A 224497-nucleotide genomic window follows, 5' to 3' on the forward strand; every position below is an offset into this window, starting at 1 on the left:
GCTGCGCTTTCCGACGCCCCGCTCACTCGCCCGCCACTCACCCTAAGCCAGCAAAATCCCCCGAACCAGGTCTCCTTCTCGGGAGCCGGTTCGGGGGATGAGGCTTTCGCTTAAGCGCGGGCCTTAGTAGATGAAGACCTTATCGCCAACCTGTACATTATCCCAGTAGCGCTTTGCAGCGTCTGGCGGAAGGTGAACGCAGCCATTGGAATCAACGGCCGGGTCATCCAGGTGGAAGGCGTGACCGTTATTGGTGAAGTAGATGGAGTACGGCATCGGTGCGTTATTGAACTCGCGGGAAATCTCATGCTCTACCTTGCGGGTCACATGGAAAGTACCGCGTGGGGTTTCCTGACCGCGCATGCCGGCGGACATTGCCGGGGACACGTAGGACACCTTGCCGCCATCCTGCAGCCAGGTGCGTCGGCCATTGAGGTCGACACAAACCTTCGCATCGGCCGGGCACGGGCCACGGTCGAACTGGTTAGCACGACGCTGTGCTTCCGCCTTGCGTGCCGCAGCCTCAGAACGAGCCTTCTCAGCAGCGACGCGCTCAGCGTTGGCGCGAGCAGCGGCCTCGCGGGCCTTGCGTGCTTCCTCATTCTTCTGGGCGATCAAGCCTGGGAAGAGGAATTCTACGGCGCCGTCCACAGCGGTCTGAACGCTAGGTGCCAGCTCCGGGGAGAACTTCTCTGCTTGGTCCAGGATCTGGTTACGGGTATTCCAGGCCTGCTCGCGGCTCTGGCCGTAGAAGTTATCCAGCTGCTTCTTTGCCTCAGCGGTGAGCTGGTCCAGTCCGGACTGGGAAGAGAACTGAGCGAGGTCGGAATTTGCCTTGGAGCTGAGCTGATCCAGGTTCGGAATCTCCTGGGCGGAAGCGGCAGGAGCCGAAACGGTGGTGCTCAAGGCCATCACGCCAGCGACTGCGGGCGCTGCAACCGTGGCACGGATCTTGCGGAAGCTAAATTTAGACATGGCTGTGAGTATAAACCTTTCAGGGGCGTATGCCTAGTGCAACAGGCAATATTGGGGAATAAATGTCAGTAGCGGCGGGTAAGAATACGGGGACCATCGGCGGTCGCGGCCACCGTATGCTCCCAGTGAGCGGCAAAGGAGCCATCGAGGGTAACGACCGTCCAGTCATCCTCTAGCACGGCGGAATCCTCTGTGCCCAAAGTTAGCATGGGTTCAATGGCCAGCACAGAGCCTTCTTGGATCAGCGGGCCACGGCCCGGGCGTCCCTCATTGGCCAGGTAAGGATCCTCGTGCATGGTTCGCCCGATGCCGTGACCGCCGTAGCCATCCACGATGAAGAGATCCACGCCGAACTTCTGCTCGGCCCGGCGGGTGGCTTGCTCTAGGGCATGGGAGACGTCGGTAAGCAGATTGCCCGGAACCATAGCCTGCATGCCCTCCATAAGGACATACTCGGTGGCCTTGTTGAGGGCCGCGACATCAGCATCCAGCTCGCCTACTGCAAAGGACCAGGCACTATCGCCTACCCAACCGTCCAGCGTGGCACCGCAATCGATGGACACCAAGTCGCCTTCTGCCAGGATGGTTTCCTTATCCGGAATGCCGTGCACGATGACGTCATTAACGGAAGCACAAATGGAGCCCGGGAAGCCCTCGTACCCCTTGAAGGTGGGATAGGCGCCGGAATCGCGAATGGTCTGCTCAGCCACCGCATCCAGTTCGAGGGTAGATACGCCAGACGCCGCAGCAGCGCGGACTTCCTGCAGTGCCTTGCCAACAATCTCGCCGGCGGCCTGCATGGCGTCTAGCTCGCCCGGGGTGCGGGCGGGGATGCGCTTACTGCGGCGTCGAAAAGCCATGCTTACTTACCCAGTGCTTCCATCGCACGGGCGTTGATTTCCTCCACGGTGCCTTCGGCCTTGATGGAGATGATGGCATCGCCGTAGTGCTCGATAAGCGGGAAGGTTTCCTCGCGGTAGACACCGAGGCGGGTGCGGATGGTCTCCTCGTTGTCGTCGGCGCGGCCACGGGCCATCATGCGCTCAACCACAACATCCTCAGAGACCTCGAAGTTGAGAACTCCGTCGAGCTTCTCGCCCTTCTTAGCCAGCAGCTCCTCCAAGATGTCTGCTTGCTCGGTGGTACGTGGGAAGCCGTCCAGCAGGAAGCCATTCTTGGCGTCATCCTGGTTAAGGCGGTCCTCGACCATGCGGGCAGTGACGTCGGTAGGTACCAGCTTGCCTGCATCGATGTAGGACTTTGCCTCTACACCCAACGGGGTGCCCTCGCCGATATTGGCGCGGAACAGGTCGCCGGTGGAGATGTGCGGAACGTTTAGCTTCTCGCTGAGGATAGCTGCCTGGGTGCCCTTGCCGGCACCGGGAGGTCCTAGAAGTACAAGACGCATTACTTAAGTAGTCCTTCGTAGTTGGATTGCAGTAGCTGGGACTCGATCTGCTTGACCGTAGTCAAAGCGACGGAGACCATAATCAGGATGGCCGTACCACCAAAGGCGGACGTGCCGCTGGCGGAGGAGCGGCCCACGCCGAGATCCAAGAGGATATTCGGCAGGATGGCAATAACTGCCAGGTACAGGGCGCCCACGCACAGCAGACGGTTCATCACATAACCAAGGTACTCCGCGGTCGGACGGCCCGGGCGAATACCCGGAATAAAGCCGCCGTACTTCTTCATATTATCCGCCTGCTCTGCCGGATCGTACTGAACCGAGACATAGAAGTAAGCGAAGAAGATGGTCAGGACGAAGTACAGCACGATGTACTGCCAGGAGGAAGGTGCCTGCAGGTGCGCGATGACATTGCGCTGCCACCAGTTATCTGGGGTGCCGGGAGAGCCAGAGTTCACAATCTGGGTAATGAGGACCGGCATGTAGATAAGGGAGGAAGCGAAGATGACCGGGATAACGCCGGCCTGGTTGACCTTCAGCGGCAGGTAGGTAGAGGAACCACCGTACTGGCGGCGGCCGACCATGCGCTTTGCGTACTGAACCGGAATGCGGCGCTGGCCCTGCTCGATGAAGGTAATGCCAACAACCAGGATGACCAAGCCGGCTACGACCATGGCGAAGACGAGTCCACCATTGTTCTGCAGGATGCTTACACCATCGGTTGGCAGGCGGGTTGCGATACCAGCGAAGATGAGCAGGGACATACCGTTACCGATACCCTTTTCGGTGATGAGCTCACCCATCCACATCACCAGCACAGCGCCGGAGGTCATGGTGATGACCAAGACGATGAGGGTAAAGAAGTTACGATCAGCTGCCAGGACCTGTACGCCCTGACCCAGCAGCTGCTCGCGGTCTGCCAGCGCGACAATGCCGGAGGATTGCAGCAACGCCAACGCGAGGGTCAAGTAGCGGGTGTACTGGGTCATCTTGGCCTGACCGGATTGGCCCTCCTTCTTCAATTCCTCAAAGCGGGGAATGACCACGGTCAGCAGCTGCACAATAATCGACGCCGTAATGTACGGCATGATGCCGATGGCGAAGATCGACAGCTGCAGCAGCGCACCACCCGAGAAGAGGTTGATGACGGAGTAAAGGTCACCGGACTGCTCGGTCAACTGGCGCAAGCGGCCAGCAATAGACGCATAGTCAACACCCGGGGACGGGATCTGTGCACCGACGCGGTACGCGATGATCATCACGATGGTGAAGATGATCTTCTTACGTAGGTCGGCATCCTTAAAAGCCTGGACAATGGCGGACACTACAAAATCCTCCTGGCCTACCGCTGCCGAACGCGAAATCTAGGGAGGGTTTCGCATTCATTCACGGAGGTGGAAACTCATCTACCCCTAGGAAACCGCACCCCCCTGCGCCAGAAAGCTTAGGGGAAATTCAGGTTTCCTTCAGGGACGGTTGAACACTTATGACCCCATTACCCTACCAGCCTTGCTCCGCATAGCCACATTAAGCCCCAATAGTGTGACCATGATTGCTTGTCCTTTCGCGCGTTTTGCATCCGGGGTTTACCATGAGGGGGTATTGCGCACACGCAATTCTCCTGAAATATCTCCGACCTCACAGCGCTATGCGCTCCGAGGCCGTTATTGGTGTGAACCAAATGTTTCGAAAGAAGTACTTATGAGCAAGAAATTCACGCCGATGACCGTTGCTGAGATCATCGACGTTTTTGTCCCTAGCCCCAACCCCTTCCGCTGGGAGGCCTTCGATGGGTCCGCGACCGGACCGGAAGACGCCCAGTACAAGGTGACTATTAATAGTCTCGAGGGCCTCTCCTTTATCGCTACCCACCCCGGCGACGTGGGATTTGCGCGCGCTTATGTCACGGACGGCATTACGGTGCATGGCGATCACCCGGCCCACCCCTATGGCATTTTTGACGCGCTGCATGCCATGTATGACAAATTCCAAAAGCCGGACGCCAAGACCCTGGCCCGCGTCGTTCGTTCCCTAGCGTCCATGGGCGCCTTCCAGATCCAGCCGGTCCCTGAGGTGGAGCGGGCTTCCTGGTTGCGCCGCAAGCTACACGACGGCCTATCCAAGCACTCGAAACAGCGCGATGCTGATGTCATTTCTGATCACTATGACGTTGGCAATGATTTCTACGAGCTTTTCTTGGGCGATTCGATGACCTATACCTGCGCCTACTACCCCTCCCCGGACGCCACGCTAGAGGAAGCGCAGGAGAATAAGTACCGCCTCATCTTTGACAAACTCCGCCTCAAGGAAGGCGACCGCCACTTGGATGTGGGCTGTGGCTGGGGCGGTATGGTGCGCTACGCGGCGCGCCGCGGCGTGAAGTCCATCGGCGTCACCTTGTCCAAAGAACAGGCCGAGTGGGGCCAGCGCAAGATTGAGGAGGAAGGCCTCCAAGACCTCGCGGAAGTTCGCTTCATGGATTACCGCGATATCACCGAAGAGGGCTTCGATGCTATCTCCGCCATCGGCATTATCGAGCACATTGGCGTGAAGAACTACAACGACTTCTTCAAGTTCCTCCACGGCAAATTGAAGGTCGGCGGCCTCATGCTCAACCACAACATCACCTACCCGGATAACCACAAGACGCCCAAGGGCGGCTTCATTGACCGCTATATCTTCCCGGACGGCGAGCTCACCGGATCCGGCAACGTCACCAAGGCGATGCAAGACAATGGCTTCGAAGTCATCCACACCGAGTCCCTCCGTTTTGATTACATGCGCACGCTGCATGACTGGTGCGAGAACCTAAAGGACAATTGGGATGAGGCCTGCGCCACCGTGGGCCTGCCCACCGCTCGCCTCTATGGCATTTATATGGCCGGATCTGAGTGGGGCTTTGAGCGAAATATCATCAACCTGTATCACTTCCTCGGCGTCAAGCTGGGCGAGGCCGGCTCCCGCGCCGGTGTGCCCGAGCGCCGCTGGTGGGAAGATAGCCGCTTTTAAGGAGGGGTGCCATGACTCTCATTGATAATCTGCGCGAACGCCTCGCCGCTGCCCAGCCGCGGCCGGTGGATGCCATGCCCATTGAGCCGGTGGGATGGACGGCGCACCAAGAGGGCGTCGACAAGCTGCTGGCGAGCTTCCGTGCTGTCCCGGCCGAAAAACGCGTGCGCCTCGCCAAGAAGTCCTCCAATCTCTTCCGTAGCCGCAGCGAGGAGCAGGAAGGCCTCGATGTATCCGGCCTTAGCGGCGTCATTGAGGTCGATCCAGTCGCCCGCACGGCCGATGTGCAAGGCATGTGCACCTATGAGGACCTCGTGGATGCCACCCTGCCCCATGGCCTGATGCCCTTCGTCGTACCGCAGCTTAAGACCATTACCTTGGGTGGTGCGGTTACTGGCATGGGCGTGGAATCCACCAGCTTCCGCAACGGCCTCCCCCACGAGTCCGTGCTGGAGATGGATGTCCTTACCGGCACCGGCGAGATTCTCACCTGCTCCCGCGAGGAGAATGTGGATCTCTTCCGCCTGTTCCCCAACTCCTATGGCTCGCTGGGCTACGCGGTGCGCCTCAAGATTGAGCTGGAACCCGTGCCCGCCTTTGTAGAGCTCCGCGAAGAGCGTTTCCACACCGTGGAGGAAGCAAGCCGCGTGCTTGCCGACGTCGCCTCTTCCCACACCCACCGCGGCGAGCCCGTCCACGGCCTCGACGGCGTGGTCTTTTCCGAAGATGAGGCCTACCTCGTCTTCGCCCGCTTTACCGATGAAGAGGGCCCAACCTCCGATTACACGCGGGACAAGATTTACTACCGCAGCCTTCAGCACGCCTCTGGTATCCGCCGCGATCGCCTCACCATCCGCGATTACATCTGGCGCTGGGATACCGACTGGTTCTGGTGCTCGCGCGCTTTTGGTGCGCAGAACCCGAAGGTGCGTAAGGTGTGGCCGCGCGAGCTTCGCCGCAGCTCTTTCTACTGGAAGCTGGTCCGCCTCGACCGCAAGTACGAGCTGGAATATAACTTCATCAAAAAGCCGCACGGCAAGCCGCGCGCCGAGCGCGTGGTGCAGGATATTGAGGTCACACCGGAGAACCTGCCGGAATTCCTCCACTGGTTCTTTAACGCCTCCGATATTCAACCGGTGTGGCTGTGCCCCATCCGTCTGCGCGATGGCGTGGACGAGCTCGTAGGCACCGGCGACATTGCCTCTGACTCCGGCGACCCATGGCCCCTCTACCCGCTGCGCCCCGGACAAACCTGGGTCAACGTCGGCTTCTGGTCCGGCGTGGACGGCGACCACGTCAATCCATCCGCGCCGAATAATGGCGCCTTCAACAAAGTTATCGAATCCAAGGTCAACGAGCTAGGCGGGCACAAATCCCTCTACTCCGAGGCCTTCTATTCCCGGGAGAAGTTCGAAGAGCTCTACGGTGGCAGCCTTCCTTCGACTATTAAGGCGGTTACCGACCCAGATGACCGCTTCCCTGGCCTATACGAAAAGACCGTGGACGAGGCCTAGCCCCCCCACCCCGCACGGCCTGATACGCACAGAGGGTGGAACGCCTTTCCCAGGCGTTCCACCCTCTTCTTTGCCTTTATCTAGGATTCCCGCGCTTTAGTAGGCAGCGGTGATGTTCTCGAAACCGTTAACCTTCAGCGCATCCATGACGCGCTGCACAGCGGCCTCATCCTTGTCCGGGTTATAGGTCTCCGGGAAGGTCAAGTGGGCGGAGTGATCGTCCTTGAACTCAATATTCATGAACTCGTGGCCGGCCTCCTGGGTAGCAAGTGCCAGCTCGCGCTGCACGGCTAGCTTGCCGCTCTGCAGGTTGCCGCCGTTGAACCCTGGATCGACCTCTTCGGTGCCCTCTGCGTCACCGTTGATGACATCTTCCTTGTCACCGGTAATACGACCCTTCTCAGCGTGCGCACCCGGCTGCTGGTCCTGAGCGGTCTGCTCGCCAGCCTCGGCCGGTGCGGTTTGAGCGTTTTCCGCAGGATCCGGCTGGGACAGCTGGTCTTGGGCATCGACCGGTCCGGTGGAGCCCGCAAACGGCATAATCGCAGCAATTGTGGTAGCGAGCAGGGAAGAAATAGACGACATAAGAGTCTCCTTAACGTTTGATGATTTTCAACTAAGGGAGACTCTAACATTCGTGAATATAAATCTCTATACACGCAGCCTTATTTATTAATAAAGGTTTCCTGTCAACTATTTATGGCGGCAATTGCTGACATTTGCCCGCCCCCACTATTCGCTCCGACCCCAGTGTGCCCGCCAAGAAGCGCAAAAATCCCCCTGCCCCGCGTGTGCGGAGAGGGGGATGAAATCTACCTAGAGGAGATTACTTGGTGTTGGCGGAACCGCCAGCAGCCTCGATCTTCTCTACAGCAGACTTGGAGAATTTGTCAGCGGTGACGTTCAACTTAACGTTGATGTCGCCGTTGCCCAGAACCTTGACCGGCTTGTTAGCGCGGACCAGGCCAGCAGCTGCGATGTCAGCAACGGTGATGTCGCCGCCATCTGCGAACTTCTCAGCCAGGTCAGCAACGTTAACTACCTGGTACTCAACATGGTTCGGGTTCTTGAAGCCCTTCAACTTAGGCAGACGCATGTGGATCGGCATCTGGCCACCCTCGAAAGCAGCGGAAACCTGCTTACGAGCACCGGTGCCCTTGGTACCGCGACCAGCGGTCTTACCCTTGGATGCCTCACCGCGGCCGACGCGGGTCTTAGGCTTGTTTGCTCCTGCGGTTGGGCGCAGGTCGTGCAGCTTGATGATATCAGCCATGGTTTACTCCCCTGCCACTTCTTCGACGGTGACCAGGTGGCGAACCTTGTGAACCATACCGCGAACGACCGGGGTGTCCTGCTTGACTACGGACTGACCGATGCGCTTGAGGCCGAGAGCCTCAATGTTCTTGCGGTGGTTCGGCTTGGTGCCCACCAGGCCCTTTACCTGTGTAATCTTCAGAGCCATTGCTTATGCCTCCTGACCTGCGCGCTTGCGCAGCATACGGGCCGGGGTGACCTCTTCGATGGACTTGCCACGACGTGCGGCAACCTCTTCAGGGCGGACCAGCTGCTTGAGGCCGTCCACGGTAGCGCGGACGACGTTGAGTGCGTTGTCGGAGCCCAGGGACTTCGACAGGATGTCCTGCACGCCAGCGCATTCGAGCACTGGACGAGCAGCACCACCAGCGATAACACCGGTACCAGGTGCGGCAGGCTTCATCATGACGATGCCAGCTGCGTCGCGACCCTCAACCGGGTGGGTGATGGTGCCGGCAATCATCGGAACGCGGAAGAAGTTCTTGCGAGCCTCTTCAGCGCCCTTCTGGATTGCGGCTGGGACTTCCTTGGCCTTGCCGTAGCCAACGCCAACCTGACCCTGGCCATCACCGACGACGACGAGGGCGGTGAAGGACATGTTGCGGCCACCCTTAACGGTCTTGGAGACGCGGTTGATGGTCACAACGCGCTCGATGTACTTATCGCGCTCGTTGTCCTGCTGGTTACGACGATCGTTGCGGCGGCCGTTGCCACCGCGGTTGTTCTTGTTGTTCTCGGCGGAGCGTCCGCCGTCACGCTGTTCACGGTCCGACATTAGGCGTTCCTTCCGTTGATGTTTCCGTTGACGATGATCATTAGAACTTCAGACCACCTTCACGTGCGGCGTCAGCCAGCGCAGCGACGCGGCCGTGGTACTTGTAGCCTGCGCGGTCAAATACGACGTGCTCGATGCCAGCGGCCTTAGCGCGCTCGGCAACCAGCTCGCCTACCTTGGCAGCCTTGGCCTTCTTATCGCCCTCGAGTGCACGAACGTCCGCCTCCATGGAGGATGCGGAGACCAGGGTGTGGCCTGCCAGGTCATCGATGACCTGGACGTGCATGTGACGGGAGGAGCGGTGAAGAACCAGACGCGGTGCCTCAGGGGTGCCACGCAGGGTCTTACGGATACGGAAGTGACGGCGTGCGCGTGCTTCGCGACGACGGGAGGAGATGTCCTTGCCGACTGGAGTGCGCTTGGTGTTTTCAGTGTTTGCCATTGCTTACTTACCCGTCTTTCCGACCTTGCGACGGATCTGCTCGCCCTCGTAGCGAATACCCTTGCCCTTGTAAGGATCGTCCTTACGCAGACGACGGATATTAGCGGCGATCTGTCCGACTAGTTGCTTGTCAATACCGGTAATGGACAGCTTGGTTGCGCCGTCCACTGCGAAGGTAATTCCCTCCGGAGCCTCGATGAGGATCGGGTGGGAGTAGCCCAGGCTGAATTCCAGGTCCTTACCCTTCTGCTGGACACGGTAGCCGACACCGAAGATTTCCATCTTGATGGTGTAGCCCTCGGTCACGCCAACAACGGCGTTGTTCAGCAGGGAGCGGGACAGACCGTGCAGAGCACGGTGCTTGCGGTGGTCATCAGGGCGGGAGACGGACAGTACGCCGTCTTCCAGGTTGATGGCGATAGGCTCTGGAACGTTAACGCTCTGGGTGCCCTTAGGGCCCTTAACCTCAACGTCTTGGCCGTTGATCTTGATTTCGACGCCGTTCGGTACGGCGATTGGTGCTAGACCGACTCGAGACATGTGTCAAACCTCCCTTTACCAGACGTAGGCGAGAACTTCTCCGCCTACGCCCTTCTCCTCAGCCTGACGGTCAGTCAGCACGCCGTGGGACGTGGAAATGATAGCCACGCCCAGGCCGCCCAAGACCTGTGGCAGTTCGGTGGACTTTGCGTACACACGCAGACCCGGCTTAGACACGCGACGCAGGCCAGACAGGGAGCGCTCGCGGTTGTTGTACTTCAGCTCGAGGGACAGGGTGTGGCCCTCGACGGTGTAGTCAGCGATGTAGCCTTCCTGCTTCAAGATGTCGGCAATGTTTGCCTTCAGCTTGGAGGTAGGCATCGACACGGTGTCATGGTGCGCATTACTTGCGTTGCGCACGCGCGACAGCATGTCGGCAATAGGATCAGTCATAGTCATATGAGTGACCGTGTACCTTTCTCGTTGCGGTTCCCGTGCTCACCAAAGCGTTCTCCGTGTGATTTCGGGCTACTCACGCTCCCTACGGTCAATACCGTAAGGCGCTCGCCACCCTTTGATTCAGACAACGGTCCGCTATCTACGGCGAGGGGCCTACAACAAAGTTGATGTTCAGTTCTTGCATCGGCTCGGCGCTTTCTGCAGCTCAGCGCGCCAAAATCCGCATTGATTGGGGCACGCTGACGCCTCGGCGCAAGCACGAGGTACTATGCTACGCCATAACCTGCGGTTTTCCAAATAATCTAGCGCCTTCATTAGAGTCGAGACCAGCACGAACGTATATAAGGAGATGGTGATGAGCCAAACACACGAGGACCCCATCCAATCCGCACACGAGTGGCTCGAAGAAGCCGCCCGTCACCTCGGCCTCGATCCTCAGGAGGCAACCGCACTCACCCGCGAGATCCTGGACCTCACCAAGGACGTTGCGCACAATCGCTCCCGCCCCGCGGCCCCACTTACTGCCTTCCTCGTGGGTCTAGCCTCCAGCAATGTAGAGGAAGCCCGCAGCAATATCGATGTCTTGAAGCAGGAGCTGCAGTAATGGCCGGCCGCAAGAACTCTACCTTTGCCGTCACCAAGGTCCGCCTGGGAGATGGCCTGCAGGTCGATACCCGCGCCGATACCGTCGCCGGCGAGGAGCCCCTCGAGATCCGCGCGGGTGGTCAGACCATCACCACCACCATGCGCACCCCTGGCCATGACATTGAGCTGGCGCATGGGTTCTTGCATTCAGAGGGCCATATTGCTTCGCTTAGCGACGTCACCGAGGCCCGCTACTGCGCCGGCGCCACCGTCAACGGCATGAATACCTACAACCTGCTCGACATCGATCTGGCGAAGAAGAACGTACTGGACCTGAGCGATCTGCGGCTAACCACCACCACTTCCGCCTGCGGCGTATGCGGCACCTCTTCTATCGAGGCTTTGGCTAAGCAGACCCGCTACCCGATTCCGCATATACCAGTGGACCCCTATGTCGTCGCCAAGCTGCCAGACAAGCTCCGGGCCGAGCAGAAGCAATTTAAAAAGACCGGCGGCATTCACGCCGCCGGTGCCTTCACCTTGGACGGTGAACCGGTAGTCATACGCGAGGATATCGGCCGCCACAATGCCGCGGATAAGGTCATCGGCCACCTCCTATTAGAAGACCGACTCCCCGCAGATGACCTCATTTTGGTGATGAGCTCCCGCGCCAGCTTCGAGCTCGTCCAAAAGGCCGCGATGGCCGGATTCGGCATGCTCGTTGCCGTCAGCGCCGCCTCCTCCCTGGCCGTAGAGACGGCCCGCGAAACCGGGATGGCGCTCGTCGGCTTCGCTCGCGGCGACCGCTTTAATCTGTATTCCGGCGAGCTCGCCTAGTCGCGGTAAGCCTCCGGCCCACGGTTAAGCCAGGCGTATACGCCGCCAATCAGCAGACCGCCGCCAATCAAATTGCCGATCCACACCAGGATCCAATTGAGCGCCACGTTGCCGGCCGTCAAAGCTGCCGGAACCGGGTCGGAGGCGAATAGCGTGATGCTAAACAGGCAGAAGTTCGCAATAACGTGCTCCAAGCCCAACGCTACGAAGGCACCGATAATCGGGATAATGACAAAGAACTTCGACGCCGCGTCTTTGGCAAAGACGGCTCCGACGATGCCCATATTGACCACGAAGTTTGCCGCGATGGCCTCTACCAGCATGCCTTGTGGGGACTTGGTGAGTTTTCCTTCAGAAACCGTAACCAACAGGTGCGAGGGATCCAGGTCTGCAAATTTGGCGGACATAGCCATGATGGCGGCAAAGATGATCGCGCCTACCAGGTTAAAAATGGTGGTAATGAGCAGCAAGTAGAGCGCTTTACCCCACGACACATGCTTATTGCTGGCGGCATAGACCATGTACATCATGTTGCCGGTAGCCAGCTCCGCGCCTAAGAGCAAGATGGCGAACAGGCCCACACCGAAGAACAAGGAAAATGCCACTGCGCCCATCCCTGGCGCTACTCCATTGACGGCCTGGCCAACCACACCGGCGAAGGCGGTACCAATGCACAGGTACACACCCGCCAACGTGGAGCGCACCGCAAAGCGAGAGAAAGATTCATCCAACAAGGTGACCTTTTTGACAGCTGCCGCCTTGGCAGCATCATTGAGAGACAATTTTTACCTCATTAATCAGAGCGAATTCAATCCCTCTAATCCTATCCTGACCACCTGTTTCCGAGCCAATTCACGGTACGCGCGTCCTTTCGTTGTAAGCTAAGGCTTTCCCCTAGCCCCTAATCTTCTCTTCGGAGGTCGCATGGATTCCCACTACCGGCCGCGGAGGGAACCGAATCGGCTTCCCACTAACGGGCGCCGGCACGTTCCATCGCGTTCCCAGCACACAGATGCGGATCGCGAGTGGCGCCAGGCCGAGTCGCGCACCCGCCAACAACAACGCCGCCGCCCGCCGCGCCGCATCGAGGACACCTCCCTCCCTCGCCAGCGCCGCAAGCCCACCCTGTGGCACCGCATCAAAGAAGCATGGAAAACCTCTGGCATCCTACGCGTCGTTGTGGGAATCGTCGCCACGATAGCGATCGCCAGCACCATCAATCGCGTGGTCAATCCGCCCGAAGGCCTGGAGACCAACGAGGTCACTGCCCAAGAGGCGCCTGCTATCGACCCTTCCCCCGCGGTAGAGCTCTTCATCCCCGCCATCGAGGTACACGCGGAGTTTGAGGATGGTTCCTGCCGCGTGGTCAATGGCGCTATCAATCCAGACACCATGAATAAGGCCTGTACCTACACTGCCGATGATCGCCCTTACTCGCTGCCAGGCACCACGGCCCAAGACGTCGTCGTCATCGCCGGACATACCGGGGCGGGCGTGCCAGGCGTGTTCAATAATCTCTACGATGGCTCTGCCAATGAGCACAAAGTTCATCTGGGAGACAAGCTCTACGTGCGCACCGCCAATTCCGGACAGAACTGGCTCATCTACACCGCAACCGATCTGCACGACCCGGATAAGCAAGGGCTTTCCGACGACGCCTCTATCTGGGGCGATGGCCCCATGCCCGGCCGCCTGCTCACCATTAGCTGCATCCAACCTGCCAACCCTTTGGAGCCAGCGGTACGCAACGCGGTCGTCGGCTGGCAGTACGAGGGCACCACGCACACGGAAGCCGAAAGCGCCTAAGCCGGCTATCACCATCGCCTCCGCCCCGCCGACCGCCAGCACTGCTCAAAACCAAAAAATCCCAACGCCCCTTTCGGGGAGTTGGGATTCTTAGCGCTCTATTTACTTGAACGGGAAGCCGAGCTCGCGCAGGAGCTTGCGGCCCTCGTCGTCGTTAGTAGCGGTGGTAACGACGGTGATGTCCATACCACGAGGGCGATCGATCTTGTCGATGTCGATCTCGTAGAACATGGACTGCTCGGACAGGCCGAAGGTGTAGTTGCCGTGGCCGTCGAACTGCTGATCAGACAGACCGCGGAAGTCACGAATACGTGGCAGCGCGATGGTCAGCAGGCGGTCCAGGAACTCCCACATACGGTCGCCGCGCAGGGTAACGCGTGCGCCGATAGGCATGCCCTCACGAAGCTTGAAGTTCGCGATGGACTTCTTAGCGCGACGCAGCTGCGGCTTCTGACCGGTAATAGCGGTCAGGTCCTCGAGTGCGCCGTTGATGACCTTGGAGTCACGTGCAGCTTCGCCAACACCCATGTTGACAACAACCTTGGTGACACCAGGGATCTGCATGACGTTGTCGTAGTTGAACTCGTCATTCAGGGACTTGCGGATTTCCTCGCGGTAGCGAGTCTTCAGACGCGGGGTGTAGTTCTCGCTCATTTTTAGATGTCCTTCCCGTTGCTACGCGCGATACGGACCTTCTTGCCGTTCTCGTCGAAACGGTAGCCCACGCGGGTCGGGTTGCCTTCGGAGTCAACGATCGCAACGTTGGACACGTGGATCGGAGCTTCCTGGGTAACGATTCCGCCGGACTCGGCGCCACGCTCGGTAGCGGAGTTAGCGACGTGCTTCTTGATGCGGTTAACGCCCTCAACGAGGACCTTGTCACGCTTTGGGTATGCCTCGATGACCTTGCCCTTCGCGCCCTTATCTGGGCCCGAAATGACGATCACCATATCTCCCTTATGGATCTTCATAAGACTAGATCACCTCCGGTGCGAGAGAAACGATCTTCATGAAACGCTTGTCACGAAGTTCGCGAGCAACCGGTCCGAAGATACGGGTACCACGGGGCTCGCTATCGCCCTTGAGAACAACTGCAGCGTTCTCGTCGAAGCGAATGTAGGAGCCGTCCGGACGACGGGTCTCCTTCTTGGCGCGGACGATAACGGCCTTAACTACGTCGCCTTCCTTGACGTTGCCGCCTGGAACGGCGTCCTTGACAGTCGCGACGATGACGTCGCCGATGCCAGCGGAGCGTCGGACAGAGCCGCCGAGAACGCGGATGCACAGCAGTTCACGTGCACCAGAGTTGTCGGCGACGCGCAGACGCGATTCTTGCTGAATCACTATAGGTCTCCTGACCTGGATTGATGTGCGGTAAGATTTCCGTCCTTGCCGCACGCGGTCTACAAACTTGCGATGCTCAAGCCTTGACAACGGACTATGCCGAAGGGTCTCGGACCGGCGGTTCGGAAACGCACCGCTACGGGCCGACCAGCTTTTGCAACCTATACATTCAACCACACGCCAGCGCCTATACCAAAACACCGCTTAGCACTTGCCGACACCCCCTCCCCTCCCAATTTATTTTCGCCAACACCCCCGCCTACCCCTTGGTCCCTAAATTCGAATGCAATGACACGCATACATGGAGAAGTTAACCGCATTATCTGCAGATTTACCCAACACCCTAAAGGTTTTTAGTGCAATTTCAGCCGCACACCCGTTCCATTTTGTCCGGTTTCCCACACCTGCAACGCATGAAAATTACAGTTATCTAATGTTTCCAGCGTGACAACTGTGAATTCTGTGACTATCGTGATTGGCGTCGAGAACGACTCATATCTTTTGGCGCGTACCTCCACCGGATGCGCGTAACAACACATTCCCTTAAGGAGAACCACATGAAGCGTTTGCCACAGACTCTGACCGCTGCAGCACTGACTGGCGCACTCGCCTTCGGCGGCGCAGCTGTTGCCCAGGCTCAGATGCCACTACCAGCTTCCATCGAAGCCGATGGTATTACCTACGACAAGCAGTCCGACGGCAGCTACGCACCACGCGACCGCTTTGAGAACCCAGCCGGCGAGAAGTCCGCGCCTATCCTCACTGAAGATCAGGCTCGCGCTATCTGGGAGCGTCAGCAGTCCGAGGATGGCGAAAACACTGATTCTGAAGCCCCTGGAACCGAGACCGATACTGAAGGCGCAGCCGACGCCGAGGGTACAGACTCCGAGGGCTCCGAAGAAGAGGGCATCCCTGCCCCAGCCACCAAGAAAGACGCAGAGGGCAACGAGTGGTACCAGAGCCTGAAGGATCCGGCTATCTACGTTAACGACCCAGCTAAGGTGAACGAAGAGATCACCGACGAGATGCGCGACGCTTACGCCAAGGCATTCCCGTCTGAGGATCCGAAGCCTGGCTTCGACAAGAAGAAGCTGGCTTGGTTGGCTCTTCCGGCTGCCCTGGTTATCGGTGGCATCACCTGGTACCTGTCCCAGGACGGCAAGACCTACGTTAAGGACGAGGCACGCAAGGGCCAGGAGCCAACCGCTGAGGAGAAGGCTGCTTCCGAGCAGATGCTGAACGCCAACAAGGATGAGGTTGTTGCTCAGGGCGGCAAGCTGGCCGAGGGTGACGCCGCACAGGCTGGCGCACCTGCTGCACCGGCTGCTGGCGAGGGCACCGATTCCGTTCGCGGCATGGCCGCTGAGACCGGCTCCAACTCCGTTGCACAGGCTCTGGCTGCTCTGGCCGTAGCTGCAATGGTTGCTGCTGGCGCCTTCGCTGCGCGCCGCAAGTTCTTCGCTTAAGAAAGAACTCCCCTACTGAGTAGGGTCTGAAACTGAGACTGGCTGTGCCGGTCGGACTACGGTCCGGCCGGCACAGCTTTTTGTATGCCTGACTAAAACTGCGTTCACGCAGAATCAAGGGCCCATCCGATTTAAGGCCGATCTGATCAGGCTTAATTGAGGTAGAAAAAGCCGATCTGAGGAGTGGTTTTCCTCAGATCGGCCTGATCACTATGGACCTAATGGGATGGCCCTAATGTGATGGGCTCGAGAGCCCACCGTTGGCTTTTAAGGATGCGGATTAAGACGCGGATTCGGAAGCCGGCGAGGCTGTCTGCGCAGGTACTGCGGCGGGCTTGGGATCCACGGTAAAGATATCGGTGCCGGAGCCAATGAGCTCGCCGGGGCGGAAGGCCTCGGTAGGAATAACAGGGCCGGTCTTCTTGGAGTTGGAGACCACCACTGGGGTGGTTACCGGGAGGCCGGCGGCCTTGATGGCGTCGATATCGAATTCGGCAAGGACATCTCCCCTCTTTACTTCATCACCCTTGGTGACGTGGGAGGTGAAGTGTTCGCCTTTGAGGTTTACCGTATCGAAACCAATGTGCATGAGGATATCGATATTTCCCACCGCCGGGTCCTTGGTGCGGATGGCGTAGGCGTGATGAGAGGAGAAGGTGACGGTGATTTTGCCGTCGGCAGGCGCAACCAGCTTGCCCACGGTCGGCTCGATTGCTACACCCTGGCCCAGCTTGCCGCCAGCAAACATGGGGTCGCTGACCTGAGACAGTGGTACAGCGGTGCCTTCCAGCGGGGAGAAGATGGTGCACGCATCGTCGGCAGCTACCGCAGCCGGGGTGGCTGCGGCGGCCTGTGCCTCGGCTGCGGGAGGGTTGACCTCATCCGGGTCGATGGAGCCATTCTTGCGAATGAGCACGCGGCCGTAGAGGTACGCACCCACAAAGGCAACCACGAAGGAGATAACGCCGCACAACAGGAAGGTCGGGACGAAACGGGGGACGGAGACGAAGCCGATGAAGCCGGCGGCACCGAGGGCGTCGGCAAGCACGCCAAAGATGGCGATGAAGGCAGAAGAAATAGCAGATGCTGCCATGCCGATATAGAACGGCCAGCGCAGGCGGAGGTTCACGCCGAAGATGGCGGGCTCGGTAATGCCAAAGAGGGCAGAAATACCGGACGCACCGGCCAGGCCCTTGAGCTTTTCGGAGCGGGCCAGGAAGTACACGGCGAGCGCGACGCCACCCTGGGCAATATTGGCCATGGAGGCAATCGGGAAGACGAAGGAGCCGCCCTCGTTCCACAGCATCGTCTCAATCGGCGGGAAGGATTGGTGCAGGCCGGTAATCACAATCGGCGAGTAGACGAGGCCGAAGAGGAAGCCAGCGACGGGACCGGCAAAGTCATAGAGGTTGGCCAGGCCCATGCCCAGCCACTCACCGGCCGTGCGCAGGATGGGACCCAAGCCCATGAAGGTCAGGAAGCCAGTAATCAACAGGGTGAGCAGTGGGGTGAGCATGAAGTCCACCGTGCCCTTGAGGTGTTTGTGCAGGAATTTCTCTAAGGTGGCGAGAATCCACGAAATCACCAGGATGGGCAGGATGGAGCCCTGGTAGCCGGCCTGGGCGACGTCGAAGCCGAAGATGTTCCAGTAGGACATCTCACCGTTTTCAATCGCCTCGGCCACGCTGTAGCCGTTGACCAAATCGGGCATGACCATCGCCATGGCCATACCGGCGCCGAGGAACTCGTTTCCGCCGAAGCGCTTCGTCGCGGTAAAGCCGACGAGGATGGGCAGGAAGGCAAACGGCGCAGAGGCGAGCAGGTTCACTAGGCCGGCAAAGCCTTCCCAGGCGGGGAACATCTGGATGAGGGATTGGTCACCAAAGAGCCCTTCGGCCGTCAAGACGTTGTTGAGCGCCATGAGCAGACCGCCGCCAAGCAAGATCGGGATGAGCGGAACGAAGATATCCGCAAGCACCTTGACCGCACGGCTGAACCAATTGCCGGATTCGGCAGCGATGTCTTTCAGGCGGTCGGTGGATACGGCCACGTCCTTAGAAATGAGGCTGGTCATTTCCTGGAAGACGATATTGACGTCGCCGGGGCCGACGATGACCTGGAACATGCCGCCGGCCTCAAAGGTGCCCTTGAGGTCGGGGTCATTATCCAACGCGGCGGTGTCTACCTTGTCAGAATCTTGCAGCACCATGCGCAGGCGCGTGGCGCAGTGCGCGAGTGCGATGATGTTGTCTTCGCCGCCCAGTGCTTTTAGCGTGCGGGCGGCTACTTCCTTGTGATCCATAGAAGAGCCCTTCAGTGTAATGGCTCACATCCAATTGCCGAACGTGACTGCTTATTTCCATTACAGCCGGGATTCGGGCCTAAGTCCACACATTCGGGCGGAGTGTTGGCAACTTCACCGGTTCCGGGTACACCTACCCGCGCGGCTCCCACCCCTGCCAGGGGGACTCGCCAAACACGGCGAAGGACGCGGCGATGCGACCGCCACCGGCATAGACCTCAACGGCGCAGCCATCAGCAATCAAGCGCATCTCCCCATCCGGGCAGTCGATGGGATCGCCGCCGTTAAAGGCGATGGTCCCGTCGCGTTGGGTGACGCGGAAGGCTTCGTCCCCGGCGGCGTCGATAAGAGCAAAGGAGCCTTCGCCCTTGATGTCGATGGTGGAGCCAAAGCCTTCTCGCCCGTGGGTCTCCGGCAGGGCGGACCACAGCGGCTCTTGATGCAGGTAGTTATCCTCCAGCCAGATGCGGCGCGGCAGCGTCAAGGTATGGACCCAGCCTTCCGTTGGGGTGTCATCCTGGGCGGGCATGCCCATCCACCCCAGTAGGATGCCGTCCTCGGTGGCCTGGGGCGCATAGAACTGGGTGCCATGGTCAAGGAGGGTAAAACCGCGCTCAATATGGAAATTCAGGCCATCGAGCGTGCCCACGATATATCCGCACCGATCCGTTTCTGCCTGGGGGCAGAAGATGAGGACCTGCTTATCGCCCAAGGTGAGGAGGTTGGGGCACTCCCACATGTAGCCCCCAGGCAGTTGCGAAGGATCGTCGAAGGAAATCTCGCCCTGGAATTCCCATTGGGCCAGGTCCTGCGATCGGTACAGCACAATGGTGCCGCGCTCGTCTTCGGTCTGGGCACCGATGACCATCCGCCAGCCATCGCCATCGCGGGTGATCTGTGGATCCCGGAAGTGCCCGGTATAGCCCTCCGGGGAGTCCGGAATCAGGGGATTATTCTCGTCGCGAAGGTAGATGCCGCCCTCCGGGCCCGAAGGGTCTATGGCACGCACGCGGTTCTGGGACGGAATGCGACGGCCATCATCTTTCAAATTGCCCGTATAAAACAGCCAGACGTCGGTGCCATCAACCACCGCCCCACCCGAGTAGCAGCCATCCTTGTCATAGGGCAGGTCCGGGTATAAGGCATCGGGGTGGTGCTGCCACGGCGTAGGCGCCGATACGCTCACCGTCGCATGCCCCCAGCCCGTACGCTTGGGCTTGCGGGGAAACGCCGGGTCGTGCTGGTAGAACACGTGCAGGGTATCGCCATCCACAAAGACGCCATTGGGATCATTGAGGCGGCCTTGCGGCGGGGCGAGGTGAAAATTGGGACGGTAGTTCATATCCCCGATACTATGGAAACATGACTATTCATGTGTGCGGTGAAGGCCTCGTGGACCTCGTTCCAGTGGCCCCTGGCAGCTTGAACGACCACACGCCGGCGCTGGGCGGCGGGCCATTTAACGTGGCCATCGCGGCGGCGCGACTGGGCGCCGCTGTGGAATTCCAGTCCCGCATCTCCACCGATGGTTTTGGACAAGAACTTGTCGGCCGCCTCACGGCCGAGGGTGTCACCACCACTCACCTGCAGCGCGGCGACGAACCCACCACTTTGGCCGTGACAACCATCCACGAGGATGGCTCGGCCTCCTATAACTTCTATATCGAAGGCACGGCCGACCGCCTGGTCGAGCCACAGCTGGTCCCGGCCGATATCGCGTGCTTCGGCACGGTCTCCCTCGCCCTTGAACCTGGTGCCTCCCGCTATGCGCAACTGCTGAAGGATTTTGCCGCCCAAGGCACGTTAGTCGCCCTGGATCCGAATATCCGGCCGTTCTACGCCACCCAACAGCACCGAGAATTCCTAGCGGATCTACTCCCCCACGTCACCTTGCTTAAGCTTTCTGATGAAGAGGTCGAGTTCCTGGGCGACGACCTCATTTCGCAGGTGCCCATCGTAGTGGTCACCCGCGGCAGCGAGGGCCTGAGCGTTCGCGCGGGCGATACCACTCTCACGGTGCCGGCCGCGCAAGTAACCGTCTCCGATACCATCGGTGCCGGCGACACTATCATGGCCGCCCTGCTGACCCAGATTGATGAACGCGGGCTGGACGCCGCCGCCCTTACCACCCTGGATCCGGCGCAGTGGAAAGACATTTTGTCCTTTGCCGTGGCTGCCGCTGGCATCACCGTCTCCCGCAAGGGCGCCAATCCCCCGCGCCGCGAGGAAGTAGAGTCATCGCTATGACCTACACCAAGCGCACCCTGTGGTTGCACGCCGCGCTCTTTATCCTCGCGTTTCTCGCGTTTATCCTGCCCGTAGTCTTTGGCGCCTCCGCTCTACTTCCTGTCTGGTTGACCGGCGGGCTGAGTCTGGGGCTTGCAGCTTGCGCGCTTGTCGACGCCGCCTATAAGTTCTTCGCACCTACCTCCCCTCGTAGCCTCCGCCTGCTCTCCGGTCTCGCCGGGCTCGTACTCCTTATTGGCTGGGGAATCTGGGTCTATATCTACGGCAATATGGCCGCCGTAGGCACAGGCTCCTATCGAATCGGCACCTTTTTGCTCGGCGCGGGAAGCGTGCTCAATCTTTTTGTAGTGGCAATTTCTTTTCTAGATGTACAACGAAAGGTCAAGTAAAGCGTCTAGCACACAGCCACTATTGGCAGCTCTCCACTAATGCGCCGCTACGACGCGGCGGGGAACGATAATGGGGGCATCGCCAAGCGGATCCTCCCAGGCCTCAGCCTCGATGCCATAGGCCTGCGCCAATACCTTCGGCGACAGCGCTTGTTTCGGTGCCCCACGAGCGATGATATCGCCGGATTTCATCACCACCATGGAATCAGAATAGTGGCCCGCCAGCATGAGATCGTGTAGGACTACAACCACTGTCTTTCCCGCCTGCGCCTGTGCGCGGGCCAACTCCAGCATGCGCATGGCATGGGCAGGGTCGAGGAAGGTCGTGGGTTCATCGAGAAGCAGCACGGGCGTATCTTGTGCCAGGGCCAACGCCAGCCAAACGCGCTGGCGCTGCCCGCCCGATAGCGAAGCGATATCACGATCGAGGAAGTCCACAATGTCGGTAGCCTCGCAAGCCTGCGCAATGATCTCCCGGTCCGTAGCGGAAAGGCCGCGCATCCTTCCTTGATGGGGATGACGCCCGCGCGCGACCAACTCCCCCACCCGCAGCCCATCGGGGGCCACGGGGTGCTGTGGCAGTAGCGCCACCTGCCGCGCGGCATCCTTCGCGGACATGGCGTGTAGGTCAACTTCCCCCACCATGACGCTGCCCTGCCGCGGGGCCAGGATTTTCGAGAGAGTTTTCAGCAGCGTGGACTTGCCGCAGCCATTCGGCCCAATGAGCGTGGTAACTTCGCCGGCGCGGGCGTGCAGATCAACGCCGGCAAGGATATCCTCGCCATCCTTATATCCCGCATGAATGCCGGTGGCGTGGAGGCTGCACCGAGGCTTCGGGCTCGTGGTCTGTTTAGGCTGATTAGGCTGATTATCCTTCATTTCTTTTCCTTCATCCACGTCTGACTGTCTAGCACCATCCGGCGCGATGCTTGTCCGTTTCCCCTGCTGTGCCGCGGCACAACGTTTAGCTGCGCCCGGCCGCATTCCACACCACTATCACCAAGGCGCAGCCGCCGATGACCGAGGAAACCGCACCCACCGGTGCATTTACCGGGATAGCACCGGCGATCACAGCACACACGGTCAGCAATGCTGCGCCCGCGGCCGCTGATGCCAACGGTGATGGCGTGGGGGTGCGCGCCACCATCCGCGCCAGGTGCGGCGCCAACAGCGCGATAAACCCAATGGGCCCGACCACCGAGACCACCACGGCACTGATACCGGTTGCCGCAATAAGCAGGAGGGCTCGCTGGCGGGAGATGTTTACGCCCAGGGTGGTTGCGGAGGAATCATCATGGGCAAGCAGCGGCAGCTCCCGCGCGCACCAGATACCTATGGCGAGAAACGGCGCTAATGCCGCCAAGAGGGGGAAGATGACCTCCATGTGCACAAATCCAGTCGATCCCGCGAGCCAAGTCTGCGCCTCCGCAGCACGCAGGATCTGGGCGCTGCGCATTAAATACGCGACGAGGGCGTTAAACATCAGCGATAACGCAATACCGATGATGACGATGCGGTTGCTCGTACCGATGCCACCCAGAACAGCGAGGAGGATGACAACGAGGAGGGCGCCGATCATCGCCAAGCATGCCCGCCACCAAAACTCCGGGATACCCTCGGCGAAACTGGGGCGCGAATGCACGGTGCCCAAGACCACCAGCACCGACGCCCCGCCGGTAACGCCTAAAATATCCGGGGAGGCCAGCGGGTTACGAGCCATGGTTTGCGTCCAAGAACCGGCCAAGCCGAGGGCGGCACCCACGATAACGGTGGCGATGGCAACCGGCAGGCGCAAGTCCCACACCACCCTGATGTGGTTCTTGCTGCCGCCTCCGGTGAGGACATCGATAACCTGCCGCGGACTCAATGCCATGGGACCTTGCCCCAGTAACACTAGGTACGCACTAAGGGCGATGAGGATGAATGCCAGCGTGGAAGCGAGCACGCGCACGTGCCGGCGGCGTTGTTGAGCTTTTAAGATAGTGCTGATTGCGGTCATGCTTTATTGCCCCCATGCTCTGCCCACGCCGCGGTGAGCACCCCAAATGAGGAAAGGTGCGCCCACTATCGCGAGGACGATCGACATCTCCAGCTCCGAGTTCCCCGCAATGAGGCGGCCGGTGATATCAGCGACAAGCACGGCACAACCGCCCAAGAGCGCAGAGGGCAAAAGCAAGGTGGCAACGCTAGGGCCCACCACCCGCCGCACGATGTGGGGAATGGCAAAACCGACGAAGGCAATGGGACCCGTTGCTGCCGTTGCGCTGCCAGCCAACACCACGACGCTGAGCGCCGCGCCCGCCCGCGCGGTAGTGGGGGACCCACCCAAGGCGAGGGAGGACTCCTCCCCCATGGCCAAAAGGTCGAGGGGTCTAGCCACCATCGCCGCGCACGCTACGCCAATAACTAGCCCTATGCCCGCGATCGCGACATCTTCTGGGCCGCGGCCAAAGGTCGAGCCGATAGTCCACCGCCGCATGCTATCGAGGACGTCCGTGGAATATAGACCGATGATCGTCGCGCCCGATCCCAAAGCTGCGGAGACGCCGGCGCCCACCAGAATGAGCGTCAGGGGATCCTCAAACCGCCGCGATACGGCTAAGACCAAAAGCGTAGTAATACCCGCGCCAACGAGCGCGAGGGCGGTCCGCATACTGGTGGAGGTAGCAATGCCAATGGCCGTGCCTAAGGCAACGAAGAAGGACGCGCCCGCGGTAACACCAATAAATCCTGGATCCGCTAGCGGGTTTCTGGTCCACGATTGCGCCAGCACACCTGCCACAGCAAGGGCCGCGCCGGCGAAATAAGCCAAGAAGGTGCGCGGCATGCGCAGGTTCCACACGATATCGCGGATATCCTGCTCCCCTGCCCCGTGCAAGGCAGCAATAACCTCCCCGGGCGGAATCGAGCGGGATCCCACCGCCAAAGACGCCACCGCCAACACCAGGCTGGCGAGGATGAAGACGACAAGGAGCATCTTATGCCCCTGTGCCCGCGCTAATACCGGTGTGGTAGTAGGACTACCTGCTGTGGAAACCGGCAGGATTTTTTGGCCGTCTTTCGTGGTTGCTAACAATTATAGCTTCTCTTCAAATTTATCTACTGCCCAGGGGATGGTCACCGGATTGGGCATACTCATGGCATTGCCGGTATCGGTATCCAAGTAGCGCACGCGACCCTCCTTGACAACATCGAGGCCTTGGAAGGTCTTATCCTTCTTCAAGGCATCTGAGGAGCCGTTGTAGTCCAGGACAAAGAGGTAATCAACCTGGTTAAGCTTCGCGTAGTTTTCTGGGGCAATGTCGACGAAGAAGCTGCCGCCATCGCCCTGCAATGCATCGGGGATCTCCATGCCAAGGTCCTCGATAAATTGTCCACGCCCATCCTCCTCGGTGTATAGGCCAATTTTGCCGTCATAAGGCATGACGATGGCCGCAGACTTATCCTGCAATTCCGCGTGCTCGTGGCGGAATTCCTCGAAGGCCTTTTCGGTGTCATCGATAAGCTTATCGCCTTCGTCTTCTTTGCCCACCGCATCCGCGATGGTCTCTACCTGCTTTTCCCAGGGCACCTGCCAGTCTTCATAGCCGTTCGGCTTGACGGTGGTAGGCGCGATTTCTTCCAGGGATCCCTTCGTGCGTGCATCCACCGCCTGGTTCACCGCAATGATCTGGGTGGGGTCCGCCGCGGTGACCTGCTCAAAGGTATCCGCCGTAAATCCGGTTGCGGTATTATAAATCACCTCAGGCTTCGCCTCGCCCAAAAGTTCCTCTGCCCAGGGGCCGACGCCAGAAGGGTCGCCATCGCCCTCAGCACCCCACGGGGCCACCGTTACGGGAGTGATCCCCAGGGCAAGCAGCGTGTCGGCATCACCTAGACCCAGACTAGCCACGCGCTGCTCGCTGGCAGCGTCGGTCGCCTGAGCTGTTTCATCGCCCTCACCACGCGAGCAACCGCCTAAAGCTAAGGCTCCGGCGGAAAGCATTGCTACTGCGCCCATGGTGCGACGGCCGAAAATCCTCATGAGGTTAAGCCTTTCAATAAAGGAGGAAAATAACCTTGCTTACCCTATAACGCATAGGGTCAATTAGGCAAGGCTAAACTAAAATAGTAATTTAGTAGACGCATGAACCCTTCTCTACAATCGGCCCCAATGTCTGCGCACGAACTCATCCCCGTTACTTTGACCGCCAATAAACGGATCCGTCCGCGCTTGCACCGGCTCACGTTCTACGCCGAGGCTTTCCGGACATACACCCTCTCCGGTCCCGATGAATTCTTCGGACTCGTCATGCCCCGAGCTGAACAGGAGTTTACACCCTTCCCCGTCGACGGAATAAACCTCCGCTCGGCTGTGAGCGCGATCGACGAGGAGAGGCGGCCGGACCTGCGCTGGTACACCATCCGCGCGCTCCACTCGGAGGAGGCCACAGTCGATGTCGACGTGGTGACACACGGCGATTCAGGACCTGGCTCGCGGTGGATTCGCCGCGCACAAGCCGGGGATACAGCGGGATTCTTCACCTGCAACGACCTGTGGCGGCCAACCGAGAAGCCACAACTTCTAGTCGCCGACGCATCCGCCCTGCCCGCCCTGCGGCACATTTTGGCCTACCAAGAAGACCATAACCCGGAAATGCTTCGGGCCACCGACGTTATGGCCGTCGTTACCAGCAACGACGAGGTAGAACCAGGCCTCGCAGCTAGATGGGAGGCGAGCGTACGCAGCCTGCGAATTATTCATACCCAAGCGCACGAGGAGGCGGAGGCTGTCGTTGCCGCCCTGAGAGCGGACTATGCCGGTGCGCCGGGTCCAGGGTACGTATGGGCTTCCGGCGAGGGGAGCCTAGCAAAAAGCGTGCGAGGCCTCGCAGTGAATGAATGGGGCCTAGATACCACCGACGTCACATGGGTTCCCTACTGGTTTTATGGCAGGGCCCGGCCGTAAAGAAGTCCTAAAACGGCGAAGCCCCCGCTCCGAACTCTAGGTTCGGTAGCGGGGGCTTCGTGCTGGCTAGTTTTTACTTAGCCTTCTCGATGATCTCAACGAGACGGAAGTGCTTGTCCTTGGACAGCGGGCGGGTCTCAGCGATGCGTACGAGATCGCCGATGCCTGCGGTTTCTTCCTCGTCGTGCGCCTTAACCTTCTTGTTAGAGCGCATGATCTTGCCGTACAGGGCGTGCTGCTTGCGGTCTTCCAGCTCGACAACGATGGTCTTGGTCATCTTGTCGGATACTACGTAGCCGGTGCGAACCTTAGGAGCGCCCTTGACCTTCTCCTTCTTCGGAGTAGGTGCCTTCTTGGAATCAGTCACGTTAGCCTCACTCATGATTAAGCCTCAGCTCCCGGAGCAACGGACAGGCCCAGCTTCGCGCTCGCGCAGAACGGTGTAGATGCGGGCAATGTCGCGCTTAACCGTGCCGATGCGGCGGTTGTTGGTCAGCTGGCCGGTGGCCTTCTGGAAGCGGAGGTTGAACAGCTCTTCCTTCGCATCCTTCAGGCGGGACTGCAGCTCAGCGTTGTCGAGCTCACGGAACTCGTGGGCGGGGGTACCGGTTGCCATTAGAACTGGTCCTCCTTCTTGATGATGCGGACCTTGCAAGGAAGCTTCTGGCCTGCGCGGCGCAGAGCCTCAATAGCAACGGCCTCGGTTGGGTAGCTCATCTCGAAAAGTACGCGGCCTGGCTTAACGTTAGCCACCCACTTCTCGACCGGGCCCTTACCGGAACCCATACGAACGCCGAGCGGCTTCTGGGTCAACGGACGGTCCGGGAAGATGTTGATCCACACCTTGCCACCACGCTTGACGTGGCGGTTGATGGCAATACGTGCGGCCTCAATCTGACGGTTGGTGATGTACGCCGGCTCGAGAGCCTGGATTGCGTAATCGCCGAAGTTGATGCGGTTACCGCCCTTGGACACGCCGCGACGGTTCGGGCGGTGCTGACGGCGGTACTTAACACGCTTAGGAATCAGCATGGATTAGCCCTCCTGCTTCTGCTGTGCACGCTGGCGGCGCTGGCCACCGCGGCGGGAGCGACCATTGCGGTCACGGCCACGGCCCTGTGCCGGAGCGTTCAGTTCGGACTCGCGTACGCCACCGACGACGTCACCCTTGTAGATCCACACCTTGATGCCGATGCGGCCGAAGGTGGTGTGGGCCTCTGCGGTGCCGTAGTCGATTTCGGCGCGAAGAGTGTGCAGCGGAACGCGACCCTCGTGGTAGCGCTCAACGCGGGACATTTCTGCACCGCCCAGGCGGCCGGACAGCAGGATCTTGATGCCCTTAACCTGTGGCTGGCGCATAGCAGACTGGATAGCCTTGCGCATTGCACGACGGAATGCGACACGGTTAACCAGCTGCTCCGCGATGGAGTGAGCAACCAGGGTTGCGTTTGCGTCTACCTGCTTGACCTCGAGGATGTTGAGGGCAACCATCTTGCCGGTGAGCTTTTCCAGCTCACGGCGGATGCGGTCAGCCTCAGCACCGCGGCGGCCAATCACGATGCCCGGGCGGGCGGTGTGAATGTCGACGCGGACGCGGTCACGGGTGCGCTCGATGACGACGTCGGCAATGCCGGCGCGGTCGAGGCCCTTGTTGAGGTAGTTACGAATCTTGATGTCTTCGGCTACGTAGTTCGCGTAGTCCTTATCGGCGAACCAGTGGGTCTTCCAGTCGGAAGTGATGCCCAAACGTAGGCCGTGAGGATGGATCTTCTGGCCCATTACTTGGCCCCTTCCTGCTGGCTTTCGACAACCACGGTGATGTGGCTGGTGCGCTTACGAATCATGAATGCACGACCCTGTGCACGCGGCTGGAAACGACGCATGGTCGGACCCTCGTTGGCATATGCCTCGGAGATGACCAGGGTGCGTGGGTCGAGGCCGAAGTTGTTCTCAGCGTTAGCGGCTGCAGAAGCAACGACCTTGGCAACTGGCTTGGAAGCACCCTGCGGTGCGTACTTCAGGATAGCCAGGGCTTCGCTTACGGACTTGCCGCGGACCAGATCGAGCACGCGACGTGCCTTCATCGGGGTGACGCGGACGTAGCGGGCCGTGGCGGATGCGGAGGTGATGGTCTCACTCATCGCTTATCGACGTCCCTTCTTGTCATCCTTGACGTGACCCTTAAAGGTCTTGGTTGGTGCAAACTCGCCCAGCTTGTGGCCGACCATGGAATCCTCGATGAAAACCGGCACGTGCTTGCGGCCGTCATGGACGGCGAAGGTGTGACCGATGAAATCGGGGAGAATGGTCGAGCGGCGAGACCAGGTCTTGATGACCTGCTTGGTGCCTGCATCGTTCTGAGCATCCACCTTGTTGAGGAGGTGCTCATCGACAAACGGGCCCTTCTTAAGGCTGCGTGGCATTGTTTACCTCCTCTTAGCGCTTCTTGTTCGGGCGACGACGGCGCACGATCATGTTGTTGGAGTAACGGTTCGGGTTGCGGGTGCGACCCTCCTTGTGGCCCCATGGGGACACAGGGTGGCGACCACCCGAGGTCTTACCCTCACCACCACCGTGTGGGTGGTCAACCGGGTTCATAACGACACCGCGGACGGTCGGGCGTACGCCCTTCCAGCGCATACGGCCGGCCTTGCCCCAGCGGATGTTCATCTGCTCGGCGTTGCCAACCTCACCAACGGTCGCGCGGCAGCGGATGTCCACACGGCGGATTTCGGAAGACGGCATACGCAGAACTGCGTACTTGCCTTCCTTACCCAGCAGCTGGATGGAAGCACCAGCGGAGCGAGCCAGCTTAGCGCCAGCGCCCGGCTTGAGCTCCACAGCGTGGATGGTGGAACCGGTCGGGATGTTACGCAGCGGCAGGTTGTTGCCAACCTTGATATCTGCGTTCGCGCCGGACTCAACGATGGTGCCCTGCTTCAGGCCCTTAGGGGCGATGATGTAGCGCTTCTCGCCATCAACGTAGTGAAGCAGTGCGATGTTTGCGGTGCGGTTCGGGTCGTACTCGATGTGAGCGACCTTTGCCGGGATGCCGTCCTTGTCGTTACGACGGAAGTCGATCAGACGGTAACGGCGCTTGTGGCCACCGCCGATGTGGCGGGTGGTGATGCGGCCGTAGTTGTTACGGCCACCAGTCTTGCTCAGCGGGCGCAGCAGGGACTTCTCCGGAGTAGAACGAGTGATCTCGTCAAACTCAGAAACGGAGGATGCGCGGCGACCCGGAGTTGTCGGCTTGTACTTACGAATAGCCATAATTCTTCCTTTTCCTTTCGGCTCTCCGGTGGCGCTTAAGCGCCGCCGCCGAAGACGTCGATGGAGTCGCTGCCTTCACGGAGCGTCACGTATGCACGCTTGGTGGACTTACGCTGGCCGTAACCGGTGCGGGTGCGCTTACGCTTACCTGCACGGTTCACGGTGTTCACGGAGTCAACCTTTACGTCAAAGATCTGCTCTACGGCATCTTTAATCTGGGACTTGTTGGAGTCCGTGGAGACGTAGAACGTGTATACGTTCTGCTCCATCAGACCGTAGGACTTCTCGGATACAACCGGAGCGATGATGATATCGCGTGGGTTAGAAATCTTAGCCATTAGTTCTCCTCCTTATCCGCGCCGGTTGCGCGGTTGATGAAGGTGTGTAGCGCCTCAACGGAGAACACAACGTCATCGGAGTAGAGAACGTCGTAGGTGTTGAGCTGGCCAGCGTCCAGGATCTGGACGTTAGGCAGGTTATTAGCGCTACGACGAGCATTGATGTCCTCGCGGCCGATGACCAGCAGCACGTTCTTGCGCTCGGTCAGGGACTCGAGGAAGGCCTTGGCCGACTTGGTGGACGGCTTCTGGCCCGGTACGAGCTCTTCGATGACGTGGATGCGCTCGTTGCGAGCACGGTCAGACAGTGCACCGAAGAGAGCAGCCTTGATCATCTTCTTAGGGGTGCGCTGTGCGTAGTCGCGTGGCTGTGGGCCATGGACAGTGCCGCCACCGGTGTAGTGCGGTGCGCGGATGGAGCCCTGGCGTGCACGGCCGGTGCCCTTCTGACGGAAAGGCTTGCGACCACCACCGCGGACGTCGCCGCGGGTCTTGGTTGCGTGGGTGCCCTGGCGTGCAGCAGCAAGCTGAGCGTTAACAACCTGGTGCATCAAAGCAATGGATGCCTCGGTGTCAAAGATTTCAGCTGGCAGGTCTACAGAGCCGTTGGTCTTACCCTCGGAAGTGTGGACGTCTAGCTTGAGGTTGCTCATGCGTGTGCACCGCCCTTCACTGCGGTCTTAACGGTGACGAGGCCGCCGCGCGCACCAGGGATAGCACCCTTGATGAGCAGCAGGTTGGACTCGGCATCGATTTTCTGAATCTTCAGGTTCTGGGTGGTCACGCGGTCGTGGCCCATACGGCCAGCCATGCGCTTGCCCTTGAAGACGCGGCCCGGGGTAGCAGCGCCGCCGATGCCGCCAACGCGGCGGTGAGCGGCCTGGTTACCGTGAGCTGCGCCCTGGCCTGCGAAGCCGTGGCGCTTCATGGCGCCGGCGTAGCCGTGGCCCTTGGTCTTGCCGGTGACGTCAACGAAGGTGATGCCCTCGAAGATGTCAACCTTGACCTCTTGGCCAACCTCGTATGCAGAGGTGTCGTCCATGCGGATTTCCGCAACGTGACGGCGCGGGGTTACGCCAGCCTTCTTGAAGTGTCCACCAACCGGCTTGTTTGCCTTGCGTGGGTCGATTTCGCCAAAGGCGATCTGGATGGCGCTGTAGCCATCGGTTTCGGGGGTGCGAATCTGGGTGACAACGCATGGCCCTGCCTCGACGACGGTAACCGGCACAACGCGGTTGTCCTCGTCGAAGACCTGGGTCATGCCGAGCTTCTTGCCCAGAATGCCCTTGATCTCGTTTTCACTCATTATTTGTTCTCCACCAAAGTCGCTTACTGGATGTTCACGTCGACGCTTGCCGGAAGATCGATGCGCATAAGAGCATCAACGGTCTTCGGGGTTGGGTCGAGAATGTCGATCAGGCGCTTGTGAGTGCGCATCTCGAAGTGCTCGCGAGAGTCCTTGTACTTGTGCGGAGAACGAATAACTGCGTATACGTTCTTCTCGGTTGGGAGCGGCACTGGGCCAACTACACGAGCACCGGTACGGGTAACGGTCTCGACGATCTTCTTTGCAGAAGCGTCGATAGCCTCGTGGTCATAGGCCTTCAGCCGAATGCGGATTTTTTGTCCCGCCACGCTTATCCTCTTCCTCGCTTCCCCACTTTCACATTCCCGGCGTTTCCGGGGCGTGAAGCGGTGGGAAATTGCTTCTCGATTTCTCTATAACGTTGTCCGGGCTTGGGGCCTGACACAACGCCAGTGGTCTGACTGTCATGACGACCAAGAGTTGCGGTACATGGCAAGTGCCAGGACGCAGTGCTCTCGACGGGGTACAAGACCCGTAGTCAAAGTATTGTGAAGAGGACGGTTTTCACGCATTACACGTGGAGAGTGTCCAATTCGTCTACTGCCGCTGTTTATTTGCCATGCCCCTTCTCCGGTCCATCTTCTCGGGGTGTCACTGCTCTAACGCGGACCTAGCCCGATTGGATGACCTTCCAGTCAATGCTTCAGGTTTCCCTGAACCATGGCGACAACGAAGGTGTCATGTTCGCTTTACCAGCTCAGCGTCTCCCCGAGACTCATGCTTGGCGACGTCCGCCGCCATCACCGAACCTCGGTTCTCGCTGCCCTGTTAAAGCAACCTTTGTATTTAAGCATGTTGGGCTGCGGTTTTTCAAGCCGCGTATTAAACCGTGCCAAAAATCACGTTTTGGAAAAATTTGTTACCTCGCACCCCACACTGGGCTGAGAAGTATCTAAGCTCGGAGGTAATGGCTGTGGACTCTTTGTCCTGCCTAGATAGTTGAATATCGCGTTCATGCATCACCCAATAGAGAAAGGCTCACTCGCCCATGTCTGAAAACAAGACCCCTGCACAAAACTCCGACAACCAGGTTCCTGCTTCCGAGGAGCGCGAGGTCAATAACAACCTGGAAACCCAGTACGGCACCACCACCATCGATGATGTCGTGGTCTCCAAGATCGCCGGCATCGCTGCTCGCGAGGTTTCCGGCGTGGATGCCCTAGGTGGCGGCGGAGCCCGCATGATCGGCAATATCCGCGAGTCCTTCGGTGCTTCTGAGGACGTCCGCCAGGGTGTGGACGTAGAGGTAGCGGACGGCACCGCTCGCATCGACATTGCCATCACCGCTGAGTACGGCGTGGCCATCCACGAGCTCGCCGAGGCCATCCGCCGCAACATCATGAATGCCGTTGAGCGCATGACCGGCCTGAGCGTCGAGCGCGTCAACGTTGTTGTTCACGACGTAAAGCTGCCAAAGGATGAGTCCGAGGCAGAAGACCAGGCTGCTTTGAACCAGGGTCAGGCTTAAGCCCAATGCCTGAGCCCCGAGCACGTTTCGAGCTCGAGGTAAGCCACGCCCGCGCTATTGCAGAGGCAGTCCGGAAGGTACGCGGTGTCGCCGCGCTCGACGGCGGTTCGTTCGGTTCGGTGAGTTTATACCTCCCCGGCGAGCGCATCGTCGGCATGCGGCGGCCCGACCCGCGCGATGATCGCCACCTGCAGATCAACATTCGCGTTGATATCAGCGCCGCGCCGGACCTGTATGCCTTGGCAGAAGATATTCGGTCCGCCGCCCGTGGGGCTTGTCCCGAACTGCAGCGCATTGACGTTGAGTTTTCTGACGCCGTAGATGGCTTATCCGCTGCTCCATCGAAGGAATAGATATGAAGAATTACACCACTTTGGGCATCATTTCCGGCCTTATTCTTGCCTTCTTTTTGTACCTAGGCTGGGGTCCTACTTTGCTCGCCGTACTCCTTGCCGCAATCGGCGGCATTGTGGGAGCACACTTTGATGGCCGTATCGATCTCACTTCTGTGTGGAATGGCCTCATTGGTAAGGAGAAAGGCCAAGGTTAATGACAGATAGTTCCACTCAGGGCCACACGCGTATCTCGCTGCGGACCATGGAACGCATCGTTACCGCCGCGATTGCTAGCGTGCCCGGCACCAAGGCTATAGAGGCCAAGCTAGCGGGCATCGGCGGCCGCGGTTTTCCACGGGTCTCGGTCCAGATGGACTCAGAGCGTGAGGTAGCGGCCGTTAACGCCACTATCGGCGTGGTATGGCCCTCGCCGGTTACTACGGTGGCGGAGCATACTCGTGCCGCCATCTCGGAGGCCATCGCGGCGCACACCGGTTATTCCACAACTCGCGTCAATGTCACCGTCGGCGGTTCCGTTCCGGGCGAGCGCGTGACTGCCGCAGAGGTGGAGCAGCGCCAGGTCGCTGCTGCCGTTGCGCCGCACACCAAGCCCTCGCCGGTATGGCAGCCGGTCACTGCAGAGTCGGTGAATGTACGCAGCATTGCCACACCGCAGGAGGCACCGGTGCGCACCATCGCTGCGCCGGCCGCCGGCGTCGCAGTGCAGTCCGTGGATACCCCGCGCGAGACCGAGGTACGCAACATTTCCGCTGACCTTCCAGACCACCAGCTGCGTGAGATTTCGTCCCCGAACGACCACACGGTGCGGCCGATCAGAGAGCCCAAGCCGGTCCGCGTGCAGAGCGTGGCTGCGCCTCGCCCAGCCAGGTTGGCCCCTAGTGGGCAGGTTCGTCCACTGGCACGGAAGATTCAGGTAACAACTCCTCGTCCGCAGCCGCTGCGCGAGATTGAGATTCGCCACGAGTGGTCTCCGCGCCGTGTACAGGCTCCCAAGTCTGCTCCTGCGCGCACGGTAAAGGCCCCGCGGCCGCAACCGCTCAAGCGCATTGAGGTCACGCCGGCAAATCCTCGGCCGTTGCACGTGAATGCGCCGCGTCCCGAGCCGTTGCGCGCCATTTCCATTAACCCGTATCGCCCACAAGGAGGCAATAATGGCTGATCAGCACATGCCTGAACACTTTGGGCAGCAGCCGAAGGCTTCTCCGGCGGCGCGTACTTGGGCCGTAATCCTTGGGCTCCTACTGCTCGCCGCGGGCGTCGTCGGCGTGCGCGAGACGTGGCTGGTAGGGTCCGGCTCCGATGCCCAGTCCTGGGTACAGCCGGTACTTAATCTCATTGCTACTGAAGAGCTGCAGACCTGGATGATCTGGGCCGGCGTTGCTTCCATCGTCGTAGGCCTGATTTTCCTCTTCGCCGCAGTGAAGACGCGCCGCACCACGCACATGCAGCTTGCCTCCGATACCGCGTCCATGTGGATGCGGCCGGTGGATATCGCCCGCCTCTCGTCGGCTACTGCTCGCCGGGTTCCGGGCGTGGCCTCGGCGCAGACCTCCGCGGATAGCAAGAAGGCCAAGGTCACCGTCAATGGCGATACGGACGATGCGGAGCTACAAGGCCGGGTAGAGACGGCGGTAACGCGCTGCCTGGCTCATCTCAAGAACCCGCCGCAGGTCACCGTGGCTGTAGAGAAGATTCCGGAGTTGGATAACAATGTCTAGAAAACTTGCTACCTTTGACCGCATTCTGCTGGGCCTGCTGGGAATCATCCTCATCGCTTTGGGCGTGTGGCCCATCTTGATCCACTTCAACGTGGAATTTGCCAAATACTTAGCCCTGTGGGTGGACCACGATACGTGGAAGAGCTTGGCGGACAATGACTGGTGGGTGTGGGCGCTGGCCGGTGGCTCCGCACTGCTCCTTATTCTGGGGTTGTGGATTGTGGTGGCTAACCTGCGCCACCGCCGCTTTAATAACGTGGAGTCCGCTTCTTCCGATGACAAGGGCTCTATCACGACGTCGATGAACGCTATCGCCGGCGCCGTGGCCCAAGATTTGGATGGAGTCAAGGGCGTAGATCACGTAGAGCGCCTCGTGGCTTATGACCGCGCGCGGCCCACGCTGCAGTACACGGTGACGGCAAATCCGGACACTCCGGTGGAGCGCCTTACCGGTGCGGTTGAAACCAATGAGCGCGATTTCCGCGCAGCGTTTCCTGACGCCGATTTGGACACCATCTACAAGCTGCAGTTCAGCAAGGTAGGTCCGATGAAGGACCTATCCGAATAGCGGGTTCGGAGTCTCCGCCACCAAGACTTCCTGAACGGCCCCAAGGCGGGCCGACTCGCCGCCCCCGAGGATCACTTCCAGTTCCTCGCCGGGGCGGCATTTTTCTAGGCGCTGCCACGAGTAGTCCTGGCGAGTTACGCGGCGGTTTTCCTTAGCGAATAGGTGCAGCCCATGATCAAGCACACCGATGGCCGCTGCGAAGCGAAGGACGAAGACGAAATCACCCAAATCCTGCCGCTTCAGGCCATTAAGGTCTGGGCGCTCGGCACTCAACCGCATAAGGCTTGAGACCACGCCAAAGCGGTGTTCAAAGCCCTCGGTATCCCGAATAGTAAATGGGCGACCGGGGCCCGTGGGACGAATGGACTCATAGGCCCACACCACGGGCTGGGTATCGGGGCGGCGCACGATGATGCGGGTAGGGGTGGCGGTGATGCGGTAGGAGGGGGCGTCGGCAAGCACGAGCCATTCCCCTGCCGCAATGCGGCCGCCCTCCAAGGGAAGCAAGGGCGGATGCACGCCCGCCTGGCGCTCCAATTCCGCAACGAGTTCGGTGTCGGTGGCGCCCCATCCAATGCCTTGATTAGCCAGCATGGCAAAGAAAGTGGGAAGGCTAAGGTCGGGCTGGCCCTCCCAGGCGCGGCGGAGGGACTCAAGCGTGGGATCGATGCGGGTGGGGTCATCCATATCCGCCAAGATTACCCAGCACCCGCGCCGGCCAGACAGCCGGGGCCGAGAGGAAAATTTTCACCCCCGAGTTAATTTCATTCAATTAAATAAATACTATAAGTGTTCAACAATCTCGAGCCACATATCGCCTGCTCACAATGTATTTATTGCAGATTTTTCCACCCTAGCTACGTTCAGTAATACCTGTCGTATTATTGGGGATTTATGTCACGGGGTTAATTTGATTGTGTTCTGGATAACAGATTATTAGATTAGTCACATACAACGATTCGCTCGTTGGATACACCTTGCACCCCGTTTCCTGCTTAACCGCGCACGGAGAATCTCTATGACTAAATATCTGATCAAAAAGACCTTGGGCTGGTTACTCATGATCTTTTTGGCTACCAACCTCGCCTATCTCTTGGCGGCCAGCTTCCTGGACCCACGGTCCAACTACACCGGCCGCCGCCCACCGCTTTCACCGGAGGAAATCAATAGCCTCCTCGAACCCTATAACCTCAGCCCCGATACTCCGCTGATACAACGCTGGTGGACCTGGCTGACCAATATCCTCACCAAATGGGACTGGGGCCAATCCCCGGTGGGCGAAGTGGTGAATTCAGAAATTAGCTACCGCATCTGGGTTTCCGCGCAGCTACTCCTACTGTCCACCATTTTGTCCATTCTCATCGGCGTGGCAGTGGGCGTTTACACCGCTTCGCGCCAGTACAAGACCGGTGACCGCATCTGGCAGGGCATTTCCATCATCGCGATGAATACCCACGTGGTAGTGGCGTCCATCGCCGTGGTGTGGGGCGCACTGAAAATCAACGAGCTCAGCGGCAAGAAGATTTTCTATGTGGTCGGCTCCCATTCGCTGGACGTGGAAGGATTCTTTCCCAAGCTGGTGGACTCCGCACAGCACTTGATCCTTCCCACCATTTCATTGGTCTTCATTAGCTACGCCAGCTACCACATGACCCAGCGCACCTTGCTGCTGGATAACTTGGATGCGGACTATGTGCGCACCGCCCGCGCTAAGGGCTTGACCCGCCAACAGGCGATTCGCAAGCACGCACTGCGCACCTCCATCATCCCGGTGGCAACCTCGGTGGCCTTTTCCATCCCCGGCATCTTCACCGGTGCGGTGATGACCGAGCGCATCTTTGGCTGGAACGGCATGGGCCAGTACTTCATCGAGACCATTAGCAAGAACGACGTCAACGGTGCAGCGGCTGTCGCTGCCTTTGGCGCCGCCATGACGGCCATCTCCGCGGTATTGGCGGACCTGGTTGTCGTCGCGCTTGATCCACGAGTGAGGGTGAGTTAAATGACCCCATCTAAAGACCGCAACTATTTCAAGCAGGAACCGCGCGGGGAGATCACTGCACACAGCGAGGTCACTTCGGGAGACCCCTTCTCCCCCGCCGAGGCCGAGCAGGTAGCCACCTTGGAGCAGATGCCGCGTGGCACCTCGCGCTACAAACTTTACCTGCGCCGCTTCTTTCGCAATAAGCTGGCCACCTTGGGCCTTATAATCTTGGCTTTCTTGGTCTTTGCAGCGCTTTTTGGCGGCTTCTTTGCCAAGTGGGACTACACCGAGCCGGACTTCCTTGCACTATCGGAGCCGCCGAGCCCCGAGCACTGGTTTGGCACGAATGACACCGGCAATGACCTCTATGCCCAGACCATTCACGGTTTAGGCAGGTCCCTGACCATCGCCATCGTGGTATCCCTAGCCACCTTGGTCATCTCCGCGTTCATTGGATCCGCTGCAGCCTTGTGGGGCGGTGTAGCCGAAAAGGCGGTGCTGGCCGTCATTCACTTCCTGCTCTCCATCCCTACCTTCCTGCTCATCGCACTGGTAGTGGCGGATTCCGGCGGCGATTGGAAGCTGCTTATCGTCGTGCTCATCCTCTTTGGCTGGATGTACCAGGCCCGCGTGATTTGGTCGCTGGCGCTTACGGTGCGCGAGCAAGACTACGTCCGCGCGGCGAGCTACATGGGTGTGTCCAAGCTGCGCACCATCGTGCGCCACGTCATTCCCAATATTGGTTCGCTACTTATCATCCAGTTCGTCTTCGGCGTGGTGGGCACCGTGGGCTCCGAGACGGCCCTGTCCTTCCTGGGGTTGGGCGTCAAGCTTCCCGACGTCTCCCTCGGCACCCTCCTGCAGGGCGGCACCGCCGCCGTGCAATCCTCCCCGTGGCTGTTCTACTTCCCTGCCGCAACCCTGACCTTGCTCACCGTGTCCATGGCTTTCATTGGCGATGGCCTGCGCGATGCGCTCGACCCCAACTCGAATTCCGGAGGTAAAGCATGACCTCGCCCGTCTTATCCGTCAAAGACCTGCGCGTTAACTTCCCGTCCGAAGCCGGATCCGTCTCCGCGGTCCGTGGCGTAGATTTTGATCTCTACCCTGGCCGCACGCTCGGCATCGTGGGCGAATCCGGTTCCGGTAAGTCCGTGACCTCCATGTCCATCATGGGGCTCCTGCCGGACTACGCGAAGATCACCGGGTCCGTAAAGTTCGACGGCCGCGAGCTGCTCGGTCTCAGCGATAAGCAGATGTCCGAGATCCGTGGCAATGGCATTGGCATGATCTTCCAGGATCCGCTCTCCGCGCTCACCCCGGTCTTCGATATTGGATCGCAGCTGGTGGAGGCAATTCAGGCCCATAGGGACGTCGGAAAGAAGCAGGCCCTCAAAGAGGCCACGGAGTTGCTCGATCTCGTGGGCATCCCCGATCCGCACCTGCGCCTGAAGTCTTTCCCGCACGAGTTCTCGGGCGGCATGCGCCAGCGCGTGGTCATTGCCATCGCAATCGCCAATAATCCGCGCGTACTCATCGCCGATGAGCCCACGACCGCGCTGGATGTGACCATTCAGGCGCAGATTCTGGAGGTCATTAAGCTCGCCCAGCGCGAAACCGGCGCCGCCACCATCATGATTACCCATGACATGGGCGTGATGGCAGAAACGGCCGATGATGTCATGGTCATGTACGCCGGCCGACCCGTGGAGCGCGGCGATGTGGATACCATCTTCTCCCAACCCCGCATGCCCTATACCGTGGGCCTGCTCGGCTCTACGCCCCGCCCGGACGTGTCCGCAGAAGAGCCGCTCACACCCATCGTGGGCAGCCCGCCGGTGCTGGTGGACCTCAAGCAGCGCTGCCAGTTTGCCCCGCGCTGCCCCGTGGCGCAGCCCGCCTGCTCCGATGGTGAGCCGCCGCTTATCCCGCTTGACGACGCCCCCACACACCAGAGTGCCTGCCTGCGCGCGCCCGAGATCCACGACCGCAAAATCGGCGGCGAGCTCATGTTCAAGCCCCCGCAGCTCGCGGAGGACGTCATGGCCGGTATCCCCCGCGAGGAGCGTCCCACCACCCTGGAGGTCACGGACCTGCGCAAGGAATTCCCACTTACCAAGGGCGCGCTGGTCAAGCGCCGGGTGGGCACGGTCAAGGCAGTGGACGGCCTCACCTTTGATATTCGCAAGGGCGAATGCATGGCCATCGTAGGCGAGTCCGGCTGTGGCAAGACCACCACCCTGCTAGAAATCATGGACTTAAAGCCTGAAAACGGCGCAGTGGTGCTCAACGGGAAGGACGCGGCCGGAATGAGCAATTCCGAGCGCCGCGAGGCCCGCAAGGACATCCAAATTGTCTTCCAGGACCCGATGAGCTCCCTCAACCCGCGCCTAACCGTGCGCGAGGTCATCGCCGAACCACTCAACTCCCTAGGCTATGACGGCGACGTGGATGCCCGCGTGAACGAGCTCATGGGCCTTGTAGGTTTGGACTCCTCCCAGCTGGATCGCTTCCCCAGCCACTTTTCCGGCGGACAGCGCCAGCGCATCGGCCTCGCCCGCGCGCTGGCCACCAACCCCTCGGTCTTAGTGCTGGATGAGCCCGTCTCCGCACTCGACGTCTCCATCCAGGCCGGCGTCATCAACTTGCTCGAGGATCTCAAGCGCAAGCTGGGCCTGTCCTATCTCTTCGTGGCTCATGACCTTTCCGTGGTGCGCCACCTCTCCGATAGGTTGGCTGTCATGTATAAGGGCCAATTTGTGGAATCCGGGCCGACCGATGACATCTTCGAAAACCCCCAAGCGGACTACACCAAGAAGCTCCTGGATGCCATTCCGATTCCGGATCCGGAGGCTGCCCGCAGGCGACGCAACCCCGGTCCAGCGAATGCCTCACCAATTTCCCAAAAGTGACCCGCCACACATCGCGCGTTATATATAGTAAACCTCACACCTGAAGTGCTGCGGCAGCTTACCCCCCGCTACCGCAACCTTCACTTTCCTCTCACTCAAGGAGAAACCCCACCATGAAAAAGTTCACCCGCTTCCGGATCGCAACCGTAGCCACCCTCTCCGCCGCAGCGCTCGCCCTTACCGGCTGCGCCGCCAACTCGGACGGCGACTCCACCAAGGCAGTCGGCGGCCTCGACATCGAGGTTAATCCGGCCGGCGACTACAACGAAAAGTCCCGCGACGAGCTCAAGGACGACGGCGAGCTCACCCTCGCCCTCAACGAACTCACTGAGCAGCAAAACATGTTCCACGCCAACATGACCACCGATACCCGCTCGGTCTGGGGCTGGTACAACCCACAGCTTGCGCTGTATGACGGCGAGGGAAACTACACCCCAAACCCCGACTACATCGATGATGTCAAGGAAGATAAGAAGGGCGAGAACACCGTCGTCACTTTCAAGGTCAACAAGGACGCCACCTTCAACGACGGCACTCCTATCGATTGGAAGGCCTTTGAAAATACTTGGCGCTTCAACAACGGTAAGGATGAAGACGTCCAGGTAAACGCCACCGATGGCTACGAGCGCATTACCTCCGTGGAAAAGGGCGCTACTGACAAGGACGTCGTTGTCACTTTCGACGGCCCCTACCCGTGGTGGCAGGGCCTCTTCAATCAACTGCTCCACCCCGCTATTGATAGCCCAGAAAAGTTTGACAAGGCCTACCTGGGCAAGCTGAACCCGCAATACGGCGCCGGCCCATTCAAGGTCGACAACGTGGACTTCAAGGGTGGCACCCTCAGCCTCGTGCCCAACGAAAAGTGGTGGGGCGATAAGCCAAAGATGAAGAAGGTAAGCTTCCGCGTCATGGAATCCCAGGCCACCATCAACGCCTTCCAAGCCGGCGAAATCGACGCCGCCGGTGTGGCCGATAAGAACAGCCTCACCATTGCCGGCGAGATGGGCGATGACATCGACATCCGTGCCGCACTGCGCCCCGCCAACGTCATCTTCACCCTCAATTCCAAGGCGCCACAGCTCAAGGATGAGGACGTGCGCCACGCCGTCTTCTCCGCCATCGACCGCGATCAGCTGGCCGAAATCCGCTATAACGGCCTGGGCTACGAAGAGGAAATGCCGGGATCCCTTACCCTCTACTCCACTCAGGAGGGCTACAAGGACAACATCAAGGACGTCATCAAGTTCGATCCCGAGCAGTCCAAGAAGCTGCTCGAGGACGCCGGCTACCAGCAGGGCGATGATGGTATGTACGCTAAGGACGGCGAGAAGCTCTCCCTCCGCTACATCCTCATCGGTGACGATGAAGTGTCGAAGTCCCTCGCCGCAGCGGTGCAAAAGATGCTCAAGGACGTCGGCGTTGACCTCAAGATTGAAGAGCGCCCTTCGTCCGAGTTCTCCAAGGTAACCTCGGAGCGAGATTTCGACCTCTTCCTTTCCGCGTTTACCTCCTCTGACCCGTTTGGCGTCGCATACTTTGGCCAGACCTACGCCAGCGATTCCACGCTGAACATGTCGAGCACCGGCACCAAGGAATTCGATAAGAAGATTGAGGAGCTGCAGAACCTGCCAACCAAGGACGAGCAGATTGACCGCGTCAATGAACTCGAGTCGGAGGCCTTCGGTCACTACGGCATCCTCCCCTTTGCCAACGGCCCACAGATGGTCGGCGTGAAGAAGGGCCTGGCCAACTATGGCGCCAACGGCTTCGCCATCCTCCCCAAGGAAGATATCGGCTGGGAGAAGTAAAAGCACTAAAAGCCTCTAGCGCGATGCGCTAAAGCCTCCCGCGGCATTCCGAACAGACGATGCCGCGGGAGGCTTCATTTTGCCCGTAAAGTCCACGCATACGGCATCAACCACTAGCGGTTGCTCCGCGCGCAGCTTTGGTGGCCAAAGATCAAAAAATCCGCCTCACCCTAAGGTGAAGCGGACTCTTTAAAGCTCTACTGAGCGGTTACGGGGTGTCGATTACTCGACAACCTTGGTAACGCGGCCAGCGCCGACGGTGCGGGAGCCCTCGCGGATAGCGAAGCGCAGGCCCTCGTCCATAGCGACCGGCTGGATGAGCTCAACGGACATCTCAACGTTGTCGCCAGGCATAACCATCTCGGTGCCCTCTGGCAGGTGAACAACACCGGTAACGTCAGTGGTACGGAAGTAGAACTGCGGACGGTAGTTGTTCATGAACGGGGTGTGGCGGCCGCCCTCTTCCTTCTTCAGGACGTAGACGGAACCCTCGAACTTGGTGTGCGGGGTGTAAGCGCCCGGCTTGATAACAACCTGGCCACGCTCAACGTCCTCACGCTTGGTACCACGCAGAAGCAGACCACAGTTGTCGCCAGCCTCGGTGTAGTCCATCATCTTGCGGAACATCTCGATACCGGTAACAGTGGTGGTCTGGGACTTCTCCTGGATACCGATGATCTCAACGTCCTCGTTGACGTTCAGACGGCCACGCTCAACACGGCCGGTAACAACGGTACCGCGGCCGGTAATGGTGAAGATGTCCTCGATAGGCATCAGGAACGGCTGGTCGGTAGCGCGCTCCGGATCCGGGATGGAGTTGTCGCAGGCTTCCATCAGGTCAACGACGGACTGTACCCACTTGTCGTCGCCCTCGAGAGCCTTGAGAGCGGAGATGTGAACGATAGGAGCTTCCTCATCGTAGTCCTGCTCTGCGAGCAGCTCACGGATCTCCATCTCAACGAGCTCGATGATTTCCTCATCATCAACCATGTCGCACTTGTTCAGTGCAACGAGGATGTAAGGAACGCCAACCTGGCGAGCAAGCAGAACGTGCTCGCGGGTCTGCGGCATCGGGCCATCGGTTGCAGCAACAACCAGGATAGCGCCGTCCATCTGAGCAGCGCCGGTAATCATGTTCTTGATGTAGTCGGCGTGGCCCGGAGCGTCAACGTGTGCGTAGTGGCGCTTCGGGGTGGAGTACTCAACGTGGGAGATGTTGATGGTAATACCGCGCTCCTTCTCCTCAGGAGCCTTGTCGATCATGTCGAACGCGAATGCCTCGTTCTCCTCAGGGTACTGGTCAGCCAGAACCTTGGTGATCGCTGCGGTGGTGGTGGTCTTGCCGTGGTCGACGTGTCCGATGGTGCCGATGTTCACATGCGGCTTCGTACGCTCGAACTTCTCCTTTGCCACTGTATGTCCTCCTGGACTATATGGTGGCTACGACCTTCGCAGCCACGTGGTTGACAGTTGTCATTGGCACCCGACCCACAGTATGTGGGGCAAAGCGCTAATGACGCTTTCTTTACGTGCCAGTTACACGATCCTAGATTTATGTCGCGGTTTTTTCAAACCGCCGTTATAGGAGGTAACCCCGCGAAAAATCGCGGCCATTTCCCTCGACAAGAATCTTTGAAAAGGATCCTGGGAGGGTAACGGCCGGCTCAATTCACAACTTAGAGGCCTAAGCTGCAAACTCAGCCCGCCGCTACCCTGGCCCAGTTGTCCCGCCCCGCGGCGGGTCTGGCATCTACTGGCGAAGAGTACCAGCCCGACTAAACCGCGGAGAAGACGGGGGCTAGCGCTTAGTTAGCGCCGCCGGTGCGCTCCTCGATGATCTCCTGTGCCACGGAGGAAGGAACCTCTGCGTAGGAATCGAAGACCATGGTGAAGTTTGCGCGGCCTGCGGTGGAAGAACGCAGGTCACCGATGTAACCGAACATCTCGGACAGCGGCACCTTAGCCTTGACAACCTTCGCACCGGAGCGGTCTTCCATAGCGAAGACCTGGCCACGACGGGAGGAGATGTCACCGTTAACGGTACCCATGTACTCCTCAGGGGTAACAACCTCAACGGCCATCATCGGCTCGAGCAGAACCGGCTTAGCCTTGGCCATTGCTTCCTTGAAGACCTGGGAGCCAGCCAGCTTGAAGGCCATCTCGGAGGAGTCAACGTCGTGGTAAGCGCCGTCTTCCAGGGTGGCCTTGATGTTGACCATCGGGAAGCCTGCGAGGTAGCCGTACTGCATAGCGTCCTGGATACCAGCGTCAACGGAAGGAATGTATTCCTTCGGAACGCGGCCACCGGTAACGGCATTGTCGAACTTGTAGGTTGCGGACTCGCCCTCTTCCAGGGTCTCTGGGTCCGGGTTGTACGGCTCGATGGTGCAGATAACCTTTGCGAACTGGCCGGAACCACCGGTCTGCTTCTTGTGGGTGTATTCCATGGACTCAACCTTCTTGCGGATGGTCTCACGGTAAGCAACCTGCGGGTTACCGATGTTGGCCTCAACCTTGAATTCGCGCTTCATGCGGTCCACCATAACGTCGAGGTGGAGCTCGCCCATGCCGCCGATAACGGTCTGGCCGGTCTCTTCATCCAATTCAACGGTGAAGGTTGGGTCCTCAGCAGCGAGCTTCTGGATAGCGGTACCCAGCTTCTCCTGGTCAGCCTTGGTCTTTGGCTCAATGGAAACCTTAATAACTGGATCCGGGAAGTCCATGGACTCGAGGATGATCTGGTCATCCTTGTCACACAGGGTGTCACCGGTGGTGGTTTCCTTCAGGCCGATAACCGCGTAGATGTTGCCGGCGTCTGCCTGCTCAACAGGGTTCTCCTTGTTGGCGTGCATCTGGAACAGCTTGCCGATGCGCTCCTTCTTACCCTTGGTGGAGTTCATAACCTCGGTGCCCGGCAGAACCTGACCAGAGTAAACGCGGACGAAGTTGAGCTGCCCGAAGAACGGGTGTGCAGCAACCTTGAAGGACAGTGCAGAGAACGGGGACTCAACGGAAGGCTTACGCGTAACCTGCTCATCCTCGTCGCCGACAGCGTGGCCGACAACCTCGCCAACATCGAGTGGGTTCGGGAGGAAGTCAACGACAGCGTCAAGAAGCGGCTGGACGCCCTTGTTGCGGTATGCGGTACCGCAGTAAACCGGGTAAACCTCGGTGTTGATGGTCAGTTTGCGGATGCCGGCCTTGAGCTCGTCAATGGTCAGCTCCTCGCCGCCGAAGTACTTTTCCATGAGTTCTTCGTCGGACTCAGCAACGGTCTCAACCAGCTTCTCACGGTACTCTGCAGCCTTGTCCTTGAGGTCTTCTGGGATTTCCTCGTAGGTAGGCTCGGCACCGGTCTCAACCTTGCCGCGCCAGGTGATGGCCTGCATGTTCAGCAGGTCAACGACGCCGTCGAAGTCATCCTCAGCGCCGATAGGCAGCTGCATAACCAACGGCTTAGCGCCCAGGCGGTCAACGATGGTGGAAACAGTGTAGTAGAAGTCTGCGCCCAGCTTGTCCATCTTGTTGACGAAGCAGATACGCGGAACGTCGTACTTAGCAGCCTGACGCCACACCTGCTCGGACTGCGGCTCAACGCCTTCCTTACCGTCGAAGACTGCGACGGCGCCATCGAGAACACGGAGGGAACGCTCGACCTCAATGGTGAAGTCAACGTGACCCGGGGTGTCGATGATGTTGATCTGGTTGTTGTCCCAGAAGCAGGTCACGGCAGCGGAGGTAATGGTGATGCCGCGTTCCTTCTCCTGTGCCATCCAGTCAGTGGTGGAAGCACCGTCGTGGGTCTCGCCCACCTTACGGTTGATACCGGTGTAGAAGAGAATACGCTCGGTGGTCGTCGTCTTACCAGCATCGATGTGGGCCATGATGCCGATGTTGCGGACCTTGTTCAGGTCCTTAAGCACTTCTTGTGCCACGTTTATACCCCAACTTAATAGTCGTCGACGCCGTGACCAGGTTTCTGGCTATGACGCCTGCATGGATAAGGTCATGTAAATTTTTGCCACTATTTGGCCGTCCTCGGAGCAGCCTGCCCCTAGACTTCCATCGCTTCAGTGTACTGGACACTCCACGATGCCGCTGGACTGGGCAGGTATACCGCCCAGAGATCACACCCATTAGGGCAAAAAATGACCCAAGCAAGAGATATGGAGTTTTGTGTTGCCGCGGCGGGAAAACTGCCGACAGCCAGCGCGAAACTTGTTTCTCGTTGCTTGGGCCATTGATGTGGGTGCTGAAATTACCAGCGGTAGTGGGCGAAGGCGCGGTTAGCCTCTGCCATCTTGTGAGTATCCTCACGACGCTTAACGGAAGCGCCGAGGCCGTTGGAGGCATCCAGGATCTCGTTTGCGAGACGCTCGATCATGGAGTTCTCGCGACGCTGGCGGGTGAAGGTCACCATCCAGCGCAGTGCCAGGGTGTTAGCGCGGTCAGGGCGGACCTCAACCGGCACCTGGTAGGTAGCGCCACCGACACGGCGGGAGCGAACCTCGAGGTCTGGGCGGATGTTGCCCAGTGCCTTCTCCAGGGTGCCAACCGGATCGGTACCGGTCTTCTCACGGCAAGCCTCGAGAGCGCCGTAGACGATGCGCTCTGCGGTGGACTTCTTGCCGTCCTGGAGGATCTTGTTGACGAGCATGGTGACCTGCTCGGAGTTGTATACCGGGTCCTTGACTACAGGACGCTTCGGAGCAGCATTCTTACGCATTGTTTATTACTGTCCCTTCTTTGCGCCGTAACGGGAACGTGCCTGCTTACGGTCCTTGACACCCTGGGTATCCAGAGCGCCGCGGATGATCTTGTAACGAACACCAGGAAGGTCCTTCACACGGCCGCCGCGAACGAGGACCATGGAGTGCTCCTGCAGGTTGTGGCCCTCGCCCGGAATGTAGGCGGAAACCTCAATACCGGTGGTCAGGCGAACACGAGCGACCTTACGCAGTGCGGAGTTCGGCTTCTTAGGGGTGGTGGTGTACACGCGGGTGCACACACCGCGACGCTGCGGGGAACCCTTCAGCGCAGCGGTGGAAACCTCTTTACGCTTATCGTGGCGGCCCTTGCGGACCAGCTGCTGAATAGTTGGCATTTAACAGTCTTTCTGTCGAATTGCACCGAAACCAAAAGAAAGGAACCAAACATGCAAAAATGGGCGCTCTTTCCCGGGGCGCTGCCGCATGTCCAGAACTCTTTCCAAGGCCGGTGCCTTGTTAAGGATCAGACTCTTCACCGCGCGCCATCATGGCACGCATAGTGAACTGACGTTTAGAGTAGCAAACCGACCGCGCTTTATACAAAACGCGATCGGCGGCTTCCTCCTGCTAGGACCATTCCCAGACCAGGTCGGCCTCGGCGGCCTTGGTGGCAAAGTAGTTCTTTTCCTGTTCTTCCCACGTTTCAAACCACGGCTCGTAACCAGGCTCGCGGGCGATGGCGCGTTCGCGGCGTTGGTCACGGGGGCCGTCGATAAGCACGCTTACTACCGCTCCCCTTTCCTTGGCCGCAGCAATATTGGCGGCGGTTACGGAACCCACGCCTTCCACGATGAGATCATCGCGCACATCCAAGCTGGCCCAGTCCCCCGGGGCACCTGCTTCCCAATCCCAGCGCCAGTAGCCGGGGTTCATGGTGCGCAATACCTGCTCGGCCACCATATCCGAGCCCTTATCCAGGCCATGCCAGCCGGGGTAAAACTCATCGAGGTGCACCACCCGCCAGTTGGTGCGCTCGGCCAGCGCGGCAGAAGTCCAGGTTTTGCCGGCGCCCGAGGGGCCGTCGATAAGCACGGTCACCGGCTTGAAGGCGCGCTTTCTGGCTGCGGCCAGCTTGACGATGTCCTCTAAAAGGCGCTCTTGTTGGCTATCAAAGTCCATGGTCGCTCAATCACTGCTTTCGCGGTTTATAGGCCGAAGAATCTCCAGGCCCCAGTGAGTACCGAAACTACCACCGGTACGAAAGCAAGGACGGCGCCGCAGGCCATAATCCACCCATCGCGGGCCCGCAGCCGCGACTCACGCGCCCACGAGCGCTTCCCACCGCCAGGCGGGGTACGGCCGAAACCGCGCGCCTCCATGGCCGTTGCCAACTTGCCACCGCGGCGCAGCGCAATTACCAGAAGGCCAAAGGACATGGTCAGCAAATGCTGCAGCTTGCCGACGTCCGTCAGCCCCCTCGCCCTGCGCGCCATACCCAGCGACTGCCAGTCAGATTGAAATAGCGTCATCATACGCACCCCGGCGACCGCACCAATAACAAAGCGCGAGGGCAGCTTGAGGATCTGCGAGAGAGCATCGCCTAATTCGGTCGGATCAATATCACGGGCTAGGACCACCATGGGCAGCGCCACGGCAAAAACGCGCAGCGTAATGGCGATCGCGAGGGTCAGGGAATTTTCGGTGACCTGCACCAGCCACCAACTGAAGTACTCCGTGCCACCAGGCTCGCCATACAACAGCATGGAAATGCCCGAAATCGGCGCAATGAGAAACAGGAACCAACCGGCCTTAAATAGCCGCACCCACGACACTCCGCAGAGCGGGGCGAAGGTCAGCGTCAACGCCAGCGACACCGCAGCCGAGACCCAGTCAATGGAGGCCAATAGTGGGGTAACCCAGATAAACATCAAAAAGATGCGGCTTAGCGGGTTAGCCCCGCGCAAAAGATTAGGCACCGTGAACCTCCACTCGGTGATCCCCCAAGGCCTGGATAAATAGCGGGTCATGGGTAATAGAGGCGATGGTGGTGCCATCATCTGCCAATTGCCGCAGCAAGCGCACCAGCTCCACAAAGGTCTGGGGGTCTTGCCCAAAGGTGGGCTCATCCAAGAGCAGCACCGACGGCGCCGTCACCAAGGCAGTAGCCACCGATAGGCGCCGTTTCTCGCCGCCCGAGAGCGTAAACGGGTTGGCCTCCAAGAGATGCTCCAGCCGCAGTGATTCCACCAGCTGCGCGATCCTTTCCTCCGGCGGGTCCACGCGCATTACCTTGGGCGCAACCCGCAGCTCCTCGGCCACCGTGCGGGCGACGAATTGGTGCTCCGGATTCTGGAAGACAAAACCAATGCGGTCCGCCAACTCGCGCGATTTCCAGCGCAGTGGCGACCCCTTGACCCCGCGACGCACGAAATCAGCCACCCCAATCTCACCGGATTTTGCCGGCAGCAACCCGGCCATGGTCATCAACCAGGTGGACTTACCCGCGCCATTCGGCCCGGTAATGACCGTGGAGGCTCCCGCCGGCAGCGCAATCGTACGCGGCGGGCCATAGCGGGTGACGAGGTCGGTGCTCCATAGCGCGGCGTCGCGCTGCGCAAGCTCGGCCTCGCCAAGGCGGCGCGCCTGCGGCAGGCCGGAGACCTGGCGGCGCTGGGCCACCTCCGCGAAGGAAGTATCGGCCACGATGCGCCCGCGATCCAGCTCCACTGCGCGGTCGAGCACGCCGTCCCACGCCGCGTGCTGATGCTCTACCACCACCAGCGTCGCGCCGGTTTCTTCCACCAGCCTAGCCACGGCGCGCACCACATCGCGCGCGCCGGCGGGGTCAAGGTTGGCCGTGGGTTCATCAAGAAGCACTACGCCCGCACCCATAGCGATGACTCCGGCGAGCGCCAAGCGCTGCTTCTGCCCACCGGAGAGCCGCTCAGTGGGAAAATCCAGATCCACGAAAGGGCCAACCAGTTCCTTAGCGGCGGCCACGCGGCGCCAGATTTCCTCGCGCGGATAGGCCAGGTTTTCGCAGCCGAAGGCAATGTCATCGCCTACGCGCGCGGAGATCACCTGCGAATCCGGGTCCTGGAGCACCAGCCCCACCGGGATGGTGTGCCCCGGCTCCTCCACCAGGCCGCTGGAATCCTCCAAGAGAAGCTCACCCGTGCGGGTTCCTTCCTCATCGGAGCCCAACACCCCGGCCATCGCTGCAAGGAAGGTGGACTTGCCCGATCCGGAGTCACCGCAGAGAAGCACGCGTTCGCCTGGCTCGATAACTACGTCAATATCGGACAGGGCCGGCTCGCTGCGCCCGGCATGGGTCCAGCCGAATCCGCGGGCCGTTATCTTGGTGGCGTTTCCCGCCAATGATGCACAATCAGACACGTACGCAACACGCCCTAAGCGCGCTGTTCACGGCCTGCGGCAAAGCGATCCAAGCCACCGGTCTTGGCCAGGGCCTTCACCAGGAAGAAGCCCAGCGCACCGGCCAAGATAGCGCCGGAGATACTCAAGGTAACCAAGTAGATGAGGTTGAACTCAAATGAGCGAGCCAGGTTGCCGGAGGTAAACAGCTCCAGGATAAAGGCACCCCAGCCCGCTGCCATGCCAGCCAGAATAGATACCCCCAGGCCAAACTTGCGGTATAGGAAGATCGCCAGGATGATTTCCACGCCGATACCCTGCGCCAAGCCCGAGTACAGGGTGCTAATGCCCCACTGGGAGCCCAGCACCGCCGATACGGTGGCGGCCAAAACCTCAACATAGATGGCCGCACCCGGCTTGCGAATAATCAGGCCACCCAGCACACCACCGATAAGCCAAATACCAGTAGCAATGCCTCCCAGGCCCGGGGTCACAGCGTCCATGGCTTCAAACCAGGCATAACCCACTGCATTCCAAACCAGGAATAAAACTCCGCAGGCCACGCCCAAAACGGACGCCACCACAATATCGACCACGCGCCAGTTCAGGCTGCGCTTCGGGGCAGCGGACACACGTGTATTAGTAGTCATAATTTCCTCCCTCTCGCCGGCATTACCCGGATCAGGTTCTACGGTTCACCGCGCTAACCGGCGGCATCTCAGCCTGTCGACGCTCCCCGTCTAAAGAGCGGACAAGCACCCGTGAGTTGTGTAATTTTCCTTCGCTATAACACAAGGAACATAAACCCCTGGCTATAAGCTGCATTCATCCTAGCAAGCTTCGCAGCACACCCCGACATTAGTTTCCACTGCGGCTACCCCAAACTCCCCACAGGCGGGAAATCCTCCCCAGTCACCGCGGCTCTCACACAGCGGGACATAAACGCTGTGCTTGACGACGCCCCCTCTCTACCCCTCCTCTCCCCCATCACTGGCAAAACTGAACCCCGCCGCGGCCTCTTACTTCCGCGACGGGGTTCCCTGGATCCTCACGTCATAGGTTTTAAGGAAAGGAAAATACCTCACAAGAATCCAAGCTCAGTGAAATCGCTAAACCGTAGGGACGGCTTAACACTCTCAGCATAATCTTAACATAGAGGTTTACGCCAGAAACTTTTGAAGGCTTTAGCCAGCTCCAGAACTAAACACAGGGGACAAACCCCGAAGGTAAAAGAAACTGCGGGAATTTAACTTTTTGTAGTTCATGCGCATAACGAGTTCCGGCCCGTATCTTTTCCAGCGACCAACTTGCGCAGCCGTGCGCAACTGCCATGGGGCGATCCGAGGCCTGGGCATAAGACAACACCCCGCCCTCCTGATTAGTTCAGGACAGCGGGGTGTCTGATGCGCTCTATTTAGCGCCTAACCCTCCATGCTTAGAAGGTGAAGTCCTCATCCAGCGGGACAGATGCACCGGTGAATTCACCGAAGCCGTCATCGCCGTAGATGGAATCGCCATAAGTCGGGATCGAGTATGCAGCGTTGCGCGCAGCCTCGGTCGGCTTGACGGAGATATTGCGGTAGCGGGAGATACCGGTACCGGCCGGGATGAGCTTACCGATGATGACGTTCTCCTTGAGACCGATGAGCTTATCGGAGCGCTTGTTAATAGCGGCGTCGGTAAGCACGCGAGTGGTCTCCTGGAACGATGCAGCGGACAACCAGGACTCAGTAGCCAAGGAAGCCTTGGTAATACCCATAATCTCCGAGCGCAGCTGAGCTGGCTCGCCGCCCTCTGCGACCTGGGCAGCGTTGAGCTGCTTGGCCTCAGAGAGGTCAATGAGATTACCCGGCAGCAAGTCCGTGGTACCGGCATCGATGACGGTGCCGCGGCGCAGCATCTGGCGGATGATGATCTCGATGTGCTTATCGTGGATAGCCACACCCTGGGTACGGTACACAGCCTGAACCTCATTGATGAGGTGCTGCTCCACGCCACGGCGGCCGAGAACCTCGAGCACGTCGTGCGGGTCAGCCGCACCACGCATCAGGCGGTCACCCGTCTCAACATGGTCGCCGTCCTTGAGGGAACGCTCAATCATGGCGTCTGGGTTGGACTCCATCGGGCGACGAACCTGAGCCAGGCCCTGACGCTTGGAGAGCTTCTCATAGACCACGTCATCAGAGCCGTCATCCGGGGTGATGGTCAAGGTCCAGAAGTTGCCCTCATCGGACAGGGAAACGGTGCCGTCAACGGAGGCGATAGGAGCGCGGTTCTTCGGGTTACGGGCCTCGAAGAGCTCCTGAACACGCGGCAGACCGCCGGTAATATCGCCACCGACACCACCCTGGTGGAACGTACGCATGGTCAGCTGGGTACCCGGCTCACCAATGGACTGTGCAGCCACGATGCCGACGGCCTCGCCGATATCGACGAGCTGGCCGGAAGCCATGGACTTGCCGTAGCACTTAGCACAAACGCCGGCCGGGGTCTGGCAGGTCAGCACGGAGCGAACCTTGACCTCGGTGACCTTAGCGTCAAGCAGCTTCTGGGTGAGCTCCTCGGTGAGGTCGGAGCCGGCCTCGGCCACAACCTCGCCGTTGGCGTCTTTGACGTCGGTCGCGATAACGCGGCCGGATGCGGAGGTCTCCCACAGCTCGGAGAGAACAACCTTGTCGCCGGACTCCTCGCCGATTGGGACGCGGACGCCCTGGCGGGTGCCACAGTCCTCTTCGCGGACGATGACGTCCTGGGCCACGTCCACCAGACGACGGGTGAGGTAGCCGGAGTCAGCGGTACGCAGTGCGGTATCGGCCAGGCCCTTACGGGAACCGTGGGAGTTGTTGAAGTACTCCAGCACGGACAGGCCTTCGCGGAAGGAGGTCTTAATCGGACGGGTGATGTAATCACCGTGCGAGTTCACAACCATGCCCTTCATACCGGCCAGCGTCCAGATCTGACGCATGTTACCGGCAGCACCAGACTTCACAATCATCGGAATCGGGTTGTGGTCCGGGTACATGTTCTCGACGGCCTCACCGACGGTATCGGTAGCGTCCTTCCACAGCTCAACCAGGCGGTCGTAGCGCTCGCGCTCGGTCAGGGCGCCCTGCTCCCAGTACTTGCGCTCGATGCGCTCTGCTTCCTTCTCATAAGACTCGAGGATCTCGGTCTTATTCGGCAGAACCAGAACGTCAGACATGGTGATGGTCACGCCGGAACGGGTTGCCCAGTAGAAGCCGGCATCCTTCATGTTGTCCAGCACCTGAGCAACGGTGATCATCGGGTACTTATTGGCCAAGTCATTGACCACGTCACCGATGAGGACCTTGTTGCCGGAGCCGCCGCCCTTACGGACCATGATGCCCTCGAGGTACGGGTAGTTCCATGGCAGCAGCTCGTTGAACATGACGCGGCCGATGGTGGTGTAGCCCATCCATGCCTGGCCCTTGGTCCAGCCATCCGGGAACTGCTCTTCCTCGATCTCCTTCGGCGGGCGAAGGTGATCGATGCGGACCTTGATCGGAGCCTGCAGGCCAACGGTGCCGCGGTCATAGGCCATGAGGGCCTCAGCGTAGGAGGAGAAGACGCCGGTAGCTGGCTTGTCCTCCTCTGCCTCGCGGAAGCGACCATTGCCGCCGATCTCGTCCTCGGACTTGTCCATGGTCAGGTAGTACAGGCCGGTAACCATGTCCAGACGTGGCATGGCCAGCGGCTTACCGGATGCCGGGGACAGAATGTTGTTGGACGCCAGCATCAGGACGCGGGCCTCAGCCTGTGCCTCAGCGGACAGCGGCAGGTGGACTGCCATCTGGTCACCGTCGAAGTCGGCGTTGAACGCCTCACAAGCCAGCGGGTGCAGCTGAATAGCCTTACCCTCAACCAGCTTCGGCTCGAAGGCCTGAATACCCAGGCGGTGCAGCGTAGGTGCACGGTTGAGCATCACTGGGTGCTCAGAAATGGCCTGCTCCAGAACGTCCCACACCTCTGGGCGCTGGCGCTCAACCATGCGCTTGGCGGACTTGATGTTCTGAGCGTAGTCGTTTTCTACCAGGCGCTTCATGACGAACGGCTTGAACAGCTCGAGCGCCATGAGCTTCGGCAGACCACACTCGTGCAGCTTCAGCTGCGGACCAACGATAATAACGGAACGACCGGAATAGTCCACACGCTTACCCAGCAGGTTCTGGCGGAAGCGGCCCTGCTTGCCCTTGAGCAAGTCAGACAGGGACTTCAGCGGACGGTTGCCCGGGCCGGTAACCGGACGGCCACGGCGGCCGTTATCGAAGAGCGCGTCTACAGACTCCTGCAGCATGCGCTTCTCGTTGTTCACGATGATCTCTGGAGCGCCCAGGTCGATCATGCGCTTCAAACGGTTATTGCGGTTGATTACGCGGCGGTAGAGGTCGTTCAGGTCGGAGGTAGCGAAGCGGCCACCGTCCAGCTGCACCATCGGGCGCAGCTCTGGCGGGATAACCGGGATGGCGTCCAGCACCATGCCTGCCGGATCGTTGCCGGAGCGCAGGAAGGCAGCAACGACCTTCAGGCGCTTCAGGGCACGCATCTTCTTCTGGCCCTTGCCGTTGTTGATGATCTCGCGCAGTTCCTCGGCCTCAGCCTCGAGGTCGAAGTTGCGGACCAGGGTCTGGATGGCTTCTGCACCCATGCCGCCGGTGAAGTAATCCTCGTAGCGGTCAACCAGCTCTTCGTAGATGGTCTCATCAATGATCATCTGCTTCGGAGCCAGCTTGATGAAGGTGTTCCAGATTTCATCCAGGCGGGCGATTTCGCGCTCGCCGCGCTCACGGATGTGCTGCATCTCCTTATCGGCAGCGTTTTGTACCTTCTTGCGGGCATCTGCCTTGGCGCCGGCTGCTTCCAACTCAGCCAAGTCAGACTCCAGCTTGGAGGCGCGCTCTGCGATCTCGGACTCGGTATCGTCCTCAACGTCCTTCTTCTCCAGAAGCATCTCTGCTTCCAGAGTGGACTGGTCGTTGTGGCGGGCCTCTTCATCCACGGAGGTGATGATGTTGGCCGCGAAGTAGATGATGCGCTCGAGATCCTTCGGAGCCAGGTCCAGCAGGTAGCCCAAGCGGGAAGGAACGCCCTTGAAGTACCAGATGTGGGTTACCGGAGCAGCCAGCTCGATGTGGCCCATGCGCTCGCGGCGAACCTTGGACTTGGTCACCTCAACGCCACAGCGCTCACAGATGATGCCCTTGTAGCGGACGCGCTTGTACTTGCCACAAGCGCACTCCCAGTCACGGGTGGGGCCGAAGATGCGCTCGCAGAAGAGGCCGTCCTTCTCCGGCTTCAGGGTGCGGTAGTTAATGGTCTCGGGCTTTTTGACCTCGCCCTTGGACCAGCGACGAATATCGTCTGCGGTGGCCAGACCGATGCGGAGCTCGTCGAAGAGATTTACGTCAAACACGTAATGTCTCCCTTTCATCCTCGTTGTCGAGGAATTGATGGCTTTTTATGAATGAAACGTTTATGCCCTGCCGCGGGGATTTTCCCCGCGGTGGACCAAGAAACTAACTAGGCGATGTCAGCGGAAGAACCCTCATCGCGGGACAGGTTAATGCCAAGCGATGGGCTATCCATGTCATCGTCATCAGAGCCAGACAGCTCCATCGGCGTGCCGTCGGTGGAGAGAACCTCCACGTTCAGGCACAGGGACTGCAGCTCCTTGAGCAACACCTTGAAGGACTCAGGGATGCCCGGATCTGGAATATTGTCGCCCTTAACAATGGCTTCGTAGACCTTCACACGGCCGACGACGTCATCGGACTTGATGGTCAGCAGCTCCTGCAGGGTGTAGGCAGCGCCGTATGCCTGCATTGCCCACACCTCCATCTCGCCGAAGCGCTGGCCACCGAACTGGGCCTTACCACCCAGCGGCTGCTGGGTAATCATGGAGTAAGGACCGGTGGAACGGGCGTGAATCTTCTCATCGACCAAGTGGTGCAGCTTGAGCATGTACATGTAGCCGACAGAGATCGGGTACTTGTATGGCTCGCCCGAGCGGCCGTCGAAAAGCGTGGCCTTGCCATGCTCATCCACCAGCACATCGCCGTCGCGGTTAGGACGGGAAGAAGCCAGCAGGCGCTCGATCTCATGGTTGGTAGCACCGTCGAAGACCGGGGTCGCCGTCAAGGAATCCGCAGGAACGTCATAGAGCTCTTCCGGCAGGGTCTTGAGCAGCTCGGCGTTCTTTGGATCCTCGGTATCGACCTTCCAGCCAGCGTGTGCCAGCCAGCCCAAGTGAACCTCAAGGACCTGGCCAATGTTCATACGACGCGGCACACCGTGGGTGTTCAGCAGGATGTCGACCGGGGTGCCGTCTTCCATGAACGGCATATCCTCTGGCGGTAGAATCTTGCCCACAACACCCTTGTTGCCGTGGCGGCCGGCCATCTTATCGCCGTCCTGGATCTTGCGCTTCTGGGCAACGTAGACACGAATCATCTCGTTGACGCCAGGGGCCAGATCGTCATCATCGTCGCGGGAGAAGCGAGCAACGCCAATGACCTTGCCTACCTCACCGTGCGGCACCTTCATGGAGGTATCGCGGACCTCGCGGGCCTTCTCGCCGAAGATGGCGCGCAGCAGGCGCTCCTCCGGGGTCAGCTCGGTCTCGCCCTTCGGGGTGACCTTACCCACCAGGATGTCGCCGGCGCGGACGTCGGCACCGATGCGGATGATGCCGCGCTCGTCCAGGTCGCTCAGGACGTCCTCGGAGACGTTCGGGATCTCGCGGGTAATTTCCTCGGCGCCCAACTTGGTATCGCGAGCATCGATCTCGTGCTCCTCGATGTGGACGGAGGTCAGGATGTCCTCTTCCACGATGCGCTGGTTGAGGATGATGGCGTCCTCGTAGTTGTGGCCTTCCCACGGCATGAAGGCAACCAGCAGGTTGCGGCCGAGGGACATCTCACCGTTGTGGGTACCCGGGCCATCGGCCAGAACCTGGCCGGCCTCTACGCGCTCGCCCATGGAAACCAGCGGGGTCTGGTTGTAGTTGGTGCCCTGGTTGGTGCGCTCGAACTTACGCAGGATGTAGGTATCGCGCTGGCCCTCATCATCCATGATGGTGATGACATCAGCGGTGACGTTTTCGACCACACCGGCCTTCGGGGTGATGACAACGTCGCCAGCGTCGTACGCAGCGCGCTGCTCCATGCCGGTACCAACCAGCGGGGCCTCGGAGCGCACCAGCGGCACTGCCTGCTTCTGCATGTTCGCACCCATCAGGGCACGGTTAGCATCGTCGTGCTCCAAGAACGGAATCATGGCGGTACCCACGGAAACCATCTGGCGCGGGGAGACGTCAACGTAGTCCACACCGGCGGCGTCGGTAAGCCCGATGTCGCCGTCCTTCAGGCGGACCTCAATACGCTCGCCGGTGAGGTTGCCCTCTGCGTCCTGCTCGACCTCGGCCTGAGCAATAGCGAAGCGGTCCTCTTCATCGGCGGTGAGGTACTCCACCTGGTCGGTGATCTTGCCGTCCACAACCTTGCGGTACGGAGTCTCAATGAAGCCGAAAGCATTCACGCGGGCGTAGGACGCCAGCGCACCAATCAGGCCAATGTTCGGGCCCTCAGGGGTCTCGATCGGGCACATACGGCCGTAGTGAGAAGCGTGAACGTCTCGCACCTCAATGCCGGCGCGCTCACGAGACAGACCGCCCGGGCCCAGCGCGGACAGGCGGCGCTTGTGGGTCAGGCCGGACAACGAGTTGTTGTGGTCCATGAACTGGGACAGCTGCGAGGTACCGAAGAACTCGCGGATAGCAGCAGAGACCGGGCGCACGTTAATCAGGGAGGTCGGAGTGATGGACTCCGCGTCCTGGGTGGTCATGCGCTCGCGCACAACGCGCTCCATACGGGACAGGCCGACGCGGACCTGGTTCTGGATGAGCTCACCCACGGTACGCAGGCGACGGTTACCAAAGTGGTCGATGTCGTCTGTGTGCAGGGCGATCATCTCACCGTTCGGTGCCTTCATCTCGCGCTCGCCTACGTGCAGGCGGACCAGGTACTCGAGGGTGACGGCAATGTCTTCCTCGGTCAGGGTCATCAGACCATCGTGGTCGCCGCCGAGCCCCAGCTTGCGGTTGACCTTGTAGCGGCCGACCTTAGCCAGGTCGTAACGCTTTGCACGGAAGAAGGAGTTATCCAGCAGGGACTGAGCCAGCTCACGGGTGGGCTGCTCACCTGGGCGCTGCTTGCGGTAAATCTCCAGCAGTGCCTCGTCGGTGTTTGCTACACCGTCGGACTCCAGGGTGGACATCATGAGCTCGGAGAAGCCGAAGCGATCCTTGATCTGCTCCTCGCTCCAGCCCAGTGCCTTAAGCAGCACGGTTACCGGCTGGCGGCGCTTGCGGTCAATGCGTACGCCGACGGTGTCGCGCTTGTCGACGTCGAACTCCAACCATGCACCGCGGGAAGGAATAACCTTCACGGAGTGCAGCGGGCGCTCGGTCGACTTATCGATCGAGCGATCGAAGTACACGCCCGGGGAGCGCACCAGCTGAGAGACGACGACGCGCTCGGTACCGTTCACGATGAACGTGCCCATATCCGTCATGATCGGGAAATCGCCGATGAAGACGGTCTGCGACTTAATCTCTTGGGTGTCGTTATTAATAAACTCTGCGGTCACGTACAGCGGCGCGGAGTAGTTGATGTCCTTTTCCTTGCACTCATCCACGGTGTTCTTCACCGGTTCAAAGCGCGGCTCCGACAAGGACAGGGACATATTGCCCGAGTAGTCCTCAATCGGCGAGAGCTCTTCGAGGATGTCCTCGAGGCCGCTCGTCACGCGGGCGTCATCGCCGCGCTCAGCCTGCTCGCGCTCGCGCCACTCCGGCGCGCCAACGAGCCAATCAAAGGAATCAAGTTGTACGTCAAGGAGACCCGGCAGGGCGATAGGCTCGCTGATTTTTGCAAACGAGTATCGCTTCGGGGCTCCGGGGATATTGGCCACTGACTTGGTCTGGCGGGAGACTGCCAAGATGGGTCCTTCCAGCACCTCACGCGGATTGCCTGCTCGCCCTGGCCGACGAGCCGCAAAACCGCTGGTAATTCTAGCATTCGGTCTGCTGTGGAGTGTCTGGGTTCAGAATGCACAAAATCACCTTGTCAAGTCGGTTTTGCCATCACCGGCCTGAAAGGCTAAATGTGCACCGAAGATCCAGATTCCAGCGCAACGAAACAGCTTATAGGAAAAGACCTGCCATGTAAAGACACACCACTCTTGGGGCGTGTCGCTACCGCGCTAGGGGGCAAGCTCGTGCTCGCCGCGGCGCTAACGCGTCCATGCCGCGCGACTGTGCGCGACAACCACCGAGCACCCTACCACTAAATTCTCGCCACACCGCAAACCTGGTGGCGAATTAGTTTCTTAACTGCGCTTTTAGCGGCTGGCCGGAACCGCGTTGCCGCCGATGCGTCCGCGGTTATGGCGCGAGCGGGCATGCTTGTTCTTGCCGCCAAATAGGCCGAGTGCGCCAATGATTCCGAGCAGGGCTAAAAGTGCGCCGAGGCCGATGGCAACCCACCGCACGATCTCCGCCACGCGGTCGCGCGGGAAATCTGCCGCCTCTTTGAGCAGCGCCTGCTGGTCCTCTTCAGAGGTAGAGCCATTAAAGACGAAGGCGCGCTCGCGGCCCACGCCCTCGCGGTCCGCGTAATAATCATCGATATCCATCTCCATGCCCACCACGAGGCCGGTTTGTTGGTCCACATAGAAGTCTCGGCTGCCGGAGTGGGTTAGGTAGCCCTGCTCCTCGCCGCCGTCTTTCTTGGGCAGGCTGGTGGTATTGCCATCGGCCGCAAAAAGCTGCGCGACGTTCGTCGGCTCAATTTCTTGGTGGTAGCGGTAGACCGTGCGGCCGTCCATCGTGGTTTCTTCTTCAAAGACTGCATCGACGGCCTTGCGCAGGGTCGGGTCAAAGACCGGATAGTTAGTCTTCTCTGCGTCTGCTGGGAACTTAAGCCAGTAGCCATCCACCGTGACTTTATCCGAAGGCGTCGCAAGCGTATGGCTAAGCGACGCCTCCCCCGCGGCCTCGCCGCTCAGGCGGTCCACGGGATAGGTCCACACTTGGGCCTGGCTTAGGTCATTGAGGCCCTCCCCTTCGCCACGCATGCGGGTCTCACCGATGCGCACGGTGGCCTTCTCCTCGTCCGAGGGCTCCTGGATATCCATGTTGATTTGGTACGTCATAGGGCCCGAATACGGCGTGGTGCCGTCCTTGGACAGCTGCTGCGAATCCGCAGAATCATCGTGCAGTGTCCACGTACTGTTTTTCAGGTTCAGCGGCAGCCGCGGGGAGAAATCCAAAAACGCCGGCGCCACAATACCGGCGGCGATGAGCGCGACGCCGAGGCCTAGGAGCAGGACGGAAAAAATGCGGGACTTGGGCAGCATGGGGGCTAATTCTACAGCCCGTGGCGGCGATTCCTTGTTTCTACAGGCCACCCCGCCACACCGGATTGGCTTTAAGCCGTCTGCGCATTCCAAGCGATGATGCTGCTGGTATCCGTGGTCTGCCGCGCGCACCAGAGATCAAACTCTTCTTGCAGCCCCAGCCAAAACTTTGCCGAATTGCCAAAATAGGCGGAAAGACGGAGCGCCATTTCCGCACTAATCCCAATGCGCCCACGCACCAGCTTGGAAATTTGAGACTTGGAGCTAAAAATATCCTTGGCTAAGCGGTATTGAGTCAGTCCGAGCGGCTCCAGAAATTCCTCGCGCAGAACCTCTCCAGGGTGTGGAACGGGGACGATATCCGAGGATTCTTCCCCCTTATTTGTGATAATCGATGAAGTCAACGTCCACAGCTCCTTTCCCTGTCCACCGGAAGGCTACTCTCCACTGCGCATTAACACGGATGGAATAAAATCCGTCCCACTGCCCTTCAGCCTTTCTAAGTGATTCGCTGGTGGAATCCTCAAATCGGCAAGAGAGGCCGCTCGGTCAATCATGATGAGTTTGCGGCGCAGTATTCTTCGCAGTTCAGGGGGCACGTACTTTGGCGCCTTACCATCTGTGTGAAAGCGCTCTAAGCTACCCCTCCTGAACTCCACAATGCCATAGTGTCACACTTTGACACTACTGGCCATTGCTGTACTACCCGCATAGCGCCCGGGCGGATTCTAGTGGTCGTGGAAACACGTCTTATGTTTCGGTTGAGTTTATCAGTGCGGCCATTTTCTCGGCTGGTGTTTGAAAGCCCAGGGTTTTGCGGGGGCGGCGGTTGAGTTGCATGGCGACGAATTCTAGGTCCGCTGCACTGTGGAGGCTTAGGTCTGTTCCTTTGGGGAAGTACTGCCTAAGTAGTCCGTTGGTGTTTTCATTGGTGCCCCGCTGCCACGGCGAGCCAGGATCGCAAAAGAACACGGGACAGTTTGTCGCTACAGAAAAGGCCTTATGGCAGGCCATTTCACTTCCCTGGTCCCAGGTAAGTGAGCCTTTGAGATGATCTGGCAAGCCAGCGATCGCTTTAGTAAGTGCTGCATTTACTTCGGTAGCATTATGCCCATGAGGTAGATGCAGCAAGATGACATAGCGCGTGGTTCGTTCTACGAGAGTTCCAATTGCAGACTTATTGCCCGCGCCTAAAATGAGGTCGCCTTCCCAATGACCTGGTACGGCTCGGTCATCTACTTCTGCTGGCCGGTCGGAAATCATCACTATAGGGTCAACAAACCGCTTACGGGCGCTGCGCGTGCCACGAGGTCGACGTTGGGCGTGACCGCGACGCAGTGCAGCAGCGATTTCTTTTTTCAACTCGCCTTTAGCCTGGAAATACAGAGATTGATAAATCGTTTCAGGACACACGTACATAGTCTCATCACCGGGGTAGCAACTGCGCAACCGCCCAGAAATCTGCTCTGGCGAGTACCTGTCTTTCACCATTTCCCAAACCACCTCACGCAAGCGTGGATTGGTATCAATCTTGCGCTTTTTCGGTCTAAACCTACGCAACACCGATTTACGGTGCGCATACGTGGGAAGATATACCCCAAACTCATCCCGGTTGCGTTTAAGTTCCTTGCTGATAGTTCCAGCAGAGCGCTGAAGACGCCGAGCTATCTCACGTACACCTTTGCCTTGCCGGTCAAGATCAAAGATGAGCTCGCGCTCTTCTATCGATAGATAGCGCGAAGAAATACGCCTATCGATACGCTGTTGGGAAATAACCTGGACTGGAACTGCTTGGCGACCATCAACGTACTCGAGTACCTGCATAAGCCTGTTATACAGCGCCACATCCGGGCCATCCGGGACAAAAGGCACACGCCCGGTGGAAAGCTTAATGACGCCTTTGTCTATATCAGCAGCATTACGCGGATGAATGCCACAGGCTAAAGCGGCATCTTTGCGTCCTAAAGCATTTACACGCAGTTGCAGATAACTACACCGGCGAATTGTTGCCGCAGCTTTGCGGCCGTACGGATTGCGTTTCCACAAACCAAGCTCAATACCGATTCGATATACCGGAGTAGAGCCTATAGAAAGCTGGCGCGCAATATCCATTGGTGCCACACCTTCAAGCCACAGGCGAGCTATTTTCTGACTGTCAGCCGAGCTAATACGCCTGCGGCGCTTGTGCGGCAAGTCCAACTCACCAGCAAGCCGATAAGCCACCGACCGCGGTAAACCAACCACACCAGCAGCCGCCCGTATTGAACTACCAGCCCGAACCAACGACGCAAACCGCGCCACGACAACAGAATCCGGAACCCATTTCGACTCCACACAATCACCTAACCCATGTCAGGTGTTTCCACGACCGCTAGAAATCAAGCCGCGAGCATAAAACGAGGAAACCCCCAGCTCCCACCGCGCGCGGCGGTAAGAGTGGGGGTTTGAAAGCGTAAAGCTCAGTGAAATTACTTGAGCTCGACGGAAGCGCCAGCCTCTTCCAGCTTAGCCTTAGCAGCCTCAGCGTCGTCCTTGGAAGCGCCCTCGAGGATAGCCTTAGGAGCACCCTCGACCATTTCCTTAGCTTCCTTCAGGCCCAGGCCGGAGACGATCTCGCGGACAGCCTTAATAACGCCAATCTTCTTAGCGCCAGCGTCGGTCAGAACGACGTCGAACTCGGTCTTCTCCTCAGCGGCACCAGCGCCGCCCTCAGCCGGAGCGCCAGCTGCAACAGCAGCAACCGGAGCAGCAGCCTCAACGTCGAATACCTCTTCAAATTCCTTAACGAACTCGGACAGTTCGATGAGGGTCATTTCCTTGAAAGCTTCAATGAGCTCGTCCTTGGTGAGCTTAGCCATGATGGCAAGTCCTTTCTGTGTTGTGTGTGCGCTGCGCGTATTTTATGCCGCGCACACGGTGTTGTAATTGTGCGTCTTTTGTGACGACTTAAGCTTCTGCTTCCTTCTTGTCCTGCAGGGCTGCGACGGTGCGTACAGCCTTGGTTGCAGGAGCGTTGAAGAGAGCGGCTGCCTTCGCCATAGAACCCTTCATAGCGCCAGCCAGCTTTGCGAGGGTGGTCTCGCGGTTATCCAGCTTGGCGATGGCCTCAACCTGGTCGGCAGACAGTGCGTTGCCGTCCATGTAGCCACCCTTGATGATGAGTGCCTTGTTGTCATCAGCGAACTTGGTGATGACCTTCGCAGCATCCACTGCCTCGCCCTTGATGAACGCAATTGCGGTCGGGCCAGTCAGCAAATCATCAAGACCTTCGATGCCAGCTTCCTTGGCAGCGATCTTGAAAAGGGTGTTCTTGGCGACGGAGTATTCAACGTCAAAGCCCAGATCATTACGCAGCTCCTGCAACTGGGATACGGTCAGGCCGCGGTACTCGGTCAATACAACAGAGTTAGCGCCAGCCAGCTTCTCCTTCAGCTCTGCCAGGTCTGCAGTGTTCTTTGGGTTTGCCATTGTCTCTCGCCTCCTTCCAAAACATCTCTTTTATTATTCCGCCGGGACCTTCCTCGCTTCGGTTGCCCGAAACAACAAAAGCCCCGTGCAAGAGCACAGGGCGCGCGACATAAGAGAATGCCGCGAATAATCGCAAAGTGTCTCCTGCGTGGGCCGCCTCCTAGGATGGAGAACCTTCGATCCAAATGGATGACCAACGGTCTTCGGTGAACTTTGACTCGGCCGTGAAGTGGCCGTTCAAACTTCGTGGAAAACACTACCTCCCCACCCGCGGTTTCTCCAAATCGCCGTTTCCGCCGCGTAGGATGGCCGCCATGACCAGCCTCATGTGGTTCCGCGATGACCTGCGCCTGCACGATAACCAGGCCCTTTCCCGCGCGGCCGAGGCCGCCTCGCTTGGCGACGCCCCCTTGGTCGCCGTCGTCCTCGACGAACCTGCCTATCCCGGCACCCGCCCGCTGGGCGGCGCGACCACGTGGTGGCGCGAACGTTCCCTCTATGCCCTCGCTAGCGACCTTGCCGACTACGGCGTAGAACTCATTCGCGCCGCCGGCGATGCCCGCGCGGAAATCCCCCGCCTCGCCACCGAGCTGGGCGCCACCACCGTCACGTGGACCCGCCGCTACCATGGACCACTGCGCGAGGTCGATGCGAGCGTCAAGGAAACCCTAACCTCCCAGGGCACTACTGCCACCTCCTTGCCCGGCTTCACCTTGGTCGAACCCTGGGAGGTCACCAATGGCCAAGGCCAGCCCTATAAGGTCTTTACTCCCTTCTCCAAGGCCGCCGCCTCCCAGGTGGCGGGAGATGAACCGGAGGGGGTGCCGGAGATGGGGGCGTCGGCAAGCAGTGCATCTGCCTGGCCCCAGCCCACCGAACCGGCATGGGCGGCATCGCTGGCCGAGCACTGGACGCCCGGCGAGGCCGGCGCGCGCGAGCGACTAGCCCAGCTGGACCTAGCCAACTATGCCGAGGAGCGCGATATCCCCGCGCTCAATGCCACCTCCCTACTCTCGCCCCACCTGCGCTTTGGCGAAGTCTCCCCGCGCGAGGTGTGGTTCGCCGCGGCCGAGGAGCCAGAGGCCGCCAAGTTCCACTCCGAGCTGCTGTGGCGCGACTTTGCCTGGCACCGCCTCTACTACCTGCCCAATCTCGCGACCGAAAACGTGCGGGAGAAATTCGACCGCTTCGACTGGTCCTGGGATGACCCGCGACTCAAGGACTGGCAGGCCGGCGCTACCGGCATTCCGCTTGTCGACGCCGGAATGCGCGAACTATGGGCCACCGGGTACATGCACAATCGCGTGCGCATGGTGGTGGGCTCCTTCCTCACCAAGAACCTGGGCATCCACTGGCGCCTGGGCGAGGAATGGTTCTGGGACACGTTGGTGGACGCCGATGCCGCCTCCAACCCGTTTAATTGGCAGTGGGTGGCCGGCTGCGGCGATGACGCCGCGCCCTTCTTCCGCATCTTCAACCCCGAAACGCAGGCCCAGCGCTTCGACCCCGACGGCGAGTACGTGCGCCGCTGGGCACCGGCGCTGTCCGCCCCGCCCATCGTGGACCTGCAGGAATCGCGCCAAGCTGCCCTCGATGCCTATGCGGAGATCAAGGACTAAGCCGGCGGAAAAGGTGGACGTAAAGGTCTACCATGGGGCCAATGATGAGCCCTAGGATTCATTCTCAAGCGCATCCGCCCATTGGCAACACCCCACTCATGCGTGTGGAGGCGATTAGTCCCCGGCCGGATGTCCACCTTTATCTCAAACTCGAACAATTCAACCTCGGCGGTTCTGCAAAAGACCGGACGGCACGAGCCCTTATCCAGGCGGCGCTTGCAGCCGGCGATATCCGCCCGGGTTCGACGCTGGTGGAATCTTCCTCCGGCAACCTGGGCATGGCTCTAGCTCGCCAGGCCCCGCTGCAAGGAATGAAGTTCCATTGCGTGGTGGATCCGCGGGTCAACGCCTCCACGGTGGCTACCATGCGGGCCTACGGCGCACACGTGGAATTGCTCGACCACCCCGATCCAGAAACCGGCGATTGGCTCACCGCCCGCCGCACCCGCGTGGCCGAGCTTTTGGAAGAGATCCCTGATTCTTTCAACCTCAACCAGTACTCCAATGAAGCCGCCTTCCACGCCCACGCGGAGGGCACTATGGCGGAGATTCTGGACCAGCTCGGCCAGGCGCCCAGCCACCTGCTCGTGGCTATGAGCACCACCGGAACCCTTGGCGGCTGCGTACGCAAGCTCACCGAGTTGGGCGCCGACACCCACACAATCGGCGTTGATGCGGAAGGCTCCGTGCTTTTTGGTGGTGAGCGTGGCACCCGCATGTTGCCCGGCTACGGTGCAGGTATCGTGACCGAGCTATCCACCAAGTTCTCGCCTTCTTCCGTGGAGCGGGTTCCGGACCTCGATGCCATCGTTGCCGCCCGACAGCTCGCCCAAGCCGAGGGCCTGCTGCCTGGCGCTTCCGGCGGTGCCGTCATCGCCGCCTTCCAACGCCTCGCGCCCTCCCTGCCGGCAGGGGCCGAAGTGGTTGCCGTGCTGCACGACGCCGGCCAGCCTTACCTCGACACCATCTATAACGATTCCTGGGTGTGCGAAAACTTCGACATTTCGCCCGCTGAACTCGCCGCGCGCATCGAGAGGTCGGCGCAGTGACTTCTGCTAACTCTGCCCGCCGCATTGCCATCATTGGAGGTGGCCCGCGCGGCCTGTGGGCCGTCGAGGAGCTCATCGAGCGCGCCCGCGTTCCGCTCGATGTCACCGTTTTTGACCCCTACCCCGCCGGTGCGGGCGCCGTCTACCGTCCGCAGCAGCCACCGCAGTGGCGCCTCAACGTCAACTGCGCCATCGTCACCACGGCCCACGATAGTTTCAACGCGTGGCGCACCCGCCGCGGCGAAGACACCACCGATGCCTTCCCGCCGCGGGCCCAGGTGGGCCAATTCCTCGCCGATACCTGGTCCGCAGCAGTGCGCCGCGCGCCGGCCCACGTTCGCATCCGGCACCTGCCGCACCGCGTGACCGCGGTAAGCGCCGACGGAGAAGGTTTCATGGTCGATGGCTCCCCCTTCGACGAGGTCCTAGTCTGTACCGGCCACGACCATCTCCACGCTGGTTCTTTGGCCTATGAGGCCTCCTGCGTACCGGTCACCGGTCTCTACTTCGGTGCCGATCTACCGAGCTCCGCACGGCGAATCGGCGTACGCGGTGCCGCCCTAAGCTTCATCGATGTGTGCCTACTGTATGGCGATACCGCCGAAACCATCTACCCGGTTAGCCGCAGCGGGCGCTTCATGGAGGTAAAACCCTCCCCGCAGACACCGCTGCCGGAGGTGTCACCGCGGTGGCGGCAGGCCTGCGCGCACATCGACAACGCCGCGGAGCTGCGTGAAATCCTCATTGGGGCCGCAGGCGAATTCGGTGACTTCTCAACAGCGGACCTCGCCGCCGTTATCGACGGTCAGGATTTCACTGGCGATGCCGTCGCTGAGCTCGAGGCTTCCCTACGTGCGGCCGAAGGTACCGGTCCGCTCATCCCGGCCGCGGCCGTGGGCGCAGCGTTTCGTGGGGTATTCCAAGAATGCGTCGATTGGCACAAGGCACATGGCCCCATGCCCGGCTTTCGCGAGCTTTCACGCACCCTTGAGCGCGTGGCTTTTGGTCCGCCACCGGTCACAGCTAGGCGTCTGCTCGAGCTGATCCACTCCGGCGTGGTGAATACCGACTACCTAGGCACACCTGGGCGGATAGATTCCTGGCGGGAAGAGGGCGGCGTGGACCTGCTTATTGACGCCACCGTTGCTCCCCAAGCCACCCCCTCCCCCTTCCACGACGTTGCTGGCGTGGTGGAAATTGGCCGGATGAATGAGCTCTCCCTGCCCGGCCATGACTCCCTTAACCGTTCCGTGCACGATGACATCCCCCGCTGGGCGGAGAAAGTAGGAAACCCATGACCACCACCCCTGCAGAACCCCTACCCGTCCACGGCACCGTCCCCTTGCGCGCCCGGTGGGAACGATGGATGCGTGAGCTCGTCGAAAACCCGCAGCACGTCAGCGCATTGACCTCGCGCTACGGTTCGCCGGTGAACGTGTTGAATCCCGCGCCGCTGCGCCACAATGCCCAAGAGCTGCTCGACGCGGGCGCTTCCCACGGCGTGGAGACTCAGGTGTTTTTCGCACGCAAAGCCAATAAGGCGCTTTGTTTTGTCGATGCTGCACGCGATGCCGGGCTCGGGGTTGATGTAGCTAGCGAGAACGAGCTCTGCCAAGTGCTCGACCGCGGTGTCGCCCCAGAGCGCATCATCCTCAGCGCCGCTATCAAAACAGATGGCTTGCTCCGCCTCGCGGTTTCGCGAGGCGTCACTATCTCTTGTGATTCTCGCGCCGAATCCCGCCGCATCGCCGCCATCGCGAAGGATTTAGACACCACTGCCCACGTGGCACCACGCCTGGCTCCAGATCCAAACTGCCTACCTCCCACCCGCTTCGGGGAGAGCCTGCCGGCATGGCGGCAAGCCGAGTGGCCACAGGAACTTCGTGTTGTGGGCGTCCACGTGCACCTGCATGGCTATAGCGAGGCCGACCGCCGAACCGCCCTTGCAGAGGCAATTGCCTTGGTCGAGCACGTACGCACATTGGGCCAGCCCGCAGATTTCATCGATATCGGCGGCGGCGTGCCTATGAGCTACCTAGAATCCCGCGAGCAGTGGGAGAATTACCTCGAGCGCATCGCCTCCCAACGCGCAGGTACCGGTGAACCATTCACGTGGAAATCGGATCCGCTGTCCAATACTTACCCCTTCTGGCAGGAGCCGACCCGCGGTCAGTGGCTGGACCAGCTCCTCTCCGGTGAGGTCCGCGGCTACGGCACCGCTGGCGAGGCGCTGCGTGAGCGGGACATCGCACTTCACCTGGAGCCCGGCCGCAGCCTCCTCGACGGCTGTGGAGTCATCCTCACCGAGGTGAGCTTCCTCAAAGAACGCTCTGATGGCCTGCCCCTTATCGGCGTGGCGATGAATCGCACCCAATGCCGGACCGCCGCAGATGACATCCTGCTCGACCCCCTCCTGGTACCTACGGCCGGCCCGGTAAAGGAAATCTCCCGCGAGCCACGCACCGGCTTTGTGGTGGGTGCCTACTGCATTGAAGACGAGGTTATCCTCCGCCGCGAACTGGACTTCCCGGATGGCATTGCTGTAGAAGATACCCTCGCCATTCCGAATACAGCCGGATATTTTATGCACATCCTGGAGTCTGCTTCGCACCAAATTCCTTTGGCACGCAACGTCTACTACGACGGCGGCGATTGGGTGCCAGACGATATTGACGCCGTGTAGCTGTAGGCGGGCTAAGACATAGAAAAAGGGCTTCGAGGAATTCCTCGAAGCCCTTTAGCTTTAAGCGCGGTGCGCTAAACCGACTTACTCGGTGTAGCCCTTAACCACGGAACCGTCAACCGGGATGCCCGGGCCGGAGGTGGTGGAGATGGTAGCGCACTTGATGTAGATGCCCTTAGCGGAAGAAGGCTTCAGGCGCTGGATCTCGTCCATGAGGGCGCCGTAGTTCTCAGCCAGCTTCTCAGCGTCGAAGGATGCCTTGCCGATGATGGCGTGCAGGTTAGCAGCCTTATCAACGCGGAAGGAGATCTTGCCGCCCTTAACCTCAGAGATTGCCTTAGCAACGTCTGCGGTAACGGTGCCGGTCTTCGGGTTCGGCATCAGACCACGCGGGCCCAGGACGCGAGCAACGCGGCCAACCTTGGCCATCTGATCCGGGGTAGCGATAGCAACGTCGAAATCGATGTTGCCCTCGTTGATCTGCTCGATCAGTTCAGCGGTGCCAACGATGTCAGCGCCAGCTTCCTGAGCGGCGGTAGCCTTCTCGCCCTCAGCGAAGACAGCAACGCGAACGTCCTTACCGGTGCCGTTAGGCAGGGAAACGGTGCCGCGAACCAGCTGGTCAGCCTTGCGTGGGTCAACGCCCAGGCGGAAGACAACGTCAACGGTGGCGTCGAAGTTCTTGGAGGAGGTCTCCTTGGCCAGCTTGGTAGCCTCGATAGGACGGTACAGGCGGGACTTATCTACCAGTTCCGCAGCGGCCTTATAAGCCTTAGACTTGGTGCTCATTTAACAATTCCTTTTCTGGATTGGTGTGGTGTTCGGCGGGCCGTAGCTGGCCCTACCACATAAAGTTTTTACTTCTCCGGTGCGCCATCAACGGTGATGCCCATGGAGCGGGCGGTACCGGCGATGATGCGAGCGCCGTTCTCGATGTCACGTGCGTTCAGGTCCGCAAACTTGGTCTCTGCGATTTCCTTGCACTGATCCCAAGACACAGAGCCGACCTTGTCGGTGTGTGGGACGCCGGAGCCCTTCTTGATGCCAGCGGCCTTGAGCAGCAGCTTAGCTGCCGGCGGGGTCTTCAGCTTGAAGTCGAAGGAACGGTCCTCGTAGACGGTGATCTCAACCGGAACCACGTTGCCACGCTGGTTCTCGGTAGCGGCGTTATAAGCCTTGCAGAACTCCATGATGTTGACGCCGTGGGCACCCAGTGCCGGGCCAACTGGCGGTGCCGGGTTAGCGGCGCCTGCCTCGATCTGCAGCTTGATGAAGCCGGATACCTTCTTCTTAGGAGCCATCGAATTACCTCTTTCCTGTGTTACCGGGATGTCCGCCACGATGAATAACGGGATCCCGTCCGGATGCTCACCTTCAGTGGGCCACCGGAGGATGAAACGTTTTCTTATACGCACGCCAAAGGCGCACGGCGTTCCAGTTTAGAACACCGTGCGCCCTGCACAAAATCACTTTTTAGGAGATGCGCTCGATCTCGGTCGGCGACAGCTCCACCGGGGTCTCGCGGCCGAAGATGGATACCAAGCCCTGCATCTTGCCGGTCTCCGGGTCGATCTCGGAAATGGTCGCAGATACGGCGGCCAGCGGGCCGGACAGGATGGTCACGGCCTCGCCCACCTCGAAATCGTGCGCGTACTTCTTGGCCACTTCCTTCTCCGGCATAGCCACAACCTGCTCGCCCTCTGCCTCGTTCGGGGCAGCATCGCCCTTGGTGGACGGAGCCTCGTTGGGCATGAGGAACTTTGCCACGTCGCGGGTCTTGACTGGGGTGGCGTTGCCTTCGTTGCCCACGAAGGAGGTCACGCCTGGGGTTTCGCGGATGACGGACCATGCGGCGTCGTTAAGCTCAGCGCGAACCAGGACGTAGCCCGGTAGCAGCTTGCGCTTCACGATCTTCTTCTTGCCGTCCTTGGTCTCTAGGACCTGCTCAATAGGAACTACGACCTCGAAGATGGAATCTTCTACCTCGAGGGTCTGGGCACGCATGTCCAGGTTGGTCTTTACCTTGTTTTCGTAGCCGGAGTAGCACTGGATGATGTACCACTGGCCCGGCTGCTTCTTCAGTTCGCGGGTAAAGGCGCGCAGGCGCTTGCGGTAGGCGGCATCCTCGGACTCGTCTTCGCTGGCCTCAGGGGCTGCACCCTCGGCCTCTGCTTCGGTCGCTGCCGGTTCCGCTGCGTCGGCGGACTCGCCTGCAGCCTCGGTGGACTCAGCCGTTCCTTCAGCTTCCTCCGCTGCCGGAGCGGCTGGGGTAGCGTCTTCCTGTTGTGCTTCTTCCACGGAGCTAGCGTGCTCTGCCGCCTGCTCCTGCACGTTGGACTGCATTGCCTCTTCCAGGGAGGTGCCTACGGTTTCGACGTTGTTCTCGTCGCTCATAATTCTTACTCCAAAAAATTCCTCGGCGCGTTGCGTAGGACCAGCCTACCCGCCCGCGTATGGGCAAAAAGTATCCCGCCGTTCCTTTAAGCGGAAACAGCGGGATAAAAGACTATGCGCTTATCTTACTAATCTGAGAGAACCTGCTCAACTCCGAGACCAGCCAGGGTGTCAACGCCCCAGACCAAAATGGTCAGCACGATAAGGAACGCAAAGGTAATGAGGGTGTACTGCAGCATCTCCTTAGCGGTAGGCCACACCACCTTCTTCATCTCGGATACGACCTCGCCTGGGAAGGCGGCTACGCCACCACCTGGGGTGTCATCGTGGTTCTTATCCTCGACGCGGACGACGTGCTTATCGGCGTAGTCCGCGGAGGACGTGGTAGCCGCACCAGAGAGCTGACGCTTACCGGTCGGGCGCGATGCACCCGAATTCTTCGGCTGCTGCTCATCGCTCACAGCTAACCCTCCTTGGGAACTAAATCTAATAGGGCGCTTAGCGCGCACCTCCATAACTTTGTCAACCCTAGCAAAGCTTGCACAGCATGAAAAGCTGACCACGGCATTTGCAAGGCGTGGCTTTGATAACAAGTGGGCGGGGGTTAAGCGACAAAATGTGTGTCCGGAATCGTTGATTTTCATGCTCTGAACTCCGCGTTTGCGGAAAATATATGCTCCAAAAGCATATATTGGCCCTCTCTTGCGAAAATCCCCGGTGTGGCTGCCATGGTGTGCTACGGAGCGGTGGTTCGGTTGCCCAATGCCAAAGAACCGACCACGCTGCCATTGTGGCGGCGATATGAAACGAAACGGCACCACCAGCAACGGGACGACCCGGTGGCGGTGCAAAATCTGCGGTGCTTCACTGACCAAGCAGCGCAGCGATATCACCAACGCAGCCCTATTTCGTGCGTTCATCCAGCACCTGACCGCCGGGACCAGTCTTGCGGCGATCGCCGGCAACATGAGCTGCTCGACACGTACGCTGCAGCGCAAATTCGATGCCTTTTGGCTGGTTGACGTGCCTGACCCGACCATCGGCCATACAGGCAGGGTCTACGACCAGATCTTCATCGACGGCACCTACACCGCAGGTGGCTGTCTGATCGTGGCGGCAACGCTCGACCACGTCATCGCCTGGCACTGGTGCAAACAAGAAACCACACACGACTACAAGCGCCTGCTCGAGCGCATCGAAGCACCGTTGATCGCTGTGATCGACGGTGGCCGAGGAGCCACAAGCGCAATTAAAACGTGCTGGCCAAACACCAAAATCCAACGCTGCCTCGTGCACGCCCAACGCAGAGTACGCCGCTACACCACCTCACGACCACGCACTGATGCTGGCCGCACCATCTACCGACTCGCGCTGAAACTCACCCGCATCACCACCCTGGACGAGGCTGCACAATGGGGTGCACAACTGCAAGAGTTTCACACGCTCTACAAGGATTGGCTCAACGAAAAGACACAGGTCAAAGACCCGAAAACAGCAAAAGACACACTCGTGTGGACCCATGTCAACGTGCGCAAGGCCTACAACAGTCTCAACCACCTGTGGCGCAATGACCTGCTGTTTGTCTACCTCAAGCCCCCGAAAGGTGTGCTCGAGCCGCACCGGATCAAATCCACCACCAACAGTCTTGAAGGCGGCATCAACGCCCAGCTGAAGCTCCTTGCAAGAACTCATCGCGGCAGACGCGGTGAGCACCAACGCAAAATGCTGGATTGGTGGCTGTATCTGAAAACGGAACTGCCTGGCGATCCAATAGAAATCGCCAGACAGTCCAACTGGGGCCAGAACCAACTCGCCAAAGTTACAACCCTGACCCGAAACGAGAACCAAGCCGACTATGAAACAGGACAACCAGCCCTCTACGACAACGGTATCGATACCGAGTACACACACTCAATCGGCATCCAAAAAGGCCACATCTAACCCCGCGACACGCCGATAGCAGACACACATTTTGTCGCTTAACCCGTGGGCGGGCCAAGCGCCGAGAGGAAAATAGGGCATGAAGAAACCCCGCCACCTAATGCCAGATGACGGGGTTCACTGTGCAGGGGCGACAGGACTCGAACCTGCAACCTACGGTTTTGGAGACCGTTGCGCTACCAATTGCGCCACGCCCCTATTCTTTTATTCCTCAATGCCTCAGCATCAAGCGTTGAAGACCTTACCAGAGCCATAGTTCCAATCCGAAACTAGGCACCGCCTGGACTGCCTTCAGCGCGGTAATAAAAAAGCGCCCTGCGGGCGCCTTTCTTTCCCGGTAGCGATGGCGAGAATTGAACTCGCGACACAGCGATTATGAGTCGCTTGCTCTACCACTGAGCTACACCGCCATATTCACCTTGGAGGAATTCCTTGCTCCAAACATGAATGGAGCCCCCTGACAGAATCGAACTGTCGACCTTTTCCTTACCATGGAAACGCTCTGCCGACTGAGCTAAGGGGGCACATCCTAGCGTTGAACACATCGCTATTTCGTTGTGCTCTCCGTTGCGGACTCCAATAATCTAACCCGCTTTCAACGTTTTACACAAATCGCCACGTCAGAACGTAAAAATGCTTATCTCCTGTGACACCTTTTCGCGCCTTTTGAAGGCAGTTGGAGAACCGGCATGGCAGATCACCCCTGCGGGCCGCTCGGCCACTCCCCCTCCCGTGCGTCGGCAGCCGTGCGGAGGCACGTGGATTGGCAGGTGGGGAAAAGGGGGCGTCGGCAAGCGTGGCAATGCTCACCGCGGGCAGTGACCTCGGCACGGACGCTGGTGGCTGAGTCCAGTGAGGCTCTCCACAGTTGTTGACCACCCGCAAATACGGCCATTGACTCGGGGTCCTGAGGGTTTAAGCTTGGTCTGTAAATCCCCCCACCCCATGCCAAGGAGCGAAGATATGTCCGCTACCGATATTGCCACCCCACACATCAATCCGCAGGGCGCACCCATTGCGGAAACCATCCTCCTGCCCGGTGACCCGCTGCGGGCGAAGTTCATCGCCGAGAACTTCCTGGAAGATACCGTCCAGTTCAACGGCGTGCGCAATATGCTGGGGTTTACCGGCACTTTTAACGGCAAGCCCATCTCCGTGATGGGCTCCGGCATGGGCATTCCCTCCATCGGCATCTACTCCTGGGAGCTCATCCACAACTACGGCGTAAAGAAGCTCATCCGTGTCGGCTCCATTGGCGCCATGCAGGAAGACATTGAGCTGCACGATGTCATCGTTGCTTCGTCCGCCTCCACTGATTCCAACTTCTTGAGCCAGTACAACCTGCCGGGCAGCTACGCCCCCACCGCCTCGTGGAAGCTCCTCAAGGCTTTGGTGGATCAGGCCGAAAAGCAGCAGGCCCACATCCACGTAGGCAATATCTTGAGCTCGGATATCTTCTACAACTTTGACCAGAACGTGAACGAGCGCTGGGCGCACATGGGTGTGCTCGGCGTAGAGATGGAATCCGCAGCGCTTTATGCCACCGCGGCTGAGGCCGGCGTCGACGCGCTGGGACTTTTCACCGTCTCCGACAACCTGGTGCACGATACCCACCTCTCCGCGGAAGAGCGCCAGACCGCCTTCCGCACCATGATTGAACTCGCGCTTCCGCTCAACGCGCTCGACTAAAAGGACCCTCTCCCCCGTGACTTCCACCCACCCCACCGCTTCCCCGCAGGACAAGCGGACAGGCTCCGCGGTAAACCCCAAGGTTGCCGTACCTATCCTGCTCTTTGTCTTCGTCTTCTCGCTGGTTATTGATAACGGCTTTAAGACGATGACCATGCCGATCGCCCAGGCGCTGGACATCTCCGTTAAAACCGCCTCCCTCCAGGCTTCCCTCGCCGGCGTAATCATCGGCATCGGCGCCGTGGTCTACGCCGCGCTGGCGGATTCCATCTCCATCCGCAAGCTCATACTCACCGGCGTTGTCCTCATCGCCGTGGGCTCGCTTTTGGCCTTCGCCTTTTCCAGCTTCTGGCCCATGGTGCTTACCGGCCGCCTCATCCAAACCGCCGGCCTTGCTGCCGCGGAGACGCTGTATGTCATTTACGTGACCAAGCACTTGAGCGAGGCCGACCAAAAGACCTACCTCGGCTTTTCCACCGCAGCCTTCCAGGCGGGCCTGCTCATTGGCGCGTTGACCTCCGGCTTTATTTCCACCTATGTCTCATGGACGGCGATGTTTCTCATCCCGCTCGTCCTCATCCTGGCCATCCCGCCGATCATCAAGCTGGTGCCAGAAGATGAGGCCGTGGAAGGCCACCTCGACGCCTTGGGCCTGTTATTCATCGCTGTCTTCGCCACCGGCCTGACCATGTTCATGCAGGAATTCAACTGGGCATGGCTCATCTTTGCTTTCCTTGGCGTCGTAGGCTTCATCATCCACATCGGCGACGCCAAACACCCCGTGGTCACCCCAGAGTTCTTTACTAACGGCCGCTACGTGTGGACCATCCTCATGGTCTTCTTTGTCTACTCCACCCAGATGGGTTTTATCTTCCTGCTGCCATTTGCCGCACATGACCTGCACGGCATGAACATCGATAAGGCCTCCCTGCTGATGATCCCGGGCTATATTTGCGCCATCCTCATCGGCATTTTCTCCGGCAAGATCGGTGCCGTTTTGTCCTCTCGCGCCACCATCTACACCGCCTTCGGTCTGGTTGCCGGCGCGCTGGTGGCGGCCGCACTCTTTGTGCAGCTTCACGTCGCCGTACTCATTCTCGCCATCGTGGCCTTTGCCTCCGGCTTTGCGCTGATGTACGCCCCGCTGGTCGATACCGCGCTGCGCAATATCACCGCCGCCAAGTCCGGCATCGCCATCGGCTTTTATAACCTGACCATCAATATCGCCATCCCGCTGGGAATTGCCTATACGGCAAAGCTGCAGGACCTCACCGGCTATAACACCGTGCTGTGGATCCTCGCGGCCGTCGCCGCCATCGGTATTGCCCTGTACGTCGTCTCTGACCTCAAGATGGCCCGTTCCGAATCCCGCCTAACCCGCTAAGGAGAACAATTATGACTTCCCGCACCGACGTTGCTTCCATCATCGACCACACCCTGCTCAAGCCGGAGGCCACCCCGGATCAGTTCCGCGCCTTGGTGAATGAGGCGGCCGAGCTGGGCACCTACTCCGTCTGCGTTTCCCCGTCCGCCCTGCCCATCGAGGTTCCTGATTCGCTGCACATTGCCACCGTCGTGGGCTTTCCTTCCGGCGCCGTGAAGCCGGAGATTAAGGCCGCTGAGGCGGCCCGCGCGGTTGCCGATGGCGCCGAAGAGGTGGACATGGTCATCAATATCCCACTGGCCATCGAGGGCCGCGCCGAGGATCTGCAGGCCGAAATCCAGGCCGTGCGCGATGCCATCCCAGGCAAGGTGCTCAAGGTCATCATCGAGTCTGCCGCGCTTTCCGACGACGCCATTGTCCTCGCCTGCAAGGCCGCCGCAGCCGCCCGGGCGGACTTTGTCAAGACCTCCACTGGTTTCCATCCGGCCGGCGGCGCCTCCGTTCACGCCGTTAAGCTCATGCGCGAGACCGTAGGCGACAAGCTAGGAGTCAAGGCCTCTGGCGGCATCCGCACCGCCAAGGATGCCTTGGCCATGATTGAGGCCGGCGCAACCCGCCTGGGCCTGTCTTCCTCCGCCAAGATCCTCGAGGAGCTCTAAGCCATGTCAAAGGCCGCCACCGTGGATTATGACTACGCCCGCACCTGGGCCGAGCACGACCCCGATCCGGACACCGCCCGCCAGGTGATGACCTGGATTGAAGAGAGCAATAACGACGAGCTCGCCGCCGCCTTCGCCGGTCCCCTCGCCTTCGGCACCGCAGGCCTGCGCGCCGCCGTGGGCCCGGGCGAGTCTCGCATGAATCGCGCCGTAGTCATCCGCACCACCTACGGACTTATCTCCTGGCTCAAACAGCACGTGGACACCCCAGTGGTAGCCATTGGTTGCGATGCCCGCCACGGCTCCGCGCAGTTCCAGCGCGATGCCGCACAGGTCATCTCCGCGGCCGGTGGCAAGGCCTTGGTTCTGCCAGCGCAGAACCCCACTCCGCTGACCGCCTTCACGGTCCGCTCGCTCAAGGCGGATGCCGGCATTATGGTCACTGCCTCGCATAACCCGCCGGCCGATAATGGCTACAAGGTCTACCTGGGCGGCCGCATCGCCACCGGCCCGGCAGAAGGCGTACAGCTGGTTTCGCCCACCGATGCCGAAATCGCCGCCGCCATCGCCGCGGCACCCCATGCCGATGACATTCCACTTTCCACCGAGAACATCGCGGATGTCGATACCCGCGCCGAGTATCTCGACCGCGCAGCGCAGCTCGTGGGCGCTCATACCGATGTCACCATCGCGCTGACCGCCATGCACGGCGTCGGTGCGGCCTTGGGCGAAAAGCTCCTGACCCGCTGCGGGTTCGGCGTCTCGCTGGTTCCTGAGCAGGCCCAACCGGATCCCGATTTCCCCACCGTCTCTTTCCCCAACCCGGAAGAGCCTGGCGCCCTCGACTTGGGCATCCGCCACGCTGAGGAGATCGGCGCCGATATTCTTATCGCTTATGACCCGGATGCGGATCGCTGCGCCGCCGCTGTGCCCACGTCCTCAGGCACGTGGCGCCAGCTCACCGGCGATGAAACCGGCGCCCTCTTGGGCGACTATCTGGCCCGCCAGGGTGCGACAGGCAACTTCGCCAACTCGCTCGTCTCCTCCCGCCTGCTCGAGCGCATCGCCGCCCACTACGGCCTCGGCCACGAAGAGACGCTCACCGGTTTCAAGTGGATTGCCCGCACCCCGGACCTCTCCTTTGGTTATGAGGAAGCCATTGGTTTCTGCCCCGACCCCACCGCTGTCCGCGACAAGGACGGCATTGCTACCTCCGTAGTCCTCGCCAGCCTCGCGGCCGAGTGCAAGGCCGCAGGAACCACCTTGCTAGAGCGCCTAGAAGGCATCTACGCCGCCGTGGGTGCCCTCTATACCCAGCCGCTGACCTTCCGCGTCGATGACCTCAGCATCATCGCCCAGGCGATGGACAAGGTCGCTTCCACCCCGCCCACGGAACTGGCCGGTTCCCCCGTGGCAAAGGTGGAGAAGTTCGCCCAAGGCTCCAAGTTCTTCACCGACAACGATGACCGCGTCATCGTGCGCCCTTCCGGCACCGAGCCGAAGCTGAAGTGCTACCTCGAATCCCCCGACGCCGACCGCCTCGATGCTATTGCGGCCGACCTGCGCGCCTACTTCGGGATTTAAACCCCTCCCCGCTCCGCGCTCTCTAACTGGTCCTTCTGAGATTGCTTAGGGCCAATGAGGATGCGGACTAGAGGGCTTGCTGCCGCCAGGCCCACCGCCGCAGTACCAACTATGGATTCCGGTGGGTCAAAAAGAACGAGTATCGCCGGTATAAGGATCAGCGCGCCGAAAATGACACCTACGGTTGTAAAGAGCCGTACTTTTGATTCAAATATCGCGTACTCGAAAGATTCTGCTGTAACTTTCCTATCGAGGACAATATCTGCATGAGCGTCCTCCATAATCCGATCGCCTGCGCCCGGCTGAATGTCATTGTGCTGTTTGATTATCTGTGGATGCGGAGTTGGCCCCTGAAGCGCCCACACAGCAATTTGGTCATCAAGGTTAGAAAGCCTATTTACGCCAGGGAGCGCTCCTCCAACTGGTGGGAAATCGCTACGTTTATTTTCCGGTGCGCCCGATAACTGCGAGTCCGATTGCGCAGATGCGCTTGCTGCGCTGCCTGCGCTACTCGCTGGCTTTGAAATAGGTGAATCTCGTTTACCCCGTCCAGCATCGTTCGGATCTTCTTCATATCCCATATCCTATCGCTTAACCCCGTACCTTCATCTCTACAGTGACTTTCTGTGCCTGATGGTATGGCTACCGAGCACGCCTGTTTGTACACAGCGCCTTAGAAAGGTGTAGTTTGCTGGTCCTGAAGGCCAAAATGAGAGGAGTTAAAGATTAAAGGACCCCACCATTCATCCTTAACAGTTTTGCTAAAGATTGCAGTTGGTATTTCATCATTGCTCTGCCTCGGCTATTTCATTGGCGGTTTGAATGCGGTATACGTTGCCAAGACCCTGGCGGGATCGGATTCCACCTCATTGCCAGATATTTCTCGCAGGCTAGGAAATGGCTTTTTCTACTTCAAGCCCGTTGCCACAACATCCAGGAGTCCAATTGTTTCATGCCGATTTAGAGCACTACTTAGCCATTGTTGAGCGGGTTTATGTTGCGGTGCAGCGGAGTGGAAGGCATAAACGAGAATGTTGACATCAGGAATGATCATCGAGTACCGCCCACACAGCTTCTTTGTTGCTGAGATCAACTAGAGCCGGTCCGCCGCAATCGAAGGAGGGCAGGTTAACGGGGGTGTCTTCGGTACTGATGCGGGCTTCCTTCTTGAGGGCAGCGCGGACCGCCTCTTCGACGTATGAGCTCAAAGTGACATTGTTGGCTTTGGCTTGGATCTTCGTTTCTTCAAGGAGTTTCGGCGGGAGGTTTATCGTCGTGCGCATACCTTTAGGGTAGAAAGCATCAAGTCATCATTCAAGAGGTGCAATGATGTATCTGCCTTCAGGAAGCCGTGAAAGGTTGACTGGTGTCTTAATTCAGTGCGAGCGTCAGGATCAGTACTCCGATGGAGAATGCGAGCATGCCTAAGCAGTTGATCCAGAATGCGCTACCGAGGAAGTGGGCGCGGACATGGGCTGCTGCGGCCGCGCAGAAATAGGCGATGACTCCAATCATGGCTGTGATTCCTACGCCGGGGAACCAGAGGCCGGCAATGAGTCCTACGGCGGCGAGGCACTTGATGACAATGAGCGCCCACCACCAGTCCTTGGGGAGTTTGACGCCGCTGAGGCAGGCTTCGATGAAGGGGACTGGTTTGAGGGAGAGGGCGGCGTCGCCAAGCAGAATGGCTGCTAGTAGAAGGGAGGGCCAGGCTGGGGAAGATTCTAGGATCATTGGGTTACTCCGAATGCGGTGTTGAGGCGTTCGATCGATGAGGCGGCTTGGGATGTGAGGTGCTCGGTGTCGTAGATTCCGGCGGCCCAGCCGATGAGTAAGCCGAGGTAGACGTTGTACAGCAGGTCGGCGTACTCGGCCGCATCGGCGCTGCTGAGCCTGGTGCCGAGTCGCAGGGTGATTTCATCGGTCAGGAGCGTTTTGAGTGCGGTGAGCGCTTCGCCTTGATTGCCTTGTTGGATGAGTGCTGCGCCAAAGGCGCGGGAGAGCTCTTCGTGGCCGGTAAACATCTGGAGGAAAGGTCTCAGGACATCGAGAAGGCTATCGGATTGTCCCCGGATGTCATCGTGGAGTTCTGAAATGTGTTGGCCAATGGTGCGGATGAGCAGCGTTTGTTTGTCGCCGACTCCCATGACGGTTCCCACGCTAACGCCAGCTTCGGATGCGATAGTCCGGATGCTGGTGGTGGCGTAGCCCTGAGTGAGGAAGAGTTCGTAGGCGGTGGCTAGGACCTTGCTGACGGTGCCAGCTTTGGCGGCCGAGCGCGATGAGTGAACGTGTTCAGTGAACATGTTCAAAAGGGTAGCTCTTGATGGTTTCGAGGTCAATGACGCCGAAGTGTTGACAGTTGGCGCTAGGCCAGCGTGGGGAAGACGCGGTCGCGCAGCAGGTGTGCAAGCTCGCGGTCGGGGGCTGCTGGGTTGACCCAGGCGGTGTCGCCGATTTCGGCGGCGGCATGGGGTTCGTCGGCGGTGACGGTGCGGGTGTAGGTGAAGATGGTGCCGACGACGACCTCGCCCGGTTCGTTGGCGGCGGGAGCGTCGAAGGTGCCGAGTTTGTTGAGGCTCTCGGCGTCGAGGGTGAGGCCTACTTCTTCGGCAACTTCGCGCAGGGCGGCGTCGACAAGCGCCTCGCCCGCCTCGGGCTTGCCGCCGGGCAGTTGGTACTTGGTGGAGGACTTCTTGCGCACGGTAAGCACGTGGCCTTGTGGGTTGCGGATGACGACGGCTGCTACTTCAATCATGGCTGCTGATTGTAGGCGGCCTAGAGCAGCGGCAGGAGCACGAGGGCGAGATTGAGTGCGATGACCAGCGCGGCAAGCGTCCAGCCCACGGCCATAGACCAGGGTTTCGCGGCGAACTCACCCATGACGTCCCGGGAGCCGGCATAGCGGAAAAGCGGGATGATGGCGAAGGGGATGCCCAGGGAAAGAAGTGCCTGGCTGACCACCAGTGCCATAGTGGGGTCGACCCCGCAGCCGATGATGACCAGCGCCGGGATGAGCGTGACCAGGCGGCGGACTAGTAGGGGGACCTTGATGTGAAGCAGGCCGTCCATGATTTCGGAGCCGGCGTAGGCGCCCACTGACGTCGAGGCGAGGCCGCTGGCCAGCAGGCCGATGGCGAAGAGAACGCCGGCCAGCGGGCCGAGGTGGCTGGCAATCGCCGTGTGGGCCCCGGAGATGGTCTCTGTGCCGTCCACGCCGTAGAGGGCCGAGCCCGCCAGGACCAGCAGGCCCACGTTGACGAGCCCGGCGATGGACAGCGCCACGGCGATGTCCGCGCGGGTGCCGGCCAGCACGTGGGGGATTTCCAGGTCGGGGTAGCGCTGCTTGGTCAGGGAGGAGTGTAGGTAAATGGCGTGCGGCATGACGGTGGCGCCCAACATGGAGGCGGCCAGCAGGATGCTGTCCTTGCCCTCTAGGCGGGGGATGAGGCCGCCGGCCACGTCGGCGGGGTCGGGCGGGGCGATGGCGAGGCCGGCAAGGAAGCCGATGCAGATGACCAGGAGCAGGCCGATGACAAGCCCCTCGAACCACTGGTTCTTCTTCTGGAAGATGAGGAGAATGATGGAGACCGCGCCGATGATGAGCGCGCCCGCGAACAGGGGGAGGTTGAAGAGGAGTTGCAGGGCAATGGCGCCGCCGATGACTTCGGCGAGGTCGGTGGCCGCGGCGATGAGCTCGGCCTGGGCCCACATGCCTAGGCGCGCGCGGCGGGAGAGACGCTCGCCCATGATTTTCGGCAGGGAGCGGTGGGTGACTAGGCCCAGTTTGGCGGAGTGGTACTGGATGAACATGGCCATGAGGTTGGCCACGACGAGTACCCACACCAGGAGGTAGCCGTAGTGGGAGCCGGCGCTGATGTTGGCGGCTACGTTGCCGGGGTCGACGTAAGCCACTGCAGCAACGAAGGCGGGGCCGGTGAGGCTGATTAAGGTCTTACGCATAGGCATCTCCATACCAAAAGTTCAACTACTTGAAGTCTAGTTTTCATCGCCATATGTTCAAGCCAGGGGATCGCTGGGGTTTTCTTAGTTGTTTTCCTCGCCAGTGCTTATGCGGTGTGGCACAAGGCTAAAAGCTCCCGCACCCAGGAGCCCAGCGAGTAGATCCCGCCTCACAGCTGCAGGTACGCTTGAAACCCCGCAAGCTTTTGCTTGCGGGGTTTCATTCTGTGCCAGGTAGAAGATTCGAACTTCTGAAGGCAATGCCGGCGGATTTACAGTCCGCTCCCTTTGGCCGCTCGGGCAACCTGGCATGCACTGTGTGGTGCGAGTAAGTACTTTACTACGAACCACCCTCCCACCTACAAATCGCCAGCGTAGTAGGGGCGAATGGGGCTATAGAGAGGGGCTTAACCAAGCAGCTAGCCCACGCGGCGCACCGTGTAATCCGCCAATTGACGCAAGGCCTGGCTCGCGGAGTTCTCCGGTAGCACGGCGAGTTGCTCCTCCACCGTGCGCAGGTAAGCATTGATGTCCTCCAGCGCCTTCTGACGGCCACCAGACTGGTGCAGGAGCTCGATGGCGCGCTCCACCTCGGCGTCGGAATGCAGCGGGCCAGTAAGCAGCTCACGCAGCTTGTCGCCCACTTCGCCCTCTTCCTCCAAGGCGTAGAGAACCGGCAAGGTAAATACGCCCTCGCGCAGGTCCGTTCCCGGGGTCTTGCCGGACTCCTTAGGGTCAGAGAAGATGTCGATGACATCGTCCACAATCTGGAAGATCATGCCGATGGCACCACCAATGCGGTGCAGGGCTGCGGCATGCTCGGCCGAGGCGCCGGAGTGGTAGGCGCCCAGGTAACCAGCAGAGGCGATGAGCACCGCGGTCTTTTCACGGATAACGGCCGTGTAATGCTCCACGGCATTGGCCTCGCCCGCGCCGATGGTCTCGCGCATCTGGCCGGTCACCAGCTCTTCAAAGGTATCGGCAAAGTGGCCCACGGTGTGGGTATCCAGCTCACTCATCAGGCGGGAGGCATGCGCCAAGAGCGCATCGCCGGCGAGGATGGCCACGGAATTACTCCACCGCGAATTGGCGGATTCCACGCCGCGGCGGCGGTCCGCCTCATCCATGACATCGTCATGATAAAGGGTGGCGACGTGCACCATCTCCACGACGGTGGCCGCCTTAACAACCTCTTCGCAGCCCGGACGCGGACCATACTCGGAGGCCAGCAGCGCCATCATGGGGCGAAAGCGCTTGCCACCGGCCTTAGACAAGTGGCTGACCTTGTCCTTCAAGAAGTCCTGGCCGCGGTCGATTTCACTGCGCAGCTTGTCTTCTACTGCTTCCATGCCCGCACCAATGCGCTCGTTGAGCTGCGGATCACCAAGATCCACGTGCGTGGCATGCGATTGACCGTGAGTCATTAAATAGTGTTCCTTGCAACTAAAAGCCAGAGATAATCGATTACCTACCGTAGTCCAAACCGCGCCCCTAAACACACTCGAGGGGTCGAACTCATGCAATGATAGTCCTCATGTCGGAGCAGATCGATTCCCAAACCTATGTCGAGGTCGCCATCATTGGCGCTGGGCCTGCCGGAGCCGCCGCCGCGATCCATGCCGCACGCGCCGGCTATAACACCCTCCTTATTGATTCCGCGACGTTTCCCCGCGATAAAACCTGCGGCGACGGGCTTACCCCGCGCGCGATGCACCAGCTTGCTGAGCTTGGCATTGCGGTCAACGCCTCCTATCGCAATCGCGGACTGAAGCTGCACGGCTACGGCGGCGATATTACCGCGCCTTGGCCGGAGACCTATCCTTCCCAGGTGGGCACGGCCCTGCCGCGCTTCCGCTTCGATGCCCTGCTTGCCGACGCCGCCCGGGAAGCCGGCGCCACCCTCCTCACCGGTACCCCCGCCACCGGTCCCGTGCTCGAGGGCAACCGCGTGACCTCCTTCCGCGTGGGCGAGGCCACCGTGCATGCCAAGTGGGTCATCGTGGCCGATGGCGTGCGCTCTACCTTTGGCAAGAAGCTCGGCCGCACCTGGCACCGCGAAGAAGTCTATGGCATTGCCGCACGCTCCTATGCTTCCTCCACGCATGCCACCGAGCCCTGGATGCACTCCCACGTTGAGCTCAAGGACGAAGAAGGCGAGGTGCAGCCCGGCTACGGCTGGATTTTCCCGCTCGGCCCCGAGCTTGGCCAAGTCAACATCGGCCTCGGCGCGCTCTCAACCGCGCAGCGCCCCGCCAAGATCAACACCAAGAAGCTGCTCGAGTTCTACGCCGCCCAACAGCGCCCCGAGTGGGGACTCGGGGAAATTGAGCACGTTACCTCTGCCTTACTGCCCATGGGCGGCGCGGTGTCTAACGTGGCCGGCGCCAATTGGATGATCATTGGTGATGCCGCGGCCTGCATCAACCCCCTCAACGGCGAGGGCATCGATTATGGCTTGGAGACCGCCGCGCTGGCCGTAGGCCTGCTCGGCCCGAAGGATTTCACCCTGGCCTGGCCGGCCGTCTTGCGCGAGCACTACGGCGAGTCCTTCCTCTTGGCCCGCACGGCCGCGCGCTTGCTTACTTATCCGCAGTTCCTACCGCTGGCCGGTCCACTGGCCCTGCGCGGGCCCATCGGCCGCATGCTCATGCCGGCCGCCGCGCGCCTGATGGGCAACCTCATTACTGACGATGACCGCGACCTCATCGCACGCACCTGGCGCGCCGCCGGCCGCACGGTCTCGTCCCTTCGCCGCGATACGCCCCTCTGGGATTCGACCGCGGCTTAACCCCTGCTCCCCCAGGCACGGGCGGAGCAGCGCCTAGGCTGGCTTTACCGCCGAGTGCAGCGCCACGATGCCGAAGGTAAGGTTCTGCCAACCGGCCTCGGCCCAGCCATTGCGATTGATAACCGCGGCGAGCTCCTCCTGCCCAGGCCACGCGCGAATGGATTCTGCGAGGTAGATATATGCCTCCGGGTTAGAAGAGACCAGGCGCGCTACCGGCGGGAGCAGACGCATCAAGTATTCCTTGTACACGGTGCCAAAAATCGGCACCACCGGGGTGGAAAACTCCGCCACCGCAAGGCGCCCGCCCGGCTTGGTCACGCGCGCCATTTCGCGCAGGCCGAGCTCAAAGTCGTGGATATTGCGCAGGCCATAAGAAATGGTCACGGCATCAAAGGTGTTATCCGCAAACGGCAGCTTCATGCCATCGCCAGCCACCTTGGGCACGTCGCGCTCACGCCCGGCGGCCAGCATGCCACGGGAGAAATCACACGCCACGCACCACGCACCGGACTTGGAAAGTTCCACGGTGGACACAGCGGTACCCGCTGCAAGGTCGAGGACCTTCTCGCCCGGTTTAAGGTTCAAACGCTCGCGGGTGCGCTTGCGCCAGTGCGCGTCCTGCCCAAAGGACAGCACGGTATTGGTGAGGTCGTATTTCTCGCCCACGGCGTCAAACATGCGCGCCACATCGAAGGGCTTTTTATCCAGATCTGCCTTAGACACAAATGATCAGTCTAGGCTACGCGGGCGCCAAGGACACGAGCCGCCCATCGCGGCAGCTCCGGACGCTGGCCCAAAATGGTCAGCGGCACCCGGCGAGTATCCTCCAGTACCTCTTCGTAATAGCCCACGAGCTGCTCACACAGCGCCTTCCACGTCTTGGAGGAAATGGACTCGCGGGCATTATCACGCATCTCCTGATGGATCTCTGGGTTGAGCAGCGCATCCACCGCATTGGGGAGGTCTTCCACAAAGGTCTGTACATCCAGCAGCAGTCCGTTATAGCCCTCATCGATGAGATCTACCGGGCCACCTGCCCGCGGCCCGATGGTCGGTACGCCGGAAGCCTGCGCCTCCTGGATGGACTGGCAGAAGGTCTCGAACTCGCCGGCGTGGACAAAGACGTCCAAGGAAGCATAGGCGGCGGCGAGGTCTTCGCCAGAAAGGGCACCGGTAAAGACGGCGCCGGGAAGCTGCGCCTCCAACAGCGGCCGCTCCGGGCCATCGCCCACGATGACCAGTTGGATATCCTCGCGCCCGTTGAGCGCCGAGAGGCGGTGCACGCCCTTTTCCGCGGCGAGGCGACCAACGAATCCCACCACATTCTTGGTGCCGCTCGGATCCCAGCTGCGGCGCAGCTCCTCAGAGCGCTTGGAGGGGTGGAAAAGTTCTGCGTTCACGCCACGACCCCAGTGACGCACGTTTTTAATGTGGTGCTTTTCCAAGTCCCGGATGGTCAGCGAGGACGGTGCCAGCGTCATCTGGCAGGAGTTATGAATCGTGCGCAGCCACTCCCACACGCCATAGGCCAGCGCGGAGGCATGGTACTTGGTGGCAAATCCGGCAACATCGGTCTGGTACAACGCCACGGCCGGCACGCGCTGCTGGCGGGCGGAGAAAGCGCCCGCCGCGCCGAGTACGAAGGGGCTGGCCAGGTGGATGATATCCGGCTTGAAGTCGCGCAAGGCCTCATCGACCGCCGTGGTAGGCACGCCCACCGGCAGCGAATCCACCAGCGGCACGCGCACGGTGGGCACGCGGTAGATGGGAAATCCTAGGTAGTCCGGAATCTCTTCTTGTCCCTCACGGGCGCCCGGCGCGATGACGATGGCCTCTTGGCCGGTCTCGTGCAGGTGCTCTAAAACGCGCAGCACGGAGTTGGTCACACCATTGACATTAGGAAGGAAGGATTCAGCCACGATCGCAACACGCATGCCACCATCATGGCCCATCTTCTTAAGTTTATGGTGAAGCCAGCGGAAAATCTTGGTTAATTATTTCTCCGCGCGGCGGGTAAAGAAGCTAATCAGCTTCCACAGCACGGCCGCGATGAGCGTGGCAACCACCCCTACCGAAAGCGCTGGGATGATGGCCAGCGTCCATTCGCGGCCTTCGACCTTGACCAGGTCTGGGTCGTCCTGGGCGTAGTGCACCCACACCTGCTGGCCCTCACCTAGCCCACTGGGATAGAGCAGCCCGTGCTGTGGGGTGTGGTAAATCCCCTCACTGTCTTGGAAATCCACCGTGGTGCGCAGCATGCCCACATCCTTGACCGTGGCCAAAGCGCGCGCGGGGTGGCTGGCGATGGCGTGGTCATTCAACGCCGGCCCGATGACCATGCCCACCACACCCACCAGCGCGGCCAGGTACAGCGCCAGCGTCAGCTGGTGCAGGCGGCGACGATAAACCGCGGGCGTATAGCGCGGCACCACGGCCGCGTGCGGCTTATGCTGCGGCGGGGCCATTTACTGGCCTACCTTTGCGGTGAGCTTCTCATTGAGCGCCCGGCGCGTGGCACGGGTGGTCTTGGCCTCCACGACGGTAATCCCAGTGGAGTATTCCTTCAGCTCCGCCAGCGTATCCAATAGCTCCTGCGGGGTGGTCACCTCGCGGTAGTCTGCCTCATAGGCTTCTGCCAGCTTGCCGACGTCCACCCCATGCGGCGTTCCAAACGCCGGCTCGAAGGACTCGCGCAGCGCATCGGCGCCTTGCTCTAGGGTCTCGAAGATGCCTCCGCCATTGTCATTGGCCACCACGATGGTGAGGTTTTCCGGTCGCGCCTGATCTTCCGGGACGAGCAGGCTATTTGCGTCGTGCAAGAAGGTGACATCTCCCATGAGCGCCATCACTCGCGGGGCGCGCCAGTTGGTGGGATCCAGCGATTGCGTGGCCAGGGAAATGCCGATGGCTTGGGCGATGGTGCCGTCGATGCCGGCCGCCCCGCGCGGCGAGTACGTATCCACGCCGTCGAAAGGCAGGCCCACCATGGAGGCATCACGCACCGGGTTCGAAGCGCCGAGCACCAGGGTGTCATTGACGGAGAGCGTATCGCCCACCGCGGCCGCGACGTGGAGCCCAGTGAATCCCAGTTCCTCATCCTCGAGGGTCTCGCGCACCGCTTGTCCAGCCATATCGGTTGCGCCTTCGCAGATCTTCATCCACTCGCGGCTCGGCTCACCGGTGACCTTGACGGTGGTGCCAAGCCGGGCCTCGTCGCCGCGCTGGTTGGTGAAGTCCTTGGTGCGCGAGAGCACCACTAGCTCAATATCCGGATCATTCATCAGCGCTAACACCCCACGGTGCAGCGTCGGGTGCCCCACGACGATGACCTGCTCCACCTTGGTGTTGACCACATAATCATTCGCGGAGACCTGCGCCTTGCGGAAGATATGCGCCGCCGCTGGATGCACCGGATGATACGGACCCGGCGCGCTCGGCTCCGCAATGGTCGGTACATCTTGGAGGCCTTCTACCTCCCAGGCCTCGTCACCCGTAATGACTAGGGTGTTCTTGCTCAAATCCACGGCCACTTCCCCGTGGTCCACGAAGGCTGGTGCTGGCTCGCGCACGCCGTCGCCGGAGGTGTGGTCTGGCAGGGTGGCGTCGACAAGCGGGGCATCAAAGGCCACATTGATGTGTACCTGCAGGTCCTCGCGGAAGCGCTGGGCCATCGCCGCGATATCGTCCGCGCCGGTGACCTGGGTGGTGTCCGCATAGACACCGAAGATGCCCTGCTGCTCGATGGTCTGCGACGCCCCCGTACCCACCAGGCGCTCCGGCCGATCCGCGCTGATAATCGCCAGCGGCGTATGGGAATAGTGTGCCTCCACCACGGCCGGCAAGGTATTGGCCACCGCAGTTCCCGAGGTCATTACCACGCCCACGTGGCGGCGCTGCACCCGCGCCATGCCCAGGGCGGTAAACGCTCCCCCGCGCTCGTCCAGGCGGGTGTGTACGCGAATATCATCACGCGCCAATAGCGCCAGCGACAGCGGCGCGTTGCGCGAACCAGGGCACAGGACGACATCCGTGAGGTGGCGCGCCAGTTGGGCGGCGACCTTCTCAGCCAACTGCATCGATTCATTCATGCCGCCCGATTTTACCTGCCCGCGCGCCATTTCCCTTACCGGGCAGGTGCTGGGCGCTTAGTTCTGAGCGCCCGGCTGGTCGGCCGACTGCTCGCCGCCGCCCAGGAGGTCATTGAGGAGGCCCTCAATGTCCACGTCGCTGCCCTTATCCAGCTGGTCTTGTACCTCTGGTGGCAGCTCGGTCGGGATATCGGACGGCAGGTCATTCTGGAAGTCCGGCAGCTTCGGCAGGTTATTGGAATTCTCATCCTGCGAATCCGGCTCTTCGGTCTGGGTCACGGTAGTGGGAACCTCCGTGGTCAGCGTTTCCGTCACCGGCTGTGGGTCCGGCTTATCCGCCTCGTCCGCGGCATTGCGCCACAGGAAAAACAGGACCGCCGCAGCCAGCACTGCAAGTACCGCGATGGCCGCGAAGACGCCGGCCATGGCGCCACCGCCGCCGCCCTTCTTCTTGCGCTTTTCCGGCTGGTCCGGATCATAGTTCGACGGCACCGGCTCGTACTCGGGCTGCTGCGCGTACTGCTGGCCATATGCCTGCCCGGCCGGCTGCTGATAGTTCTGGCCGTAGCTTTGCTGCTGACCGTAGCCCTGCTGATAGCCAGAGCCCTGCTGGTAGCCGGCGGCCGCATCGAACTGACGCGTCTCATTCTGCGGCTGCTGCTCGCCTGGGAAGTACTGCTTGGGGTGCTCGCGGCGCGCTTGGTCGCGGCTGGGGCCGGCGGCATTATCGGGCACGCGGCCAATCTGGCGCGTGGCATCATCCGCCGGGCTGGACCAGCTGCGGGTTTCATTATTATCGCCATGAGGGCCTTTAGTAGTCATACCCTCTACCTCTACCCCATTTTGCTGTGAGATCCCAGAGAGGTCTCCCACAGCTAACGGGTAGCTAGGCCTCGCCGCTTAATGCGCTCGGCGTGCACTCAAGGCGCGGCCCGTGGCGGTATCCTCTGCGGCGACCTGCGCCGGGGTGGCATCCGCGATGATGCGGCCGCCGTCTTCGCCAGCGCCCGGGCCCATCTCGATGATGCGGTCCGCATTCGCCATGACCGATAGATCATGCTCGACGACGATTACCGTATGGCCCGCATCCGCCAGCTTGTGCAGCTCGGTATTGAGCAGGTCGATATCGGCTGGGTGCAGGCCCGTGGTGGGCTCGTCCAGCAGGTAGACCGTATGGCCGCGACGCGAGTTGCGGGAGCGCTGCAGCTCCGTGGCCAGCTTAATGCGCTGGGCCTCGCCGCCGGACAGCTCCGGCGCGCCCTGGCCCAAGCGGAGGTAGCCCAGGCCGACGGCCTGCAGCGTAGCAATGGCGCGGTAAATCTTTTCTTCCTCGGCGAAGACCTCCGCGGCCTCATCCACGGTGAGCTCCAAGATGTCCGCGATGGTGCGGCCCTGCCAGGTCACCTCGAGGGTCTCGTCGTTGAAGCGGGCGCCGCCGCACTCCGGGCAGGTGGTGTACGAGCCCGGCAAGAAGACCAGCTCCACCTCGATCTTGCCCGCGCCGCCGCAGGTGGGGCACTGGCCTTGCTTTACGTTGTAAGAAAAGCGCGAGACCGTCCACTTGCGCTGCTTGGCCTCATCGGTGGAGGCGAAGAGCTTGCGAACGTTATCGAAAAGCCCGGTATAGGTTGCCAGCGTGGAACGCGGGGTACGGCCGATGGGCTTCTGGGTAATCTGCACGACGCGCTTTACTCGGTCAAAGCCCTCCGTGCTCTCTACGGACCAGCCCTTGTCCTCGGTCTCCTCTTCATCGGAAACGGCCGTGGCGGACTGTCGCAGCAGGCCAGCCAGCACCGTGCTGACCAGGGTGGATTTACCCGAACCGGAGACACCGGCGACCGCCGTGAATTGGCCCAAGCCAAAATCCACATCCAGGTTGTCGATGCTGCGTGCGTTGATGCCGCGCAGGGCGAGGTGGGAGGAGGGGGTGCGGGGGTCGTCGGCAAGCGCGAGCGTGCGGTGAGCCAGCGCATTGGCGGTAGGGGTGTCCGCGTCATAGTCTGCAACCGGGGCCGAATAGACCACGTTGCCGCCGCGCTCGCCGGCCAGCGGGCCGACGTCAACGAGCCAGTCCGCCTGCGCGACCAGATCCATGTCATGCTCCACCAAGAGCACGGAGTTGCCGGCCGCGATGAAACGGCGGCACATATCCATGACCGCGTCGCGCTCATCGGGGTGCAGGCCGGCCGAGGGCTCGTCGAGCACATAGGCCACACCGAAGAGACCGGAGCGCAGCTGCGCCGCCAAACGGATGCGCTGCATCTCGCCGCCGGACAGGCTCTGCGTCGGCCGATCCAGGCTGAGGTGCGCCAAGCCGAGCTCCAGCGCCGAGGTCAACGCCGGCAGAATCTGCCGCAGGAGCAAATCCTCGGCCGAATTCTCCTCCGGGTTCTGCTTGCTGAGCACCTCATGCACCCTATCCAGCGGCAGCGCGCCCAGCTCATCAATCGGCATGCCCGCATAGGTGACCTTCAGCGCGGCCGGGTTGAGGCGGCGGCCGCCACAAGTCTCGCACTCGCGCGATTCCATATAGGACAGGGTGCGCTTGCGCAGGGTATCCGATTGGGTCTCCGCAAGCGTCTTATTGAGGTAGCTGGCCACCGAGCGCCACGTGCCCTCATAGTTGCGCTGAATCTGATCTTTTCCGCGCAAGGGCTTGACCGTGACTACGGGGCGCTCTTCCGTGAAGAGGATCCAGTCGCGGTCTTCTTGCGGCAGCTCTTGCCAGGGCGAATCCAGGTCATAGCCCAAGTTCATCAAAATGTCGTGGAAGTTCTTGCCGGCCCAGGCGCCGGGCCATGCTTGGATGGCGCCTTCCTCGATAGAGAGGGTGGGATCCGGGACCATGGAGTCCTCGGTCGGCTCGTGAACCACGCCCGTGCCGTGGCACTGCGGACACATTCCCTCCGGGGTATTGGGCGAGAAGGAATCGGAGTATAGGCCCTCCGGGTTATCCCCGGCGCGCGAATAAAGCAGGCGCACGCTATTGGAGAGCGCGGACACCGTGCCCACCGTAGAGCGCGCTCCGCCGCCGGAGGTCGATTGCTGCAGTGCGACCGTCGGCGGTAGGCCCTCTACCTGGCTGACCTGTGGGTCGACGGCCGAGCTAATGAGGCGGCGTGCGAAGGGTGCTACCGATTCAAGGTAGCGGCGTTGGCCTTCGCCGTGAATCGTACCGAACGCCAGCGAAGATTTGCCCGAACCAGACACACCTGTGACCGCGACGAGCTTGCCGCGGGGCATATCGACGTCGACATTGCGCAGATTGTGCAGGTGAGCATCGCGGACCTTGATAGTAGACATGCCTTCCAGCGTACTCACAGGTGGCAGGTTGGGCAGTCTCAAGCCTGACAGCAGTTTTTTAACGGTTCTCTCTAGCGGTTCACCGGCTTTCAACGATTTCGTCCACCCATATGGCGAAAACCGTCGACGGTTTAGGTGTTCTAGATGGACGAAATCGTTGAAACTAGGAAGGTGGAACCTTTCCGGAAGATTTCCAGTCCAATGAGTCATGTGGACGAGAAATGAATTACTAGATTTAGGCCTTACTGACTATCAAATCCGCAGCAGGATTAGTGGGGGAACACTTTTGCGCTTGCGGCGCAACTGTTATATCGCTGCAGAGGCGAGCGCGAAAGATAAAGTAGCCGCGGTGGCGCAACTTTATCCGGATGCGGTGTTTTCGGGGACGGCGGCGCTCGCGGCCTATGGCTTATGCGAGGTGCGGCTGCCGGCGGTGATCCGGGTGGATAAAAACTGCCGGATTCGAGCGGATGATGTGGTGTATACGGTGAGGTCGCGGCCGGTGCCGGCGAATCGGATAAAGGGTGTAAGGATGGCGTTGCCGGCACAGGCGGTAGCAGATGCATTGAGCTTCGAGCGCTGCAGCGAGTGGCTGCTGAAAGAAGCGCTGGCGCAGGCGTATCGCGGGCTCAACGGAAGGGGGAGGTTCGCGGCCGATTTAGAGCTGGTGATCAGTAAGAAAAGGGACGCGGTGCGCGAGTTGGCGGAGCAGGCGCCGGTGGGGACGGCGTCGAAATGGGAGCAGCGGATGTACCACGAGATGCGGCGGGTGGGTCTCAAGCCGGTGCCGAATTTCCGGCTAGGGCCGTACACCTGGGATTTAGGCTTCGAAGCGGGAACGACCGTGGTGGACTTGGACTCGCTTTACTATCACGCGCCGGAGAATAATCACCGGGAATTCCTCATCGGGACGTGGAAGACCAATCATGCGGTGCAGCACGGATGGGCGCCATTGAAGTTTACGGATGAGTGCACCGACTACCACCTCAAGCTAGTGGTGGAGACGGTGCAGGAAACGGTGGCGCATCGGCGCAGTGTGCGCGGGCTAAAGAGCAGGCCGCAGAAGGTGCGCTGGGCGCTGGCGACCCCGGCGTGGAGGTTTCACCAGAGCTTGCTCTAGGCCCTAGTCAGAAACGTGCGATTCAGAAAGGTGCGGCCAGCAGGCGCGAACGCGATCGAACCACCAATCGCGGCGATCGGCGGGGGCGGCGAGTGCAGCGAGGCGGTCTGGGTCGGGGGCGAGGATATCGGCGGGAAGGTGGCCATCGATAAGCGGGCGCGGGGCGGTGACGTCCTCTTCGAAAAGGAAGCCGGTGGCAAGGCCGGCAGCGGCTGGGGTGACATCGATGTCCTCGTCGTCGTAGATGCGCGGGAGCGCGGCGACGGCCGCCAAGCCCATATTGATGCCAATGGAGGTATCCAGCGCGGAGGCCACCGTGATATCCATATGGCGCTGACGCAAATGCTGGGCCACCTCGAGGACGCGGCGCACGCCACCGAGTGGGGCGGGCTTAACCACGGCGACGTCCGCTGCCTGCAGCTCGGCGACACGATAGGGGTCGGCGACCTTACGAATGGATTCATCGGCGGCCACGCGTACGAAGAGGCCGGCGCGCATGAGACGGCCGCGCACCTGGGCGAGCTCCTCAGTGGTGGCGCATGGCTGTTCCATATAGTCCAACGGCATCATCATCTGCGCAGCCTGGACTGCTTCCTCCACGGTCCAGCCGCCATTGGCGTCCACGCGCAGGATAGGGATTTCGCCGCGTTGGGTGATGGTGTCGCGGACGGCGCGGACGCGAGCGGCGTCGTCGGCAAGCGTGTGGCCCTTTTCTGCCACCTTGATTTTGAAGGTGCGGCAGCCGGGGTAGCGCTCCACCACGGCCGGAACCTCGCTGGCAGGTACGGCCGGGATGGTGGCGTTGACCTCGATGGAATCGCGTACCGGCTCTGGAAAGCCCTCGTAGGCGGCCTCGAGCCCGGCGCGCAGCCACGCGGCGGACTCGGCCGGGCCGTATTCCAAGAAGGGCGCGAACTCGCCCCAGCCGGCCGGGCCCTCGATGAGCAGGGCCTCCCTCGTGGTGATGCCGCGGAAACGCACGGCAAGTGGGAGGGAGACTACGTGGGCGCGGTCAAGGACGTCATCGATATGCATGGCCTTCATGGTAGCGCCCGCCGGCCATTGACCCCTCCGCCGCTCTGCGCTATTTTGGGAACCTATACCAATAAAGGAGGAAATATGCTGCTAGCTGAGGCATTGGCGGAGCGCGCGCAGGCGCAGGAGCGCCTCAATAGCCTGCACGAGCGGCTGCTGACCGTGGCCCGCGTGCAGGAGGGTGATACCCCGGATGAGGATCCGCAGGAGCTGCTGCGCGAGCTCGACGGCGTGGCCGGGCGCATCGATGAGCTGGTGCAGGCCATTAATGCGACGAATATCGCCACCGCCTTTGATGAGAAGAGGAACCTGATGGAAGCCCTCGCGCTTCGCGACGGCCTCTTGCGCAAGCGCCGCATCTACCACGACCTGGCGCAGCGGGCGGGTACGCGCTCGGATCGCTATTCCCGCACCGAGATTAAGTTTGTCTCCACCATCCCGGTGGCGGATCTGCGCAAGCGCGTCGATGATTTGTCTAAGCAGTACCGCGAGCTGGATACCCGCATCCAGCAGCTGAACTGGAATACCGAACTGAAAAACGGATAGTCATCTCGCGCGCTGCTTAAAGCGCGCGATGGTAGCCCACACACCTGCAGCGAGCAGGCCCCCACCCTGGAGGGGAAAATCCTGGGACACTGGCCCCCTTTAGCGCTTTAAGGGGCGGGGAGTTCGAGTCTCCCCATGGCATGGAGTACCGCGCTGGTATGGCGTACACGGGTATTATGCGGGGCAACAACCTCGCAGTATCGCGTATTGATTATTACCGGCCTGCTGGGCAGTGTGTGGGTGAGGGTTGGGAATGGGGACTATTCTTCTTTTGCCACTAAGCTGGCCATCATGAGCGAGCAGAGAAAATACAGCACCGATAATCCGTTCCGCCCGGAATTGTGGCATGCCGTAGAAGGTTTTGAGGACCTGACGGATATCACTTATCACAGGCTCAACGGCGAGGGCCGCAAGAACGGCATCGTGCGCATCGCCTTCGACCGCCCGGAGGTGCGCAATGCGTTTCGCCCGCATACCGTAGACGAGCTCTACCGCGCCCTCGACCACGCCCGCCGCACGCCGGATGTGGGAACGATTTTGCTCACCGGCAATGGTCCTTCCGACAAGGATGGCGGCTGGGCTTTTTGTTCGGGCGGCGACCAGCGCATTCGCGGCCGCTCCGGGTACCGCTACGCCACCGAGCACGCCCATGATGACGCCACCGCGGATGAATCCACCGTGGACACCGCCCGCGAGAAGGTGGAAGGCGGCCGCCTACATATCCTCGAGGTCCAACGCCTTATCCGCACCATGCCCAAGGTGGTTATCGCCGTGGTCAATGGTTGGGCGGCCGGCGGCGGACACTCGCTGCACGTGGTCTGCGATATGACGGTCGCCTCCCGCCAGGAGGCGCGCTTCAAGCAGACGGACGCGGACGTGGGTTCCTTCGATGCCGGCTATGGTTCGGCCTACCTAGCTAAGATGGTGGGCCAGAAATTCGCCCGCGAGATCTTCTTCTTGGGTCGCACCTATGATGCCCAGCGGATGTATGAGATGGGCGCGGTCAATGAGGTTGTCGATCACGCCGACTTGGAAGACGCCGCAATCCAGATGGGCCGCGAAATCAACGGCAAGTCCCCAACAGCCCAGCGCATGCTGAAGTTCGCTTTCAACCTGACCGATGACGGCCTCATGGGCCAGCAGGTCTTCGCCGGCGAGGCGACCCGCCTGGCGTACATGACCGACGAGGCCGTCGAGGGCAAAGAAGCATTCCTCGAAAAGCGCGACCCGCAGTGGGAGCAGTTCCCGTATTACTACTAGCCAGGAGTTAGCACGATGTGGATTTTCGCCATCGGCTTGGCCACACTTGCACTGGCGGGCGTCATCGTCTCGCGAGTGTGGATGCTCAAGCGTATCAAGGATGCGCAGGACAGCGGGGAGCGTCCCTTCGATCAGGAGGACACCCCGCGCAATCCATACATGTAGCGGAGTAAATGGCGTGGGACGCCCTCGGACCGGAGTGAGACATCTCAAGCAATTGTGGACATGCCCATAGTTAATACTTAAAGTGTCGAACATGAAACTCTGCAACTCATTCGTCATGCTCGCAGCACGCGTCGCCCTGGGCGTAATTCTCATCGCCCAGGGCTGGCAAAAGTTCTCCGAATGGACCGTCGCCGTCGCGGGCCTGATGCTCGCCGCCGGCCCCGGCATACGCTCCCTGGATCAGCTCCCCTTCAGCAAAAAGGCAAAAGTAGCCAAATAAGGCCACCGCTTCCTAGCCTCTCACTTCACTCATTGAAGTGAGAGGCATTTTTAAATTTTGGCAGCTTAAGGAAGAGATAGGACCACCTAAGTTCATTACGTTGAACAATCTAGTTCAAGGGTGCTAGTGTTTGTTGAGTTCACTTCTCCTAATACAAAGGAAGTTCATTATGAGCTCAAATCACAGCACCCCACGCCGGCCCCTACAGCGCATTCTCGCAGGCACCTGCGCCCTAGCACTCGGCGCCAGCCTCGCCGCTTGCAGCGCCTCGAAAGAATCCACCGACGCCGCAAAACCGAAGGACGGCGACACCGTCAAGGCCGTGGCCACGACTACCCAGATCTGCGACTACCTCACCCAGATAGCCGCCGGCGGCGTCAAGCTCCACAAGGTCGACTCCCAAGGTGCAGAGACCACCTCCGGCGAGGGCCCAGTGACCCTCGACCTCACCTGTTTGCTCGCCCCCAACGCCAGCGCCCACGAGCACGAGATGACCCCACAGCAGATGCAGGCGCTCTCCCAGGCCGACTACATGTTCGTCAACGGAGTCGACCTCGAGCACTTCCTCGACCAAGCCGTGGACTCCTCCGGCTTCCACGGCGTCATGGCCGTGACCTCGGGCGTCAAGAGCGAAGGCATGAGCGATGGCAACGGCAAGTACACCATCGACGAGGGCATCGAACACGTGAGCCCGCGCCCGTGGCCTTTCCCGGGGGAGGACGGCGAGGCCCCAGAATTCAAGTACGACCCGCACGTGTGGACCTCCCCGAAGCAGGCCAAGATTCAGGTCGACAACATCGTCAACACGTTGTCCCAGGCCTCCCCGCAGGCCAAGGACGCCTTCACCGCCGCCGGCAAGAAGTACACCGACCAGCTGGAGGACCTCGACAAGTGGGCCAGCGATTCCATGTCCGCAGTTCCTGAGCAAGACCGCGTGCTCTTCTCTTCCCACGACGCCTTCGGCTACTTCTCTAACGAGTATGGCGTGAAATTCATCGGCTCCGCACTGTCTGACTTCAACCACCAGCAGGACGCCACCTCGAGCCACATCGATGAGCAGGTAAAGAAGGTCCGCGAGTCCGGCGCCAAGGCCATCTTTGCGGAGAATTCCAACAACTCGAAGTCCATCGAGGCCATCGCCCGCGCCGCAGGCGTCAAGGCGGTTACATCCGACGACGCTTTGTACGGCGACTCGCTAGGTGTGCCAGGCAGTGAGGGCGAGACCTACATCGGATCCATCGTCCACAACATCAACACCCTGGTCAGCGCCTGGGACTCCAAGCAGCAACCGTTGCCAGAATCGCTGCAGGAATTCGACTTCGCCAAGCGAAAGTAGCTCTTTATGTCTTCCCCATTAGTCACTCTGCACAATGCCACCTGCGGCTATGGCGCCCGGGATATCCTCACCGACGTTGACCTTGAGATCCGCGCGGGCGAGGCCGTGGCGCTCCTAGGTTCCAACGGCGCGGGCAAATCTACCCTGCTCAAGGCAATCACTGGCCTGGCTGCCTTGCGCGGCATGGCCACCATCGACGCCTCGCTCGGATACGTCCCGCAGTACCAAGACTCCGACCTGAGCTTTCCCGTCACGGCTTACAAGGTCGTGGAAATGGGCCTTTTGCCCTCAGTGAGCTGGTGGCACAGGTGCACGAGCATGCGTAGCTACCGCGACTGCGTACTCAATGCCCTGCGACAAGTGGGGATGGAGCACCTCGCCGAGACGCGGTTTGGCCAGCTCTCGGGTGGGCAACGCCAGCGCGTGCTCATCGCGCGCGCGTTGGTTTCGGCCCCGGAGCTGGTGCTTCTCGACGAACCCTTCAACGGGCTTGATCAAGAAAGTCGCCGAATCCTGATTCAGATCATTGCGGATCTCAAGGAAGCAGGAATCGCCCTGCTCGTCTCCACTCACGACCCCATCTTGGCGCAGCACACCTGCGACTGGGCGGCGTTTGTGATCGACGGCAAGGTCCGCACCATGGGAACCGAGGAAGCAGTGGAAACCTATATGGAGCAAGGCGCGCGACTGTGATAGAGCAGATTCTCTTCGCCCCGTACCTGCGCAATGCCTTCCTCTTCCTGCTGTGCCTATCGATTGCGGGAGCTGCCATTAGCGTCCTCGTTAATCTCCGCCGCATGGAATTTACGGTGGAAGCCCTCGTGCACTCGGTTTTTCCGGGCATCGTGGTAGGGCTCATCGTGGGCGGCATCCCGGGCATCGTGCCGGGTGCGGCCGCGGTGGCCACGGTGACGGTGCTGGTGCTGGCTTCTCTGGGTTCTGGGCAGGGCCAGTCAGCGCAGAAGCTGGATATGGAAGCCGGAACGGCCGTGGTGCTGACCTTTATGTACGGCATCGGCGTGGTCATCAGTTTGGCCTATGGCGACAAGTCCGGGCAGCTGGAGGCCCTCATGTTTGGCCGGCTTCTCGACGTCACGCAGTCCAGGCTGGCAACCTCCGTCACGCTCTGCGTGATTGCGGCACTACTCATCCTGACAACCTGGCGCATGCAGATTCTCGTCGCTTTCGATACCACAGCGGCCCGCGCCATGGGCATCAACGTGGCGGCTTATGAGCTCATTGCGAATATCGCGGTTGGCCTAATCGTGGTGGCGGCTAGCTCGGCAGTGGGTGTGTTGCTGGTTATCGGTTTTATTGTCATTCCAGGCCTCTCGGCGCGCTTGATCGCAGGATCCCCGCGCAGCATGTGCTTCTGGGCTGCGGGTTTGTCCACGCTGGCAGTGGTGGTTGGATTTGCCATCATGCTGTCCCAAACCACGCACCAGATTTCGCCGCAGGCAATCGTCAGCTTGATGCTGGTTGCCACCGTGCCGCTAGCGGGCTTGAAGGGGGTATTTAGCTAATGGGACTGTCTCATCTTGATCCAGAGATCCTGCGGATGCCCCTCCTTGAGGCCATCGCTGTGGGATGTTTATCTGGCTTAGTTGGAACCTTGATGGTCATGGGCAAGCGCGTCTTTTTCGCTGAGAGCCTGTCGCACGGAATCTTCCCCGGCGCGGTGCTCGGTGTAGTAGTGGCCAACCTTCTGAGCTTGGATCTCTCCACGGGTTTGATGGTGGGGGCGGCACTGTTCTGCCTGCCTTTGGCCTGGCTTATGCGGTGGTTGAGTACCGTCGAGGGCATTTCTTCGACCGCTGCCGCCGGCGTGACGCTCACCTTGGGATTTTCCCTGGGCATCTTGTTGCTGCGCTGGTTCCAACCGCTACCTATCCACGTGGATAGCTTTCTCGTGGGCTCGCTGACCACTGTCAATGCGCAGGATGTCTGGTTTGTCGGCGCCCTGGTGGTGGTCAGCCTTGGCGTGCTGGTGGCATTTCGCCGGACGTTAGTCTCCTTCTACTTCGACCAGACGTCCTTCCGCGCACAAGGCGGAAAGCCCGGCCGCTATGACTTGCTTACCCTCACGCTTATCAGCGTGACCATGGTGGTGGTGATTCCCGCAGTGGGCACTATCTTGTCCCTGGCGCTGCTGGTAGCCCCGGCGGCGGCGTTGCAGCCGTGGATCAAGCGCCCGACCCAGCTCATGCTCGGTGCCGGTATCGCGGGCATTGCGCTGGCATGCGGCGGGCTCTGGCTGGCGGCCGCACTCAGTTTGTCGGCGGGCGGCTGCATCGCGGTGCTGGCGGGTGTGTTCTATTTGCTCAGCATGGGGCTGCGCGCCTTGCTCTAAACGCCCGGCGCGCCGCCTCCCGGGACGAGCGATATGCCCGGGTAACCTGATTATTCGTGACTCATATCCTCGCCCCACTCCCAGTCGATCCCCGCAATCCCGCAGGAATCTTGGATGACCTCGAGAAGGCCATCGCTGGGCAGACCACGCTCTTACCCCTTCCCGCAGCGGACCGCACGCGGACGGAATTGCTGCGCAACCACATGCGCGCGGGCGAATCGATTGCTGAGGACATTGCTTTGGTGGTGTCCACCTCGGGTTCCACGGGCACACCGAAGGGTGCGCAGCTAAGCCCGCTTAACCTGGTGGCGAGTGCGGATGCCACCCATTCTTTCCTGGGTGGCCCCGGCCAATGGCTACTGGCCATGCCCGCCCACCACATCGCGGGCATCCAGGTGCTCGTGCGTTCGTTGGTGGCGGGTGTGGAGCCACTGTGCCTCGACCTGTCCCAAGGCTTTAACATCACCGAGTTCGCCCGCGCAGCAGAAGAACTCGCCCACACCGAGGACCGCATGTACACCGCGCTCACACCGATGCAGCTGCACAAGGCACTCGATTCGCTGGACGGCATCCAAGCACTGCGCCGTTTCAACTCCATCCTGGTAGGTGGAGCAGCGCCACATCCCCAGCTATTGGAATCTGCGCGCAAGCTCGACATCACCGTGGTAACCACCTATGGCTCCTCGGAGACTGCGGGCGGTTGCGTCTACAACGGCACTCCCCTGCCCGGCACCGAGGTGCGCATCGGGGAAGATAACCGCATTTTCCTGGGCGGGCCGACCATTGCGCAGGGCTACCGCAATGTGGAATCGCGCGACTTCGTCGGTGGCTGGTTCGCAACTTCCGACGCCGGGGAGCTCGACGCCCACGGTCAACTCACCGTCACTGGACGTCTGGACAGCATCATCAACTCGGGCGGGTTGAAGTTGCACCCAGAACAACTGGAACAGCTCTTGTTGCAGGTACCGGGCGTCGACAGTGTATGCGTGGTGGGCATCCCTGATCCACGTCTTGGCCAGATGATCGCCGCAGCTTACACCGGCTGGGCCTCGCGCACCGACATCCTCGAAGCGCTCGATGACCTGCCTCGGTGGCAGATTCCGCGCGAGATTATCCGCATTGCTGAGATGCCGCTGACCGGCCCCGGCAAGGTGGACCGTCGTGGTGTCGCAGGGCTCTTTAAGAACTGATTAGACTTCGTTAGCGCGCACCGTCACGTCGGCGGCCGCGACTTCCGCAAGAGAGAACTCCTCGTCCCCTGCGTGCAGGTTGAGCAGGCCCGCAACGCGGGAATCGACTACGACCTCGACGCCCAGGCCGACGCCATGGCTGTCGAGGTAGCGCAACAGCTCGGTGTCTCCGTCGCATACCCGCTCGATGGTGACAGGGGTGTGAAGGGGGACGTCGTCAAGCGTGAGCGTGCCAAGGTCCTCGATGCTGCCCTGCGCGTCGGGGATGGGATCGCCGTGGGGATCGCGCTGAGGATGGCCCAGGTGCTGATCGAGTCGATCGATGAAGCGATCGGAGCATGCATGCTCGAGGAGATCGGCATCCTCGTGAACCTCGTCCCAGGTGTACCCCAGCTCTTTGACCAAGAAGGTCTCGAGGAGACGATGGCGGCGGACCATGCCCATGGACAGTGCCTGGCCCTCTGGGGTCAGCGAAACGCCAGCGTAGCGCTCATGTTCCACCAGCCCTTGGGCAACGAGACGCTTTACGGCTTCCGACGCCGTGGGCACCTTTTGGTTCAATCGCCCCGCCAGCTCCTTGAGCGCGATGGGCGCGCCGCCGGAGTGCTCGGAGAGGTCCCACAGGACTTTGAGGTAGTCCTGGGTACGTTCAGGGAGATCGCTTAAATGCATGACATTCATCGTAGTAAAGGCCTTGCCCCGCGAGCGATTCACATGATAACTTTAAGAAAGTTCAACGCATTGAACTTTTGTCACGGGTGTGGCCCACAGCCGTCCTTTCTTGGGTACGTACGACGCGCTTCCGCCATACCCGTGGCTTTTATATATCCGCCGTGTACGTCCCTTGTGCACAGCATGCCCGCGGTGGCGTGGCACAATAACTGACATGTCACTTTCTGCCTATCCCGCAACTGCCAAAGACTGGCTCCAAGGCGCACGCCCGCACACGTGGGCTAATGCCTTCGCCCCAGTCATCGCTGGTACTGGTGCCGCAGCGGCTGCCGACGGCGCGCACTTCGGCCGCGCGCTCCTCGCCCTCATCGTGGCGTGGGCACTTATCATCGGCGTGAACTATGCCAATGACTATTCCGATGGCATCCGCGGCACCGACGATGACCGCACCGGTCCGCAGCGCCTCACCGGCGGCGGCCTGGCCCGCCCGCAGCAGGTGAAACTCGCGGCCTTCGCCGCCTTCGCCGTGGCCGGGCTCGCCGGCATCGCGCTCTCCTTCGCGGCGCATGCGTGGTGGCTCATCCTCGTCGGCGCGCTATGCATCGCCGGCGCGTGGTTTTATACCGGTGGCAAGAACCCGTATGGCTATCGCGGGCTCGGCGAGGTTGCTGTCTTTATCTTCTTCGGGCTCGTCGCCGTGCTCGGCACCGAATTCACCCAAGCCGGCCACCTGTCGTGGTCGGGCCTCGCGCTGGCCGTGGGCATCGGCGCGATGAGCTCCGGGGTGAACTTAGTCAATAATATCCGCGATATTCCTTCCGACGCCGAGACCGGCAAGATTACCCTCGCCGTGCGCCTCGGCAACGAGAAGGCGCGCCTGCTCTTTACGGTGCTGCTCCTGCTGCCATTCCTGCTGACCATTGGCATCGCCTTCGGCAGCTGGCTCGCGCTCGCTGGCTTGGTCTACTTCCCCCTTGCGCTGCGCGCCATCCGCACCGTCAACCGCGGCACCCAAGGCCCAGAGCTCATCCCGGTGCTCGGCCTGACCGGCCGCGCGATGCTGCTGTGGGCCGTTATCGAGGCCGCCGCACTCATCATCGTCTAGTCCTGGGCGGCGCGGCCTTCCAGCTCCGCCTGAACCCAGCGCTTGTGGGCCTTGCGCTGGGCGGAGTACTCGGCCAGCGTCTGAGTGGCCTCGATGCGCCACTTTTTAAAGATCAGCATCGATAGCGGCAGCGCCACGAAGAGCGCCAGCAGCGCCGCAACGAGCACCGGGATGGCAAAGCCGATGGCGATGGCCAAAATCTCGATCACCGCGGTCAAAGCGATAAAAAGCACTACGCGGGCGAGCCCGTACTTCCACAGCGCCGCGCGCGAACGGCGGCGCAGTTCTGGGTCCGGCTTGGGTGGCTCAGGGTTATGCGTCATGGGGGTTGATTGTACGCGGTGCAGGTAGAATCGCACGCATGGGCCGAATAATCCTCCTCCTACTCTTTGTCCTCGCCGCCTACCTCGTCTGGAAGGCCTTCGGGCCCTCGACATGGAAAAAGCGCGAGGTGGAACAACCCCGCGCTATCAAAGGCCCCGATGATGACGAGGAATTCCTCTGGAAACTGGAAAAGGAGCGCTTCAAGCAGCGCCGCGCACAGGAGGCAGAAGAAGAAAAGCGCCGCCAGCGCCGCAAACGCGACGCCGACGGCGAGAAGGACTAGGATTCCTTCGGCACGAAGCGCATCTCTAGGCCTAAGGCCTCAGCCACGGCGGTGATCTTTTCCCACCGCACGCCCGCACCACCGTGCTCGATGGTGTGGAGGGTGGAGCGGGAGATACCGGCGGCGTCGGCAAGCTGCTGCTGCAAAATGCCCAACTCGCGGCGGCGCTCGGCGAATTGGGCGCCAAGGCCCAAAATCACCGCATTATCGCCGGCCGGCTTGCCCTGCTTATGGCGCGGGCTATTATGCTCCGCCATCTAGTTCAGCCCCGCATAGGAATGCAGGCCGGAGACGACCATATTGATAAAGAACAGGTTGAAGACCATCAGCGCCATCGCCATGACGTTGATCCACGGCGCCGCCTTGCGGAAGGCCGGCGTCGCACGCGCGTGCAGGTACGCGGCGTACAGGATCCAGGTGGCAAAGGATACGGTCTCCTTCGGGTCCCAACCCCAGAAGCGGCCCCAGGCGGACTCGGCCCAGATGGCCCCCAGGATGATGCCCAGACCCAAGGTCGGCAGGGTGATAACAGCCAGGCGGTAGGCCAGCTGGTCAATCTTTGCGGCAGAAGGCAGCGGGCGGGCCACCGCACCGAAGAAGCCATGCTCGGCATGCTTCGGTTGCGCCATACGGAACAGCGTCAGCAGCGAGACAATGCCGGAGATAATACCGATGGACGCGCCCAAAGAAACCACGGTGACGTGGATGGGCAGCCAGTGCGACTGCAGCGCCGGCACCACCGGGGCGGACTCGGCATAGAGCTTGGTGGAACCATAAAACATCAGCGCGAGGGTCGGGGTAAGCAACCACGGCCACACGGTGCGCCATTCCTTGCGCTGCATGGCCATATTACCCACCAGCAGCACGCCGAAGCTCACCATCAGCACGTACTCGTACAGGTTGCCAAAGGGGAAGCGGCCGGTGGCCAGGCCGCGCAGCACGATCGCCGCTGCGTGCAACGCAATGCCCACCCACATCAGCGCGCTGGTCATGCCGCCGAGCTTATCGGCCTTGCGCTCCTTTTCCTTCAGCTCATCGGCCGTGATTCCGGAAGAAGACTGGGCAACCTCGCCGGCATAGCTGCGCTTGTCGACGCCCCCAGCGCCCGCCCCCACCAAGACCTTCGCGGCCTCGGACTTCACGGCGCGGCGGCCCTCGATGATGCCCTGCATGCGGCCGTAGTAAAACAGCGACAAAAAGAGCGCGACGCAGTACACCACAAAGGCGGTCTGCACCGCGATATCCGAGAAATTAGACAGATTCTGATCGATCTGCATGAATGCTCCTAGCCTTCACACGTGCGGGATAAGTGCTGATTACCTTACTCAGCGAAACGACCCAATCCAACTTTTGTTGGATCGGGCCGGGGCGCTAATCGTCGGTATAAAGTTCGTCTTCTTCGACCTCGTCTGGGTCCGGCAGCTCCAGCAGCGCGCGGTGCAGCTCGTGGAACTCCTCGGACCAGCCGGCGCGGTCGGTGCGGGCAAGCCCGCCCATCTCCACGTCGGTGCCGCCGGCCGCATTCGGCCGCAGGCGGATGTAGACGCGGCGGCGCTTAATCACCAGCGAACCCACCAAGGAGATGAGCATTACCAGCGCGGAGACCAGCACCCACTTCTGGAAAGGATCATAAGAGACCTGGTAATTGGCGAACTCGCTGGCGCCGTCGAAGGTGATCTTCGTGCCATCGTCCAGGGTGACGTCCTCGCCCTGGTTGAGGTTCACGCGGTCAATCTTTTGCAGCTGGCCGGACTGCACCAGGTTCGGGTCCAGCGAGAAGAAGGACTGCGGGGTGCCGGTGTCCAGGCCGGCATCGCCGCGGTAGATATCGATGGCCATGGCGGGATCCTTCAGGCCCGGGTACGCGGACTGCAGCAGCTTGCCGTTCTCGCCGGCCCATTCGGCCGTGGGCGCGAAGAGGCCCTGGATGGCGATCTGGTTCTGGCGGCGGTCATAGAGATCCGGGTGCATGCCGGCCGGCGGGTCGAAGCGCATCGCGCCGGAGGACAAGAAGAAGGTCGTGTCATTCGGCTGGAACTGAATGGTCTGGGTGCGCTTTTCGCCATTGGGCCATTCCACCGTGACCGTCGGCGCGTAGCCGTGGCCCTGCAAGTAGACGCGGTTGTGCGCCAAGCGCAGCGGGTGGTTGACCTTAAGCTCATAATCCTTCCACTCGGAGTCATCCTTGTAGATGTCCTCGCCCTCCGCGTAGGAAACGTTGGAGGTAAACATCTCCGCCTGGCCGTTGGGCAGGTATTCGGCCGCGAAGTCATGGGCGATGAGGCAGAAGGGGTGGAGACCGGTGCCGTCGAAAAGCGGGCCGGCGCGGAAGGAGTCGAAGTTGGACGTGGAGGTATTGCAGAACTCCGTGGACTGGTCCAGGGTCTGGCCGCCGCCCTGCGAGCCGGACTCGGTGACCACGATGACCTGGCCCTCGTAGTTGACCAAGCGGCCGGCAGCGACGGTAACCAAGATGGCCACCAGCGCCACGTGGAAAATGAGATTTGCCAGCTCGCGGCCGTAGCCGCGCTCCGCGGAGAAGGTATGCACACCGGCGCGGTCTTCTTCTGGGGAGTACTCGGCCACGCGCCACTTCTTCAGGCGCTTTTTGATCTCCGCGGAGAGCTCTTCCTCGCTCTTGTCCGAGTGCCCCTCGGCCGCCAGCGGCAGCTTGTGGAGGTACTTCGGCGCGCGCGTTGGCGGGGTCTTCCACGCCTTGTAGTGATCCCAGGAGCGCGGCAGGATGCAGCCCACTAGGGAAATGGCCAAGAGGATGAAGATGGCTTGGAACCAGACGGAAGAAAAGACGTCGAAAAGCTGCAGCTTGTCGTAGATCTTCGCTACGTTGCCATTGGACTCGATGAAGTCCTGCACGTTCTGCTCGTTGAGGTCGCGCTGCGGCAGCAAGGAACCGGGAATCGCGGCCAGCGCCAGCAAGAAAAGCAGCGCCAGTGCCGTGCGCATGCTGGTCAGCCAATGCCAGGCTTTGCGGAAATATTTCACGTCTCTCCTAAATCAGGGTGGCGCCGTAGTCCACGGTCCACTGGCGGATGAAGTTAATAAACTCGCCCCACAGGCCGGTTACCAGGGCCAGGCCGACGAGGATCATCGCCACGCCGCCGATTATCTGGATGGTATGCGAGTGCTTGCGGGCCCACGAAATCGAGCGCATCGCCCGCGCGGAGCCCAGCGCCACCAGCAGGAACGGCAGGCCCAAGCCCAGGCAATAAAAAATGATAAGCAGCACGCCGCGCGCGGCTGTCATGCCTTCGGTGCCGGCCGATACGGAAATGATGGCGGCCAGCGTTGGGCCCAAGCACGGCGTCCAGCCCAGCGCGAATATCCCGCCCAGCAGCGGCGCGCCCAGCCAGGTGGTCCAACGCTTCGGTGCCATGCGGGTGTCCTTCTGCAGCGCCGGGATCGCGCCGAGGAAAACCACACCCATCAGGATGGTCACGCCGCCGCCGATGCGCATGAGCGTCTCCTCATTGAGCCGGAGCGCGGAAATCGCGCCGAATACGGAAACCGTCGCCAGCAGGAAAACCACGGTAAATCCCAGGATAAACAAGGCGGCGGCCAGTACCACGGCCCATTGCCTGCGCTTGCCGACGCCCACCCCCAACTCACCGTCAAACGTAACCTCGCCGCCCACCACACCGGCCAGGTAGGAAATATAGCCGGGCACCAGTGGGACGACGCACGGGCTGGCGAAGCTCACCAGCCCCGCCACGGCGGCCGCGAACAGGCCCAGAATGAGTGGGCCGGAGGTCGCGGCCTCGGCAAAGGAGTTGCCGATGCTCGCTGCGTTGTCCATTTATTCCTTTTCTAATTTGTCCACTACGTCCATCACATCTTGAGCGGTGATGGACCGCAAAAAGACCGTAGCCGGGCGGTGCTGTTTGTCCAAGACGATGGTGGTCGGGACCACAGAGGTGGGCACGCCGCCCAGGGCCGCCGCGGTCTTAAATGGTGGATCGTAGATGGAGGGGTAGGTCAGACCGTTATCTTCGAGGAAGTCATTGGACACCTGCGGGTTATAGTCGCGCACGTTGATGCCCAGCACGGTGCCAAGATCGCGTTTTTGCAGCTCAGTGTGAATCTCTTGGAGGTCATCGGCCTCGGCGCGGCACGGAGCGCACCACTGGCCCCAGGAGTTGAGCACGACGATTTCGCCCTCATAGTCCTCCAGGGAAATGGTCTTATCCGTATCGCGCACATCCTCGCCAGAGAAGGTGCGCAGCGGCTTGCGCTCAGATTCCTCGTAGTTGATGACCTTTTCGCCGCCGGGCGTGATGAACTCGAAGTTGCCGCCGGTCGCGACCGCGTTTTGCGCGTTATCGGAGTCCTGCGAGCAACCGGCAAGCGGCAGCGCTACCGCCACCGCAGCAAGCACCGCGCCGACTGCACGCCTGCGTTGTAGTGCCATTAAATCTCCTGCGCCGGTTCGGAATAGAAGATATCGGTGACCTGGTTATCCTCAAAAAGCAAAGAGGTGACCGAGGCCAGGTCGCATTCGCGGTTCCACGGCGCGTGCGGCAGGCGCTGGCCCAGCACGGTGCGCTGCACCATCACGATGGGCAGCTGGTGGCTGACCAAGATCGCCTCGTGGCCGGCCGCGGCGGTGCGGGCGCGTTCGATGGAGCCCAGCATGCGCTCGGCAATCTGCTCATAGGGCTCGCCCCACGAGGGCTCCAGCGGGTTGACCAGCAGCGGCCAGCGGCGCGGGTTCCACAGCGCGGAACGCAGGCCTTTTGTGCGCAGGCCCTCGAAGCGGTTGCCGGACTCGATGAGCGTCTTATCGACGTCCACGTCTAGCCCCGTTACCTGCGCAATCGGCCGCGCGGTTTCCTGGGCGCGCTGCAGCGGCGAGGCCGCCAGGTAGGCCACGTCATGGTCGCGGAAGGACTCCGCGGTGCGTGCCGCCATGGAATGCCCGCGCGAGGACAGGTGATAGCCCGGGATGCGACCGTAGAGGATCTTCTCCGGGTTGTGGACCTCGCCGTGGCGCACGAGGTGAACGATGGTGCGTGTCATGTCTCTCCTTAGTGTGCGGGACTTAATGTGCGGGACGCGCGGCGGCCGCAGCCTGGGCGGCGGGCTTGAGGGCGGCTTCGATGAGTTCAAAGTCGGCGTCGGTAAGTGCATCCGAGACAAACCAGGTCTCGAATGGGCTTGGCGCGACGTAGATGCCGTTATCCAGCAGGGCGTGGAAGAACGGGGTGAAGCGGAAGGTCTCGGCCGCCTGCATATCGGCAAAGTTGCGGCCCTCGCCCTCGGCAAAGCGGATGGAGAACATCGACGACGCCCGCTGGATGTGGTGCGCTACGCCTTCGGCCGATAGCGCGGAGGAAATCATGCCGGTCAGGCGGTCCGCGTTGGCCTGCAGGCGCTCGTAGAGCGATTCATCGGCCAGCTCCAAAGACTTCAGGCCGGAGGCCATGGCCACCGGATTACCGGACAGCGTGCCGGCCTGGTAGACCGGACCGTCCGGGGCGAGGTAGTCCATGACTTCGGCGCGGCCGCCAAAGGCAGCGGCCGGCAGGCCACCGGAGACGACCTTGCCGAAGGTAACCAAGTCCGCCGCCACGCCATCGACGCCGTACCAGCCCTTATAGGAAGTGCGGAAGCCGGTCATGACCTCGTCGAGGATGAGGAGGGCGCCGTCGCTATGGGCGACGTCGGCAAGCGCGGCGTTGAAGCCTTCCTCTGGTGCCACGGTGCCCATGTTGCCGGCCGAGGCTTCCGCGATAATGCAGGCAATCTCGCCCGGGTGCTGCGCAAATGCCTCGCGCACGGCCTCGATATCGTTATAAGGAACGACGATGGTATCGGCCGCCGTCGCGCCCGTAACACCCGGGGAATCCGGCAGCGCAAAGGTCGCCACGCCGGAGCCGGCCGAGGCCAACAGCGCATCCACGTGGCCGTGGTAGCAACCCTCGAACTTCAGCACCTTGGCGCGGCCGGTGTAGCCGCGGGCCAGGCGCACCGCAGACATGGTGGCCTCGGTGCCGGAGTTGACCATGCGCACCTTATCGGCCGCGGTGCGTGCGACGATGGCTTCCGCGAGCAAAGCCTCACCCTCGGTGGGCGAGCCAAAGCTCAAGCCGACCGCAGCGGCCTGCTGCACGGCCTCCACAATCTCTGGGTGCGCATTGCCGTGAATCATCGGGCCATAGGAGCTGACCAGGTCAACGTACTCGTTGCCATCGACGTCCCACAGGCGCGAGCCCGCACCGCGCTCAATCACGCGGGCCTGGCCGCCCACGGAGCCAAACGCGCGCACCGGCGAGTTCACCCCGCCCGGAATCACCTTGGAGGAACGCTCAAACCACTGTTGCGACTGGGAAGTATTAGGCATGTCTGACATTCTAGCGATTCGCGCGCTATACAAAAGTTGGAGTGCGCGATTCACAGTCAGCCGCTAAACTTCGGGGCGTTGCACTTTTCAATTCGGGGGGATTTTCAATGCAGCGCACTCTCATTTTCGCCATCCTGGCCGCTTTCTGCCTCGCCGGCTGCGCCCAGCCCGCGCCCGAGCGGCCGCTGCCTACCTCAGTGGGCGCCACCCCGCTTGCCGACGCCCCCTCCTGGCAGCCCCCTCCCCGCCCGCTCGCCCCGCGCGACCTTCCTCGGGAGGACAAGCCGGCCGCTCCTTCGTCGCCGGCCGAGCAGCCTTCACCGTCGGACGCGGCGCCTGCTCCCGCGTCCAGACCTGGTTCGCGTCCTGGCCCGGCTCCCGCGCCCCAGCAGCGGCCCGCGCCAGCGCCCGCACCGGCACCCCGCCCGCAACCAGCGGCGCCGGCCCCACGCCCACCTGCGCGGGACAAAAGCGGCCTGCCGAACCTCAATATTCCGCCGCACGAAGTCCGCGGGCGCATCGAGGACGCGGTGCCTGATATGCCGGCAGTGCCCGCTATGCCTGCGCCCGCACCGCCACCTGCGCCGCCGCTGCCACCCGCGCCGCGGATTCCGGGCCTCTAACTCACCGCTTTCAGCCCCACGATGCCGCCGATGATCATGGCGAGGAAAAACACCTTCCACACCGTGGCGGCCTCGTGTCCGGCCGCGAAGGAATAAATAACCGCCACCGATGCGCCAACGCCCGCCCACACCGCATAGGCCGTGCCCACCGGGATGCTGCGCATCGCCCACGCCAGCCCGCCCATGGAAATTGCGCAGGCCACGAGGAAAATGAGCGAGGGCCACAGGCGCGTAAAACCTGCGGACCTATCCAGCGCCGCCGCCCACACGGCCTCGAATGCGCCGGAGAAAATCAAGATGAACCACGCCATAACTGCTTCCTGGCCGTCTTGTCGCGTTGCCGGGTACGGCTCCCTCGTCCGGGGCTCGCGCAAGCCGCGGCGAACCTGCACCCAATGATGGCACACTAGGAAACCATGAAGATTGCATTTCTTGGAACTGGCCGCATGGGAACCGAACTAGCCCGCCGCCTGCTCAACGAGCAAGACGGCATCGAGTTGACCGTCTGGAACCGCACCGCCGAGCGCGCCCAGCCGCTGGTGGAGGAAGGCGCCGAGCTTGCCGCCTCGCCCACCGAGGCCGTAGCGAACGCCGAGGTCATTATTACCTCGCTCTTCGGGCCGGACGATGTCCGCGAGGTCGTCGTCGAGCCGCAGCTCATCCCCGCCGGCGTGACGTGGATCGACACCACCACCGTCTCGCCCAACGATGCCCGCGAATTCGCCGCCGCCGTGGACACCTACGTCCACGCCCCGGTCGTCGGCACGCTCGGCCCGGCCCGCGAGGGCAAGCTCGGCGTCTATGTGGGCACGCCTGACGACGCCCGCCGCGAGCAAGCCATGTCCCTCGCCGAGTCTTGGGCGGGCGAAGACAAGCTCATCGGAGTGGAGGCGGCGGCCACGGCGGCCATCGGAAAGCTGCTGGCAAACCTCGCGCTCGCCGTCACCGCCGAGGGCCTGCTCGAAGCCCTGCAGCTCGGCGAGTCCGAGGGCCTGGACTCCGAGGTGGTGCTGCAGATGCTCGATATCACCGGCCTGTCTTTCATCGCCAATATGAAGGCGCCGTTTATCACCGGCGAGCGCAATACCGACCCGGGCGATTTCACCGTCGACGCCCTAGCCAAGGACGCCAAGCTCATGGAGATGACCTCCACCAAGCCGCTGCCCGCCCTGACCGCCGCCATCGGCCGCTTCGAGGAAATGCAGGCCATGGGCCACGGCGATCAGGACTTCTCCTCCATCTTCGTCTTCCGCAATAAGGGCTAGTTATCCACAGGCCCGCCGGGCGTGCGGGCCGAAATTCGCCCTGTGAGCCCTAGTTATCCACAGGTTCGCGCGCTCGCCCTCGCACAGGTTGCGCGCCGTGGCTTAGGCTGCGGGGCATGACAGCTCTTCAGACTTATCTCGCGGCCCTGGCGCCCGGCATCGACATCGTTGCCGGGTGCGCTGGCATGTCTGAAGACCAGCTGCGCGCTGCCGGTGCGCCCAATAAGACGGCCCGCACTTTGCTCACGCTTGCCGACGCCCTCTTTTCCCCCACCTCCTTTGCCCGCCTGCAGCGCCAGGCGGTTACCGCCGCCCGCGACCGCGCCCACCCGCTGCCCACGCTGGAGGTAATCGAGCGCTACGCATCCCGCGCTAAGACCAAGCGCGATGCCTGGCGCCTGCGCGTGGAGTTGTGCCGCACCGCCGCCGATACCGATGAGATGGAAAAGCTGGCGCGCAAAAAGCTGCGCGAGCTCAATCCCCCAGCCCCGCCGCGCCCCGGCGTGCGCATCCGCCGCCGCAAGGACGCACCGTGGACCCTCGCGATTACCGGGCCCTCTTCGCTCATCGCGGATTTGGAATCCAGCCTGGATGAGGATGCTCCCCTCGAATCCGTTGCGGATTCTCTTCTCCCCTTCCGGCGCCTCACCGGCTGCCCGCCCAACCATTACGACCAACGCGATCATCACGCTCGACGAGCTCGACCGCATCATCGATGGCGACGGCGAGGAAATCACCATCCAGCTCACCAACGGCGCCCGCCTCACCGGCGCGGAACTCGTCTCGCGCACGCTAGCAGACCGCGGCCTTATCACCCTCGTTCACCCCTTCGAGGGCGCGGTCAACCTCTACCGCACGGAGCGCATGGCCAACGAGAAGCAGCGGCTCATGGCCGCCGCGGAAAATCCGGTATGCCCGTGGGCGGAATGCAACTATCCGGCGGATAAATGCCAGGTACACCACTTGCAGGCGTGGCGGCACGGCGGCGATACCAATATGGCAAACCTCGCGACCTGTTGCCCGTACCACAACGGCGTCAACGACGATGACCCTAATGCCCCACCGGTGCGCGGGCGCCTCGTTCGGCGCCGAGGCCGCGTGGTGTGGCAGCCGCCCTGGGCAGATACCGCGCCAGCACCGCCACCGGCCCACTAGCCCCTAAACCGCCAGGCAGCAGGATGCCCTGCTGCCGCATTGGCATGCCCGCAGCTAGCGAGCCCCGCAGCTAGCGAGCGATGCGGGCCGCGGCAGCGCGGGCATCCGCGATGACATTGGGTACGCCAACCCCGCCGGCCCAAGCGCCGGTGGCATCGATGCCCGGCGTCGCCGCGAGGGCGCCGCGCGCGCCGGCCACGGTTTCCAGGTGGCCGGCATCAAAGCGCGGGAGGCCGCCGAACCAGCGCTGGGTGAAAATCTCGGCAACGCCCGCGGCGCGGCCGTCGAAGCCGGTGAGGCGCTGAAGATCGTCGAGGGCATAGTCGACGAGGTCATCTTCCTCGGCGCGGACGATGGCGTCGTCGCCAAAGCGGCCGAAGGAGGCGCGCACCAAGGCACCGCCGCGCTCGGCCAGGTGCGGCCACTTGCGAGAGGACAGCGTGAAGGCCTTGGCGTGCACGTCGTCTTGGTCCGTAGCCACGAGGATGCCAGAGTTCTGCGGCAATGCGTTGCCGGCCGGGTCCGTGTCAGACTCGAACTTCAGGCCCACGACTGCCGACGCCGCCAGCTTCACGCTCTTCAACCGCTCCGCCGCCCCCGGGGATACCTTGGGCAACAGGCGCGCTGCAGTCGGGGCCGGGGTGGCGACCAGCACACGGTCGAAGGCGGCGGTGTCGCCGGGTGCGCCGGCCAAGCGGAATTTCTCGCCCTCGCGAGTGATGCCGGAGATGAAGGTATCAAGGTAAATCTTGGCGCGGGATTTATCGGCCAGCGTCTCGTAGAGTTCTGCGTAGCCGCCGCGGAAGGTCTGAAAGACGGGTCCGCCGCTGCTCGGCTTGGCCGCGCGGGCTTCTTCCAGCGAGCGGACCGCGGCTGAGAGGGTGACCGGGCCGCGCTCGGAGAGCGCGTCGAGCGTCTCGGCCAGTGCCGGGATGGTCGCGCGCACACCCAGGTCATCGGCCGAGCAGGAGTACACGCCGCCGAGGAGGGCGGAGATAACGTGGTCGACGAGGTCGTCGCCAAACTGCTGGCGCACCAAGCGGCCGACGGAGACGTCGCTGTCGGCCGTCCACTCGAAAGGCTCCTCGTTATCGATACGGCGGGCGGTCTCAGCCGAGACCAGGTGTGCGACCGGCTCCGAGTGCGAAGGAATGCCCATCATCCCGCCGCGCGGCAGCGGCTTAAGATCGCCGGAGTACACCAGGGAGTGCAGACCGGAGGGCTCGACCAAGCTATCGCCCAGGCCGAGGGATTCGATGAATTCCACGGCGTCGTGGCGGCGGGCCAGGAAGGCCTCGGCGCCCATGTCGGTGGGTCCGTCATTAAACGGCACGGAGTACAGCTTGCCGCCGATACGGCCGGCGGCCTCGAAAACCTCAACGTCATGGTCGCGCAGCTCGTAGGCGGCCGTCAAGCCCGCCAGACCGGCACCAATAATCGCAATACGCATTTAGCCCTCCTCGTGAATGATGGATACGGCGCGGGTGATGGCCTCCGCGTCGGTAGTTGGCAAGACCCCGTGGCCGAGGTTCCAGATATGGCCGTCGATATCGCCGCGCTCGCGGGCCCGATCGACCTCGCCGCGGATGGTGCGCACGGCCTGGCGCACGGCGTCGTCGCCGGCAAAAAGCATGGCCGGGTCGAGGTTGCCCTGCAACACGCGGGCGCTTACGCGCTCGGCCGCGGCGTCCATGGGCACGCGATAATCGACGCCCATAACTTCCGACCCCGCCTCCGACATGGCCGGCAAGAGCTCGCCGGTGCCGACGCCGAAGTGGATGCGCGGGATTTTCACGCTGGCCAGGATTTCCCGGGAGTACGGCAGCACGAATTCGCGGTAGTCGCGCTCGTTGAGGTAGCCGGCCCAGGAATCGAAAAGCTGCATGGCGTCAATGCCGGCGTCGACCTGCACCTGCAGGAAGCGGGTGATGGTCGGCACCAGGCGGCGCATGAGCATGTGCCAGGTCTCCGGATCTGCGTGCATGAGGGCCTTGGTGCGCTCGTGGTTCTTGGATGGCCCGCCCTCAATGAGGTAGCTGGCCAGCGTGAACGGCGCGCCAACGAAGCCGATGAGCGCTTGGGTTTCGGTGAGCTCGGCCAGGATGCGGGCGATGCCCTCGGTGACCTCGGGGACGTCGGCTTCTAGCAGCGGCAGCTTGCCGACGTCCTCCCTACTCCGCACCGCCTGCTCCATCACCGGCCCACGGCCCGGCACAATATCGACCTTGACGCCCGCGGCCTTGAGCGGGACGACGATATCGGAGAACAAGATGGCGGCATCGACGTCGTGGCGGCGCACCGGCTGCAGGGTGATTTCTGCCAGCAGTTCCGGCATGAAGCAGGAATCAAGCATGCTAATCCCCTCGCGGGCGGCGCGGTACTCCGGCAACGAGCGGCCGGCCTGGCGCATGAACCAGACTGGGGGGCGGGAGGGGGTGCGGCCGAGGGCGGCGTCGATAAGCGGGGCACGATTGAGTCGAGACATGCCCCAATTATGAATCAAAAGTTGGAGTGAGGGCTAATTAGCCACGCAAGCTGCGGTCCTTGATGAAGCGGTTGGACTGCGGCTGGAAAAGCAGCGCGAGGGCGACGATCAAGGTGATGGGGATAATCAGCAGCCCGAGCCCGCCGATGCCGAGCGCGAGGGCGGCGATATTGGTAAACAGCGCGAACGCGATGACCACGGTAATGATGCGGCGCGCCCACTTGGACCCGCCGGCCAGCTGCGCTGCGAAGAGCGCAAGCAGGATGGCGCCGACGGCATTGGTCACCGCGACAAACAGGCGATTGGAGTGGAGGTACTCGGCGACCTGCGCATTCTGCGGCTCTGCTTGTGGCCCGCCCGAGCCGAAGATGCCCACCATGCCGCTGACCAGCATGATCACGGCGCTGACGACGAGCACCCAATATGCCCAGCGCAGCGGCCGCGGCCACGCGTCGAGGCTCTCCTTGGCGGAGGTGTTTCGGGCCGCGCGGTTATAGTCGCGGGGTCCGGGCCGCTCGGTGTTATTCATCGCTTATCCTCCTGATCAGACCGGCCGACGCGGTCGGTGCGGTTGGTGCGATCGCGCTTGCTGCCGTCATGCTTGCCGCGCTGCTCGGCTTTGGAGCGCTTGCGCTCTTCCTCGGCGCGCTTCTTCTCGCGCTGCGCTTGCTCGAGTTCCTTTTCCAGCTCGCGCATCTGCTCGAGTTCGCCGGTGTAGTCCAAGGTCTCGGCCCGCACGGAGAAAATCAGGCCGAGGACCGCCGCGACGCCGACAAGGATCTGCACCATGCCATCGGCGGCAAAGAGCCAATCGGGCACGTCCGCGCCGGCCGGGGTGACCATGAAGGTCAGCAGGATGCGGAAGCCGAAGTAGAGCGAGAAGGCGAACCACACGCGGCGCGAGGTGCCGGCCCGCTTGCTGCGGTTAGCAAGGGACCGCAACAGAAAGGCCAGCAGCACAATAATCGCAAGCGAAATGGCCGCCGAAAGGGCGACGGAGCCGTAGGCGGCGGTGCGGAGGAAGGCGTCGGAAAGCTGGGCTTCATCCACGCCGGCCGGTGCGGACTTCGCCATCTCCTTGGCCTGCGACATGAGTACGTCGTGGTTGAGCAGCGTGAGCACCACGTTGAGCACCTGGTGCACGGCCTCGCCGCATAGCGCACCCAGCCACAGCCACAGCATGTACGTCACGGACTCCGGCCGCTGCTGCTGCCGCGGCGGGCGTTGCGCGCGAGGGGCAGGGGCGGGCGACGGGGGCGTAGCAGTCACAGGGGTCCTTTACTTGAGCAGGCGGGCGGCTTCGGTAGCGAAGTAGGTCAGAATCTGGCCGGCGCCGGCGCGCTTGAATGCGGTCAGCGACTCGAGCATGATGGCCTCGCCATCGATCCACCCATTGGCGGCCGCGGCCTTGACCATCGCGTACTCACCGGAGACCTGGTAGACCGCGACCGGCACGGGAGAAGTCTCCGCCACGGCCGAGAGCACGTCCAGGTAGGGCAGGCCGGGCTTGACCATAACGAAGTCCGCGCCCTCTTCGATGTCGAGCTCGGCCTCGAGCAGGGATTCGCGGAAGTTGCGCGGGTCCTGCTGATAGGTGCGGCGGTCGCCCTCGAGGGAGGAGCCGACGGCATCGCGGAACGGGCCGAAGAAGGCGGAGGCGTACTTGGCGGAATAAGCCATGATGGCCACGTCCTCGTGGCCAGCCTCGTCGAGGTCGGCGCGGATGGCGGCAACCTGGCCGTCCATCATGCCGGACGGGGAGACGATCTGGGCGCCGGCGCGGGCTTGGGAGCGGGCCATGTCTTGGTAGAGCTTGACGGATTCGTCGTTAAGCACGCGGCCCTTGTCATCCAGCACGCCGCAGTGGCCGTGGGAGGTGAACTCATCGAGGCAAGTATCGGCCATAACGATGAGGTCATCGCCGAATTCCTCGTGCAGGCAGGAAATACCGCGGTTCAAAATGCCCTGCGGGTCCCAGGCGACGGAGCCGGTATCGTCCTTGTCCTCATCGAGCGGCACACCGAAAAGGTCGATGCACGGCACGCCGGCCTCCAACGCCTCCTCGGCCGCGCGGCGCAGGGAATCGAAGGTGTGCTGGTAGACGCCCGGCATGGAGGGAATCTCGCGCGGGGCGTCGAGTCCGTCCACGATGAACATGGGCAGAATCAGGTCCGAGGGGCGGACCTCGGTTTCGGCCACGAGGTTGCGCATCTGCGGGGTGGTGCGCAGGCGGCGTGGGCGGCGGGCTGGGAAGGTGCTCATTGGGTACTCCTTAGAGCGAGACTAAAACTTATGCCTTGTCGACCTTAGTAGCCTTCTTGCGCGAACGGCGTTTCTTGCGCGGCGCGGGCAGGTTTCCGGCGGCGCGGAGGGCGGCGACGTGGTCTGCGAGGGCGTCGACAAGCGCGGGCACGTCGGCGACTTCGGGCACGACATCGACGCGCAGGCCCATCTCTTCCGCGGCCGCTCTTGCCGACGGCCCGATACACGCAATGATCGTCCGCTGGTGCGGTTTGCCCGCAATGCCCACCAGATTGCGCACGGTGGACCCGGAGGTGAAGGCGACGGCGTCGAAGCCGCCGGTCTTGATCATGTCGCGGATTTCGGCCGAAGGCGGGGCGGCGCGGACGGTGCGGTAGGCCACGACGTCGTCGACCTCCCAGTCCAAGGCCTTGAGCCCGTCAACTAGGGTGTCGGCCGCAATATCGGCGCGTGGGAGCAGGACGCGGCCGACAGCGTCGATGTCTTCTACGAAGTTGGGGAAGACATCGAGCAGGCCCTCGGCGTTCTGCTTCTTCTTGTGCGGCAGGAGCTCCGGGACCATGCCCTTGGCGCGGATGGCGGCCGCGGTCTTGGTACCCACGGCCGCGAGGTGGACGCCGGCGAAATCGCGGGCGTCGAGGCCGAGCTGGGCGATTTTATCCCACACCGCGGTCACGGCGTTGACGGAGGTAAAGACGATCCACTTATAGCGGCCCTCGACGATGCCCTTGATGGCGCGGTCCATCTGCGCCGGGTTGCGCGGCGGCTCGATGGAGATGGTGGGCACGTTTTGCGGGATGGCGCCGTATCCGGCCAGGCGCGCGGACATCGGGCCGGCCTGTTCCTTGGTGCGCGGGACGAGCACGCGCCAGCCGTAGAGCGGGCGATTTTCCCACCACGAGTACTTGGTGCGGTCGTCGATGCTGCGGCCTAGGGTGACCACGAGCGGCCCGGTGAGGTCCGCGTCGAGCTTGCCCATGGTGCCCAGCGTGGTCTCGTAGGTGCGCTGCAGGCGGGTGGTGCCGTGGACGGTGACAAATGCTTCGGTCTCGGCCGGCATGCCGCGCTGCTGGAGCTCGTCGGAGATGACCGGCAGGTCTTCCTTGGTGGCTTGCAGGACGATGGGCTGGGTGGCGTTGGCGAGCGCGTCCCAATCGGCGCCGTCGGTAACGTCGGCTTCGGTATAGGTCGAGCCGAGCGCAATGCCGGCAAAGGACGGCACGGTAGATGGCAGGGACATGCCCGGCACCACCTGGAATTCCAGGCCGGCAGACGCCACGGCGTTAATCTCGGCCTTGATGGACTCGCGGTGCAGCGGGTTGCCGGTGACGAGGCGGATGACATCCTCGCCATCGGCCTCGACCAAGCACTCGCGCAGCTGGCCGACGATATCTTCGGCCGGCTCGTACAACACCGCGGCCGTCGGCGGTGCGGGGCGCGGCGGTTTGCGGCGCGCGCCCTTGGCTTTGGCATCGGCGCACATTTGGGCGTATTCGGCCTCGGCGGCGTCGAGAAGCTCTTGTGGAACGGGCAGCGCGGCGGCGACGGCATCGCGCACGCCCTGCATGACCTGCGGATCGGTCACGGCGATGGCACTATTTGCCAGAACCTCGCGGGCGCGGACGGTCAGCAGGTCGGGATTACCTGGACCAGCGCCCACAAAGACGATCTTGCCCAATTGGGTGTCTGGCGCGGCATTGCTCATAAAGTTCTTTTCTAAAATCGGGCGCGCGGCACCGCGCACGGACATGATCGCATGCGGTGTGGTTCCCCGCGCCGGCGGTGGGTGACACGGTCTTAACGGCCAAAATCCCAGGCCTTGCGTCCTGGGATTCCCTTAAAGGGGGCCGGATCATTGCGGGACAATGATCTGTGGTATCTACACCTTAAATTATTAGCGCCTAAAGGCGAAATTACTTGCCCAGCAGCTCGGCCGCGCCACCGGCGAAAAGCTCGTCCGAGATGCGCGCGCCAAGATCGGCGGCTTCGGCCGCGGAGCCGGAGGCGGTGGCGGTGAGCTGGCGGGATCCGTCGAGCGCGAAGACGCCGCCGCGCACGGTGAGCTGGTCGCCGTCCCAGCGCGAGGTGGCGGCCACCGGCGCGGTACAGCCGGCCTCGAGGCGGGCCAGCACGGCGCGCTCACCAGCAGCTGCGGCCGAGGCGCGGTCGTCGACAATGGCGTCTAGGGCCGCGGCGGCCTCGGTGCCGGCCACGGCCTCGATGGCGAGTGCGCCTTGGGCCGGCGCCGGCATGAAGACGGAGGGTTCGAAGATTTCGGTGGCGCGGTCTGCATAGCCGCCGCGCAGCAGGCCGGCGTAGGCCAGCAGGACGGCGTCGAGCTCGCCGTCGGTGACCTTGGACATGCGGGTATCGATATTGCCGCGCAGCGGGCGAATCTCCAGGTCCGGGCGGAGGGCGGCGAGCTGGGAGATGCGGCGCGGGGCGGAGGTGCCCACGCGCGCGCCCTGCGGCAGCTGCGCCAGGCTCAGGCCATCGCGGGCGACGAGCGCCTCGCGGGAATCCTGGCGCTGCGGCACGACGAGGCGGAAGCGATCATCGGGCGCGGTGGGCAGGTCCTTAAACGAGTGCACGGCAATATCGCATTCGCCGGCATACAGCGCTTCGCGCAGCGCCTGGGTAAATACGCCGATGCCGATGCGCTCGACGGGCGCCATGTTGACGTCGCCGGCGGTCGTGACGATGTGGAGTTGGGAGTCAAAGCCGGCGTCGATAAGCCAATCGCGCACATGGCCGGCCTGGGTGGTGGCGAGCTTGGAGCCGCGGGTACCAATCTGAAACATTTAGGCCTCCTTAGTCATGGTGGGCAATTCATTGACGGCCACGGACACACCGGAGCCTTCCAGCTGCAGGCCAAAGAGTTCCTGCAGGGCATTCTCGCTGCTGACACTGCTTTCCGACGCCGCCAGCTTCTTCGCCCGCACCGTCGGCTCATGCAGCAGCTTATCGGCCACGCGTTTGAGGGCGCGCTGGACGTCTTCAAGTTGCTTGCCCGCGAGCTCGGGGTGCTTGTGTTGCAGGCGCGCGGTCTCGCACTCGACGAGATCGGCCGCGCGGCGGTGCAGGGCGCTTACGGCTGGGGCGACGTCGCGCACGCGCTGGGCCGAGGTATAGGCCGCGAGTTCTTCGTCGACGATGTGGCGGGCCTGCGCGTGCGGGCTGGTGCCGGCCGCGAGATCGGTGGAGGCGGCCGAAAGCGACTTGCTCAGGCGCTCGATATTGACCAAGTCCACGCCCTCGGCCGCGGCGGCGGCATCGTCGATATCGCGCGGCAGGGAGAGATCAATGAGCATGAGATCGCGGCCGGCGGGGAGGTCGGCGGCCTCGATGGTGAAGTTATCGGCGCCGGTGGCGGAGATGGCAAGGTCGACGTCGGAAAGCGCGGCGGCGCGCTCAGCAAAGTCCACGACGCGGGTGGCAACGCCCGCCTCCTCGGCGTGGCTGGCCAGGCGCTCGGCGCGCTCGCGGGTGCGGTTGGCCAGCACCAGCTCCTTAACCCCCAGCCGGCCGGCGTGGGTGGCGGCGAGGGACGCCATGGCGCCCGCACCAAGGACCAGCGCAGTCTTGCCGGTCAGGTCCCCGGCGTCGAGGCGCTGCAAGGCCTGGTCGAAGGCGAAAGACACCATGGAGGCGCCGGCCTCGTCGATATCGGTCTCGGAGTGCACGCGCTTGCCCGCCCGCAGCGCGGCCTGCGCCAGCGCGTGGATGCGCGGGCCGACCGTGCCCTGCTCGGAGGCGGACTGGTAGGCGCTGCGCACCTGGCCGATGATCTGCTGCTCGCCCACCACCATCGAATCCAGGCCGGAGGTCACGGACATGAGGTGCTCGGCCGCGGCGTCGGCATAGCGCACGTAGAGGTAGTTGCGCAGCTCTTGCTCGCCCACGCCCGAAACCTGGGTGAGCACGCGCACGACTTCCTGGACGCCGGCGTGGAAGGAGTTGGTGACGGTGTAGACCTCCATGCGGTTGCAGGTGGAGATAATCATGGCCTCTGAAAGTGGCTCGGCCGCCACGAGTTGCCCGCAGGCGGAATCCTGGACCGCACTATCCATGCTCAGCTTTTCCAGCAGCGCCACCGGCGCCGACTGGTGGGACATGCCCACGACGAGCACGCTCATGCACAACACTCCTCAACCCTTTGATTGATTTTAATCCTCCAAAAGACTACCCGTCGGTGTCGCGGATCCCGAATCAACCAGCCAGCTCGGCCGCTAACTCCTCGTTGTCTACTTCCCAGCAAGCAAACTCTTCGCCGTCGATGACCACAACGGGCACGCGGTCACCGAACTCCATGGCCAGCTCCGCGTCCTCATCCACGTTACGCACAGCAAGCTCCGCGCCTGCCCGCTTGACGACGGGGGTGATTTGCTCCCTCACGCGCGCGCAAGAACCGCAGGTGGTGCGCACCATGAGCTCGACGAGATGCTGGGACATTTTCTCCTCACAAGGACGGCGGCGGTCGAAACCATTACTATGGACACGTTAGTCCACCCCGCATTTGCGAAAGCTGTTTGTCCCACTCGTGTCCGCTACCACTCCCCCAGGGTTCCCCGAATCCCCCCGCGACTTCTTGGCCAATTGGACCGCCTCGCGCGGTAACCTGCGCAATTTCTTGGAGATCCAGGCGCTCGCCCCGTTGGACGAGGAATCGCAGCGCACCGCCGGTGAAGCCGCGGCCGCCGCGGCGCTGGAGGAATTCGGGCTGGAGTTGGAGGATTTTGCTTCCGGCGTGGACTCGGTGACCGGCTCCTATGACGCGGCTGGCGCGCAGCGCATCACCGCCCAGGACCCGGACGTGCCGGTGGATGTGGGCGCGGCAGCGTTTTTCGACGTCGACAACACCCTCATCCAAGGCTCTTCCCTCGTGGAATTCGCCTTTGGCTTGGCGCGCAAGCGCTACTTCCGGCTTTCTGAAATCCTGCCGATTGCGTGGAAGCAGCTCAAGTTCCGCGTCTCCGGCAGCGAAAATGCCAAGGACGTGGCCGTCGGCCGCGCGCAGGCGCTGGAGTTTGTCAAAGGCCGCAGCGTCGACGAGCTGGTGGATTTGTGCGAGGAAATTGTAGACGCCTCGCTGGCCCGCCGCGCCTACCCTGGCACCACGCAGCTGGCAGAAATGCACCTAGCCGCCGGCCAGCAGGTGTGGCTGGTCACCGCCACGCCGGTCCAGCTAGCGCAGGTGCTCGCGCGGCGCTTCGGTTTTACCGGCGCGCTCGGCACCGTCGCGGAGGTCAAGGACGGCAAGTTCACCGGCCGGCTGGTCGGCGATATCCTCCACGGGCCCGGCAAAAAGCACGCCGTGGCCGCGCTCGCGACCATCGAAGGCCTCGACCTCTCGCGCTGCACCGCGTATTCGGATTCCGCCAATGACGTACCCATGTTGTCCATGGTTGGCACCGCCGTGGCCATCAACCCGGACCGCAAGCTCCGCGATATCGCCGGCGACCGCGGCTGGCTGGTGCGCGACTACCGCTCCGTGCGCCGCGCCATCCGTACCTATGGCCTGCCGGCGCTGGCCACCGCCGCCTTCTCCTATGGCGGCTGGCGCTACTACCGGCGGTAGCAAGGGCGGTAGCGGGCGCTGGGGGACGTCGGCAAGCATGCAAAAGCCCTCCGCACAATGGCGGAGGGCAAGAAGCGGGCTGGGGTTTACTTGCCCAGCTTACGGCGCTGCACGCGGGTGCGGCGCAGCATCTTGCGGTGCTTCTTCTTGGACATGCGCTTGCGGCGCTTCTTAATGACGGAACCCATGGAGTCCTCACTTTCGTGTAGTACGTACTGTCAAACTTGTCAGCGCTAAAACGGCGAAGGTGCACTCTTGCCGCCGTGGCCACACGGACCGCGGGCCACATCAGCGAGCCGACACGAATGCACACCATCTTACCCAGCACCCAGCCCGTGACCAAAAAGGGCCCGCGACAACAACAGTGAGAAACAACAGCGCCCACCACCGCTGACCACGAGGGCCAACAGAGGTGGGCACTGTCTGTGCGGCGCGAGCCTAGGCTCCGTAGACGGAAGCCTCCAGGTACTCGTTGACGGCAGACTCGTGAACGCGGAAGGAGCGTCCGACGCGAACAGCCGGCATTTCGCCTGCGTGAACCAAACGGTAGACGGTCATCTTGGAGACGCGCATAATCTCGGCGACCTCCGCGATCGTCAGAAAGGTTCCCTTTTCTTCATTTGCCATATATATCTAACCCTTCAGCTCGTTACGCGCTGTAGGCTTCCCCTCCCACAGGACTTCACGCACGTGCTTGTCCTAGCCTATCGTGAAACATGTGACTAATGCGACCCAAGTGCCAAATTTCTTCACAGCATTCATTAGGGTTTACCCCGAAAGCGCTGCTTAACACCCGCCCCAGCGCTCCCGGGCGGGTACACCCCCACCACGGGAAGGTCGCGCACGGAAGCTTTAGCCAAGCTCCTTAGCCTTGTCGGAGCAGGCCTCTGCCGCGCGGTAGAACGCTCCACGCAGGCCGGACTCCTCCAGCTCGCGGACAGCGGCCGCGGTAGTACCGCCCGGCGAAGTTACGCCAGCGCGCAGCTGGGTGGCCGAGCGGCCGGAGCTAGCCAGCATTTCACCGGAGCCGGCTGCGGCCTGGGCGGCAAGCTTCTCGGCGACGTCGCGGGGTAGGCCGAGCTGCACGCCGGCATCGACAAGCGCTTCTGCCACGAGGAAGAAATAGGCCGGGGAGGATCCCGCCAGTGCGGTGGCGGCGTCGATATTCTTCTCCGGGATGACCGCCACCTCGCCTACGGCCTCCAACAGCTCGCGCACGCCGTCCATCTGGGCGTCGCTCACGTGCTCACCGGCCGCGCAGGTGCACATGCCGCGACGCACCAACATGGGGGTATTGGGCATAACGCGCACCACCGGCACGCCTTCGCCCGCCGCTCCCTGCAGCTGCTCGAGCGTCAGGCCCGCGGCCATGGACACCACCACGGCATCCTTGGCTGGTTCAAGGCCTTCGAGCAGATCCAGGATGGCGTAGGGCTTCACACACGCGAAGATATAATCCGCGCCGTCTACCGCCGCCGCATTATCGCTGGTGGTGGCGACGCCATAAGCGTCCTGAAGTTCCTTGCTGCGGGATTCGGTGCGGTTGGTGACCGTGATATCCGAGCCCGCAAAGCCCGAAGCTACGAGTCCCGAGGTCAAAGCCTCACCGATTTGTCCGCCGCCTAAAATTGCAATCTTTGTCATAGTCTCCACCATGCCAAAAATGCGGAACCCCGGCTACCACGTGGGGTAACCGGGGCGTCGACAAGCGAGGGGCTTAGAGCATAACCAACAGCAGCGGGCCGAAGGTAAGGACGAGGCCGGTAAAGCCGGCCAGGAACATAGAGAACCCGTCGCGCGCGGTGCGCAGGGCGTGCGTCACGCCCACCATAATTGCGGTGACGCACAGCGCCAGGATGGCGACGACCAGGCGTGGGAAGCTATCCCACAGAATCTCAAAGCCCTTGAAGATGACAATCGCCAGCAGGATACCCGCGACAATCATCAGCAGGATGGAAACTGGGTTGAGCTTCTCGTGCTCTTCCTCGATCCACTCTTCGTCGTCCTCGACCTTGGGCAGGTTGCCGGTTTCCTCGGCATTCTTAGCGACGCCCGCCTTCTTAGACGCCGGCACCGCCGCTGCAGCGGCCGCTCCAGCACCAGCTGTCGCAGCTCCCGCTCCGGCCACCTTCGCGCCCTTGTCGGCCTTCGGCTTTTCGGCAACGGGCTTCGCGGCAGCTGCCTCAGCCCCGGCAGGCTTGGCGGCAGCAGTCTTGGCATCCTCCTCCTTCGCCTTACCCACGCGCTGGATTACCGCGGTGTCATCCGCAGAAGGCTGATTCTTCTTCGGCGCCTCCTGTGCCGCAGCGGCAGCAGACTTGGCTGCGGGCTTGTCCGCGGATTTAGGAGCAGCCTTTGGTGCTGCCTCTGCGGCGGTCTTTGGTGCAGCCTTGGGTGCAGCCTTCGGCGCGGCAGGCTGAGCGGCGGTCGTGGCTGCGGACTGAGAATTTGGCTTGTCGGTGGACTTCTTTGCGGCGTCGGCATCGGTCGCGTCGGCAGCCTTGGGGGCGCGGATGACGGGAGCGTCCTCGTCGATGGAGACGGAGGTGTGCTTGGCCTCTGCAGGCGAAGCCTTGACCTTCTTGAGGTTGCCGGTTAGCTCGGCAACGGAGATGCCGCCTTCATCCAAGCTGCGGCGGTGGCGGCGCGAACGCTTGTCGTCCTTGCCGCCCTTCTCGCCGCGGGCCTTTTTATCGCGAGCCAGCAGCTCTGCCACGGTCAACTTGTTCTTGTCAGCCATGATCTCTTCCTATTCCAATCCCTTGTCGGTCCGGCGCAAAATGACGCCCTCACGCAGCGCCCACGGGCAGATTTCCAGCTTCTCGATGTCCAAGGCTCGCATGGATGCCTCGGCCACTAGAGCGCCGGCAACGATTTGGTGCGATCGGTTAGAACTTACACCTTCTAGGTCCGCTCTGTCTGCCGCAGTCATGCGAGAGATGAAGGAAATTAACTGGCGCAGACCCGGTGCAGTCAACGTGCGCTTGACGTATGGGCCGGCAGACGAAGGTGCGGCACCGGTCAGACGCGCCAGCGTACGGAAGGTTTTGGAGGTACCCACGGCAAGGCCAGCGGGGCCCATAGCCTTCATCTGCTGGGCGGCGTCCTCAAGCTCCGCATCAATGAAATCGCGCAGCGCGCTTACCTTTTTCTTCTCTGGCGGGTCGGTGTCGAACCAATTATGGGTCAACCGGCCAGCGCCCAGGTCGAGGGAGAAGGCAAGGTCGGGGTGCTCGTCAGTACCGGTGGACAGCTCTAGCGAGCCGCCGCCGATGTCCAGGTTGGTAATACGGCCGGCGGACCAGCCATACCAGCGACGGGCAGCGAGGAAGGTCAGCTGGGCTTCTTCCACGCCAGAGAGAATCTGCAGGCGTACGCCGGTCTGCTTTTCCACCTCATCGAGCACGGCCTCGGAATTGGGTGCAGAGCGCACCGCCGAGGTAGCAAAGGCGATAAATTCCGCGCAGCCCAGCTTATCGCCTAGCTCGCTCGCCTCCGCCACGGCGCTGACCAGCTTCTTTACACCCTTTTCATGGATGTTGCCCTTCTTGTCCAGCTGTTCTACCAGCCGGAGCGGGGTCTTCCAATCGCTCATCGGAGTGGGCCGCCCGCCCGTCGCGGCATCGACCGCAACGAGGTGGACGGTATTGCTTCCGACGTCTAATACACCTAATCGCACACTAATAGCGTAGTAGGTCTACCGTGGTTAGGTGTGAATCGCCCAAAATCTGACATGGTATACCTAGGTTTTCCCGCGAGCTCGCCCGCGGCGGCGTCGATAAGAGCGGGCCGCGAAGAGGCCCCTGATTTCCCGCGGGAGTGGTTCGAATTTACCAACCCGAACGACCCACACCACGTCTTTTCCATCGACCTAACATGGGTGGAATCGCACTACAGCTGCCAATTTGGGACGTCGGCATGCCGGGGCATCGATAAGAGTCAGCCCGACGTGGGCTGCTGCGTGCATGGCGCTTATATGGCCGATGAGGAAGACCGCGACCAGCTTTATGACGCCGTCTCGCGCATGCCCGCCAAGTATTGGCAGCTGCGCCCAGCGGGGGTAGATGAGTTCCTCGCGCAGGACGCTACGGACGAGTTGGAGCCATGGCTGGAGTGGGACGAACTCGACGGCGAGGACGGCGAACCGGAACCGGCCCTAAAGACGCCAATTGTGGATGGCGCGTGCATTTTTGCCAACCGCGCCGGCTGGGCAACGGGTACGGGCTGCGCGCTACACCAGTGGGCTGTCGATACCGGCGAGGAGCTCACGGTGGTAAAACCCGAGGTGTGCTGGCAGCTGCCGCTGCGCCGGTACGAAGACTATGAAGAGCGCCCGGATGGGCAGGAGATTTTGCGCACGCAGATCGGCGAGTATGACCGCCGCGGTTGGGGCAATGGCGGCGAGGACTTTGATTGGTATTGTTCGGCCGATGCTGCCTGCCATGCCAACCCGCTGCCGATGTGGCAGTCGCACGAGGACGAGCTGGTAGCGCTCATGGGCCGAGAGTCTTATGAGATTCTGGCCGCGCACTGCAAGGCCCGCGCCGCGGCGGCCGAGCACGGCGTCCAGCTCACGCAGCATCCGGCCAGCGTAAAGGCCGGGAGCCTACAGGCAGAAAACCAACGGGCGGAGAGCTAGAGCTCGAACTTATAGCCCAGACCGCGCACCGTAACCAAGTGTTTCGGACGGGAGGGCTGTTCCTCAATCTTGGATCGCAGGCGCTTGACGTGGACATCGAGCGTCTTGGTGTCGCCAACATAATCGGCGCCCCAGATGCGGTCAATGAGCTGGCCGCGGGTAAGTACGCGGCCGGCGTTGCGCAGCAGGTACTCCAGGAGGTCGAATTCCTTGAGGGGCATGGAAACCGGCTCGCCCGCCACGGTAACGGTGTGGCGCTCCACGTCCATCTTGACGCGGCCGCCCTCGAGGAGCTGCTCGGTTACTTCTTCCTCCGCCTCGGTATCGGTACCGGCGCCGGAATCGTGGCCGCGGCGCAGCACCGCGCGGATGCGGGCGATGAGCTCGCGGGAGGAATAAGGCTTGGTCACGTAATCATCGGCGCCCAGCTCGAGGCCGACGACCTTGTCGATCTCGGAATCGCGCGCGGTCACCATGATGACCGGCACGGACGAGGTGGTGCGCAGCTGCTTGCATACCTCGGTGCCGGACATGCCGGGCAGCATGAGGTCTAGAAGGACGATATCGATGTCGTTAGCGGCAAACTTTTCCAACGCGGTGGGGCCATCGTGCGCGATGATCGGCTCGAAGCCCTCCTTGCGGAGGAGGAATGCCAGCGGATCTGCCAGCGACTCTTCATCTTCAACGATGAGGATGGTGGTCATTGTGCTTTATCCTTTCGACGTGCTGCAACGCGTGCCACTGCACGCGGGAGCCCAGGCGCCGCCGCAGTGACGGCATCCTTTTTCTCATTATCCTTCATGCCAGCATCCGGCGCTGGCTTTTCTTCCCTGTAGATAGGCAACTCAATGGTGAATGTGGAACCCGTACCGGGCCGGGACCACAGTTTGATGTTGCCGCCATGGTTGGCCACCACGTGTTTAACAATTGCTAATCCTAGGCCAGTGCCTCCGGTCTGCCGCGACCGGGCTTGGTCTACGCGGAAGAAGCGCTCGAAGACGCGCTTTTGATCATCCGGTGCGATGCCGATGCCGCGGTCCGTGACGCGGATGAGCACGACCCCGCCATCCACCACTTTTTGGGAGACGGACACCGGCATTTTCTCCGGCGAATAGTTAATTGCGTTGGAGACGAGGTTAGACAGGGCGGTAACCAACAGGGACCTATCTCCTTTGACCTGCACGCCAACGGAGGCGCCGCGGTTGAGCTCGATGGAGCGGGCCTCCGCAGCCAGTTGGTTGCGCGAGAGTGCTTCCTCGATGAGGTCATCGACGGCCAACGGTTCCATCTCTGGCAGCGCTTCAGCGCCTTGCAGCTTGGACAAGGAAATAAGCTCGCTGACCATATCGGCCATGCGGTTGGCTTCCTTGTAGACCTTATTGCCAAAGTACTCGACGGTTTCCTGGTCACCGGGGTCTTGGAGCAGGGCCTCGGCCAACAGGGCAATGCCGCCGACGGGGGTCTTGAGCTCATGGGAGACGTTTGCCACGAAGTCGCGGCGGGCGGATTCCATGCGGACGTTTTCGCTCTCATCGGTGCCGTAGATGATGACAAAGCGGCCGTCGTTTAGCGTGAGCGGCTTAATGACCGCCTTGAACTGGGTGACGCGGTGGCCCGTGCGGCGCTTGGGAATGGCCAGGTCGACGGTGCGGGTCTCCTTGTCTTCAAAGACCTCCTGCGCGGTCTGCCACACCTCTGGGTTCACGGCGCGATCATGGACCAGGGACATCTCATGGGCGGCCGGATTGGACATGACGATTTCTTGGTTGCGGTCCAACACCGCCAGGGCCGTCGGTGAGCCCTGCACGGCCAAGTGCAGCACCTGGCTGACCGTCGTGACCTGGTTGGCCTCGGCATCGGTGGCTTGGCGGTAGCGCGCAATGCGCCCGCGCAACCAGGAAATCACCGGCAGCGCCAATCCGCAGGCCACCACGCCGGCGGCAAAGGAAAGAATCAATTCCACGTGTCTACCCTATCCACCACAAAGTCCCCAGGGAATACTCCCCGGGGACTTTAGCGCAGTTTCTTACTTACCGCCCTGCGCAGCAACGGCGGCGGCGCCGGCAGCGGCGGCTTCCGGATCCAGGTAAGTGCCACCTGGGTTTACCACGGAGCCGTCCTCGGTGATCTCATAGACCAGCGGGATGCCGGTCGGAATATTCAGGCCGGCAATATCGTCATCAGAGATATTGTCCAGGTGCTTGACCAGTGCGCGCAGGGAGTTGCCGTGAGCGGCGATAAGTACGGTCTCGCCCTTCTTAGCGCGTGGGAGGATTTCTTCCTCGAAGTACGGCACGAAGCGGGCGACGACGTCCTTCAGGCACTCGGTCTGCGGGACCTTGTCCAGGTCCGCGTAGCGCGGGTCATTGGTCTGGGAGTACTCGGAGTCATCGGCCAACTCTGGCGGGCGCGTGTCATAGGAGCGGCGCCATGCCATGAACTTTTCCTCGCCGTACTCTTCCTTGGTCTCGGCCTTGTTCAGGCCCTGCAGGGCGCCATAGTGGCGCTCGTTGAGGCGCCAATCGCGCACTACTGGGATCCAGTGACGGTCGGCGGCGTTGAGTGCGATATTTGCGGTGCGGATGGCACGGCGCAGAAGAGAGGTATAGAGGACATCGGGCAGAATGCCTTCCTGCGCGAGCAGCTGGCCGCCGCGCTTGGCTTCCGCCTCGCCCTTTTCGGTCAGATCTACGTCAACCCAGCCAGTGAACTGGTTGGACTCGTTCCACTTAGATTGGCCGTGGCGAAGAAGAATCAATTTTCCGTTAGTCATGTTTCCAGCATGCCACGAAATGACTACCGGCGTCAGGGTTTAATCCCCAATCGCGCGCCGTTGGTGACAGTCTGGGACCTCGATGCGGCTGGCCTCGTCATAGATTTCTGCGAGCGCGGCGGCGGAGCTGGCCCAACTAAAGCGCGCGGCGTGGGAGACGGCGGCTTCGCCCATGGCGATGCGCATGGGGTCGTCGTCAAGCAGGCGGGCCAAGGCATCGGCCCAATCGGCCGGATCGTGCGAGTGCACCAGCAGGCCAGTCTCCCCATCGGCCACGGCAATGGGCAGCCCGCCAACGGCGGCCGCAACCACCGGCGTGCCAGAAGCCTGAGCCTCCAGCGATACCAAGCCAAAGGACTCGTTATAGCTGGGCACCGCCACAATATCGGCCGCGCGGTAGACCCCCACCAGCTCCTCGGGCGGGCGGGCGCCCAAAAAGCGCACGCGCTTATCGACGCCCAACTCACGCGCCAACTCCCTATAGGCCTCCGGCGCCGTATTGGCCCCCGACGGACCGCCGCAGATCACCACCCGCAGGTTGCGGGCAGGCTCGCGGCGGAAAAGCTCGGCCGTGGCGCGGATGAGGACCTCTGGCCCCTTGAACTTTTGCAGGCGCCCGACAAAAGCCACCACCTTGGTGTGCAGCGGAATACCCAACTCGCGGCGGGAGCGCTCGGTATTGCGGTCCGTGCCAGGGGTGAAAAGCTCTACGTCGGCGCCGGGCGAAACTACGCGGATGATGTCGCGCTCGGCGTCATAGTGCTCGGCTAAGTCGCGGGCTTCTTGCTCAGTATTGACCACGAGCAGGTCCGCGTTATCCACCAATTGCTGTTCGCAGATGCGGCGTGCCTCGGACTCCAAGGTGTCATCCGCCGTCCGCGAGGCGTTTTTCACCGCGGCCAAGGTATGCGCCGTATGAATGAGCGGAATTCCCCAGAGATCCCGCAGCAGCCAGCCCACCTGACCAGAAAGCCAGTAGTGGGAATGAATAAGGTCATATTTTTTGCCCTGCCACTTGGCAAATTGCACCATGCCGCCGGCGAAGGCGGCCAGCTGGGTGGGCAAATCTTCTTTATCCAGGCCCTCGTATGGCCCGGCGACAATATTAATGACGCGCAGATGCGGCTCGACGTCAATGATTTCGCCCTGGCTAGGCCGGGTGGCGCGGGTGTAGACGTCTACCTCGATTCCCCGGCGGGCCAATTGGCGGGCACTGTTGAGGACGTAGACGTTCATGCCGCCGGCGTCCCCGGAGCCGGGCTGTTCAATCGGCGAGGTATGCATAGAGATCATGGCGATGCGCATGGCGCTCCATTCTAGCGGCGCTATACTGGCCCCTGCCAGAAACCTACGCTACCGAAAGGTCACGTTTTGTCCGCATACGAATCACAGGCTTGGCTCCAGTATTACCCGGAATGGACACCACATACGCTGGACTACGGCGACACCACGTTGCTGGATATCTACGACAACAATCTTGAGGTCAACGCCGATAAACCGGCCACCTACTTCTTCGGACGTACCCAAACGTATGCGGAGCTAGACCGCCAGGTTCGCGCAGCGGCCGCGGGCTTGAAGGCTTTCGGCGTGCGGCCAGGTGACCGCGTAGCCATCGTCGCGCCCAACTCGCCGCAGTACATCGCGGCGTTTTATGCCATCTTGAAGCTCGGTGCGCAGGTGGTACTACATAACCCGCTCTACACCGCCCATGAGCTGGAAGGACTCTTCCAAGATCACGGCGCACGCATCGCCATCGCCTGGGATAAGGCCGCGCCGACCTTGGAGAAGCTGCGCGCGACCACCAACCTGGAAACGGTCGTGTCCATCAACATGATCAACGCCATGCCCACCCTGCAGCGCGCCGCGTTGCGCTTGCCCATCCCGCCGCTCAAATCCAAGCGCGAACAGCTTTCTTCCCCGGCGCCCAATACCGTGCCGTGGGAAGCCTTGGTGGGCAACGCCATCGGTGGCGACGGTAGAGATATCACCACGCCGGAAGACGTGGACAAGGACACCATCGCGCTGATTATGTACACCTCTGGCACCACCGGCACCCCGAAGGGTGCCATGCTTTCTCACGGAAACCTGTTTTCCAACCTGATGCAGGGCAAGGCGTGGGTACCGGGCCTGGGCGATAAGCCCGAGCGCATGCTCGCCGCCCTCCCCTTCTTCCATGCTTATGGCCTGACCATGAACGTCACCCTTGCGCAGTTCATCGGCGGCGAGCTGGTCCTCCTGCCGAAGCCGGATATGTCGCTCATTATGCAGCTGATGAAGAAACACACCCCGACCTGGGTACCGGGCGTGCCGACGCTCTACGAGCGAATCGTCAAAGCCGCCGACGAGCAGCAGATCCCTATCAAGGGCGTGCGCGCAGCCTTCTCCGGCGCTTCTACCTTGCCTTCGGACACGGTCAAGAAGTGGGAGAACTATACCGGTGGCCTCTTGGTGGAAGGCTACGGCCTCACCGAGTGCTCGCCGATTATCGTGGGCAACCCCATGAGCACCGACCGCCGCCCCGGCTACGTGGGTATTCCGTTCCCGGATACCCAGGTGCGCATTGCCAACCCGGATAACCTCGATGAAACCCAGCCCGATGGCACCGAAGGCGAAGTTTTGGCGCGGGGACCACAGATTTTCAAGGGTTACCTCAACAATGAAGAGGCCACCGAGGCCGCATTCCACGGCGAGTGGTTCCGCACCGGAGACATGGGCGTCATGGAAGAAGACGGCTTCATTCGCCTGGTTAGCCGCATCAAAGAGATCATCATCACCGGCGGCTTCAACGTATATCCGGGCGAGGTGGAAGAAATCCTGCGCGAGCACCCAAGCATTGATGACGTCGCCGTGGTCGGCCGCCCGCGCGAGGACGGCTCCGAGGACGTCGTAGCCTGCCTCGACTTGGCCGATGGTGCCGCTCTCGACCCAGAGGGCCTCAAGGAATACTGCCGCGAACGCCTTACCCGCTACAAGGTCCCGCGCACCTTCTACCACTTTGAAGAGCTGGCTAAGGATCAGATGGGCAAGATCCGCCGCCGCGAGGTCCAGGCAGACCTTATCCGCCGCCTCCAGGCCGAAAAGAACTAGCATGTTCCGCCTCATCGATAGCCCCCTCGGACCCCTGCGCCTGCAGGCGAGCCCGCGGGGGCTTTCCCGTGTGGAATTCACCGCAACCGGCGCCCTGCAGGAAGCGGCGGACAGCGCGGTTAAAGGGGACTCCGAAAAGCACAGCGCAGCTGTGCTCGATGCGGCACAGACACAGCTGGCGGAGTATTTCGCTGGCCGGCACCGCGCCTTCGAGTTGCCCCTAGACCCGCCCAGAACGACGGACTTTCGCGCCGCAGTGCATGCGCAACTGGCCGAGATTGGCTATGGGGAGACGGTCACCTACCGCGACGTCGCCAAGCTGCTGGGCCGGCCCGGCGCGACGCGGGCCGTGGGCAGTGCGTGCGGTGCCAATCCCCTGCTCATCGTGCGGCCATGCCACCGGGTGCTGCGCAGCGACGGCGGGCTCGGCGGCTATGCGGGCGGTCTGGAAGCCAAACATTTTTTGCTGACACTGGAAGAAAACTAGAGGGCTTCTTCACGTTTTCTCTATACTGATTTTTTAAAACTAATTATTTACCCAAACGAAAGGTTTTTGCGTGTCCGCTTCCACCTCCCGAGCTTGGCTCGATCACTACAGCGAATGGACCCCTCACACGCTGGACTACGGTGATAAAACCATCGTCGACTATTACCGCGATAACCTGCGGGTCAACGCCAATAAACCCGCCACCTATTTCTTCGGCCGCACGCAGACCTACGCGGAGCTCGACGCCCAAGTGCGCGCCGCCGCGGCCGGGCTCAAGGCTTTTGGTATTCGCCCAGGCGACAAGGTGGCCATCGTGCTGCCCAACTGCCCTCAGCACGTCGCGGCCTTCTATGCGGTGCAGCTACTTGGTGCCACCGTGGTCGAGCACAACCCACTTTATACCGCCCACGAATTGGAAGGCCTTTTCCGAGATCATGGTGCCCGCGTAGCAATCTCTTGGGATAAAACCGCCTCCACGCTGGAAAAGCTGCGCTCGACTACCCCGCTAGAGACCATCGTCTCCGTCAACATGGTCGATGCCATGCCACCACTCAAGCGCCTCGCGCTCCGCCTGCCTATCCCACCGCTAGCTGCTAAACGCGAGCAGCTCACCGAGCATGCACCAAACACAGTAGCGTGGTCTACCCTGATCGGCTCAGCTATTGGCGGCGACGGCAGCGCCCTAGAAATGCCACGCATCAGCCAGGCTGACGTCGCGCTCATCCTTTACACTTCCGGCACCACCGGAAAACCCAAAGGCGGAATGCTCTCGCACGGTAATCTCATAGCTAATTGCGTCCAAGGCCAAGCTTGGGTTCCAGAAATGGGAAAGCACAAAGAGCGCTTCCTCGCCGCATTACCGATGTTTCACGCCTACGGCATGACCACACTGTGCATTTTTAGCGTGTACATGGGCGCCGAGCTTATCTTGCTTCCTTCCCCACAAATGCCGCTCATCCTGGACATCGTGAAAAAGCGCACGCCTACCTGGCTGCCAGGGGTTCCCACCCTCTATCAGAAGATCATGGACGCAGCCGAAGACAAAGACGTGGACTTAAGCGGCATCCGCAACGCTTTTTCCGGTGCCGCTACACTGCCCGTAGAAATCGTGGAACGGTGGGAGTCCATGACCGGCGGACGACTCGTAGAAGGCTTTGGCATGACCGAGTGCTCCCCCGTGTTAATTGGCAACCCAATGAACGGAAAGAATCGCCCTGGCTATGTGGGGCTCCCATTCCCAGATGCCGAGGTACGCATTGCCAATCCGAAGAATCTGGATGAAACCCAGCCTGATGGCCAGCCAGGCGAGTTGCTCGCGCGTGGTCCGCAAATTTTCCAAGGCTATTTTGGCAACCAAGAAGCAACAGAGGAGTCCTTCCATAACGGCTGGTTCCGCACCGGAGACATGGCAGTCATGGAAGAAGACGGCTGGGTCCGCCTAGTCAGCCGCATTAAGGAAATCATCATCACCGGCGGCTTCAACGTCTACCCCGCAGAGGTAGAAGAGGCAATTGCAGAGCACCCCGACGTGGTGGATGTCGCCGCCGTGGGCCGCCCGCGCCAGGATGGCTCCGAGGATGTCGTCGGCTGCGTTACCCTGCGCGATGGCGCCGTGCTCGATCCCGAGGGATTGAAGGAATTTTGCCGCGAGCGCCTTACCCGCTACAAGGTCCCGCGCACGTTCTATCACTTTGAGGATTTGGCGCGCGACCATCTAGGCAAGATTCGCCGCCACCAGGTGCGTAAGGACCTGCTCGAGCTGTTGGAGGCAAAGGCCTAAACTTATCGGCTATGGCAGAAATTCACTATGGCGCTACCTTGACGGATTTCCTCACGGCGGCCGTCGCACAGTTTCCACAGCGCCCGGCCACCTACTTCGCCGGCCACACGCTAACCTATAGCGAGCTCGATGCCCAGGTGGCGGCCGCGGCCGGCGCCTTGCGCGAGATGGGCGTGCGCCCCGGCGACCGGGTGGCGCTCCTACTCCCTAATTGCCCGCAACACGTGGTGGCATTCTTCGCCATCCTGCGCCTAGGCGCGGTGGTGGTGGAGCATAACCCGCGCTATACCGCGCACGAGCTCACCCCGCTGCTCGCCCATCATGGCGCCCGCGTGGCCATTGCCTGGGAGGACATTGCCCCCACCGTTTCCGCGCAGGTGGAGACCACCATCTCCGTTTCCCTTAGCAAGCCCCTTCCCCTTTCCGGTACCCCGGTGGAGCCGTACCCAGCCGCGCTTGCCGACGCCGCCCTTATCCTCTACACCTCCGGCACCACCGCCCGCCCCAAGGGCGTGGTCTTAACCCACGGCAACCTCGCTGCCAACTGCTTGCAGCTAGAAACTCAGGCCCCACTGCGCCCCGGCCATGAGCGCTTCCTGGCCGCGTTGCCCATGTTCCATTCCTATGGCCTGACGATGAGCGTGCTGCTTGCGGTGCGCTGCGCGGCCGAGATTATCCTGCTTGCCGCTCCACACACCGACGCAGTGACGGAAGCGCTTGCCACCCGCCGCCCCACCTGGATGCCGGGCGTGCCTACCATCTACGAGCGCGCCATGAACTACGCTGCCACTGCCGCTGATTCCGAGTCTCCCTCGGATCTCGGCGGGGTGCGCTATTCCATCTCGGGCGCGGCCTCGCTCCCCTCACGCATCATCGAGCCATGGGAGGCACGCACCGGCGGCCTGCTGGTGGAAGGCTACGGGCTGACAGAAACCTCTCCTGTGCTGACCATCAATCCCCTTGATGACAGCCGACGCGCCGGCACCATCGGCCTGCCTTTACCGGATACGCAGCTGCGCATCGGCGATCCGGCCGATCTCAGCCGTACCCAACCGGATGGCGTGGCCGGCGAGATCCTCGCCCGCGGCCCGCAGGTTTTTGGCGGCTACCTTGCCGACGCCCCCGCTACCGCAGCCGCCTTCCACGAGGGCTGGTTCCGCACCGGAGACATGGGCGTGCGCGAGCCCGATGGCCATATCCGGTTGGTGGGCCGCATTAAAGAAATCATCATTACCGGCGGCTTCAATGTTTATCCCGGGGAGGTGGAGGAGGCTTTAACCTCCCACCCCGATATCGCCCAAGCCGCCGTCGTAGGCACTCCCCGCTCCGATGGTTCTGAGGACGTCGCTGCCTGCGTGGTCCTGTCTCCTGGTGCCCGGCTCGACGAAGCTGCCTTGCGCGAGCATTGCCGCGGGCTGCTGGCGCGCTATAAGGTGCCGCAAAAATTCTTTGTCATGGATAAGCTCGCCGAAGATCAGCTAGGCAAGCTGCGCCGCCGCGATGTCCGGCGCGATCTCCTCGCCCGCCTTCACCGCGATTAGTCTGCGTCGTTTTCTGCTTTACGCACCGCTTGTTTGTAGATGCGCTCGGACCGCTCTTCCAGGTCATGTTGGGCACGGGCTTGGGATTTGGCGGCGGCATCGGAACGCGGCGGGGCCTGAATATGCCGCGCGGCGTGCAGGCCCAGTTGCAGCTCTTTGGCTCGCAATACCTCCGCATCAATTTTGATGCCCAAAATGAGCATCGTATTAGATAGCCATACGGCCATGAATACGGCCATGATGAGGCTGAAGGCGCCGTAGACGCTGGCCCCAGCAAAGCGCTGGGTATACAGCGCGAAGGCTCCCCACACCACGACATTGGTGCTAAGCGCCACCACGGAACCGAGAGTTATCCAGCGGAAGCGCGCCGGCCGCACATTCGGGGAAAAGTGGTACAGGATGGCAATCAACGTCAGCACGACCACCACGGTGAGCGGGAAGCGCAGCCAATTCCACACCGGCATAAAGATGCCGCCCAAAAAGTCCGCGGTGCCTTGCATCTCTAGCTTGCCGGCTAACGGTTCAACCACACCGCTGACAATGGTATCGCGCAGCAGGTTAGCAAAAAGCACGATAACCGCGCCGATGACCAGGACGATAGTAAGCCCCCACATGAGTGCCCAGGTGCGGATTATTCCGCGGCCCTCTACCCGCCCGTAGACGGTATTGGCGGTGCGCGAGAAGGCACGCACATAGGCCGAGGCGGCAAAAAGAGAAACCAGCACGGATACCACCAACGCGAAGGTGCCTTGGGCTGTGGAACCAATGATGGAGCCCACGAGGTGCTCGGCCTGCTCCGTCATCGAACTGGGCACGTAATCCGCAATGAACTGCGCGGTTAATTCGTGTACCTCGGCGCGCCGAGAGGAAAAGATGAGCGTGGCTATCGAATAGGCCGCGAGCACCGTAGGGGCAAAGGCCATGAGCGTGAAGTACGTCATCGTGGCGGCGCGATCCATCAAGGCATCGTGGAAGAAGTCCGCCCACACGCGGCGGAGCACCAGCCCCCAGCTTTCCTTGCGCAGGCGGTTGCCGCGAGCCAGCGGGTCCACATCTTCGGTGTGGCCTTCAATCTTTACCACGGTGGGCGCGGTACTCGGCACGATTTTATCCGCGCCCTCATAGACGGATTCGCTTACCGGAGTGGCCGGGGCGCTCGGCCATGCAGTGGCAGTCGGCTCGTCGACATACGGGGCGTCGGCCGACAGGTCTTCGCCCGCCGTGCTCGCGGCGCCAGGGACCTCGGCGGAATCGTCCAGTGTGCTCATATTATCCCAGCGTATGCGGTAAAGAATCTATTTCAGGAAGTGACACTCAGCTGTGATTACACTGGAGAAGCATGACTGAACAGAATGATAAGAAGCTCAACGTAAAGTCCTTCGAACTCGACCACCGCCTCGTCAGCGCGCCGTATATTCGCGTGGCCGACCGCACGGACTTGGGCGGCGGCGTCGAAATCATTAAGTACGACTTGCGCTTCTGCCAGCCTAATCAAGATCACCTTGATACCAAGGCGCTGCATTCGGTGGAGCACATGATGGCCAACTTCATGCGCAATTACACCGATAAGCTCATCGGTTTTGCCCCAATGGGCTGCCGTACCGGCTTCTATGCCATCACTAATGGCATGGAACAAGACGAGCTGCTGCGCGCGGTAGAAGGCGCGCTCAACGATATTCTTAACGCCACCGAGGTACCCGCGGCCAACGAAGAGCAGTGCGGTTGGGGTGCGCACCACAGCCTGGAAGGTGCGCAGGAAGCGGCACGCGCTTTCCTGGGTGCTAAGGATGAGTGGCTTCAGGTCATGGCGGCCTAATCCAGAAACCTTCGCGGCGCAACAAACGCGACAGGCGCCACGCCCGCAAAGCGACCACGATAGACCCGAAAACCGTGTGGTTTAGGGCGCTATCGTGGCCGCTTTATAGGTTTTAGGCCCCAATGTGAAGCGGCAACCTCGCGCTACTCGTCGAGGGCGAGGCCAATCCAGACGGGTTCGGGCACGAGCTCCACGTCGAAAGCATCGCGGACGCCGTCGCGGATGGTGCGGGCAAGGTCCACGATATCGGCGGCCGTGGCCTCGCCGCGGTTGGTGAGCGCCAGCGTGTGCTTGGTCGAAAGCGTAGCCCGGCCAGAGCCTGGGTAGCCCTTGGCAAACCCGGCGCGATCAATGAGCCAGGCCGCGGAAAGCTTTTCCCGGTCGGCCTCGGAGGAGGGGTGGCGGGGCATGGAGTCCGCGGTGGCGTCGCCAAGCGAGGCACGAACCTTGGCCTGCACGGCGTCGGCAAGAGCGGAGTCCACCACCGGGTTGGTGAAGAAGGAGCCGGCAGACCAGGTGTCATGATCGGAAGGGTCGAGCACCATGCCCTTGCCGCGGCGCAGCTTTAAGACCTCCTCGCGGACCTCAGACACGGGGCGGCGCTCGCCCGGGTTCTGAGTAAGTTGGCCAAAGCGCAACGGGCGAGATAGGCCATCGTTGTTGAGCTGGAGTTCTACCTCGAGCACCACGGCGCGGCCGGTGAATTTCAAGTTGGAATAGCGATACGCCAGCTCCAGGTCGGAGGCGGGGACCCACTCATCGGTATCGGTGCGGCGGTTATAAAGGCGCACGCGGGTAAGGACCTCGGAGATCTCCGCGCCATAGGCACCCACATTCTGCACGGGGACCGCGCCCACGGTGCCGGGGATGCCGGAAAGGCACTCGATGCCGCCCAGGCCGAGCTGCACGGAGCGGGCCACTACGTCATCCCAGACGGCGCCGGCTTGCGCGCGCACCACGCCGGTTTCGGTGTCCATGGAGACCTCGTCGAAGTCGAGGACGACCGCGACGAGATCCACGGCGCCATCGGCCACCAAGAGGTTGGAGCCGCCGCCAACGACGATGAATTTCACTTCGGCGTGATCAAGGGCACGCACCACGGCAACGGCGGCCTCCGGCTGCGAGCAGCGCAGTGCGGCCTGCGGTTTTCCGCCTACACGCAGCGTAGTCAGGTCCGCGAAGGTGGCGGCGGGGTCCAGTTCCACGCCGTCGATCGCTGTGAGCTGTTGCGTCAAAGATTTATCAAGCACGCCTACCAAGGTAGTCTGTTAGGCATGTCAACCCGTAGTGAAAACACCGTAACCATCAATCAGCCCATCGAAAAGGTTCACAAGGCGCTGCTCACCAAGGAATACTGGGAGTACATCGTGGCCAACCTCTCCCCTGAGGCGGGCCAGGTGCACGACTTCAGCGATAACGTAGCCACCCTCTTCGAGGTTCTGCCGACCACCCTGCTGCCAGAGGCAGTGCGCGCCATGGTCTCCCAGGACCTGAAGGTCAAGCGCGTGGTTACCGTGGGCGAGCTCAACGGCGAGGCTGCTGACGTTAACTACACCGCGGATGTCAAGGGCACCCCGGTTGATTTCAAGGGCGATATCTCCCTGGCCGGCGAGGGCGAGATGACCAAGCTGTCCTACGTCAACGAGATTTCCGTCAACATCCCGATGATGGGCGCCGCCATCGAGCCGAAGGTGGGCGAGTCCCTGGGCGAGCTCTTCGATAACGAGGGCAAGCTGACCGAGCAGTGGATCTCTGAGAACGCCTAAGTTCTCAAGACCCAATATCTATGGCCGACCACGCACATAATCTGCGCGCCAGCGCAGCTGCGGGTCGGCCTTTTGGCGTTATTACCCGCGGCACCACCAACCACAACCGGCTGCGGCGCTGCGATAGGTGGATGCTCGCGCACCCGGAGATTTCCGCGCTGCTGCGGCATGTGGATACGCCGCTGGCGCTCGATGTGGGCTACGGGGCCTCGCATGCGACCACCGTGGAGTGGGCGGGGTGGCTGCGCCGAGCGAATCCGCGGGTAGACGTGCGCGGATTGGAGATCCACCCGGACCGGGTGCTGCCGCCGCGCGATGGCGTGCGCTTCGAGCTGGGCGGTTTTGAGCTGGCCGGCTACCGGCCGCAGCTGGTGCGCGCGTTTAATGTGCTGCGCCAGTATGACGTGGACCAGGTGGAAGAGGCCTGGCAGACGGTGTGTTCCCGGCTTGCCCCGGGCGGCTTCTTTGTGGAGGGCACCTGCGATGAGCTCGGCCGGCGCGCGGCCTGGTTGCTGCTCGATGCCCATGGTCCGCGGACGCTCACCCTGGCGTGGGACCCGTTTGACGTGGCGCGCCCCTCTGACATTGCCGAGCGCCTGCCCAAAATACTTATCCACCGCAACGTGCCCGGCGAGCCCATCCACGAGCTGCTTCAGGCCGCCGACGAGGCCTGGGACCGCGCGGCCGGCTGGGCGCCTTACGGCCCGCGCGTTCGCTGGCGTAGGGCACGCGCCATGCTTGCCGACGCCCCCTTTAACATCCACCCCGTCCGCCGGCGCCTGCGCGATAATGTGCTCACTGTGGACTGGGAATCGGTGGCGCCGCAAGCTTAAAAATGTGCTGCTAACTTCGCCGTAGACTTTGCCCCGCGCCGTCTCATACGCCACACTGGTACGCATGGCTTCGAAGAAATCGGCGGGTTCACTCGCCTGGAAAATCATCATTGGCATCCTCGTAGCACTTCTCGTGCTCATCTTGCTGGCCGAGTTCGGCCTGCGCTGGTTCATCGGCCACCAGATGACCTCGCAGTTCAACGAGGCCGCTGAGCAAGAGGGCATTCAGGTCAAAGAGGACCCCTCCGTCAGCTTCGGCGGCAGCCCGCTCCTGTTGGGGTTGCTTAAGGGCTCCATTTCCCAGATGGATATGACCACGCCGTCCACCCTGCAAATCGACGGCACCGAGATCAAGGGCCAGCCTGCCTCCGAGATCCACGTGGAAGACATGAGCACGGACCAGGACAATCCGGTGGCCGGCAAGCTGCGCGCTTCTACCACCGTGCCGGATGACTACCTGCTGGCCTCCTTCCAGAAGGGCATTTCCGAGCAAGCCGGCAGCGACAAGGTGGGCAATATGGTGGTCACGGAGATTACCGCCAATGAGCAGGACCATGTGCTGGACGTGAAGTTTGCCGGCGGCCTGGCCAACCTCTCGCTGGAGCCCACTGCCCACGATGGAAAGCTCGACATCCGCGCCACCGAGGCCTCCATCTTCGGCCTTGAGCTGCCGGACCAGGCCACCGAAGCCATCTCCTCCGCGCTACAAAACGGCATGTCGGATCAGTTCGTGGGCTCGGACATGAACGTCGATTCCGTGGAGGTGCTCGATGGCGAACTCAAGCTCACCATCACCGGCACCGATGTTCCGATGAACGACATGGATAAGCTGGCCGGTGGCGGCGAAGGCACCACCGGCAATGGTGGGGCCAACAATGGCGCGCCGCAGCAGGACGCGCAGAAGGAAGCCGCCTAAACCGCAGCGGTGGGAAATTCGAGGACCGGAAGCGTGGCAGCAGCCAACGCCGGTCCTTTTTTCATGCCTGCGGCACCGGCACCGGAATCCGCGCGGTCCGCGCCCGCGGCCTCGCTGCTGCGCACAATGAGGCGCTGGTAGCCGGCTTGGTGGGCGGCGTTGAGGGTGGCGTCGGCAAGCGGGGCGTCTGGGACGATGAGGCCCAAGCGGGCCGGATCCGGGCAGGCCTCGCGGATGGCGATGAGCTCGGAGAGCACGGCATTGGCATCCGTCACGGTCTCATCGAGGCTGACCCACACCTCGCTGGCGCCGGATTGGATGGCCAAGCGCGCCTCAGAGGCCTTGATGAGCGTGTGGTGGCGGCCGGTGGGATAACCGGCAACGGAGATGATATCGGCCGCGCCGGCCCCCGCGGCAATGGAAACATGGTGCGGGGAGACCACGACGGTGTTATCGGCGGCACGGTCCTTGACCGTCGCGGCCGGGGCAGCAAGCAGGTTAAGCATTAGTAGCTGTAATCGCCGTTGATAATGGCCTTGAGCTGCGGGCGCACATCAAACCAGTACACGCCGGTAATGACCGTGCCGATCCAGGACAGGAATGGCATGCCGGTGGCCATTGCTACGGCCGAGCCCGCCAGCAGGCCAACCCACACCCACTTGCCCTGACGGTCGCCGGCGCGGAAGGCATCCTCGCGCGTGGCGGCGGCAAGCACCGCACCGACGATGGCGGTCAGGGTGAGGACTCGGAAGATGTAGCCGTCTAGATTCCAGGCAAGTTCATAAAGGAAATACATGCAGATTAATTCTGTGGGTCGTCGGTATCGATTACTTCGCCATCGATAATATTATCGCCCTGCGAAGGAGCCGAATTCTGGCCGGGGCGCGGCGCATTCTTCTTCTCCGCGCGGCGGGCCTGGGCGGAATTATAGGCGTCCATAACGCCCTCGCGGGTCTCGTTATAGGCGGTAGTGAACTTGCCCTTGGCGTCAGCGAAAGACGCGGACTCGCGGGTGCCGTCCGCGGCCTTCTTCAAGGAAGCACCAAATTCCTTCGCGGTGGCGGTGGCCTTGTCCACCAGGCCATCCTTGCCGGTGGCGCCGTAAGGGCTATGTGCCTGCGCGCCTTGAGCGTGCTGGGTGCGCTCTTCTTGCAGGCGGCCGCCGAAGTCCTTGGCTACCTCAAAAGCAGCGCTGCCGGCATCCTTCAGGGAATCGAAAATCTTTTTATTATCGCTCATTGCTCATTACTCCTTGTGTTTAAGCACCAAAGATCAGGTGGTTGATCGCGAATATCACCAATCCTGCCAGGGAACCGACGATAGTGCCGTTCAAACGAATAAACTGCAGATCCTTGCCCACCATGAGCTCGATATTCTGGGAGGCTTCCTCCGCATCCCAACGCTTGATGGTCTCTGGGATAATAGCGATGATTTCCGGCGCGAATTTCTCCACCGCGTAGCGCGCGGCCTTATCCACGAGGGCATTAGCCTGGGCCAGGAATTCGGAGTCCTCGAGCAGACGGTGCGCCAGCTCCTTTACCTTGGCCGTAATCTTCTGGCGCAGGAAGGACTCCGGGTCATTGAGCTGGTCAATGAGCGTGGTGGATACCGTGCGCCACATGGCCGCCGGTGCCTGCTGGGCCTGGTCGGAGGCGAGCATTTCTTGCTTGATGCCCTCAATGCGCCCGCGCATGTCCTCGTCCCATTGCAGGTCCGCGGCCAGCTTGGACAGGTTGCGGCGAATGGCCAGGCGGGCCTCGTGGTTGCCATTGCTGCGCACCTCATCGGCGAATTCCACGAGCTCGGTATAGACCTTCTCCCCCACCATCTCGCGGGCAAAGCGCGGCGCCCATCCCGGCATGCGCTCATCGATGGCGGTGACCACGGTGGACTCCATGCTCAGAATCTTGCCGTGCGCCCACTCAATGAGGTCGTCCTCCAGCGGACGAGCCTTGCCGTCCGCAATATAGCCCTCCAGCAACCTACCCAGCGGCGGGCCCCACTCGGGCTCGGCCAGGCGGTCCATGACTTGGGTGCGGATGAATTGCTCTGCCTCTTCGGGGTCCAAATCTGCGACCACGCTGGCGGCACGCTCGCCAATCCACGCGGAGACCTCCTCCGCTTTGCCGGGCTCCACACCCTGGCGCGCCAGCCATAGCGGCAGCTCCGCCTCGCGAACCTTGGCGCTAAGCGCATCCGCGGTAAGGAAGTTCTCCTCCACGAAGTCACTTAAGGCATCGCCCACGCGGTCCTTATTATTCGGAATTAGCGCCGTATGCGGGATGGGCAGTCCCATCGGCCGGCGAAATAGCGCGGTCACCGCAAACCAGTCCGCCAGGCCACCCACCATGCCGGCTTCGGCCGCTGCACGCACGTAGCCCACCCAGACGGGAGCCCCGCTTTCCGACGCCTGCCACCACGAACACGCCAAAAAGATCACCGCCGCACCAATCAGGAACGACAGCGCAATCGCCTTCCACCGGCGCAGGTCCGCACGCCGAGCCTCCTGATTGCCAGCCTGCGGTACGGGATCAGCACCCGACAATGCCGGCTCCGGTGCCGATACCGATGCCGATGCGGTTGCCGATTCGAGGCCTTCGTCCGCGCGGTGGGTCATGAGTTCTCCTTGGGTTTAGGAAGGTGCTTTCGAGCTTTATTCTCTAACACTAGTGCGTCCTAAAACACTCACTAAACCACTCGACCAATTCCATTAGGAGTTAGGCCTATGCCCCAACGGACCCTGATCTCTATTAGAAGGTCACGTTCCGTTTCCAACGCTTTCCGGTGAATAGTCATTGCGCATGGGTACCTATACGTAAACTGGTTTCGGGCTTTTATCTACGACAATCAAACCCCCTGAAACGAAACTTAGCTTCGGCCTTCGAAAGTTCTTTCCGTCATATCACCGAATTGATATTGCAACGGGATATTATAGCCTTCGAGGTTGGTCTTCGATTGACCCCTTAGTACGTGAAAGCTTTGAAACAGGAGATGTTGATGGGCCAATCGCCCGAGTCCTAGTGGGTATGGTTCTCCCTTCCCAGCACGAGGAGATGATTGACCAACTCAGGTCGCAAATTTCTCCAAATGAAGATGAAACCTTCTCTCTCCGCGAACAAGCTCCAAAAGTACGAGAGACGCTCAAAGCTCATATGCGAGCACAGCTAGCCAGTGGCATCCCGACTGCTACAGACCGCGAAACCCTGCAATCTCTGAAAGAGCTCGTGGAAGTAGGCGCTGTGGAACTGCGCGTTTATACTCGGCGTGCTCTCCACGGTAAGACCTATCTTCTTCACCACGAAGATCCAAATATCCCTAGTGCTGGTTTTGTTGGGTCTTCAAACCTCACAGGTCCAGGCCTGAACCACCAACTGGAGTTGAATCTCAATACCACAGAGCGCACATCCACGGAGGAACTATAGGAATGGTTCGAACAACTCTGGTTTGACCGGTTTACCCTCCCAATTGACGGTGACGTTCTATAGGTCATCGATGATTCCTGGACCTCTCCACAGCCTCGTTCCCCATTCGATGTATATCTCAAGGTATGTCACACGATGAGCCGAGACGTACGAGCAGGCCTGGCTCAATACGAAGTATCTGAATTGATTGCAGGCACGCTACTGGCGTTCCAGACCACGGCAGTTAAAACTCTCGCTCGCCGGATCATGCAGCGTCGTGGCACCATGCTTGGTGACGTAGTCGGCTTAGGTAAAACCTTAACGGCTATCGCGGTAGCGCTCATGCTCCGAGATAATCATGGGTTCCAGCCTCTGGTCATCTGCCCAAAGAATCTGCAGACAATGTGGGAAGACCACCTGAAGGCTTATGACTTACCAGGCCGAGTCGTTCCCTATTCAATGGTTCACTCCGTCCTACCAACTCTGCCCCGCTACCGCTTCGTCATCGTTGATGAGAGCCACACGCTGCGCAATGAAGGAACCCGAACTTACGACTCTGTTCAGAAGTACCTGCACGAAAATGAAAGCTACGCACTTTGCGCATCCCACCGATCGTGAGCACATCGGCACTCATGTTGCCCGCGTAGGTGCCCAGCACCCGGGCGATCGTGTTCCAAAACGTGGATTTGCCGTTGCGTCCGTCGCCGTAGGCGATGACGAGAGCTTCGACGAACACTTGCCCGATCGCGCCCAGCCCGACGATGCGTTGCACGTAAGCGATGAGCTCGGCATCGCCTTGGAATAACACCTCGAGGGCTTCTTGCCAAAGGTGCGCTCCGTCGGTGCCCGGGTCGAGGTTGGTCTGCTTGGTCACCAGATCCGCCGGGTCATGGTCGCGGCGCGATGCGGCTCCGTGGCGCAGATCGTAAGTACCTGACGGGGTGTTGAGCAGATAAGGGTCGCATCGAGCTGCTCAGGGGTGGTCAGCAGCATGGGGCGGGCTTCTTTCAGGCAGTTGGTGGTCCCGCGCGATTCGCGGCGTTTGAGCGCATAGGCCGCATAGGGGTTCGCGTCCTCGAAAGCGGCGAATGCCTCCTGTTGGGCGGCATTGAACATGGCCTGGGCTTTCGCCTTCGACATCAATGCCAACAACATGGCAGCCCCCGTGGCGGCGAGCTGGTCTTTGGCATCTTCGAGCAGCGAGTGGGCCTCGGCCAGTTGGCGTTCGGTGAGCTCCTGGGCGATGGCTTGGGCAGCGGGCGCGGATTCGTACCAGACACCGTCGTAATAGACGAGCCAGTCGGTGGCCTCCGAGTAGCGCAGCGAGTCCGGATAGGCCTTAGTCAAGGCGTGGGTTTGGCCGACGTCGCTGTAATCAGCGGGCGTACCGGATCCAGGCTCGCCTCAAAATCCTCTGATGGCACATACCAGGGCTGGTTCTTGACCGTCTTGGCGAACCTGATGGCCGACCGCCAGATCGACTCCACCTCCGCCTCGGGCAGCGGCGGGTTGCAGCGGGCGGCCTTGCGGTCAAACAAGTCGCGTGCCTCATCGGTCGTGCCGAGGCGAATCAGCAGCCTGCCAGCAAACCTCGACAAGGTCGCATTACGCGAGCCCTCCTCGATGGCCTGGGTGGCATCATCCCACTGGGCGAACACGTCCTCATCGACCGCGTCGGCAAGCCAGGCGTCGATGGTGCGTTCACCCTCGACCACGGTGATACTCGGATCATTGTGGCCGTAGACGAACCTTCCTGCGTCGATCGCGTTAGGGTCGAAAAACTCAAACCTGGATGCAAGCTACTTCTTGAGTCCCGCGTAGGCCTCAGCATCAGCCACGGGGTTAATTGGGAAGTAGACGTGAAAGCGGGGTCTGGCCGACTGGGCGCCTTTCGCCCGCTGGTGGTTACGGGAGGTGGCGGTCATCAACGCCACACCCGCCAGCCGCTTAGCCAGCGATTCCGGGGTGACCCATTCGGCCTGCTCCTCGCTGTGGGAGTTGTCGACATCCATGACCAAGCAGTTCGAGGTCACGAAACTGCCAGCCAAGCGCCTGCCACCCAGGTACTCGGCAACCACATGATCCAACCTGGCAATCGCCTCCAGGTCGGCTGCCGTGGTCACGGTGTGCGGGTTCGGGTAGTGGGCGTTGTTCTGCTGGCCTGCTACCTGCGCGGTGAACATCGTCATCGCCTTCATAGGGTGACCTCCTCAAAGTCAGCGTCGAGATAGGTGATGGGCAGCTCGAGGTGGTGGGCCCATTCGATCTCGGCGCGCATCCCTGCCGAGACACGGGCCGTGTAAACCCAGATCGCCTCGCACTTGCTCAAAAGAATTCGGTTGAAGAACATCGCCAACTCACGGTCGCTCGCGTCGGTGTCATCCATGAACTGCGGAAACAACAGGTGCGGTGCGAGCGGGATCTTGTACCGGGACACCGCGTGAGCACACAACGCGCGAGCCAGCTTCACGTTGTTCTCGACGTCACCGGAGTACGGGGAACAGATGTAGACCAAGGGCCGATAGCCGTATTCGACGCGCTGGAGATTCTTCAGCGCCTTGTACGCGGTGGGGTCCGGGTAGCCCTCGATGTTGTGGGGCGAGAAACCCAGGTCGATGCTGACAGCGGTCGTCGTCATGCCGCACCGCCGTCCTGCTCGATGACCGGCAGCAGGCCGAACTGGTTCTTCAACAAGTCGTAGACGAAGAACCGTCCCTTCTGGGTCCAGTACATGTGCGTGCGGGTCTTGCCCTCGTCGTACTCGTGGGTCTTGGACTGCGTGTACCCCTGCTCGGCGAACCGGGCGTAGAGAAACCAGCGGCCGGACTGCCTGAACTGCACCCCAGCGTCGTGCAGCAGCGAGTTCAGCTTCTTCGCCGACAAGCCGTAATCCTTGGCGATCTCCGTGATGGTCAGCAGCGAATCCGACTGGAGCACCACGTCGTAGTAGGCGACCTTCGGGGCGGCCTCAAGCAGGGCCTGCTCGGCTGCCAGCCGCTTGGCCCGCTCGGAGCGCAGCTGGATGATGGCACGCTCGAGGAACTCATCGTTGCTCAGGAGTTCATCGAGGGCGTAGACGCCATGGCGGCGGATCGTCGGCAGGACCTCATCGACGACCCAAGCTTCGAAGGCTTGAGCTGCCGGGAGCTTCGAGGAGAAGATGAGCCGGTACAGGTCACCTTCGGTGAGGAAGCGAACCTGCTGGATTCCACCGGCGGTGGGAAGGGGGTGCTGAATCGCCGCCCCCTTGCAGTGCTGCTTCATCGCGTTGGTCGGGTCTTTGTAGCCGAGCGCTTTGGCGACATCTCGGCCACAGAAATAGACCTTTCTGTCGTGGTTGATGGTTCGGATGGTTCCAAACGCATTATTGGTGAATGTCTGGAGGTCAGTGGTAGCCATGAGTGGCTCCTTCTAAGAGCCAGGTTTGACGTGATTCCGGCAGGTCACGGGTGTGGCTGCGTCGGGCTCTCACGCATACGCCCCCGAGGACACAAGAATCCGGACACCCAGCTCGGAGCAGTTTTGACACTCGCAGTAACCGCTTGCTACTGCGTCACCCTGGCCTCAGCCCTGAACCCAAGAGGGCAACGAGTATCTGGGGCAGTCCTTCATGTAGAAATCACACGAGTACCCGTCTGCCGTTAGCGGCAACCCCTGCGCCCAGGCAGGCGCGGTGGCCAACAGCTCGCAGATCCCATCCACGGTGGCCGTGGCGGTCTCCACCACGATCTCGTCATGGACGTTCATGACGATCCGATGCCCAGCGCGATCGACCTGGTGCATGCCGAACGTGAGCAGGTCTCGGGCGACGGCTTGGACGATGTTCTCGGTGAGTTTCCCACCGTAGGTCTCCAACTGGCCCCACTTGCGACCCGTCGTGATGCCCTCGTGGTTGATGGCAGTCCCACCGAACCTGTTCTCACCCAGCTTGGGTTTCACATAGGCCAGGCGACGCCCGGGGGCAGTCGAATAGACATGATCCCGGATTCCACGGTGAAGATCAGCGCACCAACACTGGTCGGCTGGCGAGTAGAGATGGCCTCGACTGCGGCAGCGTTGATGCCGGCCCACAACTGCACCACGTTCGGGTTGGCTGCCCGCCACGCATCGACCAACGGCTGGAGCTCGGATTCAGCCAGCCCCATCCGCAGCGCCTCCATGGCTTTCAGGGGCACCGACGCCGCCTTGATAGCCACAGGCGAGCACCGCGATCTTGCCTTTCTGACGCAGCTCGGCGTTGACTCCGTGCTTGTCGACGGGGACACCAAACATGCGGCGCGCGGTCTCGCAATACAAATCCTCCCGTCACGGAAAGCCTGCAGCGTGGTGGCCTCGCCTGCAAGCCACGCGATGACTCGCGTCTCGATCGCGGAGAAATCGGCCACCACGAACCGGTGGCCGTCGGAGGGGACGAAAGCGGTGCGGATGAGCTGCGACAAGGTGTCGGGTACGGAATCGTAGAGCAGCTCCACAGCTTCAAACTCTCCTGTCCGCACGAGGTCTCTGGCCTCGGCCAGGTCGGGCAGGTAGTTGCGGGGCAAGTTCTGGACCTAGACGAGGCGACCAGCGAAACGCCCGGTGCGCCCTGCCCCTAGAACTGGAGAAACCCCCGCCCGCGCCCATCACGACCTGCCACATGCTGCATCGCCTCGAATTTTCGCAGCGACGACTTCGCGAGCTCACTGCACAGCAGGAGTATCTCGCGCACCTCACCAGTAGCCGTATCGAGCGCGGCGGCGACTTCGTCTTTCGTCAATGACTGCAGGGGCGTGCCATGAGCGGCGAGCCAGTCCTTGAGCTGGATCGGCGAGTTCGGGTTCTCCAGTCCCGTGAGTTCTTTAGCCCGGGCCAGCGTGGTGGCGCGGTGCTGCCGATCGCACGCCACCGCGTTGTCCAGGAGCACCCGGTCGAGCCGGATGCCGGTGTCGTTGACGTTCTGGTCCAGGGCGTAGGTGCCCCACTCGGCCTCGGGGACCGGGAATGCGGCGAGCCGGTCATGGATCGCGAGCTCGACCTCGACGTCGCGGTGGTTGTAGGAGATGAACTGCTCCCACCCAACCGGGTCGGATGCAGGAGGGTTGCGCATCCCGCCCTGGTTGAACACACTGGGCTTGGCCGGGGTGCAAAACTGGAGGATGAGTTTCTCACCCGCGCTGTCTTTCCCAACAGGCAGGTCAAGGACGGTGCCGACCTGCTCCAGGCTCATCGGCAAACCGAGGTACGCGGACCACACCATGGTGCAGCGCCACTGGGCAGGATCGAAAACCTGCGGCCCGCCATGAGCCCTGGATGCTGTCTGGCCAGCCAGGCCGAGAGGCAGACGCGCTCGAAGGCCGCGTTGAATGCCCATTTCGTCACGCGCGGGTCGACGAGTGCGGCCAGCACCGTGTCGGGCAGCCGGTCTCCGTTGTCGAGATCGACGACCTCAACCGGGCCGCCGTCGATCGAGTAGCTGTACAGGAGGAGCTCGAAGTCGTCGTGGTCGGCGTAGGGGTACACCCCGGATTTCGTCAGGTTCACCGGCGAATAGGCCTCGATGTCAATGAAGAGTTCATGCATGCGCGACAGCTCCTAGAAAACAATGGGTGCTGGGAGGACACCGCAACCAAAAAGTGGGCGTGGTGGTCCTCCCAGCACGGGTGAGGGGTTAGCGGTCGTGGTCAGCGCGGTACTTCTTGAGCTCGGCCTCAGTGTCGGCCATGAGCTTGTCGATGCGTTTGCGATCCTGGCGGATCGCCCGACGTTCGGCAATCACAGAGGCAATCTTTATGACTGTGAGGCCGAGGACAGCGCCAACGAGCAGTGCCACGACTGTGGTGGTGTTTGCGGACAGCGCCGCTGAATAACACTCGTTCATGATGCTTCTCCGCTCTTCTAGTTGAGGAAGTCGTCCGAGGCTGCTGCGAAGCCTCCGAAGTCGGCTTCGGCGCTGATCCGGTTGCCGTCGAGGGCTTCGCCGTCACGCAGTTTCTGGATGTTGCCCAGCCCGCAGGCGATACCCCGGTTGCCGTTCGTGTTGAACGCGTAGAAGCTGATGCTCACGCGTGCGCAGCAGCCCGAGTAGACCTCGCTGGCGTCCAGGATCGGCTGCAGGTCCGTACCCACGACCTGGGGCGGGGTGGTCGAGTTGGCATTGACGAACATCGCGTTCGCATAGGCTTCGTCGTCGCGTTCGATGTCACCGTCACGCAGCGGGAGCTTCAGCGCGGCCTTGTTCGGGCGCTTGCCACCGAACTTGGCCGTCCCGGCATCGATCGCCGCGTCGATGGCGCGCTCGATCTTGGCCAGGGTCTCGGTGTCGGACTTCGGGATGATCAGCGACACGGAGTACTTGGGCTTGCCGCCCTGGATGGACTTCGCCTCGAAGATGTTGGCGTAGGACAGGCGAACCTCGCCGGTGACCACACGGGTCGGATTCTGCATAGACATTCTTGTCTTACCTTTCTGTGTTTACTTGGCTAAAATTGATGTGAATTCATCTGTTGCCGACTGGATCTCCAGTGCGGGCCTCTTATCGGATTCGGACACGAGCATGGGCTTACCGGCAGGTTTGACCACGAGGTCCCCAAGGAGAGTGGTGAAGCGCTTCTTGCCCAGCTGCTTCTCCAGCGCAGTGATAGTCTTGAGCTTGCGCTCCCACACGTCGACACCGGCTACCTCAGCTGTCTTGGCGACAGCGGACTCGTCGGCGTACTTGCGGATCGAGCGGCCTTCGACGAGCTTTAACCCTGGCCAGGTCTTGCCTTGGTTCACCGCCAGCGACAGCGCATGCGCTTCCACATCGGCAGCCCACGCCTTCAAGTCCGGCAGCTGGGCCAACACCTGTCCGATCTCGGCATTGCTGAGCTCGGCAGGGGGTGCGAACTCATGCTTGGCAAGCGCAAGGTTCGCTTCAGCGCGCGTCCGGCAGGTAGGTGCGAATTTGCAGAACCGGCGCCACTCACCAAGAGCGAACTCGCCATCCCCGCTGGCAGCCAACGCGGCACGGGGGTTTGACGACCTGCTCTGCCCATGCCTCCAGCTCGGGCACCGGGATCGTCCAGGTTGAGACGTTCGAGCGCCTCGGTTGGAAGATCGTCACCGCCACTTCGGTGATGTCGTATAGCGCCCCGAACGCGTTCAACGCGCCGAGGACATAGAGCATCAACTGCGTGTTGTGCTCGGCCTCGACCATGCCCCCCCTGGCAGTACTTCAAATCGATGATCTGAAGCGTGGGCTCAGCGATGATCACGCAGTCGCCGGTCCCGAACCCGCCTGGCACCACATGGCCAAAGTCTAGGCGTTGCTCGATGAGCACCTGCGGATCCGCGCACACCTGGCGTACGTCACGCAGCCGCTCCTGAACGAACGCCACATAGTCTTCCGTGAGGGTGTCCATCTCCGCGTCATGCCAATCCGAGACCGGCTTCGTGGTCGGCGCTTCGTGCAGGGCGCGGGCGAGCTTCCACTCCGCGAGCTTGTGAGCAGCGGTGCCTTGCTCGGCAGCAGACGATGAGGAGTCTGGGAGTCCAGCTTCCAACGTGGCTGAGGGTGTGCAGGCCAACCAGCGGTGCGCGCCCGAGGCGCTGAGCAGTGCGTGTTTGTTAGGCATCGGCAATCGCCTCCGCCTGCTCCAGCAGCTGCCCAAACTTGGACGGGTCAACCTCGGAGAGCTTGTTCGCGCCAACGGCCTGGATCAGTTCACGCATGCGGGCGGTGTGGCCTGCCTGCGACAGACGTGCCAACACTGTGCGGACCTGCTCCAACGTCACCTGCACAACCTCCGGAGCAGGAGCCGGTGCCGGTGCTGGCGGCTGGTGGGGCGCTTTGTACTCTTCGGCAGTATCTTCCAGCGCTTGCTGTGCGAGGTGGGCTGCGGCGATCGGGCGAGCCCCGACATACCGGGTTGATCCTCGAACGATTCCCATGCGGCTTCTTCGATCATTGAGGCCAGCATTGTGACGCCCTCCGCGATTAGGTTCAGCGCCAGGATGTGGCGGTTCGCTTCGGTGGCGTTCACGAGGCATCACCACCGCTTTGAATGACCTCGACGGCGCGGACCAGGGGCATGAGGTCGTCGTTCGGGCGGATGATTTCTACTGAGTGGACCTGGTTGCCTGGTACGAGAACGGTGAGCTGCTGGGGGTTGCCGAGCAGCTTGCGGGCGATCCTGCTTCGGATGCTGACCTTACGGGTAGAGACCGCAGCGTCAGGTTCGGGCTGGTCAGTCAACGTGACCTTGAGACGATGCTTAGCCATCGTTTCCTCCTTTTGAATCAGATGAGCGTCGGATGGTGCTGGCCTTCATGCGGGCAGGGCACTCATACGCCCCCGACAGGAGCCAGATCCGGACATTCCTGCTCGATGAATTCCTGAAGCTTCTTCAGGGCCCGCTTGACCGAGCGCCCGATGCTGTTCGCTCGCTTGGCCACATCGGCTTCGTTGGCACCGGGCAGCTCCTCACGAGCGATCTCGACGAAGGAAAGCTGCTCAAACACATGCAGGCGGATATGTTCGGCTTGCTTGACGCTGACCTGAGACAGCAGCCAATCGACAACCAGCTCACTGTCGACCTGTTCTTCGTGAACCGAGACGTTCAGATACTGAGGCCCGTCATGGACCTCGACTTCCCAATCGCAATAGGAAAGGTCGCCACGATTTCGAGCATTCTCAGCGGCACGAAAACTGAGGTAGGCAGCGCGCAGATACGCAACCTTCCACTCCGGCACGTACGTCGGGTCGTAGAGCAAGACGAGAACCTCATCGGCGCTCAACCCGAGCAACTCGTCGCCAACGGGTGGGTCGACGAGCTCAATCCACGCATAGTTCTGCATGCCGTCCTTCGAGACGGTCGAAGGAACATAGATCTGGGTGTAGACCTTGCCGCCGACCTTCTTGATGCGGACGGCGTAGGGCTGGTATCCGGTGTCGGGTTTCTGTGTGGTTGAAAAAGTAGGAGTTGCCACGGCTGGTTCCTTCCGCTGGATGCGGAAAGACCCACGGGAGACGCCGCTAGTCGTCTGGTGTCGGTGAAGCGGACTGCATTGGCATGGCTATGGGCGGACATCCGGATGGATGCCCGCCCCAGCGGCTCCTGCAGATCGTTCCGACTTGGGACGAATAGAAACCTGAGCTCAGTTGTTGGCTACGGATCGGCGTGATCACGGTCGATCCGGTGGATGCGCCTCACGTTGCGTGAGGCGTCTCCATGGACTCGCCCGGAACGTGCACATCCCGGTCGTGTCCTGAGTGCGAGGCCACGCCACCTGCCCGCATAACCCACGCGAGATACGCAATCGCCAACTTCTCGTTGCAAATGCACAGCCGTGATAGACTCTTGCCCATCTCTCATGAGCTATGTTCACGGTAGAAAATGGCACCTCGGCCATTTAGACGCTTTGGGACAGCCTGGGACAGTTGGGACAAACTCCGGTGGAGGTGATGGCGAAGTTGCTCTTCAACGATGTGATGAAGGCCGTCTACCCGCACCTGCGCGGCACCCGGAACACAGCAGACTTCATGCGCAACATGATCGAACGGCTATGCGCCGTCCCTGAGGAGCACTGGTTCACGCCCCGAGGTAGGACACCGGATCAGGACTACAAGGATGAATCCCTGCGGAAGTTCTATAGTCGCGGGATCACGAAAAAGCTGGCGCGCGCCATGCTCGCTAATCCCACCCGCGACAACTTCGTCGATTCCCTCAACTACGTCGATGACATCGAGACGCAGTCAGTCGAGGAGGTCAAGGCGGCGCTGGCTCGCAGTATCCAGCCGTTTACCGGCGAAGATGTCGACGAATTCAATGTTGGCGACGTGTTGTTCGACTTGATCCAGCAAGCGTTGGAGTTCGTTGTCAATCCGGAATTGGAGAATGACCGTAAGCTCCAACGAGCCACGGCGGTGTCGGATGCCGTCAAGGGCAAGCTCGGTTCTCGCCTGTTGGAGGAGTGCAAGTACACCTGCTCGCGCACCGGCTGCGGCAAGCACCTCCAGCCGGTCACCGACGACGGCGCGACAGCTCCGCTCTATGCGATTGGACGAATTGAAGGCGAAGCTCGTACTTACGAGAATCTGGTCGCGCTGTGTCCAGACTGCTTCCACGCCTACACGCTCAACCACAAGAAATCCGATGCAAGAGACCTGGGGCGTAATAAGAAGGCGCAAGTCGACGCAGCCCAGGTACGCAAGACACTGACCACGGTCGATATTGAACGTGGCATCAGCAAGGTCATCGAGAAGCTCGGCAACGCCAACCCCAAAGAACTCGAGCCGCTGAACTTCGACCCAGTCGCAGTCAAGGACAAGGTCGACCAGTCAGTCGACGTGTTCGTGTTCGACGAAGTATTCATGCACGTCACGCGATACTTCAGGTTTATCGAGAAAGAGCTGCAGGAGCAGGCTCGGCTCAAGACGTTTGATGATGGGTTGTTGCGAGCCGAGATCAGAGCCTCGTACAAGAAGCTCGCTGACAAGGGGTACGCGAAACAGCGGATCCATGAAGCCCTGACCATTCGGCTCAGTCAGATCACAAAACAGGATGCCCGCTACTGCGCTTACGTGACCTCCTACTTCGTCCAGTCCTGTGAGGTGTTCGATGCTGCTTCCTAACAAGTTGTTCGCCTACCAGGACACGGTGCTGCCGCTGCTTCCGACGATCCTAAGGCTCCTGGACACCCCGAAGACCCCGAATGAACTTGCCGTCGCCCTTGCCCCCGTCACGACGGATCCAATCCGGCTGATTGATGCGCTCGACTGTCTCTACGCCCTCGGCAAGGTTACGCTCAGTGAGGAAGGAGTACTGGAGCGATGCTGAAGCAGATCAGTTGTGCCTTGTTCAAAGAAGGCGACACACCACGCCCGCCGATCCAGTTCCATCAAGGACTGAACACGATCCTCGGCGCAGTCCGAGGCGAGGCCGGGTCAATCGGCAAGTCCACGATGATGCTCATCATCGACTTCGTCTTTGGCGGCAACACCTACGTCGACAGCGATGCCGTCCGGGAACTGCCTGAGCACGCCATCAACTTCACCTTCGAATTTGATGGTGCTTCTTACAACTTCGTCCGGCGCCCCCATGAACCCAAGGTTGTGGTCAACATCGATGCCGACGGCAGCGTGCTGAAAACCCTTGAGCTCAAGGAATTCACAGACTGGTTGGCCGTCCAGTACGGCATGCAGTTGGCGGGTGCGTCGTTCCGACAGATGCTCAGCAGGTTCTTCCGGATCTACGGCAAAAACAACCACAACGAACTCAAACCACTCCAGACCCGTGGTGGTGAGGAATCCCAGAAGGATGCCATCGCGATCCTGATCTCCTTGTTCCAGTACTACAGCTCGATCGAGGACTTCAAGCAGCAGCTACAGAGCGCTGAGGACATGATTGCGGCGTTCAAAGCTGCCAGACGCTACGAGTTCATCCCATCGGCAGTTGACGGGTTGACTAAGTACAAGCAGAACGTCGTCGAGATCGCCTCCCTAGAGCAGGAACGTGCGCAACTGGCCGAATCAGATGAAGCGACAGTCGATCCGAGCGAGGTCGAACTCGCTAACGCACGCAACGAACTCAACCGCCAACTCGGCGACGTTCGACGCCTCATCAAAAACAGGCACGACGAGCTACACCTGCTCGATTTGAACCTACGCCACGGCGCGTACCCCACCGAGGCCGACCTCAAGAGCCTGCAAGAATTCTTCCCCGAAGCGAACCTGGCCAAGCTTGTCAAGGTCGAGAAGTTCCACACCAAGATCCAGACGATCCTCGCGGAAGAACTCACCCAAGCCCGCGAGCGCGTCCAACGCGAGGTAACCGAGCTTCAAGAACACCACGACCTCATCCTTTCCCAGATGGATGCGATCCCCACATCCAAAGCGTTCACGCCAGAATTCCTCGACGCCTACACGGCCCTAGATCGGCGGATCACCAAGCTTAAAGAGCAGAACGAAGCGTTCGACCAAAACCACAAGCTCCAGACCGCGAAACGAGAAGCCAACACGCGCTACCAAAACCAACTCGAAAGCGTGCTGGCACAAATCGAAATCGCCATAAACACGCAGATGGACGCCATCAACGACGAGGTCACCGGCGGGGAGTACAACGCGCCCCGACTGACGATCACGGCCTTCAACTCTTACGACTTCGAAACGCCGAAGGATAAAGGCACAGGCACAAACCATCGCAGCATGATCATCTACGACCTCGCCGTGCTGCAGAACACCGTGCTCCCAGCACTGGCACACGACTCGATCGTGTTCGACTCCATGCCTCGCCCAGACCTCAGCAACCTGATCCGCGTCTACGCCGATCAAGTGGAGAAACAAATCTTCATAGCTGTGGACAAGACCAGCGAATGCACCCCCGAAGCCCAATCCATCCTGCAAGAAACCACCGTCCTGAAACTGGACAACAACGAGAAGGCGCTCTTTGGAGAGAAATGGAGCCGGAAGGAACGTCCATGAAGATCCAATACAACAAGCTCTGGAAACCCCTTATCGACAAGAACATAAACAAAGTCCAGCTCCGAGACAAGGCGCGCATCAGCAGCAACTCACTAGCCAAACTCGGCAAGAACGAACCAGTACACATGGACGTCCTCATGAAGATAGCGACGGCTCTCGACTGCAGAGTTGAAGACCTTTTCGAGACCCAAACTGACTCAGAGAATGATGCCAATGCTGCCAGAAACTAGGACCAGTCGGACCACACTTCGACGTAAAGGCTTGATTGAAATGATCGGTCTCCGAATACTGCTCCCGAGTCTAACCGCAAGTCCGCATGCAAGGAGGCAAGATGTATCTTTCCGCTAAGACGATCAGCGCGGCACTCGATCAGCTCCAAGGGACAGCTTCCCACCTGCTCAAAATCTGGTTTGTATTAAAGCACATGGGTTTGAGCCGAGACACGTCCGTATTGATCGATACGCAGAATTCAACTCCCACCCTGCAGAGGCTGTTCTCCTGCGGCAGTCCTGAGGGAAAATTTTTTGTTCCCTTTGCGCACACCGTCCGTTACGCCTTCATGAATGGCGACGCTTCGCGTTCAATTATTCAAACCAATATTCAGCGATGGAAAACATCGGATTCAGTAGTTTCCGGATCTCCCACTGCATACCTTGATTTCTCCGATGAGGGAAACAAGATTCGAGTATCACTCGGAAGGATCTACCCCCAAGGTTTGGGACACGGTGGAGATGGGTTCGCCCTAGAAGAGGACGCACGAGTCGCTATCCCTATTGAAGCAATGGCGGTTTGGCTCTTCCGTCAAGATGAGCTGGACCAGTATTTTGACGATAGTGACCCTAACAAGCTCTCGCAGCAACTCGTCGAAGCCCTCATACGCGAGCTGAACCTTGAGCCCGGCGAGATCGAGGCAGTTTTTGTAAACAAGCCAATCGATATCGAGACCAGTGACGCTCCGCTTAGCGATGCGGAGTTGTTGGCAATCTGCAATTCGGCATTTGAGGCCAAGTTGGAAGTCGAAATCCGCAAAGAAGATCGGCTTGAGTACACAAAGAGGATTCAGTCAGTGACAACAATCGATTCAGCACCAGCATGGACCATGATTTCCCCAAGTGAACAGCTAACCTCGCTAGTCAAAGCAGGAGAGCGCGCAATTCTTCTGTTTGGACCGCCCCGAACCGGGAAAACCCGTGCCATCGATAAACTTGTTCAGCGTAATTCTGAGGATCGTGAGACTATTCAGCTCCATGAGGGGTGGGGTTATGAGAACCTGATCCTAGGACTCGCGCCCGGTGAGAAACCGGGAGAATTCGAATGGACTGAAGGTCCACTCCTTCGCGCGCTTCGAAACGGCAAGAGGCATATCGTTCTAGAAGAGATCAACCGCACTCGAATTAGCCAGGCCTTGGGCGAGTTATTCTCTCTTATCGAGCCAGCGTACCGGGGCGAGACCAACGGCATCACGCTTCCGAATGGTGCGCAGATTTTTATCGATCCAGAAGTGGTTTTCTACTTCACTATGAATAATGTCGACACGAACACGGAGGATGTTGACGACGCACTCATGGGACGTATGGCAAGTGTCTACTTTGATCCACGCATTGAAGACCTTGACGCGATACTTAGGCACAGAGCTATTCCTTCAGATACAGCCGCAGCCATTAAGGCTGTCTTCACTGCTATTCAAGACAAGTATCCGCTGGGTCATGGATACTTCGCCGGGCTTCAGCCGAGTGATGACTTCCGGATGTACTACATGTGGAGAATCCGACCGGTCTTGATGAATCATTTCTCTGCCTATGAGCCTGAAGTGGTAGCGCAAATCGACAACCGCGTAGATGAACTCTTCACAGGAACAGCGTGATGCAGACTTGGCACGCCGTCGAGAACGAGATTTCGGCGTTACCCGGCCTAACCCCAGCTGATGTACCCACTGGCTTGCCAGACAACATCCGTGTTCTCCTTCAAGGTGGAGTTCTGCAGATTCTGGCGTCAAATGTTGCCGGGAATATCCCGCTTCTTAATGGCAATAAGCTTGTCATTTCTCCGAAGCATGCATCGCTCAATCCAGTTTCGATGCTGCTGTATCTTCACGATTCTCAGTCGGCTCGACTGGTGAACGATGCTCCGTTCGGATACTCAAGCGGGTCGCACGATTTCGGCTTGAGTTCGTTGGCAGAGATGTTGTCCCGGGAGCTCTTATCCTTTGCAGCAAGACCAAAGTTATTTCGCCGCAAGCCTACGCTTGAGGCCACGTCATCTGCCGTTGGACAGATAAACTGGCCTGTGACAAACCTCCGAGCGCGGCGAGGAGATACCGCTCCAATCGTAACGAGACGACACAGGCCGACATTTGATATCCCCGAGAACAGAATTATCAAGTCGGCTGCCAAACGAGTATTGGGACTCTTGTCTAGTGACGCTCCTGGGGCGCGTATAACGCACGATTGGGCAAACTGGCAGGCATCTACCTTTGCTGGTTATGACGATATCCGCAAGGTCAGCCAGATGATGCGAACGAAAAATGTGGGAGGTTCGCATTCCTACTACAGCAATGCGCTCGGTCTCAGCCTCGTCATCCTCCAAGCGTCCGGAATTGACCACGGTGAAAGCTGGGAGTCTGACGGATACTTGTTCAATATGCCTGGACTTTACGAAGACTTTGTGCGAACAAGTCTCATGAGAGCTGCAGAGCCCACTACTCTAAGCGTTCAAAAGGGTTTTGCCTCCAGTAGCTTTCTGCTTACGAATGGCGAAGTCCAGCTATTTCCAGACCTGACTATCTATCGCGGCGGATCTATAGAAGCTGTCCTCGACGTAAAGTACAAGGTACCCGATGCGAAGGATCTGTATCAGATCTATACATACATGCAGTTTGCGCGTCTCAACGAGGCTTATATCATCTCACCTTCCGTTCGAACTGGAGACGTGGTCGAGACGTTCGACGGTCACCGAATCAAATGTCTTGGTTTGGATAGCAGTTCTGCGATAGACGTCGACGCACTTGCGTCGAGGGTTATCGAAACTCTGCGGTAAAGAGGGGTTGCTGCACGGTGGTTGAAGCCAACACTCGCTCAGCAGTGGCGAGGTATTCTGCGCTGACATCAAAACCGATATAGCTCCTCTCGAGCTTCTTCGCTGCAACGGCGGTAGTTCCAGCACCCATGAATGGATCAAGAACCACATCACCAGGGTCCGTTGAGATCGCGATGCAGCGCCCAGGAAGCTGAACCGGGAACTGAGCCCCATGCCTATCTCGGCCAGAAGAGGTTGGCAAGTACCAGAAGTCACTAAGCTTGTCCGACTCAAGCAGCTGTCGCCCACCAAGGTCTGAAGGTAGCTCCAAGTATGCGGCCTTGTTGAACTTGGGGGTTCGTTTCCGAGTGAGATGCAGAATGTACTCAACATTTCTGCTGACTCGCGACTGCTGGGGTTCAGGAGTTGTGGCCTGCTTGCACCACGAGATCGTGCTTTTTACGTAGTAGCCGATTTGGGCAGCACGCTGAGCAATCCGTTGCGGGATCAAACACTGCTCACCATCTTTCAGATACGAGTGTCCGGCGGAATACCGCAAGTACTCGTGATCTTTCCACGATCGTCCATCCTTGCCTTGCATCGCATGCAGTGTCTCAACTGCACTACCACGGATTTGAGTGCGAGTGTTGTACGAATCCATGATGTTCCACCACACGGAGCCATCTGAAGTAATTTTCGGAAGCAACGCATGCAAGACCTCAACCGAATGGCGAATAAACCCTTCAGGTGTCTGCTCGAGACCAAACGAGCAGTACTCGCCATCCGCCCAAAGGCGTTCACCAGGCTCGTCATAGACCCGCATAGCCCAGTACGGCGTTGAGGTGACAACAGTATTCACCGAACCATCTTTCAGTCTTCCAATCAGCTGGAGAGCGTCTCCGACAACGAAGGAGTCCTTTTGAATGACCTCTTGACTCTCGGCAACGAGCACGGCTCCGGTGACGGCTCGACGGAGATATTCAAGAACTCTGCTGCGAGGAACGAATGTCTCGGAGAATGCATCTTGATCTAGAAGTTGCCGAACGTCGGCCTCGGACAAGATTGACTTCCTGCCAAGGACACGCCTAATGAAGCTGTGAGCCATGCCCACAACGGGGGCAACAAGCTCAATGGGGAACACTAAGTCGGTAGTACTGCTGTCGGGGGAGGCGACCGCCGTTTGAGGCTTGATGGTATACGCCTGCTTCATCTCACTCATTACGCCCGTCGCCGGTTCCTTCCTCATAACAGTCTTCAAAAGCCAGAATGTCGTTGGGTGAACAATCCAACGCTTTACAAATCCGCCCAAGTGTCGCAGTGGTAACCGTCTGATTTCGGCCCAGCTTCGTGATGGTTGATGAGCTCAGACCGGCAAGGTCTCTGAGCTCGCCCTTCCGAATTCCTCTGTCGATAAGCAACTTCCAGAGGTTTCTATAGTCCTCGCGAGGCGCGTTCGATGTGTCAACCATGCGGCCAGAATACCATATCGCATGATTATTCGTGCGATACAGTCGGCTTTGATCAAGGTGTACATTTGGGCATCGCATGACGCCCACCGATACTTTTTACACCCTCGGGTGCTGCGGTGACTCGGAAGCCCGGATCAGCTCTGCCCGAAGATCCTCATCGGGTACTTTGCGTCCTTTCAAAACGCGAGAACCCCCTCGAGCTGCGTCTCTGCGTAGGCACAACGTCTAGCTCAAGGGCCCCAACCTGCTAAAAGCTTTGTAGTTGACTAGGGATACAGATGGTCGTCGGCCCACCTGCAAGAACGAATAGCAAGCGGTATCGCCTACAGGTAGAGGTGCTACCCACATCATTTGTTGAGACCCCGTGTCTATTCCTGTGCGCGAAATCCCGACTGGTTCACCCCTTTACGGACGCCAGTCGGGGTAGCGGCGTGCCGGACACTCAGCGGTTCAGCAGGATAAACTCCAAACGACGGCACCAAAAGGAAATACCAGTTCATAGCGGTTATCGGCGCCATCCGATGGCACCGCTCCGCACGGGGCTTTTGTATCCATCGTGACCGGTTATGCGATCCGGCCTGCGGATGCGGCAACTTTCTAATCTAGGCATATAAACACCTTCGCGGCCTTGAATTTGAAATTAACTCTCGCGCGGAGGAGATAGAACTAGTTGAAATTAACACGGCGCTTGACTGGCACGCACAGGGTGAAAGTCAATGGAGTACGCGCTATGCGGAAACGCCTCCAAGAAATCGGGGCCCGAAATTCCATGCAATTCGCTGAAGATGCTTTCTTCAAATCGAAGATGAGTATGCGCCAATTCCACGGCATCGAGATTAACGAATGGCCGGCTAAAGTTGCCTCAACAGCAATGCTCTTGGTTAATCATCTCTGTAACCAAGCTTTCGGACAGTCGGTATTCTGGTTCCCCATCGAGGAAACTCCAGAGATCGTAAATGCCAACGCCTTACGGACTGATTGGGCCGATGTGATAAGCCCAGAGAACTGCAATTACGTCTTCGGCACCCCACCTTTCGTTGGCTCTTCTCGGTTAGACAAAGAGCAGAAGGAAGATAGAGAGCGTTTTCGGAAAAAGGGCGGCCAGCGCGATTTTATGGCTTGTTGGCATCGTACTGCCGCAGAGTTTCTCGATGGGCACAGTGGAGACATTGCTTTGTTTCCACTAATTCCATATGCCAGGGCCAGTATCCCCGCTCAGTCAAGGTCTGGCAGGACGCCTGGGCGCGGTTTGTCCCGTTTCTGCAGTTCCCACCAGCAGCCAGGAAAGTCATCTATACGACGAATTCCATTGAATCTTTTAACAATGAGCTGGTTGCGTCCCCTAACGTGGTGTATCTGTAGCCCGCGGTAAGTCTTGTGCCGGTGTGCATGAAGGCGACCATCGCGGGTACCTTTCGAATCAACTCTTACCTATCCTCGAAAGGAAGTACCCTGCGATGGCCGCTGACCCTCATCATATCGATCCGACCGCGTATCTCGAAGAGCTACTGACTCAAGCGTCCCCAGATTTGATGCGCCAAATGCTCACTGACTTCATCAACCAGATTCTTTCCGCCCAAGCAGACACCGTCTGCGGGGCTGATTACGCCACCGTGTCAGCCGAGCGCACCAACACACGTAATGGCTACCGTCATCGCCAACTTGATACCCGAGTCGGCAGCATTGATGTGGCAATCCCGAAGCTACGCACCGGCGCATTTTTCCCTGACTGGCTGCTAGAGCGCCGCAGCCGCACCGAGCGTGCCCTGACCACAGTCATCGCCACCTGTTACCTGAAAGGAGTCTCCACTCGCAGGATGAACGACTTGGTGGCCACCCTTGGGATCAACAACTTGTCGAAGTCTCAGGTCAGCCAGATGGCCAAAGAACTCGATGACATGGTCGATGACTTCCGCACCCGCCGGCTTGACCAAGGCCCCTACCACTTTGTCTCCTGCGACGCGCTGACAATGAAGGTGCGGGAAGGAGGACGTGTCGTAAAGACCAGCGTGTTGCTGGCCACAGGTGTCAACGCTGACGGCTACCGAGAGCTTTTGGGCATGCAGGTTGCCACCGCGGAATCTACCGCGTCGTGGACCGGGTTCTTTCGGGACCTCATCGCCCGTGGCCTGACCGGGGTATTCCTCGTTACTAGTGATGCCCATCTTGGTATTCAAGCAGCCGTGGGTGACTGCCTGCCGCAGGCTAGTTGGCAGCGGTGTCGAACGCACTTCGCGAAGAACCTCTCGGCCCAGGTTCCCAAAACCCAATGGCCGACTCTGTCAGCGATGTTTCACACAATCTTTCAGCAACCCGATGCCGCTAGTGTGTGGGCCCAAGCTCGTGAGGTTATTGAATTCTGCCAGCAGAAATTTCCTCACGTTGCCACCTACCTCGAGGAGTGTCTCGACGAGCTGTTGGCGTTTACCGCTGCGCCGAGAGCGGTGTGGACCAAAATCTGGTCGAATAACCCCACTGAACGGCTCAATAGGGAGATCCGCCGGCGTACCGATGTCGTAGGAATCTTCCCAAACCGAGACGCTGTTGTGCGCCTTGTTGGGGCGGTTTTGGCCGAACAGCACGATGACTGGATCCAACAGAAGCGTTATATGTCACTGACCAGCCTGGCACAGACCAAAGAGATCATCGCCGCTGGGGTCATCGACGAGGACCGCGACAACAACCAGGAGATCGCCGCGTGAATACCCTCACCCCTTATCCCCGAGATGGCCCCTAAACCACCGCCATGAAACTAACTCCAGATTCGAAAAACAGATACACCACTACCCAGGACTTGACCGCTATATAGCCAGAAAGTAAACGCCGAATAGAACCTCTTGCTGGAGCTGCAGTCATTGGAAAACCAGTGCCTCTGGAACTGGTGCGGGAAGGGTGAGGAAGGAGGCGTCGGCAAGCAGTGCTTAAAGCAGCGCTGCTTGGCCGGCGTTAGTCACCCAAGCATGCAACAACCCCCGCCTCCCTGCATGTCATGCATGCTGGTGGAAGCGGGGGTTGTGTACTAAAGAAACGATTTAGTTGGCTCGGCCGGTTTCCTTGCGGTACTTGCGGTAGTAGCGGCGGCCGTAGTGGACGGTGCCGAAGGCGGCGATGGCCACAACGACTAGGGCGATGATGCCGATGATCGTGGTCAGGGTGTAGTCACCCTCGCCTGCGGTGCCCAGCGGGGTATCCCACACGCCCAAGCCCCAGATGAGGATGCCAGCGGCCGGGAGGCAAGACAGAATCAGACCCATGCCCACCCAGGTGGAGGTGCGCAGGAGGGAAGAGTGAGGAGCACCGAAGGATACTGGATCGTAGCCCTCAATGTAGGTGTCCTGAATCTTGCCGGAGAACTCCGGGTAGGTCTCGCTGGTGTAGTCAGCGACTGCGTGGGTGTTATCGCTCATGGCGGAGTCTTTCTGTCTTTCTCTCGTTCCTAGTATTCCTACGGAATAACCTTAGCTTAGTCATCCTTGCCACGGAAAGCAGCACGTGCACGTTCGCGGGTGACCGCAGAAACTGCAGTCAGCGGAACGCCAGCCGGGCAGACATCGGCGCACTCACCGTAGAGGGAGCAGTGGCCGAAGTTGGCTTCTAGGTCATCGACCATGTTGCGGGCGCGGCGGCCACGCTCTTCCTTGCCCAGCGGCATGAGGGAGAGGTGCACCAGCTTCGCGCCGGTAAACAGGTGGGCCGCACCGTTCGGGCAGGCAGCAACGCAGGCGCCACAGCCAATGCAGGCGGCGTGGTCCAGCGAGTACTCGGCGGTCTCGTGGTTGAGGTGCATGGTGTCCGCATCCGGAGCGGTACCCGCATCCATGGAGACGTAGCCGCCCTGCTCCATTACGTGATCCAGGGCTGCGCGGTCCACGACCATGTCCTTGATGACCGGGTAGGCAGCGGAACGGAATGGCTCCAGCTTGATGGTCTGGCCATCGGTGAAGTTGAACAGGCGCTGCTGGCAGGCCGGGGTGTTCTGGCCAGGGCCGTGTGGACGGCCGTTGACGGTCAGACCACAGGTACCGCAGATGCCCTCACGGCAGTCAGAGGCGAAGGCGAAGGGCTCTTCGCCGCGCTCAATGTAGCCCTCGTTGACGTGGTCCAGCAGCTCCAGGATGGACATCTGCTCAGAGGCATCGTCCACCTGGACGGTCTCGAAGTGGCCTTCTTGGGTCGGTCCGGCTTGACGCCAGATCTCAAGTGTCAGTTTCATTACTTGTAGTTCCTTGTCATCAGCGGGATCGAATCAAAGTACAGCGGCTCGGCGTGGCGGATGAACTCGTTCTTATTAGCGCCCGGCTCCCAGGCGGATACGAAGCACCAGTTCTCGTCGTCGCGTTCTGCCTCGCCGTCCTCGGTGAGGTGGTCCTCGCGGAAGTGAGCGCCACAGGACTCGTCGCGGTCTAGAGCGTCAACACACATGAGCTCGCCCAGGTCCAGGTAGTCGGCAACGCGCAGGCCGTATTCCAGCACCTGGTTCATGTCGTTGGCCTCGCCCGGGATGCGGACATTAGCCCAGAAATCCTCGCGCAGCTCGCGGATCTTGGTGATGGCTTCCTTGAGGTCTTCCACGTTACGGGACACACCGCAGCCGTGGTACAGGATGTCGCCTAGCTGGCGGTGGTAGTAGGACGGACCGTGCGGGTTCTCGCCGCGCACGCCCATGAGGCGGTCGATGCGCTCTTGGGACTGGGCCAGGGTTGCCTGTGCCTCTGGGGAATCCTCAGCCAGCTTCTCCTCGTTGAGGTGGTCGGCCAAGTAGTTCGGGATGGTAAACGGCAAGGTGAACCAGCCGTCAACGGAAGCCGAAAGCAGGGAGTTAGCACCCAGGCGGTTCGCACCGTGGTAGGTCCAGGAGCACTCACCGGCGGCGAAGAGGCCGTCGATGGAGGTCATCTCGTTGAAGTCGGTCCACAGGCCACCCATGGTGAAGTGGCAAGTCGGAGCGATACGCATCGGAGTCTCGTAGGCGGACTCGCCGATGGCCTCTTCGTACATCTCGATGAGGTTGGAGTAGCGCTCGCGGATCTTGTCCTTGCCCAGGCGCTCGATGGCGTCGCGGAAGTCCAGGTACACCGAGTTGTGCAGCGGGCCAACGCCCAGGCCAGCGTTAATCTGCTGGGAGATGGCACGGGAAGCAACGTCACGCGGAACCAGGTTGCCGAATGCCGGGTAGCGGCGCTCCAGGAAGTAGTCGCGCTCTTCTTCCGGAATGGTATTCGGGTCGCGGTCGTCGCCCTCCTTCTTCGGGGACCAAATGCGGCCGTCGTTACGCAGGGACTCCGACATCAGGATGGTCTTGGACTGCCAATCGGAGTTGACTGGCAGGCCCGTCGGGTGGAACTGCACGAAGGCTGGGGAAGCCAGGTAGGCGCCGCTGTCGTACGCACGCATCATGGCGCTGGCATTGGAGTTCTTAGCCAGGGTGGACATGTGGTAGACGTTGCCGTAGCCGCCGGTACCCAGCACAACTGCGTGGCCGGTGAAGGCCTTGAGCTCACCGGTAATCAGGTTGCGGGTAACGATGCCGCCGGCGCGCTTCTTACCATTGTCGTTGTAGACGATGATGTCCTGCAGGTCGTTGTGAGCGAAAAGCTCCACGTTGCCCAGGCCAATCTGGCGGTAGAGCGCCGAGGTGGTGGACAGCTGCAACTGCTGGCCTGTTTGGCCACGGGTGTAGTAGGTACGGGAGACCTGCACGCCACCGAAGGAACGGGTAGCCAGGGTGCCGCCGTACTCGCGAGCGAATGGGGCGCCGATGGCGTTCATGTGGTCAATGACGCGGACGGACTCGTTTGCCAGGCGCCAGCAGTCGGACTCGCGGCAGCGGTAGTCGCCGCCCTTCACGGTGTCCTTGGTGTGGCGGTAGGCGGAGTCATTGTCCACCTTCTTGGCACGGGAGGCGTTGACGCCACCCTGCGCGGCAATGGAGTGCGCGCGGCGCGGGGAGTCGTGGTAGGTGAATACCTTTACCTTGTAGCCCAGCTCGCCCAGTGCGGCCGCAGCGGAACCAGCGGACAGGCCGGTACCAACCACCAGAACCTCGAACTTGCGGCGGTTCAGTGGGGAGACCAGCTGCATGTGGTCCTTTTGGTGGGACCACATATCCTTCATCGGCACGCCGTGCGGCTCGTGGGATTCCAGGATGTTGCCGGCGGATACGCCCGGAACGATGGACTGTGGGTGCGAGAACTTAGGGTGCTCGCGCTTGAGTTCAGTATTAGTCATGGGTTTCTAACTCCTTTAGCTGACCAAGCCCAGGGCAACGGACAAAGGCATAACGATGTTGCCGATGCAGACAACGGCCGGGATGACGTACGCCAGGATCAGGAAGGTCTGACGCCACTTCGCACCGGTGATACCCAGGTCAGAGGCGGCAAGGCGGATGCCGTGGGTGAGGTGCAGGAACAGGAAGCACATAGCGATCACGTACACGATGGTGACCGGCCAGCGGCTGAAGGTGGCGATCATGTTGGCCTTCACCGCGCCCTCTGCAAAGTCGCCGGGAGCGAAAGGCTGCACGCCCAGGGTCAGGTCCAGCAGGTGGAAGATGATGAACAGCAGCAAGACGATGCCGGTGACCAGCATGGACTTGGTAGCGAAGGAATCAAGGCCGCCCATCAGGTTGCTGCGGCGGAACTTGCCGCGGGACGCCTTAGAGCGTGCGGTCAGGGCAAATGCACCATAGATGTGGGCGAGGATGGCAACCAGCAGGACGGCGCGGATAATCCACAATGCGCCCTCGTGCGGGAACAACGGCTCGCCCATGGAGCGCAGGAATGCGCCGTATTCATCCAGCGCCTCTTCGCCGCCGTGTGCCGGCAAGTACAACTTCAGGTTGCCGGCCATGTGGCCAACAACGAAAAGGGCAAAAAGCAGGCCAGTGACGGCCATAATGAGCTTCAGAACCCAGGAGGGCACTCCCGGCTTCTGACGGATTGGTTCGTTAGTGATGTGGCCGTGAGCTACTGCCTCACGGTCCGGATTTCTTAAAGTCATGACACCTCCATTGTCGCCCTCACTTTAACTGGGCTTAACCGCTGGTTACTAGTCAATTCCTGCAGCGTTTCAGCTAACGGTACAGCGGTACGGTTAAAGTCAGAATTCTCTTAGGTAAGGGTTGCCTTAAAAGCCTCCGGGCAAAACGTCACTACCTTGGCAGCTCGGAATTCCGCAATATTGACGTTGCGTAATTTGTCCCATATTTGTGAACTTGGTCACCCAGTGTTGCCAGAGTGACCGCCTTACCCCTTTATGTGTCAAACTTTCGCATGAAACCCACATGTAGCCCACAGGCGGGTGAACATTCTTCGCAAGATCTTTGCAATTAGGGTGCACACCCGCAGGCCAGCCAGTAACCTTGCCGGCATGAGTAAGACGTATGTGGGATCCCGCCTTCGCCAGCTTCGCCGTGAGCGCGATCTCAGTCAGGCTTCCCTTGCCGCGACGCTGGGGCTCTCCGCCAGCTACGTCAATCAGATCGAACACGACGTCCGTCCGCTCACCGTCCCGGTGCTCCTGCGCATCACGGAGGTCTTCGGCGTCGATGCCACCTTCTTCTCCCGTGACGATGACTCCCGCCTTCTTGCCGAGATCCAGGACGTCATCCAAGACAAAGAGCTCTGCCCCTCCCCCGTCGAGCTGCAAGAGCTCTCCGAGCTGGTCTATAACCACCCCACCGTGGCTCGCACGCTGGTAGACGTCCACCGCCGCTACCGCAATGTGCGCGATAAGCTCTCGCTGGCCACCGATGCCCGCCGCACCACCGAGGCCACCCAGGCCCTATCCATGCCGCACGACGAGGTACGCGACTTCTTCTACGCTCGCCAAAACTACTTGGACAACCTGGACCACCATGCAGAGCAGCTTGCTGACGCCCTCTCGGTCACCCACTTCGGCATTCGCGACACCGAACACGCCCTGGCCCAGCGCCTGCGCGATCGCCACAACGTAGATATCCACATCACTTCCCAGATGGATGGCACGCTACACAGCTTTGACCGCGAAACCGGCGAGTTCCGGCTCGCGTCGCGCCTGAGCGAAGGCCAGCGCGCCTTCCGTATGGCCGCGGAGCTGAGCTTCCTCGAGGCCGGGGACGATATCGCTTCCCTAGTAGAGGAGGAGCCGTTCACCTCGGATGCTTCTCGCAACCTCGCGCAGCGCGGCTTGGCCAGCTACTTCGCCGCCGCCACCGTGATGCCCTATGAACTGATGCATTCCGAGGCCGAGCGCTCCGGCTACGACGTGGAATACCTCTGCCAGGTCTTCGGCGTGGGCTATGAATCCGTGGCCTCCCGCCTGTCCACCCTGCAGCGCGATAACCTCCGCGGCATTCCTTTTACTTTTGTTCGCGTCGACCGCGCCGGCAATATGTCCAAGCGTCAATCCGCCACCGGCGTGCACTTTTCCAATAACGGCGGCACCTGCCCGCTGTGGAATGTCTACGAGACCTTCACCCAGCCCGGCATTATCTCCCGCCAGCTGGCCCAGATGCCCGATGGCCGTAACTACCTGTGGATTTCGCGCGCCGTCCAGCACCACCAGGGGCGCTTTGGCGATACCGATAAGCTCTTCGCCATCGGGCTAGGCTGCGAAGCCCGCCACGCCGACCGCACCGTCTACGCCGAAGGCCTCGATCTCACCGATCTCTCTACCGCCACCCCCATCGGCTCCGGCTGCCGCACGTGCCCGCGCGAGAACTGCGCGCAACGCGCCTTTCCACCCATCAACGAGGTCATTAGCGTCGACGCCCACCGCTCCGCCGTGGCACCGTACTAACTCTGCCACCCAGGTGGACTGCACATAGAAAAGCGGCACCGCGGTCCGCCTCCCTCCAACGAGGGGAGCGAACGGTGCGGTGCCGCTGGCGTCGCGCTCTATGGCGACGTCGGCAAGCAGCCCTGCTTAGAGGTTAATCATGTGGCCGCCGATGCCCTCGGCTGCTTCCTTCATGGCCTCAGAGAGGGTCGGGTGGGTGTGAACGTTGCGGCCGATTTCCTCAGCGGTGAGGTCGAAGCGCTGCGCCAAGGTCAGCTCCGGCAGCAGCTCGGATACGTTGGAGCCCACCATGTGGCCGCCGATGAGCTCGCCGTACTCGCCGTCCGCGATGAGCTTGACAAAGCCGGCGGTCTCATTGAGGCCAGCGGCCTTGCCGTTAGCGGAGAACGGGAAGGTAGCGACCTTGATATCGCGGTCCGCGAACTTCTCCTTGGCAGCTTCTTCGGTGTAGCCGAAGGAAGCGACCTGCGGGTTGCAGAAGGTAGCGCGCGGCATATTCATGTAGTCACCCAAGAGCTGGGTCTCCACGCCGGCGATGGTCTCTGCGGCGACAACGCCCTGGGCCTCAGCAACGTGGGCGAGCTGCAGCTTCGCGGTGACGTCACCGATGGCGTAGATGTGGTCGACGTTGGTGCGCATGGTGTCATCGATGGCAATAGCGCCGCGCTCGGTGAGCTCAACGCCGGTGTTCTCCAGGCCGAAGCCCTCGGTGCGCGGGGCGAAGCCGATGGAGATCATGGCACGGTCCACGGTGAGGGTGTCCTGCTTGGAGCCGTCCTTGGACTCCACCTCAACGGTGACATTATCGCCGTTGTCCTTCACGGAGGTGGTCTTGTAGCCGGTCAGCAGCTTGACGCCGAGCTTCTTGTACTCCTTGGCAATGGCCTTGGAGACGTCCTTGTCCTCGTTCGGCAGGACGCGGTCCATGAACTCCACGATGGTGACGTCTACGCCATAGTTGGACAGAACATAGGCAAATTCCATGCCGATGGCGCCGGCGCCGACGATGACCATGGACTTCGGGGCCTCATCGTTGAGGATCTGTTCCTCGTAGGACACGATGTTGCCGCCGAGCTCTACGCCCGGCAGGGACTTGACCACGGAACCGGTAGCGATGATGCAGTCATCGAAGGTGACGGTCTTGCCCTTGTCATCACCATCGGTGATTTCGATGGTCTTATCGTCCTTGAAGGAGCCAAGGCCGTTGATCTCGGTGATCTTGTTCTTCTTCATCAGGTAATGGACACCCTTGACGATGCCCGCGGAAACCTTGCGGGAACGCTTGTGGGCAACACCGAAGTCGAAGGAGACATCGCCGGAAATGCCGAAGTCCTTGGCCTCGTGGTTGAAGGTGTGGGCAACCTCAGCGTTCTTCAGCAGCGCCTTAGAAGGGATGCAGCCTACGTTGAGGCAGACACCGCCCCAGTACTGCTTCTCGATTACGGCAACTTTCTTACCAAGCTGAGCTGCACGGATGGCGGCCACGTAGCCGCCAGGGCCCGCGCCGAGTACTACTACGTCATAATGTTCATTAGTCACGCCCTTTAGGATACGTAACTTTCCCCTCCATGTCGCGCATTGGGTCACACTCTTGTGCCCGAGTACCCCACGCTTCGGGGGTAAAACGCACAAAGGCCCTGCACGGTGGCGTCGGCAAGCGCGCGACGCCCCCACGCAGGGCTATGGACTCGGCGTTTTAGAACAGGCCGAGAGCCAGTGCAGCGGTGGAGGACATGGAGGAACCGGTGTGCAGGAACTGGCCCAGAACTTCGTTGATGGCCACGAGGATGGAATCGAAAACGTTCATTATGCTTCTTTCTGTGTTTTTACTTACCTAGAGCGAGGGATGGGTCCGCGGTTGGGGACCGCATTATTCACACGTTTAGTACTAGCGGAGATTGTAGCGCCACCGTTACATACGCGCCGCGTTCAGAATTATGGCACACAAACCACATGCGTCACAGGTTTTGCTACATTAAAAGGGCTATTAAGGCATAGAGTCTTGCTAACATTCCCGCTTTGCGGAACGATACCTACTGAGAAGATTCTCTTAATTCGAGGAAGCTAAAAATATGCATACTTTGCGCTCTATCGGCTCCAGCGTCGCAGGCATCGCCATCGCGGCAGGAGTCCTCTCCGCCCCTATCGCCTCCGCCGTCGAGCCGGCCGAGATCCAGGGTGACGCCACCCCGTCCACCATCCGCGAGGTAAACCTCACCGACTCGGCGGATGCGGAAAACATCAACTACGCCATCACCACCGAAGGCGAAAACCGCGTGGTGGATATTGCCAAGTTGGATGCCAAAGACAAGTGGAAGGGCTATGCCTTCGGCCACAAGAGCGGCCAGGGCAAGCACTACGGCAACCACGTTAAGGCCCTGACCGCCACCTCCGCCGCCATGGGCGGCCGCGAGGTTCCGCTGGCGGTCATCACCCCGGACGGCAACTTTGATAAGAAGCGCCCCACCCTGTACCTGCTCAACGGCGCCGGCGGTGCCGAGCAGGGCATGGACTGGCTGACCGCCACCGCCAACCACGACATCGACCCTAAGGCCGAGGGCATGCAGGACATGGTGGACTTCTACACGTCCAAGGACGTCAACGTGGTCATCCCGCAGGCCGGCGCCTTCTCCTACTACACCGACTGGGTATCCTCCCCGAATAGCGGCTATCTCAAGGGCCCGCAGAAGTGGGAAACCTTCCTCACCAAGGAGCTGCCGGGCGCATTGGAAGACCACATCGGCGGCAATGGCAAGCGCGCGATTGCCGGCATGTCCATGTCCGCTACCTCCTCTCTACTACTGGCGGAGCACAACCCGGGCTTCTACAACGCCGTGGGCTCCTTCTCTGGCTGCGCTTCCACCTCTCGCCCGCTGCCGCGCCTGTACACCCAGCTGACCGTCAACCGCGGCGGTGGATCGGCCGATCAGATGTGGGGCGCTATGGGCAGCGAGTACAACGTGTACAACGATGCCTTGGTGAACGCTAACCCGAATAACCTGGGCAAGTCCGAGACCTATGTTTCGGTCAACTCCGGTCTGGGCGGCGCCAACGACTGGGGTGTTCCGGGCTCTTCCACCCTCATCGTTGAGGGCGGCGTCATCGAGGCCGCGATGAACTCCTGCACCCATGACCTCAAGGCCAAGATGGACTCCCAGGGCATGAAGGCGGACTGGAACTTCCGCAATACCGGCACCCACTCCTGGCCGGGCTGGCGCAATGATCTCTTCACCTCCTGGGCAACCTTCGAGCGTGGCTTTGCTAAGGACGCCGCAGAAGCACCGGCCGAGCCGGAGGTAAAGCCCAACGAGCTTTCCATCGATGCGCCGCAGGCCGAGGAAGATGCGCAGGTGAAGGACGCCCCGAGCGCCGCTGACCAGTCCCCGGACAAGGACTTTGTCGAGGGCAAGGACGCAGAGGGTGCAGAGGCCGCTGGAGCCGCAGAGGCTGGCGGCGTCGCGGAATAAGTAGCGCAGAAGTATAATCAGCGAGTTCATAACTATAGGAAAGAAGCACTATGAAGCGTCTTAGCTCCATCCTTGCCGCCACCGCCGTGTGTGCAGGCTTGGCTTGCGCCCCGCTAGCGGGCGCCGCACAGCTCACCCCGCAGCAGGTAGCGGGCAACGCCGCCCAGTCCACCCTGGCCCCACTAGAGGTCACCCCGGAGTTGGAGCAGCTGACCTGGTACCAGAAGTACAAGGACGATCCGCGCGTCGAAAAGCTGCAGGCCACCTCCCCTGCCATGAACGGCCGTAAGATTCCGCTGGCCGTCATTCGCGCAACGGATGAGAACCGCCCGACCATCTACCTGCTCAACGGTGCAGGCGGCGCGGAGCAGGACATGGACTGGCTGAAGCTTTCTGACGCCGTCGATTTCTACCACTCCAAGAACGTCAACGTGGTCGTCCCACAGGCCGGTGCTTTCTCCTACTACACCGACTGGGTATCCGAGCCGAACTCTAAGTACCTCAAGGGCCCGCAGAAGTGGGAAACCTTCCTCACCAAGGAACTGCCGGGCGCCATCGAGGGCCACATCAAGGCCGATAACCACCGTGCCATCGCGGGCATGTCCATGTCCGCGACCTCCTCCCTGCTGCTGGCGGAGCACAACCAGGGCTTCTACGACGCCGTCGGTTCCTACGCCGGCTGCGCGGCCACCGCTTACCCGGTAGAGCACAAGGCCGTTGAGCTCACCGTCAACCGCGGCGGTGCGACCGCGGAGCAAATGTGGGGCCCGTTCGGCTCCCCCACCAACCGCTACAACGACGCGATGATGAACCATGAGAAGCTGCGCGGCACGGAGCTGTACATCTCTTCCGGTTCTGGGTTGGCCGGTAAGGAGGATACCTTCTCCTATCACGTGGCCAAGGGAAATAACCCTGCTATCGCTGCTGTGGGCTCCGCTCAGCTGCAGGTTGAAGGCGGCGCCATCGAGGCTGGCGTGAACTACTGCACCCACAACTTCAAGGCCAAGCTGGACCAGGCTGGCATCCCAGCGACCTATAACTTCCGCAATACCGGCACCCACTCCTGGCCGCACTGGATTGCGGACCTCAAGGATTCTTGGCCGGTCTTCGAGCGCGCTTTCAATAAATAAGCTCGTTTCTTTCCGCGGCTAAAAGGGCGGTAGGCTTGCAGCATTATGAAGTTGCTTCCTACCGCCCTTTCGCGTGCCCACACTGATCCTTATACCGGCGTGGATTTTAACCTCGGTTTCGAGGTTTCCCACTACACGCTGGATCTGACCTACCGCGTGGAGCCCAACCTGCTCCACGGCGAGGCTACTTTGGCTATCCGGGCCGATGAAGATTTGGCGTCCCTGACCCTGGATCTGGGCGGAGCGATGGTGGCCCGGCGCGTGACCGCAAAGGGTGCGCCGCGGGTGGCTAAATTCCGCCAGTCCTCCGGCAAGCTGCGCCTGCGCTTTGCTGAGGAGATTGCGGCCGGCACTGAGTTTGAGCTGGTGATTCGCTATGGCGGCAGCCCGCGGCCGATCCGCACCACCTGGGGCGAGATTGGCTGGGAAGAAACCGAGTCCGGTTCGCTGGTGGCCAGCCAACCCAATGGCGCGCCGAGCTGGTTCCCCTGCGACGATACGCCTTCTGCCAAGGCACTCTATGACATCATCATTACGGCCGATGATCCCTTCATCGTGGTATCTAATGGTGACCTTGTCTCCCGCCGGGCGGGCGGTTCCACCACGCGCTGGCACTACCGCACCCGCGAGCCCATGGCCACCTATCTGGCGACGGTGCAGGTAGGAGAGTTCTCTAATTTTGATTTGGGCCCTTCCACGCGCGCTTGGGCGCCGGCCGCGCTGCGCGAGCGCGTGCTGAATGAGTTTGCCCAGCAGCAGGAAATGGTGGACTTCTTCTCCTCCCTCTACGGCCCCTATCCCTTTGCGGATTACCAGGTGGTCATCACGGAAGATGAGCTGGAGATTCCCCTAGAGGCGCAAGGCCTGTCCATCTTTGGCTCCAACCACATCAAGGGCGACCACGCCTTCGAGCGCCTCATCGCTCATGAGCTTTCCCACCAGTGGTTTGGCAATTCCGTGGGCCTGGGCGAGTGGAAGGATATCTGGCTCAACGAGGGCTTTGCCTGCTACAGCGAGTGGCTATGGGGCGAGCACAAGGGCGAGACCACCGCGCGCGAGGCGGCACGTTCCCACTACAACGTCCTGGGACGCAAGGCGCAGAATCTCACCGTTTCCGATCCGGGGGCGCGCGATATGTTCGATGACCGCGTATATAAGCGCGGGGCCTTGACCGTGCACGCCATTCACCGCTTGCTTGGCGACGCCTTCTTTACCACCCTCCGCAGCTACCTCACCGAACACCAACACTCGGTAGTAGAGCCTTCCATGCTGCTGGATGACTTCCGCGCCGCCGCTCCTGACGCCGCGCTTTTCGACGCCACCGTAGACGCCTGGCTCAACCAGAAGGCCCTTCCTCCCTTCCCGAGTTAGTGGCTTTGGCCCCGTTTTGTGGGGTTTTGACTGCGTTTGTTTGGGGAATGTCTACTCTATTGACCAATCCCTTCTTTCCTGTTGACGGGGTGTTTTATCTGGGTAGGATAGAACATGTAAACGAAAAGGAAGGGAGGGATCATGCAGACCACCAAGCATGCGGAGATAGACTCCGCCATCGCACAGGTTGCCACTGGGCTCACCCAGCTCCGCAGCCTCATGCAGGATCCTTCCGATCTGTCCTTCGAGCTTCTTCATTCGCATTTCGAACACTTGGAGCGGGCGCTAGGCAATAAGTCCACCATCGACGCCGCCTTCGCTTTCATCGCGGAGCGGGATGACGCCGGCCGCCGCGTTGGTTCTTCCAAGGCCAAGGACTACCTGACCACGCGCCTAGGCCTTACCGATGCCGAGGCCGCCGCCCGCCTCCGCAATGGACGCAACCTCTTCGCACCCATCCCCGATCCGGAGCCCACTCCCCCTGCGGGCCCCGATGCGGACGAGGCCGCACGCGCCCGAGCCGAAGAGGAATCCCGCCGCCGCGCCGACCGCGAGCACCGCGAGGAGGAGAAGCGCCGCAAGAAGCTCTTTGAGGAAGAGCCTATCCCCGAGCGCATCCTCAACCTCATCGAAAACGAGCTGCGCAGCCTCAGCAAGTACGCCATCCCCGGCCCAAGCGAACTGCGCAACCAGGCCCTCGAACAGGCCAAGCGCCGCTCCTTCGATTCCCTGCGCGAGTGGCTACGCAAGGCCATCCGCAAAGCGAATAAGCACGCTCTCAACCCAGCAGGCGAGCCCGACCCACACGCCGCTACCCGCAAGCGCCGCTTTAGCATCTCCCGCCAAGATGCTGACGGCGGTGTGCATATCTCCGGCTACCTAGACGCCTCCGCAGCCGCCATCCTCGCCAGCGCCTTTGCTCCCGCGAAGAATAAGGGCAGCGCGGATCTCAGCGCCGAGGATGATACCCGCACCTATGCCCAGCGCATGGCGGACCAACTAACCGCTGCGCTGTCGAGCTACCTTTCCGCCACCCAAAAGAACTCCGACGGCCTCGGTTCCTTCTTCGTCGCCACCACCTTGGAGGAGCTGGAAGCAATGGGCGGCGATACCCGCTTCGCCACCAGTACCGGCATCGAGCTCACCCCGCTCGACCTTCTCCGCCTCGGCGGCGCGCGACACGATTTCTTCTGTGCCGTGGACGATAAGGGCTTCCCCCTCGAGCTTGGCCGCACCAAGCGCACCGCGTCCCTCTGGCAGAAGCTAGCCCTAGCGGCCTCCGAACTCGTCTGCACGCACCCAGAGTGTCACCGTCCGTGGCAGGACTGCGATGTCCACCATCTCCAAGCCTGGTCTCACGGTGGCGCCACCGACCTCAAGAACCTCACTCTGTTGTGCCGCCGGCACCACGTGGACAATAACGATTACCGCGATGGCCGCAACGGAATGGGACACGCCGAACGAGACCCCAACACGGGCCGGGTAGGATACCGCGCCGCCCACACCAGCGGCCTATCGCCCACCGTGGAGGTCAACGACCACCCCGCCGCGGAACAAGCCCCGGCTCGCAGGCTCACCAATCCGCCCTCGCCACCTCCGTCACCACCGGGTGCGGCCTGACCGGGCCCGCGGCCTGCCACAGTCGCGCGCCCGACTGCCCTACACTGGATAACCATGCAAACGATGCTCGTCACTGGCGGCGCCGGTTTTATCGGCGCCAATTTCGTGCGCCTAATATGCCAGGCGCGCCCCGATACCCGCGTTACGGTGCTCGATAAAATCACCTACGCCGGAAACCGCGCCAACCTCGCCGGCCTCGATATTGACCTCGTGGAAGGGGATATCGCCGATCCCGCCACCGTAGAACCGCTTGTCGCAGCTGCCGATGCAGTGGTTCATTTTGCCGCCGAGTCCCATAACGACAATTCTTTGCGCGACCCCTCGCCCTTCATCCACACGAACCTCGTAGGCACCTTCACCCTTCTGGAGGCCTGCCGGAAGCACGATACGCGCTTCCACCATGTCTCTACCGACGAAGTTTTCGGAGATCTGGAAATCGGGGCAGACACCAAGTTTACTGAGGACACCGCCTACGCTCCCTCCAGCCCGTACTCAGCCACCAAGGCGGGGTCTGACCACCTCGTGCGGGCATGGGTGCGTTCCTTCGGACTGCGCGCGACCATCTCAAACTGCTCCAATAATTACGGGCCTTACCAGCACATTGAGAAGTTCATCCCCCGCCAGATCACCAATATCCTCTCCGGACACACCCCCAAGCTCTACGGCACCGGCGAGCAGGTACGCGATTGGATCCACGTCGATGACCACAACGAAGCGGTGCTCGCCATCCTCGAGCGGGGCCGCATCGGCGAGACCTACAATATCGGCGCGGACCAGGAAGATATTAATAATAAGCAGGTCATTGAGCTGATCTGCGAAATCATGGGCCACACCCGGAATGGACGCGCACTCTATGAGCACGTGGCGGACCGCCCCGGCCACGACCAGCGTTATGCCATGGACGCCGCCAAGCTGCGTCGCGAGCTGGGATGGACCCCGCGGTTCACGGATATCCGCGCCGGTCTCGAAGACACCATCGCGTGGTATCGCGAGAACGAAGGCTGGTGGAAGCCCGAGAAAGAAAACGTGGAAGCCCGCTACAAGCAGCAAGGACAGTAGATATGCGTATTACCGAAACCGCCATCCCGGGGCTGCTCATCATCGACCTCGACGTGCACGGCGATAACCGCGGCTGGTTCAAGGAGAATTGGCAACGCGAAAAATTCACCGGTCTCGCGCCCGAGCTCGCGAGCTTCCAGCCGGTGCAGAACAATATCTCTTTCAACCACGCCGGTGCTACGCGCGGCCTGCACGCTGAGCCGTGGGACAAACTCGTCTCGGTGGCGCAGGGCAGGATTTTCGGCGCATGGTGCGACTTGCGCGAGGGTTCGGAGAGCTTTGGCGAGGTCGTCACCCACGAGGTGGGGCCGGAGACTGCGGTGTTTGTGCCGCGAGGCGTCGCTAATGGCTTTCAGGCGCTGGAGGAAACCTCCTACTGTTATCTGGTCAATGAGCACTGGTCGGCCGAGGCTCGATACGCCGCGGTGAACCTTAACATCGTGGACTGGCCGCTGGAGCCCACCGAGATTTCGGAAAAGGACAAGCAGCACCCCGATCTTGCAGAGGTGAGCCCAATGCCCGCCCGGCGCATCCTTGTCACGGGCGCGAACGGGCAGTTGGGGCGGGCGTTGAAGCGCCTGCTTGCCGACGCCGAATTCTGCTCCCACGCCGACTTCGACATCACCAATCCGCCGGAACGGAATTGGAAGCAGTACTCGGCCATCATTAATTGCGCGGCGTATAACGATGTCAACGGCGCCGAAAACGACCGCGCCGCCGCCTGGGCCGTCAATGCGGAAGCGCCCGCACGGCTGGCGCGCATCGCCGCAGAAAACCAGATCACGCTGGTGCATGTCTCGAGCGACTATATCTTCGATGGGGCGAACGAGGTCCACTCCGAGGAGGAGCTACCGTCGCCGCTCAGTGCATACGGGGCGTCAAAAGCCGCGGGCGATACCGCCGCGCAGACCGCGCCGCAGCACTACGTCATCCGTACTTCCTGGGTCTTTGGCGATGGCGAGAATTTCATGTCCACCATGCGCCGGCTGGCCAATAAGGGCGTGGAGCCGAAGGTCATCCATGACCAGCGCGGGCGGCCCACGTTTGCTGAGGACTTGGCCAAGGGCATCGTCCACCTGCTCAATTCCGACGCGGACTACGGCGTGTATAACCTCTCCAACTCGGGCGATACCGTGGGCCGCGATGAGATTGCCATGGCCGTGTTCATCGGGCTCGGCCACGACCCGGCCGAGGTCACTCCGGTAAGCACCGAGCAGTACCGCGAAATCGCGGGCCCCGAGGCGCCGCGCCCCAAGGAGTCGACGCTTGCGCTAGATAAAATCGAGGCTACGGGCTTCAAGCCGCAGAACTGGCGCGCGGCCCTTGCCCTGTACTTGGCGCTGTACCCGGAGGATTAAATGAAAGGCATCATCCTGGCCGGCGGTTCCGGCACGCGGCTCTACCCGATTACCAAGGGCATCTCGAAGCAGCTCATGCCCATTTATGACAAGCCGATGATTTATTACCCGCTAACCACGCTCATTCAGGCGGGTATTCGGGAGATTCTCATCATTACCACCCCGGAGGATGCGGGGGCCTTCCAGCGCCTCTTTGGCGATGGATCACAGCTCGGACTCATGATCGATTACGCGGTCCAACCGCGGCCGGAGGGGCTCGCGCAGGCCTTTTTGATTGGCGAGGAGTTTATTGGAGACGACAGCGTCGCGCTGGTGCTCGGCGATAATATCTTCCACGGCTTCGGCGGCGAGCTCGCCCACTGTCAAGATCCGGAGGGCGGCATCATCTTCGCCTACGAGGTCTCGGATCCGCAGCGCTATGGCGTGGTGGAATTCGACGCCGCAGGCCATGCACTGAGCATCGAGGAAAAGCCGGAAGTGCCGCGGTCGAACCACGCGGTGGTGGGCTTGTACTTTTATGACAACTCCGTCGTGGAGATTGCCAAGGGTATCGAGCCCAGCGGCCGCGGTGAACTGGAGATCACGGCGGTAAACGAGGAGTACCTGCGCCGCGGCGAGCTCAATGTCCAGCGCCTGCACCGCGGCAGCGTGTGGCTCGATACGGGAACGGTGGACTCGATGAGCGAGGCCTCCGCCTACGTTGAGGTGATGCAAAAGCGCACCGGCATCGTTATTGGCTCACCAGAAGTGGCCGCCTTCGAAGCCGGCTTCATCGACCGCGCCCAGCTAGAAAAACTCGCCGAGCCGTTGCTTAAGTCCGGCTACGGCGAGTACCTGCGGGCGTACTAGAGGCTAGTAGCCGCGCTCGATGTATTCGTCGATGCGCGCGGCCTCCGCGCCCACCGTGGTGGCGTCGCCATGCCCTGGCAGGACCTTGGTGTCCTCCGGCAGGGTGAAGACGACGTTCTTCAGCGACTCGATGATCACATCGAAGTCGGAGTACTTGCGGCCGGTGGCGCCGGGGCCGCCGTTGAAGAGCGTATCGCCCGACAGCAGCGTCTCGCCCACGTGCAGCACCACGCAGCCCGGCGAGTGCCCCGGGGTGTGGTAGACCGTGATCTTCTCGCCGCCAATATCGAACTGACCGCGGTCCGCCAATGGCGTGTACGGAGCATCGCCATTGGACTCCTGCCACAGCATGTCATCGTCCGGGTGCAGGTAGACCTCGGTATCGAAGCGCTTGGCGGCCTCGGGGGCGAGCTCGCAGTGGTCATTGTGCGCGTGGGTGAGCAAGATGCCTTCCACGCGGCGATCGCCAACGAGCTCTGCTACCGCATCGAGATCGTGGGAGGGATCCACCACGTACACACTGGAGTCATCGCCCACGACGTAGACGTTATTGTCCACGTCCCACTCGCCGCCATCGAGGCGGAACTTGCCAGAAGTAACCGTGCTATCGATACGCATTAGAACTCCACCACGGAACGCAGAACCTTGCCGGACTTCATGGTGGTAAAGGCCTGCTCGACGTCGTCAAGCGCAATGCGCTCGGAGACGAACTTGTCCAGCGGGAAGTTGCCGGCCTTGGACAGCGCTACGTAGGCGGGGAAATCGCGCTCTGGGAGGCAATCGCCGTACCACGCAGGCTTGATGGAGCCGCCGCGGCCGTAGAGGTCGATGGCCGGAATGTCCACGTGGTCGGTGAGGTTCGGCACGCCCACCATGACCATGCGGCCGGCGTGGTCGCGGGAGTAAAAGGCCTGGCGCCAGGTGGGCTGGATGCCCACGGCGTCGATAGACACGTCGGTGCCGAAGCCGCCGGTGAGCTCGCGGACGGCGTCAATAACCTCCTGCTCCGAAAGGTCCTTGGAGCAGATGGTGTCGGTCGCGCCGAACTCGCGGGCAGTCTCCAGCTTGGACTCGTCGATATCCACGGCGATGATCTTCGCCGCGCTCGCCAGCTTGGCGCCCGCAATGGCAGCCATGCCAACGCCGCCGCAGCCGAAGACGGCAACGGACTCGCCGAGCTGGATATCGCCGGTATTCACGGCAGCGCCGAGGCCCGCCATGATGCCGCAGCCCAGCAGGCCAGCGGCGGCTGGGTCGGTGTCTTCCACCTTGGTGCACTGACCCTCGTGGACCAGGGTCTTCTCCGCGAAGGAACCGATGCCCAGCGCAGGGGTAAGTTCGGTGCCATCCTCGAGGGTCATCTTCTTCGAGGCATTGTGGGTGTTGAAGCAGTACTTTGGCTCGCCCTTCTTGCAGGCGCGGCACTCGCCGCACACGGCGCGCCAGTTCAAAATGACGAAGTCGCCTTCCTCCACGTGGGTAACCGCAGAACCTACGGTTTCTACCACGCCTGCGGCCTCGTGGCCGAGCAGGAAGGGGAAGGCGTCTTCGATATCGCCATCGCGGTAGGCAAGGTCGGTGTGGCATACACCGCAGGCCTGGACGCGCACGATGACGTCGTTAGGGCCGGGGTCGGGGACAACGATGTTGACGGTTTCGACTTCCGCGCCCTTGGAGCGGGCAATAACAGCTTTTACAGTCATGCGCCCGAGCGTACTATATTTTCAAAACCGGCGCATTATTGAAAATTCTTTTTAAGAGCGGGCAATGACGTTGGCCGCATGCTCGTGGCCGCGCTGGTTCATATGGATGGGCAGGTTGCCGTCGCCAGCACTAAAGTCCACCAGACCAGCCCACATGCGCTGATTTGCATCGGCACACATGCCGTTATTGCGGGTGGAAGGTTTCATATCCAAGAACTGCACGCCGGTGCGCGCCGCCAGATCCACTTGCATCCACTGTGCCTTATTCTCAAAGTCCTGAATACCCGGCAGGAACGTGGAATCAGCCGGGCGCGGGCCGAAGTGGAAGAGGCAGTAATAAGGGCCGGTGCCGATGGTGGGGTATCCCACGATCTGAACGCGAGCGTTCGGGGCCGCGCGCTTAATGCGCTCGATCTGCGGGGCGGTGCGGTCCGCGAACTGCTTGCGAATCTGCGGCAGGCTCATATCGCGGTGGTTGTAAGTGTCATTAAAGCCAGTGGTGATAACCACGCGGTTAGTGGCTGGGCTCAGCGCGCCGGTACGGATGGCCGCATCCACCTGCTGAGAAACCTGCGGACCCTTGGACATGGACACGGCACCGGAGCAGGAGAAATCCCGCACCGGAAGGCGCAGCTTGGCGCCGGCGCGCTTGGCGTAGTTATTGGAGGTAGGGCAATCAACGCCCACACCCTTAGAGGGATCGAAACGGTGAGCAAAGTAGGAGCCGGCGTCTGGATCCGCAAGGACGGAATCGCCGAAGGCTACCAGGTTGCGCTCCGCGGCGGTGGCCTGCGGCGCGACAGCCACGCCTACGACGGCCAGCGCGGAAGCCACCACGGAGAGGACTTTGAGCTGCAGAGATTTCATGAGATCCTTTTCTAGAAACACCAGTAACTTCTGGTAACTGTAGTCACTTCTGTAACATATTTCGAGTTGGCGGCAACACCGCGCGCCTCTCTCACGATATCGTCCATGGTTACCTTTTTGTTATCTTCGCTTATTTGGAGCTACCCCAACCGTGAATTTTTCTGATTTCACATTCCACGCAGCAGCCCTCGGCCGGTTCGTGCCGGCGCTTTATAACGCCGGACTCATCAGCCACCAAGGCGGCGCGAAGGCCCAGCTCAGTTTGCTACCTAACCTGGCCCGCTACCGCTTCACCACCGCGCGCGAGATCGAACAGGGCTACCTCGCCTGCCCGGAGCGCTTGGCGCTTATCGACGACGACGGCACCCTCACCTACCGCCAGCTGCGCACCCACACGCAGGGCTTCGCCCGCTACCTCCGCTCGCTGGACTTGCCCGAGATTCGCCTCGGCGTGATGGCGCGCAACGGCCGCGGCATCATCATTCCGCTCGGTGCCAAGGGATATGTGGGCGCTTCTATTTACCTGCTCAACGTGGGCTCCTCCCCGGAGCAGCTGGCCGGCTGCATCGAGGAGAATGGCATCAATGTGCTCGTCGTGGATGATGAGTTCATCGACCGCGTGGACACCGATATCCCGGTCATCATCGCGCACGATACCGGGGCAAGCGAGCTGCCGAAGTTAGACAAGATTGTGAAGAATCCACCGGCCGTGGAGCTGCCGCGCTTCCCCAAGCACGGCTCGATTGTGCTCATGTCCTCCGGCACCACCGGCATTCCGAAGGGCATTGTGCGACCGGAGCCGACCCTGCCGGTGGTGCTGGCCTCCATCGTGGATACCATTCCATGGCGCGCCGACCAGCGCCTGCAGCTCACCGCCTCCATTTTTCACACCTGGGGCTGGGCCTGCATCAATATCGCGCTGGGCCTACGCAATACCATCGTCACCCGCCGCGTATTCGACGCGGAGCAGGTGCTTGACGATGTCCAGCGCTACCGCCTCGATGGCATGATTTCCTCCCCCATCTTCTTTAAGCGCCTAGTGGAGCGGGACCCAGCCGGTGAGTTCGATACCTCGAGCCTGAAATTCATCGCCTCGGCCGGCAATGCGCTGACCCCGGAGGTGGTCAAGGAGACCAATGCGCGCTTCGGTGCCATCCTGTGCAACGTGTACGGCTCCACCGAGCTCGCGCTCGCGACGACCGCCACCATGGACCAGGTGGCCGCCAACCCCACCATCGCCGGGCGCGTGGCCTCGGGCACGAAGCTGCGCATCCTCGATAAGGAAGGCCACCCGGTTCCGCGCGGCGAGGTGGGAGAGATCTACCTGACCAACTCCACTGCGATGACCGGCTATACCAACCCGAACCTGCGGCTCAATAAGGTGGACGGGCTCATTTCCATCGGCGATTTGGGCTACATCGACGAGCACGACTTCCTGCACGTGGTCGGCCGCGCCGATGACATGATCATCGTCGGCGGCGAAAACGTCCACCCGCAGTCCGTCACCGAGGTCCTCGAGGCCATGCCCGGCATCCACGAGGTTCACGCTGGCGGCGTAGAGGATAGCGAGACCTTCCAACGCATCGCCGTGTGGGCGGTGCCTACTGCCGACGCCGCCGGAAAGGCCCTCACCGCCGACGCCATCCGCGACTGGGTCCGCACCAAGCTCGCCGATCACTCCGTGCCGCGCGACGTGCACTTCCTGGCCAAGCTCCCGCGCAACGCCACCGGCAAGGTGGTCCCGCGCCTGCTCAATAACCACGGCGAGGCTTAGCGCGCTACACCCACAACCCGCTGTCCCCGAAACCGCGAAAGGCCGCAGGCTATACACCTGCGGCCACTGTGGAGCCGCCTGCGAGAATCGAACTCGCGACCTTTTCATTACGAGTGAAATGCTCTACCGACTGAGCTAAGGCGGCACGCTGCTCGGCATGCGCCAGTGCAGCAAGAGAGAGTTTAACCTAGGGGCGCCGCGGAATAGAAATCGGGCCCACCTACAGGCACGCGCGGCGCAGGCGGCCCACCAACCCGTCGAAAGCAATCTGCGTGCCGACGTTTTGGGTCAGCTGCTCGCGGCACAACGTAATGGCCGCCTGGCAGTCCAGCAAGCCTTCCTCGCTCACGCGCTGCGCGATCTCACCAGAAAGTCCAGCAAAATCCGGGTGGGTGAGATCCACCTGCGCGCCCACCTTCTGTATGAGTGCATCGCGGTAGACGCCGGAGAGATCAACAAGCACGAGGTCCAGATTGTCGATCACGCGGCGTTTCGCTCGCTTCTTGTGTTGGTCCTGCAGATCCTTAATGGCGGAGCGGGCGTCGCGCTGCGCTTTAGCCGCGCCTTTGCCCTTCGCACCCACGCCGAGGGTCTGCTCCAGCTTCGCCAGCTCGGCTTCTTCTTGTTCCTTATGCGACTCCTTCGCCTCCGAGTCCACCAATTTCAGCAGCGAGGTCACCGCCTGGAAGCCCTGGGAGCCGTGGAAGACCTCTTCTGCCAGGTTGATGGCCACCGCGCGGCGTTTTTGCACCGCCGGATCGTTGACCAGGCGCCGCGCCCGGCCGACGTGACGGAGGGAGGTGAGGGCGGCCAAGTGGGCGTCGTGATCCGAGGCGCCCTCGCTGACCAACTGGGCGGTAATGCTCTCCACCGACGGGGAGGGAATGTAGAGGTGGCGGCAACGCGAGCGGAGGGTCTGGGAGAAGTCCTCGGGGGCGTCGGAAGGCGCGCACATAATGATCACGGTGCGCGCCGGCGGCTCCTCCACCGTCTTGAGTAGGGCATTCGCGCCGTTATTGTTGAGGCGGTCGGCGTTGTTGAAGATCACCACGCGCCAAGGCGCCACCGTGGGCAGGCTCGCGGCACGGCCGATGACCTCGCGCACCGTATCCACGGGAATGATGACCTCCTGCGGATCCACGAGGACCAGATCGGTGTGCTGTTTGGTCTCCAGCACCGCGCGGCAGGCCTCGCACCGGCCGCAGCCTGGCTCCTCTGGGTCCGTGCACATGAGCGCGGCCGCAAAATCGATCGCGGCCAAGGAACGGCCGGAGCCCGGCGGGCCGGTAAATAGCCAGGAATGGCTCATCGCCCGCGGGTCTGCCCCCGGCATCCCCCGAGCTGCCCGGGCGGCGCCCAGGATAGTGCGGGCCACACCTGGGGTATCTGCCAATCTTTGCGCAACGCTTCCGGTATTCACTCGCCCTAGCCTACTGGTCTTACTAAAGTATGAAAGCATGAACAGACTACTGCGCGGCGCACGATGGCTCATGGGTACCCAATGGCCGGTCTACGCCGCCTTAGTCCTTGGCGCGAACCTCATCGGTGCCATCGCCATCATGACCTTTGTCCTCTATTTCCTGCCGATGCCGGAGATTAAGGACTTTGCCGCCGAGCTGCCCAGCCTGATGGGCGTCGCCGCGGTGTACCTCATCTTTGCCGTGGTCATCGGCATCGCCGTCACCCTGCTGCTTTTCCGCCCGGTGCTGGACTGGCAGCGCAACCCGGACGAGCACGATCCGAATATGGTGCGCAACCTGGTGCTGCGCATCCCCGTCTACCAATCCGTGGTGGCGGCCGCGGTGTGGCTCATCGGCATCATCCTGGCCGTGGTAATTTCCGGCCGGGAATCCGGCAGCCTCGGGCTCGTTGTAGGCGTGTCCGCCACCCTGGCCGGCCTCGTGGTGGTCATCTTGACCTACCTGCAGGCCGAGCGCCTCGTGCGCCCGGTGGCCGCCCAGGCGGTGGCTCGCCGCTTCGAGGATGCCACCCTGGAGCCGCCCATCAAATACCGCCTCATTTCTACCTGGCTGATGACCTCCGGCGTGCCGCTGGTGGGCATCTTGCTCGTACTCATCGCCCAGCGCACCGGGCTCTTCTCCGGCACCGCAGGAGACCTGGTTCCCGCCATCACGGCCCTGGCACTTACCGCTCTGGCCACCGGGTTTATCGGTACTAGCTTCGCGGTGATGAGCGTGGTGGACCCGATCGTGGAGCTGCAGGACGCCATTAACCGGGTGCGCCGTGGCGAGAACGATGCCGAGGTCGATATCTATGACGGGTCCGAGCTGGGCGTACTGCAGGCCGGTTTCAACGAGATGATGCGCGGCCTGCGCGAGCGCCAGCGCGTGCGCGATATCTTCGGCCGCTACGTCGGCGCCGAGGTGGCGCAGCGCGCCCTAGAGGAGCGCCCCGAGTTGGGCGGCGAGGACCGCAAGGTCGCTGTGCTCTTCATTGACGTCATCGGTTCTACTACTTTCGCCGTCAACCACTCCCCCGAGGAGGTAGTGGAGGAGCTCAATAAGTTCTTCGAGCACGTCGTCGAGGTGGTGCACCGCAATAAAGGCATCATTAACAAGTTCCAGGGCGATGCCGCGCTGGCTGTCTTTGGCGCGCCGCTCAATGTTTATGATTCCGCCTCCATGGCGCTGCAGGCCGCCCGCGAGCTGCGCGGCGAGTTGCGCGGGCTGGAGCTGCAGGCGGGCATTGGCGTGGCGGCGGGGCACGTTGTGGCCGGGCATATCGGCGGCGCGGATCGCTTCGAATACACCGTCATTGGTGACGCCGTGAACGAGGCTGCGCGCCTGACCGAGCTGGCCAAGGACACCCCGGGCCAGGTTCTTACCAACGCCGCCACACTCAAGACCGCCAATGAGGCCGAGCAGGCCCGCTGGACTATGATGAAATCCATTGAGCTGCGCGGCCGTCACCGCATGACCCAGCTGGCTCGCCCTATCCGCGCTACCCTGGCAGAACGTTCCGAGGTATAAAGAGGTTTTTAAGTGAGCTCAGCTCCCCGGCCCCGCATGATCGTGCCCGATGTGGCGCGCGGCATGGCCCTTCTAGGCATCGCCATGGCCAATATGACCACGGCGTGGATCATCACCACCGACCGGCCGGGCAGCTATTTCGGTGGCATCATTGATGGCAGCGCGTGGGATAAGGCGGCCGTCGTCTTCGGTGCCTTCTTTGTCCACAACCGCGGCCTGCCCATGTTTTCTACCCTGCTCGGCTTTGGCGTGGGGCTCATTGCGCTGAGCCTGTGGCGGCGCGGGTTTCCGGTGCAGGGGGCACGCAGGGTCATCGCCAAGCGCTATGCCTTCTTGGCAGTGATGGGTGCGGTGCATATGGTGCTGCTGTTTTGGGGCGACATCATGTTCTTCTATGGCGCGGCCGGAATCGTAATTGCATTCCTGCTGCGCAAGCGGGATTCCTCCCTCATGCTCGTGGCCTATATTCTATTCGCACTGTGCGCGCTGGGCGGGATTGTGGCCTTCATTTCCGGCGCTATGGATCCCCGCGGCGTGGTGGCTACGGAAGGCATCGGCACCATCGAGTCCTACCCCGATTTGCTGCTCAGCCAGCTTGTCACCTTAGGCAGCCAGGCTTTGGCCACGCCGATCATTTTATTGATGTACCTGCCCGTCATGCTGGTGGGCTTTGTGTGGGCGCGCCAAGGCGTGCTTGCCGACGTCCCCTCTCACCGCCCCACCCTCCTCCGCTGGGTGGCCGTCGCGGTGATCATTACCGTGGTTATCGGCGCCTTGTGGTCTTTGAGCACGCTTGGGGTCATCGAGCAGCGCTGGGCGAATGCAGCCAATAATGCCAACGCTTTCATCGGCGTCTTCACTGGCCCCGGCATCCTGGCCGGGCTCGCGTTGGTGCTGCAGCCAGTGCAAGAAAGGCTCTCGGCTGGCGCACCGCTGCCCGCGGTACTGTGGCCCTTCGCGGCGCTGGGCAAGCGCTCCATGAGCGGCTACGTAGGGCAGTCCATCCTCTTTTTCTGCCTCGTGCACCCATTCACGCTGAACTTCGGCCACGATCTGGGCGCCTTCGGCCAGGCCGCGCTGGCCTTCGCGGTGTGGTTGGCTACGCTTATCGGGGCCTGCGTGCTGGAAGTCTTCGACCTCCGCGGGCCGTTCGAGGCGGTGCACCGCCGCCTGTCCTATGGTCCGACGATGCAGCCGCAGCTACCGCGTGCGGCACAGGCCATCAATCAGCAGCAGGTGGCCGACCGCTAGGGCACCCGCCTCGGCCGCGCATAACAAGCGCGCCCCCTGCTTCCGCTTACCGCGATAGTGCTGCGCGAGTGCCGCGCGCAGGGCCGTCAGCCCCTCGGCCGCAACGAGCAGGTTGGCGCCGTGGCTCATGCCTTTGCCAGCATCGGTGCGCAGCGCTGGATCTCCCGCCATTGCCGAGGTCGTGAGCACCGCCGCGCCGCCCACCGCGACCGCAGCGGCCGTCGGCTGTGTGCGAGTGGCGGCAACGCCCGCGCCCCACGCGGCCGCGCGCAGGCCCCAACCCAGAGCATCATTGCGCGCGCCGCGGCGATACAGGCTCCACGCATAGGCGGCATGGCTCGCCGTTACGGCCGCCACGCCGAGCACCGAAGGACGGGTCAGGGTGCGGGCCTTTTCCACCTGGGCGATAGCCCCGGCTAAGACTCCGGCGCCAACGGCGGGCTCTTCGCGTACCGAGGCCAAAAGCTGCGGCCGCGTTTTGATGGTGACGGCGCGCCGCAGGGCCGCGGCGCCTTCTTGGGTGCGGGCAAGAAAATCGTTCATGCCCGCCACCTTACGCGGTTACTTCTTGCGCGAGCCGGCCTTTACCACGTTCTTCGTGCCGGGCGAGGGCTTCTTGGTAGCCTTCTTGCCAGCCTTCTTCGTGGACTTTTTGGTGGCCTTCTTGGTTGCCTTCTTCTTCGTCTTTTTAGAGGACTTCTTGGTGGACTTCTTCTTGGTCTCGCCGGAAGCTTCCTTGGCGCGGCGCTCGGAAAGGAGTTCGTTCGCGCGGGCGTCGGTAAGCTGCTCCGGGTCATCGCCGCGGCGCAGGGAGGCATTGGTGGTGCCATCGGTGACATAGGGGCCGAAGCGGCCGTCCTTGACGGTCATGGGCTTGCCGGAGACGTCGTTATCGCCCAGCTGCTTAATCGGCGGCTGGGCCGCGGCGCGGCCGCGACGCTTCGGCTCGGCGTAGATGCGGCGGGCCTCGTCCAAGGTGATGGTGAAGATTTGCTCTTCCTTAGCCAGCGAGCGTGAATCGGTGCCCTTCTTCAGATACGGGCCATAGCGGCCGTTCTGCGCGGTGATCATCACGCCGTCGTCCTCGCCCACCTCGCGCGGCAGGGAAAGCAGCTTGAGGGCCTCCTCCAAAGTCACGGTGGAGGGTTCCATGGAGCTAAACAGCGAAGCCGTACCCGGCTTGAGCTTGTTCTCGATGTACTCCTTGACGCGCTTTTCCTTCTGCTTCGCGGCCGTCTTGGTTTCCCAATTCTTGGCGCGCTTGCCTTCCTCGGCGCGTTGCTTGTCTTCCTCAGCGCGCTCCTTGGCGACGATCTCCTCGGCCTCACCCTCGGCCTTCTCCCGCTCATCCTCGCGGACGACCTCGGTGACATAGGGGCCGAAGCGGCCTTCCTTGGCCACGATCATGCGGCCGTTTTCTGGGTTCTCACCCAGCTCGCGGCCGCCCTGCGGGGTGGCGAAGAGCTTTTCCGCCAGCTCCTCGTTCAAGCCATCCGGGGTGACGGTTTCGGACAGGTTAGCGCGCTGATACTCGATGCTGCCGTCGTCATTAGTGCCAACGGCGCGCTCGATATACGGGCCGTAGCGGCCTACGCGGACGAAAACGTCGCGGCCCTCGGTGTCGGTGTAGAGGCGCAGGGAGTTGACCTTGCGGGCGTCGATGGCTTCTAGGTTGACGTCGATAAGCGACTTCAAGCCGCCGTGACGGGCAATGGAAGCCGCCTTCTGCTCGTTGGCCTCGGCGTTGCCAAAGTAAAAGCCATTAAGCCAAGCAGTGCCGTCCTCGATACCGGTGGCAATCTGGTCTAGCTCGTCTTCCATGGAAGAGGTGAAGTCATAGTCCACCAGCTCGGTGAAGTTTTCCTCCAATAGGCCTACGACGGCGAAGGCAACCCAGGATGGCACCAGCGCATTGCCGCGCGAGACCACATAACCGCGGTCCTGGATGGTCTTGATGATGGACGCGTAGGTAGACGGGCGGCCGATGCCCAGGTCCTCCATCTTCTTGACCAGGCTGGCCTCGGTATAGCGCGCCGGCGGGTTGGTGGAGTGGCCCTCGGCGGAGACCTCCTTGGCGGTCAGGGCGCGGCCCTCCTCCAAGTGCGGCAGGCGGGTCTCGCCCTTCTTGTCACCCTTGGCGTCGTCCGCGCCGTAGGCCTTCAGGAAGCCGGGGAAGGTAATGGTGCGGCCGGTGGCGGAAAATTCCACGTCGTAGCTGCCCTTATCGGTGGCGGCGGTGCCGGCTACGGTGACCTTCATGGAGGTTCCCTTGGCATCGGCCATCTGGGAGGCGACGGTGCGCTTCCAAATCAGGTCATAGAGCTTAAACTCCTCCGCATCCAACTGGCCAGAGAGCTGGCCCGGGGTGGCGAAGGACTCGCCGGCCGGGCGGATAGCCTCGTGGGCCTCCTGGGAATTTTTCACCTTGCGGTCATATACGCGCGGGGAATCAGAGACGTATTCTGCACCATAGATGCTGGTAGCGGAATTGCGCGCGGCGGACAAGCCCTGCTTAGAGAGCGAGGTGGAGTCCGTACGCATATAAGTAATATGGCCGTTTTCGTACAGCCGCTGCGCAATGCGCATGGTGCGCTCAGAGGTAAAGTGCAGGCGGCGGCCGGCCTCCTGCTGCAGCGTAGAGGTCATAAACGGCGCATAGGGCTTGCGCGTATAGGGCTTGTGTTCGACCCCAGCGACTTCCATGCCCGCGCCTTGGAGCGCAGACTCCAAGGCCTTGGCCTGCGGCTCGGTGATGACGATGACGTCTTTGCTCTTGACGTTTCCGCGATCGTCAAAGTCGCGGCCCAAGGCCACGCGCTTGCTATTGACGGCCGTGAGGCGGGCGTCGAAAGTAGCAGGGTTGTCCGCGTCCGCAGCGCCGGTATCTAGCGTGGCGGTCAGGTCCCAGTAGTCGGCCGGGATGAACGCCATGCGCTCGCGCTCGCGCTCGACGATGACGCGGGTGGCCACCGACTGCACGCGGCCGGCAGAAAGCCGCGGCATGACCTTCTTCCACAGCACCGGGGAAACCTCGTAGCCGTAGAGGCGGTCGAGGATGCGGCGGGTTTCCTGGGCGTCGATAAGGTTGTAATCCAGATCGCGGGTATTGTCCGCGGCCTCTAGGATCGCGGACTTGGTGATCTCGTTAAAGACCATGCGGCGCACCGGAACCTTGGGCTTGAGCACCTCGAGCAGGTGCCAGGCGATGGCCTCGCCCTCGCGGTCGGGGTCTGTTGCGAGGTAGAGCTGGTCGCACTGCTTCAGCTTGGACTTGAGGTCCGCGACCTTCTTCTTTTTATCGGGGCTCACCACATACAGCGGTGCGAAGTCATCCTCCGGGTTCACGCCGAGGCGCGCCCAGGATTCCTTCTTATACTTAGCCGGCACGTCCGCAGCGCCACGGGGAAGATCGCGGATATGGCCCACGGAGGCCTCCACGATGTAGTTGTCTCCGAGGTAAGGCTGAATCTTCTTCGCCTTCGTCGCCGACTCGACGATCACCAAGGTCTTTCCCGGCCCGGCTGCTTCTGCCACTTCGACTTCATCCCTTTCGATGATGCGAACAATAAGGTATGCACGCTTTCAGCAATCGCCCCTAGCGTACACAGTTGATCTGCGTTTCCTTTCTCGCACCATATACGCGGTTCTGCCAAAAGGCCGTTTTCAGGGGCACTATGTACCCCCACGGAACGGGTCTATACTGGCCTACTTAGAACGCCCAGTAGCTGTGAAAGCATTGTGGGGCACGATAGCACACCCAAGACGACGCCCGCGGAGGATTCATGGTTGACACCATCACTATGTGGATCGAAACCGTCATGTCCACAGAGTGGATCTACCCGCTGGTCGGCGTGCTGATCTTCGGTGACTGCTTCTTCCCCGTGCTGCCTTCTGAAATCCCGCTCAATATGGCCGGCGCCTGGTCCGGCTCCCAGGGCTTTCCGCACCTGCCCACCATGTTTTTCGTAGCGCTCATTGCCGCCATGATGGGCGATAATCTCTGCTTCCTGCTGGGCACGCGCTTCATGCCCCTGCTCCAGCGCGTACCTAAGGGATCGAAGGCCTACGAGGGGCTCAACTGGGTCAAGCGCAATATGCGCCGCGGCGGCGGTGCGGCCATTATTATTGCCCGCTTCATTCCTTCAGCGCGCCTATTTATGACCATCCTGCTGGGGTCGATGCGCTTCCCGTGGCTCGTCTTTGTCTTCTTCGACACCATCGGCGTCGCGCTCTGGGCGGCCGAAGCGCTCGCCATTGGCTACCTGGGCGGCATGGCCTTTTCCAATTCGCCCGTGCTGGCCGTGGTGGTCAGCATCATCGCCGCCGTCATCATCGGCGTGGGCCTGCAGAAACTGCAGAATAAGTTCACCGAGTGGTGGGATACCCGCCGCGGCTACGCCGAAACGCCATAGCGGGAAGGCCTGAGCAGAAAGGCCTGAGCGAGGGAGCCGGCCGCCTAGATGACGGACACGGACTGGGCCTGTTCGCCCTTCGGTCCGGAGCCTACCTCGAAGGTGACCTGCTGGTTTTCTTCTAGGGTGCGAAAGCCGCTGCCCTGGATCTCGGAGTAGTGGACGAAGATATCGCCTTCGCCGTCCGCGCGCTCGATGAAGCCGTAGCCCTTTTCAGAGTTAAACCACTTAACGGTTCCTTGTGCCATGGTGTGCAGTCCTTTTCTTGATTGGCGGTGCGGCGATTCCGCGCCGAGGGGTTCGGTAAATGCGTCCTTTAGCAGTACCTTAAAGTGTAAACACCGCACCAAGACATCATTGGCCTCATATCAGTGTGACACGTTCCACGCCAAAGCGATAGGCCTAACTCATGAGGGGGTAGAAATTGGCTCACCCGGAAACGGATAATCCCCTAGGAGAAGAGCTGCTCGAGTTCATCCAGCGCCGCCTCGATGAGTCCACTCTCACATTTCACACCACCCTGCCGCCGCAGCGCGCGCAGTATGCCGAGTGGCCCGAATGGGTGCTGCCGGAATTGAAGGACAAGCTGGTCGAAGGGGGCGTCGGCAAGCTGTATAGCCACCAAGCAGAGCTGGCGCAGGCCGCCTGGGCCGGCGAGGATGCGGTGATTTCTACCGGTACGTCCTCGGGTAAGTCCCTGGGCTATCAGCTGCCCATTTTGAGCCGGCTGGCGCAGGAGCCGACCGCCTGCGCGCTGTATCTCACCCCCACCAAGGCGCTGGGATCGGACCAGCTGCAGGCGGTGCTCGAGCTGTGCCGGGGCATTCCGGCGCTCAAGGGCGTGGTGCCCTCGCCCTATGACGGCGATACGCCGCAGGAATCCCGCGCGGGCGTGCGCGATCATTCGCGGTTCATTTTTTCCAACCCGGATATGGTGCATATGTCGCTGCTAGCGGCCCATGCGCGGTGGGCGCGGCTGCTGCGGCACCTGGAGTTCATTGTCATCGATGAATGCCATTCCTACCGGGGCGTATTTGGCGCGAACGTGGCGCTGGTGCTGCGGCGCCTGCTGCGCTTGTGCGCGCACTATGGCTCGCGGCCGACGGTAATTTATGCCTCGGCCACCATGAAGGACCCGGGCCGGCACGCGCAGCGCCTTACCGGCCGGCCCGCCCGCGCGATTACGGAGGACACCGCCCCTACCGGCGCGCGCACCGTGGCGCTATGGGAACCGGGTTTTATCGAGGGGGCCGAGGGCGAGCATGGGGCGCCGGTGCGCCGCGCCGCCACCACCGAGGCGGCCGAGATGATGGCCTCCTTCATCGCCGAGGGCGCGCGCACCATGACCTTTGTGCGGTCGCGCCGCTCGGCCGAGGTGGTGGCCATGCGCGCGGCCGAGGTGCTCTCCGGTAGCCTCGGCCGCCCCGATTTTGCCCAGCGCATCGCCGCCTACCGCGCCGGTTACCTGGCCGAGGACCGCCGCAAGTTGGAGCGCGCGCTTGACGACGCCTCCTTGCTCGGCGTCGCCACCACCTCCGCCCTCGAGCTGGGCATCGACGTCGGTGGGCTCGATGCCGTGGTCACGGCAGGCTTCCCGGGGACCGTCGCGAGCTTTTGGCAGCAGGCCGGGCGCGCCGGCCGCCGGGGGCAAGGCTCGCTCGTAGTACTCATCGCCCGCGATGAGCCGATGGATACCTACCTGGTCCACCATCCTGAGGCCCTGCTGGGCCGGCCGGTGGAGGCCAGCGTTTTCAACCCGGCCAATCCGTATATCCTCTTCGGCCACGTCTATTGCGCCGCGGTGGAAAAGCCGCTGAATGATGCCACGATTGCCGCCTGGGGTGCCCAAGACGTGGTTCACCAGCTGGCCGAATCTGGCCTGCTGCGCCGCCGCGAGCGCGGCTGGTTCGCCGTGCCCATCCCCGCCCATGCGCCGGAAGAACTCTCGCCCGAAACGGCACATACCGCGGTGTCGCTGCGCGGCGGCGCGGGCGAAGAAGTCATGATTGTGGATTCCTCCGACGGACGCCTGCTCGGCACCATCGACGCCGCCCGCGCTACCAGCCAAGTCCACCCCGGCGCGGTGTACCTGCACCAAGGCGAGAGTTTTGTCATCGAGGAGCTCATCCTCAGCGATTACCTGGCGCTGGCCCGGCCCGAGGCCCCGGACTATTCCACGACTCCGCGCTCCACCACGGATATCCGCATCCTGCGCGAGGCCGATAACCTGGTCAATTACTCCCCAGGACTGTGGGTGGCGGACGTGGAGGTGGAGGTCACCGACCGCGTCACCGGCTACCAGGTGCGACTTGCCGATGGCACCATTGGCGACGATATTCCCCTCGATCTCCCCGAACAGCGCCTGGTCACCCGGGCGGTGGCCTACACCATCGATCCGATGGCGCTTTCCGCGATGGGTGTGACTGCCTCCGATACGCCCGGCACCTTGCACGCGGCCGAGCACGCCGCCATTGGCCTGCTACCGCTTATCGCCACCTGCGACCGCTGGGACATTGGCGGCGTGTCCACCGCGTTGCACCCCGATACGCAGCTGCCCACCGTCTTTGTCTACGACGGCCACCCCGGCGGCGCCGGTTTTGCGGAGGAAGGCTTCCGCCGCTTCCCCGAATGGATCGCGGCCACCTTCGAGGCGGTGCGCTCTTGTCCGTGCGAAGCCGGTTGCCCGTCGTGCGTCCAGTCGCCCAAGTGCGGAAACGGAAACAATCCGCTGAGCAAGGACGGCGCCATCAAGCTACTGGGTGCGCTGGTCACCATGACGCAGGGCTAGCCTCAACTTAAGCGGTTTTGCCTTCTTCTTCATTTACTCGCTGCGCCCGCGCGTATTCATAGTCGGCGCTGCGCTGCAATAGCTCCTCACGCCGATGAGGAAACCGCTCCAATATTATGCGCTGAATTTCCGCCGCTGCACGTGCGCGAGTGCGCCGCACTTCCGGATTCGGCTCATAAAAAGGCGAGCCTTGCGGATGCCTCATGGAGCATCGCCTCTTTCTTCTTTCGGGGCAGATTTGTCGAGCTCACCCTCTTTAAACTCTTGGGCAAAATCCCACAGCGTGTTGATAAAAGGGGAATCTCCTTCAACGTCCGATAATAATCCCAGAATTGTGGGGAGAAAATACCATCCAGTAATTCTTTCGGCGCTTTCCGCCGAGTCAGTCTTATCGATACACCACTGCACAATTCCCCACCATCTATCTTGTTCCCGCCTATGATCCGATTTGATTTCTTCGCGTACCTTTCGGCGGTATTCCCGCCAAGCGATAAAGCCTGCTACGGCTGCCACTGCGGTGGGGATAAGGCGCACTACTGCTTCTTGCCAGGTCATACCGGCCCGGCCTTCGCTTGAGTGGACCGTCCACGGACCGTGGCGGTGACGATAACGTCGCGGCCGGATTCGGTGCAGGTTTCTAAGGTGGCTCCGTTGAGCGCCGCGGTATCGCGCGCGGCGGCACAAGCATCTTCACCCGTAGCGAGGGCCCAGGCACCGGCAACCGCCGCGAGGTCGGCCGCCACCTGAGCCTCGTGTCGCGCGGCCACGCGCGAGCCCACTGCCGCCACGATAAGCAGCAGGCTCACGATGGCGACGATGATACCGGCCGCGGCAATGGTGGCATAGCCTTCCTCGCCGCAGCGCCTCGGCCTACTCATTTCCGCCCACCTCGGCCGGAAATACCGCCTCAGAGCGCATGGTGCCGACGGGGGCATCGACGCTTACCGACGCCCTCACCAACCCACCGCTTTCTTCCACGCTGACCTGGGCATCCTCGCGCGGGGGATGGTATTCGACGCCGATGGCGTGCGAACGCGCGGCCGCGCCCGCCATGTCCACCGCGGCGATATAGGATGCCAGCGTGGCAATGGCACCCACGATTCCCGCCGCGACCAAGACCAGGGAGCTTAAAGCCAAGGCGGCCTCGATGGTCACGGAGCCATCGTCATCAAATACCCTGTGCATCTTTCCTCCTTTCTGCCGGCAGGCTGGGCCCGCCGGCCGCGGTTAAAGAGCGTCGCTAGCTCGGGGTATTCGAGAGGGCGTCGGTAATGATGCCCTCAATAGCATCGACCACCCCGCCGCCGTTGATGACCATGTAGAGCACCCCGGCAAGCGCGGCGGCCGCCAGAGATCCCATGGCATATTCGATGGTGCTCATCCCCTCGTCATTGCGGATGAGCTGGGAATACTTATTAAGTGCGTGCATGATTAGTGTCCTTTCACATGAGGTTTAGAGAAGTTGTGCGCCCAAACTGATGACTACGGGCGCAAGGCCTAGAACGATGAATGCTGGCAGGAAGCACACCGCCAGCGGGAGGGCGATAAATACTCCTGCGCGCTCCGCCTGTGCCGTGGCGTGGGCGGATGCTTCCGCGCGCAAAGAAGTACAGACTCGTTGACATCCGGCCGCGATGGTGGCGCCGGATTGGCCCGACATGATGACAAGCTGCGCTAAGTCCTCCAACCCCGCATGGCCCTTCATGTGGCCCCACGCGGACTGCGCGGGAACGCCCACGCCGAGCAGCGCGGCGACGGTCTCCCACAGTTCCTTGGTCTGAGCATCCGCGGTGCGGGCCACCGCGGTGGTGGCGCCGTGCACGGATAGCCCTGCGGCCAGGCATGCTGCGAAAAGTTCGACGTCGCCAGCTACTGCCAGTGGGTCCAGCGGTGCGGCGGGCATGAGCTTGCTTATCAGTCCCCCGCGCGCGGTCGGGCCATCGCGCGGGGTCTTGGCGGTGGTCTCGGTTGCGCTGGCAGGTGCCAAGCGGGCGGTGTGCGGCGGCAGGCCAACGAGGGCGGCGAGGGCGATAAAGATGAGCGGGGTCATGCGGCCGCCTTCCGGATAATGACGCGCGACCAGGCGAACCCGCCGCAGGCCAGCGCCACGCCCACCACGAGGAGGATGCCGCCTAATCCGCCGCCTAAAAGGAAGCCGAGCGAGTTAGCACCCATGGCGCCGCCCATGGCGATGCCGGCTATGGGCAGGCACGCGAGCACCGTGGCGGTGGCTTGGGGGCCTTGCAGGCTAGCGGCGGTGGATTGCTGGTGGCGTCGGGAAGCGTCGAGGCGGCTTTGGGCTTGGTCGAGCAAGCTGGCCACCGCAATGCCGTGATAGGTAGAAAGCTCTAATAAGTGACCTAAGCGGTGAAGTTCTGGCAGGGCCTTGCCGCCCTGCGCATCTATCAGCGCCATGTGCGGCGGCGCACCGCGCGCGGCAAGGGCGGCCGTGGATTCCAGGGCGACGGATACCTCGCGCGGGGTGGTGGCTGGCAGGGACTCCACGCCGCGGGCGAGCGCCCCAGCCAAGGTCGCCCCTGCACGCAGGTCCGCGGTGACCACGCCCAGGTAGGCGGCCAGCCCCTCGCGGCCGCGCCGCTCCGCCCGCGCGGCCACTAAGTCTTTGACGTACCAGGACACGCACCACGCGATAATGGCGGCGGCGAAAGCGATGCTGATGCGGCCCACTGAGTAGAAGACCAGGCTGCCGCAAAAGACTGCACCTAGGATAACCACGGAGCTGGTCTGTGCCCGGCGCGTGGCTGAGGCCAAGCGGCCGGCACTCGAGGGCGCGGGTATAAGCAGCGCAGCGGCAAGGATGAAGTAACTAAGCATGGCTGGCCTCCCCGGCAGGCTCTCCCAGCAGCTGCGCGGAGAATTCCGCGAAGCCGTCTGCCGGGCCATCTTCGGCGCTCCAGATGATGCGCGGGGTCACTGGGTTTCCCTCGAGCACACCGATATGGGCGAGGCGGCGGCCCTGTGGGGTGCGCTCCATGGTCAGCACCATGTGCACAGCCGCCGCCAATTGCGAGTGCAGCGCCGCGCGGTCCAAGCCGCCGAGGGCGGCGAGGGCCTCCATGCGGGCTGGTACTTCAAAGAGGGAATTGGCGTGCAGCGTGCCGGCGCCGCCGTCGTGGCCGGTGTTGAGCGCGGCGAGGAGATCCACCACCTCGCGGCCGCGAATCTCGCCCACCACGATGCGGTCCGGCCGCATGCGCAGCGCTTGGCGCAGCAGTTGTGACATCGTGACCTCGCCGCTTCCCTCCGCGTTAGCCCGGCGCGAGACCACGCTGACGCAGTGCGGGTGGTGCGGGGAGAGCTCGGCGGTGTCCTCAATAACAAGGATGCGTTCGCGCTCGGAGACGGTTCCCAAAAGCGCGGAGAGCAGGGTGGTTTTGCCGGAACCGGTGCCGCCGATGACGAGGAAGGAAATCCGCTTGTCCACCACGGCGCGCAGCAGTGCCGCGATGTCTTCAGGCAGCGTGCCATTGTCTACAAGCTGGGGCAGGGTGGTCTGCGCTTGGCGCAGTACGCGCAGGCTCAGGCAAGTCCCGGCAACCGCGGGCGGGCTTAGCAAGGCGTGGACGCGCAGCACGACACCATCGGGGCGGGTGACGCGGCCATCGGCAAAGGGCTGCGCATCATCGAGGCGCGTGCCTGAGGCTGCCGCAAGCCGGCTGGCCAGCTGGCGGACCTCGGCATCATCGCGGAAGGTGATATCGGTGCGCTCAAGGCCTTCGCCGCGGTCCATGAATACCGCGTCTGGCCCGTTTACTACGACGTCTGTGACGCCCTCGCGCCCCAGCACCGCATCGAGAGGCCCCATCCCGGTGACGTCTTGGCGCAGGCGGCGCAGCAGGTCAAGCACCGCGACGTCACTAATCACGCCGGCTTCTGCGCGAATGCGCCGGGCCAGGGCTGCCGCATCATGCACCACGTCAGGCTCAGCGGCGATGATGCGCTGCATCTTTTCCAGCGTTTCTTGTGCTGCTTTATGCTCGCTCATGCGCCGACCTCCTCGAGGACCGCGCGGGCGGCCTTACGCAAGGGTGCGGGGAGGCGCTGCGGCAGGCCGCCGATTTCTACCGCGCGCGTGAGGCCCCGGAGCGTCGGCAATTCTGCCAGCACCGTGCTGTGGACGATGCGTTCTACTTCCGCCGCGCTTAACGACGCCCACTGGCGTTGCCGCAGCACCACCACGCACCTGCGCCGCGCGGCATCGAGACGCACCAGGAGTTGCGCGGCCGACGCGGCCGATCGCACCTCCGCGGCCACCACGATGACCACGTGAGTACAGGCATCCGGGATAGTCTCCGGGGTGCAATCCACCACGCATACCCCTTCGCCCGCATGGGCCGCCCCTACCACCCGGGCAAGCAGGTCCTTGTCCAAGCGGAAGGGATCCGCGACGGTGCTGCGCGCGGCCGAGAGCACCGCTACCCCATCAGGCGTGGATGGCAGCGCGCGGTAGAGATCTGCGGCATCGATGCTGCCATCGCCCACGGTAAGCTCCGGCCAGCGCGCCCCCGGTTCCGCTTCTACGCCGAGCAGGAGGTCGAGGCCACCGGAGTATGGGCGGGCGTCGACAAGCAGGGCGCGACCGTCGGCTGCGCACTGGGTGCGGGCCAGCGCGGCCGCGAAGGTCGAAGTACCCACCCCACCGCTCGCGCCCACCACGGCGATGGTCGCGCTGCCCGGCCGCGCTTCCTGCGGCGCGCCCGCCGCGGCAATGCTCGCCAGCAACTCCTTCACCTGGGCGGGGATAATAAAGGCGCTCTCCGCGTGGCAGGCGAGCGCCGCCTCGTAATCAATCGGCCCGGGGTCCGCGGCCAGGAAAAGCACGGGCGCAGGCGCGGTATGGGTGCGCCGCGCTGCTGCCACCACGCGGGCCATCAAGGAATCAACCAGCACCGCATAGGCACCGGGCAGGCTGCGTGGGATATCGCGGGGATCGGTTATGGTCAGCACATCGTGGCTGGTCGCAGCCGCGGCGTGAACGGCCTCGGCGCGCAGCGCTTCGTCACCAATGGCGACGACGATGACGGCGGAATCAGGGTGTAGTGCGTTCATGCCTCATAGCCTGAAGCAGTCGCGCAACCGCAGCGAGGCTCCGGCGGCAATGCTGTGGATAACCCGCCAGAAGTCACCATGTAGGCGCGATTTGGTTGTCGTTTCAACCAAAAATCTGTGGATAACCCGCTCCGCACGGCGGTAGATATAGGTGACGGCCCGCGCATCGGGGGGGTGTGCGCGCGGGCCGTCAGTAACCCGGCCTCGGGGGGGGTGAGCCGGGGCAGGCCGCACAGTATATCGGGGCCTTGCACGCATTATTATGACATGTTCGCCACCCAATCACAACAGCTAACAGCAGATTTCCACGGCCACGGCGCTGACCTGCACCGAATGCATGTTCACTCAGCGCCACCCCCACGCGGGTTCCCAATCCCACATTAGTGGCATACAAATCACCGTTAACATCAGTCACTTCTACACCAGCAAGCGCTTAGGGCGGCTACACTCGGCAGCACATCATGACTACTTCCCGCGAGCCCCGTCATCCCCGCCACGCCGCCACCACCCGCGCTGGCGGCGACCCCGCACGCACCGCGGCGTTTTTCGATCTGGATAAAACCATCATCGCCACCTCCTCGGCCTATGCGTTTGGCCGCGAGTTCCTCCACAACGGGCTCATCTCGCCGGCCGAAGCACTGCAGCTATCACTTGCTAAGGCCAGCTATATGTTCTCCGGCCTGACCAGCGAAGGTATGGATTCCACGCGCGACCAACTCACCGCACTGGTCACCGGGTGGTCCGTGGACGAGGTGCGCGCCATCGCCCGCGACACCATGCATCACGTGGTCACACCCTCCATTTATGCCGAGGCCCGCGAACTCATCCGCGCCCACCGCTCCGCTGGCCACCACGTGGTCATTGTCTCTGCCTCCGCGGCCGTGCTGGTGGACATCATCGCAGAGGAACTCGGCGTCGAGCACGTCATCGCCACCGAATTGGCAGAAGAAAACGGCCGTTTTACCGGGGAGGTGCTCTTTTACTGCAAGGGTCCCACCAAGGCAGAGGCCCTGGAGCGGACCGCAGCGGCAGAAAACCTCGACCTTAATGCCAGCTACGCCTACTCGGATTCCGCTACCGATATCCCGATGCTGGAAAAGGTAGGCCACCCCGTCGCCGTCAACCCAGACAAGCAACTAAAGCGCCACGCCCTCGCCCACGAGTGGGATATCCGCTCCTTTAAGGACCCAGTGCCGCTCCTGCCTGCACCGACCGCCAAAGAAATTGGAATCGGCGCCTCCGTTCTGGCAGGTACCGCGGCAGTTATCGGCGCTGGCCTGTGGCTCGCCCAGCACCCGGGCCGCCCCGGCCCGCCCAAGCGGGGCCCACGGCGCGCCTCCTAGGCCGCGCGGGCAATCGCGTCGGCTTCTTTGCCGCCGGCGGTCCAGGCGGCGAGGTGGGTTAAGAGGGCGTCGGCAAGCGCGGTGCGGTAATTGCCCACCGCGGCGGCATACTCGGCGCGGTGGCGGGTGTAGTAGACCTCGGGCACGGCGAAACCGCGCGGGTCAAAGCCCGTATGCACCGCGGCGAGGCGGGAAGCAACGCGCGCAACGAGGCCACTGCGAGGGCCAAAGAACTCGCCGGCAGCAATCTCGGCATGGACCACACTCGGCAGCAAGAGATCGAAAGCGGGACCGCCACCCTGCGCGATGAGCCGGCCTAACCCTTGCAAGCGCGCACTCTCGCCGGCCGGAATGCCGGTACCGCCGGCCGCGACATCGATGCGGGCCAGCACCTGCAGCGGTGCCCGGGCAAAGGATCGCACCGTGCCATCTAAGAGTTCCGGGGCGGCCACGGAATAGGCGCTGACAGCGCTGGCCAGCGGCCCTTCTTCCATATCTTCCGGTCCCGGATGTGGGGGGATAGCGTGGCCGTCCAGCGCCACGCTGGCGCGGGCGCCGCGCATGAGGGACTCCGCAGAGATAACCTCAAACTTGCGCAATCCTGCAGGTCGGCGGTGTGCACGGGCGATGGCAGCGGCGGCCTTTTCTGCACTTTCTTTCACCCCCGGCAGGCGAAACAGCGGGGATAACGCGTCATTTTCTGACATATCCATTAGGATAGCCGTGGAAGTCCCTAAGTATGCGTGGCACCATGGGATAATAGTGATTCCATTATTATTGGGGACATTACAAGGTTTAGATAAACGCGAGGAGAATTAATCGTGAGCAACGACGGACTTTTTACCGACGGTACTGATCAATTTGCACCGAAGGTGAACTCTATCCCTTTGAGTGACGTGGATACGTCCTCGTCCGAGACCTCGGTAGGCCAGCTGGTCTCCAACGCCACCGAGCAAATGTCCCAGCTCGTGCGCTCCGAGGTGGAGCTGGCCAAGACCGAGCTGGCAGAGTCCGCTAAGAAGGGCGGCATCGGTGCAGGCCTCTTCGGCGGCGCAGGCACCATCGCGCTGTATAGCTCCTTCTTCTTTTTCTTCTTCCTGGCTGAGCTTCTCGCCGTCTGGCTGGACCGTTGGGCAGCGTTCCTGATCGTCTTCCTGATCATGATCGTCCTCGCCGGCATCCTGGCCTTCGTTGGCCTGAAGAACGTCAAGCAGGTCAAGGCCCCGCAGAAGACCATTGATTCCACCAAGGAACTCAAGAACCTGGTTCCGGGCAAGGCGCAGAAGTCCCTGGACCGTAAGAACACCCACGGCCTCTACACCTAAACCGGCAGGCGCCACGCGTACGTGCACCCCCTATCCGCCCTAGCTAGCCTGGGGCGGATTTTGTGTACTTCCTCCCCCTTTTCTCTACCGTTTCTGCCCCAACTATAGAAAGGCGGCACCATGGCCTTCGCACCCCTGCCTCCCTCAACGGTGGAGCTGGATGGACCTTATGCGCATGAGTTCGTCCACACCCGCGGCATCCGCCTGCACGTAGCCACGGCGGGCGATAGCACGCAGCCACTCGTGGTGCTCATCCACGGCGCTTTTGGCGGGTGGTTCGATTATCAGGACGTCATAGCGCCGCTTGCACAACGCGGCTTCCACGTCGCGGCCGTGGATATGCGGGGCTTTGGCATGTCCGATAAGCCGCCCATTGATGCGGGGCAGGATATCCGCACTTTGGTGGGCGATATTAGCGGGCTCATTCAGGCCTTGGGCCATGACGACGCCTTTGTGGTGGGCGCCGATACGGGCGGCGCGGTGGCTTGGTGCTTGGCGGCAGAGCGCCCTGAGCGGGTGCGCGGCCTGGCCTCCATTTCCGCCGCCCACCCGGTAGATCTGCGCCGCGCGATTGCCGCCCGGCCGTGGGATTTTGGGTGGATTAATCTGCGCTCGCTGCTGTGCCGCCTGCCGCGCGTTACCCGCGCCCAAAACCTGCTGCTTAGCCCCCGCGCCTACCGCAAGGAGCTGGAGCTGGATACGGGGCCTTTGCTTGCCGACGCCACCCTAGACCGCATCCTCGATCTCCGCCTGCGCGCCTCCCGCATCGGCAGCGTCAGCCGTGGAATCTTGTGGAACCACCGCATGCGCACCGCCGTGGTTCCCTTGACCTGGGTGGAACTGGCAGTAGAGCGTCCCGTTCTCTTCATCCACGCCCAACAGCGACTGTGGAACCCTGTGGTCCGCCGCGCCGCCTCGCGCGCCCGCCGCGGATTCACCGCCACGACCGTCCCCGGCGCGAAGAACCTTCCTCACCTGGAAGCACCGGCGGATTTCGTTTCCATGCTGGCGGCCTGGCTACAAGAACATAACTAGTGCGCCACGCACTCCCCGGTATCAACCGGGTGGGTAAGCTGCGTGATGTCTCCGATCTGGGCGTTGACCTCATCGGCGGTTAAGGCATAGCCCGTCTCGGAATCATCCACCGAGGCGCCGAAGACCACGCCGAGGACCTCGCCGGCCGTGTTGACCAGCGGCCCGCCGGAATTTCCTTGTTGGATCTTGCCGCGCACGGTGTAGGAATCGCGTTCCACGCGACCATGCGAGTAGATATCCGGGCCGGAAATGGTGATGCGATCGCGCACGCGCGCCATCTCGGCGTCGAAAGGCCCGGAGTGCGGGAAGCCCATGACCATGGCATCATCGCCCGTCTGGGCCGGGGCCTGGGCCCACGGCAGCGGATCGATGCCCAGGGCGCGCGAGTGCAGCACCGCCACATCCACATCCGGGTTGTAGTAAACCACGGTCGCGTCCTTGAGGCCCACCTTGGTATCCAAGCGCACGGTCTGCGTGCCGGCCACGACGTGAGCATTGGTGATCACGTAGTCATCGGCCGCCACGAAGCCGGAACCCATGAGGCGGCGGGAGCACTCTTCGGCGTCGCCAAGCACGTGAATGATGGACGGCCGCATGCGCCGCACCATCTCCGGATCCTCCACGTCTGGGTCCGGCTCTTCTACTTCCTCGGTGCTAATCGAGTTTTGCCACGGCGAGACCAGCGGCGGCAGGCCGGACTCGTTGAGCATCGCCGCCACCCCATTGGGCAGCGACGCTACCTGCGCCGGTGCGGCCGAGTTGAGCTTGCCCAAGATGCGGGAATCGCGCAGGCCCTGGCCGGCCACTCCACCTAAGTTGGTGGCCACGGGGATAGAAATGAGCCAAATAACCACCAAGGCGGCAAAGGCTTGAAAAACCGCACCCACGGCGGAATCAAGGCGCTGCGTCTTGCGCGCCTTCATGCGATCGCGCACGCTGCCACCCAACGAGGATCCGATAAGCTGCCCGACGCCCACAAAAAGCACCAGGATTCCCACTAACAGCAGCAAGCGCAGCGAGGGCTGATCCACCAAGCGCAGGGCGGCCGGGGCCACAGCAATGCCTAGCACTACCCCAGCGCCCACACCGATGGAGGCCAATACCGCCGCGAGGGCGCCATTGCGCCACCCACTCAGGAGCGCAATGAGGACGGCGACCACAATCAGGCCGTCAACGATGAGCGCAGGAGTCATGGCTATGGGTTCTTTCTATCTGGGGTTTAAGACGTATGCGTACCGCGGCACCAGCGGTTAGGACATCTTCTCATTATTGCGGGAGTTTGTGAGGGAGTCACGCAGGTCCATGACTGAATTGTTATCCCATGGAACGCTCCACCCGGCGTGCTGCAATAGTGCCGAGAGCACGCCGGCGGTAAAGCCCCAAATGACGTAGCCATTGGCGTGAAATGCTGGTCCTTGCCATTTTCTAAAGCCCACCATGAAGCGGTTGCGCGGATCGACCAACTCCCGGATAGGCACGAGAAACACGTCATCGGTTTCATCGGGGCTGGCGGGATAGACCTCCCCCGGTTGGGTCCAATGCGCCAAAATCGGGCTCACTGGGTTGCCGGTGGCGCGGATATGCAGCTGCTCCCACTGCTCCAGCGGGGTCACGGAGTTGCGCTGCAGGTCCGTTTCCTCCCAGGCTTCCCGCAGCGCGGTATCCACCAGGGAAGTATCCGCGGGATCCCGGCGGCCGCCGGGAAAGGCAATCTGGCCCGAGTGCGAGCGCATGGACGGCGATCGATGGGTGAGCAAGATGCTGGCCTCCTCCGCGCTCTCGCCGCTCAGCAGCATGAGCACGGCTGCTTCCCGCTTGACCGGCACCTGCACATTGGTGCCGTTGAGGGACGAAGCCTGGCGGTTGCCAATGAGCTCTTGCACCTGGCTGGGGTCTACCCCCAGCGCCGGCTTGAGCCATTCTGGCGTGCGCTCGGGAAGGAGTTGACTCATGCCGCAATCGCCTCCTCCACGGCCTTTTCAATCTCCGCTGCGGAGCTAAACGGCTGCGCAAATTGCTTGCGCACCTCACCGTCCTTGAGTACCACCGTCACCGGCACCACGCCCGGCAGGCCCAGCTCACCGGCAAACTTATTATCCGAATCCTGGAAGCTCGGCAGCTCGACGCCCAAGTCATTCAAGAAAGCTGCACCGTTTCCCGCGTTCTTATCCGCGTGCACGCCCACGACCTGCCAGTCCGGATGTGCTTCCGCCACGTCCTGCAGGTAGGGAAGTTCCGCGCGGCACGGCTCGCACCACCACGCCCACACGTTAACCACGGCTATGCCCTCATCGGCGGGCTTTTCGGTGGCCGCACCGCCTAAGCACTCCAGCTCTACTCCAGCCACGGCGCCGGCCGGGCAGTCCGGGCGCTGTGGGACTTCTTGCGAAGGGGCTTCGCTTAGCGACGCCTCCTCAGATCCGTCCCCGCCCCGCAACTGCGAGACCCCCACGACCGCGATAACGGCAATGAGGATCGCGGCAATCACCGTGCCAAGGACGTAGTTCTTCATACCGTTAGCCTAGCGCCCACGAGCGGCCGGACACATATCCCGCAGAACGCATGCATCGCACTCCGGCGTGCGCGCATGGCAGACCTGACGCCCGTGGAAGATGACGCGGTGTGAAAACATCGTCCACTCTTCTTCCGGCACGAGCTTAGCGATGTCCCGCTCAATCTTGACCGGCGTCTTCTCCCCCGTCAGCCCGAGCCGCTGCATGAGGCGGCCGAAATGCGTATCCACGGTCAGTCCGGGGATCCCGAAGGCATTTCCGAGCACCACCAGCGCGGTCTTGCGACCAACACCAGGCAGGCTGGTCAGTTCCTTGACTGTGCGCGGGACCTGGCCTTGAAAATCAGCCACCAGTTTCTCCCCGATGCCCAAAAGATGTCCCGCCTTGGCGCGCTGAAAGCCCAACGGCCGCAGGATGCTCTCCAAATCCGAGCGCTGTGCAGCCGCATAATCCGCCGCCTCTGGGTAGCGGGCAAAGAGTTCAGGGGTCACCGAATTCACGCGTTCATCCGTGCATTGTGCGGAAAGAACGGTGGCAATGAGCAGCTGCAGCGGGGAGTCATAATCCAAGGCACACCGTGCATCCGGATACTCCTGCGCCAAACGCCGATTTACCTCCGGTGCGCGTAGCTCCGGCGCGCTGGCCGCTGACAGTGCTGAATTCATGGGGTTTAGCTTAGTAGACTAGGAAAACATGATTTCACTCGTGATTCTGGTACCACTTGCCATCGCCCTTTTCGCCCTCCTTATGGAAAAGCTCGAGGCAGTCGTTTTTGCTGACTAGGCCGCAAAACTGCTGGCCTGAACCGTGCACTAGCACGAGTAGAGTTTCTATAGTGTGACAAAATTTCTGTGAAGTACCAAAAGTGACCAATTACACTGTAAGATGAAACGCGTTACACAGTGACCCCGCTTGTTCCGCATTGTCGAGTGCATGAAAGACCGCACCCAGATGTGGCACAGGCTCATCTATGGACTTTCGTAGTCGACATCCAAGGAGTAAAACGTGGAAGGCGTACAGGACATCCTCTCCCGCGCCGGAATCTTCCAAGGCGTTGATCCCGTTGCAGTGCAGCACCTTATCGAGCAGATGGAGACCGTGCGCTACCCGCGCGGAACCACCATCTTCGACGAAGGCGAGCCCGGTGACCGCTTGTACATCATCACCTCGGGCAAGATTAAGCTCGCCCGCCACGCCCCGGATGGCCGCGAAAACCTGCTGACGGTCATGGGCCCATCTGATATGTTTGGCGAGCTGTCCATCTTCGATCCGGGCCCGCGCACCTCCTCCGCAGTGTGCGTGACCGAGGTTCAGGCCGCCACCATGAACTCCGAGCTGCTCAAGAAGTGGGTTGGTGACCACCCCGAAATCGCCCAGCAGCTGCTGCGCGTGCTGGCACGCCGCCTGCGCCGCACCAACGCCAACTTGGCTGACCTCATCTTCACCGACGTTCCGGGCCGCGTGGCAAAGACCTTGCTGCAGCTGGCTAACCGCTTCGGTGTTCAGGAAGGCAGCGCCCTGCGCGTGAACCACGACCTCACCCAGGAAGAGATTGCCCAGCTGGTGGGCGCTTCCCGTGAGACCGTCAACAAGGCGCTGGCCACCTTCGCGCACCGCGGTTGGATCCGCCTCGAGGGCAAGTCCGTGCTCATCGTCGATACCGAGCACCTCGCCCGCCGCGCTCGCTAAAACCGCGCCAGACCGCTACCCCGCTTCGGCGGGGTTTCGCTGGTTTTGGCCCCCTCTTTAACCAGTTCCGCACCACACTTGTGGCCACGGTACGCTCCACACCGCACCGTCTGCAGGCAATACCGTGGCCACACGTTGGCCCTGCGCGCCTCCTGCCTCAGCCCACAGCACAATTAAGCCCCTCTTCCCACCAAAGAGGAAGAGGGGCAAACTGAGATAGGCTTATTTAGCCTCGCCGTCCAAGTACTTCAGCGCGGTGCGCGTGGACTGCTCCGCAGCGTGGCGCAGCACTGGGTCCACATCGTCATACATCTCGTTGACCAGGGTATTCAAATCCACATCATCGCCTAGGCGGGAGCGAATCTCTTTAATCTGGTCAAGACGGTAGTGGCGGCGGTCAATGTACTTGCGGGCCACCTGAGAGGTGTCATCCAAGTCCGGACCGTGCCCTGGGAACAGCGCAATATCCTTACCACGCTCTTCCAAGGTGTCGAGGGTGTGCAGGTAATCGGCCAAGTTACCGTCCGTCTCCGAAAGGAGAACGGTGTGGCGGCCGGCGATGGTGTCACCAGAGATAATGCCTTCGAGGCGGGAATTTCCTACCTCCTCGCTCCACACAAAAAAGCAGGTGGAATCCGCGGTATGGCCTGGGGTGTGCACGACCTCGAGACTTGGGGTGATGCCATCGAGGGAGATGTGCTCGCCGTCCTGGAGGGCCTCGGCACCATTGCAGTAGCTCGGATCGAAGGCGCGGATGGGGGCGCCAGTCATCTGCCGCAAGCGTTGTGCGCCCGAAGCGTGGTCATCGTGGCGGTGGGTAATCAAAATCAAAGCCACCTCACCTGCGTTGCGGTGCACAACGTTGAGATGGCCTTCATCCTCGGGACCCGGATCTACGACGATCGCCCGAGAGTCTTCAGCGGCGCGAATAATCCACGTATTCGTACCCTCAAGGGCGGTGTAGCTGGGGTTATCACAAAGGACTACGCCAACGGATTGGCTGACGGGACGCAATTGACTATATGCGGGGTGCTCCATAGTTACTAGCCTATCCGATCAAGCAGTAATTTCTACGATTAGTTCGATCTCTACCGGGGCGTTTTTAGGCAACGCGGCCACGCCCACAGCGGAGCGAGCATGCTTTCCAGCATCCCCAAAGACCTCACCGATGAAATCGGAGGCACCATTGATTACTGCCGGTTGCTCCTCATAGGACGGATCGGAGGCCACAAACCCTACGATCTTTACCACGCGGGAGATATTGTCCAGGCCAACTTCGGCATCGATAGCGGCAAGCGCATTCAGCGCCGCGATGCGTGCCTGTTCCTGGGCTTGTTCCGTGGTGACTTCGGCGCCAACCTTGCCGGTGAGCGGCAGGGCGCCTTCCACGAGGGGAAGCTGGCCAGAGGTCCAGACCTGATCACCCACGCGCACGGCCGGCACATAGGACGCTAGCGGCTTGGCGACGCCCGGTAGCTCATACCCCAGCTCCCGCAAGCGAGCATGAAAGCCCATTTACTCTGCCACCTCGCGCTTGAAGTAGGCCACGACGTTTTCCGGGTTAGGCCCCGGGGTGACGGTGACCAGTTCCCAGCCATCTTCTCCCCAAGAATCGAGGATCTGCTTGGTGGCGTGGGTAAGAACAGGTGCGGTTGCGTATTCCCATTTAGTCATGGGCCCATTCTAACTATTAAATACGCCCCACGCCGTCTAAATTCTTAAATCCCGACGAGCTCGCCACCTTGGGCCAAGTAGTGAGCCCAATCCGTGATGTGGGGGTTCTTGCGCAGCAGGGCTCGGCGCTGGCGCTCGGTCAGCCCGCCCCATACACCGAACTCGACGCGATTATCCAAGGCATCAGCGCGGCATTCGGTCAGTACCGGGCAGTGGCGGCAAATGACGGCCGCCTTGCGCTGTTCCGCACCGCGAACGAAGAGGGCATCCGGGTCGCCCTTGCGGCATTTGGCCTGGGTGACCCACTCACCACGCTCGGGATTTCGGGCTGTATTAGACATTCCAGCAGTCTTCACACGAACGGTCATGGGTGAGTGTGCTCCTTCCCAGACGGAATACTATGTAACGCATCTAAGTCTATTCATCCAGGTAGAAGATTGTCTAACACGTCACACTTTAGGGGGTGCGAGTGATCTTCCACCTACCAAGGGCGACCACGTAGGGTATGGGGCGTGACTGTCATCAAATCTTTGGCCAAGATAGCCCTGTCTACGGTCTTGGTAGGCGCGCTCATCGCCCTGGCTCTTGCCCCCTTCGCGGGCATTTCCGGCGTGGCGATTGCCCGCACTAACGAAACCATGCAATCTGACCTGCAAGATCTGACTGCCGGCAATATTCCAGGCGTCACCACGATCAAAGACGCCAAGGGCACGGACATGGCTTATGTCTTCAGCCAACGCCGCCACCCGGTGGAAAGCAAGAAGATCTCTAAGGCCATGAAAAACGCCATCGTCTCCATTGAAGACGAGCGCTTTTATGATCACGAAGGCGTGGACTTCCAAGGCAATTTCCGCGCCCTGTGGACCAACCTGACGTCGGGCGGCGTCTCCCAGGGCGCTTCCACCATCGATCAGCAGTACGTCAAGAACTACCTCTTGCTAGTCTCTGCCACCACCGATGAAGAGCGCGCCGCGGCCACCGAACAATCCGTGGCCCGCAAGCTGCGCGAGATGCGCATGGCCACCAAGATGGACGAGGAATTGGAAAAGGATGACATCCTCACCAACTATCTCAACCTGGTGTCTTTCGGTAACCATGCCTATGGCGTCGAAGCGGCGGCCCGCACTTACTTCGGCACGCACGCTTCTGAACTCACAGTGCCGCAGGCAGCAATGCTGGCCGGCATGGTCCAATCCTCTGAGCGCCTCAACCCCTATACCAACGCCGAGGAAGTAACCGACCGGCGCAACCTGGTCCTGCAATCCATGGCGGATAACGGCCATATCAAACAGCAGGAAGCGGATAAGTATAAGGGGGAGAAACTGGGCGTCGGAAAGAAGCCCCAAACGCTAGCCAATGGCTGCATCGGCGCCGGCGACCGCGGTTTCTTCTGTGATTATGTATTGAAATACCTGGATAAGAAGGGCATTAGCGAGGAGCAGCTGGCGCGCGGTGGCTACACCATCAAAACCACGCTGGACCCAGCGGTGCAGGATAAGGCCCTCGAGTCCGTACAAAGCCATACCAATCCTGATGCCCAAGGCGTGGCTGAAGTCATGAACGTCATCAAGCCCGGCAGGTCGGACCGCAAGGTGCTGGCCATGGTCTCCTCGCGCGATTACGGCCTGGACCTTGATAAGAATGAGACCATCCTGCCGCAGCCCTACTCCTTGGTGGGCAACGGCGCAGGTTCCGTCTTTAAGGTCTTTACCGCCGCGGCCGCGCTCGAAGCGGGCTATGGCATCAAAAACACCGTGGATGTGCCCACCCGCTACGAGGCGGAGGGCCTGGGTCATGGTGGCGCCGCCGGCTGCCCGGCGGACCGCTACTGCGTGGAAAACGCTGGTGCCTATAAGGCCACGATGACGCTGCAGGAAGCGCTGGCACACTCCCCCAATACGCCGTTTATCAAGCTCACGGAGCAGGTAGGCGTGGCACCCATCGTCGATATGGCCGTGCGCTTGGGCCTGCGCTCCTACGAGGACAAGGGCAGCTTTGATAAAGACACCTCGATTGCCCAGCACACCAAGGAGGCCAACTCCGGCTCCTTCACCTTGGGCCCGGACCAGGTCAACCCGCTGGAGCTTTCCAATGTGGGTGCCACGCTGGCCGCGGATGGCAAGTGGTGCGAGCCCAACCCCATCTCCCAGGTCACGGATAAGGAAGGCAACGAGGTCTATCTCAAGGAAACCCCGTGTGAGCAGGCCGTTGATAAGGACGTAGCCCGCGCGATGAGCAATGCCTTGTCTGAGGACGCCAAGCAAGGCACCGCCAAGGATGCCGCCCAAGCGGCCGGTTACTCCAGCCCAATCGCGGCCAAGACCGGTACCACCGAGTCCAACCAGTCCTCCGCATTCTTGGGATTCAACGAGGGTATTTCCGCCGCGCCGTATATCTATAACGATGGCACCTCCACCGTCCCGCTATGTACCGGGCCGGTGCGCCAGTGCGCGGGTTGGGGCAACCTCTACGGCGGCTTGGAGCCGGCGCAGACCTTCTTCAGCATGGCTACGCAGCTGCCGATAGCTACCAAGGCCGGGCTGCCGAATTACAACAAGAAGTACGACAACGGCACCACGGCCGATAAGACCCTTGATAGCCTGCGCGGCAAGTCCGAGGCCGAGGCCCGCCAGACCTTGGAGTCCAAGGGCTACGTGGTCAAGACCTCCCGGGTCATTGGCGGCAATGTTCCTTATGGCCGTGTAGTTCGCGCGATTACCGGCAAGGACGGCAAGAAGAAGGGCGCGGAGATTACGCTGCAGCTTTCCGACGGCGCCGGGGCCTCCCAATCCCCCTCCTCCGGCGTGGCCGACGCCAACTCCACCGGCGCACAAAATAGCACCGGCGGCGGTAATGCCGACGGTGCTACGAGCCCGGGCCGCTCGACTGGCGGCACAGGCGACGAAACGGGCAACGGCGGTGGCGGTACCGGTGGCGGGTTCTCGCCGGAAGACTTTGGCATCCGCCAAGAGGACATCGATAGCTTTGCCAACGACGTCCGCAGCCTCCTTGGCCGCTAGGCCTCGCCCATTGCGGTCTGGCCCGCTTTAACTCAGCTGGGACTTGACCTCGGCGGACAGGCGCTTGCCATCTGCCTGGCCGGCGGCCTTGGCATTGGCCACCTTCATTACTGCACCCATCTGCTTCATGGTGGGTGCTTCGCCGTTTTCGGTCTCAACCTCCGCGATAGATTCCTTCACTAGGGCCTTAAGCTCAGACTCGTCCAGCTGGCGGGGTTGGTAGGCCTCGAAGAAGGGGACCTCGGCAAGTTCGGCTTCAGCCAACTCTGGACGGCCATTTTCTTCATAGACCTCGGCGGACTCGCGGCGCTTTTTGATTTCGCGCGCAATCACCTTGAGGATATCGGCGTCCTCCAGCTCATGCCGGGAGCCATTAGTCTCCTCGGCCTGGATGGCAGCCAGCAAGGCGCGGATGGCGCTGGTGCGCTGCTTCTCCTTGGCCTTCATTGCGGTTTTCAGATCTGCACGGATGGTTTGCTTTAGCTCGCTCATGCCTATCAATGTACGCCAGGTAGTGTGGTAGCCGTGAAACTTTTACGTATTCTTGGCGGCCTCACCGCTGCCGGCCTGGGCGCCGCGGCATGGGGCTATAGCGAACTGACCAAATTCGAGCTCAAGGAATATACGCTCCCCCTCCTACCCAAGGGCACGCTGCGTGGCAAGCCAGAATTTCGGCTGCTGCATCTGTCTGATCTGCATATGATCCCCGGCCAGGAGACCAAGATTGCCTGGGTTTCTGCCCTCGACGCCCTAGAGCCGGACCTCGTGGTCAACACTGGCGATAATCTCTCCGATCAGCAGGCCGTTCCCGATACGTTGCGTGCCCTCGGCCCGTTGCTGGCCCGCCCCGGCCTCTTCGTCTTCGGCACCAATGATTACTGGGCACCGCAGCCGGTCAACCCTTTCAAGTACCTGCTGGGCAAAAAGCGCGAGCCCTCCTATGTGGACTTGCCGTGGCGCGGTATGCGCGCCGCCTTCTTGGAGCACGGCTGGCGCGATGCCAACCAGGCCCGGCATGAATTCAAGGTGGGCAATGTCCGCCTTGCCGCCGCCGGCGTGGACGATCCGCACCACGATCTGGATGACTACTCCGAAATCGCCGGCCCGCCCAACGAGGACGCGGATTTGTCGCTGGCCCTCCTCCACGCCCCCGAGCCCCGCGTACTGGAAAAGTTTGCGGACGATGGCTACCAACTTTCCCTGTCCGGCCACACCCACGGCGGCCAGATCTGCCTGCCCGGCTCCCGCGCACTGGTTACCAATTGCGGCATCGACCGCGACCGCGTGCAGGGCCTCCACGACTTCGGCCCGATGAAGATGCATGTTTCCAATGGTCTGGGCACCTCCAAATTCGCCCCGGTACGCATCTTCTGCCGCCCTTCCGCCACTCTGCTGAAAATCACCGAGGTGGACTAAACCCAGCCACCTGCCGTTTTGTTGATTATGCTCAGCTTGCGTTAAAGTATCCAGGTACCGCTTTTCAAGGCGGAACGCCGGGATATGGCGCAGGTTGGTAGCGCGCTTCGTTCGGGACGAAGAGGTCGCAGGTTCAAATCCTGTTATCCCGACCATTGTGAAGTCTCGAGACATCGTTCCTATGATGTCTCGAGATTTTTCGGTTTTTGTTGTGCCTTGGATGGGGGTTAAGGGTCAAAAAGGGGATGCGGAAGAAATCCTGAAGAGTTTCCGCATCCCCCTAAATGACACTCACATTTCTTGGTCTGGGTTGAACTAAACAAAGCAAAGACTAAAAGCTTAGCTTTACAATCTCAGTTCTCTTGCCTCATCATCAGTTCAAAGTGTTGAACTTGGTTTGCTGCTACGAAGATCTTCCGGAAAACCTCCACCAACGCCTTGGCGTCCGTCCCATCGAACGAATAATCAATTTGCCACGGTACGCTATGGGAACCATCATTCATCCAGGACAGAAGTGACTTTGCAGCCAGCGCTTCACCAGCATTCATTCCAGCCGTAAAATCTGTTTTCATTCCTCCAGTAAGCGTAAAGTAATTCTCCAGAATTCGTCGCATCGAATTTTGCAAGGAGTGTGATGCCATCTCATTTTGACTAGCCGCAACACGAACTTCTGTCCAAAGCTGTTCATAGGCAGAATGTATTGGGTTAGAATCAAATTGTCTTTGTGTGCTCTTTCCTTCCGAGGTTTTAGAAAGAACATAGAAGGTACGCTTCGCGGACTTTTCTCTACGCGGAGGCACAAAGGCTAATTCTTTGAAAAAGTAGGCATTGTGAGTCGAAAAAACAATTTGCTCTAGCAAAGAAGCCGGATCCTCTACAGTTTCCTGAAGTCTACGGCACAGTAAGCTTACAGCAAATAAAGTGGTCGAATCCAGACTAGAAATTGGATCATCGATTATCGCGATGATCTTATCCCTTTCTGAATAGTTTCGAGCTCTCTTTTCTACTGAATGATAGAAGTACAAAAAGGAAATGAATGTCTTCTCTCCCTCACTCAGACTCTCGTTTTCCGCTCTTGACCCGTCCTCGCGTATCACACAGTATTGATCAACACCATTCAGTTTTTTCAGGCTAAAGCTCCGAAGGTTCAGATCCCTGAGAGTCGCGTTGATCTCTTCAACTACCGGTTCCGATGAAGTCACTTTGCTCAGTAGCTGCCGGCGCTCTTCCTCAAGATCTGCTAGCTCTTCATTGGTAGAGTCAATGCGCGCCGAAAGGTTCATTTGAGCTTTCTTCGGTCCTGCCAAAGCACTATCTCTCTTGATAAGTGCTTCTTTGACTTTATGGTGGATAAAGTGTGACCAGAAATCCTCTATAAGGGATTGCTTTGCTTTCTTCCGATCACTGATCGATTCGTTATACCAGCGAATCCGTTCGTTTAGAGAATCCAGATCATCACTACACTGATCTAGCACGCTAAAGTCAAAATCTAGAGAAATGACTGTCTGGAGACTCAGTAGTTTCTCTTTCACCTTCCGCTGTAATCTCACGAATTCCAGCTGCAGTTTGCCAAGTGAATTCTGGAGTTGAGTAGTTTCAAAGCCCTCAAGACCACTCACTTTCTCTTTGAGAGTCTCACACTCTTCTTCAGCTCGTTTCAAGCGATCGCCTAAAGATTCGAGACAATTCTCCGCTTTTTCATAGTCTCGACTAATCAGCAGTTCGAGGTTCTTCTTCAATTCCGCGGATAAACTCTGCTGACATAGTGGGCAAATTTCTGACTCTGATTCATTAAGATGCTGAACACCTTCTCTGACCCAAAGATCGATATCCAGCCGAGTCACGTACTCACTCAAAGGATTGTCTTCATTTAGTCGGTATTCCTTTTTAGCTACCTGATTTTCCTCCTCACTAAACTGAAAAAAGAGGGCAACTTGACTGCTAACCTCTGGTATACGAGGGTTCTCACGATCTAACGATTTTATGCGGGTCTCAAAATCCAAATCTTGGGGCTCCTCATACTTGGAAGCTTTCGTTAGCTCGTATCGACGCAAGCATTCTTTCTCAAGAAGCTCCTTCCGCTTAAAACCTTTGAAACAAAGATCTGACGCACCTGGATATGCCCTTTCGTACGACTTTGCTAGGGCCCAAACACTTTCTCTGAAATTATTCTTGATCTGATGGATTTCGTCTTGTTTAACCTGTCGAACCTCCCCCCAGTTTTCCAGCAATCCCCTCTTCCTATGAATTTCACCGCTATCCCCTTCAAGTTCCGAAAGCCGCTTCTGCACGTCTTCTGAAGCGTCTCGTATTTGAAATACGCCCTCCAGGTTTTCGCGCTGAATCAAATCCCTTATGTACTTCTGATCGAAAAGGTAGGCCAACACCCCATTCGCATCTGCTTGCCCTTTCAGTTTTCGGGCGATTGAAGACTTTCCGGTTCCATTCACCCCAAAAATGAAGGTCTCAGTCTGCAATTCCATAACATCGGCATCATGACTAAAGCAGGCAAGCTCCGAGAGCTTTACTTCATTCAACTGAATACTCATACGTTTCACCTCGGTCAATAAGAACGTTGTTTTGCTGAATATAAGAATAGATCCATCCCCAAGTGCTTGTTTGAGATTTTCTCTATTTAAGTAGCTACGGAGACCTGACTCCTGAAGTGTGCCAGGTTTGGTTCCTGCCCCAGCGAAGAAAGGATTAGACACTATTCCTAGAATGTATTCCATCGAGCTCAAGGAGAAGGCGGTCCATTAGACCATCGAAATGGTCCGCTAGGAGTCCTGCTCACTGCAACGCACTTATATAGGGGTCGACGAACTCCTTGAGGTATCTCCCCACACGTTGCGGGCTTGGTACCGCGACAGCGAGTCAGTGCGAGATAATGCTGACGCGTCAGGCGGCATAGCAATGGAAAAGAACTCAAGTGCCTGCGCCGAAAACCGCGAGCTGAAACGAGCAAACGGTATTCTTGAGACTTCTTCGGCTTATAGCAGCGAATCTCAACCGACTCACGACCAAATGAGCTCTTACATCGACGCGTACAAAATCAGTTTAGGGTCGAGACCATCTGTCAATTCATGAACAGGCAGATCGTGATTTCATCACTTCACGCAGCAGCCGAAAGGCCACCGCTCGCGTGCCCAGTGCGAGAGCTTTAATCAATAGCCTCCTCATCCCAGAAATTCACCGTGTACATGCGTGGAATGTAGCACGTGGTCAACCGTGAAGGCTTTCATATTGGCTGCGACAAGCCCGCACGTCTCATGAAGCTAGCAGGTGTTTCCGGCCGCAAACGTGGGCGTACCCCAGTGAGAATTATTAACCTGAAGACACGGGATCATCGCCCAGACGTAATACAGCGAAACTTCCGTATACAAGCACCAGGCAGGCTTTCGGTTGCCGACAACTTCGTTCGCCCCCCTTTCGGGATTCGCCTACACAACGTTTGTTGTGGGATGTCTTCAGTCGGAAAATCGTCGGTGTTACCACACGCTCTACGATGCCGCACCGATGCGCCGCCCGTGGAAGCGTTAGAGCATGTATTAACCACTGCGGGGCGAATCCGTGAAAATCAGCTGATCCACCACAGCGATCGAGACAGCCAGTACGTGTCACTGAAGTATTCCACGGCTCTGGCTGAATTCGGAGTCCAGCCGCGTGTAGAAACGGTCGACGATTCTGATGACAGCACTTTAGCTGAGATAGTCAAGGACCACTACAAAGCTGAACTTATTCACGCCCAAGGCCCGTGGACTTCAGTGGGAGAAGCCGAACTTGCTGCCTTGCGGTGGGTGCATTGATGCAATACAAAGCATATCCACGCAGTCTTGGACTAAACCACCCCCACAGGAAATAGAAACCGAGTACCGCCTCGCCCAACCCATCAACACAGGGTTGTAAAACAAGCGGTACTACACCCAAAACGATTCACAGGGTCTTGAGCGAAAATAAACCCTGAACGATTTACGAAACCTTATTCAAGTTCGATTTATATAGGTCTATCAGTACTTTTCCTGAAACCAGACACACTTCCCGCTACTTTACTCCTACCCACATATGGGAAACGACGCGGTGCCCCTACAGCGCCGCGTCGTCCCTATTCCCTATCACTCACAACGGATTGGAGAAACCGTTCGCCTACCCCCTAAGTAGGCTTTGTGAGCAAGACCAACTGTAGCACTCGCACAATGCAAACGGTAGCGCGAATCAAAATTCCCAGTTTCCACCAATGTTTCTTATTCTTAGGTGTGCTTTTTCAGACCTAATGAACCGTAGGTTTGAATTTTCCTGTGGATGGAGCCCACCACTTTGCACTCAGCCCAATGAGAGTGATGACGAGCAATACCGCAACGCCGGTCCACAAGACGGCCTGTTCGCCTTCGTTACCCGCCGCCGTGACGGCCGCGGTAGTCCAATTCAGTGGCAAAAGATTAGAAACAATCTGCCAAACCTTAGAAACACCGGCAATTGCTGCGGATTTCCACAGCCACCCCACCAGAGCGGTCTGGCCTATGCCAAAGAGCGCCGCGAGGATACTGCCGGCAGTAATACCGCATAGCCCGAGTAGGCCGCGGGTGATGGCCGCCATGGACAGCGCGCCCAGAAGGAGCGCCGCGCCGGCCCACACCGCCGCCACAGGGGTAAATCCGGTGGCAAGCACAAAGAGGAGGATTTCGCCGATGGCGACCGCGGCCAGCGTGCCGCCGAAGACCGTCAGCCATGGGCGGAATCCCACTTGCCAGGCCACACCGGCCGCGGCGCCTGCGAGCAGGACCAGGGCCGAGACCAACATCGCCACGATGGGGCTGAGCAGATGTGCCGGGCCGTCGGTCGCGGTATGCGCCGGCGGCAGGGCGCGCTGAATGTCACCCACATTGGTCTGGTTTTGGGCCGCCATGGTGGAAAGCTTGCCGGCGCCGTCGTCAAGCTTGTCCACGCCCTCCTGCGCCTCACCGACGCGCTTGTTCAACTCCGCAATTCCTTCATTGAGCTCCTGCGCACCGGATACGGCCTGGTTCACGCCATCGTGATAGGCATAGCCGTTGACCGCCAACTGATTGGATAGATCGCGCGAGCCGTCCTTAAGCTTCTTAAGCTGGTCGGTCACCGAATTATCCAGGCGGAAATTATTCACCTGCGCACGGAGATCGCCCAGCTGCGAGCGAATTTCCTTCGCTTCCTTGGACTTATTTCCTTCCAGGTCGCGCATCGTGCCATCGATGGCCTGCAGAATCTGCCCTTGCACGGCGCCCAGGCCCACTACCTGGTCCACGGCACCGCCGACACCATTGGCCAGCTCCGTTGCACCGCCACCGAGCGTATTAGTTCCGGACTGCAGCTGATTGAGGCCGGCTACCAGTTCTTGGGAGCCCGTCGCCAGCTTGTCGACGCCCCCTCCGAGCTCATCCGCCCCC

228 protein-coding genes, 6 tRNA genes, 9 pseudogenes and 2 riboswitches (1 of these 245 cut by a window edge) are annotated in these 224497 nt (G+C 61.1%); of the genes and pseudogenes, 85 read left to right on the plus strand and 158 right to left on the minus strand.

From position 1 onward, the window contains the following. Window positions 1–123 precede the first annotated feature (123 nt). The 4 genes from ACKFRY_RS00550 to secY form a co-directional block, all read right to left on the minus strand. Window positions 124–975, minus strand: coding sequence for a L,D-transpeptidase (locus tag ACKFRY_RS00550; RefSeq protein WP_408922978.1), 852 nt, complete (start codon window positions 973–975; stop codon window positions 124–126). Window positions 976–1040: 65 nt separating this feature from the next. Next, a complete protein-coding gene (map, locus tag ACKFRY_RS00555; protein ID WP_408922979.1) occupies window positions 1041–1835 on the minus strand; it encodes a type I methionyl aminopeptidase in 795 nt (264 codons plus the stop codon). 2 nt (window positions 1836–1837) lie between these two features. Beyond that, complete coding sequence (locus ACKFRY_RS00560) at window positions 1838–2383, minus strand: adenylate kinase (protein WP_005322769.1); 546 nt, start codon at window positions 2381–2383, stop codon at window positions 1838–1840. After that, a complete protein-coding gene (gene secY, locus ACKFRY_RS00565) occupies window positions 2383–3708 on the minus strand; it encodes a preprotein translocase subunit SecY (RefSeq protein ID WP_005322770.1) in 1326 nt (441 codons plus the stop codon). Before secY ends, ACKFRY_RS00560 begins: the two co-directional genes overlap by 1 nt. Window positions 3709–4084: 376 nt before the next feature. Between secY and ACKFRY_RS00570 the strand changes: the two genes are divergently transcribed. Together ACKFRY_RS00570 and ACKFRY_RS00575 are read left to right on the plus strand one after the other, a co-directional pair. Continuing rightward, complete coding sequence (locus ACKFRY_RS00570; RefSeq protein ID WP_204610220.1) at window positions 4085–5392, plus strand: class I SAM-dependent methyltransferase; 1308 nt, start codon at window positions 4085–4087, stop codon at window positions 5390–5392. 11 nt (window positions 5393–5403) lie between these two features. After that, window positions 5404–6906, plus strand: coding sequence for an FAD-binding oxidoreductase (locus tag ACKFRY_RS00575; RefSeq protein ID WP_408922980.1), 1503 nt, complete (start codon window positions 5404–5406; stop codon window positions 6904–6906). Window positions 6907–7002: 96 nt separating this feature from the next. On the opposite strand, the gene ACKFRY_RS00580 is transcribed toward ACKFRY_RS00575, so the two are convergent. From ACKFRY_RS00580 to rpsH, 7 genes are all read right to left on the minus strand, one after another. Continuing rightward, entirely contained in the window at window positions 7003–7491 is a 489-nt protein-coding gene (locus tag ACKFRY_RS00580; RefSeq protein ID WP_408922981.1) for a hypothetical protein, read from the minus strand. Between the two features lie 241 nt (window positions 7492–7732). Continuing rightward, window positions 7733–8179 carry a 50S ribosomal protein L15 gene (gene rplO, locus ACKFRY_RS00585; RefSeq protein ID WP_005322777.1) on the minus strand — a complete coding sequence of 149 codons (447 nt, stop codon included), beginning with the start codon at window positions 8177–8179 and terminating at the stop codon, window positions 7733–7735. Between the two features lie 3 nt (window positions 8180–8182). After that, the gene (gene rpmD / locus ACKFRY_RS00590) at window positions 8183–8368 is read right to left on the minus strand and encodes a 50S ribosomal protein L30 (RefSeq protein WP_005322779.1); all 186 of its coding nucleotides are present in this window, start codon (window positions 8366–8368) and stop codon (window positions 8183–8185) included. A 3-nt stretch (window positions 8369–8371) separates the two neighbouring features. Continuing rightward, window positions 8372–8995 carry a 30S ribosomal protein S5 gene (gene rpsE / locus ACKFRY_RS00595; protein ID WP_005322780.1) on the minus strand — a complete coding sequence of 208 codons (624 nt, stop codon included), beginning with the start codon at window positions 8993–8995 and terminating at the stop codon, window positions 8372–8374. Between the two features lie 40 nt (window positions 8996–9035). Then, window positions 9036–9437: a 50S ribosomal protein L18 gene (gene rplR / locus ACKFRY_RS00600; RefSeq protein ID WP_005322788.1), complete on the minus strand. Its 402-nt coding sequence runs from the start codon at window positions 9435–9437 to the stop codon at window positions 9036–9038. A 3-nt stretch (window positions 9438–9440) separates the two neighbouring features. Beyond that, window positions 9441–9977, minus strand: coding sequence for a 50S ribosomal protein L6 (gene rplF, locus ACKFRY_RS00605; RefSeq protein WP_005322792.1), 537 nt, complete (start codon window positions 9975–9977; stop codon window positions 9441–9443). Window positions 9978–9992: 15 nt separating this feature from the next. Beyond that, on the minus strand, window positions 9993–10376 hold the full coding sequence (gene rpsH, locus ACKFRY_RS00610; protein ID WP_005322799.1) for a 30S ribosomal protein S8: 384 nt from the start codon (window positions 10374–10376) through the stop codon (window positions 9993–9995). 355 nt (window positions 10377–10731) lie between these two features. On the opposite strand from rpsH, the gene ACKFRY_RS00615 reads away from it, so the two are divergent. Together ACKFRY_RS00615 and fdhD are read left to right on the plus strand one after the other, a co-directional pair. Then, window positions 10732–10980, plus strand: a complete 249-nt coding sequence (locus tag ACKFRY_RS00615) for a DUF6457 domain-containing protein (protein ID WP_040424880.1) — start codon at window positions 10732–10734, stop codon at window positions 10978–10980. Then, the gene (fdhD, locus tag ACKFRY_RS00620) at window positions 10980–11798 is read left to right on the plus strand and encodes a formate dehydrogenase accessory sulfurtransferase FdhD (protein ID WP_150851462.1); all 819 of its coding nucleotides are present in this window, start codon (window positions 10980–10982) and stop codon (window positions 11796–11798) included. Before ACKFRY_RS00615 ends, fdhD begins: the two co-directional genes overlap by 1 nt. Here the strand turns inward: fdhD and ACKFRY_RS00625 are convergent. Then, the gene (locus tag ACKFRY_RS00625; RefSeq protein WP_005328006.1) at window positions 11795–12580 is read right to left on the minus strand and encodes a formate/nitrite transporter family protein; all 786 of its coding nucleotides are present in this window, start codon (window positions 12578–12580) and stop codon (window positions 11795–11797) included. The genes fdhD and ACKFRY_RS00625 overlap by 4 nt on opposite strands. Before the next feature lie 142 nt (window positions 12581–12722). On the opposite strand from ACKFRY_RS00625, the gene ACKFRY_RS00630 reads away from it, so the two are divergent. Then, complete coding sequence (locus ACKFRY_RS00630) at window positions 12723–13604, plus strand: hypothetical protein (protein ID WP_408922982.1); 882 nt, start codon at window positions 12723–12725, stop codon at window positions 13602–13604. Window positions 13605–13706: 102 nt separating this feature from the next. Here ACKFRY_RS00630 and rplE read toward each other — a convergent pair whose 3' ends face one another. The 3 genes from rplE to rplN are packed head-to-tail and all read right to left on the minus strand — an operon-like array spanning window position 13707 to window position 14948. Next, the gene (gene rplE / locus ACKFRY_RS00635; protein ID WP_200436216.1) at window positions 13707–14258 is read right to left on the minus strand and encodes a 50S ribosomal protein L5; all 552 of its coding nucleotides are present in this window, start codon (window positions 14256–14258) and stop codon (window positions 13707–13709) included. A gap of 2 nt (window positions 14259–14260) precedes the next feature. After that, window positions 14261–14575 carry a 50S ribosomal protein L24 gene (rplX, locus tag ACKFRY_RS00640; RefSeq protein ID WP_005322810.1) on the minus strand — a complete coding sequence of 105 codons (315 nt, stop codon included), beginning with the start codon at window positions 14573–14575 and terminating at the stop codon, window positions 14261–14263. 4 nt (window positions 14576–14579) lie between these two features. Beyond that, a complete protein-coding gene (rplN, locus tag ACKFRY_RS00645) occupies window positions 14580–14948 on the minus strand; it encodes a 50S ribosomal protein L14 (RefSeq protein WP_005322812.1) in 369 nt (122 codons plus the stop codon). A gap of 557 nt (window positions 14949–15505) precedes the next feature. On the opposite strand from rplN, the gene ACKFRY_RS00650 reads away from it, so the two are divergent. After that, the gene (locus tag ACKFRY_RS00650) at window positions 15506–16414 is read left to right on the plus strand and encodes a hypothetical protein (RefSeq protein ID WP_040424882.1); all 909 of its coding nucleotides are present in this window, start codon (window positions 15506–15508) and stop codon (window positions 16412–16414) included. 280 nt (window positions 16415–16694) lie between these two features. Here ACKFRY_RS00650 and ACKFRY_RS00655 read toward each other — a convergent pair whose 3' ends face one another. Beyond that, window positions 16695–18716, minus strand: coding sequence for a sucrose-specific PTS transporter subunit IIBC (locus tag ACKFRY_RS00655; RefSeq protein WP_408921525.1), 2022 nt, complete (start codon window positions 18714–18716; stop codon window positions 16695–16697). A 133-nt stretch (window positions 18717–18849) separates the two neighbouring features. Then, complete coding sequence (locus ACKFRY_RS00660; protein ID WP_005322822.1) at window positions 18850–20058, minus strand: glycoside hydrolase family 32 protein; 1209 nt, start codon at window positions 20056–20058, stop codon at window positions 18850–18852. Window positions 20059–20078: 20 nt separating this feature from the next. Between ACKFRY_RS00660 and ACKFRY_RS00665 the strand changes: the two genes are divergently transcribed. Beyond that, window positions 20079–20963, plus strand: a complete 885-nt coding sequence (locus ACKFRY_RS00665) for a carbohydrate kinase family protein (RefSeq protein ID WP_408922983.1) — start codon at window positions 20079–20081, stop codon at window positions 20961–20963. Next, complete coding sequence (locus ACKFRY_RS00670; RefSeq protein ID WP_005322825.1) at window positions 20960–21352, plus strand: multidrug transporter; 393 nt, start codon at window positions 20960–20962, stop codon at window positions 21350–21352. The genes ACKFRY_RS00665 and ACKFRY_RS00670 overlap by 4 nt, the downstream gene beginning before the upstream one ends. Before the next feature lie 36 nt (window positions 21353–21388). Here the strand turns inward: ACKFRY_RS00670 and ACKFRY_RS00675 are convergent, their stop codons facing one another. The 4 genes from ACKFRY_RS00675 to ACKFRY_RS00690 form a co-directional block, all read right to left on the minus strand. After that, complete coding sequence (locus ACKFRY_RS00675; RefSeq protein WP_250409611.1) at window positions 21389–22231, minus strand: ABC transporter ATP-binding protein; 843 nt, start codon at window positions 22229–22231, stop codon at window positions 21389–21391. A gap of 85 nt (window positions 22232–22316) precedes the next feature. Further along, on the minus strand, window positions 22317–23351 hold the full coding sequence (locus ACKFRY_RS00680; RefSeq protein WP_250413069.1) for an iron chelate uptake ABC transporter family permease subunit: 1035 nt from the start codon (window positions 23349–23351) through the stop codon (window positions 22317–22319). Between the two features lie 3 nt (window positions 23352–23354). Continuing rightward, window positions 23355–24329 (minus strand): FecCD family ABC transporter permease, encoded by a 975-nt coding sequence (locus ACKFRY_RS00685; RefSeq protein WP_408922984.1) that lies wholly within the window; start codon window positions 24327–24329, stop codon window positions 23355–23357. A gap of 99 nt (window positions 24330–24428) precedes the next feature. Next, window positions 24429–25376: an ABC transporter substrate-binding protein gene (locus tag ACKFRY_RS00690; RefSeq protein WP_005322837.1), complete on the minus strand. Its 948-nt coding sequence runs from the start codon at window positions 25374–25376 to the stop codon at window positions 24429–24431. 129 nt (window positions 25377–25505) lie between these two features. On the opposite strand from ACKFRY_RS00690, the gene ACKFRY_RS00695 reads away from it, so the two are divergent. After that, window positions 25506–26300 (plus strand): siderophore-interacting protein, encoded by a 795-nt coding sequence (locus tag ACKFRY_RS00695; RefSeq protein WP_408922985.1) that lies wholly within the window; start codon window positions 25506–25508, stop codon window positions 26298–26300. Window positions 26301–26373: 73 nt separating this feature from the next. Here ACKFRY_RS00695 and rpsQ read toward each other — a convergent pair whose 3' ends face one another. From rpsQ to rpsJ, 11 genes and pseudogenes are all read right to left on the minus strand, one after another. Next, complete coding sequence (gene rpsQ / locus ACKFRY_RS00700; protein WP_005322841.1) at window positions 26374–26682, minus strand: 30S ribosomal protein S17; 309 nt, start codon at window positions 26680–26682, stop codon at window positions 26374–26376. Window positions 26683–26684: 2 nt separating this feature from the next. Beyond that, window positions 26685–26916: pseudogene (gene rpmC / locus ACKFRY_RS00705) on the minus strand (50S ribosomal protein L29). Further along, entirely contained in the window at window positions 26916–27332 is a 417-nt protein-coding gene (rplP, locus tag ACKFRY_RS00710) for a 50S ribosomal protein L16 (RefSeq protein ID WP_005322843.1), read from the minus strand. Before rplP ends, rpmC begins: the two are co-directional and overlap by 1 nt. Before the next feature lie 3 nt (window positions 27333–27335). Further along, a complete protein-coding gene (rpsC, locus tag ACKFRY_RS00715) occupies window positions 27336–28079 on the minus strand; it encodes a 30S ribosomal protein S3 (RefSeq protein ID WP_005322844.1) in 744 nt (247 codons plus the stop codon). Continuing rightward, window positions 28079–28441 (minus strand): 50S ribosomal protein L22, encoded by a 363-nt coding sequence (gene rplV / locus ACKFRY_RS00720; protein WP_005276938.1) that lies wholly within the window; start codon window positions 28439–28441, stop codon window positions 28079–28081. Before rplV ends, rpsC begins: the two co-directional genes overlap by 1 nt. 3 nt (window positions 28442–28444) lie before the next feature. Further along, window positions 28445–28723, minus strand: coding sequence for a 30S ribosomal protein S19 (gene rpsS, locus ACKFRY_RS00725; RefSeq protein ID WP_005276936.1), 279 nt, complete (start codon window positions 28721–28723; stop codon window positions 28445–28447). Between the two features lie 13 nt (window positions 28724–28736). Continuing rightward, a complete protein-coding gene (rplB, locus tag ACKFRY_RS00730; protein ID WP_005322845.1) occupies window positions 28737–29573 on the minus strand; it encodes a 50S ribosomal protein L2 in 837 nt (278 codons plus the stop codon). A gap of 35 nt (window positions 29574–29608) precedes the next feature. Further along, entirely contained in the window at window positions 29609–29911 is a 303-nt protein-coding gene (gene rplW / locus ACKFRY_RS00735; protein WP_023020550.1) for a 50S ribosomal protein L23, read from the minus strand. Continuing rightward, a complete protein-coding gene (gene rplD, locus ACKFRY_RS00740; RefSeq protein ID WP_005322847.1) occupies window positions 29911–30564 on the minus strand; it encodes a 50S ribosomal protein L4 in 654 nt (217 codons plus the stop codon). The genes rplW and rplD overlap by 1 nt, the downstream gene beginning before the upstream one ends. Continuing rightward, the gene (rplC, locus tag ACKFRY_RS00745; protein WP_005322848.1) at window positions 30561–31217 is read right to left on the minus strand and encodes a 50S ribosomal protein L3; all 657 of its coding nucleotides are present in this window, start codon (window positions 31215–31217) and stop codon (window positions 30561–30563) included. Before rplC ends, rplD begins: the two co-directional genes overlap by 4 nt. Window positions 31218–31240: 23 nt before the next feature. Further along, window positions 31241–31546 carry a 30S ribosomal protein S10 gene (gene rpsJ, locus ACKFRY_RS00750; RefSeq protein ID WP_003848085.1) on the minus strand — a complete coding sequence of 102 codons (306 nt, stop codon included), beginning with the start codon at window positions 31544–31546 and terminating at the stop codon, window positions 31241–31243. A gap of 719 nt (window positions 31547–32265) precedes the next feature. Here rpsJ and ACKFRY_RS00755 point away from each other — a divergent pair. From ACKFRY_RS00755 to amaP, 6 genes are read left to right on the plus strand one after another with little or no spacing between them, the layout of a single operon-like run. Then, window positions 32266–32745 carry an Asp23/Gls24 family envelope stress response protein gene (locus ACKFRY_RS00755; protein ID WP_005322849.1) on the plus strand — a complete coding sequence of 160 codons (480 nt, stop codon included), beginning with the start codon at window positions 32266–32268 and terminating at the stop codon, window positions 32743–32745. 5 nt (window positions 32746–32750) lie between these two features. Continuing rightward, window positions 32751–33098: a hypothetical protein gene (locus ACKFRY_RS00760; protein ID WP_005322850.1), complete on the plus strand. Its 348-nt coding sequence runs from the start codon at window positions 32751–32753 to the stop codon at window positions 33096–33098. Between the two features lie 2 nt (window positions 33099–33100). After that, window positions 33101–33295, plus strand: coding sequence for a hypothetical protein (locus ACKFRY_RS00765; protein WP_005322852.1), 195 nt, complete (start codon window positions 33101–33103; stop codon window positions 33293–33295). Continuing rightward, the gene (locus tag ACKFRY_RS00770) at window positions 33295–34260 is read left to right on the plus strand and encodes an Asp23/Gls24 family envelope stress response protein (RefSeq protein WP_200436208.1); all 966 of its coding nucleotides are present in this window, start codon (window positions 33295–33297) and stop codon (window positions 34258–34260) included. The genes ACKFRY_RS00765 and ACKFRY_RS00770 overlap by 1 nt, the downstream gene beginning before the upstream one ends. Then, a complete protein-coding gene (locus ACKFRY_RS00775) occupies window positions 34253–34819 on the plus strand; it encodes a DUF6286 domain-containing protein (RefSeq protein WP_150850532.1) in 567 nt (188 codons plus the stop codon). Before ACKFRY_RS00770 ends, ACKFRY_RS00775 begins: the two co-directional genes overlap by 8 nt. Continuing rightward, complete coding sequence (amaP, locus tag ACKFRY_RS00780; RefSeq protein ID WP_150850533.1) at window positions 34812–35387, plus strand: alkaline shock response membrane anchor protein AmaP; 576 nt, start codon at window positions 34812–34814, stop codon at window positions 35385–35387. Before ACKFRY_RS00775 ends, amaP begins: the two co-directional genes overlap by 8 nt. On the opposite strand, the gene ACKFRY_RS00785 is transcribed toward amaP, so the two are convergent. Further along, window positions 35376–36074 carry a hypothetical protein gene (locus ACKFRY_RS00785; RefSeq protein ID WP_179387374.1) on the minus strand — a complete coding sequence of 233 codons (699 nt, stop codon included), beginning with the start codon at window positions 36072–36074 and terminating at the stop codon, window positions 35376–35378. The genes amaP and ACKFRY_RS00785 overlap by 12 nt on opposite strands. Before the next feature lie 331 nt (window positions 36075–36405). Here ACKFRY_RS00785 and ACKFRY_RS00790 point away from each other — a divergent pair, with 331 nt between their 5' ends. From ACKFRY_RS00790 to ACKFRY_RS00805, 4 genes are all read left to right on the plus strand, one after another. Beyond that, complete coding sequence (locus ACKFRY_RS00790) at window positions 36406–37389, plus strand: ABC transporter permease (protein ID WP_179387373.1); 984 nt, start codon at window positions 36406–36408, stop codon at window positions 37387–37389. Then, window positions 37390–38382: an ABC transporter permease gene (locus tag ACKFRY_RS00795; protein ID WP_200436207.1), complete on the plus strand. Its 993-nt coding sequence runs from the start codon at window positions 37390–37392 to the stop codon at window positions 38380–38382. Then, window positions 38379–40283: a dipeptide ABC transporter ATP-binding protein gene (locus ACKFRY_RS00800; RefSeq protein WP_408922986.1), complete on the plus strand. Its 1905-nt coding sequence runs from the start codon at window positions 38379–38381 to the stop codon at window positions 40281–40283. Before ACKFRY_RS00795 ends, ACKFRY_RS00800 begins: the two co-directional genes overlap by 4 nt. Window positions 40284–40396: 113 nt before the next feature. Next, complete coding sequence (locus tag ACKFRY_RS00805; protein ID WP_408922987.1) at window positions 40397–42091, plus strand: ABC transporter family substrate-binding protein; 1695 nt, start codon at window positions 40397–40399, stop codon at window positions 42089–42091. 222 nt (window positions 42092–42313) lie between these two features. Here ACKFRY_RS00805 and tuf read toward each other — a convergent pair whose 3' ends face one another. The 16 genes and pseudogenes from tuf to rplJ form a co-directional block, all read right to left on the minus strand. Beyond that, on the minus strand, window positions 42314–43504 hold the full coding sequence (gene tuf / locus ACKFRY_RS00810; RefSeq protein ID WP_150850534.1) for an elongation factor Tu: 1191 nt from the start codon (window positions 43502–43504) through the stop codon (window positions 42314–42316). Between the two features lie 392 nt (window positions 43505–43896). Further along, complete coding sequence (gene fusA, locus ACKFRY_RS00815; RefSeq protein WP_408922988.1) at window positions 43897–46026, minus strand: elongation factor G; 2130 nt, start codon at window positions 46024–46026, stop codon at window positions 43897–43899. 323 nt (window positions 46027–46349) lie between these two features. Continuing rightward, on the minus strand, window positions 46350–46817 hold the full coding sequence (gene rpsG, locus ACKFRY_RS00820; RefSeq protein ID WP_005322865.1) for a 30S ribosomal protein S7: 468 nt from the start codon (window positions 46815–46817) through the stop codon (window positions 46350–46352). Window positions 46818–46823: 6 nt separating this feature from the next. Beyond that, entirely contained in the window at window positions 46824–47195 is a 372-nt protein-coding gene (gene rpsL / locus ACKFRY_RS00825; RefSeq protein WP_005322866.1) for a 30S ribosomal protein S12, read from the minus strand. Between the two features lie 232 nt (window positions 47196–47427). Continuing rightward, complete coding sequence (locus tag ACKFRY_RS00830) at window positions 47428–47979, minus strand: hypothetical protein (RefSeq protein ID WP_150850536.1); 552 nt, start codon at window positions 47977–47979, stop codon at window positions 47428–47430. A gap of 26 nt (window positions 47980–48005) precedes the next feature. Then, a complete protein-coding gene (locus tag ACKFRY_RS00835) occupies window positions 48006–48776 on the minus strand; it encodes an energy-coupling factor transporter transmembrane component T family protein (protein WP_408922989.1) in 771 nt (256 codons plus the stop codon). Further along, window positions 48769–50196: an ABC transporter ATP-binding protein gene (locus ACKFRY_RS00840; RefSeq protein WP_408922990.1), complete on the minus strand. Its 1428-nt coding sequence runs from the start codon at window positions 50194–50196 to the stop codon at window positions 48769–48771. Before ACKFRY_RS00840 ends, ACKFRY_RS00835 begins: the two co-directional genes overlap by 8 nt. Window positions 50197–50210: 14 nt before the next feature. Continuing rightward, on the minus strand, window positions 50211–50825 hold the full coding sequence (locus ACKFRY_RS00845; RefSeq protein WP_005322871.1) for an ECF transporter S component: 615 nt from the start codon (window positions 50823–50825) through the stop codon (window positions 50211–50213). Continuing rightward, window positions 50816–50924, minus strand: a riboswitch (TPP riboswitch). (Overlaps the previous gene by 10 nt.) 686 nt (window positions 50925–51610) lie before the next feature. Then, window positions 51611–55606 (minus strand): DNA-directed RNA polymerase subunit beta', encoded by a 3996-nt coding sequence (locus ACKFRY_RS00850; protein ID WP_179387368.1) that lies wholly within the window; start codon window positions 55604–55606, stop codon window positions 51611–51613. A 107-nt stretch (window positions 55607–55713) separates the two neighbouring features. Next, a complete protein-coding gene (locus tag ACKFRY_RS00855; protein ID WP_005322877.1) occupies window positions 55714–59208 on the minus strand; it encodes a DNA-directed RNA polymerase subunit beta in 3495 nt (1164 codons plus the stop codon). A gap of 384 nt (window positions 59209–59592) precedes the next feature. Continuing rightward, window positions 59593–60609, minus strand: coding sequence for a DUF3068 domain-containing protein (locus tag ACKFRY_RS00860; RefSeq protein WP_408922991.1), 1017 nt, complete (start codon window positions 60607–60609; stop codon window positions 59593–59595). A gap of 71 nt (window positions 60610–60680) precedes the next feature. Next, the gene (locus tag ACKFRY_RS00865) at window positions 60681–61013 is read right to left on the minus strand and encodes a HigA family addiction module antitoxin (RefSeq protein WP_408922992.1); all 333 of its coding nucleotides are present in this window, start codon (window positions 61011–61013) and stop codon (window positions 60681–60683) included. Beyond that, window positions 60988–61268 (minus strand): annotated as a pseudogene (locus tag ACKFRY_RS00870) (type II toxin-antitoxin system RelE/ParE family toxin). Before ACKFRY_RS00870 ends, ACKFRY_RS00865 begins: the two are co-directional and overlap by 26 nt. A 91-nt stretch (window positions 61269–61359) precedes the next feature. Next, complete coding sequence (locus ACKFRY_RS00875) at window positions 61360–62433, minus strand: IS30 family transposase (RefSeq protein WP_408923403.1); 1074 nt, start codon at window positions 62431–62433, stop codon at window positions 61360–61362. A gap of 644 nt (window positions 62434–63077) precedes the next feature. Next, on the minus strand, window positions 63078–63467 hold the full coding sequence (rplL, locus tag ACKFRY_RS00880) for a 50S ribosomal protein L7/L12 (RefSeq protein ID WP_150851002.1): 390 nt from the start codon (window positions 63465–63467) through the stop codon (window positions 63078–63080). 88 nt (window positions 63468–63555) lie between these two features. Next, window positions 63556–64077: a 50S ribosomal protein L10 gene (rplJ, locus tag ACKFRY_RS00885; RefSeq protein ID WP_005322886.1), complete on the minus strand. Its 522-nt coding sequence runs from the start codon at window positions 64075–64077 to the stop codon at window positions 63556–63558. Between the two features lie 314 nt (window positions 64078–64391). Between rplJ and ACKFRY_RS00890 the strand changes: the two genes are divergently transcribed. The 4 genes from ACKFRY_RS00890 to ACKFRY_RS00905 are packed head-to-tail and all read left to right on the plus strand — an operon-like array spanning window position 64392 to window position 69428. After that, window positions 64392–65696 carry a cryptochrome/photolyase family protein gene (locus tag ACKFRY_RS00890; protein ID WP_408922993.1) on the plus strand — a complete coding sequence of 435 codons (1305 nt, stop codon included), beginning with the start codon at window positions 64392–64394 and terminating at the stop codon, window positions 65694–65696. Window positions 65697–65728: 32 nt separating this feature from the next. Next, window positions 65729–66745 carry a pyridoxal-phosphate dependent enzyme gene (locus tag ACKFRY_RS00895; protein ID WP_408922994.1) on the plus strand — a complete coding sequence of 339 codons (1017 nt, stop codon included), beginning with the start codon at window positions 65729–65731 and terminating at the stop codon, window positions 66743–66745. Next, complete coding sequence (locus ACKFRY_RS00900; RefSeq protein WP_408922995.1) at window positions 66742–68043, plus strand: FAD/NAD(P)-binding protein; 1302 nt, start codon at window positions 66742–66744, stop codon at window positions 68041–68043. The genes ACKFRY_RS00895 and ACKFRY_RS00900 overlap by 4 nt, the downstream gene beginning before the upstream one ends. After that, on the plus strand, window positions 68040–69428 hold the full coding sequence (locus ACKFRY_RS00905; protein ID WP_408922996.1) for a Y4yA family PLP-dependent enzyme: 1389 nt from the start codon (window positions 68040–68042) through the stop codon (window positions 69426–69428). The genes ACKFRY_RS00900 and ACKFRY_RS00905 overlap by 4 nt, the downstream gene beginning before the upstream one ends. Before the next feature lie 84 nt (window positions 69429–69512). On the opposite strand, the gene rplA is transcribed toward ACKFRY_RS00905, so the two are convergent. From rplA to secE, 4 genes are all read right to left on the minus strand, one after another. Beyond that, on the minus strand, window positions 69513–70217 hold the full coding sequence (gene rplA / locus ACKFRY_RS00910) for a 50S ribosomal protein L1 (RefSeq protein ID WP_408922997.1): 705 nt from the start codon (window positions 70215–70217) through the stop codon (window positions 69513–69515). A gap of 68 nt (window positions 70218–70285) precedes the next feature. Then, entirely contained in the window at window positions 70286–70729 is a 444-nt protein-coding gene (rplK, locus tag ACKFRY_RS00915; RefSeq protein ID WP_005327961.1) for a 50S ribosomal protein L11, read from the minus strand. Between the two features lie 172 nt (window positions 70730–70901). Beyond that, entirely contained in the window at window positions 70902–71822 is a 921-nt protein-coding gene (nusG, locus tag ACKFRY_RS00920) for a transcription termination/antitermination protein NusG (protein WP_408922998.1), read from the minus strand. Window positions 71823–71950: 128 nt separating this feature from the next. After that, the gene (secE, locus tag ACKFRY_RS00925; RefSeq protein WP_005327956.1) at window positions 71951–72283 is read right to left on the minus strand and encodes a preprotein translocase subunit SecE; all 333 of its coding nucleotides are present in this window, start codon (window positions 72281–72283) and stop codon (window positions 71951–71953) included. 301 nt (window positions 72284–72584) lie between these two features. Here secE and ACKFRY_RS00930 point away from each other — a divergent pair, with 301 nt between their 5' ends. Continuing rightward, window positions 72585–73763, plus strand: coding sequence for an IS256-like element ISCre1 family transposase (locus tag ACKFRY_RS00930; RefSeq protein ID WP_013887464.1), 1179 nt, complete (start codon window positions 72585–72587; stop codon window positions 73761–73763). A 125-nt stretch (window positions 73764–73888) separates the two neighbouring features. Here the strand turns inward: ACKFRY_RS00930 and ACKFRY_RS00935 are convergent. The 3 genes from ACKFRY_RS00935 to ACKFRY_RS00945 all read right to left on the minus strand — a co-directional run bounded on the left by ACKFRY_RS00935 (window position 73889) and on the right by ACKFRY_RS00945 (window position 74287). After that, window positions 73889–73961: transfer RNA gene (locus ACKFRY_RS00935), tRNA-Trp, on the minus strand. Between the two features lie 140 nt (window positions 73962–74101). Next, a tRNA-Met gene (locus ACKFRY_RS00940) sits at window positions 74102–74173 on the minus strand. 38 nt (window positions 74174–74211) lie between these two features. Beyond that, a tRNA-Thr gene (locus tag ACKFRY_RS00945) sits at window positions 74212–74287 on the minus strand. Window positions 74288–74726: 439 nt separating this feature from the next. On the opposite strand from ACKFRY_RS00945, the gene deoD reads away from it, so the two are divergent. From deoD to ACKFRY_RS00965, 4 genes are read left to right on the plus strand one after another with little or no spacing between them, the layout of a single operon-like run. Continuing rightward, on the plus strand, window positions 74727–75452 hold the full coding sequence (gene deoD / locus ACKFRY_RS00950; RefSeq protein ID WP_005327952.1) for a purine-nucleoside phosphorylase: 726 nt from the start codon (window positions 74727–74729) through the stop codon (window positions 75450–75452). 16 nt (window positions 75453–75468) lie between these two features. Beyond that, complete coding sequence (locus tag ACKFRY_RS00955) at window positions 75469–76836, plus strand: MFS transporter (RefSeq protein ID WP_408922999.1); 1368 nt, start codon at window positions 75469–75471, stop codon at window positions 76834–76836. 11 nt (window positions 76837–76847) lie between these two features. Further along, window positions 76848–77495 carry a deoxyribose-phosphate aldolase gene (gene deoC, locus ACKFRY_RS00960; protein WP_408923000.1) on the plus strand — a complete coding sequence of 216 codons (648 nt, stop codon included), beginning with the start codon at window positions 76848–76850 and terminating at the stop codon, window positions 77493–77495. Window positions 77496–77498: 3 nt separating this feature from the next. Then, the gene (locus ACKFRY_RS00965; protein WP_198492478.1) at window positions 77499–79079 is read left to right on the plus strand and encodes a phospho-sugar mutase; all 1581 of its coding nucleotides are present in this window, start codon (window positions 77499–77501) and stop codon (window positions 79077–79079) included. Here ACKFRY_RS00965 and ACKFRY_RS00970 read toward each other — a convergent pair. From ACKFRY_RS00970 to ACKFRY_RS01005, 8 genes are all read right to left on the minus strand, one after another. Next, window positions 79076–79660, minus strand: coding sequence for a DUF2335 domain-containing protein (locus ACKFRY_RS00970; RefSeq protein WP_198492477.1), 585 nt, complete (start codon window positions 79658–79660; stop codon window positions 79076–79078). The two genes, ACKFRY_RS00965 and ACKFRY_RS00970, sit on opposite strands and share 4 nt — an antisense overlap. A gap of 459 nt (window positions 79661–80119) precedes the next feature. Next, entirely contained in the window at window positions 80120–80287 is a 168-nt protein-coding gene (locus ACKFRY_RS00975; RefSeq protein WP_227909767.1) for a hypothetical protein, read from the minus strand. 163 nt (window positions 80288–80450) lie between these two features. After that, window positions 80451–80813 carry a DoxX family protein gene (locus ACKFRY_RS00980; protein WP_005292602.1) on the minus strand — a complete coding sequence of 121 codons (363 nt, stop codon included), beginning with the start codon at window positions 80811–80813 and terminating at the stop codon, window positions 80451–80453. Then, window positions 80810–81385 carry a TetR/AcrR family transcriptional regulator gene (locus ACKFRY_RS00985; RefSeq protein WP_005292598.1) on the minus strand — a complete coding sequence of 192 codons (576 nt, stop codon included), beginning with the start codon at window positions 81383–81385 and terminating at the stop codon, window positions 80810–80812. Before ACKFRY_RS00985 ends, ACKFRY_RS00980 begins: the two co-directional genes overlap by 4 nt. Before the next feature lie 62 nt (window positions 81386–81447). Further along, the gene (locus ACKFRY_RS00990) at window positions 81448–81837 is read right to left on the minus strand and encodes an NUDIX domain-containing protein (protein ID WP_005292595.1); all 390 of its coding nucleotides are present in this window, start codon (window positions 81835–81837) and stop codon (window positions 81448–81450) included. Between the two features lie 20 nt (window positions 81838–81857). Then, the gene (locus tag ACKFRY_RS00995; RefSeq protein ID WP_198492476.1) at window positions 81858–83042 is read right to left on the minus strand and encodes an Nramp family divalent metal transporter; all 1185 of its coding nucleotides are present in this window, start codon (window positions 83040–83042) and stop codon (window positions 81858–81860) included. A gap of 228 nt (window positions 83043–83270) precedes the next feature. Beyond that, window positions 83271–83352 (minus strand) — tRNA-Tyr (locus ACKFRY_RS01000). Between the two features lie 109 nt (window positions 83353–83461). Next, on the minus strand, window positions 83462–84466 hold the full coding sequence (locus tag ACKFRY_RS01005) for a polyprenyl synthetase family protein (RefSeq protein WP_239230597.1): 1005 nt from the start codon (window positions 84464–84466) through the stop codon (window positions 83462–83464). Window positions 84467–84564: 98 nt separating this feature from the next. Here ACKFRY_RS01005 and ACKFRY_RS01010 point away from each other — a divergent pair, with 98 nt between their 5' ends. After that, entirely contained in the window at window positions 84565–85830 is a 1266-nt protein-coding gene (locus tag ACKFRY_RS01010) for a geranylgeranyl reductase family protein (RefSeq protein ID WP_408923001.1), read from the plus strand. A gap of 33 nt (window positions 85831–85863) precedes the next feature. Here the strand turns inward: ACKFRY_RS01010 and ACKFRY_RS01015 are convergent, their stop codons facing one another. The 6 genes from ACKFRY_RS01015 to ACKFRY_RS01040 all read right to left on the minus strand — a co-directional run bounded on the left by ACKFRY_RS01015 (window position 85864) and on the right by ACKFRY_RS01040 (window position 93221). Next, the gene (locus ACKFRY_RS01015) at window positions 85864–86553 is read right to left on the minus strand and encodes a demethylmenaquinone methyltransferase (protein ID WP_005322922.1); all 690 of its coding nucleotides are present in this window, start codon (window positions 86551–86553) and stop codon (window positions 85864–85866) included. Window positions 86554–86564: 11 nt separating this feature from the next. Then, window positions 86565–87764 (minus strand): glycosyltransferase family 4 protein, encoded by a 1200-nt coding sequence (locus tag ACKFRY_RS01020; protein ID WP_408923404.1) that lies wholly within the window; start codon window positions 87762–87764, stop codon window positions 86565–86567. 60 nt (window positions 87765–87824) lie between these two features. Further along, window positions 87825–88295 carry a DUF3592 domain-containing protein gene (locus ACKFRY_RS01025; RefSeq protein ID WP_080971157.1) on the minus strand — a complete coding sequence of 157 codons (471 nt, stop codon included), beginning with the start codon at window positions 88293–88295 and terminating at the stop codon, window positions 87825–87827. Then, the gene (gene menD / locus ACKFRY_RS01030; protein WP_408923002.1) at window positions 88296–89918 is read right to left on the minus strand and encodes a 2-succinyl-5-enolpyruvyl-6-hydroxy-3-cyclohexene-1-carboxylic-acid synthase; all 1623 of its coding nucleotides are present in this window, start codon (window positions 89916–89918) and stop codon (window positions 88296–88298) included. A gap of 57 nt (window positions 89919–89975) precedes the next feature. Further along, on the minus strand, window positions 89976–90740 hold the full coding sequence (locus ACKFRY_RS01035) for a hypothetical protein (RefSeq protein WP_408923003.1): 765 nt from the start codon (window positions 90738–90740) through the stop codon (window positions 89976–89978). A gap of 78 nt (window positions 90741–90818) precedes the next feature. Beyond that, entirely contained in the window at window positions 90819–93221 is a 2403-nt protein-coding gene (locus ACKFRY_RS01040) for an ATP-binding cassette domain-containing protein (RefSeq protein ID WP_408923004.1), read from the minus strand. A gap of 349 nt (window positions 93222–93570) precedes the next feature. Here ACKFRY_RS01040 and ACKFRY_RS01045 point away from each other — a divergent pair, with 349 nt between their 5' ends. Next, a complete protein-coding gene (locus ACKFRY_RS01045; RefSeq protein ID WP_408923005.1) occupies window positions 93571–94341 on the plus strand; it encodes a hypothetical protein in 771 nt (256 codons plus the stop codon). 3 nt (window positions 94342–94344) lie between these two features. Here ACKFRY_RS01045 and ACKFRY_RS01050 read toward each other — a convergent pair whose 3' ends face one another. Then, window positions 94345–95385, minus strand: a complete 1041-nt coding sequence (locus ACKFRY_RS01050; RefSeq protein ID WP_408923006.1) for an o-succinylbenzoate synthase — start codon at window positions 95383–95385, stop codon at window positions 94345–94347. A 75-nt stretch (window positions 95386–95460) separates the two neighbouring features. Here ACKFRY_RS01050 and ACKFRY_RS01055 point away from each other — a divergent pair, with 75 nt between their 5' ends. The 9 genes from ACKFRY_RS01055 to menE all read left to right on the plus strand — a co-directional run bounded on the left by ACKFRY_RS01055 (window position 95461) and on the right by menE (window position 102503). Continuing rightward, window positions 95461–95922, plus strand: coding sequence for a DIP1984 family protein (locus tag ACKFRY_RS01055; RefSeq protein ID WP_005322951.1), 462 nt, complete (start codon window positions 95461–95463; stop codon window positions 95920–95922). Between the two features lie 291 nt (window positions 95923–96213). Further along, window positions 96214–97182, plus strand: a complete 969-nt coding sequence (locus tag ACKFRY_RS01060) for a 1,4-dihydroxy-2-naphthoyl-CoA synthase (RefSeq protein WP_316981529.1) — start codon at window positions 96214–96216, stop codon at window positions 97180–97182. A gap of 15 nt (window positions 97183–97197) precedes the next feature. Next, a complete protein-coding gene (locus tag ACKFRY_RS01065) occupies window positions 97198–97347 on the plus strand; it encodes a hypothetical protein (RefSeq protein WP_005322953.1) in 150 nt (49 codons plus the stop codon). 91 nt (window positions 97348–97438) lie between these two features. Then, window positions 97439–97627, plus strand: a complete 189-nt coding sequence (locus ACKFRY_RS01070; RefSeq protein WP_005322954.1) for a hypothetical protein — start codon at window positions 97439–97441, stop codon at window positions 97625–97627. 169 nt (window positions 97628–97796) lie between these two features. Next, window positions 97797–98963, plus strand: a complete 1167-nt coding sequence (locus ACKFRY_RS01075) for a metal ABC transporter substrate-binding protein (protein ID WP_062035962.1) — start codon at window positions 97797–97799, stop codon at window positions 98961–98963. Between the two features lie 6 nt (window positions 98964–98969). After that, complete coding sequence (locus ACKFRY_RS01080; protein WP_023020501.1) at window positions 98970–99656, plus strand: metal ABC transporter ATP-binding protein; 687 nt, start codon at window positions 98970–98972, stop codon at window positions 99654–99656. Next, window positions 99653–100486: a metal ABC transporter permease gene (locus ACKFRY_RS01085; protein ID WP_023020500.1), complete on the plus strand. Its 834-nt coding sequence runs from the start codon at window positions 99653–99655 to the stop codon at window positions 100484–100486. The genes ACKFRY_RS01080 and ACKFRY_RS01085 overlap by 4 nt, the downstream gene beginning before the upstream one ends. Next, the gene (locus ACKFRY_RS01090; protein ID WP_023020499.1) at window positions 100486–101313 is read left to right on the plus strand and encodes a metal ABC transporter permease; all 828 of its coding nucleotides are present in this window, start codon (window positions 100486–100488) and stop codon (window positions 101311–101313) included. The genes ACKFRY_RS01085 and ACKFRY_RS01090 overlap by 1 nt, the downstream gene beginning before the upstream one ends. A 56-nt stretch (window positions 101314–101369) precedes the next feature. After that, window positions 101370–102503, plus strand: coding sequence for an o-succinylbenzoate--CoA ligase (gene menE, locus ACKFRY_RS01095; protein ID WP_005322961.1), 1134 nt, complete (start codon window positions 101370–101372; stop codon window positions 102501–102503). Here menE and ACKFRY_RS01100 read toward each other — a convergent pair whose 3' ends face one another. After that, window positions 102504–103175, minus strand: a complete 672-nt coding sequence (locus ACKFRY_RS01100) for a metal-dependent transcriptional regulator (protein WP_034656208.1) — start codon at window positions 103173–103175, stop codon at window positions 102504–102506. Between the two features lie 214 nt (window positions 103176–103389). On the opposite strand from ACKFRY_RS01100, the gene ACKFRY_RS01105 reads away from it, so the two are divergent. Next, entirely contained in the window at window positions 103390–104280 is an 891-nt protein-coding gene (locus ACKFRY_RS01105) for a 1,4-dihydroxy-2-naphthoate polyprenyltransferase (protein ID WP_408923007.1), read from the plus strand. On the opposite strand, the gene ACKFRY_RS01110 is transcribed toward ACKFRY_RS01105, so the two are convergent. Beyond that, window positions 104277–104603: a DUF4229 domain-containing protein gene (locus ACKFRY_RS01110; RefSeq protein ID WP_179387347.1), complete on the minus strand. Its 327-nt coding sequence runs from the start codon at window positions 104601–104603 to the stop codon at window positions 104277–104279. The two genes, ACKFRY_RS01105 and ACKFRY_RS01110, sit on opposite strands and share 4 nt — an antisense overlap. Before the next feature lie 38 nt (window positions 104604–104641). On the opposite strand from ACKFRY_RS01110, the gene ACKFRY_RS01115 reads away from it, so the two are divergent. Next, window positions 104642–104887 (plus strand): hypothetical protein, encoded by a 246-nt coding sequence (locus tag ACKFRY_RS01115; protein ID WP_179387346.1) that lies wholly within the window; start codon window positions 104642–104644, stop codon window positions 104885–104887. Here ACKFRY_RS01115 and ACKFRY_RS01120 read toward each other — a convergent pair. The 8 genes from ACKFRY_RS01120 to ACKFRY_RS01155 all read right to left on the minus strand — a co-directional run bounded on the left by ACKFRY_RS01120 (window position 104884) and on the right by ACKFRY_RS01155 (window position 112179). Then, the gene (locus ACKFRY_RS01120) at window positions 104884–105144 is read right to left on the minus strand and encodes a helix-turn-helix domain-containing protein (protein ID WP_005322968.1); all 261 of its coding nucleotides are present in this window, start codon (window positions 105142–105144) and stop codon (window positions 104884–104886) included. The genes ACKFRY_RS01115 and ACKFRY_RS01120 overlap by 4 nt on opposite strands. Then, window positions 105145–106164, minus strand: a complete 1020-nt coding sequence (gene ccsB, locus ACKFRY_RS01125; protein WP_198492468.1) for a c-type cytochrome biogenesis protein CcsB — start codon at window positions 106162–106164, stop codon at window positions 105145–105147. A 94-nt stretch (window positions 106165–106258) separates the two neighbouring features. Beyond that, window positions 106259–107890 (minus strand): cytochrome c biogenesis protein ResB, encoded by a 1632-nt coding sequence (locus tag ACKFRY_RS01130; protein ID WP_408923008.1) that lies wholly within the window; start codon window positions 107888–107890, stop codon window positions 106259–106261. Window positions 107891–107897: 7 nt separating this feature from the next. Then, on the minus strand, window positions 107898–108701 hold the full coding sequence (locus tag ACKFRY_RS01135) for a cytochrome c biogenesis CcdA family protein (protein WP_408921560.1): 804 nt from the start codon (window positions 108699–108701) through the stop codon (window positions 107898–107900). Further along, window positions 108702–109313 carry a TlpA disulfide reductase family protein gene (locus tag ACKFRY_RS01140; RefSeq protein ID WP_198492466.1) on the minus strand — a complete coding sequence of 204 codons (612 nt, stop codon included), beginning with the start codon at window positions 109311–109313 and terminating at the stop codon, window positions 108702–108704. After that, window positions 109313–109921 (minus strand): histidine phosphatase family protein, encoded by a 609-nt coding sequence (locus tag ACKFRY_RS01145; RefSeq protein ID WP_198492465.1) that lies wholly within the window; start codon window positions 109919–109921, stop codon window positions 109313–109315. Before ACKFRY_RS01145 ends, ACKFRY_RS01140 begins: the two co-directional genes overlap by 1 nt. Window positions 109922–109943: 22 nt before the next feature. Beyond that, window positions 109944–111254, minus strand: coding sequence for a glutamate-1-semialdehyde 2,1-aminomutase (gene hemL, locus ACKFRY_RS01150; protein ID WP_179387340.1), 1311 nt, complete (start codon window positions 111252–111254; stop codon window positions 109944–109946). A gap of 610 nt (window positions 111255–111864) precedes the next feature. Then, on the minus strand, window positions 111865–112179 hold the full coding sequence (locus ACKFRY_RS01155) for a multidrug efflux SMR transporter (protein ID WP_005322976.1): 315 nt from the start codon (window positions 112177–112179) through the stop codon (window positions 111865–111867). 8 nt (window positions 112180–112187) lie between these two features. Continuing rightward, window positions 112188–112258, minus strand: a riboswitch (guanidine-III (ykkC-III) riboswitch). A 26-nt stretch (window positions 112259–112284) separates the two neighbouring features. Here ACKFRY_RS01155 and ACKFRY_RS01160 point away from each other — a divergent pair. After that, complete coding sequence (locus tag ACKFRY_RS01160) at window positions 112285–113133, plus strand: NAD(P)-dependent oxidoreductase (protein ID WP_408921563.1); 849 nt, start codon at window positions 112285–112287, stop codon at window positions 113131–113133. 116 nt (window positions 113134–113249) lie between these two features. After that, window positions 113250–114288: pseudogene (locus tag ACKFRY_RS01165) on the plus strand (HNH endonuclease signature motif containing protein). Between the two features lie 70 nt (window positions 114289–114358). Here ACKFRY_RS01165 and ACKFRY_RS01170 read toward each other — a convergent pair. From ACKFRY_RS01170 to ACKFRY_RS01210, 9 genes are all read right to left on the minus strand, one after another. Next, window positions 114359–115738, minus strand: a complete 1380-nt coding sequence (locus tag ACKFRY_RS01170) for a protoporphyrinogen oxidase (protein ID WP_408923009.1) — start codon at window positions 115736–115738, stop codon at window positions 114359–114361. After that, window positions 115739–116773 carry a uroporphyrinogen decarboxylase gene (gene hemE, locus ACKFRY_RS01175; protein ID WP_250413604.1) on the minus strand — a complete coding sequence of 345 codons (1035 nt, stop codon included), beginning with the start codon at window positions 116771–116773 and terminating at the stop codon, window positions 115739–115741. A gap of 37 nt (window positions 116774–116810) precedes the next feature. Then, a complete protein-coding gene (locus tag ACKFRY_RS01180; RefSeq protein ID WP_316980984.1) occupies window positions 116811–117302 on the minus strand; it encodes a tellurium resistance protein TerC in 492 nt (163 codons plus the stop codon). Further along, window positions 117299–118042, minus strand: coding sequence for a hypothetical protein (locus tag ACKFRY_RS01185; protein WP_408923010.1), 744 nt, complete (start codon window positions 118040–118042; stop codon window positions 117299–117301). Before ACKFRY_RS01185 ends, ACKFRY_RS01180 begins: the two co-directional genes overlap by 4 nt. A 9-nt stretch (window positions 118043–118051) precedes the next feature. Continuing rightward, window positions 118052–119035 (minus strand): porphobilinogen synthase, encoded by a 984-nt coding sequence (gene hemB / locus ACKFRY_RS01190; RefSeq protein WP_005322998.1) that lies wholly within the window; start codon window positions 119033–119035, stop codon window positions 118052–118054. A 28-nt stretch (window positions 119036–119063) separates the two neighbouring features. Next, the gene (locus tag ACKFRY_RS01195; protein ID WP_234447402.1) at window positions 119064–120740 is read right to left on the minus strand and encodes a uroporphyrinogen-III synthase; all 1677 of its coding nucleotides are present in this window, start codon (window positions 120738–120740) and stop codon (window positions 119064–119066) included. A gap of 208 nt (window positions 120741–120948) precedes the next feature. Then, complete coding sequence (hemC, locus tag ACKFRY_RS01200) at window positions 120949–121836, minus strand: hydroxymethylbilane synthase (RefSeq protein WP_086588918.1); 888 nt, start codon at window positions 121834–121836, stop codon at window positions 120949–120951. After that, a complete protein-coding gene (locus ACKFRY_RS01205; protein ID WP_408923011.1) occupies window positions 121837–123171 on the minus strand; it encodes a glutamyl-tRNA reductase in 1335 nt (444 codons plus the stop codon). It lies immediately after the preceding gene. A 73-nt stretch (window positions 123172–123244) separates the two neighbouring features. Next, the gene (locus ACKFRY_RS01210) at window positions 123245–123487 is read right to left on the minus strand and encodes a glutaredoxin family protein (protein WP_198492452.1); all 243 of its coding nucleotides are present in this window, start codon (window positions 123485–123487) and stop codon (window positions 123245–123247) included. 88 nt (window positions 123488–123575) lie between these two features. On the opposite strand from ACKFRY_RS01210, the gene ACKFRY_RS01215 reads away from it, so the two are divergent. Further along, the gene (locus tag ACKFRY_RS01215; protein WP_408923012.1) at window positions 123576–124613 is read left to right on the plus strand and encodes an HAD family hydrolase; all 1038 of its coding nucleotides are present in this window, start codon (window positions 123576–123578) and stop codon (window positions 124611–124613) included. Window positions 124614–124699: 86 nt separating this feature from the next. On the opposite strand, the gene ACKFRY_RS01220 is transcribed toward ACKFRY_RS01215, so the two are convergent. From ACKFRY_RS01220 to ACKFRY_RS01240, 5 genes are all read right to left on the minus strand, one after another. Further along, entirely contained in the window at window positions 124700–124801 is a 102-nt protein-coding gene (locus ACKFRY_RS01220) for a 30S ribosomal protein bS22 (RefSeq protein WP_003855542.1), read from the minus strand. Window positions 124802–125051: 250 nt separating this feature from the next. After that, on the minus strand, window positions 125052–125240 hold the full coding sequence (locus ACKFRY_RS01225) for a helix-turn-helix domain-containing protein (RefSeq protein ID WP_005276651.1): 189 nt from the start codon (window positions 125238–125240) through the stop codon (window positions 125052–125054). Window positions 125241–125465: 225 nt separating this feature from the next. Beyond that, window positions 125466–126257, minus strand: coding sequence for a pyrroline-5-carboxylate reductase (gene proC, locus ACKFRY_RS01230; RefSeq protein ID WP_005327218.1), 792 nt, complete (start codon window positions 126255–126257; stop codon window positions 125466–125468). A 73-nt stretch (window positions 126258–126330) separates the two neighbouring features. Then, window positions 126331–127353, minus strand: coding sequence for a tripartite tricarboxylate transporter TctB family protein (locus tag ACKFRY_RS01235; RefSeq protein WP_005327217.1), 1023 nt, complete (start codon window positions 127351–127353; stop codon window positions 126331–126333). A gap of 9 nt (window positions 127354–127362) precedes the next feature. Continuing rightward, on the minus strand, window positions 127363–128292 hold the full coding sequence (locus tag ACKFRY_RS01240) for a Ppx/GppA phosphatase family protein (protein ID WP_005327216.1): 930 nt from the start codon (window positions 128290–128292) through the stop codon (window positions 127363–127365). A gap of 33 nt (window positions 128293–128325) precedes the next feature. Between ACKFRY_RS01240 and ACKFRY_RS01245 the strand changes: the two genes are divergently transcribed. Next, window positions 128326–129252: a hypothetical protein gene (locus ACKFRY_RS01245; RefSeq protein ID WP_408923013.1), complete on the plus strand. Its 927-nt coding sequence runs from the start codon at window positions 128326–128328 to the stop codon at window positions 129250–129252. On the opposite strand, the gene ACKFRY_RS01250 is transcribed toward ACKFRY_RS01245, so the two are convergent. From ACKFRY_RS01250 to mshA, 4 genes are all read right to left on the minus strand, one after another. Then, a complete protein-coding gene (locus tag ACKFRY_RS01250) occupies window positions 129249–129956 on the minus strand; it encodes a response regulator transcription factor (protein ID WP_408919288.1) in 708 nt (235 codons plus the stop codon). The genes ACKFRY_RS01245 and ACKFRY_RS01250 overlap by 4 nt on opposite strands. Continuing rightward, window positions 129953–131215 carry an ATP-binding protein gene (locus ACKFRY_RS01255; RefSeq protein WP_250409486.1) on the minus strand — a complete coding sequence of 421 codons (1263 nt, stop codon included), beginning with the start codon at window positions 131213–131215 and terminating at the stop codon, window positions 129953–129955. Before ACKFRY_RS01255 ends, ACKFRY_RS01250 begins: the two co-directional genes overlap by 4 nt. A gap of 63 nt (window positions 131216–131278) precedes the next feature. After that, window positions 131279–132025 carry a phosphoglyceromutase gene (locus tag ACKFRY_RS01260; protein ID WP_250409487.1) on the minus strand — a complete coding sequence of 249 codons (747 nt, stop codon included), beginning with the start codon at window positions 132023–132025 and terminating at the stop codon, window positions 131279–131281. 39 nt (window positions 132026–132064) lie between these two features. Continuing rightward, window positions 132065–133330 carry a D-inositol-3-phosphate glycosyltransferase gene (gene mshA / locus ACKFRY_RS01265; RefSeq protein WP_408919289.1) on the minus strand — a complete coding sequence of 422 codons (1266 nt, stop codon included), beginning with the start codon at window positions 133328–133330 and terminating at the stop codon, window positions 132065–132067. Window positions 133331–133396: 66 nt separating this feature from the next. On the opposite strand from mshA, the gene ACKFRY_RS01270 reads away from it, so the two are divergent. The 4 genes from ACKFRY_RS01270 (at window position 133397) to ACKFRY_RS01285 (ending at window position 138920) form a co-directional block, all read left to right on the plus strand. Next, entirely contained in the window at window positions 133397–135112 is a 1716-nt protein-coding gene (locus ACKFRY_RS01270) for a long-chain-fatty-acid--CoA ligase (protein WP_200435958.1), read from the plus strand. 1 nt (window position 135113) lies between these two features. Beyond that, window positions 135114–135599, plus strand: coding sequence for a methylated-DNA--[protein]-cysteine S-methyltransferase (locus tag ACKFRY_RS01275; protein WP_408923014.1), 486 nt, complete (start codon window positions 135114–135116; stop codon window positions 135597–135599). A gap of 70 nt (window positions 135600–135669) precedes the next feature. Then, window positions 135670–137379, plus strand: coding sequence for a long-chain-fatty-acid--CoA ligase (locus tag ACKFRY_RS01280; RefSeq protein WP_408923015.1), 1710 nt, complete (start codon window positions 135670–135672; stop codon window positions 137377–137379). Window positions 137380–137390: 11 nt separating this feature from the next. After that, window positions 137391–138920 carry an AMP-binding protein gene (locus ACKFRY_RS01285; protein ID WP_408923016.1) on the plus strand — a complete coding sequence of 510 codons (1530 nt, stop codon included), beginning with the start codon at window positions 137391–137393 and terminating at the stop codon, window positions 138918–138920. On the opposite strand, the gene ACKFRY_RS01290 is transcribed toward ACKFRY_RS01285, so the two are convergent. Then, window positions 138917–140188 carry a YihY/virulence factor BrkB family protein gene (locus ACKFRY_RS01290; RefSeq protein ID WP_408923017.1) on the minus strand — a complete coding sequence of 424 codons (1272 nt, stop codon included), beginning with the start codon at window positions 140186–140188 and terminating at the stop codon, window positions 138917–138919. The genes ACKFRY_RS01285 and ACKFRY_RS01290 overlap by 4 nt on opposite strands. 71 nt (window positions 140189–140259) lie before the next feature. Here ACKFRY_RS01290 and ACKFRY_RS01295 point away from each other — a divergent pair, with 71 nt between their 5' ends. Next, entirely contained in the window at window positions 140260–140736 is a 477-nt protein-coding gene (locus tag ACKFRY_RS01295; protein WP_023020462.1) for an S-ribosylhomocysteine lyase, read from the plus strand. A 143-nt stretch (window positions 140737–140879) separates the two neighbouring features. On the opposite strand, the gene ACKFRY_RS01300 is transcribed toward ACKFRY_RS01295, so the two are convergent. Further along, window positions 140880–141986: a UDP-N-acetylmuramate dehydrogenase gene (locus ACKFRY_RS01300; protein ID WP_408923018.1), complete on the minus strand. Its 1107-nt coding sequence runs from the start codon at window positions 141984–141986 to the stop codon at window positions 140880–140882. A 24-nt stretch (window positions 141987–142010) separates the two neighbouring features. Between ACKFRY_RS01300 and ACKFRY_RS01305 the strand changes: the two genes are divergently transcribed. The 3 genes from ACKFRY_RS01305 to ACKFRY_RS01315 all read left to right on the plus strand — a co-directional run bounded on the left by ACKFRY_RS01305 (window position 142011) and on the right by ACKFRY_RS01315 (window position 144251). After that, the gene (locus tag ACKFRY_RS01305) at window positions 142011–142502 is read left to right on the plus strand and encodes a DUF2505 domain-containing protein (RefSeq protein ID WP_179387320.1); all 492 of its coding nucleotides are present in this window, start codon (window positions 142011–142013) and stop codon (window positions 142500–142502) included. 20 nt (window positions 142503–142522) lie between these two features. Beyond that, complete coding sequence (locus ACKFRY_RS01310) at window positions 142523–143335, plus strand: class I SAM-dependent methyltransferase (protein ID WP_408923019.1); 813 nt, start codon at window positions 142523–142525, stop codon at window positions 143333–143335. A gap of 64 nt (window positions 143336–143399) precedes the next feature. Further along, window positions 143400–144251 carry a DUF2993 domain-containing protein gene (locus ACKFRY_RS01315; protein WP_408923020.1) on the plus strand — a complete coding sequence of 284 codons (852 nt, stop codon included), beginning with the start codon at window positions 143400–143402 and terminating at the stop codon, window positions 144249–144251. On the opposite strand, the gene ACKFRY_RS01320 is transcribed toward ACKFRY_RS01315, so the two are convergent. The 4 genes from ACKFRY_RS01320 to ACKFRY_RS01335 are packed head-to-tail and all read right to left on the minus strand — an operon-like array spanning window position 144248 to window position 146868. Then, window positions 144248–144757, minus strand: coding sequence for a deoxyribose-phosphate aldolase (locus ACKFRY_RS01320; protein ID WP_408921583.1), 510 nt, complete (start codon window positions 144755–144757; stop codon window positions 144248–144250). The genes ACKFRY_RS01315 and ACKFRY_RS01320 overlap by 4 nt on opposite strands. Further along, window positions 144757–145047, minus strand: a complete 291-nt coding sequence (locus ACKFRY_RS01325) for a DUF2516 family protein (RefSeq protein ID WP_408923021.1) — start codon at window positions 145045–145047, stop codon at window positions 144757–144759. The genes ACKFRY_RS01320 and ACKFRY_RS01325 overlap by 1 nt, the downstream gene beginning before the upstream one ends. 5 nt (window positions 145048–145052) lie before the next feature. Beyond that, window positions 145053–145490 (minus strand): CGLAU_01105 family protein, encoded by a 438-nt coding sequence (locus ACKFRY_RS01330; protein WP_408923022.1) that lies wholly within the window; start codon window positions 145488–145490, stop codon window positions 145053–145055. Between the two features lie 19 nt (window positions 145491–145509). After that, window positions 145510–146868 (minus strand): DUF445 domain-containing protein, encoded by a 1359-nt coding sequence (locus tag ACKFRY_RS01335; protein WP_408923023.1) that lies wholly within the window; start codon window positions 146866–146868, stop codon window positions 145510–145512. A gap of 436 nt (window positions 146869–147304) precedes the next feature. Here ACKFRY_RS01335 and ACKFRY_RS01340 point away from each other — a divergent pair, with 436 nt between their 5' ends. Together ACKFRY_RS01340 and ACKFRY_RS01345 are read left to right on the plus strand one after the other, a co-directional pair. Next, the gene (locus tag ACKFRY_RS01340; RefSeq protein WP_408923024.1) at window positions 147305–147673 is read left to right on the plus strand and encodes a phospholipase D-like domain-containing protein; all 369 of its coding nucleotides are present in this window, start codon (window positions 147305–147307) and stop codon (window positions 147671–147673) included. A gap of 135 nt (window positions 147674–147808) precedes the next feature. Beyond that, window positions 147809–148270: an SNF2-related protein gene (locus ACKFRY_RS01345; RefSeq protein ID WP_408923025.1), complete on the plus strand. Its 462-nt coding sequence runs from the start codon at window positions 147809–147811 to the stop codon at window positions 148268–148270. On the opposite strand, the pseudogene ACKFRY_RS01350 reads toward ACKFRY_RS01345, so the two are convergent. The 17 genes and pseudogenes from ACKFRY_RS01350 to ACKFRY_RS01430 form a co-directional block, all read right to left on the minus strand. After that, window positions 148155–148999: pseudogene (locus ACKFRY_RS01350) on the minus strand (hypothetical protein). The gene ACKFRY_RS01345 and the pseudogene ACKFRY_RS01350 overlap by 116 nt on opposite strands. After that, window positions 148996–149367, minus strand: a complete 372-nt coding sequence (locus ACKFRY_RS01355) for a primase alpha helix C-terminal domain-containing protein (protein WP_408923026.1) — start codon at window positions 149365–149367, stop codon at window positions 148996–148998. Before ACKFRY_RS01355 ends, ACKFRY_RS01350 begins: the two are co-directional and overlap by 4 nt. Window positions 149368–149451: 84 nt before the next feature. After that, on the minus strand, window positions 149452–149850 hold the full coding sequence (locus tag ACKFRY_RS01360) for a hypothetical protein (RefSeq protein WP_408923027.1): 399 nt from the start codon (window positions 149848–149850) through the stop codon (window positions 149452–149454). Next, entirely contained in the window at window positions 149847–150290 is a 444-nt protein-coding gene (locus ACKFRY_RS01365; protein WP_408923028.1) for a DUF4406 domain-containing protein, read from the minus strand. Before ACKFRY_RS01365 ends, ACKFRY_RS01360 begins: the two co-directional genes overlap by 4 nt. Then, window positions 150287–151051, minus strand: coding sequence for a phage antirepressor (locus ACKFRY_RS01370; protein ID WP_408923029.1), 765 nt, complete (start codon window positions 151049–151051; stop codon window positions 150287–150289). The genes ACKFRY_RS01365 and ACKFRY_RS01370 overlap by 4 nt, the downstream gene beginning before the upstream one ends. Window positions 151052–151216: 165 nt before the next feature. Next, window positions 151217–151591, minus strand: a complete 375-nt coding sequence (locus tag ACKFRY_RS01375; protein ID WP_408923030.1) for a hypothetical protein — start codon at window positions 151589–151591, stop codon at window positions 151217–151219. Next, on the minus strand, window positions 151588–151827 hold the full coding sequence (locus tag ACKFRY_RS01380; RefSeq protein ID WP_408923031.1) for a hypothetical protein: 240 nt from the start codon (window positions 151825–151827) through the stop codon (window positions 151588–151590). Before ACKFRY_RS01380 ends, ACKFRY_RS01375 begins: the two co-directional genes overlap by 4 nt. Before the next feature lie 416 nt (window positions 151828–152243). Further along, on the minus strand, window positions 152244–152858 hold the full coding sequence (locus ACKFRY_RS01385; protein ID WP_408923032.1) for a hypothetical protein: 615 nt from the start codon (window positions 152856–152858) through the stop codon (window positions 152244–152246). Continuing rightward, window positions 152855–153211: a hypothetical protein gene (locus ACKFRY_RS01390; RefSeq protein ID WP_408923033.1), complete on the minus strand. Its 357-nt coding sequence runs from the start codon at window positions 153209–153211 to the stop codon at window positions 152855–152857. The genes ACKFRY_RS01385 and ACKFRY_RS01390 overlap by 4 nt, the downstream gene beginning before the upstream one ends. Before the next feature lie 88 nt (window positions 153212–153299). Further along, window positions 153300–153509, minus strand: a complete 210-nt coding sequence (locus tag ACKFRY_RS01395) for a DUF1049 domain-containing protein (RefSeq protein WP_408923034.1) — start codon at window positions 153507–153509, stop codon at window positions 153300–153302. A 17-nt stretch (window positions 153510–153526) separates the two neighbouring features. Continuing rightward, window positions 153527–154081: a DUF2815 family protein gene (locus tag ACKFRY_RS01400; RefSeq protein ID WP_408923035.1), complete on the minus strand. Its 555-nt coding sequence runs from the start codon at window positions 154079–154081 to the stop codon at window positions 153527–153529. Between the two features lie 21 nt (window positions 154082–154102). Then, window positions 154103–154630, minus strand: a complete 528-nt coding sequence (locus ACKFRY_RS01405; RefSeq protein WP_408923036.1) for a DUF2800 domain-containing protein — start codon at window positions 154628–154630, stop codon at window positions 154103–154105. Then, complete coding sequence (locus tag ACKFRY_RS01410) at window positions 154593–154826, minus strand: DUF2800 domain-containing protein (RefSeq protein WP_408923037.1); 234 nt, start codon at window positions 154824–154826, stop codon at window positions 154593–154595. The genes ACKFRY_RS01405 and ACKFRY_RS01410 overlap by 38 nt, the downstream gene beginning before the upstream one ends. A 64-nt stretch (window positions 154827–154890) precedes the next feature. Further along, window positions 154891–155244, minus strand: a pseudogene (locus tag ACKFRY_RS01415) (DUF2800 domain-containing protein); the annotation flags it as partial. Continuing rightward, a pseudogene (locus ACKFRY_RS01420) lies at window positions 155237–155652 on the minus strand (hypothetical protein). The pseudogenes ACKFRY_RS01415 and ACKFRY_RS01420, both read right to left, overlap by 8 nt. Continuing rightward, window positions 155649–155891 (minus strand): hypothetical protein, encoded by a 243-nt coding sequence (locus ACKFRY_RS01425; RefSeq protein ID WP_408923038.1) that lies wholly within the window; start codon window positions 155889–155891, stop codon window positions 155649–155651. The pseudogene ACKFRY_RS01420 and the gene ACKFRY_RS01425 overlap by 4 nt, the downstream one beginning before the upstream one ends. 62 nt (window positions 155892–155953) lie before the next feature. Continuing rightward, entirely contained in the window at window positions 155954–156598 is a 645-nt protein-coding gene (locus ACKFRY_RS01430) for a sigma-70 family RNA polymerase sigma factor (RefSeq protein WP_408923039.1), read from the minus strand. A gap of 475 nt (window positions 156599–157073) precedes the next feature. Between ACKFRY_RS01430 and ACKFRY_RS01435 the strand changes: the two genes are divergently transcribed. The 6 genes from ACKFRY_RS01435 to ACKFRY_RS01460 all read left to right on the plus strand — a co-directional run bounded on the left by ACKFRY_RS01435 (window position 157074) and on the right by ACKFRY_RS01460 (window position 163127). Then, window positions 157074–158243, plus strand: coding sequence for an ABC-three component system protein (locus ACKFRY_RS01435; RefSeq protein WP_408923040.1), 1170 nt, complete (start codon window positions 157074–157076; stop codon window positions 158241–158243). After that, the gene (locus ACKFRY_RS01440; protein WP_408923041.1) at window positions 158230–158448 is read left to right on the plus strand and encodes an ABC-three component system middle component 7; all 219 of its coding nucleotides are present in this window, start codon (window positions 158230–158232) and stop codon (window positions 158446–158448) included. The genes ACKFRY_RS01435 and ACKFRY_RS01440 overlap by 14 nt, the downstream gene beginning before the upstream one ends. Then, window positions 158442–160091: a DUF2326 domain-containing protein gene (locus ACKFRY_RS01445; protein ID WP_408923042.1), complete on the plus strand. Its 1650-nt coding sequence runs from the start codon at window positions 158442–158444 to the stop codon at window positions 160089–160091. Before ACKFRY_RS01440 ends, ACKFRY_RS01445 begins: the two co-directional genes overlap by 7 nt. Next, a complete protein-coding gene (locus ACKFRY_RS01450; protein ID WP_408923043.1) occupies window positions 160088–160321 on the plus strand; it encodes a helix-turn-helix domain-containing protein in 234 nt (77 codons plus the stop codon). Before ACKFRY_RS01445 ends, ACKFRY_RS01450 begins: the two co-directional genes overlap by 4 nt. A 101-nt stretch (window positions 160322–160422) precedes the next feature. After that, window positions 160423–161955: an AAA family ATPase gene (locus ACKFRY_RS01455; RefSeq protein ID WP_408923044.1), complete on the plus strand. Its 1533-nt coding sequence runs from the start codon at window positions 160423–160425 to the stop codon at window positions 161953–161955. Then, window positions 161955–163127, plus strand: coding sequence for a 5-methylcytosine restriction system specificity protein McrC (locus ACKFRY_RS01460; RefSeq protein ID WP_408923405.1), 1173 nt, complete (start codon window positions 161955–161957; stop codon window positions 163125–163127). Before ACKFRY_RS01455 ends, ACKFRY_RS01460 begins: the two co-directional genes overlap by 1 nt. Here the strand turns inward: ACKFRY_RS01460 and ACKFRY_RS01465 are convergent. Further along, window positions 163108–164325: a DNA-methyltransferase gene (locus ACKFRY_RS01465; RefSeq protein ID WP_408923045.1), complete on the minus strand. Its 1218-nt coding sequence runs from the start codon at window positions 164323–164325 to the stop codon at window positions 163108–163110. The genes ACKFRY_RS01460 and ACKFRY_RS01465 overlap by 20 nt on opposite strands. Continuing rightward, window positions 164318–164575, minus strand: a complete 258-nt coding sequence (locus tag ACKFRY_RS01470; protein ID WP_041630930.1) for a helix-turn-helix transcriptional regulator — start codon at window positions 164573–164575, stop codon at window positions 164318–164320. The genes ACKFRY_RS01465 and ACKFRY_RS01470 overlap by 8 nt, the downstream gene beginning before the upstream one ends. A 769-nt stretch (window positions 164576–165344) precedes the next feature. On the opposite strand from ACKFRY_RS01470, the pseudogene ACKFRY_RS01475 reads away from it, so the two are divergent. The 3 genes and pseudogenes from ACKFRY_RS01475 to ACKFRY_RS01485 form a co-directional block, all read left to right on the plus strand. Further along, window positions 165345–165689, plus strand: a pseudogene (locus ACKFRY_RS01475) (DNA methyltransferase); the annotation flags it as partial. Window positions 165690–165778: 89 nt separating this feature from the next. Beyond that, window positions 165779–165907: pseudogene (locus ACKFRY_RS01480) on the plus strand (transposase); the annotation flags it as partial. A 125-nt stretch (window positions 165908–166032) separates the two neighbouring features. Then, window positions 166033–167277, plus strand: coding sequence for an IS256 family transposase (locus tag ACKFRY_RS01485; protein WP_049377104.1), 1245 nt, complete (start codon window positions 166033–166035; stop codon window positions 167275–167277). Window positions 167278–167607: 330 nt separating this feature from the next. Here the strand turns inward: ACKFRY_RS01485 and ACKFRY_RS01490 are convergent, their stop codons facing one another. The 4 genes from ACKFRY_RS01490 to ACKFRY_RS01505 are packed head-to-tail and all read right to left on the minus strand — an operon-like array spanning window position 167608 to window position 171574. Then, entirely contained in the window at window positions 167608–167982 is a 375-nt protein-coding gene (locus ACKFRY_RS01490; protein WP_408923046.1) for a hypothetical protein, read from the minus strand. Window positions 167983–168038: 56 nt separating this feature from the next. Next, window positions 168039–168788, minus strand: a complete 750-nt coding sequence (locus ACKFRY_RS01495) for a succinate dehydrogenase/fumarate reductase iron-sulfur subunit (protein WP_408923047.1) — start codon at window positions 168786–168788, stop codon at window positions 168039–168041. Then, the gene (locus ACKFRY_RS01500; RefSeq protein ID WP_408923048.1) at window positions 168788–170803 is read right to left on the minus strand and encodes a fumarate reductase/succinate dehydrogenase flavoprotein subunit; all 2016 of its coding nucleotides are present in this window, start codon (window positions 170801–170803) and stop codon (window positions 168788–168790) included. Before ACKFRY_RS01500 ends, ACKFRY_RS01495 begins: the two co-directional genes overlap by 1 nt. A gap of 15 nt (window positions 170804–170818) precedes the next feature. After that, a complete protein-coding gene (locus ACKFRY_RS01505; RefSeq protein WP_239278512.1) occupies window positions 170819–171574 on the minus strand; it encodes a succinate dehydrogenase cytochrome b subunit in 756 nt (251 codons plus the stop codon). Between the two features lie 369 nt (window positions 171575–171943). Here ACKFRY_RS01505 and ramB point away from each other — a divergent pair, with 369 nt between their 5' ends. Next, window positions 171944–173353, plus strand: a complete 1410-nt coding sequence (gene ramB / locus ACKFRY_RS01510; RefSeq protein ID WP_284766101.1) for an acetate metabolism transcriptional regulator RamB — start codon at window positions 171944–171946, stop codon at window positions 173351–173353. A 126-nt stretch (window positions 173354–173479) separates the two neighbouring features. Here the strand turns inward: ramB and lpdA are convergent, their stop codons facing one another. Then, window positions 173480–174892, minus strand: a complete 1413-nt coding sequence (gene lpdA, locus ACKFRY_RS01515) for a dihydrolipoyl dehydrogenase (RefSeq protein ID WP_005327177.1) — start codon at window positions 174890–174892, stop codon at window positions 173480–173482. 533 nt (window positions 174893–175425) lie between these two features. On the opposite strand from lpdA, the gene ACKFRY_RS01520 reads away from it, so the two are divergent. The 7 genes from ACKFRY_RS01520 (at window position 175426) to rfbA (ending at window position 184207) form a co-directional block, all read left to right on the plus strand. Next, entirely contained in the window at window positions 175426–176820 is a 1395-nt protein-coding gene (locus ACKFRY_RS01520) for an alpha/beta hydrolase (RefSeq protein WP_408923049.1), read from the plus strand. A 50-nt stretch (window positions 176821–176870) separates the two neighbouring features. Further along, the gene (locus ACKFRY_RS01525; protein WP_408921592.1) at window positions 176871–177950 is read left to right on the plus strand and encodes an alpha/beta hydrolase; all 1080 of its coding nucleotides are present in this window, start codon (window positions 176871–176873) and stop codon (window positions 177948–177950) included. 45 nt (window positions 177951–177995) lie between these two features. Continuing rightward, on the plus strand, window positions 177996–179321 hold the full coding sequence (locus ACKFRY_RS01530) for a M1 family metallopeptidase (protein ID WP_408923050.1): 1326 nt from the start codon (window positions 177996–177998) through the stop codon (window positions 179319–179321). A gap of 141 nt (window positions 179322–179462) precedes the next feature. Beyond that, window positions 179463–180941 (plus strand): DUF222 domain-containing protein, encoded by a 1479-nt coding sequence (locus ACKFRY_RS01535; RefSeq protein WP_408923051.1) that lies wholly within the window; start codon window positions 179463–179465, stop codon window positions 180939–180941. A gap of 54 nt (window positions 180942–180995) precedes the next feature. Further along, window positions 180996–182000 (plus strand): dTDP-glucose 4,6-dehydratase, encoded by a 1005-nt coding sequence (rfbB, locus tag ACKFRY_RS01540; protein ID WP_408923052.1) that lies wholly within the window; start codon window positions 180996–180998, stop codon window positions 181998–182000. A gap of 2 nt (window positions 182001–182002) precedes the next feature. Next, window positions 182003–183358: a dTDP-4-dehydrorhamnose reductase gene (gene rfbD / locus ACKFRY_RS01545; protein WP_408923053.1), complete on the plus strand. Its 1356-nt coding sequence runs from the start codon at window positions 182003–182005 to the stop codon at window positions 183356–183358. After that, on the plus strand, window positions 183359–184207 hold the full coding sequence (rfbA, locus tag ACKFRY_RS01550; RefSeq protein ID WP_200435941.1) for a glucose-1-phosphate thymidylyltransferase RfbA: 849 nt from the start codon (window positions 183359–183361) through the stop codon (window positions 184205–184207). A 3-nt stretch (window positions 184208–184210) separates the two neighbouring features. Here rfbA and ACKFRY_RS01555 read toward each other — a convergent pair whose 3' ends face one another. From ACKFRY_RS01555 to ACKFRY_RS01565, 3 genes are read right to left on the minus strand one after another with little or no spacing between them, the layout of a single operon-like run. After that, window positions 184211–184825, minus strand: coding sequence for an MBL fold metallo-hydrolase (locus ACKFRY_RS01555; protein ID WP_005323087.1), 615 nt, complete (start codon window positions 184823–184825; stop codon window positions 184211–184213). Beyond that, window positions 184825–185910 carry an S-(hydroxymethyl)mycothiol dehydrogenase gene (locus ACKFRY_RS01560; protein ID WP_200435940.1) on the minus strand — a complete coding sequence of 362 codons (1086 nt, stop codon included), beginning with the start codon at window positions 185908–185910 and terminating at the stop codon, window positions 184825–184827. The genes ACKFRY_RS01555 and ACKFRY_RS01560 overlap by 1 nt, the downstream gene beginning before the upstream one ends. 51 nt (window positions 185911–185961) lie before the next feature. Next, window positions 185962–186777, minus strand: a complete 816-nt coding sequence (locus tag ACKFRY_RS01565; protein WP_040424914.1) for a GDSL-type esterase/lipase family protein — start codon at window positions 186775–186777, stop codon at window positions 185962–185964. Between the two features lie 151 nt (window positions 186778–186928). On the opposite strand from ACKFRY_RS01565, the gene ACKFRY_RS01570 reads away from it, so the two are divergent. Then, on the plus strand, window positions 186929–188551 hold the full coding sequence (locus tag ACKFRY_RS01570; protein WP_200435939.1) for an AMP-binding protein: 1623 nt from the start codon (window positions 186929–186931) through the stop codon (window positions 188549–188551). 69 nt (window positions 188552–188620) lie between these two features. Here ACKFRY_RS01570 and ACKFRY_RS01575 read toward each other — a convergent pair. Both ACKFRY_RS01575 and ACKFRY_RS01580 read right to left on the minus strand, forming a co-directional pair. Further along, window positions 188621–188696, minus strand: a tRNA-Thr gene (locus tag ACKFRY_RS01575). Window positions 188697–188771: 75 nt separating this feature from the next. After that, window positions 188772–190010, minus strand: coding sequence for a DNA polymerase III subunit delta' (locus tag ACKFRY_RS01580; RefSeq protein ID WP_179387303.1), 1239 nt, complete (start codon window positions 190008–190010; stop codon window positions 188772–188774). On the opposite strand from ACKFRY_RS01580, the gene ACKFRY_RS01585 reads away from it, so the two are divergent. Together ACKFRY_RS01585 and ACKFRY_RS01590 are read left to right on the plus strand one after the other, a co-directional pair. After that, the gene (locus ACKFRY_RS01585; protein WP_408923054.1) at window positions 190009–191541 is read left to right on the plus strand and encodes an adenylate/guanylate cyclase domain-containing protein; all 1533 of its coding nucleotides are present in this window, start codon (window positions 190009–190011) and stop codon (window positions 191539–191541) included. The genes ACKFRY_RS01580 and ACKFRY_RS01585 overlap by 2 nt on opposite strands. Before the next feature lie 12 nt (window positions 191542–191553). Continuing rightward, the gene (locus tag ACKFRY_RS01590) at window positions 191554–192792 is read left to right on the plus strand and encodes a DUF418 domain-containing protein (RefSeq protein ID WP_408923055.1); all 1239 of its coding nucleotides are present in this window, start codon (window positions 191554–191556) and stop codon (window positions 192790–192792) included. On the opposite strand, the gene ACKFRY_RS01595 is transcribed toward ACKFRY_RS01590, so the two are convergent. Further along, complete coding sequence (locus ACKFRY_RS01595) at window positions 192742–193335, minus strand: hypothetical protein (protein ID WP_408921601.1); 594 nt, start codon at window positions 193333–193335, stop codon at window positions 192742–192744. The genes ACKFRY_RS01590 and ACKFRY_RS01595 overlap by 51 nt on opposite strands. An 18-nt stretch (window positions 193336–193353) precedes the next feature. Further along, window positions 193354–196326: a type I DNA topoisomerase gene (gene topA / locus ACKFRY_RS01600; protein WP_408923056.1), complete on the minus strand. Its 2973-nt coding sequence runs from the start codon at window positions 196324–196326 to the stop codon at window positions 193354–193356. A gap of 248 nt (window positions 196327–196574) precedes the next feature. Here topA and ACKFRY_RS01605 point away from each other — a divergent pair, with 248 nt between their 5' ends. Further along, window positions 196575–197204: a DedA family protein gene (locus tag ACKFRY_RS01605; protein WP_150851762.1), complete on the plus strand. Its 630-nt coding sequence runs from the start codon at window positions 196575–196577 to the stop codon at window positions 197202–197204. A 44-nt stretch (window positions 197205–197248) separates the two neighbouring features. Here ACKFRY_RS01605 and ACKFRY_RS01610 read toward each other — a convergent pair whose 3' ends face one another. After that, window positions 197249–197452, minus strand: a complete 204-nt coding sequence (locus ACKFRY_RS01610; RefSeq protein ID WP_005323097.1) for a cold-shock protein — start codon at window positions 197450–197452, stop codon at window positions 197249–197251. A gap of 176 nt (window positions 197453–197628) precedes the next feature. Between ACKFRY_RS01610 and ACKFRY_RS01615 the strand changes: the two genes are divergently transcribed. Beyond that, a complete protein-coding gene (locus tag ACKFRY_RS01615; RefSeq protein WP_408923057.1) occupies window positions 197629–199992 on the plus strand; it encodes a Zn-binding domain-containing protein in 2364 nt (787 codons plus the stop codon). A 7-nt stretch (window positions 199993–199999) separates the two neighbouring features. Here the strand turns inward: ACKFRY_RS01615 and ACKFRY_RS01620 are convergent, their stop codons facing one another. Genes ACKFRY_RS01620 through ssd form a run of 9 tightly spaced genes read right to left on the minus strand, consistent with a single transcriptional unit; the run spans window position 200000 to window position 205062 of the window. Further along, the gene (locus tag ACKFRY_RS01620; RefSeq protein WP_005327148.1) at window positions 200000–200197 is read right to left on the minus strand and encodes a hypothetical protein; all 198 of its coding nucleotides are present in this window, start codon (window positions 200195–200197) and stop codon (window positions 200000–200002) included. Continuing rightward, window positions 200194–200547, minus strand: coding sequence for a hypothetical protein (locus ACKFRY_RS01625; RefSeq protein WP_005327147.1), 354 nt, complete (start codon window positions 200545–200547; stop codon window positions 200194–200196). The genes ACKFRY_RS01620 and ACKFRY_RS01625 overlap by 4 nt, the downstream gene beginning before the upstream one ends. Then, entirely contained in the window at window positions 200544–200870 is a 327-nt protein-coding gene (locus ACKFRY_RS01630; RefSeq protein ID WP_408921604.1) for an Rv3654c family TadE-like protein, read from the minus strand. Before ACKFRY_RS01630 ends, ACKFRY_RS01625 begins: the two co-directional genes overlap by 4 nt. Beyond that, window positions 200863–201177, minus strand: a complete 315-nt coding sequence (locus ACKFRY_RS01635) for a hypothetical protein (protein ID WP_005323101.1) — start codon at window positions 201175–201177, stop codon at window positions 200863–200865. Before ACKFRY_RS01635 ends, ACKFRY_RS01630 begins: the two co-directional genes overlap by 8 nt. A 55-nt stretch (window positions 201178–201232) precedes the next feature. Then, window positions 201233–201421 (minus strand): DUF4244 domain-containing protein, encoded by a 189-nt coding sequence (locus tag ACKFRY_RS01640; RefSeq protein ID WP_005327144.1) that lies wholly within the window; start codon window positions 201419–201421, stop codon window positions 201233–201235. Between the two features lie 24 nt (window positions 201422–201445). Next, entirely contained in the window at window positions 201446–202042 is a 597-nt protein-coding gene (locus ACKFRY_RS01645) for a type II secretion system F family protein (protein WP_150850742.1), read from the minus strand. Next, entirely contained in the window at window positions 202039–202827 is a 789-nt protein-coding gene (locus tag ACKFRY_RS01650) for a type II secretion system F family protein (RefSeq protein WP_200435932.1), read from the minus strand. Before ACKFRY_RS01650 ends, ACKFRY_RS01645 begins: the two co-directional genes overlap by 4 nt. After that, window positions 202820–203998 (minus strand): TadA family conjugal transfer-associated ATPase, encoded by a 1179-nt coding sequence (locus tag ACKFRY_RS01655; RefSeq protein ID WP_408923058.1) that lies wholly within the window; start codon window positions 203996–203998, stop codon window positions 202820–202822. The genes ACKFRY_RS01650 and ACKFRY_RS01655 overlap by 8 nt, the downstream gene beginning before the upstream one ends. Further along, a complete protein-coding gene (ssd, locus tag ACKFRY_RS01660; RefSeq protein ID WP_408921607.1) occupies window positions 203995–205062 on the minus strand; it encodes a septum site-determining protein Ssd in 1068 nt (355 codons plus the stop codon). The genes ACKFRY_RS01655 and ssd overlap by 4 nt, the downstream gene beginning before the upstream one ends. Before the next feature lie 461 nt (window positions 205063–205523). Here ssd and ACKFRY_RS01665 point away from each other — a divergent pair, with 461 nt between their 5' ends. Then, window positions 205524–206405: an HAD family phosphatase gene (locus ACKFRY_RS01665; RefSeq protein WP_250409873.1), complete on the plus strand. Its 882-nt coding sequence runs from the start codon at window positions 205524–205526 to the stop codon at window positions 206403–206405. On the opposite strand, the gene ACKFRY_RS01670 is transcribed toward ACKFRY_RS01665, so the two are convergent. Beyond that, window positions 206402–207118 carry an oxidoreductase gene (locus ACKFRY_RS01670; protein WP_408921608.1) on the minus strand — a complete coding sequence of 239 codons (717 nt, stop codon included), beginning with the start codon at window positions 207116–207118 and terminating at the stop codon, window positions 206402–206404. The genes ACKFRY_RS01665 and ACKFRY_RS01670 overlap by 4 nt on opposite strands. A 108-nt stretch (window positions 207119–207226) precedes the next feature. Between ACKFRY_RS01670 and ACKFRY_RS01675 the strand changes: the two genes are divergently transcribed. Further along, complete coding sequence (locus ACKFRY_RS01675; RefSeq protein ID WP_005323120.1) at window positions 207227–207730, plus strand: phage holin family protein; 504 nt, start codon at window positions 207227–207229, stop codon at window positions 207728–207730. Between the two features lie 120 nt (window positions 207731–207850). Then, window positions 207851–208765, plus strand: coding sequence for an alpha/beta fold hydrolase (locus ACKFRY_RS01680; protein WP_408921609.1), 915 nt, complete (start codon window positions 207851–207853; stop codon window positions 208763–208765). On the opposite strand, the gene ACKFRY_RS01685 is transcribed toward ACKFRY_RS01680, so the two are convergent. The 4 genes from ACKFRY_RS01685 to nth are packed head-to-tail and all read right to left on the minus strand — an operon-like array spanning window position 208762 to window position 211943. After that, window positions 208762–209958 carry a MarP family serine protease gene (locus ACKFRY_RS01685; protein ID WP_408921610.1) on the minus strand — a complete coding sequence of 399 codons (1197 nt, stop codon included), beginning with the start codon at window positions 209956–209958 and terminating at the stop codon, window positions 208762–208764. The two genes, ACKFRY_RS01680 and ACKFRY_RS01685, sit on opposite strands and share 4 nt — an antisense overlap. Window positions 209959–210015: 57 nt before the next feature. Continuing rightward, window positions 210016–210717 carry a CoA pyrophosphatase gene (locus tag ACKFRY_RS01690; protein WP_200435925.1) on the minus strand — a complete coding sequence of 234 codons (702 nt, stop codon included), beginning with the start codon at window positions 210715–210717 and terminating at the stop codon, window positions 210016–210018. Further along, a complete protein-coding gene (locus ACKFRY_RS01695) occupies window positions 210714–211277 on the minus strand; it encodes a TlpA family protein disulfide reductase (RefSeq protein ID WP_408921611.1) in 564 nt (187 codons plus the stop codon). The genes ACKFRY_RS01690 and ACKFRY_RS01695 overlap by 4 nt, the downstream gene beginning before the upstream one ends. Window positions 211278–211286: 9 nt before the next feature. Next, entirely contained in the window at window positions 211287–211943 is a 657-nt protein-coding gene (nth, locus tag ACKFRY_RS01700) for an endonuclease III (RefSeq protein ID WP_408921612.1), read from the minus strand. A 340-nt stretch (window positions 211944–212283) separates the two neighbouring features. Between nth and glxR the strand changes: the two genes are divergently transcribed. Beyond that, entirely contained in the window at window positions 212284–212967 is a 684-nt protein-coding gene (gene glxR, locus ACKFRY_RS01705) for a CRP-like cAMP-activated global transcriptional regulator GlxR (RefSeq protein WP_005323128.1), read from the plus strand. Between the two features lie 222 nt (window positions 212968–213189). Here the strand turns inward: glxR and ACKFRY_RS01710 are convergent, their stop codons facing one another. Genes ACKFRY_RS01710 through ACKFRY_RS01725 form a run of 4 tightly spaced genes read right to left on the minus strand, consistent with a single transcriptional unit; the run spans window position 213190 to window position 215009 of the window. Next, entirely contained in the window at window positions 213190–214005 is an 816-nt protein-coding gene (locus ACKFRY_RS01710) for an MBL fold metallo-hydrolase (protein WP_040424920.1), read from the minus strand. Window positions 214006–214023: 18 nt separating this feature from the next. Continuing rightward, window positions 214024–214482 (minus strand): RidA family protein, encoded by a 459-nt coding sequence (locus tag ACKFRY_RS01715; RefSeq protein WP_005327119.1) that lies wholly within the window; start codon window positions 214480–214482, stop codon window positions 214024–214026. Further along, window positions 214483–214641 (minus strand): DUF4177 domain-containing protein, encoded by a 159-nt coding sequence (locus ACKFRY_RS01720; RefSeq protein ID WP_005323131.1) that lies wholly within the window; start codon window positions 214639–214641, stop codon window positions 214483–214485. It abuts the gene before it with no gap. A gap of 44 nt (window positions 214642–214685) precedes the next feature. Continuing rightward, window positions 214686–215009, minus strand: coding sequence for a WhiB family transcriptional regulator (locus ACKFRY_RS01725; protein WP_005323132.1), 324 nt, complete (start codon window positions 215007–215009; stop codon window positions 214686–214688). Between the two features lie 144 nt (window positions 215010–215153). Between ACKFRY_RS01725 and ACKFRY_RS01730 the strand changes: the two genes are divergently transcribed. Next, window positions 215154–217661, plus strand: coding sequence for a transglycosylase domain-containing protein (locus ACKFRY_RS01730; RefSeq protein ID WP_408923059.1), 2508 nt, complete (start codon window positions 215154–215156; stop codon window positions 217659–217661). A 27-nt stretch (window positions 217662–217688) separates the two neighbouring features. Here the strand turns inward: ACKFRY_RS01730 and ACKFRY_RS01735 are convergent, their stop codons facing one another. Beyond that, on the minus strand, window positions 217689–218153 hold the full coding sequence (locus tag ACKFRY_RS01735; protein ID WP_250410958.1) for a GatB/YqeY domain-containing protein: 465 nt from the start codon (window positions 218151–218153) through the stop codon (window positions 217689–217691). A 33-nt stretch (window positions 218154–218186) separates the two neighbouring features. Between ACKFRY_RS01735 and ACKFRY_RS01740 the strand changes: the two genes are divergently transcribed. Beyond that, a complete protein-coding gene (locus ACKFRY_RS01740; RefSeq protein WP_250410959.1) occupies window positions 218187–219077 on the plus strand; it encodes a metallophosphoesterase in 891 nt (296 codons plus the stop codon). 78 nt (window positions 219078–219155) lie between these two features. Next, window positions 219156–219232: transfer RNA gene (locus ACKFRY_RS01745), tRNA-Pro, on the plus strand. Window positions 219233–219430: 198 nt separating this feature from the next. Here ACKFRY_RS01745 and ACKFRY_RS01750 read toward each other — a convergent pair. Beyond that, entirely contained in the window at window positions 219431–221788 is a 2358-nt protein-coding gene (locus ACKFRY_RS01750; protein ID WP_408923060.1) for an AAA family ATPase, read from the minus strand. Window positions 221789–221846: 58 nt separating this feature from the next. On the opposite strand from ACKFRY_RS01750, the pseudogene ACKFRY_RS01755 reads away from it, so the two are divergent. Continuing rightward, window positions 221847–222983 (plus strand): annotated as a pseudogene (locus ACKFRY_RS01755) (IS3 family transposase). A gap of 361 nt (window positions 222984–223344) precedes the next feature. Here the strand turns inward: ACKFRY_RS01755 and ACKFRY_RS01760 are convergent. Next, a protein-coding gene (locus ACKFRY_RS01760; protein ID WP_239236562.1) for a hypothetical protein crosses the window boundary here: on the minus strand, window positions 223345–224497 show its 3' portion. Its footprint extends 296 nt past the window's final position; the window shows 1153 of its 1449 coding nt (coding positions 297–1449); its start codon lies beyond the right edge, outside the window; it ends in the stop codon at window positions 223345–223347.

The sequence above is a fragment of the Corynebacterium tuberculostearicum genome (assembly GCF_046097255.1).
Lineage (GTDB): Bacteria > Actinomycetota > Actinomycetes > Mycobacteriales > Mycobacteriaceae > Corynebacterium > Corynebacterium tuberculostearicum_J.

Bases quoted from the DNA above. Each gene is read 5' to 3' on its own strand.
- ACKFRY_RS00550 (WP_408922978.1), bottom strand. From the start codon at position 975: ATGTCTAAATTTAGCTTCCGCAAGATCCGTGCCACGGTTGCAGCGCCC.
- map (WP_408922979.1), bottom strand. From the start codon at position 1,835: ATGGCTTTTCGACGCCGCAGTAAGCGCATCCCCGCCCGCACCCCGGGC.
- ACKFRY_RS00560 (WP_005322769.1), bottom strand. From the start codon at position 2,383: ATGCGTCTTGTACTTCTAGGACCTCCCGGTGCCGGCAAGGGCACCCAG.
- ACKFRY_RS00570 (WP_204610220.1), top strand. From the start codon at position 4,085: ATGAGCAAGAAATTCACGCCGATGACCGTTGCTGAGATCATCGACGTT.
- ACKFRY_RS00575 (WP_408922980.1), top strand. From the start codon at position 5,404: ATGACTCTCATTGATAATCTGCGCGAACGCCTCGCCGCTGCCCAGCCG.
- ACKFRY_RS00580 (WP_408922981.1), bottom strand. From the start codon at position 7,491: ATGTCGTCTATTTCTTCCCTGCTCGCTACCACAATTGCTGCGATTATG.
- rplO (WP_005322777.1), bottom strand. From the start codon at position 8,179: ATGGCTGATATCATCAAGCTGCACGACCTGCGCCCAACCGCAGGAGCA.
- rpmD (WP_005322779.1), bottom strand. From the start codon at position 8,368: ATGGCTCTGAAGATTACACAGGTAAAGGGCCTGGTGGGCACCAAGCCG.
- rpsE (WP_005322780.1), bottom strand. From the start codon at position 8,995: ATGTCGGACCGTGAACAGCGTGACGGCGGACGCTCCGCCGAGAACAAC.
- rplR (WP_005322788.1), bottom strand. From the start codon at position 9,437: ATGGCAAACACTGAAAACACCAAGCGCACTCCAGTCGGCAAGGACATC.
- rplF (WP_005322792.1), bottom strand. From the start codon at position 9,977: ATGTCTCGAGTCGGTCTAGCACCAATCGCCGTACCGAACGGCGTCGAA.
- rpsH (WP_005322799.1), bottom strand. From the start codon at position 10,376: ATGACTATGACTGATCCTATTGCCGACATGCTGTCGCGCGTGCGCAAC.
- ACKFRY_RS00615 (WP_040424880.1), top strand. From the start codon at position 10,732: ATGAGCCAAACACACGAGGACCCCATCCAATCCGCACACGAGTGGCTC.
- fdhD (WP_150851462.1), top strand. From the start codon at position 10,980: ATGGCCGGCCGCAAGAACTCTACCTTTGCCGTCACCAAGGTCCGCCTG.
- ACKFRY_RS00630 (WP_408922982.1), top strand. From the start codon at position 12,723: ATGGATTCCCACTACCGGCCGCGGAGGGAACCGAATCGGCTTCCCACT.
- rplE (WP_200436216.1), bottom strand. From the start codon at position 14,258: ATGAGCGAGAACTACACCCCGCGTCTGAAGACTCGCTACCGCGAGGAA.
- rplX (WP_005322810.1), bottom strand. From the start codon at position 14,575: ATGAAGATCCATAAGGGAGATATGGTGATCGTCATTTCGGGCCCAGAT.
- ACKFRY_RS00650 (WP_040424882.1), top strand. From the start codon at position 15,506: ATGAAGCGTTTGCCACAGACTCTGACCGCTGCAGCACTGACTGGCGCA.
- ACKFRY_RS00655 (WP_408921525.1), bottom strand. From the start codon at position 18,716: ATGGATCACAAGGAAGTAGCCGCCCGCACGCTAAAAGCACTGGGCGGC.
- ACKFRY_RS00660 (WP_005322822.1), bottom strand. From the start codon at position 20,058: ATGAACTACCGTCCCAATTTTCACCTCGCCCCGCCGCAAGGCCGCCTC.
- ACKFRY_RS00665 (WP_408922983.1), top strand. From the start codon at position 20,079: ATGACTATTCATGTGTGCGGTGAAGGCCTCGTGGACCTCGTTCCAGTG.
- ACKFRY_RS00670 (WP_005322825.1), top strand. From the start codon at position 20,960: ATGACCTACACCAAGCGCACCCTGTGGTTGCACGCCGCGCTCTTTATC.
- ACKFRY_RS00675 (WP_250409611.1), bottom strand. From the start codon at position 22,231: ATGAAGGATAATCAGCCTAATCAGCCTAAACAGACCACGAGCCCGAAG.
- ACKFRY_RS00680 (WP_250413069.1), bottom strand. From the start codon at position 23,351: ATGACCGCAATCAGCACTATCTTAAAAGCTCAACAACGCCGCCGGCAC.
- ACKFRY_RS00685 (WP_408922984.1), bottom strand. From the start codon at position 24,329: ATGCTCCTTGTCGTCTTCATCCTCGCCAGCCTGGTGTTGGCGGTGGCG.
- ACKFRY_RS00690 (WP_005322837.1), bottom strand. From the start codon at position 25,376: ATGAGGATTTTCGGCCGTCGCACCATGGGCGCAGTAGCAATGCTTTCC.
- ACKFRY_RS00695 (WP_408922985.1), top strand. From the start codon at position 25,506: ATGTCTGCGCACGAACTCATCCCCGTTACTTTGACCGCCAATAAACGG.
- rpsQ (WP_005322841.1), bottom strand. From the start codon at position 26,682: ATGAGTGAGGCTAACGTGACTGATTCCAAGAAGGCACCTACTCCGAAG.
- rplP (WP_005322843.1), bottom strand. From the start codon at position 27,332: ATGCTGATTCCTAAGCGTGTTAAGTACCGCCGTCAGCACCGCCCGAAC.
- rpsC (WP_005322844.1), bottom strand. From the start codon at position 28,079: ATGGGCCAGAAGATCCATCCTCACGGCCTACGTTTGGGCATCACTTCC.
- rplV (WP_005276938.1), bottom strand. From the start codon at position 28,441: ATGAGTGAGACCATCACCTCCGCATCCGCCACGGCCCGCTACGTCCGC.
- rpsS (WP_005276936.1), bottom strand. From the start codon at position 28,723: ATGCCACGCAGCCTTAAGAAGGGCCCGTTTGTCGATGAGCACCTCCTC.
- rplB (WP_005322845.1), bottom strand. From the start codon at position 29,573: ATGGCTATTCGTAAGTACAAGCCGACAACTCCGGGTCGCCGCGCATCC.
- rplW (WP_023020550.1), bottom strand. From the start codon at position 29,911: ATGGCTAAGATTTCTAACCCACGCGATATCATCATCGCTCCGGTTGTA.
- rplD (WP_005322847.1), bottom strand. From the start codon at position 30,564: ATGAGCAACCTCAAGCTAGACGTCCACACTTCCGAGGGTAAGACCAAC.
- rplC (WP_005322848.1), bottom strand. From the start codon at position 31,217: ATGAGTGAAAACGAGATCAAGGGCATTCTGGGCAAGAAGCTCGGCATG.
- ACKFRY_RS00755 (WP_005322849.1), top strand. From the start codon at position 32,266: ATGTCTGAAAACAAGACCCCTGCACAAAACTCCGACAACCAGGTTCCT.
- ACKFRY_RS00760 (WP_005322850.1), top strand. From the start codon at position 32,751: ATGCCTGAGCCCCGAGCACGTTTCGAGCTCGAGGTAAGCCACGCCCGC.
- ACKFRY_RS00765 (WP_005322852.1), top strand. From the start codon at position 33,101: ATGAAGAATTACACCACTTTGGGCATCATTTCCGGCCTTATTCTTGCC.
- ACKFRY_RS00770 (WP_200436208.1), top strand. From the start codon at position 33,295: ATGACAGATAGTTCCACTCAGGGCCACACGCGTATCTCGCTGCGGACC.
- ACKFRY_RS00775 (WP_150850532.1), top strand. From the start codon at position 34,253: ATGGCTGATCAGCACATGCCTGAACACTTTGGGCAGCAGCCGAAGGCT.
- amaP (WP_150850533.1), top strand. From the start codon at position 34,812: ATGTCTAGAAAACTTGCTACCTTTGACCGCATTCTGCTGGGCCTGCTG.
- ACKFRY_RS00785 (WP_179387374.1), bottom strand. From the start codon at position 36,074: ATGGATGACCCCACCCGCATCGATCCCACGCTTGAGTCCCTCCGCCGC.
- ACKFRY_RS00790 (WP_179387373.1), top strand. From the start codon at position 36,406: ATGACTAAATATCTGATCAAAAAGACCTTGGGCTGGTTACTCATGATC.
- ACKFRY_RS00795 (WP_200436207.1), top strand. From the start codon at position 37,390: ATGACCCCATCTAAAGACCGCAACTATTTCAAGCAGGAACCGCGCGGG.
- ACKFRY_RS00800 (WP_408922986.1), top strand. From the start codon at position 38,379: ATGACCTCGCCCGTCTTATCCGTCAAAGACCTGCGCGTTAACTTCCCG.
- ACKFRY_RS00805 (WP_408922987.1), top strand. From the start codon at position 40,397: ATGAAAAAGTTCACCCGCTTCCGGATCGCAACCGTAGCCACCCTCTCC.
- rpsG (WP_005322865.1), bottom strand. From the start codon at position 46,817: ATGCGTAAGAATGCTGCTCCGAAGCGTCCTGTAGTCAAGGACCCGGTA.
- rpsL (WP_005322866.1), bottom strand. From the start codon at position 47,195: ATGCCAACTATTCAGCAGCTGGTCCGCAAGGGCCGCCACGATAAGCGT.
- ACKFRY_RS00830 (WP_150850536.1), bottom strand. From the start codon at position 47,979: ATGGACTTTGATAGCCAACAAGAGCGCCTTTTAGAGGACATCGTCAAG.
- ACKFRY_RS00845 (WP_005322871.1), bottom strand. From the start codon at position 50,825: ATGACTACTAATACACGTGTGTCCGCTGCCCCGAAGCGCAGCCTGAAC.
- ACKFRY_RS00860 (WP_408922991.1), bottom strand. From the start codon at position 60,609: ATGCTGCCCAAGTCCCGCATTTTTTCCGTCCTGCTCCTAGGCCTCGGC.
- ACKFRY_RS00875 (WP_408923403.1), bottom strand. From the start codon at position 62,433: ATGCAGGTACTCGAGTACGTTGATGGTCGCCAAGCAGTTCCAGTCCAG.
- rplL (WP_150851002.1), bottom strand. From the start codon at position 63,467: ATGGCTAAGCTCACCAAGGACGAGCTCATTGAAGCTTTCAAGGAAATG.
- rplJ (WP_005322886.1), bottom strand. From the start codon at position 64,077: ATGGCAAACCCAAAGAACACTGCAGACCTGGCAGAGCTGAAGGAGAAG.
- ACKFRY_RS00890 (WP_408922993.1), top strand. From the start codon at position 64,392: ATGACCAGCCTCATGTGGTTCCGCGATGACCTGCGCCTGCACGATAAC.
- ACKFRY_RS00895 (WP_408922994.1), top strand. From the start codon at position 65,729: ATGGGGCCAATGATGAGCCCTAGGATTCATTCTCAAGCGCATCCGCCC.
- ACKFRY_RS00905 (WP_408922996.1), top strand. From the start codon at position 68,040: ATGACCACCACCCCTGCAGAACCCCTACCCGTCCACGGCACCGTCCCC.
- rplA (WP_408922997.1), bottom strand. From the start codon at position 70,217: ATGAGCACCAAGTCTAAGGCTTATAAGGCCGCTGCGGAACTGGTAGAT.
- rplK (WP_005327961.1), bottom strand. From the start codon at position 70,729: ATGGCTCCTAAGAAGAAGGTATCCGGCTTCATCAAGCTGCAGATCGAG.
- nusG (WP_408922998.1), bottom strand. From the start codon at position 71,822: ATGAGCGACGAGAACAACGTCGAAACCGTAGGCACCTCCCTGGAAGAG.
- ACKFRY_RS00930 (WP_013887464.1), top strand. From the start codon at position 72,585: ATGCCAAAGAACCGACCACGCTGCCATTGTGGCGGCGATATGAAACGA.
- deoD (WP_005327952.1), top strand. From the start codon at position 74,727: ATGTCCGCTACCGATATTGCCACCCCACACATCAATCCGCAGGGCGCA.
- deoC (WP_408923000.1), top strand. From the start codon at position 76,848: ATGACTTCCCGCACCGACGTTGCTTCCATCATCGACCACACCCTGCTC.
- ACKFRY_RS00965 (WP_198492478.1), top strand. From the start codon at position 77,499: ATGTCAAAGGCCGCCACCGTGGATTATGACTACGCCCGCACCTGGGCC.
- ACKFRY_RS00970 (WP_198492477.1), bottom strand. From the start codon at position 79,660: ATGGGATATGAAGAAGATCCGAACGATGCTGGACGGGGTAAACGAGAT.
- ACKFRY_RS00980 (WP_005292602.1), bottom strand. From the start codon at position 80,813: ATGATCCTAGAATCTTCCCCAGCCTGGCCCTCCCTTCTACTAGCAGCC.
- ACKFRY_RS00985 (WP_005292598.1), bottom strand. From the start codon at position 81,385: ATGTTCACTGAACACGTTCACTCATCGCGCTCGGCCGCCAAAGCTGGC.
- ACKFRY_RS00990 (WP_005292595.1), bottom strand. From the start codon at position 81,837: ATGATTGAAGTAGCAGCCGTCGTCATCCGCAACCCACAAGGCCACGTG.
- ACKFRY_RS00995 (WP_198492476.1), bottom strand. From the start codon at position 83,042: ATGCGTAAGACCTTAATCAGCCTCACCGGCCCCGCCTTCGTTGCTGCA.
- ACKFRY_RS01005 (WP_239230597.1), bottom strand. From the start codon at position 84,466: ATGACTCACGGTCAATCGCATGCCACGCACGTGGATCTTGGTGATCCG.
- ACKFRY_RS01010 (WP_408923001.1), top strand. From the start codon at position 84,565: ATGATAGTCCTCATGTCGGAGCAGATCGATTCCCAAACCTATGTCGAG.
- ACKFRY_RS01020 (WP_408923404.1), bottom strand. From the start codon at position 87,764: ATGCGTGTTGCGATCGTGGCTGAATCCTTCCTTCCTAATGTCAATGGT.
- ACKFRY_RS01025 (WP_080971157.1), bottom strand. From the start codon at position 88,295: ATGGCCCCGCCGCAGCATAAGCCGCACGCGGCCGTGGTGCCGCGCTAT.
- menD (WP_408923002.1), bottom strand. From the start codon at position 89,918: ATGAATGAATCGATGCAGTTGGCTGAGAAGGTCGCCGCCCAACTGGCG.
- ACKFRY_RS01035 (WP_408923003.1), bottom strand. From the start codon at position 90,740: ATGACTACTAAAGGCCCTCATGGCGATAATAATGAAACCCGCAGCTGG.
- ACKFRY_RS01040 (WP_408923004.1), bottom strand. From the start codon at position 93,221: ATGTCTACTATCAAGGTCCGCGATGCTCACCTGCACAATCTGCGCAAT.
- ACKFRY_RS01050 (WP_408923006.1), bottom strand. From the start codon at position 95,385: ATGAAGGCCATGCATATCGATGACGTCCTTGACCGCGCCCACGTAGTC.
- ACKFRY_RS01055 (WP_005322951.1), top strand. From the start codon at position 95,461: ATGCTGCTAGCTGAGGCATTGGCGGAGCGCGCGCAGGCGCAGGAGCGC.
- ACKFRY_RS01060 (WP_316981529.1), top strand. From the start codon at position 96,214: ATGAGCGAGCAGAGAAAATACAGCACCGATAATCCGTTCCGCCCGGAA.
- ACKFRY_RS01065 (WP_005322953.1), top strand. From the start codon at position 97,198: ATGTGGATTTTCGCCATCGGCTTGGCCACACTTGCACTGGCGGGCGTC.
- ACKFRY_RS01070 (WP_005322954.1), top strand. From the start codon at position 97,439: ATGAAACTCTGCAACTCATTCGTCATGCTCGCAGCACGCGTCGCCCTG.
- ACKFRY_RS01075 (WP_062035962.1), top strand. From the start codon at position 97,797: ATGAGCTCAAATCACAGCACCCCACGCCGGCCCCTACAGCGCATTCTC.
- ACKFRY_RS01080 (WP_023020501.1), top strand. From the start codon at position 98,970: ATGTCTTCCCCATTAGTCACTCTGCACAATGCCACCTGCGGCTATGGC.
- ACKFRY_RS01090 (WP_023020499.1), top strand. From the start codon at position 100,486: ATGGGACTGTCTCATCTTGATCCAGAGATCCTGCGGATGCCCCTCCTT.
- ACKFRY_RS01100 (WP_034656208.1), bottom strand. From the start codon at position 103,175: ATGCATTTAAGCGATCTCCCTGAACGTACCCAGGACTACCTCAAAGTC.
- ACKFRY_RS01105 (WP_408923007.1), top strand. From the start codon at position 103,390: ATGTCACTTTCTGCCTATCCCGCAACTGCCAAAGACTGGCTCCAAGGC.
- ACKFRY_RS01110 (WP_179387347.1), bottom strand. From the start codon at position 104,603: ATGACGCATAACCCTGAGCCACCCAAGCCGGACCCAGAACTGCGCCGC.
- ACKFRY_RS01115 (WP_179387346.1), top strand. From the start codon at position 104,642: ATGGGCCGAATAATCCTCCTCCTACTCTTTGTCCTCGCCGCCTACCTC.
- ACKFRY_RS01120 (WP_005322968.1), bottom strand. From the start codon at position 105,144: ATGGCGGAGCATAATAGCCCGCGCCATAAGCAGGGCAAGCCGGCCGGC.
- ccsB (WP_198492468.1), bottom strand. From the start codon at position 106,164: ATGCAGATCGATCAGAATCTGTCTAATTTCTCGGATATCGCGGTGCAG.
- ACKFRY_RS01135 (WP_408921560.1), bottom strand. From the start codon at position 108,701: ATGGACAACGCAGCGAGCATCGGCAACTCCTTTGCCGAGGCCGCGACC.
- ACKFRY_RS01140 (WP_198492466.1), bottom strand. From the start codon at position 109,313: ATGGCACTACAACGCAGGCGTGCAGTCGGCGCGGTGCTTGCTGCGGTG.
- ACKFRY_RS01145 (WP_198492465.1), bottom strand. From the start codon at position 109,921: ATGACACGCACCATCGTTCACCTCGTGCGCCACGGCGAGGTCCACAAC.
- hemL (WP_179387340.1), bottom strand. From the start codon at position 111,254: ATGTCAGACATGCCTAATACTTCCCAGTCGCAACAGTGGTTTGAGCGT.
- ACKFRY_RS01155 (WP_005322976.1), bottom strand. From the start codon at position 112,179: ATGGCGTGGTTCATCTTGATTTTCTCCGGCGCATTCGAGGCCGTGTGG.
- ACKFRY_RS01160 (WP_408921563.1), top strand. From the start codon at position 112,285: ATGAAGATTGCATTTCTTGGAACTGGCCGCATGGGAACCGAACTAGCC.
- ACKFRY_RS01170 (WP_408923009.1), bottom strand. From the start codon at position 115,738: ATGCGTATTGCGATTATTGGTGCCGGTCTGGCGGGCTTGACGGCCGCC.
- hemE (WP_250413604.1), bottom strand. From the start codon at position 116,773: ATGTCTCGACTCAATCGTGCCCCGCTTATCGACGCCGCCCTCGGCCGC.
- ACKFRY_RS01180 (WP_316980984.1), bottom strand. From the start codon at position 117,302: ATGAATAACACCGAGCGGCCCGGACCCCGCGACTATAACCGCGCGGCC.
- hemB (WP_005322998.1), bottom strand. From the start codon at position 119,035: ATGAGCACCTTCCCAGCCCGCCGCCCACGCCGCCTGCGCACCACCCCG.
- ACKFRY_RS01195 (WP_234447402.1), bottom strand. From the start codon at position 120,740: ATGAGCAATGCCGCGCCAGACACCCAATTGGGCAAGATCGTCTTTGTG.
- hemC (WP_086588918.1), bottom strand. From the start codon at position 121,836: ATGTTTCAGATTGGTACCCGCGGCTCCAAGCTCGCCACCACCCAGGCC.
- ACKFRY_RS01205 (WP_408923011.1), bottom strand. From the start codon at position 123,171: ATGAGCGTGCTCGTCGTGGGCATGTCCCACCAGTCGGCGCCGGTGGCG.
- ACKFRY_RS01210 (WP_198492452.1), bottom strand. From the start codon at position 123,487: ATGTCCCAGCATCTCGTCGAGCTCATGGTGCGCACCACCTGCGGTTCT.
- ACKFRY_RS01220 (WP_003855542.1), bottom strand. From the start codon at position 124,801: ATGGGTTCCGTCATTAAGAAGCGCCGCAAGCGCATGTCCAAGAAGAAG.
- ACKFRY_RS01225 (WP_005276651.1), bottom strand. From the start codon at position 125,240: ATGGCAAATGAAGAAAAGGGAACCTTTCTGACGATCGCGGAGGTCGCC.
- proC (WP_005327218.1), bottom strand. From the start codon at position 126,257: ATGACAAAGATTGCAATTTTAGGCGGCGGACAAATCGGTGAGGCTTTG.
- ACKFRY_RS01235 (WP_005327217.1), bottom strand. From the start codon at position 127,353: ATGGCTGACAAGAACAAGTTGACCGTGGCAGAGCTGCTGGCTCGCGAT.
- ACKFRY_RS01250 (WP_408919288.1), bottom strand. From the start codon at position 129,956: ATGACCACCATCCTCATCGTTGAAGATGAAGAGTCGCTGGCAGATCCG.
- ACKFRY_RS01260 (WP_250409487.1), bottom strand. From the start codon at position 132,025: ATGACTAACGGAAAATTGATTCTTCTTCGCCACGGCCAATCTAAGTGG.
- mshA (WP_408919289.1), bottom strand. From the start codon at position 133,330: ATGCGCATCGCCATGATCTCTATGCATACCTCGCCGATTGAACAGCCC.
- ACKFRY_RS01275 (WP_408923014.1), top strand. From the start codon at position 135,114: ATGTTCCGCCTCATCGATAGCCCCCTCGGACCCCTGCGCCTGCAGGCG.
- ACKFRY_RS01285 (WP_408923016.1), top strand. From the start codon at position 137,391: ATGGCAGAAATTCACTATGGCGCTACCTTGACGGATTTCCTCACGGCG.
- ACKFRY_RS01290 (WP_408923017.1), bottom strand. From the start codon at position 140,188: ATGAGCACACTGGACGATTCCGCCGAGGTCCCTGGCGCCGCGAGCACG.
- ACKFRY_RS01295 (WP_023020462.1), top strand. From the start codon at position 140,260: ATGACTGAACAGAATGATAAGAAGCTCAACGTAAAGTCCTTCGAACTC.
- ACKFRY_RS01305 (WP_179387320.1), top strand. From the start codon at position 142,011: ATGTCAACCCGTAGTGAAAACACCGTAACCATCAATCAGCCCATCGAA.
- ACKFRY_RS01310 (WP_408923019.1), top strand. From the start codon at position 142,523: ATGGCCGACCACGCACATAATCTGCGCGCCAGCGCAGCTGCGGGTCGG.
- ACKFRY_RS01315 (WP_408923020.1), top strand. From the start codon at position 143,400: ATGGCTTCGAAGAAATCGGCGGGTTCACTCGCCTGGAAAATCATCATT.
- ACKFRY_RS01320 (WP_408921583.1), bottom strand. From the start codon at position 144,757: ATGCTTAACCTGCTTGCTGCCCCGGCCGCGACGGTCAAGGACCGTGCC.
- ACKFRY_RS01325 (WP_408923021.1), bottom strand. From the start codon at position 145,047: ATGTATTTCCTTTATGAACTTGCCTGGAATCTAGACGGCTACATCTTC.
- ACKFRY_RS01330 (WP_408923022.1), bottom strand. From the start codon at position 145,490: ATGAGCGATAATAAAAAGATTTTCGATTCCCTGAAGGATGCCGGCAGC.
- ACKFRY_RS01335 (WP_408923023.1), bottom strand. From the start codon at position 146,868: ATGACCCACCGCGCGGACGAAGGCCTCGAATCGGCAACCGCATCGGCA.
- ACKFRY_RS01340 (WP_408923024.1), top strand. From the start codon at position 147,305: ATGATTGACCAACTCAGGTCGCAAATTTCTCCAAATGAAGATGAAACC.
- ACKFRY_RS01345 (WP_408923025.1), top strand. From the start codon at position 147,809: ATGAGCCGAGACGTACGAGCAGGCCTGGCTCAATACGAAGTATCTGAA.
- ACKFRY_RS01360 (WP_408923027.1), bottom strand. From the start codon at position 149,850: ATGAAGGCGATGACGATGTTCACCGCGCAGGTAGCAGGCCAGCAGAAC.
- ACKFRY_RS01365 (WP_408923028.1), bottom strand. From the start codon at position 150,290: ATGACGACGACCGCTGTCAGCATCGACCTGGGTTTCTCGCCCCACAAC.
- ACKFRY_RS01370 (WP_408923029.1), bottom strand. From the start codon at position 151,051: ATGGCTACCACTGACCTCCAGACATTCACCAATAATGCGTTTGGAACC.
- ACKFRY_RS01385 (WP_408923032.1), bottom strand. From the start codon at position 152,858: ATGAGCCTGGAGCAGGTCGGCACCGTCCTTGACCTGCCTGTTGGGAAA.
- ACKFRY_RS01390 (WP_408923033.1), bottom strand. From the start codon at position 153,211: ATGCATGAACTCTTCATTGACATCGAGGCCTATTCGCCGGTGAACCTG.
- ACKFRY_RS01395 (WP_408923034.1), bottom strand. From the start codon at position 153,509: ATGAACGAGTGTTATTCAGCGGCGCTGTCCGCAAACACCACCACAGTC.
- ACKFRY_RS01400 (WP_408923035.1), bottom strand. From the start codon at position 154,081: ATGTCTATGCAGAATCCGACCCGTGTGGTCACCGGCGAGGTTCGCCTG.
- ACKFRY_RS01410 (WP_408923037.1), bottom strand. From the start codon at position 154,826: ATGGTCGAGGCCGAGCACAACACGCAGTTGATGCTCTATGTCCTCGGC.
- ACKFRY_RS01425 (WP_408923038.1), bottom strand. From the start codon at position 155,891: ATGGCTAAGCATCGTCTCAAGGTCACGTTGACTGACCAGCCCGAACCT.
- ACKFRY_RS01435 (WP_408923040.1), top strand. From the start codon at position 157,074: ATGGCGAAGTTGCTCTTCAACGATGTGATGAAGGCCGTCTACCCGCAC.
- ACKFRY_RS01440 (WP_408923041.1), top strand. From the start codon at position 158,230: ATGCTGCTTCCTAACAAGTTGTTCGCCTACCAGGACACGGTGCTGCCG.
- ACKFRY_RS01445 (WP_408923042.1), top strand. From the start codon at position 158,442: ATGCTGAAGCAGATCAGTTGTGCCTTGTTCAAAGAAGGCGACACACCA.
- ACKFRY_RS01450 (WP_408923043.1), top strand. From the start codon at position 160,088: ATGAAGATCCAATACAACAAGCTCTGGAAACCCCTTATCGACAAGAAC.
- ACKFRY_RS01455 (WP_408923044.1), top strand. From the start codon at position 160,423: ATGTATCTTTCCGCTAAGACGATCAGCGCGGCACTCGATCAGCTCCAA.
- ACKFRY_RS01460 (WP_408923405.1), top strand. From the start codon at position 161,955: ATGCAGACTTGGCACGCCGTCGAGAACGAGATTTCGGCGTTACCCGGC.
- ACKFRY_RS01465 (WP_408923045.1), bottom strand. From the start codon at position 164,325: ATGAGTGAGATGAAGCAGGCGTATACCATCAAGCCTCAAACGGCGGTC.
- ACKFRY_RS01470 (WP_041630930.1), bottom strand. From the start codon at position 164,575: ATGGTTGACACATCGAACGCGCCTCGCGAGGACTATAGAAACCTCTGG.
- ACKFRY_RS01485 (WP_049377104.1), top strand. From the start codon at position 166,033: ATGGCCGCTGACCCTCATCATATCGATCCGACCGCGTATCTCGAAGAG.
- ACKFRY_RS01490 (WP_408923046.1), bottom strand. From the start codon at position 167,982: ATGAGCGATAACACCCACGCAGTCGCTGACTACACCAGCGAGACCTAC.
- ACKFRY_RS01495 (WP_408923047.1), bottom strand. From the start codon at position 168,788: ATGAAACTGACACTTGAGATCTGGCGTCAAGCCGGACCGACCCAAGAA.
- ACKFRY_RS01500 (WP_408923048.1), bottom strand. From the start codon at position 170,803: ATGACTAATACTGAACTCAAGCGCGAGCACCCTAAGTTCTCGCACCCA.
- ACKFRY_RS01505 (WP_239278512.1), bottom strand. From the start codon at position 171,574: ATGACTTTAAGAAATCCGGACCGTGAGGCAGTAGCTCACGGCCACATC.
- ramB (WP_284766101.1), top strand. From the start codon at position 171,944: ATGAGTAAGACGTATGTGGGATCCCGCCTTCGCCAGCTTCGCCGTGAG.
- ACKFRY_RS01520 (WP_408923049.1), top strand. From the start codon at position 175,426: ATGCATACTTTGCGCTCTATCGGCTCCAGCGTCGCAGGCATCGCCATC.
- ACKFRY_RS01525 (WP_408921592.1), top strand. From the start codon at position 176,871: ATGAAGCGTCTTAGCTCCATCCTTGCCGCCACCGCCGTGTGTGCAGGC.
- ACKFRY_RS01530 (WP_408923050.1), top strand. From the start codon at position 177,996: ATGAAGTTGCTTCCTACCGCCCTTTCGCGTGCCCACACTGATCCTTAT.
- ACKFRY_RS01535 (WP_408923051.1), top strand. From the start codon at position 179,463: ATGCAGACCACCAAGCATGCGGAGATAGACTCCGCCATCGCACAGGTT.
- rfbB (WP_408923052.1), top strand. From the start codon at position 180,996: ATGCAAACGATGCTCGTCACTGGCGGCGCCGGTTTTATCGGCGCCAAT.
- rfbD (WP_408923053.1), top strand. From the start codon at position 182,003: ATGCGTATTACCGAAACCGCCATCCCGGGGCTGCTCATCATCGACCTC.
- rfbA (WP_200435941.1), top strand. From the start codon at position 183,359: ATGAAAGGCATCATCCTGGCCGGCGGTTCCGGCACGCGGCTCTACCCG.
- ACKFRY_RS01555 (WP_005323087.1), bottom strand. From the start codon at position 184,825: ATGCGTATCGATAGCACGGTTACTTCTGGCAAGTTCCGCCTCGATGGC.
- ACKFRY_RS01560 (WP_200435940.1), bottom strand. From the start codon at position 185,910: ATGACTGTAAAAGCTGTTATTGCCCGCTCCAAGGGCGCGGAAGTCGAA.
- ACKFRY_RS01565 (WP_040424914.1), bottom strand. From the start codon at position 186,777: ATGAAATCTCTGCAGCTCAAAGTCCTCTCCGTGGTGGCTTCCGCGCTG.
- ACKFRY_RS01585 (WP_408923054.1), top strand. From the start codon at position 190,009: ATGAACAGACTACTGCGCGGCGCACGATGGCTCATGGGTACCCAATGG.
- ACKFRY_RS01580 (WP_179387303.1), bottom strand. From the start codon at position 190,010: ATGCTTTCATACTTTAGTAAGACCAGTAGGCTAGGGCGAGTGAATACC.
- ACKFRY_RS01595 (WP_408921601.1), bottom strand. From the start codon at position 193,335: ATGAACGATTTTCTTGCCCGCACCCAAGAAGGCGCCGCGGCCCTGCGG.
- ACKFRY_RS01605 (WP_150851762.1), top strand. From the start codon at position 196,575: ATGGTTGACACCATCACTATGTGGATCGAAACCGTCATGTCCACAGAG.
- ACKFRY_RS01610 (WP_005323097.1), bottom strand. From the start codon at position 197,452: ATGGCACAAGGAACCGTTAAGTGGTTTAACTCTGAAAAGGGCTACGGC.
- ACKFRY_RS01620 (WP_005327148.1), bottom strand. From the start codon at position 200,197: ATGAGGCATCCGCAAGGCTCGCCTTTTTATGAGCCGAATCCGGAAGTG.
- ACKFRY_RS01625 (WP_005327147.1), bottom strand. From the start codon at position 200,547: ATGACCTGGCAAGAAGCAGTAGTGCGCCTTATCCCCACCGCAGTGGCA.
- ACKFRY_RS01630 (WP_408921604.1), bottom strand. From the start codon at position 200,870: ATGAGTAGGCCGAGGCGCTGCGGCGAGGAAGGCTATGCCACCATTGCC.
- ACKFRY_RS01635 (WP_005323101.1), bottom strand. From the start codon at position 201,177: ATGCACAGGGTATTTGATGACGATGGCTCCGTGACCATCGAGGCCGCC.
- ACKFRY_RS01640 (WP_005327144.1), bottom strand. From the start codon at position 201,421: ATGCACGCACTTAATAAGTATTCCCAGCTCATCCGCAATGACGAGGGG.
- ACKFRY_RS01645 (WP_150850742.1), bottom strand. From the start codon at position 202,042: ATGACCCCGCTCATCTTTATCGCCCTCGCCGCCCTCGTTGGCCTGCCG.
- ACKFRY_RS01650 (WP_200435932.1), bottom strand. From the start codon at position 202,827: ATGCTTAGTTACTTCATCCTTGCCGCTGCGCTGCTTATACCCGCGCCC.
- ACKFRY_RS01655 (WP_408923058.1), bottom strand. From the start codon at position 203,998: ATGAGCGAGCATAAAGCAGCACAAGAAACGCTGGAAAAGATGCAGCGC.
- ssd (WP_408921607.1), bottom strand. From the start codon at position 205,062: ATGAACGCACTACACCCTGATTCCGCCGTCATCGTCGTCGCCATTGGT.
- ACKFRY_RS01665 (WP_250409873.1), top strand. From the start codon at position 205,524: ATGACTACTTCCCGCGAGCCCCGTCATCCCCGCCACGCCGCCACCACC.
- ACKFRY_RS01670 (WP_408921608.1), bottom strand. From the start codon at position 207,118: ATGGATATGTCAGAAAATGACGCGTTATCCCCGCTGTTTCGCCTGCCG.
- ACKFRY_RS01680 (WP_408921609.1), top strand. From the start codon at position 207,851: ATGGCCTTCGCACCCCTGCCTCCCTCAACGGTGGAGCTGGATGGACCT.
- ACKFRY_RS01685 (WP_408921610.1), bottom strand. From the start codon at position 209,958: ATGACTCCTGCGCTCATCGTTGACGGCCTGATTGTGGTCGCCGTCCTC.
- ACKFRY_RS01690 (WP_200435925.1), bottom strand. From the start codon at position 210,717: ATGAGTCAACTCCTTCCCGAGCGCACGCCAGAATGGCTCAAGCCGGCG.
- ACKFRY_RS01695 (WP_408921611.1), bottom strand. From the start codon at position 211,277: ATGAAGAACTACGTCCTTGGCACGGTGATTGCCGCGATCCTCATTGCC.
- nth (WP_408921612.1), bottom strand. From the start codon at position 211,943: ATGAATTCAGCACTGTCAGCGGCCAGCGCGCCGGAGCTACGCGCACCG.
- ACKFRY_RS01710 (WP_040424920.1), bottom strand. From the start codon at position 214,005: ATGGAGCACCCCGCATATAGTCAATTGCGTCCCGTCAGCCAATCCGTT.
- ACKFRY_RS01715 (WP_005327119.1), bottom strand. From the start codon at position 214,482: ATGGGCTTTCATGCTCGCTTGCGGGAGCTGGGGTATGAGCTACCGGGC.
- ACKFRY_RS01720 (WP_005323131.1), bottom strand. From the start codon at position 214,641: ATGACTAAATGGGAATACGCAACCGCACCTGTTCTTACCCACGCCACC.
- ACKFRY_RS01725 (WP_005323132.1), bottom strand. From the start codon at position 215,009: ATGACCGTTCGTGTGAAGACTGCTGGAATGTCTAATACAGCCCGAAAT.
- ACKFRY_RS01735 (WP_250410958.1), bottom strand. From the start codon at position 218,153: ATGAGCGAGCTAAAGCAAACCATCCGTGCAGATCTGAAAACCGCAATG.